The following is a 230,686-nucleotide window of genomic DNA, read 5'->3' on the forward strand; positions in this document are numbered from 1 at the left end:
CGTCAGGTGTTTAGGGTCTGTTGACCTTTTGCGGTTAAATTTTGTTCGAGATAAAAGCGTTTTAATCGCGGCGAGAGGTTTGTAGCCTAGTTATTCTAAGCAAAATCCTCTCAACAAAGAGTAAAACGCTTTTAGCCGAACCCTTTGGGCAGCGTTTGTGGCTCCTTTCTACTGCGTTATCGGCTTATCAGGTAGGGCAACTACATTTCAAAGCCTCTGCCTCTTTCTTAGTTTATAAAGAAGGAAGAATCCACAAACGGCTGCAAAAATCAGCTCAAAAGGTCAATAGACCCTAGTTGAATTACGCCATTGATGCCTTCACATACACATCGAAACGGTTCTTTTTGGTTTCGATTGCCATACTCGGCTTTTGCTCATCAAGCCAGTTGGCGTAATCTGGACGCTTGACCACCACACGCTTACTCGCCAATGCCATAGCTGGAGCAAGCAAACCATCCGCATCAAGATCTGCACCAACCAAAGACTGGAAGACGCGCATCTCTTTCTTCACTAATGCCGATTTCTTTTTGTTTTCAGGGTGTGGGTACATTGGGTCGAGATAAACCACATCGGGCTGGACAAAGTCTTTATCTTGCGCCAATTGTTCTAACGCATCATGGCTAGAAGCGTGAATCAAAGACATGCGCTCTGATACCCAAGTTCCGATTTCTGGATCGTGTTTCGCGCGAGCCAAACCGTCATCCAACAACGCAGCGACCACTGGGTGACGCTCAACCATTTGGACTTTACAACCTAACGACGCCAATACGAACGCATCGCGCCCTAAGCCAGCGGTGCCATCAAGCACAGTTGGGGTTGCGCCTTTGTTCAAACCCGCCGCTTTCGCGATAGCCTGACCTTTACCGCCACCGAACTTGCGACGATGCCCTACTGCACCACCAATCAAATCCACAAAGATCGCACCCAGCTTTGGCTCATCCACTTTACGCAGCTCTAAACGCTCTGTCGTGAGGACTAAGGCAAAGTCACTGTCATCAGTGTGAGAAAGCTGCCAACGCGCAGCGAGTTCATCAAGGTGAGACTGTTGAGATGGGTCTTCACAAATCAATTGCAGTTGCAAAAGGAGGCTCCAGTAAAAATCGGTTTAACTGGCGCTGAGTGTATACCCAACCCGCCTCTAATTGCTAGGTTGAGGAGAAGTTAGATGACGTTCGTCTTGATTGCTAAAGCTGCTGGAGTTCGTCAACCAGCTCAGCCAAAGGTTTAGGATGCCCAATGCCATAACCTTGCCCATAGTCGACACCAAGCTCGATCAGCAGCTCTCTGACTTGGTCATTCTCAACAAATTCCGCCACCGTGACTTTGCCCATCTGTTTGGCTAAGTCGTTGATTGAACGCACCATCACACGATCCATCTCGTTTACGTTGATATCTCGCACGAAAAGACCATCAATTTTCACGATATCGACAGGAAGTTGCTTTAAGTAGCCAAAAGAAGACAAGCCAGAACCAAAATCGTCCAACGCAATCAAACAGCCCAGCGTGCGCACGCGAGTGAAGAAGCCAAGCGCTTGGTCGATGTTGCTCATCGCTGCGGTTTCAGTAATTTCTAAACAGATCTTCTCACAAGGAATCGAAGACGACTGCAAACGCTCTAACAGGAAGTCGATAAACTCTTGATTCCCCATCGACTGACCGGACAAGTTGATCGCGCAGCGACCGAGTTTTTCTACTATTTCTGGGCGAGCTTCAAACCATTCTAGGGTTTGAGTAATCACTTGTTTATCAATCCAGTGCGCGATGTTGTAGCGTTCAGAGGCTGGGATAAAAACACCAGGAGACAAGTAATTGCCCTGTGCATCACGAATACGTACCAGAATCTCAAAGCACAATGGTGAGCCTTCACCGCTCAAGTTAACAATGCGCTGAGCAAACAGTTCAAGACGCTTACTCGATAGCGCTTCGTGCACCAGATTAACGCTCTGCATCTCTAACTGGCGACGTTGCAGCTCTTCATTATCTAAGCTGAATAGGTTATAGCGATTCCGCCCCTGCTCTTTGGCAACATGACACGCTGAATCTGCTTGAGCGTGGACCATTTGTGGCGTTTCGGCAGTGTGGTCAATGATACGAATGCCCACTGAGCAGCTCATAAACAGTTGCGTGTCTTCCCAACGGAAAAGCTGTTCGCTCAAGGTCGTGATAATCTGCTTGGCAACGTTAATTGCACCGTGCTCATCGCAATCTTTCAACAACACAGCAAATTCATCACCGCCCATGCGCGCCAAGACTGCATTGTATGGCAGCACTTCTTCCAACATGCTGGCACAGAACTGAATAGCCGCATCACCGGCATCATGACCCACGGTGTCATTAAGCACTTTAAGCTGGTCGAGATCGAGGTACAACATGGCGTGCACACGACGGTGGCTTTCTACTTCTCGCAGTGCGGTTTGTAGCTCTAACTCGAAGTAGTTGCGGTTGTAGGTGTCAGTCAGCAAGTCATAGCGTGCTTGGTACTCTAGCTGCTTGGCGAGCTTCTTGGTCTCAGTGATGTCTTCACCTACGATCAGCAGTTGGTCGGAATCTCTTAATGGGCGAATGTTTTCACGCACCCAAACGCGGTGACCATCCGCATGGCGATATTCGATTTCGCGACGCCAAACGCCGTGCATCACTTGCTGCGGTTGTAATAGCACTTGGCGAGGAATCAGTGCTTTTTCGTCCGAATAGAACTCACGTAGTCGATGCCCCAACATATCCAACGGTTGATAGCCCAAAAGCTGCTGAGCAAAACGGTTCACTTCCTGAATGCGGTTATTGTTATCTAACGTCACCATCATTACCGGCTGCTGCTCGTAGTAGTTACGCAAACTCGATTCACGTTGGTAGAGCTTATCTTCCATCGCTTTACGGCTAGTAATATCGCGCGCTTCAAACAAGTACTGCTCTTGATTTGCCACCTGCTGAGAAAATGGTTTGAGGGACACTTCCAGCACCATTGCGCCATGTTCTTTGCTCCAGACTTCCACTTCAAAAGTGGTGACTTGGCGATGACTGGACTGGAAATAATTGGCGAACAATTGGCGTGCGTCTTCACTCCAATTTTTATGATGCCAAAGCGGACGATCGAGACGCATATCCTGACGATTGAGCAAAGATTGCAGACGATCGTTACCGGATTGAAGTAAACCATATTGATCGAGAATGCCCATGTACTGCATGCTCTGGTCAAACACCGACTCCAAAATCGTCTGACTCTCGCGAGCAATACTTTCGCTGCGACGGATTCGCTGTAAGTAGTAGCCAAGCAGTAGAATGATGATCGACATTACCACCAGTATGCTACCAAACAGTTTGATTTCTCGGGCGTAGCGATCAGTAAACTCTACCGGTTTATTGAAGAACACCGACGAGGCTTCTTGCTCTGCACCTAAACCCCAACGCACAACCGATTGATAATCGAGTTTGATGTCCGATTCTGCACGCACAATCGCTGGCAAAGGTTGCTGCGGGTTGTCTAGCACTTGCGCCAATAACTTCGCGGCTTCAAATCCTTGGCGATAGCCAGTTTGAATCACACCGCCAACCGCACCGTGTCCCAGTCCAATATCGTGCACCATAAACAGCGGCGCATTAGAAGCTTGGTTGATATCACGCCAGTCTTTATCGGTCGCGACATTGCCGTGAGTATCGCGGTAGTAAGTCCAAAACAGCACTACGTTGTCGATGTTCATTTGCGACACTTGTTGCTTCAACGTTTCAACACTATCCGGAACAAAGTGACGAACTTTTTCTCGATATGCAGGGTTGTTGTCAAGAAAGTCTTCGATTTGAGCACGAAGTGCCGCACCCGTAACTGAATGATCACTGACAATAAGGATTTGTTTGTGGGTCGGATGCAGACGCTCAATTAAGGCAAGGTTGGCTGACAGGTCAACATCTTCAATTACGCCTGTCGCATTCAGCCCTTGATGCAGTGCAGGATGATAGTTATTGATGCCACTGAAAATCACCGGCGTGTCTTTAACGACAGAAGATAAGCGCTGCATCAAATCAAGTGCATTGTTATCGCTAACCACGATTGCATCAAAATGTTCTTCGCTAAGTTTAGTGCGATATAGGGATTCTAATTGACTGAAAAAATGTTGGCTCTGACTGCGCTTAGAATCGAGATACAACACGCGAGTATCGAGCTGATGTCCTTCAAGCTGCTGGGTGAAGGCTCGTTGAATAGAATCCGTCCAGAAGAAACCTTGATGGTAAGAGTGAACAACGAGGACTTTTTGTTCTTTTGCTGTAGTAACAGCACTGAAAATGATCGCGATAAGAAACAGAAAAAATGGCACATCAACTCCATGGTTTCAGAGTTACCTCGCGGTTATCCCTGCTTAAACCTTGTGAATCCTGTCCGCTGTGAGTATAAAATGAACTTTAAACCTCATACCCAACGGAAATAATTGTATGAATGCGAGCCTGCCTAAACTCGACGACCTCGATCGCGCGATTCTCAAAACTCTGATGGCGGATGCGCGTAAGCCTTACGCGGAAATGGCAAAGCAATTTAATGTCAGCCCAGCGACCATTCACGTTCGTATCGAGAAAATGAAAGCAGCAGATATCATCGAAGGTACTGAGGTAATCGTCAATACCAAAAAGCTAGGATATGACGTATGTTGCTTTATCGGCATCAACTTGAATGCCGCGCGTGACTATCATTCAGCGCTAGAAAAGCTCAATGCCCTCGATGAAGTGGTAGAAGCTTACTACACCACAGGCGCGTATAACATATTCGTCAAATTGATGTGCAAGTCGATTGAGGAGCTGCAATTTGTATTGATTGATAAGCTTCAAGCGATCGACGAAGTGCAATCCACCGAGACACTGATCTCGCTGCAAAACCCGATCAATCGCAGCGTAAATCCATAACACTCTGAATCAGATACTAAAAGCTGAATCTAAGAACAAAAAAATGGGCAGCCACTTGGCTGCCCATTTTCATTCTCAATCGAGATTACGCTGCGATACCAGAATGGCGCAGTAGCGCATCGATTTCTGGCTCACGACCACGGAAGCGCTTAAATAGCTCCATTGGTTCTTCACTGCCACCCATTTCTAGGATGTTGTTCAAGAAACTCAGACCGGTTTCTTTATTGAAGATGCCTTCTTCTTCAAAGCGAGAGAACGCATCTGAAGACAGCACTTCTGCCCATAGGTAGCTGTAGTAACCCGCGCTGTAACCACCAGCGAAGATGTGACCAAAGCTGTGTGAGAAACGCGCCCACTCTACCGCTGGTACAACTGCCACTTTCTCTTTCACTTCAGCCAAGGTTTCAAGCACACGAGCACCCACTTCTGGGTCGTATTCTGTGTGCAGAGTGAAGTCGAACAAGCCGAACTCTAGCTGACGTAGGATGCCCATCGCCGACTGGAAGTTCTTCGCGGCTAGCATTTTATCTAGCATCGCTTTTGGTAGTGGTTCGCCAGTCTCGTAGTGACCAGAAATAAACGCCAGCGCGTCTTCTTCCCAACACCAATTTTCTAGGAACTGACTTGGTAGCTCAACCGCATCCCAAGGTACACCGTTGATGCCCGATACCGCGCCTGTTTCTACTTGCGTCAGCATGTGGTGGATACCGTGACCAAACTCGTGGAACAGAGTAACAACTTCATCGTGCGTAAACAGTGCAGGCTTGTCGCCAACAGGACGGTTGAAGTTACAGGTTAGGTAAGCAACCGGTGTTTGTAGCTCGCCTGATAGCGTCACACGACGACCACGGCAATCGTCCATCCACGCACCGCCACGTTTGTGTTCGCGTGCGTATAGATCTAGGTAGAAGCTGCCGCGCAGTGTGCCTTCGCCATCGAAGATATCGAAGAAACGCACTGACTCGTGCCAAGTATCCACGCCTTCACGCTCTGTCACTGTCATACCAAACACGCGGTTTAGCACTTCAAACAGACCACTTACTGCTTTTGATTCAGGGAAGTAAGGACGCAGTTCTTCATCCGAGATTTGGAACAAGTGCTGCTTTTGCTTCTCGCTGTAGTACGCAATGTCCCACACGTTTAGTTCGCTAACACCAAATTCTGCGTTAGCAAACTGGCGTAGCTCTTCGATTTCGCGCTCACCTTGTGGCTTCGCTTTGGTAGCCAAATCGTTCAAGAAGCCAAGAACTTGCGCTGGATTCTCTGCCATTTTGGTTGCCAGAGATTTCTCGCTGTAAGTGTTGAAACCCAACATACGAGAGATTTCATGACGCAGTTTTAGCTGCTCAGTGATGATTTCTGTGTTGTCCCACTTGCCTGCGTTTGGACCACGGTCAGAAGCGCGCGTTACGTACGCTTCGTACACTTCTTTACGTAGGTCTTGGTTATCACAGTACGTCATAACTGGTAGGTAAGATGGGATATCTAGCGTGATTAGGTAGCCATCAAGCTCTTTTGCTTCTGCTGCCGCTTTTGCCGCTGCAAGTGCAGATTCTGGCATACCCGCTAGGTCTTTTTCGTCTGCAACGTGCTTGGTCCAACCCATGGTTGCATCCAGTACGTTGTTGGAGAATTTTGAGCTCAGCTCAGACATGCGCTTACTGATTTCGCCGTAGCGATGTTGCTCATCTGATGGTAGACCGATGCCCGAAAGCTCGAAGTCGCGCAGTGAATCCGAAATGGTCTTCTGTTGTGCACGCGTCAGCGTCGCGTACTCTTCGCTGGCTTTGATCGCTTTGTACGCTTCGTAAAGACCTTTGTGCTGACCAACCCAAGTACCGTACTCAGACAGGATTGGTAGACAGCTTTCGTAAGCCTCGCGTAGCGCTTCGCTGTTCACTACTGAGTTCATGTGACCCACTGGTGACCAAATGCGGCTCAAGCGGTCATCCGCTTCTTCAATAGGCGCGATCACACTGGTCCAGCTTGGGTTTGCGTTGTCTTTTAGTACCTCGTCAATCTTGGCACGACAATCCGCAATCGCCTGCTCCACTGCAGGTTTAATGTGTTCTGGTTTGATTTGCGAAAACGGAGGAAGATCCGTAAACGTAAGAAGTGGATTAGACATGAATAATTCCTTTTGTGTTTTGGCTCTGTATTTGCCTATTCGCATTTGCAAAGAACCTATTGGTATTTGCAAAACAGTAGGCGAACTCAATGCACAGGCAAGCCGACAACATGGATGGGGGGATTTCCGTTCCCTTTCTCGATGCAGCAATGACCGAATGGGTCAAAGAGCGCTTACTCTGTCCTTGAGTCTTGTTATGCCTAAGTTCGGTTTGGCACTCTATTGGAGCGACGCAATCCCACTTAGGTTCAATTTGTTTACTCATACTAAGTATGGGTGACTTAAAGAAATTTCAATAGCGAATCCCTATCAGTGATACTGATTTGAATCGAAGTTCTACTTCTTTAAGTTACTTGAGTATAATACCGCCATATCGCGAAAATCACAGACCACACTCAGTCAAAGAGTGTTTCGAGAGTTTAATTTGTTAAGTTACCGCCACAGCTTCCACGCTGGCAACCATGCTGACGTGGTAAAACACATCGTTCAAAGCCTCATTCTTGATGCACTAAAGCAGAAAGATAAGCCGTTTGTTTATCACGATACCCACTCGGGTGTGGGACGCTACGATCTGACTCACGAATGGTCTGAGAAAACGGGCGAATACAAACAAGGCATCGCGCGCATTTGGGATAACTCAAACATCCCTGAAGAGATCGCAAGCTACATCGATTCAATCAAAACATTGAACAACGGTGAAAATCTGCGTTACTACCCAGGCTCACCACGTGTTGCTCGTGCGCAAATCCGCCCGCAAGACCGCATGGTTCTGACTGAGCTGCACCCAGCCGATCACCCGCTACTAGAGCAAGAGTTCCACCGCGATCGTCAAGTAAACATCTACAAAGAAGATGGCTTCAAGCGTCTAAAAGGCAGCCTGCCACCGCAAGAGCGTCGTGGTTTAGTGCTGATTGACCCACCATACGAACTAGCGAAAGAGTATCGCGACGTCGTGCAAGCGATTTACCAAAGCCACAAACGTTGGGCTACTGGTATCTACGCGATTTGGTACCCAGTAGTAAACCGCCATGACATCGAAGACATGATTGAAGGCTTGGAAGGGCTTGGCATTCGCAAAATTCTGCAAATCGAATTGGGCGTCTCTCCAGACACCAACGAGCGTGGCATGACGGCATCGGGCATGATCGTGATTAACCCACCGTGGAAACTGGAAAGCCAGATGAAAGAAATTCTGCCGTTCCTGCAAGAAGCGATCGCGCCAGCAACGGGTCACTGGAAAGTCGACTGGATCGTTCCAGAATAAAAAACACTAAATTTCATAACCTTAAAGCGCAACGATGATCTCGTTGCGCTTTTTTTTATTTATTTTCTAAAAAATTTTCGTCTTCGCTTCGTCTTTTCTTTTTTGCCTGCGTCTTAGGGATGTAAACAAGCTAAAACATAGAGAGAAATGACCATGCTTAAAGTTATCAGTTTTAAAATTTGCCCATTTGTTCAACGCGTAACAGCGGCACTAGAAGCAAAACAGATCCCTTACGAGATTGAATACATCAACCTAAAAGACAAGCCACAATGGTTCCTAGACATCTCACCAAACGGTCAAGTGCCTGTGATGGTGACAGAGTCTGGCACGGCGCTGTTTGAATCGGATGCGATCATCGAATACATCGAAGACGAATACGGTCCATTAGAGCAAGGCGTGACAAACGAACAACGCGCACTGGATCGCGCATGGAGCTACCTAGGTTCTAAACACTACTTGGCACAATGCGGCACCATGGGCAGCAAAGACCAAACAACCTTTGCAGAACGAGCAGAGAAGCTGATCAAAGCGTTCCAAAAAGCAGAAAACCAACTGTCTGGTGAAACCAAGTTCTTTAAATCCGATGAACTAAGCAATGTAGACATGGCTTGGTTGCCGCTTCTGCATCGTGCTGCCATCGTCAAAGCGCACTCTGGTTATGACTTCTTCTGTGGTCTGCCAAAAATGCAGGCATGGCAAAAGCACATCCTAGAATCAGGATTAGTAGAGAAGACAGTATCGGAAGACTTCGTGCAGCTGTTTAGCGATTTCTACCTAACCAACACTTATCTTGCGGATGGTAAAGACGTGCAAGCCCAGTCAGGCTGTGGCACATCAAGCTGCTGCGGTTAATGAACTTTCCTTACCCTAAGCATGAAAAACACCAAGCGGAATAGCGCCTTATTCCGCTTTGCTATCCTCTCATCGCTATTTGTCATAAGTAATGTCACTTTTTCCCATTTAGGAAATTGCTAGACTCGATTTATGATAGGGACAACGGATCATGCTTAAGTCACTTCAACAGGCTTAGGCAGGTAACAATTTATTTAGGGATGTTGAGTTCATCACCCACCACCCCAATGTAATTGTTGTCAGACAAAATTAATAAGCTCTTGGAGAAAGTAATGGCGACTCATTTTGATTATATCTGTATCGGCGGCGGCAGCGGCGGTATCGCATCAGCAAACCGTGCGGCAATGTACGGTGCTAAAGTAGCGCTTATCGAAGCTCAAGACCTTGGCGGTACCTGTGTAAACGTTGGTTGTGTGCCTAAGAAAGTGATGTGGCACGGCGCGCAAGTTGCAGAAGCAATGAACCTATACGCAGAAGACTACGGCTTCGATGTAGATGTAAAAGGTTTCGACTGGAGCAAACTGGTTGAGAGTCGTCAGGCTTACATTGGTCGTATCCACCAATCTTACGATCGCGTTCTTGGCAACAACAAAGTAAACGTTATCAAAGGCTTTGCTAAGTTCGTTGACGAGAAAACGGTTGAAGTAAACGGTGAACACTACACAGCGGATCACATCCTGATCGCAGTAGGTGGTCGTCCAACGATTCCAAACATTCCAGGCGCAGAATACGGCATCGATTCAAACGGCTTCTTCGAGCTTGCTGAGCAACCAAAACGCGTTGCAGTGATCGGTGCAGGTTACATCGCGGTAGAAATCGCAGGCGTACTGCATGCACTAGGAACAGAAACACACCTATTCGTTCGTAAAGAATCACCGCTACGTAGCTTCGATCCAATGATCATCGAAACGCTAGTAGAAGTGATGGACGCAGAAGGTCCAACTCTGCACACCCACTCTGTTCCAAAAGAAGTGGTAAAAGAAGCAGACGGCAGCCTAACTCTGCACCTAGAAAACGGTGAGAGCCAAAACGTTGATACCCTAATCTGGGCAATCGGTCGTCACCCAGCAACTGACGCTATCAACCTAGCATCAACTGGCGTTGCAACGAACGATCGTGGCTACATCAAGGTAGACGAATACCAAGAAACGAACGTGAAAGGCATCTACTGTGTAGGTGACATCATGGAAGGTGGTATCGAGCTAACACCAGTGGCTGTTAAAGCGGGTCGTCAACTTTCTGAGCGTCTGTTCAACAACAAACCAAACGCGAAGATGGACTACGATTTGGTACCAACTGTGGTATTCAGCCACCCACCAATCGGCACTATCGGTCTAACGACTCAAGAAGCGGAAGAGAAGTACGGCAAAGACAACATCAAAGTCTACACGTCTGGCTTTACTGCGATGTACACAGCGGTTACTAAGCACCGTCAACCATGTAAGATGAAGCTAGTGTGTGCTGGCGAAGAAGAAACGGTTGTTGGTCTTCACGGTATCGGCTTCACGGTTGATGAAATGATTCAAGGCTTCGGCGTAGCAATGAAGATGGGCGCAACCAAAGCAGACTTCGACTCTGTTGTAGCTATCCACCCAACAGGCTCTGAAGAGTTCGTGACGATGCGTTAATCACTTTGCTGATTTAAGCAGATAAACAAAAAGGGTCATCAATTACTTGATGACCCTTTTTCTATTCACGTTTTAAAGCGTTCGGGGGTATTTCGGAGCCGTTTGCGCGTTTTACTTAACTGCGCGAACCAATTCAGCAATACCTTCCCAATCGCCGTTGTCCATCATTGCAGTTGGAACCATCCAAGTACCGCCACAAGCGACAACTGATTTCAGCGCTAGGTAATCTTCCACGTTAGATGGGCTTACACCACCTGTTGGCATGAATTCCACTGGGTAAACCGCCGTTAGTGCTTTAAGCATGTTTACGCCGCCTGATGGCTCAGCAGGGAAGAACTTCAGGGTACGTAGACCCATTTCCATCGCTTGTTCAACCAAGCTTGGGTTGTTCACGCCCGGTACGATTGTCACGTTGCGTTGCTGACAGTATTTCACTGTCGTTGGGTTGAAACCAGGGCTCACGATAAAGTCCACACCCGCTTCAATCGCGATGTCCACTTGCTCTGTTGTCAGCACTGTACCAGCACCGATCAGCAGTTCTGGGTACGCTTCACGCATGATGCGGATCGACTCAGCCGCCGCTTCAGTGCGGAATGTTACTTCCGCACATGGTAAACCGTTTTCTACCAACACTTTTGCCAGTGGCAGAGCGTGTGCTACATCGTTGATTGCGATAACTGGGACGATTTTGATTTCTCTTAATCGTTGTTCAAGTGTTGTCATGGGTAACCTCTAAAGAATAAAGCTTAATGTTGCTACGATAATAAATGCGATACCACCAAGTAAAGTTTCCATTACCGTCCAAGTTTTTAGCGTTGTTTTCTCATCCATCTCTAGTAGACGAGATACTAGCCAGAAACCAGAGTCGTTGAAGTGAGAAAGCACTGTTGCACCACCTGCAATCGCGATAACGATAAAGCATAGGTCTAGCTCGCTCAAACCAGTTGATGCTGCCACTACTGGTGCGATAAGTGCTGCTGTTGTCGTTAGTGCTACGGTTGCTGAGCCTTGAGCAACACGCAGACAGGTAGAGATAACAAACGCTGCTACGATCACTGGCATACCTGTGTCAGTCAGAACGTCTGCTAGTGCATCACCGATACCACTTGCACGCAGTACGCCACCGAACATGCCGCCCGCACCGGTTACTAGGATAACGCCACAGATAGGAGCCAATGAGTCGCCACACAGCTTCTCAAGTTTTGCCATGCCGTAGTCTTTCGCGAATACCGCAAGAGACACTAGCAGAGTAATCAGAAGGGCTACTGGCGTTTTACCTAGCATACGTAGGAACTCAACCAGAGCTGTTTTGCCATCAATCACACCCGCAACCGCTAGCGTGTTCAGTACTGTGTCTAAACAGATTAGCAGTACAGGCAGCACTAGGATGGTCATTACTGTGCCAAATTTTGGCAGCTTAGATTCATCAACTTGTGTTTCACCGTTGAAGAACGCTTTTGATAGTGGGATATCGAACTTCTTGCCTGCGTACAGACCAAATAGGTAAGCGCCTAGGTACCAAGTTGGGATAGCTACTAGGATACCAACAACAAGCAGTAGACCAATGTTTGCGCCTAGGAATTCTGCTGCTGCAACTGGACCTGGGTGCGGAGGAACAAAGCCGTGCATTACTGCAAATGCACCCGCTGCTGGTAGTGCGTATTTGATTGGCGAACCACCAAAGCGTGCTGCCACACTTAGGATGATTGGCATCATGACCACTAGACCAGCGTCAAAGAAGATTGGGAAACCGAACAGTAGTGAAGCCACACCCAATGCAAATGGTGCGCGCTCTTTACCGAAGCGTCCAATCAAAGTATCTGCCAGCACTTGCGCACCGCCAGTTACTTCCAAAATCTTACCGATCATTGCACCAAGACCAACCAGCAATGCTACTGAAGCCAGTGTGCCACCAAAACCACTCATCATGGTTGGGACAACTTGGTCAGAAGAAACGCCAGTCGCTATCGCAGTACCTAAACTCACCATAGTTAGGGAAGCGAAAGCGTGCACTTTTAGCTTAATAATCAATACAAGTAACGCCGCAATCGCGAGGACTGCAATCGTTAATAGGAACGTAGGGTCTGGAGCTTGGGTTAGCTGTTCCATGGGTTCACCTTTAAAAATTATTGTTTGTGTTGTGGTTCACATTTATTTGAGTTACCGGTAACATGTTACCGATAACATGAATAAGATAAACCCATATTTTAAAGTGAATTCAAAAATTGAGATCACGCGCAAATTTGTTATGAGGATAAGTTATGGCTGGTAGTAGTGTCGTCGTTATGGGCGTTTGTGCGAGTGGCAAAACCACAATTGGTGAGCACTTGGCGAAAAAGCTGGGACGTAAATTCATTGATGGTGATGATCTTCACCCACGAGCAAACATTCAGAAGATGGCGTCAGGTCAGCCTCTGAACGACGACGACCGCAAACCTTGGCTAGAACGTATCCGCGACGCTGCTTATAGCTTAGAAAGCAAAAACGAGCACGGCATTATTGTCTGTTCGGCACTAAAAAAGATTTATCGTGACCAAATCCGCGAAGGCAACGAGAACGTGACCTTCCTTTTCCTAGATGGCAGCAAAGAACTGATCCTTGAGCGTATGCGTGCTCGCCAAGGTCACTTCATGAAAGAGAACATGGTCAACAGCCAGTTCGAAGCCCTAGAGCGCCCAGAAGATGAGCCTCGCACCATTTTCGTCAGCATTGATGCAACCATCGAAGACGTTGTGTCGAATGCCGCTGAGTTAATCCTAGTGCAAGACGAGGCAATGGCATGACTCATCAAGTAATTTTAGATGTTACCCAACGCTTAGTTGAGCGCAGCAAAGAAGCGCGTGCGGCGTTTCTTGCTCGCACTGAAGTCCAAGCCGAAGCAGGCAAAGGTCGTGTCGGTCTGTCTTGCGGTAACTTGGCTCACGCTGTTGCGGCATCTTGTTCTTCAGAAAAGAAAAACATTCTGGATTTCACTCATTCGAATGTGGCGCTGATCAGTGCTTACAACGATATGCTGAGTGCCCACCAGCCTTACCAACACTACCCAGATCAAATCAAACAAGTGCTGTCTGGTTACGGTCACACTGCGCAAGTTGCTGGCTGTGTTCCGGCAATGTGTGATGGCGTGACTCAAGGTCAAGCGGGCATGGACATGTCACTGTTTTCTCGTGACTTAATTGCTCAATCGACAGCACTATCCCTGAGCCACAACGTATTCGATGCGACCTTGTTGCTGGGCATCTGCGACAAGATCGCACCGGGACAATTAATGGGCGCGCTGTCTTACGCACACCTACCAACGGCATTTGTGCCAGCAGGTTTGATGGCAACGGGCATCAGCAATGAAGAGAAAGTCGACGTTCGCCAAAAATACGCGGCGGGCGAAGTAGGTAAAGACGCACTGCTTGATATGGAGTGTCGTGCTTACCACTCAGCAGGTACGTGTACCTTCTACGGCACCGCAAACACTAACCAACTTGTGTTTGAAGCTATGGGTTTGATGCTGCCAGGTTCAGCATTCATCCACCCACATACTGAGCTACGTAAGGCGCTAACCGATCACGCAGCTCTGAAAATTGCGGCAATGAATGCAGGTTCAGCCAATTTCCGTCCATTGTCTGAAGTGGTCACCGAAAAGAGCCTGATCAACGGCATTATTGCGCTGTTGGCATCGGGCGGCAGTACCAACCACACTATTCACATGTTGGCAGTGGCGCGTGCAGCGGGTTTGATTCTGACATGGCAAGACATCAGCGACCTATCTGAAGTGGTGCCACTATTGGCGCGCGTTTACCCGAATGGTCCAGCTGACATGAACGCATTCCAAGAAGCGGGCGGCGTACCTGCACTATTGCATCGTTTGGACGAGTCGGGCTTGCTTCACCGTGACGTGAAACCGGTATTCGGCGAATTCGAAGACCAAATGACGCTACCAAGCTTAGTCGATGGCAAACTGACTTGGACTCCATGTGGTGGCAGCCAAGACAGCGAGGTGATTGCAGCGCCAACGCAAGCTTTCCAAAACACCGGTGGTACTCGCGTACTCAACGGTAACTTGGGTAAAGCGGTAGTGAAAGTCTCTGCGGTGAAAGAAGATCAGCGCATCATCGAAGCGCCTGCGATCGTATTCCAATGCCAACACGAAGTGGAAGCGGCGTACAAACGTGGTGAGCTAAACCAAGATTGCATTGTGGTCGTGACGCACAACGGTCCTGCAGCGAACGGCATGCCAGAGCTGCATAAACTGATGCCAATTCTCGGCAACGTGCAGAAAGCGGGCTTTAAAGTCGCGCTAGTGACGGACGGTCGACTATCTGGCGCATCCGGTAAGATTCCATCAGCAATCCACGTTTCTCCAGAAGCAATTCGTGGCGGCGCGATTGGCTTGGTGCGCAATGGTGACATCATCCGCGTTGATTGCCAAACTGGCGAGTTGAATAACCTCAGCGACGTTACGGGTCGTGAACTGTTAGAGATGGATACTGAAGCCAAGCAACAGACTTGGGGTCGCGGTTTCTTTAGCGTGATTCGTCAGAGCGTTTCAAGCGCAGAAGAAGGCGCAAGCTTTATTGTTTAGGGTGGGAAGAAAGACCCCGTCATTCCGACGAGCCTAGGCGAGATCAGGAATCTAATATCAAAGTGCTGTGAAGTGAGAGGAAACATCTCTGCCACAGCACTTTTTGTTGGTAGATTCTGAATCACGCTTGTCCCTCGCTGTTCAGAATGACGAGCTTTGGGGTTGGTCACTTTTCTTTTTAAATAAATAAATGAATCCGTCATTCCGACGAGCCTAGGCGAGATCAGGAATCTAATATCAAAGTGCTGTGAAGCGAGAGGAAACACCTCTGCCACAGCACTTTTTGTTGGTAGATTCTGAATCACGCTCGTCCCTCGCTGTTCAGAATGACGATATCTAGGATTCAGGCAAAGAACATCAAGCCGTCTTCATCACCACAACCGCCGCAATCACAACAAAGATACCAAACCAGCCAATCGGCTTAAGCTTTTGTTTGAACAGCAAAGCGCCACCAATCGCGGTACCTAAAATACCTATCGCGCCCCAAGAGGCATAGGCGATCGCAAGGTCGATCTCTTTTACCGCTTGAGCAAGCAAAGTAAACGCCGCCATCACCAAGACAATCGCAGTGATGCCCCACCCTCTGTGCTTAAAACCTTTAGAGCGAGTCAGCGCCATGTTCGCCATGATGTCGACCAACGCCGCCATAACAACAAATCCAAATGAAACAGTAAAAAATTGGCTCATGATTAACACCTCGCATTCGATGAGCTTGGCAACTCATCTTTTTGTTGAGGCTGACCGTGTGATTCACCGAGCGTCACACACACAATACCGACTACTGCCAGCGCCAAACCAAGCAACTGCTGCGTACTTAAGTTGGCATCAAATAAAACGATAGAAACCAGGGTAATCAAGGCGATACCCAAACCTTCCCATGTTGCGTACGCGACACCGATAGAGATTTTCTTTGCCGCTTTCGACAAGAAGTAATAGGAAATGGCGATCAGAACGTACATCACCAGATAGCCTTCCCACGCATTACTTTCACCAATAAACGACATCGTACTGGTACCGGCAACTTCGGCAACGATGGCAAGCAATAAAAATAGACGTGCAATGAGCATGATTCATCCTCCCCAGAAATTAAAAAACTGCATAACGGAGAATGGTGAATGTCCTTTAAGAATCAGACATTCAAAGAATTGATAAGATAAAAAGAGCCGCTTCTCCTGACTATTTGTAGTCAGATTAGCCCTTCTTCAGCAAAACAGACAGGTAATTGAGATATTCATTTTTGAATATCTCAAAGGGCAGTTTGTTTATCCGATCACGTTAATGGCGTATTGAGGGTTTGCTGCACCACTTGGTGCAAATGGCGGTGCAATGGGTGGTTGCGGTAGGTCTGTAAATAACCCCCAGAAACAACAAATTGGCTGAACTCTCGGTTGACCATCGGCATGGGATAAGAGGCAAGCTCGTGCATCAAATGTGCAGTACTTTGGCTGGCATACATGATGGCATCGGTCTCAAGCAGCATTTGGCAAGCGACACGCAAGTTGTAGGACTTAAGCAACACAACGGGCTCGTAACCCATGCGGCGATATTCCGATTCCACCGTGCATAGCGGGTTGTAAGACGCAGGTGCAGGCAAAGAGACCAGTGGCAATTCCGACACCGTATCCCAATCATTGCTGATTTGCGACAACGTCGGATGGTCTTTACGCGCCAAAATCACGCGCTTTTCAACAAATAATGGGCGCATGTAGATGTCTTTTGACAGCTCGGTTTCTTGGTCGAGAATGCAGTAATCGTGCTCGCCCTCTAACATCTCGTCTTGGGAATAAATGTTCCAACTTGAGAAAGCAAATGAGGCTTGAGGAAAGGCTTGATGGCAACCGCGCAATAAACGCTGACCTTGCTCGTCCATCAAATAAGGGTCAGTCACAATCGCAATCTGACCTTGGTATTCAAGTGGGTCGAATTCCGAAAACTCCTGCACTACTTTTTCTAGCGGAGACAACATGTTATCAAACTCCGCCGCTAAGCGAATCGCCATTGGGGATGGCTCTACCCCGTGTGCTTTACGCACAAACAGAGGATCATCAAACACATCTTTAAGTTTCATCACCCCGCGACTGGCACTGGGCTGCGAAATGCCAAGCTGCATCGCCGCCAACTTGATGCTACGGTTATCCACCACGGCTTTAAGTAAGCGCATTAAATTCAGGTCTAACGCATCAAGTTGATGTGGCATGCCCGTGTCCTTATCAGAAACGAATGATGAAAAATAAACGTGAGTCAGAGCGAGTTAGACGCTCTCGCCTGCTGTAATTTGATAGCCCATGTTCACGACCGTCTCGGCTTGCTCTTCACCCTTAAGGCGTGCAATCAATAGCTCGGCACTTTTCTCACCAATCTCGAAACGCGGTGTATCCACACTGGTTAGTTTCGGGCTAATAGTTTGCCCGATGTCCAATGCGTTGTAGCCCACCACCGCAAGTTGATCTGGCACTTTGATGCCGCGTTGCTGAGCACTCAACAAAGTACCAATCGCGATGTCATCGTTGGTACAAAATACGCCATCAAGTTCTGGGTACGTTGCCAGTGCGCGCTCCAATAAATCATGCGCTAGCGAGAAGCTTGAGTGATCACCCGTTAGCACGTGCTTTGGCTCCAACCCTGCTTCTATCATCGCACGATCGTAGCCCTGCATACGCAATTTAGTACGCGTATCCAAACGAGCACCGAAGTAAACAATAGTACGCTTGCCCGATTCCAACATGCGCTTTACGACGCTGTAAGAAGCGTCTTCGTGATCCATACCAACCGCCATATCTATCGGCTGCTCTGGCAATTCCATGGTTTCGACCACGGGCACACCTGCGTTTTTGATCATCTGCAAAGTGCGTTGAGTATGGTGACTTTCGGTTAGGATTAAGCCGTCAACTTGGTAAGAAAGCAGCGACGCGATTTTGCGTTCTTCTTCCAGCTCGTCATAACTAAAGTGCGCAAGCAGTGTTTCATAGCCATTAGCTTTAGTGACCGTTTCAATGCCCTGAACAAAAGACGCAAAAATTTGGTTGGACAGTGAAGGCAGTAAAATACCAATCGCTTTACTGGAAGACTTCGACAGCATCGCCGGAGCACGGTTTTCGATGTAGCCCATCTCTTCAATTACAGCGGCAATTTTCACTCGCGTTTTTTCTGCCACTGAGTCTGGATTGCGCATGTAACGCGAGACGGTCATTTTTGTTACGCCAACTTTGTCTGCGACATCCTGTAATGTCGTTCGTGCTTTCTTATTCTGCTGAGCCATAAATATCTAATTTATCAGTAATGTTACTAGTAACATTATGACGAATAGACTCCTCGTCGACAAGCTCGGCAAAATCCATCTGCTACATCATTAATAAAATCATAACCTTACCGCTCAAATAACCATCAAATTGCAATTCCAACATTGTGATTCAAAGCTGAATAAATAAATGACATTAATATTGAGTTTCTTATAAAATAGCGTACCTAAAACAATAAGATACGAAGTACAGTGCAGTTAGGCTCTAGCGAAACCCAGATTTACTATCACCTGCTTGATCTGGACGACTCTCAAAAGCAGCAATACCTCAACGAATTGCAGCAGAGTCAACCTGAGCTTTACCTCCAAATCGCTCCTCTTTTAGCTAGCGAAAACGAAGAAGAACAACTGATACAGTTGCTCGGCTTCGGCGCGAATTTGGCAACGAAACAAGAGGTCGACCTAACGGGCGAAGAAGTTAGCAAGTACCGACTCACCCACGAGTTAGGGCGTGGAGGTATGGGGGTCGTATATGCGGCACTGCGCGCTGACGAGACGTTCGAGCAAGACCTTGCGATCAAGTTCATCCAAACCAATCTCAGTAATGTATTAGGCAAACGCGCGCTGTTTGATGAAGCTCAGCTTCTGGCTCGTTTGAACCATCCTTACATTGCCAAAGTGTTTGATGGCGGCTTGCACGGTGATTCGGTTTACATCGTGATGGAACGCGTTTTTGGTCAGACCTTAGACTCGTATTTGTTGCTCACGCCAATGGAAGACGATGACAAGTTGTTGCTGTTTAAGCAGATTTGTCAGGCAATGGAACACGCCCACCAGCATCAAGTCCTGCATGCGGATCTCAAACCAGAAAACATCCTAATTGATCGCAATAAACGACCAAAACTGCTCGATTTCAACCTGACACAAAAGGTGCAATCAAACAGTGATGATTCGTCTCCGGCATTAATTGCCTTCAGTGAAAAATACGCCAGCCCAGAACAGCAAGCCGGAGCGTTTTTGACTGAGCAAAGTGATGTGTATTCACTGGGTAAGATTCTGGCGCTGATGTTTCCTGATCAGCCAATATGGTCAGATATTTATTGGGTGGTGAGACGCGCAACGCGAGCGAAAGCAAAGCAGCGCTACCTCAATGTTCGGACACTGCGCCAAGATATTGAATGTATTTTAGAACGACGCCCAATAGAGCAAAAGAAGCACTGGCCACTGTACAGTACGCTTCGTTTAGTACAACGCCGACCGCTGCCGTCGCTGTTGTCCGCAATCTTAGTGTTATCTGGTTTGCTGTTTGGTAACACTCTGATTCAAAAGAACATACAACTGCAACAAGAGAAGAAGATTGCAGAAGACATCATGTACGAAGTGACGCGCCTTGTCTTTCATGCCAAGGGGCAAAACGTCGAGCATATGTCCGTCAGTGCCATGATGGAACTGACACGCAGGCGGATTCTGTCTAACCCAGATATCCCCAAACACATAAAACAGAAAATGTTGTTGGCGATGATGACACCGGTGCCAGAGAAGCACCTCACTAAATCAATAAGTTGTCAGCCAAATTGTGCACCAAAGGGCCGCACTCAACAGTAAGGCTAAACATAAAAAAGGCTTAAAAATTAAAATGCACACACGTTCCATTGCGATCTGGCTGTCTGCGTTAGCGATAGCACCAGCATGGGCGAACTCTACTTCTACGACTCCGTCGGCAGAAGCGACAGCGCCTACCATAAAACAAGGTTTCTTCATCGATTCACCGGTAACTGGTCTGTATTACAAAACCAGTTCCAACCTGTCTGGTCACACAAACAAAGGCGCATTTCAGTATCGTCCTGGCGATGTCATCAGCTTCTTCCTCGGCAATGATGATAACGGCTACTTGCTCACCACAATGTCGAGCCAAGAAGTGCTCACACCGACCATGGCGACCACAAAACCCAGTCGCAGCATCAATATGACCCGCTTGTTGCTCTCTCTCGACAGCACTCCGGAAAACCGTCAAGAAATCGTGCTAATCAACAAGGTATTATCCGATCCAACCTTCCAAGCACAGCTCAAGCGTCTCGACCTCAATTTCCTAGATGACGCCAAACACCAACTCAATTTGGATTGGGTTTCGGTGCAAGAAGCGGTTGAACATCTAAATGAAAGCCAACGCTACATCGAAAAGAACTTCGCCTCAAATGAGATCATTTTTGAGCCTCGTGACGTGCGATTTAAGAACATCATCATCAAGAAAAAGGATTGGCAGGGTCGCGCCTGTGCATTCGATATTCGCTATCAACACCACCCGCGTTACCGCCCACCAATTGGCGAGATTAACTTCACCATCACTAAAGAGAGCCTGATTCAACATCCAAGTGTTGGCGACTACTTCCAAGGCTGTTTCCTAGCACTTAACCAGAGCGTAACCGAAGAAATTGTCGAACCGATTGAAAAGTTCTCTGAATGGGAAAGCTTGGTCGGATGCGCCGATTCAGGCTGTACCCGTAGCGACCTTAATGGCTTCTCGTTAGAAGATTATGACGATGAAGGCGATTGGAAATATCGATCGGTTGCACTCAACTTCGATCCGAGCACCCAGCTATTAATGGAAAAAGTACAGGGGTTGGGACCAAACGAGCACGTTAAGCACCACAACCGTACTGAGATGTTGTGGTTTACCTATCCTGACTCTGTCGATAGCGAAATTGCCTACCAAGGTGTATGGCAACAAACTCAATACCTACAAGACTCAATGAAGCAGTCGTGTCTACTAATGCGTCATAACCAAGTGTTGCGTTTACCTGTCGATGCCGTTGCCTGCCCTACAGATACCAGTCTATACACCCAAGATGTCACCAACGAGTATTTGGACATGTGGTGGGTCAACAATGACCAGCCAAGTGCTGAACTCGCGCAAATGAACGTAATGGTGCGTTGGTCACCAACCCCAGCAGAAATCAACTACACCACGTGGGAATACCTACCTGCAGGCAAAAGCTGGGAGCAAGGCATTTTGTATCGTTACCAACAAGACATTAGCCGTAATCGCGATGGTTCTGATCGCGTTGAAACCTATTCCATCTCTGAGTTTGTAAAAGTAAGTGAGGATGTATAGCAATGACTTCTAAATCTACTCTGACGCAAATTATCCAACAGTGGCAAGCAGGCGATAAACAGGCGGAAAGTGAGTTGTACCAATTCGCTTACCTACAACTGCGTAAAATTGCTCAACAAGAACGCGAGCGCAACGCAGAGAAATACGGAACCGACAATAAGGTACTGTCGGACAGCGTAAACAGCACCACCGCGCTGATCCATGACGCGTATTTAAAGATGTCTAACTGCGACATGAGTGAGATTGAAACCAAGCGCGATTTCTTCTTAATGGCAGCCAAAGTAATGCGCCAAATCCTGATCGACAACGCTCGCTCACATCAAGCGCAAAAACGCCAACACATCACGCTGATGAAAGAAGAAGAAGATCGCTTCGAGCAACTCATCATCATGGATAAAGCACTCGATAACTTTAGTGTGCGCTACCCGCGCCAATCCAACGCGTTAAAGCTCAAATATCTGATGGGCATGAAAAACCAAGAGATCTGTGAACTGCTCGAATGCAGCGCCAGTTTGATTGAAAAAGACCTTAAGTTCTCCCGCAGTTGGCTGCAATCAAGAATGGCACACGCGTAAAATCATGAAGAAGAAATACTGGATTGCAGGTGCATTGAGTACCTGCTTGATGGCGCTTTACTGGCTAACAGACGAGCAAACCACAGTTGCGGCTGCCAACATACAACCAGCGAATAATAACGAGAAAAAGAGAAATACGCCTCACGGAGAACGCACTTCCCTTATCGAAGTAAAACAGGCACTCACCGCATCTGCATTGGAAAGAAGCAATGAACTGGCGTTTGAAAAAGCGCTTGAATCCACGTTGTCAGACCGTCCTGATCAGGTTGAAGATGCCTTGGGATCATTGGAGGCCAATTACTCCCAAAACCTAACGATAACCTACATCAGTGAATCTGCACACGACGATGCAACAGAGAACGGCAAGCCGATAATAAACCTAGCGGTTGAGCAGCAATTACAAACCATTATCTATAGTTGGGAACTGACACAAAACAACCCTATCAACTACTCATTAGGGTTGGAACAGCTGTTCGAAGATCCAGAAGGAGACTTACTCACCACGCGAATTTGGCTAGAAAACGCCAACGGACTGAGCGTTCTCAACCAAGGGCAAATCATGCTGCAAGGCGCGCCAAAAGACTTCAACCAAACCACATATTTGGCAGTCTCTGCACGTGATGACCACCACGGGACAGAAGATCACGCTTGGGTCACGACACGCTTCGAGCTGCCAGCAGTCACTGCAGAGCAGAACGATACAGAACATCCGCTCATTGATGGTGTGGTATATCGCCTTGAAACCACAACGTTGCTCGGTGGACGCAAGTACCCTTACGAAGTAGTGTACTGTGAAGCATTTAAATTCATTGATGATGAAGTTTTTTATGCTGCTTCAAGCAACAAAACTCGCTGCCCAGACGAGCATAAGCTGAATAAAGTCGGGGAATACCAGATCAGTGATGACTCATTGATCATCCACATCAAAGGTAGCCGTCAGATCTGGACTACGAAGAAAACCTACCGGTCACGAGTTCACAAAGACACTGAGAACTACTTTATTACCGTCTTTGATAACAATCGTTTCGAAAGCTACACCATGCAAAAAAACAAGCGCTCAATGGAAGAGCGTTTGAACGTCAATACTGGAAAAGAGCTGTATCAGTCCGCCCTATTTGATCTGCTCATTCCGACTGCCGGTGGTTATCGCCATGCGCTCGCGGGTAACTATATTTTTGACCGAAGGCATGCTCAAGGTAGTGAGTATTACGACGGTTTCGACTCAGATCTCAACATAGTCACGTCTAATAGCGACTTATTTGCTCATGAATTCTGTCAGTTTTGGGACACCTCAATCCTTGCAGGTGAAGGGATGTTTAGCGAGGTAATTTCTTACTCCAATAATACCGATTGCGCGACTGCACCTAAGCCATCCGCATACGCTTATGTCTACTTCAACAATGATTATCATGCTAATGATGAGTTTATTCAGGGGGAGGTTTATAGCTACATCCTACGCCCATTTCCTCAGTACGCGAGCAAAGTAGAAGAGCTAAAAATAAACATGATTTACCACTACCCAAAAAATACAGCAGCCTATAAATAAACCAAAACAACACAAGTCATTGTTTATAAAGACCTAAATTTAAAGTTAATTGATATTTTTATTGATAGAAATTCCAAGAAAAAATATTCCAAAAATTTTTACGGTTTTTCTTTGGTTTTCCGTGTCTTGAAGCCGCTTCCAAATCCGATTAAAAATGCGCAGCTTTTCTAATCTCACTAGTGAGATTAGAAAATAAAACAATAAAAAGCGACTTTCTCATTCGGAAACGAAACAAGGACAAATAAACAATGAATAAGGTGAGTTTACTAGCAGCGTCAGTGGCTATCGCGCTAACCGGTTGTGGTGGTTCAGATAGTGGTTCAAGCAACAACAACTCTGGTGTAGTGATTACAGGCTTTGATGGCTACTTCAAAGAAGCAGTCGTTTTTGAAGATGTAAACAACAATGGAAAGCTAGATAGCAACGACCCAATTATTGGTCTAACCAATGATGAGGGTAAGGTGACGCTAACAGACAAACAATACTCTGCTGAAAAGAACCTTGCGATTCAAACCATTATTCCGGGTGGTACTGTTCAAGCTGAACTGATTGCTCGCGATCCACAACTTTTTGCTGGCACATACACGGTTGATATGGACAACCCAACCCAAGCTATGGCTCATGAGGTTGTATTCCGTACACTTCCGGGTGAGAAAGTTATCTCTCCGCTGACTGACCTTGTTGCAATCCAAGCTGGTGCTAACCCAACACCAGAAAAAATCCAAGCAGCGAAAAACAAAGTAAATGAGACATTAGGTATCGAGGGTGATACTGCATTTACTGATGTAATCGCCGCTAACAATACCGCTTTACATAAAACGGCTCAGATTCTAACCGAGTCTAAAGCACAAGCAAAAGACAGCTACTCTGCAGAAACCGCTATTGCAATTGCCAATAAAGCAACTGACGTCGTTAATGATAAAAACAACGCAGACAAACTAGATGATCCAAACTTCAAACCAGTTATTGAAGTCAACAATGGCGTAGTTAGCGAACCCGTTATCAACAGCAAGTTATTTGCAAATGAGAGCGTTGTAAAAGCTATCAATACAGAACTGAAGCCTCTTGATAGCCACTCAATCAATTTAGAACTGCCTCTTGCTGCTGGCGATCTTGCCCTTTTTGAAGATGACGATAACAAAAACATCGACATCACAGTAAGCGTCATCACACTTGATGGTTCTGTGGTCAAAAATCTAACAACTACGGCTATCAATGGTGGCAAGTTAACGATTTCAGGTGAGCTAACTCCAGTTCGTCCTGCTTACCAAATCAAGCTAACGGCAACTGACTACAACTCACAAGAACAAGATAAGTCCTTTGGTGCTGTAACAACCGCTTTCGACCTACAAGTAAACGTTGAAAATCCAGCGCCAACAATCAACACAGAAGCCGCTGATACAATCGAAGAGTGGATTGACAGTATTGAGCTATACCAAGGTGTTGAAGTTCAGAATGAACAATTCCGTATTGACAACTTGTTCTCTGACGACGAAAAGCTTGCATTTAAAGCATACACATCTGTTGATGGCTTAGTACTTGAACTTGTAGAAACACAAGGTCAGACTGAGCTGAAAATCACAGGTAAGCCATCTCGCGTTTACCCTGAAGGTCAAACAATCACGATCTCTGCATTTGACGGTATCAATACGACTTACAAAGTCTTCGAGCTAGATGACATTGAAAAACAACCTGAAGCATCGATTGAAATTGATCGCGGTGATCTTGCAGAACTTCAACAAGAAATCACAGTACAGCTAACAACACTAAAAGTTGGTGAAGCTGTTGATGCAGATTTCAATATTACTGAAGTCTTTGAAGCTCAGCACACGTCAGGTGCAATCGAATACTACGCTGGTACAGAAGAAGATGAGTACGCAACAACCGTTCCGGGTCTAAAAGTCAATGTTGATAACAACGGCACACTGACGCTTTCTGGCACACCAACTAGTGCAACGAAAAACGGTTCATTCGTGATTGCGGCAGGTGTAAACCCAGATGCTGACGATGCCGTAATTTCTGAATACGTAACGATCACACTGCCAAACGTTCAACCAGCAGATGACGTAACACCTCCTCCTGCAGGACATCCGCTAGAAGGTAAGTTCCTACATTTCGTAGAAATTGGTCACAATGGTACTAACTTCGCTAAAGGATGGTGTGACTCAATCTACCTAGATGTGAACACGAAAACGATGTACTGGAACGATCGAGATAGCGACAATCTATCAACTTGTGACACAGACATGTCAGAGTTTACAGAAGGTGTCCCATACACAATCGTTGATGGCAAAATTATCTCCCAAGAAGATGGTATGAAAATGACATTGGATGTCATCAAACAACACTCTTTTGATGACGACGAGCATTTCCTCGTGTCATTCACAGATGAAGAAGGCGATGAAAAATCAACCGAGCTGTATTCTTACCACACAAATGCTCAATATGTCGAAGAAGCGCTTAACAACGACGTTAGCGAATCTCAAGAAGATGCTAATTGGGTAGACCGTGAAACATTCATTGCGATGCCATCTGAAGAAGGCGCAAATGATATTGTGGTAACTGAACTGAAAGTTTCTGGCATCGTTCAACAATTTGATTACCAAGGCAGTCCATACACTTCAGCTTCAATCTATGGTCGTAATGCAAAAACTTGTGAAATCCTAAAAGATATCTATCTCGACTACGGTCGTATCCAAGTTCACGGTGACAGCTACAGTGCTGACAACTACTTCAGCAGCCAACCACAATATAGAGATGCTGAAGGCTCTTGTTACATCGATTTCATGCCTTTAGATCATTCAGCAGCAATTCCTGCGGGGCTTTACACTATCGAAGCCACTCCAGAGCGTACTGATGAAGCAGAACGCATTATCTTTAGTTTTGAAAAGTGATAACTAGAAGCTCATAAACACGAAGCCCCGCTCTTGCGGGGCTTTTTTAATCCATTTTTTACTTCACGCAAATCACGTTAAGCAACGAGGTGCCCGTTAGCTGATTTGGCTCTCGGTCAGCAAACAAGCCCTTTTTATCTTTACCCCAGTAAGGTAACTGCAAAGGCCACTTGTTCTTCTCCATCACGCCAGAATCGCGCAATGTTTTAAACTCTGACGCAGTTGCTAAGTGCATTCCTAGCTGTTGGCAAACTTTCATTGAGCTTGAGTAGCTAAGACGATTCCATGGTTTTCCATGTTCCATGTAGAACTGGTTGTTGTTCTCGATTAAATACGGCACCACAAATGTCTTGCCCTTCAGTACCGTTTTCAAACGCACTTCAACGTTGTCATTCTTGATAGTTGGTTGAGCTGGCTTGGTCATTTTAGCTGGCTTAGCGGCAACTGGTTCTGGCGACTTTGGCTTTGGCGCAACTTTCGCAGGCGCATCTTTTGTCTTAAATGCGTCCGTATTAGCACGAGTAGCAGCTGGTACGACAGGTGTTACAGGTTTTTCCACTGGCTTGGTCATTGGCTTAGTCTGTTTCGCAGGGACTGTGCCACCTTTACCAACCACACGAATAAATGCTTCTTTATAGGTCGACAAGGTTTTGACTCGTTGCAAGTCCTGAGATGCTTTAGCAAATTCCGTATAAGGACCAATGAGGCAACGATAGCCTTTTTGTTCTGGCTTCATCCAAACATCGGTGGTGATTTTGCCGTAAATCGGCTTTGCTTTGGCTAAAGACATCGGTTTTGGCAATAGACCACACTGGATCCAGAAGAAATCATTGCCTCCTTGCGGCACTTTCTTTCCCCATAGCCCTTTACCGATCGGGCAAGATTGCTCAAGCACAGGCAATTCTTTATTGCTGGCCTGAGAGGCTTGGCAAAGAAATTCACTCGCCAAAACCGGAGTCGAAAATTGAGCGCACGCCACCAGCAGCCCAAGGCTCAAGCCAGATTGGACGATACGGGAGGAATGTAGTGCCTTTTTCATTTCCATAGCTTCACTCTAAACAGTAGGTGATGAAATTATCGCGACAGAGCGTCAATAAAACATGCATAAAAAGTGATAAGCAAAAAAAGAGCCGGAATTGCATCCGGCTCTCAGTTTAGAAAGAAATTTATTAAATAGGCAAATAATACGTCGATTTTATCGCGTCATTAACCCTTGTAGATTTTCGGGTTGAACACGTCACGTAACCAGTCACCCAGTAGGTTAATCACCAGTACCAATGTCACTAGCACGATTCCTGGGAAGGCGGTAATCCACCACGCACCAGAGAAGATGTAGTTAAAACCAATACTGATTAGTGCACCCAATGATGGCTGGTCTACTGGCAAACCTAGACCAAGGAATGACAATGCCGCTTCTGACATGATTGCGTTTGCTACCTGTACCGTCGAGATAACCAAGATTGGTGATAGGCAGTTCGGAAGAATGTGACGGAACATGATTCGCGGTGCTTTAAAGCCCATCACTCGTGCCGCTTCTACGTATTCTTTCTTCTTCTCAGCCAGTACTGAAGCACGAATGGTACGTGCATATTGCGGCCACTCCGCCACACCAATAATCACGACAAGCATGACTACCGCGTATTGGCTGTAAAAATCACTGCCAAAGCTGGCTTTAAAGATAGCTGACACGATGATCGCAACCATCATGGTCGAGAACGACAGCTGAACGTCAGCAAAACGCATCAAGAAACTATCAATACGACCACCAAAGTAACCTGCTGACAAACCAATGATGATACCCAGCATAAGCTGAAGACCAACCGCGAGGAAGCCGATCGTCAAAGATAAACGAGAGCCGTAAAGAATGGTCGACAAAATATCACGACCTTGCTCATCAGTGCCCAATACGAAACGCTCATCGCCATCTTCCATCCAAGATGGAGGTAGCTCTGAGTCCATGATGTCGATAGACGTCAAATCGTATGGGTCAGTTGGAGCTAGAATCGGTGCTGCTACAGCCAAGACTAAAAACATCATGAAGACGGTAAAACTTGCCATCGCAACTTTGTCGCGCTTGAAGTAATACAAGAAGTCCGACTCTTTGAAACGCTGCCAGGCTGACGGTGCGGCAGCAGGAGCTGGTGTTACATTTGATTGGCTCATGATTAAGCTCCTTTTCCAGTTAGGTTCACAGTTGGGTTGATGATGCCGTACAGCAAGTCAACGATGGTATTAGTTACCACGAAGATCAGACCAACAAAGATAACGTAGGCAGTGATCAACGGTGTATCTACACGGTTGATTGCCTCTAGGAAAAGAAAGCCAGTACCCGGCCATTGGAACACGGTTTCTGTCAGAATGGTGTATGCCACCATGGTACCAATTTGCACACCACCAACCGTCAATACAGGTAGCATGGTGTTTTTAAGTGCATGTTGGTAATAAATCTTTTGTAAGTTCAAGCCTTTCGCTTTGGCGAACTTAATGTACTCAGAGCTCAGTACTTCCAGCATTTCTGAACGCACCAAACGGATGAACAACGGCAGCATGATAGATGCGAGTGCAATACACGGCAGGATCAGGTGCTTAATACCATCGATGGTAAAGAAGCCAGACTCCCATCCGAGTATATTAGACGTTTCACCCCGTCCAAAGGAAGGTAGCCAACCGAGTTCTATGGAGAAGACGTACATCAACATGATTGCGGTTAAGAACACCGGAATCGAGATGCCGACACTACTCATCGCCATAACGAATTTTGTAAAAATACTCTTCGGATGTATCGCTGAGTACACCCCAAGCGGTATAGAGAAAACAATGATAATGAGCGTCGCACCAAACACGAGCTCTAATGTAGCCACCAGCTTATCGAGGATGACCTCAACTGCAGGTCGCTTGAAGAAGTAAGACGTACCTAAATCACCTTGCAGCGCATTGCTCACAAAGCGAGTGTACTTTGTGATAAAGGGATCGTTCAGGCCCAGTTCGTCACGCAGCGCTTGACGCTCCGCTTCTGAAACCGACTGACCTACAAGCTCACGTAGCGGGTCACCCAGGTTATCCTGAATGGCAAACGCCACCAAACTGATCACAAACATCACTATCAGTGCCTGAAACAGGCGCTTGACCAGAAACGAAAACATTCCTTGCCCCTTAACTATCCATAGATCTCTATTCAGAGAGAAAATTCAGTCTAAAAACAACTCAGTCCGACTGAAACAAAACTGAGCCGAGTACGTAGAGTTGAGGAGGGACATCCATCCCTCCTCAACATCGACTAACCGTGATTATTCAACCACTAGGTCACCGAAGTAAGGCATTACCATTGGGTTAACGATGTCTGCAGCTTTCACGTTAGACTTCGCGCCCCAGGCTTCACTTTGCCAGTGTAGCGGTACGAATGCAGCGTCGTTGTACAACGTTGCTTCAACGCCTTTCAGCATTTCTGCACGTTTAGCTGGATCCGTTTCTACGTTTGCCGCTTCAACCACTTTGTCCATTTCTGGGTTAGAGTAATGACCACAGTTGTACTGACCACGACCTGTCTCTTCGTTACGTGTCATGGTTAGGAACTCGTTGAAGTTTGCTGAATCTTCTGTATCTGAGTGCCAACCGATCATCAACATGTCTGCCGCACACTTGTCGAACTCAGGCCAGTATTGCGCTTTAGGCATAGTCTTCAGGTCAACCTTGATGCCGATCTTAGACAGCATTGCCGCCGCCGCTTGTGCCACTTTCGCATCGTTCACATAGCGGTTGTTTGGTGCAATCATCGTTAGCGTAAAGCCATTCTCGTAACCCGCTTCTTTCATCAGCTGTTTTGCTTTCTTAAGATCGTAGCGAGGAACCAGCTTGTCATCATGACCAACGTAGCCTGCCGGGCTTTGCTGACCAGCAGCTGTTGCGAAGCCTTTCATGATTTTTTTCACGATGCCTTCGTTATTGATTGCGTGAACAATCGCTTGGCGCACGCGAACGTCTTTCAGTGCTTCGTTGTTGCTTTGGTTCATTTGGAACGTGATGATACGCGTACCAGGTAGTGTTACTAGATCGATACCTTTTGCGTCTTTCACACGTTTGTGATCGTTTGGCGCTACTGGGTGGATCATATCAACACCGCCAGAAAGCAGTGCTGCAACACGAGTCGCGTCTTCTTTGATCGGAAGTAACGTCAGTTTGTCTACGTTACCTTTCGACTCTTTATCCCAGTAATCTTTGAAACGTTCGAATTCTACTTTTACGCCCTGCTCACGAGCCGTCACGATAAACGGACCAGTACCAGAAACGTGTGTTGATGCAAATGAGTTACCATGCTTCACTAGCTCAGACTTGTCTTTACCATCTTCGGTTTTACCCGTGTAGAACTTGCTGTCCATTGGGAAGATGTACGTTGCTGTTTGTAGCACTAGCGGGTAAGGCCCTTTAGTCACTAGATCAACCGTGTAATCATCCACTTTCACGATTTTTTCGTACGGGTCAAAGATAGCTTTGAAGTCTGGAGAGCTTTGTAGACGTTCGAAAGTCCACACAACGTCATCCGCTGTCATGTCGTTGCCTGAGTGGAACTTAACGCCTTGACGAAGTTTGAAACGAACCGTCGTATCATTGATACGCTCCCAGCTTTCCGCTAGGCGAGGTTCAAAGTCCATGTCCTGTGTGAAACGAACTAGAGGGTCAAATACCATGTGTGACATTTGCAGCGTACCACCTGATAGCTGCTCGTGCGGGTCTAGAGATACTGGGTCAGCTGCATAGCCAACTTTGATATCTGCTGCCAATGCGTTAAAGCTTAGACCTGCTGCCATTAGCGCCACTGCTAACTTGCTTTTCATGGTTTTCATTTGCATAACTCCTTCATGCGGGAATTCGAATCCCTTGTTGTGTTTGCGTCTTTGTTATGACTAAGGTTTGTTGACCTTGATGGTCAGCCAAGCGAAAAACTTGGTTTATGCCGTTTTGATTTCTTCTCTCAAACCTGTGAATTCAGGCATCAGAGAAATCAGTTTCTTACTGTATTCATGCTGAGGAGCAGTAAACAATTGCTCTGTCGGAGCCACTTCCAGTAGCGTACCCATCTGCATCACACCTACTCGGTCACACATCTGACGAATAACCGGTAAGTCGTGACTAATAAACAGCATGGTGAGATTCAGTTCACTTTGCAGATCTTTCAGCAAGTTTAGAATTTGTGCCTGTACCGATACATCCAACGCAGATGTTGGTTCATCACAAATCAGTAATCGAGGGCGGGTCGCCAGCGCACGCGCAATTGAGATACGCTGACGCTGACCACCGGAGAATTCATGAGGGTATTTCACACCTGCCATTTTGCCTAAACCTACGTGATCAAGTAGGTCATTCACAATCTGGCGCGTTTCCGCTTCATTTTTCGTTAGCTTATGGAAACGAATTGGCTCCGCGATGATGTCAAAAATCTTCATTCGCGGGTTCATTGAGGTATATGGGTTTTGGAAAACCATCTGCATCTGACGACGCAATGGGCGGCGTGCTTTTTCCGATTTAAGCGCCGTCAGGTCAATGCCTTCAAAGCTTACTTGACCTGAGTTTGGTTCATACAAACCAGCAATCACACGTGCGATGGTCGATTTACCTGAACCAGATTCACCCACCAAACCAAACGTCTCACCTTCATGCACTTCAAAGCTAACATTGTTTGATGCTTGCACGTATTCACGGCGGCTTTCAAACAATGAATCTTTGGTTACAAAACGCAGGTTAACGTTCTTCACATCCAATAAAGGACCTGTGTACTCACGTTGGTCTTGGCTTTGACCCAACCAGTGATTCTTAATGTCTAGCTCTTGTAACTCTGTCGCTTCTTCGATGTAGCTCACCAATGGGAAACGATCGAGCTTTACATCAGAACGCGGAACGGCAGAAATCAAGCTGCGCGTATATGGGTGATCAGGGTCGCCCAATACCTTAGCTGTAGGACCAAACTCCACCAAATCGCCACGGTACATAACCGCCACACGGTCAGTCACGTTTGAAACCACGCCCATGTCGTGCGTAACCAACATACAACCTACGTTGTTCTTGATACACAGTTCGCGGATAAGGTTTAGGATTTGGTCTTGAATAGATACATCGAGCGCTGTCGTTGGCTCATCGGCAATGATAAGGTCTGGCTCACCAGCCAAAGCGATAGCAATAACCACACGCTGACGCATACCGCCAGAAAATTGATGCGGATACTGCTTAAGACGGTTTTCAGGTTGAGGAATGCCAACCTGCTGCATTAGAGAAAGCGCACGTTGATACGCCTCTTCATCCGACACCTTCATGTTGGCGTGAATGGTCTCTTTCAATTGCTGCTCAACCGTAAATAGAGGGTTAAGTGAGGTCATTGGATCTTGGAAGATAAAGCCAATCTTAGAGCCGCGAACCTTACGCATCGCTTCCGGTGTTAAACCAGAAATTTTCTCCCCATCAAGGTACACGTCGCCACTAGCAACACGTCCCGGAGGACTAAGCAAATCAATAACGGCGTTACCAACGGTGGATTTACCCGCACCTGATTCGCCAACAACACCCACAATTTCGCCACGATCGATATGAAAAGAAAGCGATTTCACGGCCGCATGGACACCGTGACGGGATGGATATTCAATACGAAGGTTTTTCACCTCTAATAGTGACATTTCAGACCTCTACTGCCTTGTCTGTGGTATCGAATCGCGCAATAAAAGCGCCATTCATCACCTGAATGAATCCGTTCAAATTCAGAATAATACTCTGAAATCTTAATGCGGAGACAATTTGGCAAAAATCACACAAAAAAGCAACAATTAAAGTATATTCCGCCGAAAAAACATTATTTACACGCACAATGAGCGAATAGAAATGCATTAACAAGTATTTAACCATTTTCATAACACCCCATTTTTGTGCGATACGCACCAATAAAAACAGAAAAATGCTCTAAAATTACGCATAAAGTCACTATTGATAGTATCCCTATTATTCACGCGTCATTATTAACATTAACCAAACAATATTCCGTTCTTATTGGGATATTTCGACATAAAATGTTACTAACAAAATAGTCTGCATACATAAAAAGCCAAAATTCACTCTAGTAAACAAAGGCGAAAACGTGAGCAGTTCAGCAAAACAAATGAAATCTGTCACCTACCCCAAGTTATGCGTCTGTTATGCGATTTTGTGATTAAGCTAATTTTCTATGGATTTAAAACACTCTCCGAACTGGGAGCTTTGGTGGGGGAAAAGAGAAGTTCAGCCATCAGTTTTACGCTTTCCACTGTCATTTTGAGTGAGATCAGCGATAATCAAGCTCCAACATCGAGTAGTGAATGAAGGAGCCCCTGTGCTTAAAGCGATATTTTTTGATATGGACGAAACGTTATGCGGCACATCTCAAGCCGATAAAGTGGCAGGACAAGAATTTGCTGCTTGGATTGCTCAAAATTACCCGCAAGTCGCCGATTCAACTGCTTTTGTTCAGCGCTACTTGCAAGGCGTATACAAAAAGCTCAATAACGAATTTCCTCAACTTATTGCTCTACTGCCAGATGAAAATGCCTTCCGCTGCGGTTTAATTCAGGCCATCTTGGCAGAGCAAAGTATAGAGATTGATACAGAAAAGGCTCAACAGGCGCAGAGCTATTTTGACTCGGCTCGCATGGGGGCTTTTGACTTCTTCCCTAGCGTAAAAGAGATGCTGACCGAGCTACGTCAACACTACAAATTAGTGGTGATCACTAACGGTCCAATCTTCTCACAGCACCCAAAACTCAAAGCAACACAAATGAGCGAATGGGTTGATCACATTATCGTCGGTGGGGAAGAGCCAGAAGAGAAGCCAGCAGCCAGCATTTTCCGCAAAGCACTCAACCTTGTGGATGCAAAGCCAGAAGAGGTGATTCATATTGGCGACTCTCTACCAGCAGACATTGCGGGTGCCAACAATATGGGTATTCTGAGCGTGTGGGTAAACGCAACAGGTACGGAAAATACAACCGATATCAAACCCAACTATCAAGTGCGAGAGACGGTTGAGCTGAATGAAATCCTAAAAACGCTCGCTCAGTAAAGCGCTTAATTCAAGAAACACATAACCCCAGCCAACGTGCTGGGGTTTCTTTTATCAGCTCGAATCGCATTTAGATCATAGGTGACCAAAACCTTCCAGAGCTGTACATGTTTACTGATATTGAAATGGAATGCAGATTTTTTAGGGTGAGAAATACAAAAAAGCCCCAATCTTTCGACTGAGGCTTTAAATAGCGGTCGATGAAGAGCCATATTCTAACTTCAGGCGAACCCCATATGGGTTCAAATCCATTGAAATATTGCCGACTCATCTAGTCCAAGTGAGATCATAAGCTCTAAAACAACGAAAGCCTGCTAAAAATCAGACTTTCTAATAGTGGTCGGTGAAGAAATTCGACGCGGCAGGGCTCCCTGCGGACTGGCGTTCCAGCCCACGTCCCTCAGGTTCCAACATTCTAAATTTCAAATGTAAAAAAGCCCCAGTCTTTCGACTGAGGCTTTAAATAGTGGTCGGTGAAGAGGGATTCGAACCCCCGACCCTCTGGTCCCAAACCAGATGCGCTACCAAGCTGCGCTATTCACCGAACTGTATTTTCTGATTCTCTCAAATCAGACAGGATACTTCAACTAAGAAGTCACCTAAATTAATGGGGTGGCTAACGAGATTCGAACTCGCGACCACCGGAATCACAATCCAGGGCTCTACCAACTGAGCTATAGCCACCATCAATTTTGCTGTTTATCGCTCTATTATAGCCATAAACTAAATAGTGGTCGGTGAAGAGGGATTCGAACCCCCGACCCTCTGGTCCCAAACCAGATGCGCTACCAAGCTGCGCTATTCACCGACGAATTTTGTTTCGACTCTTGGGATATTTGAATCAAAACTGGAAACTTCACTAATTTAATGAGTTACCGAAATAATGGGGTGGCTAACGAGATTCGAACTCGCGACCACCGGAATCACAATCCAGGGCTCTACCAACTGAGCTATAGCCACCACTATTGTTCGTGCCTTTAATTTGTATTCCGGAATGGCACGCCCGAAAGGATTCGAACCTTCGACCTTTGGCTCCGGAGGCCAACGCTCTATCCAACTGAGCTACGGGCGCATGCCCCATCGGCGGAGAGGAATAATACGGATATCACACTATGCCGTCTAGTACTTTTTTTACTTTTTTTCTCGTTTGGTCTCTTTTTCGACAGTTATCTGCCTTTAAAGTGAATTTTTGATGTGATTCACGCCCTGTCATGGATAACTTGTTGTTTATTGCAACAAGTTATCGGGATATAATCACCCATTATTTACATTGATTTAACAGCTGCAACTTGGTTGTTCAATCACTCTAGACTGTTAGATAAGGTTTTTTGCTCACTATAGAAGCAATCACCTAAAACTTTATCCAACAGCTCTAAATACTCTAACTATATAAATAGGTAAGTCACTTACCTCGGAATGTGAAGTGGGTTTAATGGATATGTCTCGACGAATGATTAGCGTTTTGTTCGCTGCCTTAACTTTCTCTACGGCAGCTTTAGCTTCTGACATCAGCCAAACTGAATACGATGCGATCGCAGAACGCATCAAACCTGTCGGTGATGTTTACCTTGCAGGTGCGGAACCAGTAAAAGCAGAACCAACTGGTCCACGTGATGGCGCGGCAGTTTACGGTACCTTCTGTATTGCTTGTCACTCATCTGGCGTGAACGGTGCACCAAAAACTGGTGATGCTGGCGATTGGGCACCTCGTATTGCACAAGGCAAAGACGTACTGACCAACCACGCAATCCAAGGCTTCAACGCGATGCCAGCTAAAGGTACGTGTATGGACTGTTCTGATGACGAAATCATCGCAGCCATCGACCACATGATTGAAGGTCTATAATAAAGACATCAATGAAAAAGGCTTGCCGCGTGGCAAGCCTTTTTATTTTTGACAAATTAGAACCGTCCGTGACTACTTTTTAAACATTGCACGGATATTGGCAATATGTGCCTGACCTTTCGCCATACGCTCTTCCGCTGATACTGGCTTTTTGTTTGCTTCCCATTCAACGTCATCAAATGGCAGCTCATCGAGAAAACGGCTTTGGGTCGGCTTGATCAATTCACCAAACTGTCGGCGCTCTTTACACATGGTAAAAGTCAGCTCGCGCTGTGCACGCGTAATACCTACGTACATCAATCGACGCTCTTCTTCGACGTTGTCTTCATCAATACTGGTTTGGTGTGGCAAAATACCCTCTTCCGAACCAATCAAGTAAACAAATGGGAACTCGAGGCCTTTCGACGCATGTAGTGTCATCAATTGCACCGCATCACTGTCTTCATCTTCCTCACCACGTTCCATCATGTCGCGCAGAGTAAGACGCTGAACCACCTCTTTTAACGTCTTTTCTTCTTGGTCGTAGTTATCACCTTCTAAGTCAGCAACAATCCACGAGTAAAGATCAGAAACGTTCTTCATGCGCATTTCCGCCGCTTTCGGGCTTGCTGACGTTTCATACAGCCAGTCTTCATAATGAATATCACGTACAAGTGAACGTACCGCTTCAACGGTATCACCACGCTCTGCTTGATCGGCAATCGCAACTAACCACTGTGTAAAACGACGCAGGTTTTCCAAACCTCGGCCTGTAAGGTGCTGCTCCAATCCCATTTCAAAGCTGACTTCAAACAGACTTTTACCACGCATGTTGGCATAGCTGCCTAACTTCTCTAGTGTGACCGGACCGATTTCACGACGCGGTGTATTCACGATACGTAGGAACGCGTTGTCATCATCTGGGTTCACCAACACGCGCAGGTAAGCCATGATGTCTTTAATCTCGGCACGAGCAAAGAACGATGTGCCGCCAGATAGCTTGTATGGCACGCGGTTTTGCATCAGTGATTTTTCAATCAAACGCGATTGGTGATTACCTCGATATAGAATCGCATAATCTTTATATTCGGTGCGGTTTAGGAACTTGTGCGCAATCAACTCACCCGTTACGCGCTCCGCTTCGTGCTCTTCGTTCTTCGCCAGCAACACTTTGAGTTTTTCACCGTCAGGAATTTCCGAGAACAGCGATTTCTCATACACGTGCGGGTTATTCGCAATCAAGATGTTAGCTGCGCGCAGAATGCGACTCGTCGAACGGTAGTTTTGCTCCAACTTGATCAAACGCAGGTTAGGATAGTCTTCACCAAGTAACACAAGGTTCTGCGGCTTAGCACCACGCCATGAATAAATAGACTGGTCATCGTCACCTACTACGGTCAAACGACCGCGCTCACCAACGATTAACTTCACCAAATCGTATTGACTGGTGTTGGTGTCTTGATACTCATCCACCAATAAGTAACGAATGCGGTTCTGCCAACGTTGACGCACTTCTTCATTGTTACGTAGCAATTGCACTGGCAGAGAAATCAGGTCATCAAAGTCGAGCGCGTTGTACGCCTTCATTTGCTTCTGATACATCTCAAAACAGAAAGCAAACAGTTGTTGTTGCTCACCTTGAGCCAACGCTTTGGCTTGCTCCGGCGTCAGCATGTCGTTCTTCCAGTTGGAAATACAACTTAGCAACTGACGCAGCAGATCTTTGTCGCCATCTAGCTGCTTTTCTGTCAGCTCTTTAAGCAGCGCTAGCTGATCTTGATCATCAAATAAAGAAAAGCCCGCTTTCAAACCAAGGTGCTTGTACTCGCGCTTGATGATGTTTAGCCCCAAGGTATGGAACGTCGAGACCATCAAGCCTTTCGATTCAGCTTTGCCTAATGTCTGCCCTACACGCTCTTTCATCTCACGTGCAGCTTTGTTGGTAAAGGTCACCGCAGCAATATTACGCGCCTTGTAGCCACACTGCTGAACCAAATAAGCAATTTTATTGGTAATTACACGAGTTTTACCCGAGCCAGCACCCGCAAGTACCAAGCATGGGCCTGATACGTACTTAACGGCTTCGTCTTGTCTTGGGTTCAGCTTCATAAAAATTCTCTGCGGGTGGAAATAGTGGCGCCTATGATAAAGGGGTGAGTGTGTGAAAGCTACGGTCATTTTCACGTAATTTTTACACAGAGAGTTGCAACATTTTGTTGCATAAGCGACCACTCTTTACGCTATAATGAATGAACGTTCATTCATTGGGTGGTGGGGTTATGACCAATAACACTACTGGAGATAAATACGAGCAAATCATTGCAGCTGCCGAACGCTTAATCGCTGAGTCGGGCTTTCATGGTCTTTCCATGCAAAAGCTCGCAACTGAAGCAGGTGTCGCAGCGGGCACGATTTACCGATATTTCTCAGATAAAGAACATCTTTTGGAAGAGGTTCGCCTTACTGTTACCAAACGTATTGCGGACGCCGTTCAAGCGGATGTTCATGACGATATGCCTCTGAAAGAGCGTTACCGCACCATGTGGCTCAATATTTGGCACCTTGCTGGTTCAAATTTAGACACCTTAAGCAACCGTGTCCAATATGAATCACTACCTTGTACAAATCGTAAAGGAACTCGGGAACTTGAAAGGCAAATGTTTGCCCAAGTAGATCGTCTTTTCGATCAAGGTAAGGCGGAAGGGGTATTCAAACTCCTAGATAACGAGATTCTTTCAGGGTTGAGTTTCGAAGCTAGTGTTGCGCTTGCTAGAAAACATGCTTTGGGATTTTATCAGTTGGATGAAGACGCGCTGGAAGCAGCCGTTGAAGCTAGCTGGGATGCAATTATTAAACACTAACTTGGAGTTCTTAATAGAATGAAAAAGTGGACTTTCTTTATGTTGCTTATCGCGATTCTCCTATTCGGGAGCGTGATAGGTTTCAATTTATTCAAGCAACAGAAAATTGCTGAATACATGGCGAATCGTCCGGAACCAGAATTCCCAGTAACCGTAACAGAAGTAAAAGCGGTTGATTGGGTTCCTGTTATCGAGGCAATCGGCTTCATTGAACCTAACCAAGGTGTCACTGTTGCGAACGAAACCAGCGGCGTGATCGATAAGATCTCTTTCGACTCTGGTACTCAAGTTGAAGAAGGCCAACCTTTGGTTCTTCTGGACTCTGAGGTAGAAAAAGCAAATCTTAAGAGCTCACAAGCAAAACTGCCAGCAGCTCAAGCTAAGTACAAACGCTACCAAGGTCTTTTCAAAAAAGGCTCTATCTCTAAAGAAGCGTACGACGAAGCTGAAGCAAACTACTTCTCACTTAAAGCGGACATCGAAAGCTTGAAAGCGACCATTGACCGCCGTGAAATCAAAGCGCCTTTTGCTGGCGTGGTTGGTATTCGTAATGTTTATCTTGGTCAGTACCTACAAGCAGGTACCGATATCGTTCGTCTTGAAGACACCAGCGTGATGCGTCTACGTTTCACTGTTCCTCAAACGGACATCTCTCGCATCATGCTAGACCAAGAAGTGGACATCTTTGTTGATGCTTACCCTGATAAGCCTTTCAAAGGTTCTATCTCAGCGATTGAACCAGCAGTTAACGTTCAAAGTGGTCTGATCCAAGTTCAAGCCGACATTCCTAACAGCGATGGCAAACTTCGCAGCGGTATGTTCGCGCGTGCAAACATCATTCTGCCTAAGCTAGAGAACCAAGTAACGCTGCCACAAACGGCTATCACGTTTACGCTTTACGGCGACAACGTCTACATCGTGACTGAAGAAGACGGTGAAAAACGCGTTAAACAGCACGTTGTGAAAGTGGGTGAGCGTACTAAAGACATCGCGCATATCCTAGAAGGCGTGAAACCAGGTGACGTCGTGGTCACATCGGGTCAAATCCGTCTAAGTAACCACGCGAAAGTGACTATCGTTGAAGATGCAGCACTGACACCACCTGCTGAAACACCAATGCTTTAATTGGAGGCATCATGCGCTTTACTGATGTTTTTATTAAACGTCCAGTTTTAGCGGTATCGATCAGCTTTTTGATTGCGTTGCTTGGTTTGCAAGCCGTATTCAAGATGCAAGTTCGTGAATACCCTGAAATGACAAACACGGTGGTTACTGTAACCACCAGTTATTACGGTGCGAGTGCCGACCTGATCCAAGGCTTTATTACCCAGCCTTTGGAGCAAGCGGTAGCGCAGGCCGATAATATCGACTATATGACTTCATCCTCGGTGCTTGGTACGTCTACCATTACCGTAAACATGAAGTTGAACACCGACCCGAATGCGGCGCTGTCTGACATTCTGGCAAAAACCAACTCCGTTCGCTCACAGCTTCCAAAAGAAGCGGAAGACCCAACAGTAACGATGTCGACTGGCTCGACTACCGCGGTACTGTACATCGGTTTCACCAGTGACGAGTTGTCTTCTAGCCAGATCACCGACTATCTTGAGCGTGTAATCAACCCGCAGCTATTTACGGTAAATGGTGTATCGAAAGTTGACCTATACGGTGGTATGAAATACGCGCTACGCGTATGGCTAGATCCAGCGAAAATGGGCGCACTTAAGCTGACAGCAACCGACGTGATGACGGTACTAAACGCCAATAACTATCAGTCGGCAACCGGTCAGGCGACAGGTGAATTCGTACTTTACAACGGTAGCGCAGATACTCAGGTATCCAACGTTGCTGAACTCGAAGCGCTGGTTGTTAAAACTGGTGAAGGTGACGTCATTCGTCTTGGCGACATTGCGAAAGTGACCTTAGAGAAGAGCCACGACGTTTACCGCGCAAGTGCGAACGGTCAAGAGGCTGTAGTTGCAGCGATCAACGCGGCACCAAGTGCTAACCCAATCAACATCGCGGCAGATGTGCTGAAACTTTTACCTCAATTAGAGCGTAACTTGCCAAGCAACATCAAAATGAACGTGATGTACGACTCAACTATCGCCATCAACGAATCTATTCACGAAGTTGTGAAAACCATTCTTGAAGCGGCAGTTATCGTACTTGTGGTAATCACTCTGTTCCTTGGTTCATTCCGTGCGGTAATCATCCCTATCGTTACTATCCCACTATCATTGATTGGTGTTGCGATGGTAATGCAGGCGATGGGCTTCTCGTGGAACTTGATGACACTTCTGGCAATGGTACTCGCCATCGGTCTGGTGGTGGATGACGCGATCGTGGTTCTTGAGAACGTCGACCGTCACATCAAAGAAGGGGAATCGCCGTTCCGTGCCGCTATCATTGGTACTCGTGAAATCGCTGTGCCAGTAATCGCAATGACACTGACACTAGGTGCGGTATACGCGCCGATCGCACTAATGGGCGGTATCACGGGCTCGCTATTTAAAGAGTTCGCATTAACCCTAGCTGGCGCGGTATTTGTGTCTGGTATCATCGCTCTGACTTTGTCGCCGATGATGTGTTCAAAAATGCTTAAGGCAAATGAAGAGCCAAGCAAGTTTGAGCAAAAAGTACATCACGTATTGGATGGCATGACCAACCGCTACGAGAAAATGCTGACCGCTGTTATGGCGCATCGCCCAGTGATCATTGCTTTCGCGATCATCGTGTTCGCAACGCTACCAATTCTGTTTAAGTTTATTCCAAGTGAATTGGCTCCTTCAGAAGATAAAGGCGTAGTAGTACTAATGGGTACAGCACCTTCGAACGCGAACTTGGACTACATCGAACACACCATGAATGACGTGAACAAGATTCTGTCTGATCAGCCAGAAGTAGAATACGCTCAGGTGTTTAACGGTGTACCAAACTCAAACCAAGCGTTCGGTCTAGCAACTCTTAAACCTTGGAGTGAGCGTGAAGCGAGTCAAGCTGATATTACCAAACGTGTAGGTGAACTAGTCGCTCACGTACCAGGCATGTCAGTTACCGCATTCCAGATGCCAGAGCTTCCTGGTGCTGGTTCAGGTCTGCCAATTCAGTTCGTTATCACCACACCAAACAGCTTCGAGAGCTTGTTTACTATCGCAAGCGATATCCTAGCTGATGTGTCTACCAGTCCAATGTTCGTTTACTCGGATCTGGATCTAAATTACGATTCAGCAACGATGAAGATCAGCATCGACAAAGACAAAGCCGGTGCCTACGGTGTGACCATGCAAGACATCGGTGTAACGCTAAGTACTATGATGGCGGACGGTTACGTAAACCGTATCGACCTAAATGGTCGTTCATACGAGGTTATCCCTCAGGTTGAACGTAAATGGCGTCTAAACCCAGAGTCGATGAAGAACTACTACGTGCGTTCGGTTGACGGTAAAGCGGTACCATTAGGAAGCTTAATCACGATTGATGTTGTTGCAGAGCCTCGCTCACTGCCTCACTTCAACCAGCTAAACTCAGCAACGGTTGGTGCAGTACCTGCTCCAGGCGTAGCAATGGGTGATGCAATCAACTGGTTCGAAGACGTAGCACAAAACAAACTGCCATCAGGCTACAACCATGACTATATGGGTGAAGCTCGTCAGTTTGTAACGGAAGGTAGCGCACTATACGCAACTTTCGGTTTAGCACTGGCGATCATCTTCCTAGTACTGGCGATTCAGTTTGAATCTATCCGCGATCCAATCGTAATCATGGTATCGGTGCCGCTAGCGGTATGTGGTGCATTGATTGCTCTGGCGTGGGGTACGGCATCGATGAACATCTACTCGCAGGTTGGTTTGATTACTCTAGTTGGTCTGATCACCAAGCACGGTATCCTGATCTGTGAAGTAGCGAAAGAAGAGCAGTTACACAACAAACTGTCTCGTATCGATGCGGTAATGGAAGCGGCTAAAGTTCGTCTACGTCCAATCCTGATGACAACAGCGGCGATGATTGCAGGTCTGATCCCACTGATGTACGCAACAGGCGCAGGTGCAGCTCAGCGTTTCAGTATCGGTATCGTAATCGTTGCCGGTCTAGCAATCGGTACACTGTTTACGCTATTCGTACTGCCTGTGATTTACAGCTACCTAGCTGAGAAACATAAGCCACTGCCAGTATTTGTTGAAGACAAAGACTTAGAAAAGCTAGCTCGAGTGGATGAAGCAAAAGCTGCTCATCGCGAATTAGCTGATAATAAGTAAGCGTAAAGCACTAAGAAAAAGGTCACTTCGGTGACCTTTTTTATTGCTGCTCTCTTTTTTACCATCTAAATGGCGACTTTCCCGTATCATTTACATAGAATGTGGGCAAATCAAAAGGAGTTTTAGCCACTATGTTTGACCCAAAGAAATTAGAGCAAATCGCTAAACAAATTCACGAATCAATGCCACAGCCAGTAAAAGAACTAGGCGCGGATGTTGATCAAAAAGTTCGCCAAGTAATCCAAGGTCAGCTAAACAAGCTAGACGTAGTTAGCCGCGAAGAATTCGACGTACAAACTCAAGTTCTGCTGCGTACTCGTCAAAAGCTGACAGAAATGGAAAAGAAATTGGCAGAGCTTGAAGAAAAGCTAGCTGATAAATAAGCGAAAAGCGACAAGAAAATTATAAGGGTTGATGTGAGAACATCAGCCCTTTTTGTTTATTGGGATTCGGGGGTTCGCTTCTATTTTGCCTTCTTAAGGACAAAATTCACCTTTATAAAAACAAAAAAGGCTTGGTCAACGGCGACCAAGCCTTTTAATTAGATGTTGTGTTTTATGTTGTATTTATTGACCCCAGTCTGTCTGGAGTTCTTATCTGCTTTGCTTTAATGCAATTACGCAGATTGTATATTCGAAGCTAAGAGCTTTAGTCCCTTAAACGAATTGCGCTGAATTAAGGTTTCATTTCTAGGAGAAGGCGCGGAGTTTACGATAGTAAATGAGCACCTTCGACACCGAAATGGAACCTTAAGGCAAGTAATTAGCCGCCTACAGCGATGTTCTTCATATCAGTCATATACCCACGTAGCTCTTCACCAATGTACTCCACTGGGTGGTTACGGATAGCATCATTTACAGCGATAAGAGTCGCGTTATCTACTTGGTTAGAAGTTTCACCTAGACCCTTACCAATTACGTCAGTATTTACTGCTGGCATAAACTTCTCACGTAGAAGCGGTGTTGCTACGTTAGCGAACAGGTAGTTACCGTATTCCGCAGTGTCTGAGATAACCACGTTCATCTCGTATAAACGCTTACGTGCGATAGTGTTCGCGATCAGCGGTAGCTCGTGTAGAGACTCGTAGTAAGCAGACTCATCGATAATGCCAGATGCTGTCATTGCTTCGAACGCTAGCTCAACACCAGCACGAACCATAGCAACCATCAGGATACCGTTGTCGAAGTACTCTTGCTCAGAGATTTCTACGTCAGTTTCTGGGTAGTTTTCGAAAGCAGTTTCACCCGTTTCTGCACGCCAGCCTAGTAGGTTTGCATCGTCGTTTGCCCAGTCAGCCATCATTGTGCTAGAGAAGTGACCTGTGATGATGTCATCCATGTGCTTGTTGTATAGCGGACGCATCAGCTCTTTTAGCTCTTCAGAAAGCTCAAATGCTTTTACTTTTGCTGGGTTTGATAGACGATCCATCATGTGAGTGATACCACCAAACTTCAGTGCTTCAGTGATGGTTTCCCAACCGTATTGAAGAAGCTTACCTGCGTAGCCTGGATCGATACCATCAGCAATCATCTTCTCGTAACATACGATAGAACCAGCCTGTAGCATGCCGCAAAGGATAGTTTGCTCACCCATTAGGTCAGATTTCACCTCAGCAACAAAAGAAGACTCTAGACAGCCGGCACGGTGACCACCTGTTGCTGCTGCCCAAGCTTTCGCGATATCCCAACCTTCACCTTTAGGGTCATTCTCTGGATGAACAGCGATAAGAGTCGGTACACCGAAGCCACGCTTGTATTCTTCACGAACTTCCGTACCCGGACATTTAGGCGCAACCATTACTACCGTTAGGTCTTTACGGATTTGCATTCCTTCTTCAACAACGTTGAAACCGTGTGAGTAGCCTAGTGCTGCGCCTTCTTTCATCAACGGCATTACCGTCTCAACAACGTTTGTGTGTTGCTTATCTGGAGTAAGGTTTACGACTAGGTCAGCTTGTGGAATTAGCGTTTCGTAGCTACCCACTTCAAAGCCGTTGTCTTTTGCGTTTTTGAATGACTGGCGTTGCTCATCAATTGCCGCTTGGCGAAGCGCATAAGCAACGTCTAGACCAGAATCGCGCATGTTTAGACCTTGGTTAAGACCTTGAGCACCACAACCTACGATGACCACTTTCTTACCTTTTAGGTAATCTGCTTCTGATGCGAATTCTTCGCGGTCCATAAAGCGACAACGACCAAGTTGGTCCAATTGCTCACGCAAGTTTAGGGTATTGAAATAGTTAGCCATCTGGGCGCTCCTTAACATTCTTCCATAGAGGTCGGTACTTGTGTTACCGAATGAGTTCATACTAAAACAGACATTCTGTTGCTGAAAGTGATATATTCACAATTACTTATTGCAATTAATGCAACATGGAAGTGAAGATTTAATGAACATCAAAAGCCTGCAGTTATTCATTCATCTATGTGATAGTAAGAGCTTCGCTAAGACAGCGGCGGCAATGCATATCAGCCCTTCTGCACTAAGCCGGCAGATCCAGAAATTGGAAGAAGAAACGCATCAACAGCTGTTCTTGCGTGATAACCGAAGTGTCGAGTTAACGGTTCAAGGAAAGAAGCTATTACCTGTTGCACTAAAGATCTTAGGGGAATGGCAGCAATACCAAAGTTACGTCAAAGGAACGGAAGACGAGTTAAAAGGGGAGATACGTTTATTTTGCTCGGTAACGGCAAGTTATAGCCATCTCCCAGAGCTTATTTCCGAATTCCGCATTCAGCATCCATTTATTGAATTCAAACTCTCTACCGGCGATCCAGCACAAGCCATCGATAAAATATTGGCGGATGAGGCTGATATCGCGATCTCTGCTAAGCCAGACCAACTGCCATCTAAAGTCTCCTTTGAACCAATCAGTGAGATTCCCCTATCGGTGATAGCGCCAGTTGGAGTCAGCAGCTTTGCAGAAGAACTGCAGAGAGAAAGTCCGGATTGGTCAACGATCCCTTTTATTGTCCCAGAAGCAGGCACAGCAAGAGAAAGAGCGAATGTTTGGTTCAAGCAAATGAAGATTAAACCAAATATCTACGCACAGGTGGCAGGACATGAAGCCATTGTCAGTATGGTGGCCTTGGGCTGCGGAGTCGGTATTGCACCGGATGTGGTAATCAACAACAGCCCTGTAAGAGAGAAGATAAATAGGCTTAAAGTTTTGCCTATCAAACCATTCGAGCTCGGTGTTTGCTGCATTAGAAGCCAGCTGGAAAACCCTTTGGTTAAAGCATTATGGGAAGTAGCAGAAAGTAAATATATCTCACTGTAGGCATACATCATTCAAATAAGTATTCGAAGCCCGTTACACAAGTAACGGGCTTTTTAGTTACAGTTAATTTTGAACATAAAATCTAGATCAGCACTAAATAGCGCAACGTCACTGTTCATATAACAAAGATAGTACTAGAAAAACGATGAGAGTAAGTAAGCACTTACGTTTGGAGAGTTTTAAGGCTTAGAAAATAGCCAATGATAGAAGAGAAATAAGACCTTTATCCCACAGAGTTCGCTATGCTGCAGGGACTGGGCTCTGAAGATATCAACCCAATACAAAAGTTTTTTCTAAACAAGCGACAGAGCGGCTGGGCTTGCACGCAATTGAACTCGCACACGAGCGGAGTTCATACACCAATAGGTGAATTTGAATTGTCAGATACGAAAAAGCCCTAGCATTTCTGCTAGGGCTTTGTCTGAATAAGTGGCGGAGCGGACGGGACTCGAACCCGCGACCCCCGGCGTGACAGGCCGGTATTCTAACCAACTGAACTACCGCTCCGCACTGGTTAGACCTAAAGTCTAAGTTTTTGTCTTCACTTTTTCATAAAAAGTGAAAATAAAATACAAGCCTGGCGATGTCCTACTCTCACATGGGGAAGCCCCACACTACCATCGGCGCTAATTCGTTTCACTTCTGAGTTCGGAATGGAAGTCAGGTGGGTCCAAATCGCTATGGTCGCCAAGCAAATTCTTTAATTCGGAAAACTGATTTTAAGTTCTACATTACACACATTCAATGTTCTTACATTGAGTCCATCAAAACCCCTTGGGTGTTGTATGGTTAAGCCTCACGGGCAATTAGTACAGGTTAGCTCAACGCCTCACAACGCTTACACACCCTGCCTATCAACGTTCTAGTCTCGAACAACCCTTTAGGATACTTAAAGTATCAGGGAAGACTCATCTCAGGGCTCGCTTCCCGCTTAGATGCTTTCAGCGGTTATCGATTCCGAACTTAGCTACCGGGCAATGCGTCTGGCGACACAACCCGAACACCAGAGGTTCGTCCACTCCGGTCCTCTCGTACTAGGAGCAGCCCCCTTCAATCTTCCAACGCCCACGGCAGATAGGGACCGAACTGTCTCACGACGTTCTAAACCCAGCTCGCGTACCACTTTAAATGGCGAACAGCCATACCCTTGGGACCGACTTCAGCCCCAGGATGTGATGAGCCGACATCGAGGTGCCAAACACCGCCGTCGATATGAACTCTTGGGCGGTATCAGCCTGTTATCCCCGGAGTACCTTTTATCCGTTGAGCGATGGCCCTTCCATTCAGAACCACCGGATCACTATGACCTGCTTTCGCACCTGCTCGAACCGTCATTCTCGCAGTCAAGCGGGCTTATGCCATTGCACTAACCTCACGATGTCCAACCGTGATTAGCCCACCTTCGTGCTCCTCCGTTACGCTTTGGGAGGAGACCGCCCCAGTCAAACTACCCACCAGGCACTGTCCGCAACCCCGATTAGGGGTCAACGTTAGAACATCAACACTACAAGGGTGGTATTTCAAGGACGGCTCCACACAATCTAGCGACTGTGCTTCAAAGCCTCCCACCTATCCTACACATGTAGGGTCAATGTTCAGTGCCAAGCTGTAGTAAAGGTTCACGGGGTCTTTCCGTCTAGCCGCGGGTACACTGCATCTTCACAGCGATTTCAATTTCACTGAGTCTCGGGTGGAGACAGCGTGGCCATCATTACGCCATTCGTGCAGGTCGGAACTTACCCGACAAGGAATTTCGCTACCTTAGGACCGTTATAGTTACGGCCGCCGTTTACCGGGGCTTCGATCAAGAGCTTCGACCGAAGTCTAACCCCATCAATTAACCTTCCGGCACCGGGCAGGCGTCACACCGTATACGTCATCTTACGATTTTGCACAGTGCTGTGTTTTTAATAAACAGTTGCAGCCACCTGGTATCTGCGACTCTCAATAGCTCCATCCGCGAGGGACTTCACCGTCGAGAGCGTACCTTCTCCCGAAGTTACGGTACCATTTTGCCTAGTTCCTTCACCCGAGTTCTCTCAAGCGCCTTGGTATTCTCTACCCGACCACCTGTGTCGGTTTGGGGTACGATTCCTTACAATCTGAAGCTTAGAGGCTTTTCCTGGAAGCATGGCATCAATGACTTCACTACCGTAGTAGCTCGACGTCGTGTCTCAGCCTTAAAAAGAGCCGGATTTACCTAACTCTTAAGCCTACGCACTTGAACCTGGACAACCGTCGCCAGGCCCACCTAGCCTTCTCCGTCCCCCCATCGCAATTGTAAGAAGTACGGGAATATTAACCCGTTTCCCATCGACTACGCCTTTCGGCCTCGCCTTAGGGGTCGACTTACCCTGCCCCGATTAACGTTGGACAGGAACCCTTGGTCTTCCGGCGAGGAGGTTTTTCACCCCCTTTATCGTTACTCATGTCAGCATTCGCACTTCTGATACGTCCAGCATGCGTTACCACACACCTTCAACCGCTTACAGAACGCTCCCCTACCCAATGCACTAAAGTGCATTGCCGCAGCTTCGGTTTACTACTTAGCCCCGTTACATCTTCCGCGCAGGCCGACTCGACCAGTGAGCTATTACGCTTTCTTTAAATGATGGCTGCTTCTAAGCCAACATCCTGGCTGTCTGAGCCTTCCCACATCGTTTCCCACTTAGTAGTAATTTGGGACCTTAGCTGGCGGTCTGGGTTGTTTCCCTCTCCACGACGGACGTTAGCACCCGCCGTGTGTCTCCCGGATAGTACTTACTGGTATTCGGAGTTTGCAAAGGGTTGGTAAGTCGGGATGACCCCCTAGCCTTAACAGTGCTCTACCCCCAGTAGTATTCGTCCGAGGCGCTACCTAAATAGCTTTCGGGGAGAACCAGCTATCTCCAGGTTTGATTGGCCTTTCACCCCTAGCCACAAGTCATCCGCTAATTTTTCAACATTAGTCGGTTCGGTCCTCCAGTTGATGTTACTCAACCTTCAACCTGCCCATGGCTAGATCACCTGGTTTCGGGTCTATATCCAGAGACTGAACGCCCAGTTAAGACTCGGTTTCCCTACGGCTCCCCTAGATGGTTAACCTTGCCACTGAATATAAGTCGCTGACCCATTATACAAAAGGTACGCAGTCACACCACGAAGGTGCTCCTACTGCTTGTACGTACACGGTTTCAGGTTCTATTTCACTCCCCTCACAGGGGTTCTTTTCGCCTTTCCCTCACGGTACTGGTTCACTATCGGTCAGTCAGTAGTATTTAGCCTTGGAGGATGGTCCCCCCATATTCAGACAGGATATCACGTGTCCCGCCCTACTCGATTTCACTTTATATGCGTTGCCGGTTACGGGGCTATCACCCTGTATCGCACAACTTTCCAGAAGTTTCACCTGACGCATAAAAAGCTTAAGGGCTAGTCCAATTTCGCTCGCCGCTACTTTCGGAATCTCGGTTGATTTCTTTTCCTCGGGGTACTTAGATGTTTCAGTTCCCCCGGTTCGCTTCGCTGCGCTATGTATTCACGCAGCGATACTAGCTTATGCTAGTGGGTTTCCCCATTCGGAAATCCCAGACTCAAATGGTTTTTACTACCTAATCTGGGCTTATCGCAAGTTAATACGTCCTTCATCGCCTCTGACTGCCAAGGCATCCACCGTGTACGCTTAGTCACTTAACCATACAACCCGAAGGAGTTTCGAGTTGATGAACAAGTCACCAAAGTTGTCTGCAATTTTTATACATGATGCAGACTCGATTTTGCCGGACTCAAATTCCAAGAACACTTGAATGTGTTGTATTGGTGTTTGTCATAAAGACAAACATTGAGAACTTTACAAACAAACTTAAAAGTTTGTTTTGTCAGCTTTCCAAATTGTTAAAGAGCTATGTTTCTTCACAAGGAAGTACATTTTCTAAAGACTTTCAGAGACGAAGATTCTAACCACGTACGTTTTACTGAAGTGGTTTGGAATTCCTATCCAAAAATACTTAGAGAATGGTGGGCGATACCGGGCTCGAACCAGTGACCCCCTGCTTGTAAGGCAGGTGCTCTCCCAACTGAGCTAATCGCCCACGTAAGTTTTGATTCTTCGTGGAGAAGAATGGTGGGTCGTGCAGGATTCGAACCTGCGACCAATTGATTAAAAGTCAACTGCTCTACCAACTGAGCTAACGACCCAATGGTATCCCGTAGGGGAGTCGAACCCCTGTTACCGCCGTGAAAGGGCGGTGTCCTAGGCCTCTAGACGAACGGGACACTGGATTGAAGAGTTTGGGAACTCTTCCTCTCTTTACTTTATAAACCGTATCAATCTGTGTGGACACTCATCGTGAATAATCATCGTATAAGGAGGTGATCCAGCGCCAGGTTCCCCTAGCGCTACCTTGTTACGACTTCACCCCAGTCATGAACCACAAAGTGGTAAGCGTCCTCCCGAAGGTTAAACTACCTACTTCTTTTGCAGCCCACTCCCATGGTGTGACGGGCGGTGTGTACAAGGCCCGGGAACGTATTCACCGTGGCATTCTGATCCACGATTACTAGCGATTCCGACTTCACGGAGTCGAGTTGCAGACTCCGATCCGGACTACGACGCACTTTTTGGGATTCGCTCACTCTCGCAAGTTGGCCGCCCTCTGTATGCGCCATTGTAGCACGTGTGTAGCCCTACTCGTAAGGGCCATGATGACTTGACGTCGTCCCCACCTTCCTCCGGTTTATCACCGGCAGTCTCCCTGGAGTTCCCACCCGAAGTGCTGGCAAACAAGGATAAGGGTTGCGCTCGTTGCGGGACTTAACCCAACATTTCACAACACGAGCTGACGACAGCCATGCAGCACCTGTCTCAGAGTTCCCGAAGGCACCAATCCATCTCTGGAAAGTTCTCTGGATGTCAAGAGTAGGTAAGGTTCTTCGCGTTGCATCGAATTAAACCACATGCTCCACCGCTTGTGCGGGCCCCCGTCAATTCATTTGAGTTTTAATCTTGCGACCGTACTCCCCAGGCGGTCTACTTAACGCGTTAGCTCCGAAAGCCACGGCTCAAGGCCACAACCTCCAAGTAGACATCGTTTACGGCGTGGACTACCAGGGTATCTAATCCTGTTTGCTCCCCACGCTTTCGCATCTGAGTGTCAGTATCTGTCCAGGGGGCCGCCTTCGCCACCGGTATTCCTTCAGATCTCTACGCATTTCACCGCTACACCTGAAATTCTACCCCCCTCTACAGTACTCTAGTCTGCCAGTTTCAAATGCTATTCCGAGGTTGAGCCCCGGGCTTTCACATCTGACTTAACAAACCACCTGCATGCGCTTTACGCCCAGTAATTCCGATTAACGCTCGCACCCTCCGTATTACCGCGGCTGCTGGCACGGAGTTAGCCGGTGCTTCTTCTGTCGCTAACGTCAAATAATGCAGCTATTAACTACACTACCTTCCTCACGACTGAAAGTGCTTTACAACCCGAAGGCCTTCTTCACACACGCGGCATGGCTGCATCAGGCTTGCGCCCATTGTGCAATATTCCCCACTGCTGCCTCCCGTAGGAGTCTGGACCGTGTCTCAGTTCCAGTGTGGCTGATCATCCTCTCAGACCAGCTAGGGATCGTCGCCTTGGTGAGCCATTACCTCACCAACTAGCTAATCCCACCTAGGCATATCCTGACGCGAGAGGCCCGAAGGTCCCCCTCTTTGACCCGAAGGTATTATGCGGTATTAGCCATCGTTTCCAATGGTTATCCCCCACATCAGGGCAATTTCCTAGGCATTACTCACCCGTCCGCCGCTCGACGCCGTTATCGTTCCCCGAAGGTTCAGATAACTCGTTTCCGCTCGACTTGCATGTGTTAGGCCTGCCGCCAGCGTTCAATCTGAGCCATGATCAAACTCTTCAATTTAAGATTTTGTTCGGCTCAATGAATACTGAACATTACATAAGTAATGTTTGAATTGACTGTGCTGAATCTTTCGATTCAATGGTCACTTCGTTTCATTGAAACCTAATTCGATACCGAAGTATCTAATTGGATTATCATCAACGAGTGCCCACACAGATTGATAGGTCTATATTGTTAAAGAGCTTTCCTATTGAGCTTTGCTCAAATCGGATGGCCATTTTAGCGAGTTAAAGTTTAGTGTCAATCACTTTTTTCAAACTTTTTATCAAGCGTTTCCGCTTGGCTAATTGGCTTGCTAACTTGACTTCGTTTCTTTCGAAGCGTTGCCGTGTCAGCGAGGTGGCATTATAGAGATTGCGATCACATTGGCAAGCCCTTTTTCTCGTTTTTTTTGATTTTTTTATTGTTTGAGTGTTTTTTATTCTAAAAGGCGAGTTTTTGCTACTCTTCCCTCCAGATATCCCGATTATTAACGCTTTATAAGGAGTAAAGATGGGTTCTATTAGAAGTTATAAAGGTATTCGACCTCAACTAGGCAAGCGCGTATATGTCGACTCAACTTCTGTTCTTGTCGGTGATATCCAAATTGGTGACGACTCGAGTGTTTGGCCATTAGTTGCAGCTCGTGGTGATGTGAACCATATCCACATTGGTGCTCGAACCAATATTCAAGATGGTAGCGTACTGCATGTAACCCATAAAAATACTGAGAATCCCAACGGCTATCCGCTAATCATTGGTAATGATGTCACTATTGGTCATAAAGTCATGTTGCACGGCTGCGAAATCCACGATCGTGTATTGGTTGGTATGGGAGCGATCGTTTTAGATAACGTTGTTGTCGAATCAGACGTAATGATAGGCGCTGGAAGTTTAGTCCCACCGGGGAAAAGGTTGGAAAGCGGCTATTTATATGTTGGTAGTCCAGTAAAACAAGCTCGCCCCTTATCAGAGAATGAACGAGCTTTCTTACAAAAGTCTGCCAATAACTATGTACAGAATAAAAATGACTACATAAACGAAGTAGAAGACATCAACGACGAATGATGTAGTTGGTTAGCAATAAGCTAATCGATGATGATATTGCCTTCTTCATTGAAGGCTTCATCTTCAATTAGCTCTTCCGCGATTTCTTCTAGGTCGAATCGATAATCAATAAATACTTTAATTGCCGCTTGTTCAGTTTCAACCAGGGAGCCGCTAAGCTTTTCTAGCTTCTGCTTTGTTACATAGCATTCAATCAGAGCTCCTGATTGCTGCGCGGTAAAGTTTACCGCTTGTAATGTTTTATCCCATGATTGCATATCTGGGAATAAGATGGACTGATTCATCGTTTACTGACCTTCAAGGTTCTTTCTTAATTCTCTAAGGATTTGTTTTGCGCCAGGGCGTAAACCACGCCACAGCATAAAGCTTTCCGCAGCTTGTCCCACTAGCATCCCAAGACCATCATAAGCATGAGCGGCACCACTTTCTTTTGCCCATAAGTTAAAACTGGTCGTCCCTTGCCCGTAAATCATGTCGTAGCTCGTACTGTTAGCTGCAAAGATAGAAGAGGAGATACCCGGCAGCTCACCGCTTAGGGAAGCAGATGTGGAGTTAATAATCACGTCGAACTCATCACTAATATCATCCATCTCTTTGGCGATGATAGAGCCATGTGCAATAAACAACTCCGCAAGCTCCTGCGCTTTGCTGAAGGTTCGATTAGTAATGGTTAAAGAACTAGGCTTTTGATCAAGAAGTGGCTTGATCACTCCACGAGCGGCACCGCCAGCGCCAATGATCAGGATTCGCGCACCTTCTAACACAACTTGATGTTGAAGTAGGTCTTGAACCAAACCTGCTCCATCGGTGTTATCGCCAATGATCTCACCATCATCTAACTTCTTGAGCGTATTGACTGCCCCGGCTAACTGAGCACGTTCGGTCAGTCTACTAGCAAATTGATAAGCATCTTCTTTAAATGGCATGGTGATGTTGCACCCCTTGCCTCCTTCTGCAAAGAACAGCTTCGCTGCGTCAATAAAACCATTTACAGGAGCACTTTCTGCGGTATACACCAAAGATTGATTGGTTTGACGAGCAAACAAGGTGTGAATGAATGGCGACTTGCTGTGTCCAATAGGATTACCAAACACGGCATAGCGATCAATTTGCTGAGTCATTTCCTTACCTTTATTCCTTACCTACTATAGAGAAAAAACAGGGCCATCTGATTACAGATGACCCTATCACTATCTATCTATATAGAAAAGGAGATTCAACGCTTACCACTCTCGTGGCGTTAAGTATCGCTCGTAAAGTTCAGCCTCTGGAGAACCAGGTTGTGGCTCATAGCTGTATTCCCAACGCGCAAGTGGTGGCATCGACATAAGAATTGACTCTGTACGACCGCCACTTTGCAGACCAAATAGAGTCCCACGATCATACACTAGGTTGAATTCAACGTAGCGACCACGACGGTAAAGTTGGAATTCACGCTCACGCTCACTGAATTCAATTTCTTTACGACGAGACACTATCGGTAGGTAAGCTTGGCAGTATCCTTCACCAACCGCCTTGATGTAATCAAAACACTTGTCGAATTCCCACTGGTTTAGGTCATCAAAGAACAAACCACCAACACCACGAGTTTCATTTCGATGCGGTAGGAAGAAATACTTATCACACCAAGCTTTATGCTCTGCATAGACATCTTCACCGAAAGGTGCACAAAGTTGTTTTGCGGTTTCATGCCATGATTGGCAATCTTCTTCGAATGGATAGAAAGGTGTTAGATCAAAACCACCACCAAACCACCAAATAGGCTCTTCCCCCTCTTTCTCTGCGATAAAGAAGCGTACGTTAGCGTGAGAAGTCGGTACATATGGGTTGTGAGGATGGATAACCAAAGAAACACCCATCGCTTCAAAGCGGCGACCAGCTAACTCTGGACGATGCGCCGTAGCTGATGCTGGCATCTCATTACCTTCGACATGAGAGAAATTCACTCCCCCTTGCTCAAAAACGTCACCATCACGCAAAACACGGGTACGACCACCACCACCAAGGCGCTCCCCTTTTTCACGTTGCCATGCGTCTTCAACAAAGACGGCCTTTCCATCTTCTTGTTCTAACTGCTGACAAATGGAATCCTGAAGTGACATCAGGAACTGTTTTACGGCGTGCTTATCGATTGCTGACATACGTGTAGTACCTATTGATTGCTGACTAGCAGGGTTAGCCCTGTCTTAATATTTGCGAGGTTTTAGCATCACGAATTTCACTAGGCTTGTCACGACCGCTGGTTTCACCACGTAAGATCGCCACAAGCCGGTCACCCAATTGTTGCTCTACTTCTTCAGTCGTCATACAAGGAGGCTGACCAGTGAGGTTCGCGCTGGTAGAGGTTAGCGGCTTTCCGAAAGCATTACACATCTTTTGTACCAAAGGATGATCCGTCACACGCACTGCAATCGAATCAAATTGCCCCGATACCCAATGAGAAACTTTGTCACTCGCAGGCATAATCCAAGTGTATGGACCTGGCCACGTTGCGTGTACTTTATCTAACTGCTCTTGAGTCAACTGAGATTCATCAACATAAGGCAAAAGCTGTTCATAGTTTGCCGCAATTAAGATTAATCCTTTCTCAACAGGGCGTTGTTTTAGCTCTAGCAATTTTTGAATCGCTTCTGGGTTATCTGGGTCACAGCCAACACCAAACACCCCCTCTGTTGGGTAGGCAATCACTTCGCCTTTTTGTAGTGCTTCTAGCACCTGTTCAAAGTTCTCCACCGATACTTCCTGATAATCTTGTCTGTTGTGTTTGTACTAAGTGTACAAATATTCATTCTCAGAGACTAAAGCAATTTGTTTATAAAATGTATCAATCGTATTTACAAACGCACGCAAACGTTTGCTTGAGGTAAAAATCCCCGTATAATGCGCACAAATTTATCAGCTCACCTAATTTTGCAGCTTGAAGGAGTTTGAGATGAAAGTCGGTATCATCATGGGTTCTAAATCAGATTGGCCAACCATGAAACTAGCAGCGGACATGCTGGATCAATTTGGCGTGTCTTACGAAACAAAGGTGGTGTCAGCTCACCGTACTCCTCAATTGTTGGCTGATTACGCAAGCAGTGCTAAAGAACGTGGCATTAAAGTCATCATCGCAGGTGCGGGCGGTGCTGCCCACCTACCAGGCATGGCGGCGGCGTTTACCAGCGTACCTGTACTTGGCGTTCCCGTTCAGTCTCGCGCACTGAAAGGCATGGACTCACTACTTTCTATCGTACAGATGCCAAAAGGTATTGCGGTTGGTACATTAGCTATTGGCGAAGCAGGCGCAGCAAACGCTGGTATCCTAGCGGCTCAAATCCTTGGTACACATGATGAAGCGATCATGGCAAAAGTCGAAGCGTTCCGTAACGAACAAACGGAAACCGTATTGGCGAACCCAAACCCTGCTGAGGATTAATCAGATGCATGTACTGGTTCTTGGTGCGGGTCAGTTAGCTCGTATGATGTCTCTGGCTGGTGCGCCACTGAATATTCAAATTTCAGCTTACGATGTGGGCAGCGGTAATATCGTTCATCCACTGACTCAACATGTACTAGGCAACGGCTTAGAAAATGCGATCGAACAAGTTGATGTAATCACTGCTGAGTTCGAGCATATCCCGCATGACGTGCTTGATATTTGCGAAGCGAGCGGTAAGTTCTTACCAAGTACACAAGCTATCAAAGCAGGCGGTGATCGCCGCATTGAAAAGGCATTACTTGATGATGCTGGCGTACGTAATGCGAAATACTATGTGATCAAAACTCGTGAAGATTTTGACCGCGCAATTGAACACGTCGGCATGCCAATGGTTCTGAAAAGTGCATTGGGCGGTTACGATGGAAAAGGTCAGTGGCGTTTAAAAGAACCTTCTCAGATCGACATAATTTGGACAGAAATGGTGGAATGCATTGCTTCAACACCAACTCAAGCCATTGTTGCTGAGGAGTTTGTTCCTTTTAACCGTGAAGTTTCACTGATTGGTGCTCGCAGTAACGATGGCAGTATTGAAGTTTACCCTCTCGCAGAAAACATCCACACAAATGGTGTATTAAGCCTCTCAACAGCAATTGATGCTCCAGAGTTGCAAGAACAAGCAAAAGAGATGTTCACGGCCGTCGCCAATAGTTTGAATTACGTTGGCGTGCTAGCCCTGGAGTTCTTCGACGTTGACAGCAAGTTGCTGGTTAACGAAATCGCACCACGCGTACACAACTCAGGTCACTGGACTCAGCAGGGTGCAGAAACTTGTCAGTTTGAGAACCACCTACGCGCTGTGTGTGGTATGCCTTTAGGTAGTACTAAGCTCGTTCGCGAGACCTCGATGATCAATATTCTCGGTGAAGATACCTTGCCAGATGCGCTACTCGCGATGAATGGTTGCCATATTCATTGGTATGGCAAAGAGAAACGAGAAGGTCGTAAGATGGGTCATATCAACGTATGCGCTGATTACACTGGTGAGTTGAATCGTAGGTTGTGTGCATTAACAAACGTGCTTGATGAAGAAACCTTCCCAGCAGTTCATGAATTTGCCAAACAGTGGCAAGCATAGAAAAGTTGATAAATAGACAACAAAGGGTCGCATGATGCGACCCTTTTTAATTTTGCCTGAGATTTATTGTGATTGTGTATGCTGGCACTTGCGACTTGCACATTGCAACTTAACCCCGCTGGCGAGTTTCTTTTCTACCAACAAGGTAAACCCGCATTCCTCACAGCGACCTCTTACAGGTGGTAAGTTTACCGCAAACTTGCACTTCGGATAGTTATCACACGCGTAGAATGTCTTACCAAATCGGGTCTTACGTTCAACTAAATGCCCTTTACCACACTCAGGGCAAGCGTATAGCTCTTTCGATTCTTGCTCGGGTTCGGGCTGATTGATTGATTCGATATGATGACAAGTTGGGTAATGACTACAGCCAACGAACATGCCGTATCGCCCTTGTCGGAGCACCAACTCATTGCCACAGTCAGGGCAAGGCACACCTAACTCTTTTACGATGTGGCCATCATTACTGTGCAACGGCTTGATATAGTCACAGCTTGGGTATTGGCTACAACCAAGAAAAGGACCATGTTTGCCATGTTTCAGCCTGACTTCCCCACCACATTTAGGGCACGGCTCTCTCTCAAGCGCATGCTCGTGTGCCGAGAAAAGGTTGTGATCGATTTTACTACTCATACTCACCGTTAAAGCAGAAGATATTAGTGAAGAATACCCTGTTCCTTGGTGTACAGCAGCTCTTCCATCAGCGTGTAGGCATTTTCGTTGCCAGGGACATTAAACAGAACCATAAGAATGATCCACTTAAGGTCTTCAAGCTCAAATTCATTGGTTTCTAGCCCCATTACACGATCGATAACCATCTCACGTGTTTCTGTGGTTAGAACATTAATTTGCTCTAAGAACAGCAGAAAACCACGACATTCAAGATCTAAGCGCTGCATCTCTGATGCCGTATAGATACGTGTCGATGCCGATGCTATGCAAGTTGAAATCGCTGAATGCTCATCACTTTGTTGCAATGCTGCCAGCTCTTCTAACCAGACAAGGGCTTTGTAGATGTCTTTTTGCTGGAAGCCTGCACGAAGCAATTCATCTTCCAACTCGTCTTGTTCGACCTGTAACTCTGCATCGCTATGGATGTAGGTTTCGAATAGATACATAAGTATATCCATCATCATAGCTAGCCCCTCCCCTTTCGAATATAGCCACCGGATACTGCAACAACATGCCCTGAAAGCTCAAGCTCTAAGAGCTGCATCATGACTTCTTGGACAGGTATATTGGTCCTGCTTGCAAGAATATCAACTGGTGTAGCCTCATTTCCTACGTTAGCTAACAGCTGAGGAAATGGCAATTCTTCTTCATCAATTGGCGTAGAAAATAAATCCAAGCTCTGATTAATAGACCAGTCGAGCAAAGACTGTATTTCATTCAACACCTCTTGAGTGTTTTGTACGAGACAAGCCCCATTACGAATCAACTGATTACCACCACTGGCATTGGGAGCATTAATCGAAGCTGGTATAGCGAAAACTTCACGGTCTTGCTCAAGAGCGTAGCGAGCGGTGATTAATGAGCCACTCTTTTCTGCTGCTTCGACAACCAACACGCCAAGCGACAAACCACTAATGATTCGATTACGTCGTGGGAAGTTTTCTGCTCGAGGTTTTGCATCTGGGCGAAACTCAGAGACTAACGCACCGTTTTCCATCACTCGCCGCGCTAAACCTCGGTGACGGGCTGGATAAACTTGCTCTAACCCTGAACCCAATACCGCAATGGTTTTACCATCCGCTTGCAAAGCACCATCATGAGCGTGTCCATCGATACCCAAAGCCAAACCACTGGTAACAATCAGATCATGTTTCACCAAATCTGCAGCGAACTGACGTGCGTGTTGAAGCCCATCAACACTAGCATTACGGCTGCCGACCATGGCAATTTGAGGTTGAGACAAACAACTCGCTTCTCCCTTTATAAATAGTAAAGGAGGTGGAGCGACCGTTTGTTTGAGAAGTGGGGGATACAGAGTATCCGCCAAAGTAACAATATGATGATGAGATGAGGCGCTAGCCCAAGTAAGACAAGCGTCGACTTCTTTATCGACCTCAGACCATGCTTGCAGTTGCTTCGTGGTAAAACCCAAAAGCTGAAGCTGCTCAGTTGAGTATCCGACAATATTGCTTGGCGTATCTTTACTCAGCAGCTTATTCATCTTCACCCCGCCAATGCCTGGCAAGCAGCTCAGCTTTAACCAGGCGGCGAGGTCAGTATCATTGCGTAGTTTCATTCGTGGTCGATTCCTCAGCCAGAGGAGAAACCACTGATACCTCTTTATTGATTGGCTTAGTGCTATTGGTAATCAGTGCAAGACTGAAATATTCATAAGGACGAATGACCAGCAGTTCACCAACCTTACTTTGCGGCAAGGTGATCTTAGAGTCGAGTAAGCCACTGTCTTTCACAAAACCATCGCCACCTTTGAAAACCGGGTGCGCATCTTCTTTAAGATCAAACACACTGCCTTGGCGAAGTTGATCGGATGTTCCTTTATCAATCACAACCACTTGATTGGTTGAGCTAAATCGAATGCCCTCAATATTACCCAGCAATACTGCAGAACTGCCTTTTGGTGATGGCAGTGGGTAAAAGGTCGTCGTGAAATCACCATTTTCTAATGTTTGGACCGGCAAAGCGATATCGTTACGAATAATCTCTTGCAGTTGAGTGGTGATCTTTAGTCCTGAGTACTCGCTTGATGCCTCGATAAGTTCCCCTTTTGCAATCAAACGTAAAGCGGTAATTTGCTTAGATACGTCTTCACGGGAAAATGTTTCGACTGGACGATAGATAGCCCAACCTGTCGCCGTTTGTTCACCACTAATATACAGGGTGTCCTCAGCAGTCAGATATTTACTGCCTTTGCTACTACCCATCACTTTAGCCGCGCTTTCTAGCGTTTCATCGTCCACCAAACGGTCCGACTTGAGGTAAGGCATAACCAAACCTTCAGCAACGGTTGGCACCGCTTTCTTTTCCGTGATACGAGCTTTAGGGCTGAGCTTTTTCACCGCTTTTAAGCTCAATACTGGTTGACCATTAATCCATACCAGCGACAACTTGTCTCCGGGATAAATAAGGTGCGGATTATCGATCTCTGGATTGACCTGCCACAAACGAGGCCACAACCATGGGCTATCCAGATACATTGCTGAAATATCCCAAAGCGTATCACCTTTGACCACAACATAAGTTTTAGGTGCGTCATCTTTGACGGTAAGCGGTTGGGAGTCCGTGTTTGCTACGGCATTGAAAGAGAAAAGTAACGGCAACGTAATGCGAGAAACGTTGCGGAAAATTCGATTCATGACCCTCGTCCTTGGTCTGTTAGGCAACTACCAGAATGGAAATTGGTATAAGGATGCTGTCATTTAGGTCATAAAATGTCTAGAATTGAGCCAACAAGGTTTGTGCTGTTACGGCACAGTTCAATATTTCGAGTGAATATGTCTGTATTACAAGTATTAACATTCCCAGATGATCGCCTGCGTACCGTTGCAAAACCTGTAGAAGAGGTGACACCTGAGATTCAAAAAATCGTCGATGACATGATTGAAACCATGTACGACGAAGAGGGTATTGGCCTGGCTGCAACGCAGGTTGATATCCACAAACGTATCGTAGTAATTGATATTTCAGAAACTCGTGATGAGCCAATGGTGCTTATCAACCCTGAGATTCTGGAAAAGCGTGGCGAAGATGGCATCGAAGAAGGCTGTCTATCGGTACCAGGTGCTCGTGCACTTGTGCCGCGTGCTGCTGAAGTTACTGTTAAAGCACTAGATCGTGATGGCAAAGAGTACACTTTTGAAGCCGACGATCTGCTAGCCATCTGTGTTCAACACGAACTAGACCATTTGATGGGTAAGTTGTTCGTTGATTACCTATCGCCACTGAAGCGTAAGCGTATTCAGGACAAGCTAGCAAAAATCAAACGCTTTAACGAGAAACAGCAAAACGCTTAATCTCGATACAATTTAATTAGAAGGAAGCCTACCTTGAGTCAGTCTTTACGTATTGTCTTTGCAGGTACTCCGGATTTCGCCGCCCGTCACTTGGCGGCGTTGTTGTCTTCGGAGCACGAAGTAATTGCGGTTTATACTCAACCAGATCGCCCAGCAGGCCGTGGTAAGAAGCTTACTGCAAGCCCAGTAAAAACCATCGCGCTTGAGCATGGTATTCCGGTTTATCAACCAGAAAACTTCAAGTCAGATGAGGCTAAGCAAGAACTAGCGGATCTGAATGCCGACATCATGGTTGTTGTCGCTTATGGTCTATTACTTCCGCAAGTTGTGTTAGACACGCCTAAACTAGGCTGTATCAATGTTCACGGTTCGATTCTTCCTCGTTGGCGTGGCGCAGCTCCTATCCAACGTTCAATTTGGGCAGGTGATGCTGAAACTGGTGTTACCATTATGCAGATGGACATTGGTTTGGATACGGGTGACATGCTTAAAATCGCAACGTTACCGATTGAAGCAAGCGACACTAGTGCATCAATGTACGAAAAACTCGCAGGTTTAGGTCCAGATGCGCTGATTGATTGTTTAGCAGACATCGCAACCGGCAAAGCAGAGCCCGTGAAACAAGACGACGAGCTAGCAAACTATGCGAAGAAGCTGAGCAAAGAAGAAGCGCGCATTGATTGGAACGATGATGCAGCGCACATTGAACGTTGTGTTCGCGCATTCAACCCATGGCCAATGAGCCACTTTGAAGCGGCTGAAAACAGCATCAAAGTATGGGAAAGTCGTGTTGCGGATCAAACCAGCGACAAGCCAGCAGGCACCATTTTGCAAGCGGACAAAACCGGTATTTATGTTGCGACAGGCAACGGTGTATTGGTTCTGGAACAACTGCAAGTTCCGGGCAAAAAAGCCATGTCAGTTCAAGACATTTTGAACTCACGTGCATCTTGGTTTGAAGTTGGCACTCAACTGGTTTAAAAACCAGATAACCGTGTCAAAGACCAATAATACGAACTTTTAGAGGGCAGAGATGCCCTCCTTTACTTTAAGGTACTTATCATGAATGTTCGCGCTGCGGCTGCCAACGTCTTGTATCTTGTCGTCGACAAGGGCCACTCACTTTCAAGCGCTCTTCCAGCGGCTCAACAAAACGTACGACCACGTGATCACGCTCTTTTGCAAGAAATTTGCTATGGTGCTCTACGTTACCTCCCTCGCCTAGAAATGATTGCAAACCAGTTGATGGACAAGCCGCTAAAAGGCAAACAACGCGTTTTCCATCACCTGATTTTGGTTGGCATTTACCAATTGAGCTTTATGCGTATTCCTGCACACGCTGCAGTGGGTGAAACGGTTGAAGGTACTAAAGAGCTGAAAGGTCCCCGCTTACGCGGTCTTATCAACGCAGTATTGCGTAACTACCAGCGCAACCAAGAAGAACTGGATCAAATGGCTGTCAGCAACAATGCGGGCAAGTACGGTCACCCGAGCTGGTTACTTAAACTGCTGCAAGAAGCTTACCCACAACAATGGGAAAGCATTGTTGAAGCCAACAACCAGAAAGCGCCAATGTGGTTGCGTGTAAACCACCAGCACCACACTCGTGATGAATACCTTGCGCTACTCAAAAATGAAAACATTGATAGCACGCCACACACACAAGCAATGGACGCCCTAAAATTGGCGGCGCCATGCGATGTGATGAAACTGCCGGGCTTTGAAAAAGGTTGGGTATCGGTGCAAGATGCGGCAGCGCAGCTGTCGATTAACTATCTTGAGCCAAAAGATGGCGAGCTGATCCTAGACTGCTGCGCAGCACCAGGCGGTAAGACAGCGCACATTCTTGAGCGTACATCTGGTAGTGAAGTGGTTGCCATTGATTGCGATGACACGCGCCTTAAACGTGTGCACGAAAACCTGAAGCGCCTCAACCTTCAAGCAAAAGTGGTTTGCGGCGATGCGCGTAATCCTCAAGAATGGTGGCAAGGCGAACAATTTGATCGCATTTTGCTGGATGCTCCGTGTTCTGCAACTGGTGTGATTCGTCGTCACCCAGACATCAAATGGCTACGTCGTGCTGATGATATTGCCGCACTTGCGGATCTACAGAGCGAAATTTTTGATGCAATGTGGACGCAACTAAAACCTGGCGGCACCATGGTTTACGCGACTTGTTCAATCACACCACAAGAAAACGTGGAACAAGTAAAAGCGTTCTTAGCACGTACTGCAGACGCGCAATTAGTGGACTCCGATCCAAAGCAACCTGGTCGTCAGATTCTACCAGGCGAAGAAGATATGGATGGTTTCTACTACGCAGTGCTAACAAAAAAACACGCGTAACAGCATGCTAAATAGGGCGATTGAAGTGAATTCAATCGCCTTTTTCAGATAACGAGTAAAGAGTATGAAGATCATTATTCTTGGTGCTGGTCAGGTTGGCGGCACACTGGCGGAAAACCTAGTTGGTGAGAACAACGACATCACCATCGTCGACAAAAATGGCGACCGACTGCGTGAGTTACAAGACAAATACGACCTACGAGTGGTCAACGGTCACGCAAGCCACCCAGATGTTCTGCACGAAGCCGGTGCGCAAGACGCCGATATGCTTGTCGCAGTAACCAACACCGATGAGACCAACATGGCAGCCTGTCAAGTTGCGTTCACTCTGTTCAATACCCCAAACCGTGTTGCACGTATTCGTTCTCCAGAGTATCTGGCAGAAAAAGAAGCCCTATTTAAGTCTGGTGCCATTCCTGTCGATCACCTTATCGCACCAGAAGAGCTGGTAACGAGCTACATCGAGCGCCTCATCCAATACCCAGGCGCACTGCAAGTGGTAAGCTTTGCCGAGCAGAAAGTCAGCCTAGTAGCCGTTAAAGCCTATTACGGTGGTCCGCTTGTGGGCAACGCTCTGTCTGCCCTGCGTGAGCACATGCCACACATCGATACTCGTGTTGCTGCGATTTTCCGTCAGGGTCGTCCTATTCGTCCACAAGGCACTACCATCATTGAAGCTGATGATGAGGTGTTCTTCGTTGCAGCAAGTAACCACATTCGCTCGGTAATGAGTGAGCTTCAGCGACTTGAGAAACCTTACCGCCGCATCATGATTGTTGGCGGTGGTAACATCGGTGCGAGTTTAGCCAAACGCCTTGAACAAACTTACAGCGTGAAGCTGATCGAACGTAACTATCAGCGTGCAGAAAAGCTGTCCGAGCAACTAGAAAATACCATCGTCTTCTGTGGTGATGCGGCAGATCAAGAACTGCTGACGGAAGAAAACATTGACCAAGTAGACGTGTTCATCGCGCTGACTAACGAAGATGAGACCAACATCATGTCAGCGATGTTGGCAAAACGCATGGGCGCAAAGAAAGTGATGGTGCTAATCCAACGCGGCGCTTATGTCGACCTTGTACAAGGCGGCGTGATTGATGTGGCAATCTCACCACAGCAAGCGACGATTTCTGCTCTACTAACGCACGTTCGCCGTGCTGACATCGTGAACGTTTCTTCACTGCGTCGTGGCGCAGCCGAAGCAATCGAAGCCGTTGCGCACGGTGACGAAACCACATCCAAAGTGGTGGGTCGCGCGATTGGCGATATCAAACTCCCACCAGGAACCACTATTGGTGCTATCGTTCGTGGCGAAGAAGTTCTTATCGCACACGATCGTACTGTCATCGAACAAGATGACCACGTCGTGATGTTCCTGGTCGACAAAAAGTACGTACCAGACGTCGAAGCGCTGTTCCAGCCGAGTCCATTCTTCCTCTAGGATTTTCCTATGGTCAACTTACGTCCCGTACTGTTTGTTATCGGGCTGGTTTTATCCAAACTAGCCCTTTTTATGTACGTGCCGACTTTGGTCGCGTTTTTCACTGGTACGGGCGGGTTCCTCGACTTCGCCCAAGCCGTAGTGATCACTCATCTCGCCGCTTTTATCTGTTTAACGATTGGTCGAACCGCCAAATTCAAACTCAGCGTGCGTGATATGTTTCTCATCACCAGTTTGGTATGGACTATCGCCAGTGCGTTTGCCGCCCTGCCATTTGTCTTTATCAACCATATCAGCTTTACCGACGCCTACTTCGAAACCATGTCAGGTATCACGACTACTGGTTCGACCGTACTTAGTGGTTTAGACAACATGGCGCCAAGCATCTTACTGTGGCGTTCTATCTTGCAATGGCTGGGTGGTATTGGCTTTATCGTGATGGCAGTAGCTATCCTACCGATGCTTAACGTTGGTGGTATGAAGCTATTCCAAACCGAATCCTCCGATTGGTCAGACAAAAGCAGCCCAAGAGCTAAGACTGTCGCGAAGAACATCGTATTGGTGTATTTGATGCTGACAGGCTTGTGTATCGTGGGATACTTGTTAACTGGCATGAACCTGTTTGAAGCAATCAACCACGCATTCACGACTCTATCCACCGGCGGTTACTCGACATCAGATGGTTCGATGAACCATTTCTCCAACGGTGCTCATTGGGTTGCGACCACCTTTATGTTCCTCGGTGGTTTGCCATTCCTACTGTTCGTAGCGGCATTACGTAAGCGCAGTATCGATGTCTTGATGAAAGACGCCCAAGTTCGCGGCTTTGCTTACCTATTTTTGTTCTCAAGCTTAGTGGTCGCCGCTTGGTTGGTACTTCGTGATGGCTACACCATTTTGGATGCACTGCGAGTTTCAATGTTCAATATTGTTTCAGTGGTCACCACTACGGGTTTTGGCCTGGAAGATTTCACAGCTTGGGGCGCATTGCCATCGACATTGTTTGCTTTCTTGATGATGGCAGGCGCATGTTCAGGCTCCACCTCAGGCGGGATTAAAATCTTCCGTTTTCAGATCGCGATGACACTACTCAACAAGCAAATCATGAAGCTTATTCACCCTTCAGGTGTTTTTGTTCAGCGCTACAATCAACGCCCTGTAAACGACGATATTGTTCGCTCTGTGGTGGCGTTTGGTTTGATGTTTTTCATCACCATCATCTTCATTGCTGGTTGTTTAAGTGCTCTCGGTCTTGATCCAGTCACCAGTATTTCGGGGTCGATTACCGCAGTTGCAAACGTGGGACCGGGGATGGGTGACATCATTGGACCAACGGGTAACTTTGCCCCACTGCCTGACACTGCAAAATGGTTATTAAGCTTTGGTATGTTAATGGGGCGTTTGGAAATTCTGACTATTCTTGTACTGTTCTTCCCTGCGTTTTGGCGCCGTTAAACAGACTCAAATAAAAGGTATAACAATGAAAACATGGATCACTCTGGCGACCCTACTCGCCTCTTCATCCGTTTACGCAGCTGAAGTCGTGAAGCTAGCAGATGGGCGCGAAGTAAAATTGAATGACGACTTCACATGGGAGTACGTCGTGAAGAAAGCAGCGTCTGAAAACACATTAGAAAAAGTTGAGGCGGTAGAGGCGGCTGCGGTTGTTGCATCAACAACAGCCGTAGAAGCAGTCACCACGCAAACCACTAAAGCACCTGAGATTGCAACAATTCCAGTCGTAAACAAAAAAGTGGGCACAACCATAGTCGTGAATGCGAAGAAGCCGACAATGCAGCTGTCCGACTCTGGTGTGGATGTGTTAATTGGTTCAGCGCGTTATGAAGACGGTGAACTGATCCTACCGACCTCAGTAACCAATCAAAGCTCACAATCAGTGATTCAGGTTGAAGTGGAAGTACAGGTATTCGATATGTCTGGTAAACCGTTGGCGAAAGAAAGCGTCACAGTTTGGCAATCCATCAAACGTATGGCAGACACTTACCTACGTCCGCAACAAGCTGAGCAAGGTAAAGCAATCAAGCTGGCAGTACCGCAGTCGCAGCAATACCAGTTCTCGGCAGAAGTATTAGAAGTGAAGACCCGCTAATACAATAAAATATGCTTAGTCGAGTCTATTTCTATCAACTAGATAGGCTCGACAAAGTAGTAAATAGCGAAGAAATGGCATACACACCCCGCCAAAACAAAACCGTGCCAAATTGCGTGATTAAATGGGATTCGTTTCGCTACGTAGAAAATCACCCCAATTGAATACACCAATCCACCCGCCGCTAATAGTGTCAAACCACCAATATCTAAATTAATCGCCAACTGATAAATCACAATCAGCGACAACCACCCCATCACCAGATACGTCATCAAAGATAGCTTCTTGAATCGATATACAAATGCAACCTTCATGATGATACCAATCAGCGCAATGGTCCAAATCACAATCATCAGCCCAATCGCTAATGGAGTACGCAGACTCACCAATAAAAACGGCGTGTAGCTGCCTGCAATCAAAAGATAGATGGCGCAGTGATCGAAGGTTTTCAGCCAACGTTTAGCTTTGGGGTACGGAATGGCGTGGTAGAGCGTGGATGCCAGAAACAGGACAATCATACTAGAGCCGTATATTGCCATACTGGTAATGGTCAACGTATCCGCTTGGTGGTCGATCGCCTTGATTAAAAGCAACACCAAACCAACGATGCCAAAAATCATCCCAATACCATGAGTGATCGAGTTGGCTAGCTCTTCGCCCTGACTGTATTGTGCTTTCTGTGGTGAGGACATGAACGCGCCTATACTAGAGTTTCGAATATTCACTCTAGTATGGCACATTAAGCTTACACGTGTAAGCTTAAATTATGACTCGTGGGCAGCAGTGGTTTGCTCAAGGTAATTCAGTACCAGCGGACCTACATCTTCTAATTGGGTGCTAACTGGAATGCTCAGTTCTCGTTTAAGTTTGCCGCTGCCTAGTAGGCTCGCCAACATGCCACTCGCCCCACTTCGTGTACGGTCAACTTCAAACCAAAGTTTAAGAGCCTGCTCGTCGCGATGAGCAACAAACTCTAATTCACGCCATACGCCATGATATGGTCCATCGGTTGGCACCATTTCAAACTCTTGCACGAATGGCAAATCAAAGCCTTTCACTTCTTCACACTCGACTTGGCGGATACGCAAACCTTGCGATTCAAAAGCAGACAAAATGGCATCCATAAGTGGGTCAGGTCTAACAGTAAGAATGTCTTTGTCGGTAGGGTCGAGCGCCATCGCAACGTCTAGGCCGGTCTCTAGCCAAACTTTGGCATCACCAATGGTCACAGGCGTATTCCAAGGCACATCGAGTTTAACCTCAAAAGTACGGTCTTCGCCGGGATGGATAGTAAATGCGTATGGGAGGTTCCACTTAGCAAGCACATGCGTTTGCGGTACCCGACGCATGCTGTGTCCTTCGCGAGCTCCGCGATCATCAGGCGCTTCTGCAATGTAACGGCAACAAAGCTTCAGATCGATGTTGTCGATCGCTTGTTCAGTCGCTCCGCCATACACGTGGATAGAAACATCAACGCTCTGACCGGGATACAGTACATCTTGGTTTAGGATCGAATCGACCTTAGCACTGCCGATCCCAAAACTCGCAAGTGTCTTCTTCAAAAATGACATATGCACCTCCTTCGTAGAGATCTCATACTACTACTGCTGATCATGGGATCAAAACAAATTTTCGTCTCGATTTCGCACAGAAAACCATAAAATCCATACAATTCAACTGCTCAACTATCGACCAATTATAGCAGGAGTGCTAACCTATACATGATATGCATGCATATCGTTATTCCTGATGCATTATTTGGATTGGCGAGAGCCAGAAGAGCCACCCTTCAAGCAGTTGAAGCTCAACTCATAATGAATCAGGCCATTACATCGGCAATGGATATGCCTGGCAGTTAGGTATCTAAATGCGCCCAACAACAGTCAGGTTCGCACATACTAATCGTAGTGCAATGCGCCGTCGCAGTGGTTTCACTACTGCGCCAAAGGCAAAACAAGTTGCGCCAGCAATGACTCTGGTTGAGAAGACAGCGGTTATGCCAAGTGTTCCAAACAAAGTTATCAAAGCAGCTTAATTAAAAAGCGCGGCAATCACCGCGCTTTTTTCTTTGCTCCCCTACCTTTCCTATTTGGTGTTCGCCAAGCAATTTGATACCTTTAGTAGCAAATAACACCTATAAATTCTGTGGAGAAAGAAATGAAGTGTCATCGTATTGAAGAGTTGCTTGAGCTTCTAGAGCCTGAGTGGCATAAAGACCAAGAAATGAACCTGCTGCAGTTCATCCTAAAGCTAGCAAATGAAGCTGGCTATGAAGGCAAACTGGAAGATCTCACCGACGACGTGTTGATCTACCACCTAAAAATGCGCAACAGCGGCAAAGATGAAATGATCCCAGGTCTTAAGAAAGACCAAGAAGATGATTTCAAGACAGCAATCCTACGCGCACGCGGTATCATCAAGTAAACCGCTCACACCCAAGTATTGATAAGCGACTCATTTGAGTCGCTTTTTTTATAACTAAATCAAACAGTTTAAAAAGGTGGTTATAACTGTTCAGTCATTTATCAGGTTAACTGTACTGACTTTTGTTGTTAAACGTTGACTGCGTTAAAGAAACGGAATTGTTATTGATTGTATAATCGCCGTTCATCAGTATTTACTAAAATAATTATGTTCAGCCATGAATCATGGCATGGACGAAGCAGCAATGTCATCGAGCGACATCACTAGAAATGTCGCCGTACATTATAAAAAGCCTAAAGAAGGATGTGTGCATGAGTCAGGATAAGATTGATATCAAAGATGTGACTCCAAAAACCTTTAACCCGAAAACCCACAAAGGGAAAGGGGATCGTTTCAACCCAAGTAATCGAATCTATGTTCGAGAAAGTAAAGGCACCTTTCAGAAACTCCGTCGCTACGGCGGTTGGTTTTTATTGTTGCTGTTTGCATTGGTACCATGGATTCCTTACGGCGAGCGCCAAGCCATTTTGCTGGACATCGGTAACCAGCAGTTCAACTTTTTCGGCACAACGCTGTATCCACAAGACCTTACCCTACTCGCACTGCTGTTTGTAATAGCAGCGTTTGGGCTGTTCTTTATCACCACCTTCTTGGGGCGGGTTTGGTGTGGCTACTTGTGCCCGCAAACCGTGTGGACCTTCATCTATATTTGGTTTGAAGAGAAGCTCGAAGGCAGTGCAAATAAACGCCGAAAGCAGGACTCCAATAAGCTGACTGCAAATTTAGCCATGCGCAAAACCCTCAAACACATTGCGTGGTTTGCGATAGCTCTTGCGACAGGCTTTACCTTTGTTGGCTATTTCGTACCCATGAAGCAATTAGTCGTCGACTTTTTCACCTTTAATGCCAACTTTTGGCCCGTATTTTGGGTAATGTTTTTTGCTATTTGTACTTACGGTAACGCTGGCTGGATGCGCTCTATTATGTGTATTCACATGTGCCCTTATGCGCGTTTCCAATCGGCTATGTTCGATAAAGACACCTTCATCGTGGGTTACGACACCAAACGTGGTGAAAAACGTGGTCCTCGTTCACGCAAAGCCGATCCAAAGCAACTTGGTTTAGGTGACTGTATCGATTGTGATCTGTGTGTTCAGGTATGTCCGACTGGTATCGATATCCGGGATGGCTTGCAGTATGAGTGTATCAACTGTGGCGCGTGTATTGATGCATGTGACAACACCATGGAGCGCATGGGTTACGAGAAAGGTCTGATCAACTACACCACAGAGCATCGACTCTCAGGTAAGAGTACCAAAGTCATGCGTCCAAAACTGCTTGGTTATGGTGCGGTACTGTTGGTCATGATTGGCTTGTTCTTCTTACAAGTGGCATCGGTTGATCCAGCAGGCATGAGCGTGCTGCGTGACCGTAACCAATTGTTCCGCGTTAACAGCTCTGGCGAAGTAGAAAACACCTATACCTTAAAAGTGATCAACAAGACCCAACAAGTTCAAGAGTACGACTTGAACGTCGAAGGTTTGAGTGATGTCAGCTGGTATGGCAAACAAACCATTCAAGTTGAACCAGGAGAAGTATTAAACTTACCAATGAGCCTTGGCGCAGATCCTGACAAGCTAAACTCTGCGATCACAACAATTCAGTTTATACTCACCGATAAGAGCAACGAATTCACCATTGAAGTGGAAAGCCGATTTATCAAGAAGCTATAACTTCGATGACCAATGGAAAAAGGCTCAGCAATGAGCCTTTTTATTTATATGTCCCAAGGCACCTTCAACTTTGATGCCCTCACGCCAGACTTTATGTGGTACGCGTTAGAGAGCATCGGTATTCGAGCGGAATCTGGATTTCTCGCTCTCAACAGTTACGAAAACCGTGTTTACCAGTTCACCGATGAAGAACGCAAGCGCTATGTGGTGAAGTTCTACCGTCCTGAGCGCTGGAGCAATGAACAAATTCAAGAAGAACATGACTTCACCCTTGAATTGATCGACAACGAAATCCCAGTTGCTCCACCCGTGCGCATCAACGGACACACCCTACACCATTACCAAGGCTACGGCTTTGCTTTATTTGAGAGTGTGGGAGGTCGTCAATATGAAGTCGACAACTTAGATCAGCTAGAAGGTGTGGGTCGTTTTTTAGGGCGCATCCACAAAGTAGGCAGCCGCCAAGCCTTCCAGCATCGCCCAACGATTGGCTTGCAAGAATATCTTTATCAGCCAAGAAAGATTCTGCAAAACGCTAACATGATCCCAATGCATTTAGAGAACAGCTTCTTCAACGATTTAGACATGTTAATCAAATCGATTGAAAGCCACTGGCAGGATGGTTTCAATACCATTCGCCTACACGGAGATTGCCATCCGGGCAACATCTTATGGCGCGATGGTCCCATGTTTGTCGATTTGGATGACTCACGCAATGGTCCAGCAGTGCAAGACTTATGGATGCTACTCAATGGTGAGCGCCAAGATAAACTAATGCAGTTGGATATCGTCTTAGAAGCTTATCAGGAGTTTTGTGACTTTAACTCGGCAGAATTGAAACTAATCGAACCACTTCGCGGTCTACGAATGGTGCACTATATGGCATGGCTAGCAAAACGTTGGCATGACCCGGCATTTCCGCTCGCTTTTCCATGGTTCAATGAGCCAAAATACTGGGAAGGTCAGGTCCTTGCATTTAAAGAGCAGATTGCCAACTTAGAAGAAGCACCACTGTCTTTAATGCCTCAATGGTAAGTCAGGCCGAACAATTCAAAATGGAGATATTTAAATGAAAAAGCTGTTCGCACTGTTTTCTATGCTGATGCTAAGCCTGTCGGCACATGCAGCGCAATTCAAAGAAGGTGAACATTACAAAGTATTGGATCTAGAGGCATCGAAAAAGCCTGTAGTGACTGAGTTCTTCTCTTTCTACTGCCCACACTGTCATTCATTCGAGCCTATCATTCAGCAACTGAAACAAAAGCTACCTGAAGGCGTAAAACTACAGAAGAACCACGTATCCTTCATGGGCGGAAACATGGGGCCTTCAATGAGCAAAGCATACGCGACCATGGTTGCTCTAAAAGTAGAAGATAAGATGGTGCCTGTGATGTTTAACCGTATCCACAACATGCGTAAGCCACCACGTGACGATGCTGAAATTCGTCAAATCTTCCTAGACGAAGGTGTGGACGCGAAAAAATTCGACGCAGCATTCAAAGGTTTCGCAGTCGATTCAATGGTTCGCCGTATGGACAAGCAATTTGAAAACAGCGGTCTAACAGGCGTTCCTGCAGTTATCGTTAACAATAAGTACCTAGTTCAAGCGCAAGGCATTAAGTCAATGGACGAGTACTTTGCACTAGTAAACTACTTGCTAACGCTTAAGTAATCTGTACAAAAACAAGAAAGGGGAGCAATGTGCTCCCCTTCTTTATTTGTGTATTTTTATTTGTGTATTTCTTGCAACAGTTGATCTTTCTCCTGCCAAACATCACCAAGCCATTGTTGGAACTGGCGTTTATACGGCTTGTCATTAAAATAATCGCCCAATACACGTTCGTCGACAGGAAGCACTTTCACACGCACGACAATCTTGGTCATACGCCCCATAAGAATATCTTTAAATGGCTTCTCCGTATTCTCTGGATATGCCAAGGTCACATCAATGATGTTCTCAAATTGCTCACCCATTGCCGCTAACGTATAAGCAATACCACCTGATTTTGGCTGCAACAAATATTGATAACCCGCTCGACTTTTACGCTGCTTCTCTTGTGTAAAACGCGTTCCTTCCACGTAATTCACTACTGTAGTTGGTGTATGTTTAAACTTGGCGCAAGAGCGGCGCGTCGTTTGCAAATCTTGTCCACGTTTATGTGGATTACGGAGCAGATATTCACGAGAATAGCGACGCATAAATGGCATATCTAATGCCCAACAAGCCATACCAATAAAAGGCACGTAAAGTAGCTGTTGTTTTAGGAAAAATTTAGGCATAGGGATGCGATCTTTAAATACGCAGCACAGTACAACAATATCAGTCCAACTAAGATGATTACTGATCAGTAGGTACCAACCATCTTTCTTTAAGTTTTCTCCGCCTTGAACATCCCATTCAACGCGATTAAACAAAGCAAGGATGCCTGCATTGACTGTAGCCCAAACCCACATCATTTTGTTTGCAGCTTCGGTACCCTTGGCTTTGAGCTTTGCTGTTGGAAGCAAAAGCTTAAAAATGGCAATGATACAAATAGCGATGGAACAAATCGCAGAATTTATAATCACAAAAGAAGCGTTAAAAATGAGTAACAAATATGCCAACATGGTAACCAATCAGTAACTAGTGTACGTGAACAATAAAACAGCGTGTAATTATACGAATCCGTTGCCACATTGGAATATTTGTAATAATGGTCAGATTTGTTTCACTGTAAAACCGGACCAACGCTCAACTAACATTCTTCATTCGACAAACAAGGAGAAAGCGAATGAATCCAAGGCTAACCTTACTGCCTTTGGCTCTTATCGTCAGTACAGCTCAGGCTCAACTTGCTGAAACAGCAGGTTTTAGCGGTGAAATTTCGCTCAATGCAGGCTTCGTTTCATCAGAATCTCATTTCAATACCGATAATAGCAGCACCATCAACTCTCTCGATCAAAGCGCTGAGAGTGATAGCTCCTTTATTGCTGCGCCATTAGGCAACATCGCTTATACATTTGGTAGCAAACTCAACCAGCAAGTATACGTTGGTACTACGCGTGCCGATATTGCAGTGGGTACTTTAGCGTTCCAGTTAGGATATCAGTACCAATTGCCATCAGGCACAATATTAGATGTCTCTTACCTTCCTACCGTTTTAAAAGGTGAAACGTGGCGCAACCCATATAAAACAGGCTCTGCAAGACAAACCACTGACGAAGGTGGCAACGCGTACCGCTTCCAAATCAAACGCTTCTTAGATGACAACTTTAACCTTGATTTGGCATACGCAGACAAAGATGTGGAAAAAGATGAAGTCACTGACCACACTTTAGCCCGTGACGCGAAAGTATATTACGTAAAAGGCGATTATCGTATCCCGTTGAGTCGCACATCAATGCTACAACCTGCTTTAACCTACATTAATCAAGATGCCGTTGGTGATGCCGAGTCATTTGATTCATATGGTTTAGACTTAAGCTGGTTCCAATTTATGAACCGTCACCGCTTTGCCTTAACCGCTGGCTACACAATGAAAGACTACCAATCAGCAAGCAACACGTTTGGTAAAACACGTAGCGACGACACATTAAGTCTGTTTGCGGCATACGAATACGAAAATGTATTCGATTGGCAAAACTGGTCGTTCATTTCTCTGGCTGGCTACAGCAATACCGATTCGAATATCACTTTCTACGATGAGAAAGAATATTTAGTTTCAGTTGGTATGAACTACAACTTCTAAGATCGATACTCGCAGTAAATGGGATCCATTTGCTGCGAGTATAAAATGGACTGATCGTCACAATAAAAACAATTCATTGCTCAAACAATAGCCAATCGAACGCTCTTGTGGATAATATGCGCCCTATTTATTATTTGCGAGAGCCATACATGCACATCGATCCTCAATACGCTTCCGAACAAAACTTAATGAGCGTTCTTTCCAAGAACTTTCCGGGTTTTATCGCTGTGCGAAAAGAGACAGGTGAACATGTCGCCCTCAACCAGCGCTACCGTGCTTTCTTCGAAGAAGACATTCTCGGCATCAGCTTAGACAACATGATCACAGATTGTGATAACGAAGACCTACGAGATCTGTTACTTCAATGCAAACGCAACGACCAAGCTTTGATCGACAGCAAAGCCCCGATGCGAGTGGATATTGAAACCTTTCAAAATCACCACTTTGAATCGATGCGCTACCTTACCGAAGTTAATGGTGAGCGTCATATCGTATTGATGGCATGGGATATAACAGCGCGTATCGAAGAACAAAACCAGTTAAAACAAAGCCTGCATTACGATCACCTAACAGGTGCATTAAATAAAAAAGCGTTGATGTCAGCCATACAAAAGGGCTGTGACTGCTGCGTTGTGGCTTATCTTGATTTGGATAAATTCAAGCAAGTTAACGACACTTATGGTCATGCTATTGGAGATAAAGTACTGATCGACTTTGCCACCTTAATGATGCAAAAACTGGGAGAGAATGGCACGCTCTACCGGGTTGGTGGTGATGAGTTTGTCGTCCTATTTGATTGCATGCCATTATCCAGTGCTCAAGACATCCTGTTGAATATTCGCCAATTTGTAGAAAATGATATCCATCTACATGGTATCTCATTCAGTTTTGGCTTGGTGGAGTGCCAAGGGAGTCTTGAGCAATGTATCGAGCGTGCTGACCAAGCACTCTACCAAGATAAACGCAACCGAAAGCAGGCTTAAATTTATACTGCCTGCGCCGTCAACTGTTTGAGTAATCTATCCATCGCTCGATACCCCAATGCTTCAGCAAGGTGAGTTCGTTCAATTTGTGGTGAACCTTCCAGATCAGCGATAGTACGCGCAACTTTGATGATGCGGTGATACGCGCGAATCGACAATCCCAAGCGGTGCAAAGCGTTCTCTAGAAACTCGGCATCGCTTTTTTGTAGCGGGCAAAACGCTTCAATCTCTCGACTGCCCAACAGTGCATTAACCTTACCGCTGCGATTGAGCATATCATTGCGTGCTTGATTTACTCGTTCCTTGACCGTCGCTGTTGGTTCCCCTCGATCGCCCCCTTCAGATAATGTGCCTTTCGGCAAAGCAGGAATTTCCAGCGACATGTCAAAACGATCTAGAAGCGGACCTGATAAACGTCCAAGGTAGCGCAAAATAGCTTGTGGATTCGTCCGTGCTTGATTCCCTTCATAATATCCTGTCGGACTGGGGTTTAATGCACCAACCAATTGGAATCGAGCAGGAAAGCGCGTTTTACCTTGTGCTCTAGAGATAATAATTTCTCCTGACTCCAAAGGCTCTCGCAAAGAATCGAGCACCTTACGGTCAAACTCCGGCATCTCATCTAAAAACAACAACCCATTATGAGCTAGAGATATCTCGCCCGGTCTTGGTACTGAGCCACCTCCGACTAAAGCAGCCATTGAGCTGGAATGGTGCGGAGCGCGGAACGGTCGCGTCTTCCAATTGTGTTCATTGATTTCACTTTGAGTCAGCGACGCCACAGAAGCGGTTTCCATGGCTTCTTCATCGCTCATCTCTGGCAATAAATCACATAGCCGTGATGCCAACATGGTTTTACCTGTACCTGGAGGACCAAGAAAAAGTAGGTTGTGATTGCCAGCCGCAGCAATTTCTAAAGCGCGTTTACCTTGTTGTTGACCAATGATGTCTTGTAAATCACGACCGTGCGTTTTGGTCTCTTTTTTCTTCGGGGTTTGATATAAATTCAATTGATGCTGACCACAAAGCTCAGCACACACTTCCAGTAACGATTGGGCTGATTTATGCTGCTCTTTACCCACTAATGCCGCTTGATCACCATTCGCATGAGGCACCACTAAACGACGCTGTTTTTTGTTCGCAGCCAACGCAGCAGGTAGCACGCCTTTTACAGGTCTCAGCCCTCCAGAAAGGGCTAATTCACCAACAAATTCGTAGTTTTTGAGCTTATCTGTCGCGATTTGTTCTGAAGCAGCCAAAATCCCTAATGCAATCGGCAGATCAAAGCGCCCACCTTCTTTGGGCAAGTCAGCAGGAGCCAAATTGACCGTAATTCGTTTTGCTGGGAACTGAAAGTTGGAATTAACGATCGCACTTCGGACACGATCTTTCGATTCTTTTACTGTGGTTTCCGGTAGACCCACCAGCGTAAACCCCGGCATCCCATTGCTGATGTGGACTTCCACGCTTACCGACGGCGCTTGCACACCCACACTTGCTCGACTATGAATGATTGCCAGCCCCATAATTTCCTCAAATTTTTGTTCGTTATATAACCAGATGTTTTCTATATGGATATGTTATATAGCCTGTCCAGAATGGTACTTAATGTGAAAAAAGAATGACTTTTTGCTTGTCATGCAGCAGATTTGTGTGTTACCACTAGTGACGCAAACATTTTCGTAGAACATTACACACTACTTTTTAACGAAAAAAAGAACGACAGACAGATGAACTTATTCGCTCACAACAACTCACTGCTAGCCCTGATTATCGTGGTCATTATTGGCACCGCGCGGGGTATTGTGGGCGAAAGATAACCACAAATTACGAAAAACCCCCGCACTGAAAAGTCCGGGGGTTTTTTTACAACTACAAGTTGTCATCTGTCTAACCCTCAGACAGCTTAACGGGAAGAATGGGAGTGCACATGAAGTGCAAAACACATGGCGATAGCTACGAGCCACAACGTAGCAAAGGAGGTTTACGATGACCGGTGCAGAACTAGTCGTAGCCGCTTTAAGGCAACAAGGCATCGAAACGGTGTTTGGGTATCCGGGTGGAGCCATCATGCCGATCTACGATGCCTTGTATGACGGAGGTGTGGAACACATCTTATGTCGTCATGAACAAGGGGCAGCCATGGCCGCCATAGGGATGGCCCGCGCAACACAAGACGTTGCGGTTTGTATGGCAACTTCCGGACCAGGAGCCACCAACCTTGTTACTGGTCTTGCCGATGCCTTTCTCGATTCCGTTCCTCTAGTAGCCATCACAGGTCAGGTTGCTAGCTCTCATATCGGTACCGATGCATTCCAAGAAATGGATGTGATTGGTATGTCCCTAGCTTGTACCAAACACAGTTACCTAGTGACCGACATTGAAGACCTTGCTCCAACACTTGCCGAAGCGTTCGAAGTTGCAAAAACAGGTCGACCAGGTCCAGTGATTGTCGATATCGCCAAAGACGTTCAGCTTGCCCAAGCCCCCATAGAACTTCTGCCTCCTTTTGTTCCACCAGCCCCTCCATTAGCAAGTGACGCCGATATCCAGCGCGCACAAGAAGTACTTGCCGCTTCAACTCGCCCAGTTTTATACGTCGGCGGCGGTGTACAGATTGCCAAAGCGACAGATGCAGTACGCGAGTTTCTACGGTTAAACCCAATGCCAGCGGTCAGCACGCTGAAAGGCTTGGGCACCATTGAACGTCATGACCCACACTATTTAGGTATGCTGGGTATGCACGGCACTAAAGCTGCGAACCTAGTAGTTCAAGAATCTGACCTTTTGATTGTGGTTGGGGCTCGTTTTGATGATCGTGTGACGGGCAAACTCGATACCTTTGCGCCGCATGCCAAAGTGATTCATATCGATATCGATGCAGCCGAAATTCACAAGCTTCGCTATGCTAATGCACCACTTCGCGGTGAAATCAGCAAGATTCTTCCTCAACTAGAACTGACTCAAGATATCTCCCCTTGGGTGCATCACAGCGAAAGTCTGCGTAGCGGATTCAAATGGCGTTACGACCACCCAGGCGAGTTGATCTACGCACCGCTACTACTCAAACAACTGTCTGACATGATGCCGGATAGCTCAATTGTGTCGACCGACGTCGGTCAGCACCAGATGTGGGCAGCACAACATATCCAACCACGCGATCCGCAAAACTTCATCACTTCGGCCGGTCTTGGCACCATGGGTTTTGGTCTGCCAGCCGCAATGGGTGCCGCGGTCGCACGTCCTGATGATCAGTCTATCCTTATTACAGGTGACGGTTCATTTATGATGAACGTGCAGGAGTTGGGCACGCTAAAGCGTCGTCAGATTCCAGTGAAGATAGTCCTTCTTAACAACCAACGTCTTGGCATGGTTCGCCAATGGCAGTCGCTATTCTTCGACGGTCGTCATAGCGAAACCATTCTTGATGACAACCCAGATTTCGTGATGCTTGCAAAAGCCTTCGATATCCCGGGCAAGACCATCACCAAGAAAGAAGAAGTCGAACCGGCTCTCAAAGAGATGCTAGAAAGTAAGACTTCTTACATGCTTCACGTTTTAATCGATGAGGAAGAAAACGTGTGGCCACTTGTACCGCCAGGTGCATCAAATAGTGACATGTTGGAAAACACTTAAGAGGCAATCACATGGACAGATATTTACTCGACATCAAAGCCGACGACAAACCGGTACTGTTAGAGCGCGTTCTTCGTGTGATTCGTCACCGAGGCTTTGTGATCAAACAAGTCGCAGCTACCCAAAACCATGAAAGCAAAGTAGCCAGCGTAGAGATCATCGTCGACAGCGATCGACCTATCTCGTTCTTGGTCAATCAAATTGAGAAGTTGTGGGATATTCGTACCGTAGAAGTACTTAAGATCCGCAACGATGAACTCCCAAATCACAACTTACAACAACACGTAAGTGCATAAGGAAGGCAATAAATGGCAACGAAAACTGCAGATTACATTTGGTTTAATGGCGAGATGCTCCCGTGGGCTGAAGCGAACGTTCACGTTCTTACTCACGCAATGCATTACGGCACCTCTGTTTTTGAAGGCATACGCTGTTACAACACGCCAAAAGGACCAATTGTCTTCCGTCACCGTGAACATGCGCAACGTCTAAAAGATTCAGCCAAGATTTACCGCTTCCCGATTCCATACTCTGTGGAAGAAATTATGGAAGCAACACGTGAAACCCTTCGCCAGAACAAACTCGACAGTGCTTACATTCGTCCATTGGGCTTTGTGGGCAATGTTGGTCTGGGTGTTTGCCCGCCTGTTGGCACAGAAATGGATCTGATCATTGCGGCTTTCCCTTGGGGGTCTTACCTAGGTGAAGAAGCGTTAGAGAAAGGTGTTGATGCGATGATTTCAAGCTGGAACCGTGCAGCACCAAATACTATCCCTACCGCAGCGAAAGCAGGTGGTAACTACCTATCTTCACTGCTCGTCGGCGGTGAAGCTCGTCGTCACGGTTATGATGAAGGCATCGCTCTCAGCGTAGATGGTTACTTATCAGAAGGCGCAGGTGAAAACATCTTTGTTATCAAAGATGGCGTCATCACAACACCACCAGCAACCAGCGCTATTCTGCCAGGCATCACTCGCGATTCAATCATGACCATTGCGCGTGATAAAGGCTATGAAGTTCGTGAAGCAAACATTGCTCGTGAAGCCCTTTACCTTGCTGACGAAGTCTTCATGACAGGCACAGCCGCTGAAGTCGTACCTGTTGCAACCATCGACAAAATTGAAGTAGGCAGCGGTAAGCGCGGTCCTATCACCAAAGAACTACAAGCGGCCTATTTCGGCCTATTTAACGGCACCACGGAAGATAAGTGGGGCTGGTTAGACTATGTGTACCCAGAACAGAAGTAAGAAGGATTAGGAAATGCCAAAATATAGATCAGCAACCACCACACATGGTCGTAACATGGCGGGAGCACGTGCATTGTGGCGTGCCACTGGCGTCAAAGAAGAAGACTTCGGTAAACCAATCATCGCAGTAGTAAACTCATTTACTCAGTTTGTTCCGGGTCACGTACACCTGAAAGATATGGGTCAGCTTGTAGCACGCGAAATCGAAAAAGCTGGCGGTATCGCAAAAGAATTCAACACCATCGCCGTTGATGATGGTATCGCAATGGGTCACGGTGGCATGCTGTACTCATTGCCTTCACGCGAACTGATCGCAGACTCCGTTGAGTACATGGTAAACGCACACTGTGCCGATGCTATGGTATGTATCTCTAACTGTGACAAAATCACTCCGGGAATGTTGATGGCATCAATGCGTCTCAACATTCCTGTTATCTTTGTTTCTGGTGGTCCAATGGAAGCGGGTAAAACCAAGCTTTCGGATCAGATCATCAAGCTAGACCTTGTTGATGCAATGATCCAGGGCGCAGATCCAAAAGTTTCTGATGAGCAAAGCGAACAGATCGAGCGCAGTGCATGCCCAACGTGTGGATCGTGTTCAGGCATGTTTACCGCAAACTCGATGAACTGTTTAACTGAAGCACTCGGTCTTTCTCAGCCAGGCAACGGTTCTATGTTGGCGACTCACGCAGACCGTGAACAGCTATTCCTTAACGCGGGTCGACGCATTGTTGAACTGACTCGTCGTTACTACGAGCAAGATGACGAATCCGCATTGCCACGCAACATCGCAACCTTTGATGCCTTTGAAAATGCTATGGCACTGGACATCGCTATGGGTGGCTCAACTAATACGATTTTGCACTTATTGGCAGCAGCGCAAGAAGGCGAAGTCGATTTTGATATGGAAGATATCGATCGCCTGTCTCGCCAAGTACCGCACCTGTGTAAAGTCGCACCGTCCACTCAGAAATATCACATGGAAGACGTACACCGCGCTGGCGGTGTAATGGCTATCCTTGGTGAGCTTGACCGTGCAGACCTACTGCACAATGATGCGCGCACCGTACTTGGTCTTTCCATGAAAGAGCAGCTCGCAAAATACGACATCATCCAAACTGAAGACGAAGAAGTACTCAAGTTCTACCGCGCAGGTCCTGCAGGTATTCGTACTACACAAGCATTCTCACAAGATTGTCGCTGGGATCGACTTGATGATGACCGCGCTGAAGGTTGTATTCGTGCCAAAGACAATGCTTTCAGCCAAGAAGGTGGTCTAGCTGTTCTATCTGGCAATATCGCACTTGATGGCTGTATCGTTAAGACCGCTGGCGTTGATGAAAGCATTCTTAAGTTCACTGGTCCTGCCGTGGTTTTCGAGAGCCAAGAAGACGCCGTTGAAGGCATCTTAGGCGGAAAAGTTAAAGCGGGCGACGTGGTAATTATCCGCTACGAAGGTCCTAAAGGTGGTCCGGGCATGCAAGAAATGCTGTACCCAACCACTTACTTGAAATCGATGGGACTCGGTAAAGAGTGTGCACTTCTGACTGACGGTCGATTCTCTGGTGGTACATCAGGTCTGTCTATAGGTCACGCCTCTCCTGAAGCGGCAAATGGTGGTGCGATTGGTCTGGTAAAAGAAGGCGATATGATCGCAATTGATATTCCAAACCGTTCAATTTCACTCCAAGTATCTGAACAAGAGCTTGCTGAGCGACGTGCAAAACAAGACGAACTAGGCTGGAAACCTGTTGACCGCCAACGTGAAGTTTCATTTGCACTCAAAGCTTACGCAAGTATGGCGACCAGTGCTGACAAAGGTGCAGTACGAGACAAATCTAAGCTCGAGGGCTAGCTTTATGAGTCAACCCTTTCCCTTAAAACAGGAAAACCAATCTGGTGCAGATTATCTGCGCCAGATCTTGCGAGCTCCTGTGTATGAAGTTGCAACAGTCACCCCATTGCAAGAAATGCCTCGCCTTGCTGCACGCATTGGTAACAATGTGCAAATCAAACGCGAAGATCGCCAGCCCGTACACTCGTTCAAACTGCGCGGCGCTTACAACATGGTTGCAAGCCTGTCTGAAGCACAAAAAGCCGCTGGTGTCATTGCTGCATCCGCAGGTAATCACGCCCAAGGCATGGCGCTTTCGGGTACAAAGCTAGGCATAAAAACCACCATTGTGATGCCAAAAACCACACCAGATATCAAAGTCGATGCTGTACGCGGGTTTGGTGGCAACGTGGTGCTGCATGGCAGTAATTTTGATGAAGCAAAAGCGGAAGCTGAGCGCCTATCCGAGTTAAACGGTTATACCTTTGTCCCACCATTCGATCATCCACTGGTGATTGCAGGTCAAGGTACTATCGGCATGGAAATGCTGCAGCAAAATGGTCACCTGGATTACATCTTCGTACCTGTTGGTGGTGGCGGTTTAGCCGCAGGCGTAGCGGTGCTTGTGAAGCAGTTGATGCCAGAAATCAAAGTAATTGCGGTCGAGCCAGAAGACTCTTCATGCTTAAAAGCAGCTTTGGATGCTGGTGAGCCAGTCGTACTAGACCAAGTCAGCATGTTTGCCGATGGCGTCGCAGTAAAGCGCATTGGTGAAGAGACGTTTCGTCTGTGCCAAAAGTACATTGATGGGCATATCGCAGTCTCCAGTGATGAAATCTGCGCTGCTGTGAAAGACATCTTTGAAGATACTCGTGCTATCGCAGAACCTTCCGGCGCACTTGCTCTAGCGGGCTTAAAGAAGTTTGCTGAGCAAAACAAACTCGAAGGAAAAAATCTAGGCACCGTACTGTCAGGCGCCAACACCAACTTCCATGGTTTGCGTTATGTTTCTGAACGCTGCGAGCTTGGTGAGAAACGTGAAGGCCTGCTTGCGGTCACCATTCCTGAGCGTCAAGGTGCCTTCTTTGAGTTCTGTAACCTCATTGGCGGTCGTGCCGTAACGGAGTTTAACTATCGTTACAACGATGACGCACTGGCGAATATCTTTGTCGGTGTGCGTTTGCAAGGCGGTCAGGAAGAACTAGAAAACATCATCCATGACTTGCGTGATGGTGGTTACCCTGTGGTTGACCTCTCTGATGATGAAATGGCGAAACTGCATGTACGCTATATGATTGGTGGTAAGCCATCTAAGCCACTCAAAGAACGCCTCTACAGCTTTGAGTTTCCAGAATATCCGGGAGCGCTACTGAAGTTCTTGAGTACACTCGGTACCCATTGGAATATCAGCTTGTTCAACTACCGTAACCACGGCGCTGACTACGGACGAGTTTTATGTGGTTTCGAGTTAGATGAAAGCGATTTAGCTCAGTTTTCTGCGCATTTGCGCGAACTTGGCTATCAATGCAAAGACGAAACAGATAACCCGTCTTACAAGTTTTTCTTGTCTTAGAGCCGCCAAAGCCACTTTCCTTGAAAGTGGCTTTTTGTTAGTACTGCAGCCAATCCTGATGCAGTTTATTTGGTGTGCCTAAATAATCCACCATCCATTGAATCAACTTGTGATTGTCATCTTTACGCCACACCAAACAACATTGGCTCAACGGTTTATCATCCTCCAGGACTTTTTCCACCAGCACACCATCGTGGATCAGTGGCATGGCAATATGGCGCGGCATGTAACCGACTCCTACTCCATTCTTCAGACATTCGATCGCGCTATACCAATTAGGTAACAGCAGACGACGCTGTTTCGGATAATGACCAGTATGACGTTTTGGCAGCACGTTCGAGGTATCATCGAGACAGATCGCCGGAAATTGACTCACAAACTCTTCTGTCAGGACTTGCTGGCGAACACAAGGGTGCGCAGGTGACATAACAAATGCCCAATCCAATACCCCCATGTCTTTTACTTCAAAATCACCCCCAACTGGAATCGCTGACGTTGCACCGACGACAATATCAGCACGCCCTTGGGCAATCGCTTCCCATGAGCCGTTAAACACTTCCATGTTGATTTGCAGCTCAGCAAATTCAAACTCACGATAAAAATCTTCAACCAAAGGCTTAAGCTTATCGAGTTTAACCACGTTATCCAGTGTGAGCTTCAATGTTGACTGCCAACCATGTGCCGCGCGGCGAGTTTGCGCTTTCACTTCAGCCATTTGTCGTAGCATTAAACGCGCTTCTTCAATGAACAACTCTCCAGCTGGTGTCAGTTCCACTTTTCTCGGTAATCGACGGAACAACACTACATCGAGATCTTGCTCTACTTGACGAACACCGTAGCTGATCGCAGAAGGGACTTTATGCAGCACTTCAGCAGCCGCAGTAAAACTGCCCAATCGAGCAACGGTATCGAGCATTTCCAGTGAAGACTTGGAGAACATGATTTCGACCTTTCAAAATTTTTGATTGATAACCAATAATTTTAGCGTTTTATTTTCTTAAAATCGAAAAATAGAATGGCGAGGTAAATAAATCAGGGTTGGCGCCAACTGATATTAACTAAAAAATGATTAAATAATTTGATTGGTTGAATCATGAAAATATCAAAACTACAACTCGTTTACCTTGCAGCCTTGTCTATGCTTGGCTTTATTGCGACCGATATGTACCTACCTGCGTTCAAAGCGATGGAAATCGACTTTGCAACAGGTCCAGAACAAATCGCACTTTCACTGACCGTATTTCTTGTTGGTATGGCTTTTGGTCAATTGATGTGGGGCTTGGCTTCAGACAAATTTGGGCACCGTAATACGCTGGCAGCTGGTTTAGTGCTGTTTACTGTTGCTTCCTTCGGTCTCGCATTCAGTGAGCAAGTGTGGCAACTATTAGCACTGCGCTTTGTTCAAGCAATTGGTGTCTGTGCCCCAGCTGTTATTTGGCAAGCGATGGTGATCAAACGTCACTCTAGCAGTAGCCAACAGATTTTTGCGACCATCATGCCGCTGGTGGCTCTGTCTCCAGCATTAGCACCTCAATTAGGTGTACTGCTCGCAGATAGTTTCGGTTGGCACAGCATTTTTGTAGCGTTGACACTAATGGGCGTACTGCTTGTCGTTGCGACAATGGCGCAAAAAAATGACAAGGCAGAAACAAAACAAACCAGCATGTCGTCTGACATCAAAGCACTTCTAGGCTCTAAAACTTACCTAGGCAACGTGTTTATGTTTGCAACGGCATCTGCAGCTTTCTTCGCTTACCTAACAGGTATGCCAGAAATCATGTCTCAACTCGGTTACGAAGCAAAAGACATCGGTTTGAGCTTTATCCCACAAACCATTGCTTTCATGGTGGGTGGTTACCTAGGTAAAGTTGGTGTTCGCAAATTTGGTGATGAAAAAATTCTGCGTCAGTTGATCGGTTTATTCAGTGTTGCCGCGTTGCTTATCTTCGTAGCTTCGCAGTGGGAATTGACCTCCATCTGGCCAATCCTAGCGCCTTTCTGCCTGATTGCGGTAGCGAATGGTGCGCTGTACCCAATCGTAGTAAACCGTGCATTGGCAAGTGCGAAGCAAAGCCCTGCAACCGCAGCTGGTTTGCAAAACAGCCTGCAAATTACCGTGAGCAGCCTATCAAGCGCGCTAGTAGCAGCGATGGCAAGCCAAGCTCAGATGGTAACGGGTGTTGCAATCATCATCTGTATGGGTGGTCTGTGGATGGGTTACATCTTGTCTAACCGTGAATTGTCTAAACACTTCACAACTCCAGACAATGCTCGCGTAGTGAGTGAAGACGAGCTTTAGATTCAATTCAAAGTTATCTTAAAACAAAGAGCCGCTGCTGAGCGGCTCTTTTATTCTGTATTGGTAACAATAAGCAACGAACTTACATGCTCTTCAGTCCCCACTTTTCAGCGGTTTGCTCAAAGAAGCCTTGGGTTTTCTTCAACTCAACCCAATGATTGATGTAATTAATCCATACTTGATCATCTTGAGGTAGCAGCATCGCAATAGGGGTAGGCTTACGAGGCTCCTTCACCGGCACTATCGCTAGTTGCTTAAACTTGGTCACCAACGTTGCCGCTTCTACATTGGATGTTACCGATACATCAGCGCGGCGAGCTAATAATTCTTGGAAATCACGCGCAGGCGCTTCAATCACAATATGTTGTGCAGATGGAAAGAAATCTTTGACCATCTTTTCTTGCACTGTCCCCAGCGTAGCCGCCACTTTTACATCAGGTTTGTCAAAGTCAGCCCAATCAGAGAACTTCGCTAAGTCTTTCTTTTGTACAACAGGAACAAACGCAAGGTAGAAATACGGTTGGCTATAACCCGCAACTTTCGCTCGTGACATATTCAATGATGCACTACCCGTAATATCGTATTTGTTGGCAGTAATGCCATTGACTAGCGTTTTCCAATCGGTCGCGACGTATTCCACCTTAACACCAAGATCTTTAGCAAGCTCAGAGGTGACGTCGATATCAAAACCACGATAGCTATTGGTCGCTGGATCTTTCATCGTCATCGGATTCCAATCCCCTGTCGTCCCGACACGCAACACACCTTTATCTAAGATCTCTTGTAGACGACTTTCTGCATGAGCGACTTGAGTTATCGCAAGCAAACACATTCCTAGCGCAAGCAAAGTTTTTTTCATTTTCTATTCCCTTAAAAGAATGACGGTAGGAGATATTCCCTTTAATTATTAACCATTAGTACGGCTTCATTGATAACATAGCAGCAACAAAGGAAGTTTTTTAGTCAGTTCAGGGAGTAAATGTGAACTATCGACATCTATGCTTAGTTTCGCTGCTGTTTCTCACCGGTTGTTCCGATTATCAGTGGGGCTGGTATGTGCTTGACCCATCAACCGAGCAAGGGCTGACAAACATCAAGTTTTTGGTCGCCGGTTTTAATGACACGATCCAAGTGTCACTACTCAGCATGCTGTTTGCAATGACCATCGGATTGATCATTGCTCTTCCCGCCCTTTCTGACTCTCCAGTGCTCAAGTGGATCAACCGCGTTTATGTGGAAGTGATCCGCTCTATTCCCGTTTTGGTATTGTTGCTGTGGGTGTATTACGGAATGCCAACGTTACTCGATGTATCCTTAAACCACTTTTGGGCAGGTGTCATTGCGCTAACTATCGCAGAAAGTGCCTTTATGGCGGAAGTATTTAGAGGGGGAATCCAAGCCATCAGTCGCGGACAACACGAGGCAGCGGAGTCATTAGGGTTAAACTACTGGCAAAAAATGCGCTTAGTGATCCTTCCACAAGCATTTCGCCAAATCTTACCGCCGCTGGGGAATCAATTCGTTTATATCCTTAAGATGAGTTCGTTAGTCAGCGTAATCGGTCTAAGCGACTTAACAAGGCGTGCTAATGAATTGGTCGTGAATGAGTACTTACCATTAGAGATCTATACATTTCTCGTCTTAGAGTACTTGGTACTGATTCTTTTGGTCTCTCAAGCGGTTCGCTGGCTAGAAAAACGCATAGCGATTCCGAGTCACTAAACTCTCCCTTTCACAACACTAGATACAACAAAGCCGCTCAGATGAGCGGCTTTGGTTTATTTCGGTTAAAGAAAGCAGCTGAGGCTTACTTTTGTTTTACCGGGCGTTGCCAACCGGTAATTTTGCGCTCTTTCGCGCGAGTAATCACAAGCTCACCTTCTGCAACGTCTTTGGTTAATGTCGTACCAGCACCAATCGTTGCACCATCAGCAATCGTCACTGGCGCAACAAGCTGGCTATCTGAGCCAACGAAGACGTCGTTACCAATGATGGTCTTAAACTTGTTCGCACCATCGTAGTTACAAGTGATGGTACCTGCACCGATGTTAGTACGTTGACCGATCTCAGCATCACCTAGGTAAGTCAGATGGTTCGCTTTAGAGCCTTCGCCGATACGTGCGTTTTTCACTTCTACGAAGTTACCTACGTGAGAATCGTTACGCATTTCTGCGCCAGGGCGTAGGCGTGTGAATGGACCAACTGTACATTCTTCACCAACTGTTGCACCTTCAATCACACTGTAAGGACGAACCACCGTGTTATCATCGATTTCACAGTCTTTCAGTACGCAACCAGCACCGATTACGACGTTATCACCCAGTGATACTTTACCTTCGATGATCACGTTTGCATCGATTTCACAATCCATACCGCATTGCAGTTCACCGCGTAGGTCGAAACGTGCTGGATCACGCAGCATTACGCCTTGCTCTAATAGCTTCTGTGCTTGCATTGATTGGAATGCACGCTCAAGACGAGCCAGTTGAGCACGGTCGTTAACGCCTTCTACTTCAATCGCGTTTACTGGGTGCACAGCCTCAACCGCGCGACCTTCATCGTGTGCTGCCGCGATAACGTCTGTTAAGTAGTATTCGCCTTGTGCGTTTTCATTATTTAGACCAGCAAGCCAGCGTTTCAGGTCACCACCTGTCGCCACCAGCACACCGGTATTACATTCTTTGATGAGCTTCTGCTCTTCTGTTGCGTCTTTTTGCTCGACGATCGCCACTACTGGACCATTTTTGCGAATGATACGACCGTAACCCATTGGGTTGTCTAGCATCACTGTTAGTAGTGCAATACCGCCTGTTGGTTGTGCATCTAATAGGTTTTCAATCGTTTCAGCTGAAATCAGTGGAACATCACCGTAAAGCACCAGTACTTTTTCATCGTCTTCAAACTTCGGAGACGCTTGATCAACCGCGTGACCTGTACCTAGTTGCTCCGCTTGCAGTACCCAATTAACCGGCTCTTCTGCTAGCGTTTGCTGCATTTGATCACCACCGTGACCATATACTAGGTGGATGTTTTGTGCACCAAGACCTGTACATGTATCGATAACATGTTTTGCCATTGGCTTCCCTGCCAAAGTGTGTAGCACTTTAGGCATGTTTGAATACATACGGGTACCTTTACCCGCAGCAAGGATCACAGCACTGAATTTCATTAATAACCTATTGACGTTCTATTTTAATTGGGCGTTATTTTAAACACCTTGGAAGGATTAGTTAATGGTGAGATGTAAATTTCCAACTAAAATTAATCAAAAAGGCGACCAATTGGCCGCCTTTTTTCATGCAACGTTGCTAATTGAGCTTAGCGACGCTTTTTGGTCAGCTCGATAACTCGTAGCTGAGCAATGGCTTTAGCCAGTTCACTGGCCGCTTGTGCGAAGTCCATGTCACCATGCTGATTCTGGATTTGCTCCTCAGCGCGGCGCTTGGCTTCTTCTGCCTTCGCTGCGTCTAGATCTTCACCACGAATCGCAGTATCAGCCAGTACTGTAGCAGTACCAGGCTGAACTTCGACCATACCACCAGAGACATAAATGAACTCTTCGTGGCCGTGCTGTTTCACAATACGCACCATACCAGGCTTAATAGCGGACAGCAGCGGAGTGTGACCGTGGAAAATACCCAGTTCACCTTCGCTACCGGTCACCTGAAACGTTTCTACACGACCAGAGAAAATACGTTTCTCAGCGCTTACTACGTCTAGGTGAAAGGTTATTGGTGCCATATCGCCTCCTAGTTAGCCTTATAGCTTCTTCGCATTCTCGATAGCATCGTCAATCGTACCGCAGTACATGAACGCTTGCTCTGGAATGTCATCGTATTCACCAGCTAGTAGACCTTTGAAGCCACGTAGTGTCTCTTTAAGAGGTACGTAAACGCCTGGGTCACCTGTAAATACTTCCGCTACGTGGTAAGGCTGAGTTAGGAAACGCTCAATCTTACGTGCACGAGATACAACTTGCTTATCTTCTTCAGATAGCTCGTCCATACCTAGAATCGCGATGATATCTTTCAGCTCTTTGTAGCGCTGAAGTGTCTGCTGAACGCCACGAGCTGTGTCGTAGTGCTCTTGACCAACTACTAGTGGGTCTAGCTGACGAGAAGTCGAATCTAGTGGGTCGATCGCAGGGTATAGACCCATAGCTGCGATGTTACGGTTAAGTACAACCGTTGCATCCAAGTGCGCGAACGTTGTTGCTGGAGACGGGTCAGTCAAGTCATCCGCAGGTACGTATACCGCCTGTACAGACGTGATAGAACCTTGCTTAGTTGACGTGATACGCTCCTGAAGTACACCCATCTCTTCTGCAAGAGTTGGCTGGTAACCTACCGCAGAAGGCATACGACCTAGAAGTGCTGATACCTCAGTACCTGCAAGCGTGTAACGGTAGATGTTATCAACGAACAGAAGTACGTCACGACCTTCGTCACGGAAACGTTCTGCCATTGTTAGACCAGTCAGTGCAACACGTAGACGGTTGCCTGGTGGCTCGTTCATCTGACCGTAAACCATCGCTACTTTAGATTCTTCAGGATTCTCAACGTTTACAACGCCCGCTTCCTGCATCTCGAAGTAGAAATCGTTACCTTCACGAGTACGTTCACCAACACCAGCAAATACTGATAGACCTGAGTGTTGAAGTGCGATGTTGTTGATAAGCTCCATCATGTTAACGGTCTTACCTACACCTGCACCACCGAATAGACCGATTTTACCACCCTTAGCGAATGGACAAACCAAGTCGATTACTTTAACACCAGTTTCTAGAAGTGCTGTTTCGTTTGATTGCTCTTCGTAGCTTGGTGCTTCACGGTGAATAGAGTAAACCTCTTCTGCACCGATCTCACCACGCTCATCAATCGCGTCACCTAGGACGTTCATGATACGACCTAGAGTTTTAGTACCTACTGGTACTGAAATTGGAGCGCCAGTGTTAACCACTTCAACGCCACGACGTAAACCATCAGAGCTACCCATTACGATACAACGAACTACGCCACCGCCTAGCTGTTGTTGAACCTCAAGAACTAGACGCTCTTTAGATTCTGTAACGTTTAGAGCGTCATATACACTTGGTACTTCGCTCTGTGGGAACTCTACGTCGACTACCGCACCGATGATCTGTACGATCTTACCTGTAGCCATCGTTAATCCTCTAAACTATTTCGTTTTACCTAAGCTTAAACCGCAGATGCACCACCAACGATTTCCGATAGTTCTTGTGTGATCGCAGCCTGACGGGCTTTGTTGTACACAAGTTCTAAATCTTCAATCAAGTTGGTTGCGTTATCCGTTGCAGCCTTCATCGCAATCATTCGAGCCGCTTGCTCACAAGCAAGGTTCTCAACCACACCTTGGTATACCTGAGACTCTACGTAACGCACTAGAAGTGTGTCTAATAGAGGTTTTGGCTCAGGCTCATAGATGTAGTCCCATGAGTGCTCACGCTGCATCTCTTCGCTGTCCGATTTAGGCAAAGGTAGCAATTGATCGATCGTTGGTTGCTGAATCATAGTGTTCACAAACTTGTTGAACACCACATATAGACGATCCAGTTCACCTTCATCGTATTTCTTAAGCATTACGCCAACAGAACCGATTAGGTCTTCTAGGCTTGGGCTATCACCCAAACCAGAAACCTGTGCCGCAACTTTTGCGCCACCATGTTTAAAGAAAGCTGTTGCTTTTGAACCAATTACAGCCAGTTCAACTTCAGCACCTTTCTCTTTCCATGATTGCATGTCTGTAACGGCTTTCTTGAACACGTTAATGTTCAAACCACCACACAGACCACGGTCTGTCGAAACGATGATGTAACCAACACGTTTAGCTTCACGCTCTTCTAGGTACGGATGACGGTACTCTAGGTTTGCGTTAGCCACATGACCGATCACTTTACGCATTGTTTCAGCGTATGGACGAGAAGCTTCCATTGCGTCTTGAGAACGACGCATTTTTGAAGCTGCTACCATTTCCATCGCTTTCGTAATTTTCTGAGTGCTTTTAACACTACCGATTTTATTACGTATCTCTTTTGCGCCGGCCATCGTTACTCTCCGTTAGTTGGTGGCAGAAACTGCCACCGACCTAATTACCAAGTTTGGGTTGCTACGAAGTCGTCAGTCAGTTTCTTCAACTGAGCTTCAACTTCATCGTTGTATGCACCCGTCTTGTCGATCTCAGCTGCGAATTCAGCGTATTGACCGCGAGCGTACGATAGTAGAGCCGCTTCGAAATCTAGCAGTTTGCTTAGTTCAACATCTGCTAAATAGCCGCGCTCTGCCGCGAAGATTACTAGTGCTTGGTCAAATACAGACATTGGAGCGTACTGCTTTTGCTTCATTAGTTCTGTAACTTTTTGACCGTGGTCTAGCTGTTTCTTCGTCGCTTCATCAAGGTCAGACGAGAACTGCGCGAATGCCGCTAGTTCACGGTACTGAGCTAGTGCAGTACGGATACCGCCTGATAGCTTCTTGATGATTTTCGTCTGAGCTGAACCACCTACACGAGATACTGAGATACCTGGGTCAACCGCTGGACGTACACCTGCGTTGAATAGCTCAGTTTGTAGGAAGATCTGACCATCGGTAATCGAGATTACGTTAGTCGGTACGAATGCTGAAACGTCACCAGCTTGAGTTTCAATGATAGGAAGAGCAGTTAGAGAACCAGTCTTACCTTTCACTTCACCGTTAGTGAAACGCTCTACGTACTCTTCGTTTACACGAGCTGCACGCTCTAGTAGACGCGAGTGTAGGTAGAATACATCACCTGGGAATGCCTCACGGCCTGGTGGACGTTTTAGTAGTAGAGAGATCTGACGGTAAGCTACCGCTTGCTTAGATAGATCATCGTAAACAATCAGTGCGTCTTCACCGCGATCACGGAAGTATTCACCCATCGCACAACCTGCGTATGGCGCTAGATATTGTAGCGCTGCAGATTCAGAAGCAGATGCAACAACAACGATAGTGTTAGCTAGCGCGCCGTGCTCTTCTAGTTTGCGAACTACGTTAGCGATAGTCGATGCTTTCTGACCGATTGCTACGTAGATTGAGAAAATACCAGAGTCTTTCTGGTTGATAATCGCGTCGATCGCCATTGCTGTTTTACCAGTCTGACGGTCACCGATTACAAGCTCACGCTGACCACGACCGATTGGGATCATTGAGTCAACTGATTTGTAACCAGTTTGCACAGGTTGGTCTACCGATTTACGGTCGATTACACCTGGTGCGATTACTTCTACAGGCGAAGTCAATTTAGCTTCGATTGGACCTTTACCATCGATAGGCTCACCTAGTGTGTTCACTACGCGACCTAGAAGTTCTGGACCAACTGGCACTTCAAGAATGCGACCAGTACCTGTAACTTTCATGCCTTCCTTAAGGTCAGCATATGGGCCCATTACTACCGCACCAACCGAGTCACGCTCAAGGTTAAGTGCTAGTGCATAACGGCCACCCGGTAATTCAATCATTTCACCTTGCATCACGTCCGCTAGGCCGTGGATGCGGATGATACCATCGCTTACCGATACGATAGTACCCTCGTTGCGAGCTTCACTAACAACTTCGAAAGATTCGATACGTTGTTTGATCAGATCGCTAATTTCCGTGGAATTAAGTTGCATGCTCCAATCCCCATTAAGACTGCAATGCATCGCTCAGGCGGTTCAAACGACCACGCGCTGAGTCATCGATGACTAGGTCTCCGGCTCGAATAATAACCCCACCAAGTAGGGTCTCATCTACACTGCAATTCAGCTTCACTTTGCGTTCAAGACGCACTTCAAGTTTGCTGCCAATGTTTGCAAGTTGTTCATCAGAAAGTTCGCTTGCTGAAATTACTTCAACATCGATTTCTTTCTCATGCTCTTTCTTCAATAGGAAGAATTGTTCACAAACATCAGGAAGGGCCGTCAGACGGCCATTCTCAGCCATTACCTTAATCAGGTTTTGACCGTGCGCATCAACTTGTTCGCCACAAACTGCAACAAAGATTTCTGCCATTTTGTCAGCAGAAACAGAACCCGTTAGAAGTTCATTCATTTGTTCGTTTTTGGCAACTTCAGCAGCAAAAGATAGCATTTGACCCCATTGGTCTAGCTGATCTTTGTCTACAGCAAAGTCGAAGGCTGCTTTAGCATAGGGGCGTGCGATTGTAGTCAAATCAGACATATGCGCCCCCAGACTTAAAGTTTTGCAGTAATGTTGTCGAGAATATCTTTCTGAGCGTCTTTATCGATAGTACGCTCAAGGATTTTCTCAGCACCAGCTACAGCCAGAGTAGCAACTTGTTTGCGCAGCTCATCGCGTGCACGATTACGTTCAGCTTCAAGTTCTGCTTCCGCTTGCGCTAGGATTTTCTGGCGTTCTGCCTGAGCTTCCTCGCGAGCTTCATCAATAATTTGAGACTTACGCTTGTTCGCTTGGTCGATGATCTCAGTTGCTGTGCGCTTCGCTTCTTTCATCTGATCAGAAGCGTTGGCTTGTGCTAGATCCAAGTCTTTTGCAGCACGTTCCGCTGCTTGAAGACCATCAGCAATTTTCTTCTGACGCTCTTCGATCGCTTGCATCAATGGTGGCCATACATACTTCATGCAGAACCACACAAATAGTGCGAACGAGATTGCTTGACCTAGCAGAGTTGCGTTTATGTTCACAACAGCTACCCCTCTATTTGGACTTAGTGTTAATCAGTGACAAGCCTGAGCTCGTCCCGAGTTAAAGGTGATTAACCTAGTTGACCAACGAATGGGTTTGCGAATGTGAATAGTAGCGCGATTACGATACCGATCATTGGAACCGCATCAAGTAGACCTGCGATGATGAACATCTTAACTTGTAGCATAGGAGCCATTTCTGGTTGACGTGCTGCACCTTCTAGGAATTTACCACCTAGTAGTGCGAAACCAATCGCTGTACCAAGAGAAGCAAGACCGACGATAATACCTACGGCGATTGCAGAAAAGCTCAGTAAAGTTTCCATTACTATCTCCAATTTATAGTTGTTGGCTTAGTGCCCAAATAAAAAGCTTAAAAAATTAATGATCAGAGTCTTCGTGTGCCATTGACAGGTAAACAATTGTCAACATCATGAATACGAAGGCTTGAATCGTAATAACCAAGATATGGAAGATTGCCCACGGTAGTGAACCCATCCATTGCAAGTACCATGGTAGCATTGCCGCACAAAGAATGAATACAACCTCACCCGCGAACATGTTACCGAATAGACGCATACCAAGTGATAGAGGCTTCGCTAGTAGCGATACCACTTCAATCAGTAGGTTAAACGGAATCATCAGTGGGTGATTGAATGGATGTAGTGCAAGTTCTTTTGCGAATCCACCTAGACCTTTCACTTTGATGCTGTAGTAGATCATCAATGCGAAAACGCCTAGAGCCATAGCCATGGTGATATTCACATCAGCAGACGGTACAACCTTAAGATAAGGGATACCTAGCCAATGCTCTGCTGGGTACGGTAAGAAGTCGATAGGAACTAAGTCCATCACGTTCATCAAAAATACCCAACAAAAGATAGTCAGTGCTAAAGGCGCGATCAGTGGGTTGCGTCCATGGAACGTGTCTTTGACGTTTTCCGCGACAAATTCAACGATCATTTCTACAGCACACTGAAGCTTACCCGGTACACCCGCTGTTGTTCTCTTCGCTACTTTGTAAAAAATTCCGAGGAAGATTAAACCAGTAAACCAAGAAAAAAACAGGCTATCGATATGTACGTTCCAGAAACTTGTCTCCTCCGCTACTAGACCTAACTTGTAAAGAGATAGGTTAGTAAGGTGGTGGGCAATGTAACCGGACGATGTTAGCGCTTCACCTGGCGCAGCCATAACTCATCCTATTTTTTGTTGTTAATGAATAGCACTGGTGCACAGATATTAATACCTAGTACCAGCAAATAGGTTAGTTTGAGGGGAACAAGTTCCACCTGCATATACATGTAGGCTACGTAGAACAACACAACCGTGATGAGGATTTTCAGAACTTCGCCTGTATAGAAAGAAGCCGCGATACGCTTGGCAGCGCGAGCCCCACTAAACATAAAAGCACATAACGCAAAGACAGCATTGGCAACAACAAAAATGCCCCCACCAACCAGCGCTGAAATTCCCCATTCAGGATTCACGGCTATCGCCATTCCTGCAGCCACAAAAATAACCGCGCCAGACTGGATCATTAACAATTGCTTTGCGAGCTCTCGTCCTGGTCTAGCTAACGCAGCTACCATGTATTCGTACCTCTAGTAATATCCACTTTGCACTAAACTCTCTGTGCAGGGAAATTGGCGAAAATTATACGGTGAGAACAATTGAATGCAATTATATTGCATCAAAAACTTACAGTTTTGTTTACAATCCGACAACTTTCACACAAAATTCGATTATTTTGATTAATTGACCTAAATCAATTATCTCATCTAGGCCTCTAGCTTGGCAATCAGTTGATCCAATTTGTGAGGCTCATCAAGACTTATCGTCACTTTCGCTTTGCCGTTTGCAGAACGGACCAAAGAAACCTTAGCATCAAGCAGTTGACTCAATTTATGCGACATTTGCTCTGCTTCGATATCTTCTTGTTGAGCTTTTTGCTCATTCTGTGGGGCTAAGCACTTTTTTACTAACTGTTCGGTTTGGCGAACAGTCATTTGCTTCTTAGCTACTTGTTGCGCCACTTCGACCTGCTGTTCGCCTTCTAACGCTAACAGAGCTCGAGCATGACCCATTTCCAATTTTTTATCTGCAACCAGACCTTTTACATCAATTTCCAACTGATTTAGACGTAATAGGTTACTCACGGTCGTTCTCGATTTTCCGATCACATCGGCCACTTGCTGATGTGTCAACGTGAATTCATCTTGTAGACGTTCAAGCGCTTGCGCTTCTTCAATCACGTTCAAATCTTCGCGCTGAATGTTTTCAATCAACGCCATCGCTATCGCAGCACGGTCTTCGACCTTTTTCACCAAACAAGGTACACGTTTTAGACCGGCTTGCTTTGCCGCACGCCAACGACGCTCACCTGCGATGATTTCAAACTGACCGCTTGCCACTTGGCGAACCACGATTGGCTGAATAATGCCTTGCGATTGAATCGAAGCGGCTAGTTCTTCTAGCGCTTCTGGAGCCATATCTTTACGCGGTTGGTAAACACCCGGCTGCAATTGACCAATAGCCAAATCAGTCAACTCGCCATCAGCCGACAACGCTTGGCTTTGCGATGCAATGTGCTGTTTTTCACGAGCTAACGAACTGGTCGACAACAACGCATCCAGTCCTTTTCCTAGACCACGCTTAGACATAGGAGGAATTCCTTAGGTTAGAGTTAAACTGGGATTTCTTCGCGGCGGAGCATTTCGCCCGCTAAAGCAAGATACGCTTTGGCGCCAGCTGAGTACTTGTCATAGTACATAGCTGGTTTACCGTGGCTCGGCGCTTCGGCCAAACGCACATTACGTGGGATCACAGTACGGTAAACTTTACTACCAAAGTGTTTTTTAAGTTGATCGGATACTTCATTAGATAGGCGGTTACGTGGGTCGTACATGGTACGCAGTAAACCTTCAATTTTGAGGTTCTCATTAACCACGGCCGCTAACTTGCTGATTGTATCCATAAGAGCAGTTAAACCTTCTAACGCAAAGTATTCACATTGCATCGGCACCAGCACAGAGTCGGCTGCGGCCATTGCGTTGATTGTAAGAAGGTTTAGAGAAGGAGGACAATCAATAAAGATGAAATCATAGTTATCGCGAACTGGCGCAAGGGCGTTTTTGAGACGAACCTCACGCGCGAATACTTCCATCAATTTGATTTCTGCAGCAGTCACGTCACCGTTCGCTGCAATCAGATCGTATTTCCCAGTGGTTTGTGTGCAAACCACTTGATCAAAAGGGGTATCTTCAACCAAAAGATCATACGCTGTCGCGTCAACCATGTACTTGTCGACACCACTAGCCATAGTAGCATTGCCTTGAGGGTCGAGATCGATCACCAAAACTTTGCGCTTTGTTGCCGCCATCGAAGCTGCTAAGTTAATGCACGTTGTTGTTTTGCCGACCCCACCTTTCTGGTTGGCGATTGCTACAATTTTACCCACGATTACCTCGCTAATTTTCCTTGCGCGATAAGATTACTAGATGACGATCACCTTCCAACTCAGGAACAGCTAAAGATATGATCTCCGTCACACTACACCATTCAGGAAGCTGATCTATTTCATCTTTAGGGTGTTGTCCTTTCAACGCAAGAAACACCCCTGAATCTTGTTTAGGCAAATGATGACACCATTCCACCATGTCCGTCATTGAAGCAAAAGCTCGACTCAAAACGCCATCAAATTTTTCTTCTGGCTGGAATTCTTCAACGCGACTTTGAATTGGTGTCACATTTTTCAACCCAAGTGCGTGCACAACTTGCTTGAGAAAACGAATGCGCTTACCAAGGCTATCGAGCAAGAAGAACGTCTTCTCAGGGTTCATGATTGCGAGTGGAATGCCAGGTAAACCAGGTCCTGTGCCAACATCGATAAAGCGCTCACCCGGTAAGTGAGTGCTAACGATGATGCTATCAAGGATATGTTTCACTAACATCTCAAGCGGATCACGGACCGACGTCAAGTTGTAAGCTTTGTTCCACTTGTCGAGCAATTCGACGTAACCGACTAACTGCTCGCGTTGCTTTTCAGACACGTCTAAATCGGTTTGTGCGATCAGCTCGTCTAATCTGGTACGTAAAGCGCTCATTATTCTTCCTCACCTTTCTTCAGCAAACCGTGCTTCTTCAGGTGAACAAGCAAAATAGAAATCGCCGCAGGGGTAATGCCCGAGATGCGAGATGCAATACCAATGCTTTCTGGTTTCGCTTCTGTCAGCTTTGCAACGACTTCATTGGAAAGACCTTTCACGTCTTTGTAATCCAAATCAGCTGGCAACTTAGTGTGCTCATGGCGCAGTGATTTTTCGATCTCTTCTTGTTGACGCTTGATGTAACCATCGTACTTAACCTGAATTTCAACTTGCTCAGCAGCTTGTTGATCTTCCAATGCCGGAGCAAAAGCTTCGAGCTCGGTCAATTGTGAGTATGAGATCTCTGGGCGACGAAGAAGATCCTCACCACTTGCTTCACGCGCCATTGGCGTTTTCAGCAGCTTGTTTAATTCATCGATACCAATTGAATTTGGATTCATCCAGGTCGACTTTAAGCGTTGGCGCTCAGTTTCCATGTTGTCGATTTTTTCGTTGAAACGTGCCCAACGAACATCATCAATCAAACCAAGTTCACGTGCTTTTTCTGTCAAACGCAAATCGGCGTTATCTTCACGTAGCAACAAACGGTATTCCGCTCGAGACGTGAACATTCGGTACGGTTCTTTGGTACCCATGGTCGACAGATCGTCAATTAGAACCCCCATGTAAGCTTGGTCACGACGAGGGCTCCAGCCTTCTTTGCCTTGACTGTGCAAACTTGCATTAAGACCAGCCATTAAACCCTGTGCAGCGGCTTCTTCATAACCTGTTGTACCGTTGATTTGCCCCGCGAAGAACAAACCATTGATGAATTTGGTTTCGTACGTTTGCTTCAAATCACGAGGGTCGAAGAAATCGTATTCAATCGCATAACCAGGACGAACAATGTGTGCGTTTTCAAACCCTTTCATTGAGCGAACGATTTGAACTTGAACGTCAAACGGCAAACTGGTGGAAATACCATTAGGGTATAACTCGTGCGTCGTTAAACCTTCTGGCTCAATAAAGATTTGGTGACTGTTTTTATCCGCAAAGCGCATCACTTTGTCTTCGATAGACGGACAGTAGCGTGGACCGATACCTTCGATCACACCAGCGTACATTGGGCTACGATCAAGGTTATTACGGATCACTTCATGAGTTTGCTCATTGGTGTGAGTGATAAAACATGGGATCTGACGTGGATGGTGCTCTCGTTTCCCCATAAATGAAAATACAGGTGTCGGGTTGTCACCATGCTGCGCTTCTAGCACTGAGAAATCAACGCTTCGAGCATCAATACGCGGTGGCGTACCTGTTTTTAATCGATCAACTCGGAATGGTAGTTCACGTAATCGATCCGCCAATGCAATCGATGGTGGATCACCAGCACGACCACCGGATGAACTTTCCATACCAATGTGGATCTTACCACCAAGGAAAGTACCAACCGTTAATACCACAGCTTTCGCGTGGAATTTCAGCCCCATTTGTGTCACAACGCCAACCACACGATCTTGCTCCACAATCAGATCGTCGACCGATTGCTGGAACAGAGTTAGATTTGGCGCATTTTCTAATGCGTTGCGTACGTATGCTTTGTATAGAGCACGGTCTGCTTGAGCTCGTGTAGCTCGAACCGCTGGACCTTTGGAAGCATTTAGCGTTCGGAATTGAATACCTGCATGGTCAATGGCTTCAGCCATCAGACCGCCCATAGCATCCACTTCTTTTACTAAGTGACCTTTACCGATACCACCAATCGCCGGATTACAAGACATCTGGCCTAATGTATCGATGTTATGGGTAAGGAGAAGGGTTTTTTGTCCTGTGCGTGCAGATGCGAGCGCGGCTTCCGTTCCTGCGTGTCCGCCACCAACAACAATGACGTCAAAGTTTTCGTGATAAAGCATGAACTGACCTCAGGTATTCAAAGGATTTAATGGACAGATAAAAAAGAGCGGTATTTTACCTTTTTTATCTATGAGAGAGAATCGTTTTCTCGCTTTTCACATTTTAGACCTTAAGACTATATATATAAGATCTATATATATGATCTTTTATTGGATCTATTATTAGGATCGCAAGTTTCTGTGGATAACTGGAAAATGATCAACAAGATCATGGATCTTCTTTGGATCAAATCTTGTGATCATGATTTGATCTGATCGAGGATTTCCTGAGATCAAAATCGATGGTTATGCACAGGGCTAAAAAAAGATCTAAGTTGTTATTTGGATAACTAAAGGAAAGTCACTGGATCTTACCTTACTTATCCACAGATGTTTTGGGTGTTTTTTGAGCGGTTGAACGGTGCTGGCTGATAGGAGTTATTCACAAAGAGGAAAAACAGAGCCGTAATTCGGCTCTGTGAAAGGGGGATTAAGCAGAAAAACGTGCGAGGTTCTCGTTTAACCAAGCTTCTGCTGCGTCTTCAGGTACATCATGGTTAAGCACGTCTATTTTCAAGCAATCTGCTAAAGGTGTTGCACCAATATCTTCTAGTAGGTCATATGCATGCTGACCTGCTGCACAGAATGTATCGTAGCTTGAATCACCAATTGCGATGACGGCGAACTTCACATCCGCCATTTTTGGTGGCGTATTTTGCAGTGCGTTGATGAAAGGTTGGATATTGTCTGGATATTCACCTGCACCGTGAGTTGAAGTGATAACTAACCAAGTGCCTCGATTCTCGATCGACGACAACTCTGGTTGATTGTGGATCGTTGTTTCCAATCCGTTCTCATTGAGTAGATCACTTAGGTGATCACCAACGTATTCCGCACCACCGAGAGTACTGCCTGTAATAATGTGGATCATGTGTCTTCCTTTATAAGTCATACCAACGACAAGTTGCAGTTGTTCGTCAGTACAAAAAGAAACGCGGTGTTAAGCTTATGCCTGACACCGCGCGTTTTACTATTTACCGATACAGAATGAGGAGAAGATTCGTCCAAGGAGGTCATCGGAACTGAACTCTCCGGTAATCTCGTTCAAGTGTTGCTGAGTGATACGCAGTTCTTCTGCCAAAATCTCGCCAGCCATGAAGCCTTCAAGCTGTTCTTGACCTATTTGTAGGTGCTGAGCTGCACGTTCTAATGCATCGAGATGGCGACGACGAGCCATAAAGCCGCCTTCCGTATTGCCTGAGAAGCCCATACATTCTTTTAAATGGGTGCGTAAAGCATCCACACCTGCGCCTGTTTTTGCCGAAAGACGAATTAACGTTGGATCATTCACATGGCAGATCCCCATTTCTTCACCGGTTTGATCCGCTTTGTTACGGATCACCGTCATTCCAATATTGTTTGGTAGGCGATCAACGAAATCCGGCCATATGTCTTTTGGATCCGTGGCGTCAGTCGTGGTGCCATCTACCATGAAGAGCACACGGTCCGCTTGGGCTATTTCGTCCCATGCTCGCTCGATACCGATTTTCTCAACCTCATCTGAAGCATCACGCAGACCGGCAGTATCAATAATGTGTAGAGGCATACCATCAATGTGAATGTGTTCACGCAGTACATCACGTGTTGTACCGGCAATATCAGTCACAATTGCAGACTCTTTGCCTGACAGAGCATTCAGAAGGCTAGATTTACCCGCATTAGGACGACCTGCAATCACTACTTTCATACCTTCACGCATGATGGCGCCTTGGTTTGCTTCTTTACGCACAGCATCTAGGTTATCGATGATGGCTTGAAGATCGGCTGATACTTTTCCATCGGCAAGAAAGTCTATTTCTTCTTCAGGGAAATCGATCGCTGCTTCAACGTAAATTCGTAGGTGAATCAACGACTCCACCAGCGTTTGAATACGTTGTGAGAACTGACCCTGCAGCGATTGCAATGCTGATTTTGCCGCTTCTTCTGAGCTTGCATCGATCAAGTCTGCGATCGCTTCAGCTTGCGTTAAGTCCATCTTATCATTCAAGAATGCACGTTCTGAGAATTCGCCAGGACGGGCTGCACGAACACCATCAATGCCCAGAATACGTTTAATTAGCATGTCCATTACAACAGGACCGCCGTGACCTTGAAGTTCTAGAACGTCTTCGCCAGTGAACGAATGTGGGTTAGGGAAGTACAGTGCAATGCCTTGGTCTAGCACGGTGCCATCTTCCGCTTGGAATGGCAGATACTCTGCGTAGCGAGGCTTTAGCGTTTTACCTGTGACTTCTAGTGCCACTTGATTGGCCTTAGGGCCTGAAACACGAATAATGCCGACACCACCACGACCGGGTGCGGTAGCCTGAGCGACAATCGTATCTGTAGTCATAATCTTGCCTTTTGAGCTGGGCTATAGGGTTTTACAGACCTAGGGAGCCAGAACCAATTAGTTAGCTGAATTGTAATCAGCCAAAAACAAAAAGGCGACCTTTTGGCCGCCTTTCTTATGCTTTTCTATAAAGGTTTACTTAGTGTGTAAGCCTTTTTTCTCCAGCGCTTTGTAAATCAAAGTCTGCTGGATCAGCGTAACGATGTTCGACACCAACCAGTATAGAACTAGACCTGATGGGAAGAACAAGAAGAAGAAGGTAAACATAACCGGCATAAAGGTCATGATCTTCTGCTGCATTGGATCCGTTACTGTTGTTGGGCTCATCTTCTGGATTAGGAACATTGACGCACCCATCAGTAGCGGCAGGATGTAGTAAGGGTCCTGTGCTGAAAGGTCGTGAATCCAACCAAAGAATGGTGAGTGACGTAGCTCAACCGATTCCATTAGTGCCCAGTATAGAGCGATGAAGATAGGCATCTGTAGGATAAGAGGTAGACAGCCGCCCAGAGGGTTCACTTTCTCTTTCTTATACAGTTCCATCATCTCTTGGCTCATGCGCTGACGGTCATCACCGATGCGCTCACGCATAGCTTGCAGCTTAGGCTGTAGCATACGCATTTTCGCCATAGACGTGTATTGCGCTTTCGTTAGTGGGTACATTGCACCACGAACGATGAAGGTCAAACAGATGATTGCTACACCCCAGTTACCCACGAAGCTTTGGATGAAAGCAAGCAGTGAGTGAAGTGGTTTAGCGATGAACCATAGCCAGCCGTAGTCCACTACTAGGTCTAGGTTTGGTGCTACTGCAGCCATTTCTTTTTGCAGTTTAGGACCAACCCAAAGCGTTGCTTCAAACTTCGCTTGATCACCCGTCGCGATAGTTTTGTTTGGCATACGTACGCCGATATCACCTAGATTACCAATCACGCGAGTGTACAGGTTAGTACCTGGTTCGTTACGTGGGATCCAAGCTGCAGCGAAGTAGTGTTGGATCATTGCTGCCCAACCTTGACCATCTGCTAGGTTGAGAGACAAGTTGCGATCCTGCATGTCTTCAAAGCTGTATTTTTTGTAACGAACGTCTTCTGTTGAGTAAGCACCGCCACGGTAAGTTGGCATTGTGATGCTACCACCAGCGTCCATTAGGTTTTGACGCAAGTGAGCGTACATACCAAATGTTGCGTTGTTACCAGAGTTGTTCACTACATCGTATTCCACGTTCAGCGCGTAGCTGCCACGTTTCAGTACGTAAGTTTTAATGTATTCGATACCGTTTGCAGTGAACGTCATTGGAACGCGTAGTTCGTCTTGACCGTCAGCCAGTTTGAAGCTGTCTGCACTTACGTTGTAGTGAGGACGGTTAGTGCTGCTTAGGTCGATACCTTGAGGACCCACTAGACCGCTTTGCGCGATGAACTGGTGACCTTTAGTGTCTTTTAGCAGAACGAATGGATCTGATGAATCAAGTTCAGCAGAGTATTTGTTAAGGTCGGCATGTACCACATCGCCACCAACGGTGTCGATCGACAGAGTTAAAACATCAGTCGTTACTGTGATAGTTTTTGCAGAAGCTTGCTGTTGACCTGGAACTGGGTCTAGCTCATCAGCAAAAGATGGTGCAGGTAGAGTACTGCTTGATTGAGCCTGTTCAACTGCTTGAGGTGCTGGGTTCTTTGCTACTTGCCACTGTTGAAACAGCAAGAAAGAAACCAGTGCCAGAGCAATGAGCAGGATATTACGTTGAGAATCCATCGTTAGTTATCTCTGTCTTGTTTTTGGACTGGTGGAACGGGGTCATACCCCCCTTCATTCAAAGGGTGGCATTTTAATAGACGTTTGCCTGATAACCAACATCCTTTTACAAAACCGTGAGCTCTCAAAGCTTCTAGCGCGTAAGTGGAACAAGTTGGTGTGAACCGGCAGCGAGGACCAATCAGAGGGCTGATAAACCAGCGATAAAGATTAACGAGCCCAATGGCTATCCACGTGAAGGGCGAGACAGGCGATGCCATAGCTTATCAAACAACTTAAATAATTCCTCATTGCTTAAATCTTGCGCGCTTTTCTTCGCGATCACAACAAAATCTTTATTTGGAAGCTGATGTTGATTGTTACGAAAGCTTTCTCGAGCCAAACGCTTAAAACGGTTACGACCGACAGCAGTTTTGATTTGCTTTTTCGGAACAGCTAAACCTAATCGTGGGTGAGAAAGTTTGTTATTGCGAGCAATGATGGTGAAATGAGGCGAGCCAGCTCGATGAGCTTGCTGGAAGACGTTTTGATAATGCTCGGGAGTTAACAAGCGTAACTCCCGATTAAACGCGTACGTGTTCAAAATAAACTAGCGATTATTTTGATAGGCGCGCACGGCCTTTTGCACGACGTGCGTTGATAACTTTACGACCGTTCTTAGTTGCCATGCGAGCACGGAAGCCGTGAGTACGCTTGCGCTTTAGAACTGTAGGTTGAAAAGTGCGTTTCATGATAATTACCTTTACTGATCAGTAGTTTTAGGTTCTTGTTAAACCCGGCGTGGGCATTTTGCTTTCTTTATATAAAGAAGCTCTTTATTAAAGAAGAACAACCGACGCCTCTCAACAAAGAGGCGGAATTGTAATCACACTCACATAATGTGTCAATGACTCATGAGTACGAAATTCCGACCGGGCGATTATACGTAGTGTGAGTCAAATCTCAAGGATCGATTGATCTTGATGCTTGATCTTTACTCTATTCCCACTTGGTTAAGGAATTTTTTCAAACGAGGATCTTGTGGATTATCGAAGATATCTTGTGGAGAACCTTGTTCAACAATGTTGCCTTCAGCCATAAAGATCACTCTGTCAGCGACTTCTTTGGCAAATTGCATCTCGTGCGTTACCACCAGCATGGTTTGGTGTTGATTCGCTAACTTCTTCATTAATGAGAGAACTTCTCCGACCCACTCAGGATCCAGAGCTGATGTTGGTTCATCAAAAAGCAGCAATTCGGGTTGCAGTGCCATCGCTCTACCGATACCCACACGTTGTTGTTGTCCACCCGAGAGCGCCGCTGGATAACTTTCACCTTTGTCCCCAAGACCAATGTCATCCAGAATCTGTTGAGCACGTTTTAACGCGTCATCTTTCTTCCATCCTCGAACAGTAATCAAGCCCTCTGCGATGTTCTGACGCGCATTCATATGAGCAAATAGGGCATAGTTTTGAAAGACAAACCCAGTACGGCGACGTAGAGCAAGCACTTCTGCTTTGGTGTGTTTTTGTGTATCGACCGAAATGTCATCGATGGTAATGCGGCCTTCGTCTGCTTGCTCTAAGAAGTTTACGGTACGTAGAAGTGTCGACTTGCCAGTACCGCTTGAGCCGATAATAACGATGATCTCACCTTGTTTGATGTCGAGATCAATGCCTTTTAGAACTTCAGTATCGCCAAAACGTTTGTGAATGTTTTCTAGTTTGATCATCGTACGTACGCCTTATTCAATTTCGCTTCTGCCCAAATCTGTACTCGAGTCAGGATAACCACCACGCCCCAGTAAATCAGAGCGACAGCAAGGAACGCTTCAAAGAAACGGAAGCTAGACGAAGCTTCCATCTGCGCTTTGGCCATGATTTCTGCAACACCAAGTGTGAAGGCGAGGGATGTCGACTTAATCATATCGATGAAGTAGTTCATCAATGAAGGCAGTGCGACACGTGTTGCCTGCGGTAAAATCACACGGCGCATCGCTTGTGTGGTTGTCATACCGACCGACAAGCTTGCTTCCATTTGGCTGCGATCAATGCCAATGATGGCTGCACGAATGCTCTCTGCCATATAAGCGGCAAAGTGCAGCGTTAAACCAATTACCGCAGCAGAAAAGGCATCGATTCCCACCATAAATGGGAAGATTTGCGGTAAGCCGTAGTAGAGCAGAAACAGTTGTACTAAAAGCGGAGTACCACGGAAGAAGCTGATATAAAGTTGGCTCAATTGGTTGAGAACTGGCAGCTTAAATACGCGAATGTTCGCTAAAATGACGGATAGAATTAAAGAAAAGACCAATCCCCATGTGGCCATTTCCATGGTCGTGCCAAGATACTTGAGCAGTATCGGTAGCAGCTCCAGCATGTAATTAAAATCAAATCCCATACGACTTACCTTGAGAAAAGAAAAGGTGGAATACGAAGTTCCACCTTGTCATTGAGTTAAAAAAGGACGCGAGATAAAGCCCTGCGTCCTAAAAGAAGAGAAGTTTTACTTCGTGATGTCGGCACCAAACCATTTCACTGAAATCTTCTCTACTGTTCCGTCTGCGCGCATTTCTGCAAGTGCTTTATTCACTTCCGCTTGTAGCTTACGACCCTTTTCGTTATCCACGAATGGCCAAGCGTTTTGAATCGTTTCAAATGGTTCACCTGCCAGTTGAAGCGGTAGACCCGTTTTCTTAATCAGCTCTAGGGCAGACAAACGATCCATGATGAAAGCATCCGCACGACCTAGTGCCACATCGTGTTCAATACCAGTATCGTAAGTCTTAATGTTGATCTTGCCATCTTTGTCGTAATCACGTAGCAACTGTTCAAAGTTAGAGCCTAGGTTAACAGCAACGGTTTTGCCTGCGAGATCTTCGACACCTTGGATGCTATCGTTGCCTTTACGTACGGTAATTTGCGCACCGTCTACTACGTATGGGTCAGCAAATAGGTATTTTGCTTTACGCGCATCTGTCATCGTGATTTGGTTCGAGATGGTATCAATACGACCTGTTTCGAGTAGGCCAAACAAACCAGAAAAGTTCGCTGTTACGTATTCGATCTTGTAATCATTACGCTTACCGATCTCATCCCACATATCCACTTCAAAACCTTGTAGCTTATCTTGCTTCACGAAAGTGAATGGGAAGTAGCGACCAGACATACCAACTTTGACTTCAGTTGCTGCTTGAACGGTGGCGGCAGATAAAGCGATGGCTGCAACGGCAACCTTAATCCAGTTTTTCATAATACATCTCCATAATTTTATGGTTGGAAATACTACTGTCAGTTAGCTCAATTAAAGAAATAACCAAGTGCAATAACCTAGACCTCAGAGTAATAAGATCTTATTTGGTATAGATAGTAGCCAAGATATAGGGATAAATGATGAAAAAACGATCGAAAGAAGCATGAGTGACGATCGAAATAAGCCGATGAATGAAAATTCATACACAGAGTTATCACCAATGACTCGATCTGACTGATTTTGCCTAAATGTGGATCAATGTGTGGGCAAATTTGGGGCAAGATGTGTTGATCTCACTAAGTTGGGCGAAAATATTGTGAATAACTTAGATCTTATTCACTGGATCATCGATCAATTGCTGGCGATCTTGGTTATCAACAGGTAAAATTGCCAGTCTTTTCCGATAATTCAAATACTCAGTGGGGGCACCGTGTCATCTTCGCTTTGGTTGCAATGTTTGCAGCAGCTTCAAGAAGAGCTACCAGCTACAGAATTCAGTATGTGGGTTCGTCCGTTACAAGCGGAGCTCAATGACAATACTCTCACTTTGTTCGCACCTAACCGCTTTGTGTTGGATTGGGTTCGTGACAAGTACCTGAATAGCATTAATCGCTTACTGCAAGAATACTGCGGTAATGATGTACCTAGTTTGCGCTTTGAAGTTGGCAGTCGCCGAGTTGCAGCACCAAAACCGGCACCGACACGAACACCGGCGGATGTTGCGGCAGAGTCTTCAGCGCCCGCTCAGCTGCAAGCCCGTAAGCCTGTGCATAAAACGTGGGATGATGACGCGCAAGTGATCGCAGACATCAACCACCGCTCTAATGTGAACCCAAAACATAAGTTCAATAACTTCGTTGAAGGTAAGTCGAACCAATTGGGTCTTGCTGCTGCTCGTCAGGTTTCGGATAACCCAGGTGCTGCATATAACCCGCTGTTCCTATACGGTGGTACTGGCTTGGGTAAAACGCACTTGTTGCATGCAGTGGGTAATGCCATTGTGGATAACAACCCAAATGCGAAAGTGGTGTACATGCACTCTGAGCGTTTTGTGCAAGATATGGTGAAAGCACTGCAAAACAATGCGATTGAGGAGTTCAAACGCTACTACCGAAGTGTTGATGCGTTGCTTATCGATGATATCCAATTCTTTGCCAATAAAGAGCGTTCACAAGAAGAATTCTTCCATACCTTTAACGCATTGCTAGAAGGTAACCAACAGATCATTTTGACTTCAGATCGCTACCCAAAAGAGATCAGCGGTGTAGAAGATCGTCTGAAATCACGTTTCGGTTGGGGATTAACCGTCGCGATCGAGCCACCAGAGCTTGAAACTCGTGTAGCGATCTTGATGAAGAAAGCGGAAGACCACCAAATCCACCTAGCAGATGAAGTGGCATTCTTTATTGCTAAGCGTCTGCGTTCCAACGTTCGTGAGTTGGAAGGGGCACTTAACCGCGTTATTGCTAACGCGAACTTCACCGGTCGCCCAATCACGATTGATTTCGTTCGTGAAGCGCTGCGCGACCTACTTGCTCTGCAAGAGAAGCTCGTTACTATCGACAATATTCAAAAGACAGTGGCGGAATACTACAAGATTAAAGTGGCTGATCTGCTGTCTAAGCGTCGCTCTCGCTCAGTTGCTCGTCCTCGTCAGTTGGCGATGGCGCTGGCAAAAGAGCTGACTAATCATAGCTTGCCGGAAATTGGTGATGCGTTTGGTGGTCGTGACCACACCACTGTACTGCATGCTTGTCGCAAGATTGAGCAGCTACGTGAAGAGAGCCACGATATTAAAGAAGATTACTCTAACTTGATTCGCACCCTGTCTTCTTAATCGGTTAGAATGACAGTATTCCAAGCAAATCATTAATTGAGCTGACAGCGTAAAGAGCCAAGCATGAAATTTACTATTGAACGTAGTCATTTAATCAAACCGCTACAACAGGTTTCGGGCGCATTAGGTGGTCGACCAACCCTACCAATTCTGGGTAACCTACTGCTTAAAGTAGAAGATAACGTGTTATCCATGACCGCGACCGATTTGGAAGTGGAATTGGTGAGCAAAGTGACTCTAGAAGGGGATTTTGAAGCGGGCAGCATTACCGTTCCTTCTCGTAAGTTTCTTGATATCTGTCGTGGTCTACCTGATGACTCCATCATTACCTTCGTATTAGAAGGCGATCGCGTACAGGTACGTTCTGGTCGTAGCCGTTTCTCACTGGCAACACTTCCAGCGAACGATTTCCCAAACATTGAAGATTGGCAGAGTGAAGTAGAAGTTTCACTAACTCAGTCTGATCTACGTACGCTGATTGAAAAAACACAATTCTCTATGGCGAACCAAGACGTTCGTTACTACCTAAACGGCATGTTGTTTGAAATCGACGGTACGACGCTACGCAGCGTGGCAACCGATGGTCACCGTATGGCAGTATCTCAAACTCAGCTCGGTGCAGATTTTGCGCAAAAGCAAATTATCGTGCCTCGCAAGGGGGTACAAGAGCTTGTTAAACTGATGGATGCGCCAGAACAGCCTGTCGTACTACAAATTGGCAGCTCAAATGTACGTGCAGAAGTGAACAACTTTATCTTCACTTCTAAGCTGGTTGATGGTCGTTTCCCTGATTATCGCCGCGTATTGCCGCAAAGCACCAACAAAACGCTAGAAGCAAGTTGTGATGAGTTACGTCAAGCCTTCTCACGTGCTGCGATTCTTTCTAACGAAAAATTCCGTGGCGTTCGTGTGAATCTTGCGGGTAGTGAAATGCGCATTACTGCTAACAACCCAGAGCAAGAAGAAGCAGAAGAAATGCTAGACGTGACCTTTGAAGGTGACGCTATCGAGATCGGCTTTAACGTAAGCTACGTGCTTGATGTACTTAATACACTGCGTTGCGACAATGTGCGTGTGTCGATGTCGGATGCCAACGCCAGTGCGTTGATTGAAAACGCAGACGACGATAGTGCAATGTACGTGGTGATGCCAATTCGTCTGTAAGTCATCTGAATGCCACTTTCTCGCCTCATCATTCAGCAGTTTCGAAACATTAAAGCCTGTGATATTGACCTATCAGCAGGCTTTAACTTTCTTATTGGACCGAACGGCAGCGGTAAAACCAGTGTTTTAGAAGCCATTTACTTGCTCGGACATGGTCGCTCTTTCAAGAGTTCGTTGACCGGTCGAGTTATCCAAAATGAGTGCGATGAGCTGTTTGTTCATGGTCGTTTTTTGAACTCGGATCAATTTGAGCTACCTATCGGCATTAATAAGCAGCGTGATGGCTCAACAGAGGTTAAAATAGGCGGTCAATCTGGACAAAAACTGGCGCAACTTGCACAAGTTTTGCCTTTACAGTTGATACATCCAGAAGGATTTGATCTACTAACGGATGGTCCAAAACATCGTCGTGCATTCATCGACTGGGGTGTGTTTCACACCGAGCCTGCTTTTTATGATGCATGGGGGCGTTTCAAGCGTCTTAACAAGCAACGCAATGCTCTGCTTAAAACGGCCAGAAGTTATCGTGAACTCAGTTATTGGGATCAAGAAATGGCACATTTGGCTGAAAACATCAGTCAATGGCGAGCGCTATACATCGAACAGATGAAAACCGTAGCGGAAACTATCTGTCAGACGTTTTTGCCAGAATTTGAGATCCAATTAAAGTATTATCGTGGTTGGGACAAAGACACCCCTTATCATGAGATACTAGAAAAGAATTTCGAGCGTGATCAGTCATTGGGTTACACCTTTAGTGGTCCAAATAAAGCTGATTTGCGCATTAAAGTGAACGGAACGCCAGTTGAAGACGTTTTGTCACGCGGTCAATTAAAACTCATGGTGTGTGCTTTGCGTGTGGCGCAGGGGCAACACCTTACCGAAATGACCGGCAAACAATGTATTTACCTAATTGACGACTTTGCGTCGGAATTAGACAGCCAACGTCGCAAGCGTCTAGCTGACTGCTTGAAAGAGACGGGCGCACAAGTATTTGTAAGCTCTATCACTGAAAGCCAAATCGCCGATATGTTGGACGATACGGGCAAATTGTTTCATGTGGAACATGGCAGGATAGAGTCAAACTAGAAGAGAGAAACTCATGTCTGAAAATTACGATTCATCGAGTATTAAGGTACTGAAGGGTCTGGATGCGGTACGTAAGCGTCCAGGTATGTACATCGGCGACACGGACGACGGCACTGGTCTTCACCACATGGTCTTCGAGGTGGTGGATAACTCAATTGATGAAGCGTTGGCAGGTCACTGTAAAGACATCGTTGTGACAATTCATGAGGACAACTCGGTTTCAGTTACGGATGATGGTCGTGGCATTCCAACAGAAATGCACCCAGAAGAAAAAGTATCTGCTGCAGAAGTTATCATGACGGTACTTCACGCTGGTGGTAAGTTCGATGATAACTCATACAAAGTATCAGGCGGTCTACACGGCGTAGGTGTTTCAGTAGTAAACGCACTGTCTGAGAAAGTGGTTCTGACTATCCACCGCGGCGGTCATATCCATACGCAAACTTACCATCATGGTGAGCCTCAAGCGCCACTAGCAGTAATTGGTGATACTGACCAAACTGGTACACAAATCCGTTTCTGGCCAAGTGCAGAAACATTCTCGAACACAGAATTTCACTACGACATCCTAGCGAAGCGTCTACGTGAACTTTCTTTCCTGAACTCTGGTGTTTCAATCAAACTGGTTGATGAGCGCGAAGCAGACAAGAGCGACCACTTCATGTTTGAAGGTGGTATCCAAGCGTTCGTTGAGCACCTAAACACCAATAAAACACCAATTATCGAGAAAATCTTCCACTTCGACTTTGAGCGCGAAGATGGTATCTCGGTAGAAGTGGCGATGCAGTGGAATGACGGTTTCCAAGAGAACATCTACTGTTTCACTAACAACATCCCACAACGCGACGGTGGTACTCACCTTGCCGGTTTCCGTGCAGCGCTAACGCGTACACTGAACTCTTTCATGGACAAAGAAGGCTTCTCTAAGAAAGCGAAAACAGCAACTTCTGGTGATGACGCGCGTGAAGGTCTAACTGCGGTTGTTTCGGTTAAAGTGCCTGATCCTAAGTTCTCAAGCCAAACTAAAGACAAACTGGTTTCTTCTGAAGTGAAGTCAGCGGTTGAATCAGCAATGGGTGAGAAACTGTCTGAGTTCCTAATTGAGAACCCGGCAGAAGCGAAGATGGTTTGTTCGAAAATCATCGATGCAGCTCGTGCTCGTGAAGCGGCGCGTAAAGCTCGTGAAATGACTCGCCGTAAAGGCGCACTAGACCTAGCAGGTCTGCCAGGCAAACTTGCAGACTGTCAGGAAAAAGATCCAGCACTCTCTGAACTATACATAGTGGAGGGTGATTCGGCAGGCGGCTCCGCAAAACAAGGCCGTAACCGTAAGAACCAAGCAATCCTACCGCTAAAAGGTAAGATTCTTAACGTAGAAAAAGCGCGTTTCGACAAGATGCTTTCTTCTCAAGAAGTAGCAACGCTGATCACTGCACTAGGCTGTGGTATCGGTCGTGACGAGTACAACCCGGATAAACTGCGTTACCACAACATCATCATCATGACCGATGCTGACGTCGATGGTTCGCACATCCGTACGCTACTGTTGACCTTCTTCTACCGTCAAATGCCAGAGCTTATCGAGCGTGGCTATGTGTACATTGCTCAGCCACCGCTTTACAAAGTGAAGAAAGGCAAACAAGAGCAGTACATCAAAGACGAAGATGCGATGAACCAATACCAAGTTGCTTTGGCACTTGATAACGCATCGCTACACGTAAACGCAGAAGCACCAGCATTGGCAGGCGAAGCGCTAGAGAAGCTAGTTCAGCAATACAACGCTGGTATCAAGCTAGCGGATCGCATGAGCCGCCGCTACCCAAGCGCGCTAGTTCATGAGCTAATCTACACGCCGCGTCTAACGGCAGAGCAATGTCATGATGCTGCAACAGTAGAAGCGTGGACAAAGCAGCTTGTTGAGCAGCTAAACGCGAAAGAAGTAGGCGCAAGCCAATACAGCTTCGAAGTTGAGCAACACGAAGAGCTAGGTCTAAACCTACCTAAGATCATCGTACGTACTCACGGTGTGACTCATGACTACGCACTAAGCATCGACCTACTGAACTCGAAAGAGTACGGCAAACTAGCGGATCTATCTGAAGCGCTAGACGGTCTGCTAGAAGAAGGCGCTTACATCAAACGTGGTGAGCGTACTCAGCCGGTATCAAGCTTTGCAGCGGCACTTGAGTGGCTAATCAAAGAGTCGCGTCGTGGTCTAAGTCTACAGCGCTACAAAGGTCTAGGTGAGATGAACCCAGATCAGCTTTGGGAAACCACAATGGACCCAGAGACACGTCGCATGATGCAAGTAACCATTGAAGATGCGGTAGGCGCAGACCAATTGTTCACAACGCTAATGGGTGACCAAGTTGAGCCGCGTCGTAACTTCATCGAAGAGAACGCGCTTAAAGTAGCAAACCTAGACGTTTAGACTATTTTTCCTTTGCTGGATATGCTGATTTCGTTGTCGAAGGTGCTCACATACACTTGTATGCTGCGCGCCTTCTCCTAGAACTAAGCATATCCCCCTGCGGAAAAACGAATCTAAATTTCTTTTGATAGAATTTTAAAAGCACTGCCTTCGGGTGGTGCTTTTTTATTGAGTGGAGAGAAACCAGACACAAGAATTGGCTGCACTCTATGGAGGCGGGGAGGCTTGGCTTTGAAACTCTACATTTATGGAAAGAGTGGATGTAAGTGGCGCTTTTCATTATTAGTATATTAGGACGTCATCTTCGAGAGGGAGGAACGATCGAGTCGGGGATCTAAAATATTTTCACCGTAGCCCTTGAAAGCCCATTTTTCGACCTTATATCTAGTTATGAAGAGGGATGGCTAACTTGCTCAACAAGAGAAGAACAGCGCCTCTGGAATCGCTAAACGAGATCGCTCAAGAGAGGATACTCAGTATTAGCACACAACTTGACCCTAGATTCGACATCATGTCCCCGCACCTAAAAAGTAGGTCAGAGGAATGAATCATCGGATCCCTTAGCTCGGCGTTTTCTTGCATAAATACGCCACGTGGATGACCTTCATCTGGGCTAAGACTATTGCTTAAAAGAGGATAGATTATGCGTAATGTAGATTTCTCACCACTATACCGTAATGCAATTGGCTTCGACCGTCTGTTTAACCTGATGGAAGCAAGCTCTGCGAAGAACACTTCTGGCGGTTACCCTCCATACAACATCGAGCAAAAAGACGAGCACAACTACCGTATTACTATGGCAGTCGCTGGTTTTGCTGAAGATCAGCTCGATTTGACTCAAAACGAAAACATGTTGATCGTGAAGGGCGAGCGTAAAGCCGAAGAAGGTAAAAACTACGTTTACCAAGGTATTGCGGAGCGCGATTTTGAACGTAAATTCCAACTTGCGGATTACGTAAAAGTCGTTGGTGCATCAATGGAAAACGGTCTACTTCATATCGATTTAGTTCGTGAAATTCCAGAAGCGATGCAACCGCGTAAGATTGCTATCGGTGGCAACAATCTGATTGAAAACAGCTAATCAGCTGATGACATTTCAGTTAACCACCCGGTTATAGAATGAGAAAGAGCGCCATATGGGCGCTCTTTTTAGTTTGGGGCTTTCAAAGCTGCTATTTCAAAGCCGTAATTTCAAAGAGAACAACGGCTGAGTTAACAAGTCTATTTACCTTCGCGGTAAGCCTTTTCCACTTCTTCTGCGATAATCGCAATGCCTTTTTGCATCATCTTATCATCTTGAACGTAGTTCATACGCAAGCATTGGTGTGCATGATCCCACTCGTCCTTCTGACCAATAAAGAAGTATTCACCCGGAACAATCAAAACCCCACGCGCTTTCAAGCGTTGGTACAGTTCCATTGTCGTAATTGGCAGTTCATCGAACCATAACCACAAGAATATAGCGCCTTCCGGTTTGTGAATACGAAAGCGCTCATCGGTAATCGCTTCTTGGAGCAGTTCAACCGCACGTTGCGACTTCTGCTTATAGAACGGCTTTATTACCTCTGAACTCAGTTTAAGCAGATCACCTTTACCAATGATGTGGTTTGCCAGCGCTGGACCAACACTGCCCGGAGCTAAGCTGATGATGCCGTTCATATTGGTTAACGCTTGCGTGATTTCTTCACTCGCAATCACAATGCCACAGCGCACGCCTGGTAAACCAAGTTTAGATAAGCTCATGCACAGGATGGTGTTTTCATTCCAGAACGGTTCGACATCTTCAAAAATGATATTTGGGAACGGCAGACCGTAGGCGTTATCAATGATCAGCGGAATGTTGTTCTCACGTGCTAGCTTGTCCAGCTTACGTACTTCTTCGTCTGTCAGTACGTTACCCGTTGGGTTGGTTGGGCGAGACGCGCAGATTGCCGCAACAGAGTCATCAACTTTTAGCTGCTCAAAATCGACGTGGTATTTAAACAGACCGTTATCTAACAGCTCGATCTCTGGGTGGTATGAGACAAAGATATCTTCATCAATGCCTGCATCACCATAACCGATGTACTCAGGCGCGATAGGCAGTAGCACCTTCTTGTGCGAACCGTCTGGCTGTTTACCTGCCAACAAGTTGAACAAGTAGAAGAAGCCACTTTGGCTACCGTTAGTTAGGCTGATGTTTTTCTCAGAAATATCCCAGCCATAAGTTTCACGGAATAACTGAGCCAACGCTTTAACGAACGCGTCTTTGCCTTGCGGACCATCATAGTTGGCGAGGGCGGCGACGAGCTCTCCACTGGCGAGCATTTCCTCACTGGCTTGGCGAAAGTAATCGAGCATGGCAGGAATGGCGGCTGGGTTACCTCCACCGAGCATGATGGCACCTGGTGTGCGCAGACCATCATTCAAATCGTCCATTAACTGCGTGATACCTGAATACTGATTAAATTTTTCACCAAACTTAGAGAACTGCATTTGTCGTTATACCTAATTCATTGTGATTGCTTTGTGTATGTTTGTGCCGATGTTTTATCGGCTTATCGAGTAATCCTTGACCTTACCTCAATGCGTAATTAACGCAAAGTGTGAATTAAGCCGAAAAAGAAAAAAGTGTGTCATCAGACCAGAGGTACGAGATAAAAAGGCAAAAAGAGCAATAAAAAAGGGAAGCTTATGCTTCCCTTGCTGGTGGAGAGAGTGTGATTTACTCACCGGTGTAAACAATCAGCACCTTGTCGTCTTGGTATTGGCGTTCGAATGCGTAGTAACCTTCTTGATTGCGAGTGATGTGCTTACCTTGAGCAACCGCTGGATGGCGTTTACGGAATTCCCCCAACTTTTGCCAATGTTGCAGTAGATCTTCACGCTCGCCATGAATCTTATCCCATGGCATATCTGAGCGTGTGCCTTGGTGAGCATCTGAACCAGTAATGCCAAAATCACGAGCTATCTCATCACCGTAATAGATCTGTACTGCGCCTGGAGCCAGCATCAGAGCATTTGCTGCACGTGCTTGGTCATCAAAGCTGCGGCTGCGTGCTGACCAAAACAGCTGTGTATCGTGTGAAGATAGGTAGCTCAATACGTTGAACTCAGGATCGGTATTGATGCGCTCTGCATAGCGGCGGTAATCATTATCAAGTTGAGCGAAACACTTCAGGGCTTTTGGCGCTACGTCAGATTGGAACTCGAAGTTGATGATGGAATCGAAGCCGTTATCGAAATACGGGCTCTTCACCACGCTGTGTGCCCACACTTCACCTGTCATCCAGAAAGGTAGGTCATCCAAGGCTTTGTCCGGGTTGTTTTGCTTCCATTGAGCAAGCGCTTGGGTGGTGCTGGCTTTAAGCTCTGCCCACGCTTCCATTTCAACGTGTTTAGCGGTGTCGACACGGAAGCCATCAATGCCATAGTCGCGCACCCAATCGGATAACCACGTAATCAGATGTTCACGTGGGGTTTGCAGCTCATCTTGCGCATTGGTGTCTTTATTACGGAAGAAGTTTGGTAATCCGGTGTTCTGAGTCGATTCGGTTTTGAGATCCGGTAGGTAGTTCAAAGACATGGTGATGTCGTTGTAGCCCGGAGCATCGTAGTCGCCAATATCGGTGCGGATCCAATCTTTGCCCCACCATTTATCCCACGCTTCGCTATCACCGTATTTGATGTAGTCGTTGAAGCTGTGCCAGCTTTGTCCTGATTTTGGCTGCCAGTCGGTCCATTTTTCACCAAGGACTTCTTTAGCTTCTTGGTCATCTAGGTAAAGCTGACCAAAGCCGAATTCCTGCATGTCTGCTAATGTTGCGTAGCCTGTGTGGTTCATGACTACATCCCAAATCACGCGGATGCCTTTCTTGTGGGCGGTATCAACGAAGGTTCTGAGTTCATCTTCGGTACCCATGTTGGCATCAAGCTTGGTCCAATCTTGGTGGTAGTAGCCGTGGTAGCCGTAGTGCTTAAAGTCGCCTTTATCGCCGCCGCCAACCCAGCCGTGGATTTGTTCCAGTGGCGAGGTTATCCAGATAGCATTCACACCAAGTGATTCGATGTAATCGAGTTTTTTCGTCAGACCCGCCAAGTCACCACCGTGGAAGGTGCCAATCTCATATTTTCCGTCTTTGCTGCGACCGTAGCTGTTGTCGTTGTCTGGGTTACCGTTGTAGAAGCGGTCGGTCATGACGAAGTACACCGTCGCGTTATCCCAGCTGAATGGTTTATCGGCTTGCTGTTCAACTTCTTCTAGCAGCAATAGACCTTGGCTCATAGGACCCGGCTGTATGGTGACGCTGCCATTGGCGACTGTGGCTTCTTGTCCGGTTAAGGCATCACGAACGACAGTGCCATCATTAAAGGTTTGAGTAACGTTGATGGTTTTTGGCGCGTCAGTTGCGACAGGGCAAGAGTAGGTGATGTCCTGACTCTGTTTTGGTTTGATTTTTACCGTCAGCTCATTGGTGGTTGGATTGAGCGTAAATTGATAGGTATTGGCTTTGAAGATGCGCAGCGGCATTTGTGCATCAGTGGCGCAGTTATCCATTTTTAATGGACGATTGAACTTGATGCGATCTTCTTCTGCTAGGGCAAAGCTACTGCCACAGCTTTGCTTGCTGTCAGCAATGGTAAAGCTATAACTGCCTTTTTCGAGTTTTTGCTCGGCGACAAGTAAGCCCTGTGAATTTTCCTCAAAAACAGCGGTGTCATCACCAACGCTTAATACGATGGCATTTTCTGGAATCTGGCTGCAGGCGCTCAGTAGACCGATAGAGAGTGCGAGAATTGTTTTTTTCATTGTGTCCTTCCCCCGAATAAACAGTCCAGTTATAGCAAAACTGTGCCTCTACAATCCGAGCTCTACACCAACAAGTTAAACGCGTCTCACCCTACAAATTTTAGTCTTGTTCACAAAATGAATAATAAGCATCACCTTCATCGGTTTGAAGGTAACAAAAAAGGGAAGCATCTGCTTCCCTTTTACTTATTTCTTAATCACTTCGAAGAGCAATGAATTACTTTTGAAGCAAAGAAATGTCTGCGATCTGTAGGAACAGGTTACGCAGGTTGTTCAGTAGTGTCAGACGGTTCTTCTTAAGTGCTTCGTCGTCTGCCATTACCATTACGTTATCAAAGAACGCATCAACTGGTTCACGTAGGTCAGCTAGCTTGCTTAGGGCTTCTTGGTAGTTACCAGTTGCAAACGCTGGCTCTAGCGCTTCTGTCATTACTTCAACGCTTTCTGCTAGTGCTTTCTCTGCGTCTTCTTGTAGAAGTGCTAGGTCGATGTCTGCTGCTAGTTCGCCGTCGAATTTCGCTAGGATGTTACCTACACGTTTGTTCGCTGCTGCTAGAGACTCAGCTGCTTCTAGTTCACGGAAGTGAGAAACCGCTTTAACTCGTTGGTCGAAGTCTGCTGGTTTCGTCGGACGACGAGCTAGAACCGCTTGAATGATGTCTACGCTGAAGCCTTCGTCTTGGTACCAAGCACGGAAACGACCAAGCATGAACTCGATAACGTCTTGTTCAACGTTGTCGTTAGTTAGGCGATCGCCAAATAGTGACTTCGCTTTCGCTACTAGGTCTACAAGATCTAGGTTGTAGCCGTATTCAACGATGATACGTAGTACACCTAGAGATGCGCGGCGCAGTGCGAATGGGTCGCTGCCTTTAGGCGCTTGACCAATACCGAAGATACCTACGATAGTGTCTAGCTTGTCTGCCATTGCAACTGCAGTTGAAACGCCGTTAGATGGCAGTTCATCACCTGCGAAACGAGGCATGTATTGCTCGTTCAGTGCTACTGCAACTTCTTCTGCTTCACCGTCGTGGCGAGCGTAGTGCATACCCATAACACCTTGAGTATCCGTGAATTCGAATACCATTGAGGTCATTAGGTCACATTTTGCTAGTAGACCAGCACGCTTTGATTTCTCAACGTCAGTACCGATTTGTTCAGCAATGTAGCCAGCAAGCTCTGTGATGCGGTCTGTTTTGTCTTTGATCGTACCCAGTTGCTTTTGGAAGATCGCTTGTTCTAGTTCTGGCAGACGGTCGATAAGCGGACGCTTACGGTCTGTGTTGAAGAAGAACTCTGCGTCAGCAAGACGAGGGCGAACTACTTTCTCGTTACCTTCGATTACGTAACGAGGCTCTTTTGATTCGATGTTCGATACGAAGATGAAGTTAGGTAGTAGCTTCTTGTTTTCGTCATAAACAGGGAAGTACTTCTGGTCACCTTTCATGGTGTAAACCAACGCTTCAGAAGGCACTTTTAGGAACTCTTCTTCGAACTTCGCTGTTAGTACTACTGGCCATTCAACCAGAGACGTTACTTCTTCTACTAGGTCATCTTCTAGGTCAGCGATACCGCCAACCGCTGCTGCTGCTTTTTGTGCGTCAGCTAGGATGATTGCTTTACGCGCTTCGTAATCTGCCATTACTTTACCGCGCTCTTCTAAGATCGCAGGGTATTGTTCAGCAGAATCGATAGTGAACTCTTGCTCACCCATGAAGCGGTGACCACGGATAGTGCGGTCTGAAGCGACACCAAGGATCTCGCCTTCGATTAGGTCGCTGCCCATTAGCATGGTTAGCGTCTTAACTGGACGGATAAATTGAGTCGTTTTGTTACCCCAGCGCATTGGTTTTGCGATAGGTAGGTTTGCTAGTGCTTTCGCTGCAAGTTCAACTACGATCTCAGACGTTGGCTGACCTTTCACTTCTTGTTTGAACAGTAGCCATTCACCTTTGTCGGTTACCATGCGCTCTGCTTGGTCAACCGTGATGCCACAACCGCGTGCCCAGCCTTGAGCCGCTTTTGTTGGGTTGCCTTCCGCGTCAAACGCTGCAGAAACCGCAGGACCACGTTTTTCAACAACTTTGTCAGACTGGCTGTCTGCTAGTGCTGCGACTTTAAGTGCAAGACGACGAGGTGCCGCGAACCATTTCACGCCTTCATGAGCAAGCTCAGCGCCTTTTAGTTCTGCTTCGAAGTTTGCTGCGAATGCTTCAGCTAGAGTGCGAAGTTGCGTTGGTGGTAGCTCTTCTGTACCTAGCTCGATTAGAAATTCTTTTGCCATGTTACTCTACCCCTTACGCTTGTTCTTTCTTACACATTGGGAAGCCAAGAGCTTCACGCGATGCGTAGTATGCTTCTGCAACTGCTTTCGTCAGGTTGCGGATGCGTAGGATGTAACGTTGGCGTTCAGTTACTGAGATCGCTTTACGTGCGTCTAGTAGGTTGAATGCGTGACCAGCTTTTAGGATACGCTCATAAGCAGGTAGCGGCAGTGGCTTTTCAAGCTCAAGCAGCTCTTTACACTCTTTCTCACACTGTTCGAAGAAACCAAATAGGAAGTCAACGTCTGCGTGCTCGAAGTTGTAAGTCGATTGCTCTACTTCGTTTTGGTGGAAGATGTCACCGTAAGTCACTTTGCTGCCGTCTGGTGCGATGTTCCAAACTAGGTCGTAAACAGAGTCTACTTCTTGGATGTACATTGCTAGACGTTCGATACCGTAAGTGATCTCACCAGTGACTGGCTTACACTCAAGACCGCCAACTTGTTGGAAGTAAGTAAACTGAGTCACTTCCATGCCGTTTAGCCAAACTTCCCAGCCTAGACCCCATGCGCCTAGTGTTGGGTTTTCCCAGTTGTCTTCTACGAAACGGATATCGTGAACAAGTGGGTCAATACCAAGAACTTCTAGAGAACCTAGGTACAACTCTTGGATATTGTCTGGTGATGGTTTTAGCGCTACTTGGAATTGGTAGTAGTGCTGTAGACGGTTAGGGTTTTCACCGTAACGACCATCGGTAGGACGACGTGAAGGTTGTACGTAAGCTGTAGACATTGGCTCTGGGCCAAGTGCTCGTAGACATGTCATTGGATGAGAGGTACCCGCACCCACTTCCATATCTAGCGGTTGAACAATGGTACAACCATTTTGAGCCCAATAATCCTGCAGCGCGAGGATCATTCCCTGGAAGGTTTTGATATCGTATTTTTGCATAAGTCAGGTTCGCGCGATTCTCTTATTACTTGTGAATTCGTCTCTTTTGCTGGGTTTTATAGCCTCAACAATAGCGATTCAAAGTAATTACGGTTGAATAAAATAACAATCAAGTATACCCAGATATTGAGCATGGGAGTAGAGCTAATCTTGATTAATTCGTGGGCAATTTTCTCCTTTAATGGATTTTTACCGCTTTATCTGCTGAATTTTTCCTAAAAGGGAGTTTTCACTGGCTTTCACTCTTGAGGTGATGAGCAAAGGTGGCTAGAATTGCGCCTGTCTTTGGGGAGTAGCTTACTCGATGAAATGCCTATTTCATCTGGTTCGTTCGTCAACATAATTGGTGCAAAATCACCATGGCGTTCGAGACTCATCAACCCGATGAGTTTAGCAAGACCTTAGACAAATCATCATGAACCGGGGTGGGGCGTGAGATTTGTCTTAGGTTAAAAATAATTATCCCGCCCCAATGAGCATGTCGTGAGCGTTTTAGCTATTTCAATTACTACTGTAGCGTTAGCAGAAATTGGCGATAAGACCCAATTGCTATCTCTATTACTTGCCAGTCGTTACCGCAAGCCAATCCCTATTATTGCCGCAATCTTTTTGGCAACCATTGCCAACCACGCTTTGGCTGCATGGTTAGGTGTGGTTGTGGCAGATTACCTTTCGCCTGAGGTTTTAAAATGGGTGCTGGTGGTTAGTTTTGTCGCCATGGCGGCTTGGGTGCTGATCCCAGATAAACTGGATGATGACGAACAGATCTCCAACCGTGGTCCATTCATTGCGAGTTTTATTGCTTTCTTCGTTGCGGAGATTGGCGACAAGACTCAGATTGCAACTTCTATCTTAGGTGCGCAATACGCAGATGCATTGAGTTGGGTGATTCTTGGTACCACGATCGGCATGTTGCTTGCCAATGTTCCCGTGGTTTTAATCGGCAAGCTATCGGCGGATAAGATACCTTTAGGATTGATTCGTAAGGTGACCGCTTTCCTATTTATTGCCCTTGCTATTGGTGCAGCATTTTTCTGATCATCTTAAAGATAAATCGTGTTAATTATCAATAACTAGTGAAGTGATGCATGAGTTCAAACTCTGGTTCAAAATCATTCAGGACCGTGACGGATGACATATTAGTGTCATACTTGTCATGGTACTTTAATGGTGTGAATGATAGCGAGAGGGCAAGGTTATGCTTACACGTTACATGGGGATGACCCCAAAGAGTCAGAGTTATTTATTCACCTTTGGTTTAGCGCTGTGCTTATTGGCAATGGTGTTGACCGATATGTGGTTGCCGATTGTTGCAGGGACCTTCATCCTTACTGGTCTAACAGTAGAGGCTTGGATTCGGGTCGCGCATATTATTCCGATGCATGAAGAGATGCGTGCAATGAGAAAGCAACTGAACAAGCTACAATCTGAAGTTCGCACACTAGAATACGATGAATAAACAAACGGCAGCCAATTTGGCTGCCGTTTTTGATCTTGCTGAGATTATTCCAAACCTTTCTTGATCAGGTACTGGTATGGAAGCTGTTCCGTTTGTGCCGCAATCAGCTGGTGATCCATAAATCGACAGAAACTCGGGATATCTCGAGTTGTGGATGGGTCGTCTGCTTTAACTAGCAATACCTCACCATCTTGCATGTTTCGAATTGTCTTCCTGACCATCATCACTGGCTCTGGGCAGCGTAATCCTTCCGCCTCTAATGTCTTGGTCGCCAGTTCAGGATTAAAGCTCATAGTGTGATTCTCGTAACTAACTGAGCGTTGAATTTTACTTTCGTTGAAAAAATATTCAATAACCACTTGGCAAACCGAATTTTTTGATTTACCTTAAATTAACAATTTGGTAACAACTGGCAAGGAGAGACGATGTTAACAGCGTTAGACAGACTAACCATCTATTCGGTTTTATGTTTTATCTCGTTCTGTGCATTGGTACTTAGGACGCCAGGTGAAACCTCATTGATGCCTCTTGTAGGCATGAGTGCAACGATTATTGGGATTTGGATTGAGATGCACAAATGGTCAGGTGCATCAGAGCAAGAAAATTAGCGCTTCTTGCTGTAATCGGAACCTATTGATATACCGCTCACCAAGTTTAACGACACTTCATTCCGACACTATCCCCATTTTTCTTGGGCTTCCCCGCTGAAAGGCGGGATTTTTTTTGCCTGAAGAGTACAATTTACCTAAATCCCCTACATGTTAAGTGGCAAATCGTGGAATTAGAAGACATCTATCGTCGAGACCTGAATTTATTGGTCGCATTACGTGTGCTGATTGAAGAGAGCAGTGTCAGTAAAGCAGCAACTCGCCTCAATTTAAGCCAATCGGCAATGAGTCGTGTGCTAGGGCGTTTACGTGATCTGCTTGGTGACCCACTGTTTACTCGTCAAGGTCAGCACTTGATCCCAACTCAAAAAGCGTTAGAAATTGATCGCTCTTTGGGTGAGCCTTTGGAGTCACTACGCCAATTGCTTTCTCCACGTGAGTTTGATCCACGCAGTTGTGATCAGACGTTTAATATCGCGACAACTGATTACGCGATGCAAACCATTCTGCCCTTCGCGTTGCCGCGTATCTATCAAGAAGCACCGAATGTGTCGTTTAACTTCTTGCCGCTGCAACATGACCGCTTATCTGATCAATTAACATATGAAGGCGCGGACTTAGCGATTTGTCGTCCAACAGGTCCAGTGGAGCCATTACGCAGTGAAGTGTTAGGGCGAGTTGGTGTGTTGTGTATGCTATCTAAGCAGCATCCGCTAGCTGAGAAAGAGATGAGTCTGGATGATTATCTCAGTCATCCGCATGCCATGATTGCCATTAGTGATGGGGTTAAAGCGCTGATTGAACAAGCGCTCGTGGAGAAGCCGCAACGTCAGATGGTATTACGCGCTTATCACTTGGAAGCGGCGCTGGCGATCGTTGATACTCTGCCAATTATTATTACCGTGCCTGCCGATTTAGCGTACTTGGTTGCTGATCGCTATGACTTAGTAGTGAAGCCATTACCATTCCAATTCACGCCGTTTGAATATTCGATGATTTGGCACGCACGTTGCGAACACTCTCCCGCTCAAGAATGGTTGCGTGCAGTAGTTCGTGAAGAATGTAGTCGTCTTATTGCTAAACGAATTGAAGATATGGGGTTGGACTGATTTCTCCAAAAATCGAAATAGCAAAAAGCCGGGCAATGACCCGGCTTTGTTTATTCTATCGAAGAGTTAACGCTTATAACTTGATAACCACACGACCAGTTACTTGACCGTTTATGATGTCTTCAGCGTATTTTGGTGCTTCTGCTAGCTCTACTTCAGTACAAGCTTGCTCGAAGTAGCTGTCTGGTAGTAGTTCTACCAATTTTTCCCATGCTGCAGTACGTTTTTCAAATGGGCATGAAACAGAATCCACACCTTGTAGACGAACGTTACGTAGAATGAATGGCATCACTGTCGTCGGTAGATCGAAGCCACCTGCAAGACCACAAGCTGCGACTGCACTGTTGTAATCCATTTGCGCCAATACTTTTGCTAGCACTTTGCTGCCTACGGTATCAACCGCACCTGCCCATACTTGCTTTTCAAGCGGACGTGCTGGTTCTTCAAACTCAACACGGTCGATGATGCGGCTAGCTCCTAGCTTTTCTAGTAGCGGACCATTTTGTTCAACACGACCTGTCACGGCTGCCACTTTGTAGCCAAGCTGTGCTAGAAGCGTCACAGCTACTGAGCCTACACCGCCACTTGCGCCAGTTACTAGGATTTCACCATTTTCAGGTTTGATGCCTGCATCAAGCAGTGCTTGAACACACAGCATGCCAGTGAAACCAGCAGTACCAACCATCATGGCTTTCTTGCTGTCCAGACCTTTTGGTAGTGGTACTAGCCAATCCGCTTTTAGACGAGCACGTTGAGACATACCGCCCCAATGGTTTTCACCCACACCCCAACCAGTAAGAACAACTTTGTCGCCTGCTTGGTAGCGGTCGTCTTCTGAGCTTACTACCGTACCTGCTAGGTCAATACCCGGCACCATCGGGAAGTTACGGATGATTTTACCTTTACCTGTAATTGCAAGACCGTCTTTGTAGTTCAACGATGAGTAATCAACGTCAATCAGAACGTCGCCTTCAGGCAGTTGTGTTTCATCGATTTGCTCGATGCTAGCGATAGTACGTTTGTCTTCTTGATTTAGAACTAGAGCATTAAACATAAGGTTCTCCGATTGTGCGGTAGCGTGACTCTGGGTCACATGCAGCAAGATATCAACTGCTGCTAAGTGTATGTCTTCTTTGTCTATGAATAAAATGAAACTTGAGCATTTAATGTATGCTTTTTGTGCATATAAGCAATATTTAGCGTAAAACAAAGGGCGACATCAGATGTCGCCCTTAAGTGTAATACTAAAAAATTTCAGTATTGGTTCATTTGCTCGTGACTGTTGAATTGATCACTACAACCTAGCGTTTCTTAAACAGACTATGGTCGTTCAAATACAGTCGCAATACCCTGACCTAAACCAATGCACATGGTTGCGAGACCGTATTTCGCATCTTTTGCTTCCATTAGGTTGATTAACGTCGTTGAGATACGTGAGCCAGAACAACCAAGCGGGTGACCCAATGCAATTGCGCCACCGTTAAGGTTGACCTTCTCATCCATAACATCAAGCAGACCTAAGTCTTTAGCACATGGTAGAGATTGCGCTGCAAATGCTTCGTTTAGCTCGACCACATCCATATCTTCAATTGAAAGACCTGCACGCTTGAGCGCTTTTTGCGTCGCAGGTACAGGACCGTAACCCATGATTGAAGGATCGCAGCCCGCAATGGCCATACCTTTAATGCGTGCTCGAATCTTCAAGCCAAGTTCATTAGCTTTCTCTTCACTCATGATCAACATCGCTGATGCACCATCAGACAGCGCCGATGATGTACCGGCTGTTACTGTGCCGTTGGCTGGGTCGAAAACAGGACGAAGTTGAGATAGACCTTCAACGGATGTTTCAGGGCGAATCACTTCATCGTAATCTAGAGTGAACAGCGTGCCGTCAGCCGCATGACCTTCAGTTGGTAGGATTTCGCTTTTAAAACGACCCTCTACGGTTGCAGCATGTGCACGAGCATGGGAACGCGCAGCAAACTCGTCTTGTTGCTCACGGCTAATGCCATGCAGCTTACCAAGCATTTCAGCGGTTAAGCCCATCATGCCTGCTGCTTTTGCAACTGTCTTGGACATACCTGGGTGGAAGTCCACGCCGTGGTTCATTGGTACATGTCCCATGTGCTCAACACCACCAATTAGGCAGATTTCAGCGTCACCTGTCATGATGGCACGTGCACCATCGTGAAGCGCTTGCATTGATGAACCACACAAGCGGTTCACCGTCACGGCGCCAATCTCAATTGGTAGACCAGCAAGTAGCGCCGCATTACGTGCCACGTTAAAGCCTTGCTCTAGTGTTTGTTGTACACAGCCCCAGTAGATATCTTCAATCTCGCTTGGGTTTACTTGTGGGTTACGTGCAAGAATACCTTTCATTAGGCGCGCAGATAGATCTTCTGCTCGCGTATGACGGAAAGCACCACCTTTAGAGCGACCCATTGGAGTACGTAGACAATCGACTACGACAACATTTCTTGTTTGATTAGTCATTTTAGAATCCCTCCTTAGATAGAACCTTGCTGTTGTGCACCGTAAAAGCTTTCACCTTTCGCCGCCATATCAATCAGCATCTGTGGTACTTGGTACATAGCACCGAGCTCTGAGTATTGTTTTGCCATTGCAACAAACTCAGCAATACCTACGCTATCTAGGTAGCGGAATACGCCACCGCGGAATGGAGGGAAGCCAAGACCGTAAACCAGTGCCATATCCGCTTCTTGTGGAGTGGCAATGATGCCTTCTTGTAGACACAGTACCACTTCGTTGATCATCGGAATCATCATACGTTGAATGATGGTCTGTTCGTCAAAGTCCTGTTTATCGGCACAAACGTCAGCGAGTACCGGCAAGATTTCTTCAGAGAAGGTTTTCTTAGGCTTACCTTTTCTATCAATGGTGTAGCTGTAGAAGCCATTGCCATTCTTCTGGCCGTATTTATCTGCTTCGAACAGCGCATCTATTGCGTCACGACCTTGTTTGCCCATACGCTCAGGGAATCCTTGTGCCATAACGGCTTGTGCGTGGTGAGCAGTATCAATACCAACAACATCGAGCAAGTATGCAGGTCCCATCGGCCAGCCAAATTTACGTTCCATGATTTTGTCGATTTTCGTAAAGTCAGCGCCATCGCGAAGTAGCATGCTGAAGCCACCAAAGTATGGGAACAATACGCGGTTTACAAAGAACCCAGGGCAGTCATTAACGACAATTGGTGATTTGCCCATTTTCGCTGCGTACGCAACAACGCGATTTATGGTTTCATCAGAGGTATGTTCACCACGGATGATCTCAACAAGAGGCATGCGGTGCACTGGGTTGAAAAAGTGCATGCCACAGAAGTTTTCTGGGCGTTTTAGCGATTTTGCCAACAGGTTGATAGGAATTGTCGAGGTGTTTGAGGTAATAACGGTATCGTCACCGACATGCGATTCGACTTCACTCAAAACTGCTGCTTTTACTTTCGGGTTTTCTACTACGGCTTCAACAATCACGTCTGATTCTTCGATGCCTGCGTAATGTAGGCTTGGTGTGATAGACGCCAAAATACCAGCCATCTTAAAGCCATCAATACGACCACGAGATAAGCGTTTATTTAGCAGCTTAGATGCTTCCGTCATGCCTAAATCGAGTGAAGGTTGCGCGATATCTTTCATTAACACCGGTACGCCTTTTAATGCAGATTGGTAGGCGATGCCGCCGCCCATAATGCCCGCACCAAGCACAGCCGCACGTTGCGTGTCTTTACTCGCTGACTTCGCTGATTTTTTAGCAAGCCCTTTGATGTATTGGTCGTTGAGGAACAAGCCAACCAGTGATTTTGCTTCTTCAGACTTAGCCAGTTTTACGAAGTGCTTACGTTCAATGTCGAGTGCTTCGTTACGAGCGAAACGAGCGCCTTCTTCAATAGTAATAACGGCTGTCATTGGAGCGGGGTAGTGAGGACCCGCTTTTTGTGCCACCAGACCCTTCGCCATGGTAAAGCTCATCATTGATTCAAGCTTACTTAGCGTTAGAGGTGATGTCTTTTGCTTGCGACGAGCTTGCCAGTCCAACTTCTCGTTGATTGCCGAGGTCAGTGTCTTGAGTGCTGACTCGTAAAGTGCGTCGCTATCAACAACCGCATCCAGAAGACCAATCTTTAACGCTTCATCCGCACGACACGCTTTACCTTGAGTGATCACTTCCATTGCGCTGTCGGCGCCAATAACACGTGGCAGACGTACACAACCACCAAAGCCCGGCATGATGCCCAGTTTTGTTTCTGGTAGGCCGATGCTGGTGGTCTTGTCACCAATTCTCATGTCGGTTGCAAGTACGCATTCACAGCCGCCACCTAACGTGTGGCCTTTTAGTACCGAGATAGTTGGGACAGGCAAGTCTTCCAGCTTATTGAAGATGCTGTTAGCAAATTGTAGCCACTGATCGAGTTCAGCGTCTGTCTTAGCGAAAAGACCTAAGAATTCGGTGATATCAGCGCCAACAATGAACGCGTCTTTATCTGAGGTGAGCATCAAGCCCTTCAGTCCTTGGTGCGCTTTTAGTGCATCAAGGGCTTTGTCGAGTGACTCTAGTGTCGCTAGGTCGAGCTTGTTAACGGATTTTGGAGAGCAGAAGCTTAGTTCTGCAATACCATCTTGTACTTCCTTTACCTGTAGGGTTTCGGCTTGGTAAATCATTGTCTATCTCCATGACATACAATCTTGGATTGTCTGTATACCAATTTGATGCGGGCTGAGCGCCTGTAGGGCAGCAAATAGATATAGAGGAAAGTCGTTTTATTTATTGTTCTGGTTAGACCAGTGAAGTTAGTTTGGACTTCGGACTGGTTAATTTCAATACATTTTTTAAACAAGTGTTTAACATTGTGCGCTAAGGCAGATCTTATGCGACTCACAATCACCTCTCGTGATAGACTTTAGACAAAGAGAAAAGTGACTTAATCCTATGAATGACCTGCCTTATCTGATTCCTGCTCAGCCTGCTCAATTTGAAGAAGAGATCAAAAAGAGTGTCTTTATTACTTACTTAGCACATACGCCAAGCGTGGAAGCGGCGAAAGCATTCGTTGAGCAGATCAAAACCAAGCATGCTGATGCAAGACACAACTGCTGGGGATTTGTTGCTGGTCGACCAGAAGATTCGATGAAGTGGGGCTTTAGTGATGATGGAGAACCTTCAGGGACAGCAGGTAAACCAATCCTTGCTCAGCTGTCTGGCTCTGGAGTTGGAGAGATTACCGCTGTAGTGACTCGATATTCTGGCGGCATTAAGCTTGGTACAGGTGGTTTGGTCAAAGCCTATGGTGGCGGCGTGCAACAAGCGCTCAAGCTGCTTCAAACAATTGAGAAAAAAATAACCACAAAACTCCGACTAGAGTTAGACTATGGGTTTATGCCTATCGCACAGTCGCTTATGCCCCAGTTTGGTGCGGTTGAAGTGGATGCTGAATACAGCGATCAGGTGGTATTAGTGGTGGAAATTGAGCTACGTGAAGTGAGCGCGTTTACCCAAGCTATCATCAACAAAAGTGGTGCAAAGGCAATTGTCACCCCACTAGACGGACAATAATGAAAAATAGGAAGCCACAGGGACAGCTTCGCTAGTCAATCAATCCATGCAATTTCGTTCAATTATTCGAATCGTCGGGCTATTGCTCGCACTTTTTAGTGTCACAATGCTCGCGCCTGCGCTAGTTGCGCTTATCTATCGAGATGGTGCGGGTGTACCTTTTGTCACGACTTTCTTCGTACTTCTTGTATGCGGTGGGATCTGTTGGTTCCCAAACCGCAGGCACAAACACGAGCTTAAAGCGCGTGATGGCTTCCTTATTGTTGTTCTTTTCTGGACTGTACTTGGCAGTGCTGGCTCTATCCCTTTTCTGATCTCAGATAACCCCAATGTATCTGTGACTGACGCTTTTTTTGAGTCCTTCTCTGCTTTAACGACAACAGGTGCGACGGTGATCGTCGGGCTCGACGAGTTGCCAAAAGCGATTCTCTTTTATCGCCAACTTCTACAGTGGTTTGGCGGTATGGGTATCATCGTATTGGCGGTAGCCATTCTTCCTGTTCTTGGTATCGGTGGTATGCAGCTGTATAGAGCTGAAATACCAGGACCAGTAAAAGATACTAAGATGACCCCACGTATTGCTGAGACAGCAAAAGCACTGTGGTACATCTACTTGAGTTTGACTATCGCATGTGCCGTAGCATTTTGGCTAGCAGGCATGACGCCGTTTGATGCCATTAGTCATAGCTTCTCCACGATTGCCATCGGTGGTTTCTCTACGCACGATGCCAGCATGGGCTATTTCGATAGTTATGCCATTAACATGATTACCGTTGTCTTCTTGTTAATCTCGGCATGTAACTATTCTTTGCACTTTGCCGCGTTTGCGTCTGGTGGCGTGCATCCTAAATACTATTGGAAAGACCCAGAGTTTCGCGCGTTTATCTTTATTCAAGTGGTTCTGTTCTTGGTTTGCTTCTTATTATTATTGAATCATCACTCGTATGACTCTCCTTATGATGCCTTCGACCAAGCCTTGTTCCAAACTGTGTCAATCTCTACTACTGCAGGTTTTACTACAACCGGCTTTGCTGATTGGCCGTTGTTCTTGCCAGTGTTGTTATTGTTCTCTTCTTTCATCGGTGGTTGTGCTGGTTCGACTGGTGGTGGCATGAAAGTGATCCGTATTCTGCTACTGACCTTACAAGGTGCTCGTGAGCTGAAGCGTTTGGTGCACCCTCGTGCGGTGTACACCATCAAAGTGGGTGGCAGTGCGCTACCGCAGCGTGTTGTTGATGCGGTTTGGGGATTCTTCTCTGCGTACGCGCTCGTATTTGTGGTTTGTATGCTGGGGTTGATTGCGACTGGCATGGATGAACTAAGTGCGTTCTCGGCGGTAGCTGCGACTCTGAACAACCTCGGTCCTGGCTTAGGGGAAGTAGCACTTCACTTTGGTGATGTTAATGACAAAGCAAAATGGGTATTGATTGTTTCTATGCTGTTTGGTCGTTTGGAAATCTTTACCTTACTTATTTTACTTACGCCGACGTTTTGGCGCAGTTAAGGGGAAATTGTGGCAAAAGCATTATTTCTATATTCTTCCCGAGAAGGGCAGACTAAAAAAATTCTCCACTATATAGATGAGCAGCTATTAGAGTTCGATTGCGAGCTGGTGGATTTACATAGTGTAGAGACGATTGATTTCAGCCAATACGACAGAGTATTGATTGGAGCCTCTATTCGTTATGGTCATCTTAATAAGAAGCTGTACCAGTTTATTGAGCGAAACCTCAATCAACTTGAACAAAGTAAAGTGGCATTTTTCTGCGTAAACCTAACTGCTCGCAAAGAAGACCAAGGAAAAGATACGCCAGAGGGTAGCGCTTACATTCGTAAGTTCCTGACCAAGTCGCCTTGGAAACCAATCTTAATTGGTGTTTTTGCTGGTGCTCTTTATTATCCTCGTTATGGTTGGTTCGACAAAACTATGATTAAGTTCATTATGTCGATGACTGGGGGCGAAACCGATACGACCAAAGAAGTGGAATACACCAATTGGGAAAAAGTGGCTCTTTTCGCAGATAAATTCAAAGAACTGTAGAAATAACGTGCTCTTTTGAACGCTTTTGATGCAAATTTATCCGAACGATAAAAAAATCAAAAAAAACGAGAAAAAGGGCTTGCCAATGTGATCGCAATCTCTATAATGCCACCTCGCTGACACGGCAACGCTTCGAAAGAAACGAGGTCAAGTTAGCAAGCCAATTAGCCAAGCGGAAACGCTTGATAAAAAGTTTGAAAAAAGTGATTGACACTAAACTTTAACTCGCTAAAATGGCCATCCGATTTGAGCAAAGCTCAATAGGAAAGCTCTTTAACAATATAGACCTATCAATCTGTGTGGGCACTCGTTGATGATAATCCAATTAGATACTTCGGTATCAAATTAGGTTTCAATGAAACGAAGTGACCATTGAATCGAAAGATTCAGCACAGTCAATTCAAACATTACTTATGTAATGTTCAGTATTCATTGAGCCGAACAAAATCTTAAATTGAAGAGTTTGATCATGGCTCAGATTGAACGCTGGCGGCAGGCCTAACACATGCAAGTCGAGCGGAAACGAGTTATCTGAACCTTCGGGGAACGATAACGGCGTCGAGCGGCGGACGGGTGAGTAATGCCTAGGAAATTGCCCTGGTGTGGGGGATAACCATTGGAAACGATGGCTAATACCGCATAATACCTTCGGGTCAAAGAGGGGGACCTTCGGGCCTCTCGCGTCAGGATATGCCTAGGTGGGATTAGCTAGTTGGTGAGGTAATGGCTCACCAAGGCGACGATCCCTAGCTGGTCTGAGAGGATGATCAGCCACACTGGAACTGAGACACGGTCCAGACTCCTACGGGAGGCAGCAGTGGGGAATATTGCACAATGGGCGCAAGCCTGATGCAGCCATGCCGCGTGTGTGAAGAAGGCCTTCGGGTTGTAAAGCACTTTCAGTCGTGAGGAAGGTAGTGTAGTTAATAGCTGCATTATTTGACGTTAGCGACAGAAGAAGCACCGGCTAACTCCGTGCCAGCAGCCGCGGTAATACGGAGGGTGCGAGCGTTAATCGGAATTACTGGGCGTAAAGCGCATGCAGGTGGTTTGTTAAGTCAGATGTGAAAGCCCGGGGCTCAACCTCGGAATAGCATTTGAAACTGGCAGACTAGAGTACTGTAGAGGGGGGTAGAATTTCAGGTGTAGCGGTGAAATGCGTAGAGATCTGAAGGAATACCGGTGGCGAAGGCGGCCCCCTGGACAGATACTGACACTCAGATGCGAAAGCGTGGGGAGCAAACAGGATTAGATACCCTGGTAGTCCACGCCGTAAACGATGTCTACTTGGAGGTTGTGGCCTTGAGCCGTGGCTTTCGGAGCTAACGCGTTAAGTAGACCGCCTGGGGAGTACGGTCGCAAGATTAAAACTCAAATGAATTGACGGGGGCCCGCACAAGCGGTGGAGCATGTGGTTTAATTCGATGCAACGCGAAGAACCTTACCTACTCTTGACATCCAGAGAACTTTCCAGAGATGGATTGGTGCCTTCGGGAACTCTGAGACAGGTGCTGCATGGCTGTCGTCAGCTCGTGTTGTGAAATGTTGGGTTAAGTCCCGCAACGAGCGCAACCCTTATCCTTGTTTGCCAGCACTTCGGGTGGGAACTCCAGGGAGACTGCCGGTGATAAACCGGAGGAAGGTGGGGACGACGTCAAGTCATCATGGCCCTTACGAGTAGGGCTACACACGTGCTACAATGGCGCATACAGAGGGCGGCCAACTTGCGAGAGTGAGCGAATCCCAAAAAGTGCGTCGTAGTCCGGATCGGAGTCTGCAACTCGACTCCGTGAAGTCGGAATCGCTAGTAATCGTGGATCAGAATGCCACGGTGAATACGTTCCCGGGCCTTGTACACACCGCCCGTCACACCATGGGAGTGGGCTGCAAAAGAAGTAGGTAGTTTAACCTTCGGGAGGACGCTTACCACTTTGTGGTTCATGACTGGGGTGAAGTCGTAACAAGGTAGCGCTAGGGGAACCTGGCGCTGGATCACCTCCTTATACGATGATTATTCACGATGAGTGTCCACACAGATTGATACGGTTTATAAAGTAAAGAGAGGAAGAGTTCCCAAACTCTTCAATCCAGTGTCCCGTTCGTCTAGAGGCCTAGGACACCGCCCTTTCACGGCGGTAACAGGGGTTCGACTCCCCTACGGGATACCATTGGGTCGTTAGCTCAGTTGGTAGAGCAGTTGACTTTTAATCAATTGGTCGCAGGTTCGAATCCTGCACGACCCACCATTTCTCGATGGGGCTATAGCTCAGCTGGGAGAGCGCCTGCCTTGCACGCAGGAGGTCTGCGGTTCGATCCCGCATAGCTCCACCATTCGAGACGTCTACCACGAGACGTAAAACTAATGTGGGCGATTAGCTCAGTTGGGAGAGCACCTGCCTTACAAGCAGGGGGTCACTGGTTCGAGCCCGGTATCGCCCACCATCTTTAAGCGCATTCGATGAGTGCTTTTAAAAATGGTTACTTCATTAGAAGTGATTAGCTCTTTAACAATTTGGAAAGCTGACAAAACAAACTTTTAAGTTTGTTTGTAAAGTTCTCAATGTTTGTCTTTATGACAAACACCAATACAACACATTCAAGTGTTCTTGGAATTTGAGTCCGGCAAAATCGAGTCTGCATCATGTATAAAAATTGCAGACAACTTTGGTGACTTGTTCATCAACTCGAAACTCCTTCGGGTTGTATGGTTAAGTGACTAAGCGTACACGGTGGATGCCTTGGCAGTCAGAGGCGATGAAGGACGTATTAACTTGCGATAAGCCCAGATTAGGTAGTAAAAACCATTTGAGTCTGGGATTTCCGAATGGGGAAACCCACTAGCATAAGCTAGTATCGCTGCGTGAATACATAGCGCAGCGAGGCGAACCGGGGGAACTGAAACATCTAAGTACCCCGAGGAAAAGAAATCAACCGAGATTCCGAAAGTAGCGGCGAGCGAAATTGGACTAGCCCTTAAGCTTTTTATGCGTCAGGTGAAACTTCTGGAAAGTTGTGCGATACAGGGTGATAGCCCCGTAACCGGCAACGCATTTAAAGTGAAATCGAGTAGGGCGGGACACGTGATATCCTGTCTGAATATGGGGGGACCATCCTCCAAGGCTAAATACTACTGACTGACCGATAGTGAACCAGTACCGTGAGGGAAAGGCGAAAAGAACCCCTGTGAGGGGAGTGAAATAGAACCTGAAACCGTGTACGTACAAGCAGTAGGAGCACCTTCGTGGTGTGACTGCGTACCTTTTGTATAATGGGTCAGCGACTTATATTCAGTGGCAAGGTTAACCATCTAGGGGAGCCGTAGGGAAACCGAGTCTTAACTGGGCGTTCAGTCTCTGGATATAGACCCGAAACCAGGTGATCTAGCCATGGGCAGGTTGAAGGTTGAGTAACATCAACTGGAGGACCGAACCGACTAATGTTGAAAAATTAGCGGATGACTTGTGGCTAGGGGTGAAAGGCCAATCAAACCTGGAGATAGCTGGTTCTCCCCGAAAGCTATTTAGGTAGCGCCTCGGACGAATACTACTGGGGGTAGAGCACTGTTAAGGCTAGGGGGTCATCCCGACTTACCAACCCTTTGCAAACTCCGAATACCAGTAAGTACTATCCGGGAGACACACGGCGGGTGCTAACGTCCGTCGTGGAGAGGGAAACAACCCAGACCGCCAGCTAAGGTCCCAAATTACTACTAAGTGGGAAACGATGTGGGAAGGCTCAGACAGCCAGGATGTTGGCTTAGAAGCAGCCATCATTTAAAGAAAGCGTAATAGCTCACTGGTCGAGTCGGCCTGCGCGGAAGATGTAACGGGGCTAAGTAGTAAACCGAAGCTGCGGCAATGTACTTTAGTACATTGGGTAGGGGAGCGTTCTGTAAGCGGTTGAAGGTGTGTGGTAACGCATGCTGGACGTATCAGAAGTGCGAATGCTGACATGAGTAACGATAAAGGGGGTGAAAAACCTCCTCGCCGGAAGACCAAGGGTTCCTGTCCAACGTTAATCGGGGCAGGGTAAGTCGACCCCTAAGGCGAGGCCGAAAGGCGTAGTCGATGGGAAACGGGTTAATATTCCCGTACTTCTTACAATTGCGATGGGGGGACGGAGAAGGCTAGGTGGGCCTGGCGACGGTTGTCCAGGTTCAAGTGCGTAGGCTTAAGAGTTAGGTAAATCCGGCTCTTTTTAAGGCTGAGACACGACGTCGAGCTACTACGGTAGTGAAGTCATTGATGCCATGCTTCCAGGAAAAGCCTCTAAGCTTCAGATTGTAAGGAATCGTACCCCAAACCGACACAGGTGGTCGGGTAGAGAATACCAAGGCGCTTGAGAGAACTCGGGTGAAGGAACTAGGCAAAATGGTACCGTAACTTCGGGAGAAGGTACGCTCTCGACGGTGAAGTCCCTTGCGGATGGAGCTATTGAGAGTCGCAGATACCAGGTGGCTGCAACTGTTTATTAAAAACACAGCACTGTGCAAAATCGTAAGATGACGTATACGGTGTGACGCCTGCCCGGTGCCGGAAGGTTAATTGATGGGGTTAGACTTCGGTCGAAGCTCTTGATCGAAGCCCCGGTAAACGGCGGCCGTAACTATAACGGTCCTAAGGTAGCGAAATTCCTTGTCGGGTAAGTTCCGACCTGCACGAATGGCGTAATGATGGCCACGCTGTCTCCACCCGAGACTCAGTGAAATTGAAATCGCTGTGAAGATGCAGTGTACCCGCGGCTAGACGGAAAGACCCCGTGAACCTTTACTACAGCTTGGCACTGAACATTGACCCTACATGTGTAGGATAGGTGGGAGGCTTTGAAGCACGGTCGCTAGATTGTGTGGAGCCGTCCTTGAAATACCACCCTTGTAGTGTTGATGTTCTAACGTCGACCCCTAATCGGGGTTGCGGACAGTGCCTGGTGGGTAGTTTGACTGGGGCGGTCTCCTCCCAAAGCGTAACGGAGGAGCACGAAGGTGGGCTAATCACGGTTGGACATCGTGAGGTTAGTGCAATGGCATAAGCCCGCTTGACTGCGAGAATGACGGTTCGAGCAGGTGCGAAAGCAGGTCATAGTGATCCGGTGGTTCTGAATGGAAGGGCCATCGCTCAACGGATAAAAGGTACTCCGGGGATAACAGGCTGATACCGCCCAAGAGTTCATATCGACGGCGGTGTTTGGCACCTCGATGTCGGCTCATCACATCCTGGGGCTGAAGTCGGTCCCAAGGGTATGGCTGTTCGCCATTTAAAGTGGTACGCGAGCTGGGTTTAGAACGTCGTGAGACAGTTCGGTCCCTATCTGCCGTGGGCGTTGGAAGATTGAAGGGGGCTGCTCCTAGTACGAGAGGACCGGAGTGGACGAACCTCTGGTGTTCGGGTTGTGTCGCCAGACGCATTGCCCGGTAGCTAAGTTCGGAATCGATAACCGCTGAAAGCATCTAAGCGGGAAGCGAGCCCTGAGATGAGTCTTCCCTGATACTTTAAGTATCCTAAAGGGTTGTTCGAGACTAGAACGTTGATAGGCAGGGTGTGTAAGCGTTGTGAGGCGTTGAGCTAACCTGTACTAATTGCCCGTGAGGCTTAACCATACAACACCCAAGGGGTTTTGATGGACTCGATGTAAGAACATTGAATGTGTGTAAGTAGAATTTAAAATCAGTTTTCCGAATTAAAGAATTTGCTTGGCGACCATAGCGATTTGGACCCACCTGATTTCCATTCCGAACTCAGAAGTGAAACGAATTAGCGCCGATGGTAGTGTGGGGCTTCCCCATGTGAGAGTAGGACATCGCCAGGCTTGTATTTTATTTTCATTTTTTATGAAAAAGTGAAGACAAAAACTTAGACTTTAGGTCTAACCAGTGCGGAGCGGTAGTTCAGTTGGTTAGAATACCGGCCTGTCACGCCGGGGGTCGCGGGTTCGAGTCCCGTCCGCTCCGCCACTTATTTAGAAACCCAGTCTTCGGACTGGGTTTCGTCGTTTCTAGAGTCTTCAATTTCCTACTTGCTTTAGCCTTATTTACCATTAAGTTCCCTCTTTCTCAAACCGATCTCTTTTACTTCTTTATTATATGTGTGTAGGTGCTTACTACCTTTTTAGTGCCTATTAAATATGGATCTTCATTTATATTCCTGACCCTAAGCATCATAAGTGCACATATTTAAAAGATAACTGAGAATCATTATTAATATTTAGTTACACTCACATCAATTGGAATAATGAGTGACTAAATACATGGATATATCTCGTCGACGCTTTCTTCAATCTTCCTTAGCGATCTCTGCGCTTACCGTTCTGCCTGCATGTTCTCTATCTAAGAGCACTAACAAACAAGGTCAGCATATATACGATATCACTGCAGAGCCTTCTACTGCTGAATTGGTACCAGGGTTTACCACGGATGTACTTGCGTTTAATGGCTCGATTCCAGCGCCTACGATTCGTTGTCGTCAAGGCGAGAAAGTTATTATTCGGTTTACTAACAAGCTTTCTGAGCCGACTACAATCCACTGGCATGGCTTGCGAATCCCTATTGAAATGGATGGTGTCCCTTTCTTGAGCCAGCCGCCTATTATGCCGGGTGAAACATTCGTTTATGAATTTACACCACCAGATGCGGGCACATTTTGGTATCACCCACACATGAATAGCGTTAAGCAACTTGGGATGGGCTTAGTTGGGCTAATCATCGTTGAAGAGGCGGAGCCTGTTCAGTTTGATGAAGAGCATGAAGTCGTCCTCAAGCATTGGCATTTAGACAAACAAGGACAGTGGAAGAACCTTATGGTACCTCGCTTAAGCGCTCGTATGGGAACCCCCGGAGAGTGGAGTAGCGTTAATGGTGTTCATGAGCCTGTTTATATGCTGAAGCAGAATGCTACCACGCGATTAAGAATTGCTAATGTCGATAACACCATTACTTACCCGATCGCTATAGTAGGCGCAGAGGCTTGGGTTATTGCTATAGATGGTAATCCTGTTAAAACGCCTTATAAGCTCACTCAGCACAAAATTGGTCCAGGAATGAGGTTAGATGTTGGATTGATTGCTCCGAAGGCTGGAGAACGTGTTTATGTGCGTCAAATGAAAGGACGTTTCCCATTTTCTTTGTGTGAGTTTGATATTGTTGAGTCTGACCTGCCGGGTAATCAGAAACTGCCTTTATTGCCTCTCAACCCTGTGCCAGATCTTGATTTGGAAAATGCGGAACAAATTGATTATGTGTTTGAATGGGAGGGGGCGGTCACTCCTGCCGATAAATCGGGCAAAGCGATACCTAAGTTTTGGTTAATGAATAAACGAGCTTGGGAGGGAATGAGTAAAGATAATATTCCAGCACCGCTTTCAACATTGGAGCTCGGAAAAACTTATATTTTCAACCTTAAGAACGTCACCCAATATCATCATCCTATTCACCTTCATGGGCACACGTTTACTGTTCTTGAGTTAGATGGCAAAAAACTCGATGAACCGTTTCATACCGATACGGTCTTACTTGGAAAAAATGGCAGTGCGAAAGCGGCATTTGTTGCAGATAACCCAGGGCGTTGGATGTACCATTGTCATGTGATCGAACACATGAAGACGGGGTTGATGGGTTATATTGAAGTAAAGTGACTCCTGTAACTTTTTAAATCTTGATAAGTTTTAAGCGCTATACTTTGCTGAATTCTAAGATTGTATAATCACTATTACCGTAAATTTGATTACAATGTCGCCATTAACTTTTCTGGGGGAATTATGGGACAACTATCCGTTTTGGGTTTTATTGCATTGGGTGGTGCATTTGGTGCATGTTCTCGGTACTTAATTTCTGAACTTTGTGTGATGCTACTCGGTCGTGGCTTTCCGTACGGTACCTTAACCGTGAACGTCGTTGGCTCATTTATTATGGGTCTACTGATTGCTGCGTTTGAAACGGAGTTGATGGTCACTGACCCATGGCGTCAAATCATCGGTCTTGGCTTTTTGGGCGCATTAACTACATTCTCTACTTTCTCGATGGATAACGTGTTGCTTATGCAGCAGGGCGCTTTCTTTAAGATGGGATTGAACGTACTACTGAATGTCGTGTTAAGCATTTCAGCTGCGTGGATTGGTTTCCAATTATTGATGCGTAGCTAGCAAAAATACTCAAATCTTAATCAGGTCGGCTTGGTTTAACCAAGCCGTTTTTATATACTGATTTTACTTGTCGGAGTGCCATAAGGCTGAGACCGTTAATTCGGGATCCGTTGAACCTGATCAGATTAGAATCTGCGAAGGGAACAAGAGAAGATATCTACACCAGTTCTACCTGGTCGACCTATCAAATAGTCGAATGTTGTTATAGACGAAGAGCACTCGCTCAACTTGTCTTTAATTCGATTCCTCTTGTCGCATCTATCCGCCAAGCATTTTTATCCCAATACTTTTTATCTAAGCATAACAAAGCAAGGAAAAATGCTATGTCGAGTCGCAAGCAAGCGAGACTGGAAGCAAAACAGTTCATTGATACACTCTCGGTACAACCGTACCCAAATTCAAGCAAAGTCTACGTAGAAGGTTCACGTCCCGATATTCGTGTGCCAATGCGTGAAATATCACTCGCTGATAGCCTTATTGGAGGCACAAAAGAGGCGCCTATTTTCGAGCCTAATGAGCCAGTCCGCGTTTACGATACCTCGGGTGTATACACAGATCCAGAACACACCATAGACCTCTACAACGGCTTACCTAAGCTGAGAGAAGGATGGATTGAAGAGCGTGCCGATACTGAACTACTTGATGAAGTAAGCTCGGTATACACCAAAGAGCGCTTAGAAGATGAAACGTTAGACGATCTTCGTTACGGTAATCTACCACGTATTCGACGTGCCAAAGATGGGCTGTGTGTGACTCAGTTACACTATGCTCGCAAAGGCATTATTACCCCAGAAATGGAGTACATCGCCCTACGTGAAAATATGGGACGTGCTCAATACCGCGATGAAGTGCTGAATCAACAACATCCGGGTCAAAGCTTCGGAGCGAATCTTCCAAAAGACATTACCGCCGAGTTTGTGCGTAAAGAAGTCGCCGAAGGTCGCGCGATTATCCCTTCTAATATCAACCACCCAGAATCCGAACCAATGATCATTGGACGTAACTTTTTGGTCAAAGTGAATGCCAATATCGGTAACTCATCGGTCACTTCTTCGATTGAGGAAGAAGTAGAGAAGTTAGTATGGGCAACGCGCTGGGGTGGCGATACCGTTATGGATCTCTCTACTGGACGTAATATTCACGAAACTCGCGAGTGGATTCTGCGTAATAGTCCGGTTCCGATCGGTACTGTACCTATGTACCAAGCGCTTGAGAAAGTGAATGGTGTGGCGGAAAACCTTAACTGGGAAGTGATGCGCGATACTCTGATTGAGCAAGCAGAGCAGGGCGTTGACTACTTCACTATTCATGCCGGTTTACTACTTCGCTATGTGCCAATGACAGCAAAACGCGTTACTGGCATCGTTTCTCGTGGTGGTTCTATCATCGCGAAATGGTGTTTAGCGCATCACCAAGAAAGCTTCTTATATACCCACTTCCGAGAGATCTGTGAAATCTGTGCTAAGTACGATGTCGCACTATCTCTCGGTGATGGTCTGCGTCCTGGTTCGGTTGCAGATGCTAACGATGAAGCGCAATTTGCAGAGCTTCGTACCCTTGGTGAGTTAACCAAGATTGCGTGGGAATACGACGTACAGGTGATTATCGAAGGTCCTGGTCATGTTCCAATGCATATGATCAAAGAGAACATGGAAGAGCAGTTAGAGCACTGCCATGAGGCTCCTTTCTACACCCTTGGTCCACTGACTACAGACGTTGCTCCTGGTTATGACCATATTACTTCAGGTATTGGCGCTGCGATGATTGGTTGGTATGGCTGTGCGATGCTTTGTTATGTAACTCCTAAAGAACACCTTGGCTTACCGAACAAAGAAGATGTAAAGGTAGGTATGATCACTTACAAGCTTGCTGCGCACGCCGCTGATTTGGCGAAAGGACACCCTGGTGCACAAGTTCGTGATAACGCGCTTTCTAAAGCTCGCTTCGAGTTCCGCTGGGAAGACCAATTCAACTTGTCGCTCGACCCCGATACCGCTCGTGCCTTCCATGATGAAACCTTGCCTCAAGAGTCTGGAAAAGTTGCTCACTTCTGTTCGATGTGCGGACCAAAGTTCTGCTCCATGAAGATTTCGCAAGAAGTCCGAGAATATGCGAAAGACACTGAGCAAGTTGCTGCGGACCAAGCTATCTCGATCAAAATGCTAGATGATCCTCTTGAGGGGATGCGTCAGAAATCGCAAGAATTTAGAGACACAGGTTCTGAGTTATACCACCCAGCAGCACATGCCGAGGTAAGTGACTGATGAGCAAAATCCTTATTCCGTCATCATTGATTGAACTAACAGGTTTAGTTCAACAATGTTTGTTGTTGGCGAAAGAACAGGGTTTTAGCATAGAAGACGTTGAGTTGGGTGTGAGCCCAACTCAATCTATTCAACTTGTTCGCAACCAACAGACCACACGCATAACGACAGATCTTATTGATGGTTATGACTCTGAGCATGAGAGTTCATTGGTGCTCTATTACCGCTCTGCTTTATCAGTAGAAGCGTGTGCTAAGCAACCGTCGAAAGCGATTTATATTGGCATTGCTGATACGCAGGTATCCGATGAAAAGGAGAAAGAGCTTCAGCTTGATATCTGGCGTCACCCAATTAACAACGAAGTGAGAGCGCTTTCCGTTAAGTCCAAATTCAACGCAATGTTCGATCCCGAACATCACCTTGCTTGGACTGTAACGCTGACAGTACTCGATTTTCCTATCGAAGATGCGTTAACACTTGCTCGAGGAATGCTAACTCAACAAGCGAATGTTTCACGTGAAACACTGTTGAATGACAACCTTGACGAGGGAAGATCTACTCAGTGGGCTGACCAATTTGATGATTTCCCCACGCCTGTACTGGAGGATAACCGACTAGGTATTCAAGTTGGTTGGTCTGCACAAGGCGAGAGCGTTAGCTTTCCAACTCTAACTAAGCAAAGTCTAGGGCTCTATCCAGTCGTTGATGATGTTGCTTGGATTGAGCGTCTACTGCCACTAGGCATCAACACTATTCAACTGCGAATCAAGAACCCACAACAAGCCGATTTAGAACAACAGATTATTCGAGCAATTGAGCTAGGTCGTCAGTATCAAGCACAAGTGTTCATCAATGACTATTGGCAGTTGGCAATCAAGCATGGCGCTTATGGTGTTCACCTAGGACAAGAAGACATAGAAGAATCGAATTTAGCTCAGCTAACTAAAGCGGGTATTCGTCTTGGTCTTTCTACGCATGGTTATTACGAACTACTGCGCATCGTACAAATTCATCCTAGCTACATCGCACTAGGGCATATTTTCCCAACCACCACAAAACAGATGCCATCGAAACCACAAGGTTTGGTGCGCTTGGCTCTGTATCAAAAGTTGATTGATAGCATTCCTTATACAAATACAGAGGCTGCTTTCAGACCTGCAAAAGACAAAGCAGTTAGTGACCATGTGCTTGGCTTTCCGACGGTCGCGATTGGTGGTATTGACCAATCTAATGCAGACCAAGTTTGGCAAACAGGTGTTTCTAGTTTGGCAGTTGTGCGTGCTATTACGTTGGCAGAATCACCTCAGTCCGTCATCGAGTTCTTCGCACAACTGATGAAGGAAAGACAGCTAACGTTTACTGATCAGAATAGTGAATTGGCGCATAACAAGAGAGGCGAGCATGCTCACGGATAAGCAGTTTCTTCGCTATCAGCGCCAAGTCGCTCTGCCTGAAATTGCCGAAATTGGGCAAGAGCGTTTGAGCAAATCGCATGTGCTGGTCATCGGTTGTGGTGGGCTAGGGAGCGCTGCGAGTTTGTACTTGGCGTCAGCGGGCGTTGGTAAATTGGTTGTGGTCGATGACGATGAAGTTGATAGCAGTAACCTACAACGTCAGATCATTTATCGCGAACAAGACCTCCAAGTTGCGAAAACAAAAGCGACTGTAAAGCAACTGACTGACCTTAATTCTATGGTTCAAACTCGTGCTCTCAATAAGCGATTGGACAAAGCACAGCTTCAGCTTGAGGTGATGCTAGCGGATGTGGTGCTCGACTGCACCGATAACATGCCAACGCGTCAACTAATTAACCAAGTTTGTTTCGAGCAAAACACGCCGCTCATCTCGGCGGCGGCAATTGGTTGGCAAGGGCAATTCGCTGTCTTTGATTATCAAACGCAGATTGAACAAGAAGCAGAGAGTAAAGCCTGTTACCGCTGTTTGTATCCGTTCGACGAATTACCGCAAACGCAAAAGTGCAGTGACAGCGGTGTCGTCGGTCCGGTGGTGGGCACACTTGGCAACTACCAAGCGATAGCGGCAATTCAAAAACTGGCGACGGGAAAGTTTCATGTTGAGACTGCTAAGTTACATCTGTTTGATGGATTGAAAATGCAATGGCAAACCATGGCGATAAGCAAAGACAAACAGTGCCAAGTGTGTGCTCAGATTTAGTTTACGAGTAATGGACAGAATTAAGAGAGTTGGAAGCAATGACGTTATCAGAACAACAAGCGACACAAATGACCGCTGCTGACTTAGATATGATCACTATTGTCATCAATGACCAGTCACATCAAGTCGCCAGTAAGTCGAATCTACAGCAAATCATTAGTCAATTTACGCTGCCTGAAATGGGCTGTGTTTTTGCAATTAATAACAATGTTGTGCCGCGCAGTGAGTGGGCTAGCACAGTTCTTTCACAAGGAGATAGCATCTCTTTGTTTCAAGCGATCGCAGGGGGTTAAAGTCGATGCTTAAAATTGGTGATAAACAATTCGAATCTAGACTGTTCACAGGAACAGGGAAGTTTGCCAACAGCCGATTAATGGCAGAAGCGATTCAAGTATCGGGTTCTCAACTTGCGACTATGGCGTTGAAGCGTGTGGATGTGAACGACCAACAAGACGATATTTTGCTGCCGCTAGTACAAGCGGGTGTGAACTTATTGCCGAACACCTCAGGTGCAAAGAATGCTAAAGATGCTGTGTTTGCAGCACAATTAGCGAGAGAAGCGTTGGGCACTAACTGGCTAAAATTGGAGATTCACCCAGACCCGAAGTACTTGATGCCCGATCCCATTGAGACACTAGCAGCCGCTGAGCAACTGGTTCGTGAGGGTTTCATTGTCCTTCCTTATTGTCATGCTGACCCGGTTCTGTGTAAACGATTGGAGGAAGTGGGCTGTGCTGCGGTCATGCCATTAGGTGCGCCGATCGGTTCTAACAAAGGGATAGTTTCTCACGATTTCCTAGAAATCATTATCGACCAAGCTAATGTTCCTGTCGTTGTCGATGCGGGTATTGGCGCACCTTCACATGCCGCGCGTGCGATGGAAATGGGCGCGGATGCCGTACTCGTCAATACCGCGATTGCAGCTTCGAGCGATCCCGTTGCGATGGCGAAGGCATTTAAGTTGGCGGTAGAGTCGGGGCGTATGGCTTATGAAGCCGGACTTGCAGGTAAGGTTTCTCATGCGGTTGCGTCGAGTCCACTGACGTCATTTCTAGATGAGCTTTAGCCCTAGATTGATTTAGCTATTAAGCGAGGAAAACATGAGCTTCGTTGAACAATTTAAGCAGCTGAATTGGGATGACATTTCAATGTCGATCTACGCGAAAACGGCACAAGATGTCGAGCGAGCATTGAATAAACCCAAGCGTGATTTGGAAGACTTTAAAGCGCTAATTTCACCAGCGGCTGAAGCGTACTTAGAGCAAATGGCGCAGCTGTCATATTCGGCAACTCGTAAGCGCTTTGGTAATACCATGTCGCTTTACATTCCATTATACCTCTCTAACTTGTGTGCCAATGCTTGTACTTATTGTGGCTTCTCGATGGAGAATAGAATCAAGCGTCGTACTTTGAATAGGGACGAAGTGGCTGCAGAAGTTGAAGCCATTAAACGCATGAAGTTTGATAGCGTATTGCTGGTGACTGGCGAACACGAAACCAAAGTGGGGATGAAATACTTTCGCGAAATGGTGCCGATGATTAAGAAGCGCTTTAACTATTTGGCGATGGAAGTACAGCCACTAGATCAAGACGAATACGCTGAGCTCAAGACATTGGGTTTGGATGCGGTGATGGTCTATCAAGAAACGTATCATCCTTCGACTTACGCCGAGCACCATTTGCGTGGCAACAAGATGGATTTCGAATACCGATTGGATACACCCGATCGTCTTGCAAAAGCGGGTATTGATAAGATCGGTATCGGTGCTTTGATAGGGTTGGAAGAGTGGCGTACCGATTGCTTTTATGTGGCAGCGCACTTGGACTATCTAGAGCGCACATATTGGCAGACTCGTTACTCGATTTCTTTCCCGCGTTTACGTCCTTGTGAGGGCGCGCTCCAACCAAAATCAGTCATGACGGATAAGCAGCTTGTTCAGTTGATTTGCGCTTATCGTTTGTTGAATCCAGAAGTTGAGTTGTCATTATCGACTCGTGAATCACCGAAGTTCAGAGACAACGCATTACCGTTAGGTATCACCAGTATGTCTGCGGCATCGAAAACTCAGCCGGGTGGTTATGCGATGGATGATGTTGAACTCGAGCAGTTTGAGATCAGCGATGAGCGAAGCGCGGGTTCTGTGGAAGATATGATTCGAGCGAAAGGATTTGACCCAGTATGGCGAGATTGGCACTCGGCGTATTCTGGTTAAGTAGCAAAGAAAGCCACTGGTCATCGTTATGTTTCACGTGAAACATAAGCAAAAAAGAGGGTTGATGTAAAACATCAACCCTCTACTTTTTCTAGCTTCTAGCTTCTAGCTTCTAGCTTCTAGCTTCTAGCTTCTAGCTGTGTGCTACTGGTAGCGTTGCTTGACGAAGCCACTCTTTCACATCACCTTCAACTAGCGGGCTGATCTCATCCCATACCTTCTGATGGTAGTCATTCAGCCAAGCAAGTTCTGGACGAGTTAGCATATCAACGTTGATGTTGCGCTTGTCGATTGGGCAGCGTGTTAGCGACTCAAATGACAGAACAGGGAAGTCACCGTTAGTTGGGGTTTCAACAACAAGCTCTAGGTTCTCGATACGGATACCAAACGCATCTGCACGGTAGTAACCTGGCTCGTTGGATAGCACCATACCTTCTGTTAGAGGCACATCGATTTGCTTCTTCGAAATGCTCGCTGGACCTTCATGAACACTTAGGAAGTGACCAACACCGTGACCAGTACCATGATCGTAATCGTAGCCTTCCGCCCATAGGTGCTGACGAGCTAGCGTATCGATTTGGTAACCACGAGTGCCTTTCGGGAAACGTGCACGTGCAACACCGATGTGACCTTTTAGCGCAAGAGTGAATTGTTTAATCATCTCTTGTGAAGGCTGACCGATCGCAATTGTACGCGTGATGTCTGTTGTGCCATCTAGGTACTGACCGCCTGAATCCACTAGGTAAAGCGTGTTCAGTTCTAGCTTGCCAGGTTCAGGTTGGTTCTCGTGGTTGTAGTGACACATCGCCGCGTTGCCACCTGCTGCCGAAATAGTATCGAAGCTAAGATCCATAAGTGTCGGGTCTTCGCTACGGAACGCTTCCAGTTTGTCTGCAAGGGTCGCTTCATCATGCAGGTTACCTGCAACGACTTCAGCATCTAACCATGATAGGAACTTACTCATCGCCACGCCATCGCGGATATGACATGCTTTCATGCCTGCGATTTCAACCGCGTTTTTCGCCGCTTTTGGCATTAGGCATGGGTCAGCTTTACTCACCACTGATGCGCCAGCATTTTGTAGAACCAACTTAAACCATGCGTTACTTGTCGCAGGGTCAACCAGTACATTCTTGCCAGTTAGAGTTTCTAGTCGTGCTTGTAATGCTTCTGGGTGATGAACTGTTACGCCAGAACCAACGTGAGCGTCAAACTCAGCAGGTAGGCGAGCTGGATCTAGGAAGTATTCCACGCTTGAATCTGAATGCAGAATCGCGTGAGAAAGCAGAACTGGTAGACGTGATACATCAAGACCACGAACGTTGAGTAACCAACAGATAGAATCAAGTGCTGTGATCACTGCGCTGTCTGCGCCGGTTTTTTTCACCAGCTCTGCGATTTCTTGACGTTTGCTTTCACTTGATTGTCCAACCGCTTCTGTTGCCATTAGGCGAACATCAGAAACCACAGGAGCAGGGCGGTCGTGCCACAGCTCATCAATTGGGTTGCTGGCGAGAATCTTAAGCTCAAGTGCGCCTGCAAGTTTTGCTTGTGCCATGTCTAGCCAAGCAGAGTTGTGCATGCGAGGGTCGATTGCCACAGACGCGCCATTTGCAAGATGGTCTTTAATCCAATCTAGTGCTGGTTCTTCAATTAGGTGACGGTATTCGAATAGATCAGCAGGAACCTGCTTAGTGACTTGTACCGTGTAGCGACCATCAACAAAGATAGCGGCTTTGTCTTTGGTGATTACCGCAGCACCAGCAGAACCGGTAAAACCAGTTAGCCAGTGTAAACGCTCGTTGTGCGCTGGTACGTATTCGCCCAAGTACTCGTCTTCATGTGGGACAAGTAGGGCATCAATATTATGTTGTGCTAGCCATTCGCGAATTGCATTCACGCGGCTTTGGGTATCGTTGTGCATCTGTGTTATTCCTTCAAATTACCGCTCCTTCATGCTCAGGTGTGGGAGCTGTTTCCATCTGCTTCATGCAGTTTACGATTCCATTGAGGTTCGCAATCACTTCAATAGAGTCGGAGTACAACAGACCATAGATGAGCCAAAAAGGACTATCGACTGTTAAGCTACTCATTTTACCGTAAGAGCGCAAATCGCGTCCGGGATTTTTATCTAAGATGATCGGTTTTTTGCGTGATCATAGTACGTAGCCAAGTTAAAGCTGGGTCATTTTCTCTGTCTCGGTGCCAGAACAAAGTGTAAGCCATTGGCGGGAATTCGAGTGGCAGCGGCAGTAACGCCATGTCGTGTTGTTTAGCTGCCAACTTCACAAAGTGGCTTGGCGCGGTAAACACAAAATCGGTGTAAGAACACAAACTGGCGGCACTGTTAAAGTCCGGTACGGTGACTGCGATATCACGTTCGCGACCAATGTCGGCTAAACGATAGTCGAGCAACCAACGGTCGTTGCCATCACAACGCACCTGTACATGACGCAGGGCTAGGTAAGCTTCTAAGTTCCAGTTACTACGCAAAGCCGGGTGGTCTTTACGCACGATACACATTTGGTGGTCGCGATAGATTTCCTGTTCACAAATGTCATCGGGCGGCAGCATAGTCAGCTTGGCATCGTTGATGTCGATATCTCGACCTGTCATGCCTAAATCGATTTCACCGCGTTGAATCATCTTGAACGTTTGTTCCGACCAAGAGTGGGTGCTTATGGTCACGCCTGGTGCTTGTTGGAAAATCGCTGGCAAGAAGTGGGGCAGAATGAGCGGGTAGACACTCTCTACCGCTGCGATTTGAAAACGGTACTCACTGCTCTGTGGCGAGAACTCTTCGGGTTGAGTCAGTACCTCAAGTTGGTTTATCAACAGATCCAGTTTCGGTTTAAGGAACAATGCGCGCGGAGTTGGCGTTAATCCGTGTGAGTTTCGAGTGAATAGAGGATCATCAAATTGGGTACGTAATTTCGCTAAGGATTTGCTCACGGCAGACTGACTCAAGCACAGTCTGTGGGCAGCTCGGGTGACATTCAACTCTTCAATCAGCACTTTAAAACAGACCAGCAAATTGAGGTCGATGCGTGCCAGTTTCTCTACGTTCACAGTGATTTTCCCCATTGGAATAATGGTCATGAGTATACATCATTTCCATTCATATCATCAGATGATTAAGCTTTGCTCAAAAGTTCTTGTTCAATTTGGAGTGTTTTGTGTCTAGCCATATTACAAATAGCAAAAAACAGATGGCGCTGTTGACCATGTTAGTTCTGTTCAGTCCGCTTGCGATTGATATCTATCTACCTGCTTTGCCTCTTATCGCGTCCACTTTTCAGGTAGAAAATGCATTGGCACAAGACACCATCACTTGGTTCCTATTTGCTATGGGTGTTGGTCAGCTATTCGCTGGTCCCTTGGCAGATAAACTCGGACGTCGAACTGTTGCATTGGGAGGCATCACCATCTACGCATTGAGCGCTTTATTGGCGTGGAGTGCTCAAAATATTGAGTGGATGTTGGCGGCTCGCTTGCTACAAGGCTTAGGTGCATGTGCAACATCTGTAGCAGCCTTTGCAACAGTTCGCGATATCTTTGGTCCGGAAAAAAGCGGCAAAATGATCAGCTACCTTAACGGCGCGATCTGCTTTATCCCGGCACTGGCACCGATTCTTGGTAGTTGGTTAACCCAACAATTTGATTGGCGTGCAAACTTCAGCTTTATGGCGGGTTTCGCTGTAATTGCAGGAGCGATGATGTTCTTTGGGATGAAGGAAACCAACCCTGCAACAGAAAAGCAGGCGGTATTTAAACTGAGCCGCTACTGGGCAGTCTTGAGCACACCATCATTCATCTTCCACGCTTCACTGTGTTTGATGGCGATGGCGGTCATTCTTGCTTATGTAACGTCTGCACCTGTAGTGTTGATGACAGGCATGGGACTATCGATGAATGAATTCACCTTCTGGTTTGGTCTGAATGCGGCGTTCAACATTGCTGCTTGTATGCTTGCGCCTAAGTTCATGGATCGCTGGGGCACACACAATTCACTGGTTGTTGGTATCTGCTTACTGGCAATTGCTGGCGTGATCATGATGGTGATGAAAGAGCACCACACGGCACTGTCTTTCATGCTACCAATCTTTATCTCATCGGTCGGCTTTGCTTGGATTCTTGGCGCAGCAGCAGGTAAAGCGTTGGAACCGTTCGGTGATAAAGCGGGTACTGCGGCTGCACTACTTGGTTTGTTCCAAATGAGTGGCTCTGGTTTGTTGGTGGGTACGCTACAGCGTTTATCACTGGATCCACAAACTCTGATTGCGATTCATATGTGGGTATTGCTTCCAGCATTAGTGATTCTGTTTAGCAAAGCTGGTAAGAACTGGCATGCGAAATTGGCGAATGCGTAAAACTCGGTAATTTAGTATTTTCCAATGTACTTAACGCGTGTATATTTGTCGTTCAAACTTTTCTCGACACCATAACGGAACTCATAAAGTAATGTCGTTAACCACGTATGAAATGGCTCGTATCCTAGAGCAAATGGAAGAGTCACCAGAAAAGGTGATGTTTGGTAAGTTGCTTAACGAATTAGGTAACCAAAGCTCTGAGCGCATTCGTAGCGCGGCAAAACAAGTTCCAGTGCCAGTCCTACGCGATATCGTGTACCAATTTCAGCAAGTGATTGAGTCACGTAAAGGCGAGCAAGTAGAGCAGATGGCAAAAGATCTCGCGAAGCAGGGTATCTCACCTGAAGAGCTACTGGCTTACTTAAATAAATAATAAAAAAATCCCCGCATCATGCGGGGATTTTTTTAGTGAGTGATTTTCTTCTTCAGTATGTGGTCGAGGGATAATGGTCCTGGTCCCCAAACAATCACAACTAGGATCATCAATCCCCAAAGTTGGTGATCATAGAAACCTTTCTCCCATAACAGCGGGTAAGAGACCACGGCGATGATGTTGAATACAAACAGAATCGCAGCCATCGGGCGGGTAATCAATCCTAGTGCCAAGAACACCGGTAGAACCAATTCTGCAGCCGTTCCTAAGTAAGCCGCCAATTCCCATGGCAGTATTGGCACTTGGTATTCCAGCTCAAATAAATACAGTGTGCTATCCCAAGACGAGAGTTTGATTAGCCCTGAATTGAAGAACACCCATGCAACCCACAAGCGACAAAAGAGAAGTAGTAAAGGGACAAAGCCAGCTTGTAGGGTGCTGATTAAATCGTCGTACCGATTCACTAAGTTTTTAACCGTATCCGTCATAGAGTGCTCCTTAGATTGATTTCAATGTAAAGCCGTCAACGAGATCGAGTGCCATGATGCTATTGAGATGAGCGAGTAAAACTTCAGGTATTTCGCTCAAACTCTGTTTCTGCTCTAAACATTGCAGCAGTTGGAACACATCGGCATCGAGTGCGTGACACAAGGCTTCTCCATTGGCTTGAATCGAGATGACACCTTGCTGTAATTGGTTGATATTAAGTTGTTCGAATTGCCCAGTTTGAATCGCGCTGAACAAATCAAATACTGCATAACTGGAGTCAAAGCTGCGGCAGCCTTGTTTGAGGTGCAAAACCAAAGCGGGTTGTTGCTCTTCACTCACTTCGCCAAGTAACACAAGCGGTTTTAATTGTGCAGCACTGGATTGTTCATACTGCGCTTGACAAGCGAGGTCGATATGCCACTCGAAGCGTGCGACTTCAGGGCTGTAAGGGGCTTGTGCGATCACCTGACTAAACTGCATGATGGTGTCTTGAAAACCTTCGCCATAATGCACCACATTTCCTTCCTCTAATGGATAAGTGAGAACATGTTGGCGAGCCATCTGTTCAAAGCATTCTTCACCAAGTAGCGCTTCAACCATTGGGTAGGTAGCGGATAACACTTCGCTTAAGCTGACGATAAAGTTATTGCGGTAAATCTGCATGCGTTCATCAGCGGTAAACTCATCACTGGCAATATCGCAATCTTCACCGAGTGCTTGATAGTGTAGGGCTTTAGCAAACTGGCTTTGTAAGGTGGCTAGATTCATGATGCCTTCCTTGGTTCGCTTTGTTCACTTGGAAGTGTGCCTTGCAACAGCAGTCGGGATGCTTTCTGCGCTTCTCCGAGCAAGACTTCTGGCGCGGGGATATCCAAATCCCATTCAATCAACGCATGACGTGGACCGTGTTTTTTGGTCCACTGTGCGAACAACTGCCAAACTTCATCACTAACTGGGCGGCTATGGGTATCGATCCATATCTCACCTTTGTCGAGTTGTTTGATGGTAAAACCTGCCAAGTGAATCTCATCCACTTTGTCGGCTGGAATTGCATCTAGGTATGTGTCGCAATCAAAACCGTGGTTGAACGCCGAGACATAAACATTGTTTAAATCGAGCAATAAACGACAGTCAGTGCGCTTTTGCACTTCGGTAAGAAACTCCCATTCGCTGATGGTCGAATGTTGAAACTTCACATAACTAGATGGGTTCTCTATCAAGATCTCGCGTTGCAAATAATCCTGCACTTCATTCACGTTACGAGTGAACACTTTGAGCGCTTCTTCCGTATACGGAAGTGGAAGCAGGTCATTAAAGTAGTGACCGCCGTTTTCACTCCAACTCAAATGGTCAGAAACAAGAATCGGGTCGATTGAGTCAATCAGCGCTTTAAGTTGAGCAAGGTGCTTTTGATTCACACGTTCCACCGAACCTAGTGACAGACCAATGCCATGGCAGCTAATTTGATACTGCTCGCGCAATGCTTGTAATTGATTGCGCTCAGCAGCGTTGGGTTGAAAATAGTTTTCACTGTGGATTTCTAACCAAGATAACTCGGGTTTGTTTTGGCTAAAGTAATCGAGGTGAGGGGTTCTTAATCCAACTCCAACTAGGTCGTGGAAGGTGTGGTGTTTCACGTGAAACTCCTTTTCAAATCGTGCGGGAAGAGAAGGATGCGCTGGTTGAGCGTCAACGCATCCTTGCAGTAGCTAGCGATAAAAGATTATGAAGAAGAAGTGCTACCGCCAACGAGTTTGTCACATAGACCTTTTGGTACGACTACGAATGCGTCTTTTTGGTTATCTTCTTTAGAAGTACCAGCACATGAGCTGCTTTTCGTTGCACAGTCGTTTTTACCTGCTTTAGAAACGCCGTAGCACTTTTCTTTATCAGCAGCGACAGCTGGAGCTGCAGTTAGCATTGTGCCACCAAGAGCTAGAAGACCAGTAACAGCAGCAGTAACAGCTAGATTCGACTTTTTCATAATAAATTCCTCTGAATGATTTCCTTTACTTTAAGTTGGCAAGATGAATCGCCTGTTTTGGCGTTTTTGTTATCAACTTGCTTAACTTAAAAGATAGGAAACTGGCCAAAAAACTTTCAGAAAAATTTTCGAAACAAATGGTTTTAAAGAATGGAATTTATATAACTTATTGATGTGTAGAGTAAAAAAACGACGAATTTTTTATGAATTTTTGTCTAATCTGAAGAGGTTGTTTAGGTTATAATCTATTTTTATGTATAAATAACCAGTAGCTCTCATCATGATGGATCCATCTCTATTACTCGACGGTTTGAACGACAAACAACGTGAAGCCGTTGCAGCACCTTTAGAAAACTTGCTCGTCCTTGCTGGTGCAGGGAGTGGTAAGACACGCGTTCTTGTTCACCGTATCGCTTGGTTGATGTCGGTCGAGCAATCATCTCCGTTCTCAATCATGTCGGTAACCTTTACCAATAAGGCGGCGGCAGAGATGCGTGGACGTATCGAAGAGCTAATGATGGGCAGTGCAGGCGGTATGTGGAATGGTACTTTCCACGGCATTTGTCACCGCATTCTTCGCGCGCACTATCTTGATGCCAAGCTACCGGAAGATTTCCAAATCATCGACAGTGACGACCAACAGCGTCTACTAAAGCGTTTGATCAAAGCGCAAAACCTCGATGAGAAGCAATGGCCAGCGCGCCAAGTTGCATGGTGGATTAACGGCAAGAAAGACGAAGGTCTGCGCCCGTCGCACATTGATGCGTACCATGATCCAGTGACCAAGACATATCTGCAGCTGTACACCGCTTACCAAGAAGCGTGTGATCGTGCTGGTTTAGTCGATTTTGCGGAAATCTTGCTGCGCGCACATGAGCTACTGCGTGATAACAAGTTCGTCCGTGAACACTACCAAGCACGCTTTAAGCATATCTTGGTGGACGAGTTCCAAGATACCAACAACATTCAATATGCTTGGCTACGTATGATGGCGGGTCCTGAGTGTCACGTGATGATCGTAGGTGATGACGATCAGTCGATTTACGGCTGGCGTGGTGCAAAAGTCGAGAACATTGAGAAGTTTACGCTGGAATTCCCAAGCGTGAATACCATTCGTCTTGAGCAAAACTACCGTTCAACCAAGACCATTCTGGAAGCGTCCAACGCTCTGATCGCGAATAATACCGAGCGTATGGGTAAAGAGCTTTGGACAGATGGCGTTGTCGGTGAGCCTATCTCGATTTACAGCGCTTACAACGAACTAGATGAAGCCCGTTTTGCGGTAAACAAAATCAAAGAGTGGCAAGACAAGGGTGGTGCTCTGAATGACGCTGCAATGCTTTACCGTAACAACGCCCAGTCGCGTGTTCTGGAAGAAGCATTAATCCAAGCTGGTCTGCCTTACCGTATCTACGGCGGTATGCGATTCTTCGAACGTCAGGAAATCAAAGATGCCTTGAGCTACATGCGTTTGATTGCCAACCGTAATGATGATGCGGCGTTTGAACGTGTAGTGAATACGCCAACACGTGGTTTGGGTGATAAGACGCTTGAAACCATCCGTTTTGCGGCTCGTGACCGTGGTTGCACCATGTGGGAAGCGAGTGTGGCGATGTTGGATGAGAAGGTGCTTGCTGGTCGTGCTGCTGGTGCTCTGAGCCGTTTTATCGAGCTTGTCACAGCACTAGAAGACGACACCATCGAGATGCCGCTGCATCACCAAACTGACCATGTGATCAAATACTCGGGCTTGTTCGCGATGTACGAGCAGGAGAAGGGTGAAAAGTCTAAGGCGCGTATTGAGAACTTGGAGGAATTGGTGACCGCAACTCGCCAATTCGAGAAACCAGAAGAAGCCGAAGACATGTCACTGCTGACGGCATTCCTAACTCACGCAGCATTAGAAGCGGGCGAAGGACAAGCAGATGAGTTTGAAGACGCGGTTCAGCTCATGACATTGCACAGTGCGAAAGGTCTAGAGTTCCCATTGGTATTTATGGTCGGTGTGGAAGAAGGCATGTTCCCAAGCCAAATGTCGGCAGAAGAAGCAGGGCGTTTGGAAGAAGAACGTCGTCTGTGTTATGTAGGCATGACCCGTGCGATGCAGAAACTGTACATCACTTATGCTGAAATGCGTCGTTTGTACGGTCAGGATAAGTACCATAAACCGTCTCGCTTTATCCGTGAACTGCCAGAAACTTGTTTAGACGAAGTACGCATGAAGGCGCAAGTTAGCCGTCCTGCAAGCAGTGGTCGATTTAGCCAAACGGCGGTGAAAGAGAGCTTCAATGAAACTGGCTTTACGCTAGGTTCTCGTGTGATGCATCCTAAGTTTGGTGAAGGCACCATCATCAACTTCGAAGGCAGTGGTCCACAAAGCCGCGTACAGATTGCCTTTAACGGTGAGGGCATCAAATGGTTGGTGACTGCTTACGCTCGACTAGAGAAACTGTAAGGCTTCCCCAAAACTAATCAACTTAAGAGCTGCTTCGGCGGCTCTTTTTGTTTGTGCTGTTTTTGTGTCGCTAATGCAGTAAAAAATGGAATGATAAATGGAGTGCGAAAGCGCGATTTAACGATGCTGTTTGAAGGGAAAGTTTGGTGTTGTTGGTGAATGTCTGTTTTCAGCAGAGCTGTTGAGAAAAATTTTAGGCAAAGAAAAACCCCGAGGGCTTGCGCCCATCGGGGTTATAGTCTTACTCGCAGCAATCCGGCTACTAAGAGTGCTCCATGCATCTAATCCATGATAGTGTGCTGAATCCGTCAGCTTAATCCTTACGTCGCCTTCCTAGCGGTGTCCTTAATGACCTTATCCTGGTCTGCTAACCATCCTCGTTAGCTCTCATCACTTGTTCCCTGAGCGGTGTCCCTGACATCATCCTGATGTTCAAATCCTTGCCTCGTCCAGAGGTGTCCATTTCCCGTCCTTAGTAGCAACCATCCTAGTCACTATTGATTCCGTTCAATGTCCAATTTTGCAATCCATGCCCGACTATTCATCCTGAATAACCGTTTCTTCTTCCTGAAGTTCACCAAGTCCGTGGTGTTTCCTGTTCCGTGTCAGCATCCTTCCGACAGGTTTAATATTACGTGTTTAACGATTTCCAACAACGGGCTAATCTCACATTTTTTCACTCTCTTAGCGTTCAAAAAAGATACATAAACATTAAATTCAATGACTTATGCTATTTGTTGTACGGTTTTACCATTAAAAAAGAGAGGTTTGCTCAACCCTTTGTGAGAGATCTCGCACAAGGGGTCGAGCGAAAGACTCTTACTGCCCGATAGCGGCGCCTTCACGCCTTGGATCGGCTGCGCCCTCAAGACCGTCTTTTGTTATACGTATCGCATGCAGTCCAGAGTTCAAATCACGAACATCAGTTTTAAAACCCATCTTTTCCAACTCAGGCTGTAAGCCTTCTGCAGCGGTACCTTGCTCAATATCTAAGGTACCAAAACGGTTCAGTAATCGTGGCTGATTAATCGCGCTTTGGATGTCCATATCCCACTGCGTGTGGGCGATAATGGCTTGTGCGACGTAACCAATGATGCGGCTGCCACCCGGTGAGCCAATTGCCATGTAAGGTTTGTCATCCTTCATCATAATGGTTGGTGCCATGGATGAACGTGGGCGTTTGCCCGGTTCTAAGCGGTTCGCGATTGGCACACCATCTTGATGAGTGCGGAAGGAGAAGTCGGTCAGTTCGTTATTAAGCAAGAAGCCTCGTACCATCAAGCGTGAGCCAAAGGCGTTTTCAATGGTTGTTGTCATTGAAACCACATTGCCTTGCTTATCGACGATATTGAAATGGCTGGTGGAAGGCAGCTCGATCGATTGATCCATGCTTAAGTTCATCGCGTGCGACCAAGGAGGGTTGCCGGCTTCAACCTTACTCAAGGCTTTACCGACTTGAATAAGCTCAGCACGTTGTTTGAGATAATCTTTATCAAGCAAGCCTTCGGTTGGCATTGGCACATAATCTTGGTCAGCCATGTACTTACCGCGATCCGCAAACGCAAGGCGAGATGCGTCGGCGATCACTTGCCACGATTTCGCGCTTTCGGCTCCCCAACCTTTAAGATCGTATTGCTCGGTGATCGCGAGAATCTGTCCAACCGTCAATGCGCCAGAGCTTGGTGGTCCCATACCGCAGATGTCATAGCTTTGGTAAGCCGCACAAACCGGTTCACGTTGTTTGATTTGGAACGCATCAAAGTCAGGTTGTGCCAATACGCCAGGATTGCCCGGTGCATTCTGTACTATCTTGATGATGTCTGTGGCGATATCGCCTTGATAGAAAGCTTTTGCCCCTTGCTCTGCAATTGCCGTCAGAGTTTGCGCGTATTCAGGGTTTTTCAACAACGTGCCTTCGGCTTTTGGTGAGCCATCTGGATTAAAGAAGTAAGCCTTAGTCGCAGGGAAGCGTGATAGGCGCTTGGCATCTTTCTCAATCAGGCTCGCGAGGCGAGGACTGACTTCGAAACCTTGTTCAGCCAAGGTAATCACAGGTTGGATGATCTTTTTCCATTCCAACTTGCCGTATTTCTGGTGCGTGTCCCAAAGTAGTTTCACTGTGCCAGGAGTGGCAACGGATCGCCCACCGACAACCGCATCGTAAAATTGCAGTGGTTGTCCTTTGTCATCTAGGAAGAGTTTCGGTGTCGCGGCAAGCGGTGCGGTTTCGCGTCCATCATACGTGGTCAGTTTTTGTTTCTCACTGTCCCAATACACCAAGAAGGCACCACCACCAATGCCTGAAGATTGCGGTTCTACCAAGCCCAGCATCAGTTGTACGGCAACCATGGCATCAATAGCATTACCGCCTTGAGCGAGAACATCTGCCCCAGCTTGGGTGGCAAGTGGGTTGGCTGCTGTGACCATATAATCTTTGGCTTTGACCAATTGCTTTTGCTCGAAGCCAGTGCTGTACTCCGGCGCAACGGCATCTGCTGCTTGGTTAGCAAAGGCTGAGGTCGATAAAACGAGTGGGGAAGTAAGAAAAAGACCCGTGGTCACGAGTCGGTTGAACGTCCAATGCATGATGACTCTCCATGTTGCCAGTTTTGTGCTTTCAGCTTGGCAGTCATGAAGAGTCACGTCGAGTCAGCAATCTTAGAAATGTCGATTGTGCTACGCTTTTAAATCAGTACTTTATCCGATAAAAGTGCTGATGGTTTGGTACAAAATACTGCCGCCCACTAGGGTAAATACCACGCCACACAGACCGTCGATGTAGATGCCTGCTTGTTGCAATTTACGTTGTAAGCGCTGTGTCGACAGCATCCATGCAAGGCTAGAGAACCAGAATAGCGACAAGCCAAACAAGATGACCAAAGCAATACCTTTGCCAGTGATCGACATACCTGCAGGGACTAAGCTCGACATCAAACTGATAAAGAACACCAAGGCTTTCGGGTTAAGGATGTTAGTTGCAAATCCTTTAGCAAATGCCTGACGCTTATTGCTGATCACTAGGTTGTTTTGCTTCTTAGGTTGATCCGCCAGCGGGTTTTTGATCATTGAGATCACGGCGCGCAATGCACCAACACCTAAGTAGAGCAGGTAACTACCACCGAGCAGTTGCACCACCGAGTACAACACTGGGTGCTGGTGGACGATATAACTCACGCCTGTCAGGCTGAACAAAGAGTGCAGCAAAATACCGACAGACAATCCCAGCGCAATGTACAAGCCAGTTTGACGACCATGACGCGTCGCGTTTTGTACAACCAGAGCAAAATCGGGACCTGGACTCATTAGGGCAATAAAGTGAATGCTGGCGAGCGTCAGCAATATGGTGGATTCATTCATAACACATCTCAAATATAACCAATGCGGCTATTGTCGTGGCAAGTCACCTGTGGCGCTTGTAAAAAACTGACAGCTTTCTCGGTAAATGAAATTAACGAGTCACTTGAGAAGGGGAAACGCCGTAGGTTTGCTTAAACGCTTTGCTGAAATGCGCTTGATCGTAGAAACCGATTTGATGGGCGACGTCGGTACCACATTGACCAGCTTGCAGTAACTTCATGCCTTGTTCGAGTCGTAGGCGTGCGAACCATGCGTAAGGCGTCATGCCGGTTTGCGCTTTAAAGTGGCGCTGGAACTGAGTGGGGCTCAGTTGGCACAGCTCTGAAAGTGAATCCAAACGCACCGCTTGGTCGAGGTTCGCCATTAGATAATCTTTTAACGTTCCAAGTGATTGATTTCCTAATGGCACCACTTTTTGTCGCTCAAGCGATCCGTAGCGATCAAAAAGCTGGTTAAATCCTTCAAAAGGAAGGCAATCTTTGGTGAGTTGGCTGAGGTTTTCACGACGAAGTAGCCCATGTAAGTTACTAAGTTGTGAAAATATCTGTGGATCCGAGATGATCAGCTCGTTGAAGTGTATTATTTGACCGTTTTGCTTAAGATCAGCCAGATCGCTCAATAGGTGAGGTTCGATCGCAAATACATTTACTTCATAGCCACTTTCGAGCTTAGATTGCCCGTCGTGCAGCTCATCTGGCGGCATAATCACAATTTGCCCGTGACCAACTTGGTGGCTGTTACCTTGGTATTGGAACTTCTGCGCGCCATGCGTGATCAGACCGAGATGAAAATCCAGATGGTAATGCCTTTGAAAAGCAAATTTCTGGTATTTCGCCTCTATCAGACTCAAGTTGTCATGGTCGGTTGCGTAGTACTGAATATGTTCCATTAAATAAAAAAAGCTTGGTCACATTATGACCAAGCTTATCCATCAATTTCTTAAATGTCTTGTAAAAAACGATCAGGCAGCACGAGCCGCTTTGCGTGACTTGCGGTTATTACGCAGACCATCAAAGCTAAATACCACCAAGGCGCCCCAAATAAAGGCGAAGGTGATAGCTTTATCGCTAGTGAACGGTTCGCCGTAGATCAGCACCGCGAGCAAGAACATCAGACTTGGACCAATGTATTGGAAGAAGCCCAACGTCGATAGCTTTAGACGGGTTGCTGCGCCAGTAAAACACAGTAGCGGCAGGGTAGTGATCACGCCTGCAGCAATCAACAAGGTATTAAGCTGCATTGGGTTATCTAGCATGTTGGACGTTGGTGAACTCGCAATAAACAGCAAGTAAATTGCAGCAGCAGGTAACATCACCAAAGTTTCAATGAATAGTCCGGTTTGTGCTTCCACACTGACTTTCTTACGCAGCAAACCATAAAAGCCGAAGCTCATTGCCAGCGCTATCGCGACCACAGGCACCGAGCCAAAGACGATCAGCTGAACTAATACGCCACAAGCAGCAAGGACAACTGCGAACCACTGAAGTTTACGTAGGCGCTCACCAAGGAAGACCATCCCGAGTAAGACGTTGATCAGTGGGTTAATGTAATAACCTAAGCTGGCATCGAGCATGTGATTCGAGTTCACCGCCCAAATGAAGATCAACCAGTTTGCACCGACCAAAATGGCAGTAGAAACCAGAAACATCATCTTGGTTTTGTTTTTAATGATGTCGCGAACCGAGCGCCAATGGCGACCAAAATGGAGGAGTGCGGCTAGCAAAAAGAAAGACCAAATCACTCGGTGGCTTAAGATCTCAAGTGGCGAGACTTCAGCAATCGATTTGAAGTAAATGGGTGCGATGCCCCACATGGTATACGCGCCAATAGCAAGCAAAACGCCTTGCCGTGAGCGTTGTTGTTCTTCTGGTGTCATGGGATGTCACCTAATTGAGTTTTTATAGAGCAGAAAATCAGTATACGAGTCGTGAGCTGAATCACCTAACAATTTGCGGTTTTATTCACCATGAAACCCCATTACAATGTGCCCTCACTTTGCGTGCTAGTGGCATGCATAAGCACCTCTTTTTAAGACCCAATCTGAGATTTTTCATGACCTCTACCTTGTTAGCCGAACAATCAGACTCGCCTGTAACGCCTCAACGTGTGTTGGAGGATGTGTTTGGTTACCAAGAGTTCCGTGATGGTCAGCAGTTGGTGATTGATGCCGCGGTAGAAGGTCGCGACAGCTTAGTTATCCTGCCTACTGGTGGCGGTAAGTCGCTGTGCTATCAAATTCCTGCTTTGGTTCGCTCTGGCATTACTTTGGTGATTTCTCCGCTTATCTCGCTAATGAAGGACCAAGTGGACCAGCTTAAAGCCAACGGTGTAGCGGCTGAATGCATTAACTCGACCATGCCTCGTGAAGAGCTGCTTAGCGTGTATAACCGCATGCACACTGGTCATCTTAAGTTGGTGTACGTCTCGCCAGAACGCGTATTGATGCGTGATTTCATTGAGCGCTTGGAAAACTTGCCGCTATCGATGATTGCCGTTGATGAAGCGCACTGTATTTCCCAGTGGGGACACGATTTCCGTCCAGAATACGCCGCGCTTGGTCAACTTAAGCAGCAGTTTTCTCATGTGCCATTTATGGCGCTGACGGCGACGGCGGATGACGCTACGCGCCGAGATATTCTTGAGCGTCTGCAACTCAATAATCCAGAGGTTTACCTAGGCAGCTTCGACCGCCCCAACATTCGCTACAACTTAGTTGAGAAGCATAAGCCGGTTTCGCAAATCGTTCGTTATCTTGAAACCCAAAAAGGGAATTGCGGCATCATTTATTGTGGTAGCCGTAAGAAAGTTGAGATGGTGACTGAGAAGCTGTGCAACAACCACATTCGTGCTGCTGGTTATCACGCCGGTATGGATGCTGATGAGCGCGCTTACGTTCAAGAAGCTTTCCAACGCGATGACATCCAAATCGTAGTGGCGACCGTAGCATTCGGTATGGGCATCAACAAACCAAACGTGCGCTTTGTGGTTCACTTTGATATCCCACGCAATATCGAGTCCTACTATCAGGAAACCGGTCGTGCAGGGCGTGATGGTTTACCTGCGGAAGCGATGATGTTGTATGACCCGGCGGACATCAGTTGGCTGCGTCGTATGTTGGATGAAAAAGACGACGGTCCGCAGAAGCAGGTGGAAACCCACAAACTGAATGCGATGAGTGCCTTTGCTGAGGCGCAAACCTGTCGTCGTCAGGTGCTACTGAATTACTTTGGTGAGTATCGTGAGAAGCCATGTGGCAACTGCGATATTTGCTTAGATCCACCGAAACACTTTGATGCCACGGAAGAAGCGCGTAAGGCGTTATCTTGTGTGTACCGAGTGAATCAGAGCTTTGGTATGGGCTACGTGGTAGAAGTGCTACGTGGCATGCAAAACATTCGTGTACGTGAAAACGGGCACGATAAGATTTCTACCTACGCGATAGGGCGCGATCACAGCCACGATTACTGGGTGAGTATCTTCCGTCAATTGATCCACAAAGGGTTGTTGTTCCAAAACATCACACGCAATTCAACGCTGCAACTTACCGAAGAGGCGCGTCCTCTGTTGCGTGGCGATGTGACTCTGGAGTTAGCAGTTCCGCGTTTAGACACCGCAGCACGTGCGGCGAAGTCAGATAAACTGACCAGCAAGAATTACGATAAGAAGCTGTTTGCCAAGTTACGTAAGCTGCGTAAGTCGATTGCTGATGAAGATGGCTTGCCACCATACGTGGTCTTCAGTGACGCGACTCTGATTGATATGGCGGAAATTCTGCCAACGTCTTACGGCGAAATGCTGGCAGTTAGCGGTGTTGGTCAGCGCAAACTGGAGAAGTACGCCGATCCATTCCTCGATTTGATTCAAGAACACATTACTCACCACGGATAAGGAACCACGATGCAAAAGGAATTTGGTTTAGCGGACTACATGGCACAAGAAGGGCGCTTAATCATTACCGCGCCGAGCTTTGACCTTGATAGCTTTCCTGCTTTAGGTGAGCGTTTAGTCGGACTGCTTTCCGCTACTGTGGTGGAAAAGCAGTGGGATGCGGACATTCACTCTTGGTTGATCGACTTTGAAGGTTGCCGACTGTTTATGAAAGCAGAGCATTACAGTGAAGCGATTTGGTTTGAAGCGTTAGCGATTGAAGAGAGCAGGGAAGAGTTGGATTATCTCGCAGGATTGTTCCAACGCGGCTTCTAAAAATAGAATTTTTCTAGAAAGGGTGTTTCACATGAAACACCCTTTTTTATGCTCAAACGTTTGCGTAAAACAGACGACTTGCGGCGAAAAGTGGTTAATGTATAATCGCCCACCGCTTCGCTCATAATGAGCCAAGCCAGTTTATTTTTCATTTTACATTGTTGGTAAGAGCCACTTTATTCAGTGACTCGATTTGGGTTCCCTCACCCCCAAACCAAACTAAAAAGGTATCGCATGAGTAACTTTACCCCTGCGCAGCAGCGCAACGCCCTTATCTATCTGGTTCTATTCCACCTAGTCATTATTGCATCTAGCAATTACCTAGTTCAGCTACCGTTTACTATTTTCGGTTTCCATACCACTTGGGGTGCATTCACTTTCCCATTTATCTTCTTAGCGACTGATTTAACCGTGCGTATTTTCGGTGCTCAGTTGGCACGTAAGATCATCTTCTTAGTGATGTTGCCTGCTTTGGCAGTGTCTTACTTCTTATCGGTGGTGTTCTTCGAAGGTCAATTCCAAGGTTTTGGTCACCTAGGGGAATTTAACTTATTCGTTGCTCGTATCGCGATTGCTAGCTTCATGGCGTACCTACTTGGTCAGATCATGGATGTGCACGTGTTCAACCGCCTACGTCAAATGAAGCAATGGTGGGTGGCACCAACGTGTTCAACGCTTTTCGGTAATGCACTTGATACCATCGCTTTCTTCGCCATTGCGTTCTACCAAAGCCCAGATCCATTTATGGCGGAGCATTGGACGGAAATCGCGCTGGTGGATTACGGCTTCAAACTGATTATCAGTCTTGGTCTGTTCGTTCCTATGTACGGCGTATTACTGAATTACCTCATTAAGAAGCTGACTGCGGTGAACCCTGATTTTAAGGTGACGACAAGCGTTCAGTCTTAATATCAGTGGGAACCCCGAAAGCCGCTTGCTCAAATCAAGCGGCTTTTTTGTGCCTGTTTACTTGGGTTTAGAGCGTTTTGTACAGCGTGGGGAGTAATTAGATCATGGGTGTCCAAAAGCTCCCTAAGCTGTACAAAGGTAAAAATGGAGTAATAAAAAAGGTCCCAATAGGGACCTTTAACCAAGTAATAAGTCATCGTGAGATTTAACAAGTCACAATACTTAACGGCCAACCAATGTCTGTTTGACGGTTGGATTCAATTTCCAATTCAGCCGCAGTCAATGGGTTTGCCTCTAACCACTTCGCATCAATGTTGAGCGTCAGTTTGTCGCCTTCCGCAGTGAGAGTCACACATGGCTCTAGAGCTGGATTACGACGGTGGCTGAGTAAAACCGCAAGACGCAATAGGCGCAGTACGCGTTTACCACTCGTGCCTGAAAGGGCATGTTGCTCAGGCAGTGACGTCAGTTGTTCACGGTAACGGCGAGCAATTTCACCGATAAAGAACTTCTGCGCACGGGTGTAACCAGGCAAATCCAGATGCTGTAGCAGGTAAGCGCTGTGCTCACCGCCCTTTTTGAAGTCGATAGTTAGACCGATTTCGTGCAGCTTGGCTGTTGTTTCCAGCAGGACTTTACCCTGAGGTTCTGCAACCCAAGCTTCACCGCCAACTTGCTCAAGCAGTTTGCCCGCAAGTTTTGCAACTTGTTCGCCGTATTGGCAATCTAGCTGGTAACGGTTTTGTACGCTACAAACGGTGCGTGCACGGATGTCGTTTTGACGAAGTTCGTCAACCATCTCGTACACCAAGCCTTCACGTAGTGCGCCGCCAGCCAGTGTCATGGCATCGATTTCTAGTAGCTCAAAGATCGCAATCAAAATAGATAAGCCACTTGGGAACACCAAAGCTCGCTCTAGGGTCAGACCTTCAATATCAAGCTCTTCCAAGTGATCAGCAAGCATCGCCTGCTTTTGTAGACGCTTAAGTTTGGAGTGAGTAATTACTTCGTCCATACCTTGCGCTAGCATTATCTCTTGTAGTGCTTGAACGGTACCCGATGCCCCAACACACACATCCCAACCTAGGTCGGTGTACTGTTCTAAGATTGGCATCAGAGTTTGCTTCGCGCCTTCAATTGCGGCTTCGAAGTTACGTGCATTTAATTGGCGGTCTTTAAAGAAGTTCTCTAACCAAGTGACACAGCCCATTTTTAGACTGGTCAGAGCTTTGGCTTCGAAACCTTCGCCGATAATCAGTTCGGTACTCGCACCGCCGATATCGACCACAAGGCGACGACCGCTGCCACCTGAGGTGTGAGCAACACCTTTATATATAGTGGCGGCTTCCTCTTCGCCGGTAATCACTTCGATAGGCTGACCTAAAATTTGGTTCGCCTTCTCTAGAAAAACATCCACATTGGTCGCAGTACGCAATGTCGCGGTACCCACAATACGGATGTTCTGTTTAGGAATATCCTGCAAGCGTTCTGCAAATAGACTTAAGCAGTCCCATCCTCGCTGCATAGCTTCCATACTAAGAGAGTTATGTTCATCTAAGCCCGTGGCTAGACGAACTTTGCGCTTAATTTTAGCCATAGTTTGAACGCTGCCATCGATGTGACGCACAACGAGCATGTGAAAACTGTTCGACCCGAGGTCGATGGCGGCGTATAGCGGTGATGATCCTGCTTGACTCATAAACGACTTCAGTTTCCTTTTATGATTGTTTTGGCGCTGATTGACGCGGCTGACGAGGACGACGTCCTTGCGGCTTGCGGTTACCAGAGCGAGTGCCACCTGTATTGGTGCGACGTTGTTGAGTACGAGGCGCGCGCATACGAAGTGGTGCAGGCAAGTCTTGGATTAGAGCCGAGGCATCGTAATCAGAAACTGGGATTGCGTGCTCAATGTATTCTTCGATTGGTGGCAAGTTGATTGCGTAATCTTCACAAGCAAAGCTAATAGAGTGACCACTTGCGCCAGCACGACCAGTACGACCGATACGGTGAACGTAATCTTCACAGTCATCCGGTAGGTCGAAGTTGAATACGTGTGTTACTTGAGGAATATGAAGACCACGAGCAGCAACATCGGTTGCGACTAGTAGGTCAACTTCACCGCGAGTGAATTGCTCAAGAATCTTTTCACGCTTCTTCTGTGGTACATCGCCAGTCAGTAGACCCACACGGTGACCATCTGCTGCTAGGTGACCCCAAATCGACTCACACTTATGCTTCGTATTAGCAAAAACGATCGCGCGGTCTGGCCATTCTTCTTCAATAAGAGTTTGAAGCAGTGCCATCTTGTCTTCATTAGAAGGGTAGAAAAGCTCTTCTTGGATGCGGTGACCCGTTTTTTGCTCTGGCTCAACCACAACATGCTCAGGATTGTGCATGTGTTCGAAAGCTAATTCTTGTACGCGATAAGACAATGTTGCTGAGAATAGCATGTTCAAACGCTCTTTTGGCTCAGGCATACGACGGAACAAGAAACGAATGTCTTTAATAAAGCCAAGATCAAACATACGGTCCGCTTCATCCAGAACAACCGCTTGAATGTTGTTTAGGTTGAATACGCGTTGCTTGTAGAAGTCGATGATACGGCCTGTAGTGCCGATAAGAATGTCTACGCCGTCTTGCAGTTTTGCCAGTTGCTTGTCGTAGCTTTCGCCACCGTACGCTAAAGCGGCTTTAAGACCCGTGCTAGCAATCAAAGGTTCAGCATCGTTAAAGATCTGAATCGCTAGCTCACGCGTTGGCGCCATAATGATCGCGCGCGGCTGAGTTGGCTTGCGACCTTCGTGCTCTGGTGTCGTTAGAAGGTGGTTGAAGGTAGCAGTAAGAAACGCGAGGGTTTTACCAGTACCCGTTTGGGCCTGGCCTGCAATGTCTTGGCCGGTGAGCAGTACCGGCAACGCCAAGGCTTGGATAGGGGTACAATATTCGAACCCTTTTTTGTCCAATCCTTCAATAACTTGGGGCTTTAAACCCAAATCGGCGAACTTTTGCTCTGTGATATGCGTCTTTTTCATAGCGATAGAATATCAGCTAAAGCTTGCAATAAGAAAGTAAATACATTCCAATAGGGCATCTATTTACTGGTTATCATCCAACCAGTTTCGAAAAACACATTGGAGTGGAAGATGAGTGATAAGATTTTGCAGCTTACTGATGACGGTTTTGAAAACGATGTAATCAATGCTGCAGGCCCGGTTCTAGTTGATTTTTGGGCAGAATGGTGTGGTCCTTGTAAAATGATCGCTCCTATCCTGGACGAAATCGCTGACGAGTACGAAGGCAAACTCACTATCGGTAAACTAAACATTGACCATAACGCAGGTACACCACCTAAGTTTGGTATTCGCGGCATTCCAACGCTACTGTTATTTAAAGACGGTAACGTAGCGGCAACGAAAGTTGGTGCTTTGTCTAAGACTCAACTAAAAGAGTTCCTAGACGCAAACCTATAATCACTAAGTGATTACAAACAAAACCGTGCAATATGACAATGCGCGGTTTTGTTTTTCTAACTCTGGACTAGAATATTAATTAGTGCTAACTTATCGCGCGTTAATTGAACAAATTTCTCTTCTTGGTCGATCCTGAGACCAAATCCATCTTAACTAGAAAACAGATCTTATTTTGACTAAACAAGCATCCACCACCATGAATCTTACTGAACTGAAGAACAGACCTGTGTCTGACCTTGTAAAGCTTGGCGAAAGCCTGGGTCTTGAGAACCTAGCTCGTCTAAGAAAACAAGACATCATCTTCGCAATTCTTAAAGCGCACGCGAAAGGCGGCGAAGACATCTTTGGCGATGGGGTTCTGGAGATTCTGCAAGACGGCTTTGGTTTCCTACGTAGTGCGGACAGCTCATACCTTGCTGGTCCAGACGACATCTACGTTTCACCAAGTCAGATTCGTCGTTTCAACCTACGTACTGGTGACTCAATTGCTGGTAAGATTCGTCCACCAAAAGACGGTGAGCGTTACTTTGCCCTGCTAAAAGTCAACACAGTAAACGACGACAAACCAGACAACGCTCGTAACAAGATCCTATTCGAGAACTTAACGCCTCTACACGCTAATGAGCGTATGGTTATGGAGCGCGGTAACGGTTCTACAGAAGACATCACAGCACGTGTTTTAGACTTGGCATCGCCAATTGGTAAAGGTCAACGTGGTCTGATTGTTGCTCCGCCTAAAGCGGGTAAGACAATGCTTCTGCAAAACATCGCTCAAAGCATCGCATACAACCACCCTGAGTGTGAGTTGATGGTACTTCTAATCGACGAACGTCCTGAAGAAGTGACAGAGATGCAGCGTCTAGTTAAAGGTGAAGTAGTAGCGTCAACGTTCGATGAGCCAGCTTCTCGCCACGTACAAGTAGCGGAAATGGTAATCGAGAAAGCAAAACGTCTTGTTGAACACAAGAAAGACGTGGTTATCCTGCTTGACTCTATTACTCGTCTAGCTCGTGCATACAACACCGTAGTCCCTTCATCAGGTAAAGTACTAACTGGTGGTGTGGATGCAAACGCACTACACCGTCCTAAGCGTTTCTTCGGTGCAGCGCGTAACGTAGAAGAAGGTGGCAGCCTAACTATCCTTGCTACTGCTCTAGTTGATACTGGTTCGAAGATGGATGAAGTTATCTACGAAGAGTTCAAGGGTACAGGTAACATGGAAATCCACTTGAACCGTAAGATCGCAGAGAAGCGTGTATTCCCAGCGATTGACTTCAACCGCAGTGGCACACGTCGTGAAGAGCTTCTAACTAAGAATGAAGAGCTTCAGAAGATGTGGATTCTACGTAAGATTGTTCACCCAATGGGTGAAATCGATGCAATGGAATTCCTAATCGACAAGCTAGCGATGACGAAGACTAACGACGAATTCTTTGATGCAATGCGTCGCCAATAGTCTCAGATAAGTAATTCTGCGAAAAGCCATCGTATATCGGTGGCTTTTTTATTGCTTTCTCCCGATAGAAGTATCAGAATGAAGAAAATGTTATCGGGAGGTTAACATGCAACAAGGAATGTTGTCGTCATTACTCCTGAGCTTGTCACTTATCACGCTACCCGTGACTTTATCTGCTAAGGAAATGCAGGAGACCGTGGTAGAGCAGTGGCTTCAGGATACCCATATACAGACCAAAGTATCTGAATTGCTCGATTATGCAGTCAGAGACGAGGTCGACTCTCTCAAATTTGCTCTCGACCGACTGGCTTTTCCTCAACAAGAAGTCGTTCGTTTTCTGTTGCTCGAAAAACTAGAGCAACAAGAAATCATCCTTACGCCGAGAATGGCGATTTTTGTCGAATCCCAAATTAGTATCACCCCAACTTACCAAGTTTTAGAGCGTGGTGATGGTTACGAATTCACTGTGCCTGCGTTTAACTTTCCCTCTATTGCGAGTCGTCTGATTAAACGTTGGAAACAAGACCAAAGCACGTTGGAGTTTGTACTAGCAGCAGAGCGCCAAGAACTTAACCTAAAAGATTGGTTAACAGGCACTTCGCAACATGTACAAACCAGAGAAGCGCTACTTATACGTGAGTTAGATAGCCTATCTCCCGATGCACTTGAGGCGCTAACCAAACAATTGACCCATGCAAACGTAACGAGCTGGTTACCATCCACTGCCGTTGTGGTGCGTTTGGCGCAAGTTAGCCAAAATGAGGCAATGTATGATCTGCTTTGGCGAATGCGTGCGGATTACAACAGCCAAACTGAGCTAGAAAGGCTTGCTGAGGTTAGTGATGAGTTCTCATTACAACAATTGATGAATTCTACGGTCAATCCGACCTTAAAACCTTATGCTATTGAACTGCTCACGAGATCCAATCCACTCTCTCAAGACGTAAAACAGTTCCTCGTTGCTAAGATGGCGCTCTCAGAAGAAGCGACTCTAGTTGCGAGAGAGCTAGCAAAACAGGGGCATCAATCGTGGTTAGAAGAGCTTGTTTCAAGTAATCGCCAAGTAAAAGCGCGACAGATTCAGGAATTCTTGAAGTGATGACACTTTAAAAGACCGTTTCTTCGCATTGTTATCATTGAAGTAACCTAGCTCACATACCCACACAAAATAGGAGGATCTTAGCGTCCTCCTATTTGTTATACTGCGGACAGTTTAATCAGCCAGCATGAAGGCCTATGAGTTTTAAGGATTTACGCGAATTTATCGACCACCTAGAACAGAAAGGTCGACTTAAACGCATCACTCACCCCGTCGATCCCGCTTACGAAATGACAGAAATTAGTGACCGCACCTTGCGTGCTGGTGGTCCTGCATTGTTGTTTGAGAACCCAATCGGCTACGACGTGCCTGTTTTGACGAACCTATTTGGTACGCCAGAGCGCGTCGCAATCGGTATGGGACGCGAAGACGTTAAAGAATTAAGAGAAGTCGGTAAGCTACTGGCTTATTTAAAAGAACCTGAGCCACCAAAAGGCTTCAAAGACGCGTTGGAAAAACTGCCTGTGTTCAAACAAGTATTGAACATGCCGGCTAAGCGTTTACGTAAAGCACCATGCCAAGACATTGTTTGGCAAGGTGATGAAGTTGACTTGGATAAGATTCCGGTAATGAGCTGTTGGGCAGAAGATGTTGCGCCGCTGCTTACTTGGGGCTTAACCGTAACCAAAGGTCCAAACAAAAAACGTCAGAACCTAGGCATTTATCGTCAGCAGAAAATTGCCAAGAACAAAATCATCATGCGTTGGTTAGCTCACCGAGGTGGTGCGCTCGACCTGCGCGATTGGATGGAAACCAATCCAGGTAAACCTTTCCCAGTTTCGGTCGCGTTTGGTGCAGACCCAGCTACCATTCTTGGCGCGGTAACACCAGTGCCAGATACGCTATCGGAATACGCATTTGCAGGTTTGTTGCGTGGAAGCAAAACTGAAGTCGTGAAGTCAGTCAGTAATGATTTGGAAGTGCCAGCGAGCGCGGAAATCGTGATGGAAGGCTATATCGACCCAAACGAGTTTGCTGATGAAGGTCCTTACGGTGACCACACTGGCTACTATAACGAAAAAGAAAAGCACCACGTATTCACCATTACGCACATTACTATGCGTAAAGATCCTATTTATCACAGCACCTACACTGGTCGTCCGCCAGATGAACCAGCTGTATTGGGTGTGGCATTAAACGAAGTGTTTGTGCCGATTCTGCAAAAGCAATTCCCAGAGATTGAAGATTTCTATCTGCCGCCAGAAGGTTGTTCGTACCGAATGGCAGTCGTCACCATGAAGAAGCAGTACCCAGGACATGCCAAGCGCGTAATGATGGGCGTGTGGTCTTTCTTACGCCAATTCATGTATACCAAGTTTGTTATTGTGTGCGATGAATCGGTAAACGCACGAGATTGGAATGATGTCGTGAAAGCCATGTCAGAGCATATGGATCCTGTGCGTGATACCTTGATGATAGATAACACGCCAATCGACTCTCTAGATTTTGCTTCGCCAGTGGTTGGTCTTGGATCCAAGATGGGGCTAGATGCAACCATTAAATGGGATGCCGAGCTAGCGACGCGAACCGAGGTCACTGAGCGAGACAGCATAGCGATTACCGAAACAGAGCTGAACGAGTTGAAACAGCAACGCCCTGAGATTGTCGATATCTATCTACCTGCAACAGCAAATAACCAGTTCGCTGTTGTGACCATGAAGAAAGACCAAGCTGGTCAATCGCAAGCCTTGATGGAATACCTGTGGGACTTCTTTGCTCAGCACACGGATAACAAATTCATTATCTTGTGCGACGATGACGTTAATGCACGAGATTGGAATGACATCATTTGGGCTGTAACAACCCGAATGGATCCAGATAGAGATACTATTCAAGTGCATAGTAAGACTGCTAGTTCATCCAAATTAGGATTGGATGCGACCAACAAGTTCGAATCCGAAGTCATGCGCGAGTGGGGTACGCCTATCAAAAAAGATCCTAAACTTGTGGCTAAAGTCGATGAGATTTGGGACCAGTTAGGTATTCTATGAGTCATCAAGTCCACCTTCTACCAATGGACGTTACGTTCCAAGTAAAAGAAGGGGAGACGGTGTTGGAAGCTGCGCTCAACAACAATATTCGCTTCCCACATCGTTGCCAAGTTGGCGCTTGCGCCATGTGCATGTGTAAAAAGCTAACGGGCGAGGTGAGCTATCACCTCGAACCTATGCTAACCGAAAAAGAGCAACAGCAAGGTTGGATATTCCCTTGCCAAGCCTATACAGAAAGTAATTTAGTGCTTACTTTTGACGAGTAAGCGAGAGGAACACCATGACCATCCAATGTAAAGTAAAGTCTATTCAGCCGTTAGCTTGTAATACTTATCAAATCCTTCTTCACCCAGAATCACCTGTACCTTTTAAAGCAGGTCAGTACCTCATGGTTGTGATGGGTGAAAAAGACAAACGTCCTTTCTCGATTGCGAGCAGTCCATGTCGTCATGAAGGTGAACTTGAACTGCATATCGGTGCGGCGGAACACAACGCTTATGCGCTAGAAGTCGTTGAAGCAATGCAAGCGGCATTAGAAACAGATGGTCATATCGAGATTGATGCTCCACATGGTGATGCTTGGGTTCAAGAAGAAAGCGAACGCCCACTATTATTGATTGCTGGTGGTACAGGCTTTAGTTACGTGCGCTCAATTCTAGATCACTGTGTTGCACAGAACAAAACCAACCCTATTTACCTATACTGGGGGGCGCGCGATAACTGCCAGCTGTACGCTAAAGAAGAGCTGGTCGAGATTGCCGACAAGTTTGCTAATGTTCACTTTGTGCCAGTAGTAGAAGAAGCGCCAGCAGACTGGCAAGGTAAAGTTGGTAACGTGCTACAAGCGGTGAGCGAAGATTTCGAAAGCTTAGAAAACTACGATATCTATATTGCAGGTCGTTTCGAAATGGCTGGCGCAGCACGTGAACAGTTCACTCAGAACAAGAAAGCGAAGAGTGAACGTATGTTCGCAGACGCGTACGCATTCATTTAAATACGGCTTTTGAGGCAGAAAAAGAGGGTTTTTTACCCTCTTTTTTGCTTTTTTGATGAAATAGTCATCGAACAGTCAGTTTTTTCCATTTTTTTTCAAAAAAGGGTTGCGAACGGATCAGAGTTCCCTATAATGCGCATCCACCGACACGGCAGACGCGATAAGGCTTCAGCAGAGTCGGAGAGGTGAAAAGCTTCTGAGAAAATAAATTGAAAAAAGTGTTTGACACTCTCAATTATCTCGTTAGAATGCACCTCCGCTTTGAGAGAAAAACTTCTCGATAAGCAAGCTCTTTAAAAATATAGACCTATCAATCTGTGTGGGCACTCGTTGATGATAATCCAATTAGATACCTCGGTATCAAATTAGGTTTCAATGAAACGAAGTGACCATTGAATCGAAAGATTCAGCACAGTCAATTCAAACATTACTTATGTAATGTTCAGTATTCATTGAGCCGAACAAAATCTTAAATTGAAGAGTTTGATCATGGCTCAGATTGAACGCTGGCGGCAGGCCTAACACATGCAAGTCGAGCGGAAACGAGTTATCTGAACCTTCGGGGAACGATAACGGCGTCGAGCGGCGGACGGGTGAGTAATGCCTAGGAAATTGCCCTGATGTGGGGGATAACCATTGGAAACGATGGCTAATACCGCATAATACCTACGGGTCAAAGAGGGGGACCTTCGGGCCTCTCGCGTCAGGATATGCCTAGGTGGGATTAGCTAGTTGGTGAGGTAATGGCTCACCAAGGCGACGATCCCTAGCTGGTCTGAGAGGATGATCAGCCACACTGGAACTGAGACACGGTCCAGACTCCTACGGGAGGCAGCAGTGGGGAATATTGCACAATGGGCGCAAGCCTGATGCAGCCATGCCGCGTGTGTGAAGAAGGCCTTCGGGTTGTAAAGCACTTTCAGTCGTGAGGAAGGTAGTGTAGTTAATAGCTGCATTATTTGACGTTAGCGACAGAAGAAGCACCGGCTAACTCCGTGCCAGCAGCCGCGGTAATACGGAGGGTGCGAGCGTTAATCGGAATTACTGGGCGTAAAGCGCATGCAGGTGGTTTGTTAAGTCAGATGTGAAAGCCCGGGGCTCAACCTCGGAATAGCATTTGAAACTGGCAGACTAGAGTACTGTAGAGGGGGGTAGAATTTCAGGTGTAGCGGTGAAATGCGTAGAGATCTGAAGGAATACCGGTGGCGAAGGCGGCCCCCTGGACAGATACTGACACTCAGATGCGAAAGCGTGGGGAGCAAACAGGATTAGATACCCTGGTAGTCCACGCCGTAAACGATGTCTACTTGGAGGTTGTGGCCTTGAGCCGTGGCTTTCGGAGCTAACGCGTTAAGTAGACCGCCTGGGGAGTACGGTCGCAAGATTAAAACTCAAATGAATTGACGGGGGCCCGCACAAGCGGTGGAGCATGTGGTTTAATTCGATGCAACGCGAAGAACCTTACCTACTCTTGACATCCAGAGAACTTTCCAGAGATGGATTGGTGCCTTCGGGAACTCTGAGACAGGTGCTGCATGGCTGTCGTCAGCTCGTGTTGTGAAATGTTGGGTTAAGTCCCGCAACGAGCGCAACCCTTATCCTTGTTTGCCAGCACTTCGGGTGGGAACTCCAGGGAGACTGCCGGTGATAAACCGGAGGAAGGTGGGGACGACGTCAAGTCATCATGGCCCTTACGAGTAGGGCTACACACGTGCTACAATGGCGCATACAGAGGGCGGCCAACTTGCGAGAGTGAGCGAATCCCAAAAAGTGCGTCGTAGTCCGGATCGGAGTCTGCAACTCGACTCCGTGAAGTCGGAATCGCTAGTAATCGTGGATCAGAATGCCACGGTGAATACGTTCCCGGGCCTTGTACACACCGCCCGTCACACCATGGGAGTGGGCTGCAAAAGAAGTAGGTAGTTTAACCTTCGGGAGGACGCTTACCACTTTGTGGTTCATGACTGGGGTGAAGTCGTAACAAGGTAGCGCTAGGGGAACCTGGCGCTGGATCACCTCCTTATACGATGATTACTCACGATGAGTGTCCACACAGATTGATACGGTTTATAAAAAAGAGACGATACTGGGTCTGTAGCTCAGGTGGTTAGAGCGTTCGCCTGATAAGCGAGAGGTCGGTGGTTCGAGTCCACTCAGACCCACCAATTCCCTTCCCAAGGAATTGGCATACAGTATCGACACCTTGATGGGGCTATAGCTCAGCTGGGAGAGCGCCTGCCTTGCACGCAGGAGGTCAGCAGTTCGATCCTGCTTAGCTCCACCATCTTTAAGCGCATTCGATGAGTGCTTTTAAAAATGGTTTCGAAAGAAATCTAGCTCTTTAACAATTTGGAAAGCTGACAAAACAAACTTTTAAGTTTGTTTGTAAAGTTCTCAATGTTTGTCTTTATGACAAACACCAATACAACACATTCAAGTGTTCTTGGAATTTGAGTCCGGCAAAATCGAGTCTGCATCATGTATAAAAATTGCAGACAACTTTGGTGACTTGTTCATCAACTCGAAACTCCTTCGGGTTGTATGGTTAAGTGACTAAGCGTACACGGTGGATGCCTTGGCAGTCAGAGGCGATGAAGGACGTATTAACTTGCGATAAGCCCAGATTAGGTAGTAAAAACCATTTGAGTCTGGGATTTCCGAATGGGGAAACCCACTAGCATAAGCTAGTATCGCTGCGTGAATACATAGCGCAGCGAGGCGAACCGGGGGAACTGAAACATCTAAGTACCCCGAGGAAAAGAAATCAACCGAGATTCCGAAAGTAGCGGCGAGCGAAATTGGACTAGCCCTTAAGCTTTTTATGCGTCAGGTGAAACTTCTGGAAAGTTGTGCGATACAGGGTGATAGCCCCGTAACCGGCAACGCATTTAAAGTGAAATCGAGTAGGGCGGGACACGTGATATCCTGTCTGAATATGGGGGGACCATCCTCCAAGGCTAAATACTACTGACTGACCGATAGTGAACCAGTACCGTGAGGGAAAGGCGAAAAGAACCCCTGTGAGGGGAGTGAAATAGAACCTGAAACCGTGTACGTACAAGCAGTAGGAGCACCTTCGTGGTGTGACTGCGTACCTTTTGTATAATGGGTCAGCGACTTATATTCAGTGGCAAGGTTAACCATCTAGGGGAGCCGTAGGGAAACCGAGTCTTAACTGGGCGTTCAGTCTCTGGATATAGACCCGAAACCAGGTGATCTAGCCATGGGCAGGTTGAAGGTTGAGTAACATCAACTGGAGGACCGAACCGACTAATGTTGAAAAATTAGCGGATGACTTGTGGCTAGGGGTGAAAGGCCAATCAAACCTGGAGATAGCTGGTTCTCCCCGAAAGCTATTTAGGTAGCGCCTCGGACGAATACTACTGGGGGTAGAGCACTGTTAAGGCTAGGGGGTCATCCCGACTTACCAACCCTTTGCAAACTCCGAATACCAGTAAGTACTATCCGGGAGACACACGGCGGGTGCTAACGTCCGTCGTGGAGAGGGAAACAACCCAGACCGCCAGCTAAGGTCCCAAATTACTACTAAGTGGGAAACGATGTGGGAAGGCTCAGACAGCCAGGATGTTGGCTTAGAAGCAGCCATCATTTAAAGAAAGCGTAATAGCTCACTGGTCGAGTCGGCCTGCGCGGAAGATGTAACGGGGCTAAGTAGTAAACCGAAGCTGCGGCAATGTACTTTAGTACATTGGGTAGGGGAGCGTTCTGTAAGCGGTTGAAGGTGTGTGGTAACGCATGCTGGACGTATCAGAAGTGCGAATGCTGACATGAGTAACGATAAAGGGGGTGAAAAACCTCCTCGCCGGAAGACCAAGGGTTCCTGTCCAACGTTAATCGGGGCAGGGTAAGTCGACCCCTAAGGCGAGGCCGAAAGGCGTAGTCGATGGGAAACGGGTTAATATTCCCGTACTTCTTACAATTGCGATGGGGGGACGGAGAAGGCTAGGTGGGCCTGGCGACGGTTGTCCAGGTTCAAGTGCGTAGGCTTAAGAGTTAGGTAAATCCGGCTCTTTTTAAGGCTGAGACACGACGTCGAGCTACTACGGTAGTGAAGTCATTGATGCCATGCTTCCAGGAAAAGCCTCTAAGCTTCAGATTGTAAGGAATCGTACCCCAAACCGACACAGGTGGTCGGGTAGAGAATACCAAGGCGCTTGAGAGAACTCGGGTGAAGGAACTAGGCAAAATGGTACCGTAACTTCGGGAGAAGGTACGCTCTCGACGGTGAAGTCCCTTGCGGATGGAGCTATTGAGAGTCGCAGATACCAGGTGGCTGCAACTGTTTATTAAAAACACAGCACTGTGCAAAATCGTAAGATGACGTATACGGTGTGACGCCTGCCCGGTGCCGGAAGGTTAATTGATGGGGTTAGACTTCGGTCGAAGCTCTTGATCGAAGCCCCGGTAAACGGCGGCCGTAACTATAACGGTCCTAAGGTAGCGAAATTCCTTGTCGGGTAAGTTCCGACCTGCACGAATGGCGTAATGATGGCCACGCTGTCTCCACCCGAGACTCAGTGAAATTGAAATCGCTGTGAAGATGCAGTGTACCCGCGGCTAGACGGAAAGACCCCGTGAACCTTTACTACAGCTTGGCACTGAACATTGACCCTACATGTGTAGGATAGGTGGGAGGCTTTGAAGCACGGTCGCTAGATTGTGTGGAGCCGTCCTTGAAATACCACCCTTGTAGTGTTGATGTTCTAACGTCGACCCCTAATCGGGGTTGCGGACAGTGCCTGGTGGGTAGTTTGACTGGGGCGGTCTCCTCCCAAAGCGTAACGGAGGAGCACGAAGGTGGGCTAATCACGGTTGGACATCGTGAGGTTAGTGCAATGGCATAAGCCCGCTTGACTGCGAGAATGACGGTTCGAGCAGGTGCGAAAGCAGGTCATAGTGATCCGGTGGTTCTGAATGGAAGGGCCATCGCTCAACGGATAAAAGGTACTCCGGGGATAACAGGCTGATACCGCCCAAGAGTTCATATCGACGGCGGTGTTTGGCACCTCGATGTCGGCTCATCACATCCTGGGGCTGAAGTCGGTCCCAAGGGTATGGCTGTTCGCCATTTAAAGTGGTACGCGAGCTGGGTTTAGAACGTCGTGAGACAGTTCGGTCCCTATCTGCCGTGGGCGTTGGAAGATTGAAGGGGGCTGCTCCTAGTACGAGAGGACCGGAGTGGACGAACCTCTGGTGTTCGGGTTGTGTCGCCAGACGCATTGCCCGGTAGCTAAGTTCGGAATCGATAACCGCTGAAAGCATCTAAGCGGGAAGCGAGCCCTGAGATGAGTCTTCCCTGATACTTTAAGTATCCTAAAGGGTTGTTCGAGACTAGAACGTTGATAGGCAGGGTGTGTAAGCGTTGTGAGGCGTTGAGCTAACCTGTACTAATTGCCCGTGAGGCTTAACCATACAACACCCAAGGGGTTTTGATGGACTCGATGTAAGAACATTGAATGTGTGTAAGTAGAATTTAAAATCAGTTTTCCGAATTAAAGAATTTGCTTGGCGACCATAGCGATTTGGACCCACCTGACTTCCATTCCGAACTCAGAAGTGAAACGAATTAGCGCCGATGGTAGTGTGGGGCTTCCCCATGTGAGAGTAGGACATCGCCAGGCTTTAAATATCGTTACCTGTATAAACAAGTAACAACATCATCAGTGTACTAATCTGTTGATGACAATTTGTGGAGAGATGGCTGAGTGGTTGAAAGCACCGGTCTTGAAAACCGGCATACGTTAATAGCGTATCTAGGGTTCAAATCCCTATCTCTCCGCCACTATTAAGAAGCCTCGCTAGAAATAGCGAGGCTTTTTTCATTTCTGATGTTTGAGAATTAGACGGGATTTGTATCAAGTCCCAAGTCAGTCGCGACTTAGGATTAGTCGTCCTCGAACTCAGTCACTACAAAGAAAGCCTGTTGAGAAACCAATGGGCTTTCGTCGTTTCTAGTGCTGGCAAATAAATGAAGTGACTTCCTAACCGAGTGCAGTTCCAAACTAGCGCTTCTGCTCTCCACTCAATAAGCTGCCCAGCGTTTAGCCGTACCTTGAGGCTTTCTACTTTCTTTGCCTTGTAGGGTTATAGAAACTGCCCTCTAGCGAAAGTGATTGAGCTTTCCCCTTATTATTCCTCTCTATATCGAAGCAGTGTTTCTTTTAACAAAAGAGCGTTTCTACTCACTGTAGCATTCATGTGTATTAGAGCTTCTGAGCACCTTCTGATACTTGCTGTCGCTTTGCTTTATCTTTTATTAACAAACGCTACCCAAGCGCTGTATGGGGCTTTCACATCGAATAAGTGCATAACATTACTCCTAGTTACTTCTTTGGCCATCACTACGCTTTACTGTGCTCTGAAGGAGGTTTTCCCTCCTAACCATTTAAAGACAATCGCTATGTCTTGCAGAAAGTGATCGCGATTGCTTCACGTGCTTCTTAATGACATGAAGAAGAGCAGCTTGGAATGAACGACAGAAGCTTTGATGATTGCCTCTAATGAAGAGTAGCCAGCAGAGGAGCACAAATTTTGGAGAGTTAGTTGGAGCGATAAAGGGACGTGAAGAGTTACTGGCAATAAAAAAGCCGACAGTAAACTGTCGGCTTTCTACTTTCTGAATCGCTTAGTTGTTTTGAACTAGCGTTAAGGCTTTACGAGAGACCTCGTGAGCCGCTTTTGTTAGGTTTTGCTTCTCTAGTGTGTCTGCTAGATAAGCATAGTCAGAAACGTCTGAGCGAAGTTTTAGCGCAACCTCGAAGTGCTCTTGTGCTTCTTGCCATTTTTCTTGGCGGAAGAAGAAGTGCGCTAAAGCACTTTGCGCCGCTGCGTTTTCTGGTTCACGCTTCAAGACACCTTCCAAGAATACTATGACTGGGTGGCTATCCGGCAGGTTTAGCTCCGGCAGTAATTGGTAGAGCTCTGGTGTTGGGCTCTTCTTCAGTGCTTCTTTGATTACTGTGAATGCTTCGTTATCTGCTTTACGTGAGATGAGCTCGTGAGCAAAACAACCGATCAAATGAGCGTCTTGTTTTACCTTACGTGGCAAACCGTTCCAGTGTGAGATAAGACCTTCGCTGCCTTGTTGCTGAGCCACTTCGTGTAGCAAGCCGCATTGTGCTTTCTGAATCAGTTCCGCTTGCTCTTCTTCAGTTACCAGTTTGGCTTTGCTTAGCTGAGGCATCAGATCGATCAGCGGTTGCCACAGCTTAAGCTGCATGTAAGTGGTTTTCAGCAGGTTAAGAACAATCGAGTTATTCGCGTACTGACCTTTCAATGCTTGCAGTGTATCGAATGCAGATTCGAATTCGTTATCACGAATGAACTGTTTCGCGCGAGTCAACTCTACTGCTAGGTGCGCGTTTTCTTGCTGGCTTGCCAGTTCTAGATACTGGTCACGCTTCGCTTTGTCACCTTGACCTTGCGCAGCTTCAGAAGCCACTAAATAACACAGAAGAGGCATGTCGTGGTGGTTTGCCCAGCGTGTTACTTTCTTCTCTGCGCCTTTCCAGTCACCTTCAAGTAGCTTGATGATGCCTTCGTTGGTGTAGCGACGAGAGCGACGCATTTTGCGCACACTAAAGTAATTCCATGTGCTTGAGCTTGCGTAAACCACTTTCTTGACCACGTATTCTAAGAAGAACAGTGCCGCCAAGGTCGCAATCACGAAGATCACTAAGGTGGTTACACTCATCTCAATGGTTTTGTTGGCAATAGAGATCAGGACATAACCTTGCTGACCTGAGAATTGAGTGCCAACAAATAAGCCGGCACCAAGAACAACAAATAGGAAAATAAGACGAACCATTATTTATCCTCCGTACCTGTCATTGTGGTCACTTCACGACGTAGGCGTTCACGAATCACGTCGGAGAGTTGGTTTTGGCTTTCTAGCTTCGCAGGGTATTCAACTTGAATGTCTTGCTTGCTCAGTTGGCTCAGTGTTTTGTTGAATTCTTTCACCGAGTTATCGTCTTGGTTGAAGAATGCCATTGCCCATTTGTCTGCTGTCTCTAAAGAGGTGGTGTAGATTTCACCTTGCTCTTGGTAAACCGCTTTGATTGCCGTCTCTAACTTCGCTTTGATGTTTTCTTTCAAGTAGAAGTGTTGTTGTGGTGACAATAGAGGGATTACGTTGCCGTCACGAGTGCGGAAGGTGATGAAGTTTTCTGAGAAGTCTTTTAACGACGTCATCAGGTTATCTTGCCAGTTTGCAATGTCTTCGGACACTTGTTGCTTCTCTACCGCTGCCGCTTCTGGTAGCAAAGCATTCGCAAGTGGCAGTTTGTCAACTTGCTGCTGTAGCGCAGTGAGGCGCAATACCAAGCCATCACGGTCTACCAAAGGAACAACACGCAGCTTAGTAATGTCGTTTGCCATAGCTTTACGCAGACCGACCAAGCTTGGGTCGTTCAGCGCGGCGATACGTTGGTCCGCGCTTTCCATCAATTGAGTAGCACTTTCTACGTCGTGCTCTAGGAACAATTTACGACCTGCCAGTTTTACTAGGTAGTCAGCTTCTGCCAGTAACCAGTCGTTTGGACGACGACCTTTCACATCAGCGACTGCCAGCTGCAGGCTTTCGATGCTCTTTTGTTGCTGACCCAATACCACTTCTGCTTTGTGAGTGACTGTGGTCGCTTTTTCAATGGTTTCTTCTTTTACTTGGCTAAGCTCTTGCTTCATTGCTGATTGAGCTTGCTCCAGTTGGCTTTGCAGTTGAGCGATCTGAGTTTGGTATTCAGATTGCTGCTCAAGCATTTTGTAAGTGAGACCGCCACCAAAAATCAGTGATAAGACGATAGCGACAGTACCCAGCTTCACGCCGCGTTTGCCTTGCTTCTCTTCAAATTCAACTTTGTTTGGTTCTGCTGGTTTGGTTGGCTCAGCAGGCTTTGATTCTGCCTTGCTTGGCTCAGATTCCTTCTTAGGCGTGTCTTTTTCAGCTAGCGGTGCCGATGTAGTTTCTTCGGAAAGGTTTTTATCGTTATTCTTTTGGTCGTTATTTTTACTTGTCATGCCTATATCCTGTGTAGCTAGGGCTGGAGAGCAGCCAGTAATTCTTGGTTGGATGCGCTTCCTGTGCACCTGACCTGAGTGAAGCCCCGTTGAACTGCGATGTCAGCGATTCGCTGACTGGGGATATACAACTCTTGTTGATTAAGCCAAGTCAATTGCTCTGACGTCAATTGGCTGCACAAATAATCCAGTTGTTCACCACTGGTGACGATAATCTGGTCGATTTGTTGGGTTTTCCATAGTGAGACACAGCTTACTGGATCGAATGGGATAAATTCTCTCTTATAAGTCTCACTATAGTGAACTTTTGCTCCACGTCTCACCAATGCATCTTTTATCAGCTCTCTGCCACCGTTGCCACGGAGGATCAGAACTGTTTGTTTTTCTACATTGTTTAGCTCGGGAAGCTGCAACAAGTGCTCACTATCACTGACTTGTGGATAGTGTACTTTCTGTTGGGTACATTTGCTCAAATAGTGTGCTGTTTTTTGACCAACGGCAAGGTATATAGCCTGCTTAGACCATGATTTAGCGTGGTTCTGCAAGATTTGCTCTGCGCATTGCACCGCATGTTGGCTAACAGCAATGATGATTTGAGCGGTTTCAATGTATTTGGAGAGTTGTGTGTCGCTGAGATCGGCGACGATGTCGATCAGAGGATGATGAATTGCAGTTTTGCCGTGCCTTTCGAGCAGAGAGCAAAGCGCCATGCCTTGCTCTCCCGGACGAGTGACCAACACTGCCATGATTATTCGTGGTCTGCGTACAGTTTGGTTAGGATGTCGCGCGCCCCGTTTTCAAGTAGCTCGTTAGCCAGTTGAACACCGAGTGCTTCGGCATCGTTGCGGTGACCACGAATTTCACCACGCACAATTAGGCTGCCGTCTGGTTCACCAACCAGTGCGCGTAGCCAAATGTTGTCACCATCAAGCAGTGAGTAACTTCCGATTGGCACCTGACAGCCGCCTTCAAGGGTGAGGTTCATCGCGCGCTCACAGCGTACGCGATCTGCTGTGTCTTGGTGGTTTAGTGGCTCAAGCAGTTTAAGTAGACGCTCGTCATCCACACGGCACTCAATACCCACCGCACCTTGACCTACTGCTGGCAGCGATTGCTCTGGCTCGATAAAGCTACGGATGCGCTCTTCTAGCTCAAGGCGTTTCAGACCTGCCGCTGCAAGAATGATTGCGTCGTATTCACCTGCATCTAGCTTACCTAGACGAGTACCTACGTTGCCACGCAGCTCTTTGATAACTAGGTCTGGGCGGTATTCTTTTAACTGACACTGGCGACGCAGGCTACAAGTACCTACAACTGCGCCTTGTGGCAGTTCATCAATGTTGTTGTAAGTGTTAGAAACGAACGCATCACGTGGGTCTTCACGTTCACAAATCGTCACTAAGCCAAGACCCTCAGGGAAGTCTACTGGTACATCTTTCATTGAGTGCACCGCAAGGTCTGCACGACCTTCGAGCATTGCCACTTCTAGCTCTTTCACAAACAAGCCTTTACCACCGACTTTAGCTAGCGGTGTATCCAAAATGATGTCGCCTTTGGTCACCATAGTAACCAGCTCAACTTCCAGACCTGGATGAGCGGCTTGAAGTGCGTCTTTTACATAGTGAGCTTGCCATAGGGCAAGAGGGCTTTTTCGAGTTGCAATGCGAATTGGCGTAGATTGTGTCATGGTCTTCTCAATGCTGTTTTAGTTTTGCCTAATCCTACCACTCAACGCGTGAAAGTCTTAATGTTAGTTAGGCTTCTCTTGGTGTCATGAATCGAATTACATGACGTTATGAAAATAGTGTGACTGGATTCTCATTTAGGCTAAGGACTATTATTAGTTATAGGTGAATACAAGCGACACTACTGCGCTATCGATTTTTGCGACTAGTGTGGGGTTTTCAGACCACAACTATTTGCGGGTGGAAATCTTTACCAACCCTGATGAAAGTGTTAAATTGATCACGTTTTTACACCATTTTGGTTTAAAACATCAGCAGATTTTCGTGATTGTTCAACCAAGGAACTTCCCTTGCAGGCTTACACCCAAAAACTTATTCAGCGATTAGATAACCTGAACCAGCAACGGATCGACCGTGCGCTGGCGCTTATGGATTCGCAAAGCCAGCAAGTCTTCCACTTGATTCCTGCCTTGTTGAACTACAACCATCCTGTTATTCCCGGCTACTACGATGCAGACGTCCCTTATGGTGTGTTTGGTCTAGAGCTGAACGATCTCCAACAGCAATTCCTTGATGATACCCAACTGACAATTGGTCAACCGCTTAAGACGGCAGAGCAACCTGCGATCTTAGGTTTGTACACCATGGGCAGTACCTCTTCTATTGGTCAAAGTACCTCAAGTGATTTGGATATTTGGGTGTGTATTTCACCGGAGATGGATAACGACCAACGTGAACTGCTGACCAATAAATGCTTGCTGATCACCGATTGGGCACAAAGCCAAGGTGTAGAAGCGAACTTCTTCTTAATGGATGAAGAGCGTTTTCGTAGCAACCGTTCAGAAGAGATGACCGGCGATAACTGTGGTTCTTCTCAGCATTTATTATTGCTGGATGAGTTCTACCGTTCTGCGGTTCGTTTGGCAGGACAGCGTTTGTTGTGGCAAATCGTGCCGCCAGAAATGGAAGAGTGTTACGACGAGTACGTTGCACAGCTTTGTAAAGATGGCTACATCAACTGTGATGAGTGGATCAACTTTGGTCAGCTTAACCGCATTCCTGCTGAAGAGTACTTCGGCTCGAACTTGTGGCAGCTGTACAAGAGTATCGATTCCCCTTACAAGTCCGTGTTGAAAGCGATCTTGCTTGAAGCTTACTCGTGGGAATACCCGCACACACAACTTCTTAGTATCGACACCAAACGTCGCTTCTTTGCCCACGAGCCTGACTTGTACGGCATGGATGCGTACTACTTGATGCTAGAGAAAGTAACGCGTTACCTAGAGCGAATCCAAGACGACACACGTTTGGATTTAGTTCGTCGCTGTTTCTACCTTAAAACCCATGAAAAACTGTCTCGTGAACCTGATGTAGGCTCTGTAGCTTGGCGTCGTGAAGCCTTGAGCGACATGATTGCGAAATGGGATTGGGATGAAGTGGTATTGGCAGAGCTCGACGATCGCCGTAACTGGAAAGTAGAACAAGTGAAAGTGGTGCACCATGCACTGCTGGATGCTTTGATGCAAAGCTACCGTAACTTGATTCAGTTTGCGCGTCGTAATGACATTACCTCGGCGATCAGCCCGCAAGATATTAGCATTCTTGCCCGTAAGCTGTACGCGGCATTTGAAGTGCTGCCGGGGAAAGTTACCTTGCTTAACCCTCAGATCTCGCCAGATTTGCACGAACCCGACTTGAGCTTCATTGAAGTAAAAGAAGGCGGGGTGAACAAATCAGGTTGGTACTTGTACAAGCAACCACTGATTGCGCACCGCATTCTTGGTCAGCCTTGTCTTGAGCATCATGAGTACTTGAGTAAGTTGGTTTCTTGGGCGTTCTTCAACGGTTTGATTACCGAGTCAACGCGTTTGCACGCGGTGGTGCGTGAGGCGCAGTTAGACATCGATAAGTTCTACCAAATGGTGAGTGACCTACGTAACACCTTCTCGTTACGTAAACGTCGCCCAACCATGCAAGCGCTGGGTAGCCCGTGTGAAATTAGTCAGATGGCGATGTTCATCAACTTTGAAAATGACCCGACGGCAGAGTTGTCTGGTCGCTCACTCAAAGTGGATGTGAAAAACACCGATATCTTCAGCTTTGGCCCTGAGCAAATTAACTTGGTCGGCAGTGTCGATTTGGTTTATCGCAACTCATGGCACGAAGTGCGTACCCTGCACTTCAAAGGTGAAACCGCGATGTTGGATGCATTGAAGACCATTCTTGGCAAAATGCACCAAGATGCGATTCCGCCAGAGTCGGTGGATGTATTCTGCTACGCGAAGAACATGCGTGGCGTGATGCGCAATATGGTGTATCAGCTATTGGCAGAGTGTATCGACTTACGTTTGAAGCCGGTTGAGCAAGAGAAACGCCGTCGCTTTAAAGCCATGCGTCTCGCTAACCAAACTTACGGTCTGTTCTTTGAGCGTCGTGGTGTATCGGTTCAGAAGCTAGAAAACTCGGTCGATTTCTACCGCAGCATTTCAACCAACAAGCTGAAAGGTTCACCGCTGTTGATGCTGGATCGTGAACAAGAGTACCAACTACCAGAAGTAGTGGATGGCTTTGCCAGTGAAGGTTTGGTGCAGTTCTTCTTTGAAGATACTGACGATGGTTTCAATATCTATGTATTGGATGAGTCAAACCAAGTTGAGGTTTACCATCAATTCAGTGGCTCTAAAGATGAAATGATTGCGTCAGTGAACAGCTTCTACACCTCGGTGAAAGACGACAGTCGTGTATCGTCGAAGTTTATTAACTTTAACTTGCCGCAGTACTACCAAATTATTCATCCGGAAGAAGGGAATACCTACATTATCCCTTACCGCAATGATGGCTGTACGCCGACTCGCCCAACCAAAGCGGTTAATGCGTAAAACGAACAACAAAAAAGAGCACCTTGGTGCTCTTTTGTCGTTTAGGTGACTGGTCGCCACGAAGACCCATTTGGCTTATGCCCAATCGATCGTTTCACCAGCGTGTTTTTCACATTCTTCTTTCACCATTGCAAACAGTTCCATGCCCGTTTTAGAGCAAGTCCATTTGTTATCGATTAGCTTAAAGTGGAAGCCACCAGACTTCGATGCTAACCAGATCTCATGCATTGGCTCTTGGCGGTTAATGATGATTTGGCTGCGGTCTTCAAACTCTAATGTCATTACGTTGCCAGTGACTTCGTAATCAATGTCTGCACCTGAATCATCGATGGATTCTTCGATGAGTTGCATCTGCGCATCCACCAGTTGATGAAATTCAGTATCGTTCATCCGTCTATCCTATTGCTTTTCCTGAGTGTGGTGCGATTATAGGGGGCATTGGTTTAATAATCACGATATGCAAAATGAAAAAATTACTTACGGTGTTGTTTGTGATGGTTGCAGCGACCCTTGCTGGTTGTGGTCAATCAGGTTCACTTTATATCCCAGATGACGCTCAACAAAACGAGCAGTCACAATAATCAGCCACACCTTCGGGTGAAAACAGGGTTTAGCAGTCGAATTAATTAAGGGAAGCAAATTTTGGATTACTTCAACTATCAGGATGATGGCCAGCTTTGGGCCGAAGACGTCTCACTCCAAGCTCTCGCCGAGCAACATGGCACTCCTCTTTATGTTTACTCACGAGCAACGCTAGAGCGTCACTGGAATGCGTTTGATAGCGCTGTGGGTCAGCATCCTCATCTTGTTTGTTACGCAGTAAAAGCAAACTCTAACCTTGGCGTATTGAATGCACTGGCTCGTTTGGGTTCAGGTTTCGATATTGTATCGGGTGGTGAGCTTGAACGCGTTATCGCGGCTGGCGGTGATGCGAAGAAGGTGGTGTTCTCGGGTGTTGGTAAAACGCCAGCAGAGATGAAACGCGCACTGGAGCTGGGCATCAAATGCTTCAACGTGGAATCAGAACCTGAACTTGAGCGCTTGAACAAAGTCGCAGGTGAGTTAGGTGTGGTTGCACCGATTTCTCTACGAATTAACCCTGACGTAGACGCAAAAACACACCCTTATATCTCGACTGGTCTGCGCGACAACAAGTTTGGTATCGCTTTTGACCGTGCTCCGGCAGTATATAAATTTGCTCAGAGCCTACCAAATCTCAACGTGCAAGGTATCGACTGCCACATTGGTTCTCAGTTGACTGAGATTGAACCGTTCATCGACGCGACAGATCGCCTCTTGGCTCTGATTGATGATCTGAAAGCACAAGGCATCAACATCCGTCATCTGGACGTTGGTGGTGGTCTGGGTGTGGTATATCGTGATGAATTGCCACCACAGCCTTCTGATTACGCGAAAGCACTGTTAGGTCGTCTTGAGAACCATCAAGATCTTGAACTGATTTTCGAACCAGGTCGTGCAATTGCAGCTAACGCTGGTATCTTGCTGACGCGTGTGGAATTCCTAAAACACACTGAGCACAAAAACTTTGCGATTATCGATGCGGCGATGAACGACTTAATGCGTCCTGCGCTGTATCAAGCATGGCAAGATATTGTCCCAGTTTCACCACGCGAAGGTGAAGCACAGACTTACGATTTAGTCGGACCTATCTGTGAAACGGGCGATTTCTTGGGCAAAGATCGAGCACTAGTACTGCAAGAAGGTGATCTACTCGCGGTTCGCTCTGCTGGCGCCTATGGTTTTGTGATGTCTTCGAACTACAATACTCGTACCCGAGCGGCGGAAGTGATGGTGGATGGCAACCAAAGCCACCTTGTTCGCCAGCGTGAGGAGCTGACCAGTTTGTGGCAGCTGGAACAGATTCTACCGGAGTAACACACAACAAATGCATTTCCACTTTTCCAAAATGCACGGTTTGGGCAACGACTTTATGGTCGTCGACTGCATTACCCAGAACGTGTTTTTCTCGCAAGATTTGATCCGTCGTTTGGCGGATCGTCACACGGGCGTCGGTTTTGACCAATTGCTCGTGGTTGAAGCGCCTTATGATCCAGAAACCGATTTCCACTACCGCATTTTTAATGCCGATGGTAGTGAAGTTGAGCAGTGTGGTAATGGCGCTCGCTGTTTCGCGCGTTTCGTCCGTTTGAAAGGTTTGACGAATAGGTACAGCATCAGCGTTAGCACCAAGAAAGGTAAGATGATTCTTGATGTTGAAGATGATGGTGAAGTCACGGTGAACATGGGCGTACCTGAATTCGAGCCGAACAAGATCCCTTTCAAAGCGAAGCAGAAAGAGAAAACCTACATCATGCGTGCAGGCGATAAGACCCTGTTCTGTGGCGCAGTGAGCATGGGTAACCCGCACGTGGTGACTGTGGTCGACGATGTGGATACGGCAGAAGTGGAAACACTCGGACCGCTATTAGAATCACACGAACGCTTCCCTGAGCGTGTGAACGCGGGCTTTATGCAAGTTGTGAATCGCAATCACATCCGCCTACGCGTGTATGAGCGTGGTGCGGGTGAAACACAAGCTTGCGGCAGCGGTGCCTGTGGCGCAGTTGCGGTGGGCATCCTGCAAGGTCTATTGGATGAAAACGTGAAAGTTTCACTTCCTGGTGGTGACCTACGCATATCTTGGCAAGGTCCAGGCAAACCATTGTTTATGACCGGTCCAGCAACTCACGTATTTGATGGTCAATTGTCGTGCTAGTTGAAGAACAAGAAAACCAAATCCCAGAAGTTGAAGCGGATGCGCTGACCGCAGAAGTCGTTGCTCAGTATTTAAAAGATCATCCTGACTTCTTCGTTCAACGCCCAGAATTGGTTGATCGCCTTTCTATGCCTCATGCAGATTTAGGCACGGTCTCGTTAGTTCACATTCAAATGAACCGCCAACGTCAACGAATTGAAGAGCTAGAAGAAGAGATCACCACACTGATGTCTTTAGCGGCGAACAATGATCGCACCTTCTACGAGTTCATGGATCTGCAAGGACAAATCCTTAGGTGCGGCGACTTTAAGCAAGTCATCAACGCCATTGAACTGAAAGCCAAAGACCTTGGCTTGAAGGCGTATGTGCGTCTATTGAGCCAGTGTGATGCTGCGACTCAATTGAGTAAGGAAAGCTACCAACGTTTTGCTACCAACCACTTAAACGGCAAAGAGGCGTACTTAGGTCGTCTGCGTAAAGTGGATCGCGAAGCGTTGTTTGGAGATATGGACGTTCCAGAAATGGGTTCCTATGTGGTGTTACCGCTTGTGAAAAAACAGACGCTTGGCGTACTGGCGTTTTCTAGCGAAGATGGCGGTCATTTCCAACCAGATATGGATACCTTGTTTTTGCGTCACCTATCCTTAGTAGTGGCACATCTCGCTCAAACATTGGTATGGCAAAGTCACGATGACGACAACTCCCAACACTCCTCTGCCAAATAGTCTTCAAAAGCCTCTTGAACGCTTCTACGAATTCCTGCGAAGCGAAAAGGGGCTTAGCCTGCACACCCAACGCAACTACAAACAACAATTGGAAACCATGGCTCACCACTTGGCTGAGATGGGGTTGAAAGATTGGTCTCAAGTCGATGCTGGTTGGGTTCGTCAATTGGCAGGTAAAGGCATGCGTGAAGGCATGAAAGCCAGCAGCTTAGCGACGCGCTTATCTTCTCTACGCAGCTTTTTCGATTTCCTGATCCTACGTGGAGAAATGTCAGCTAACCCAGCCAAAGGGGTTTCGGCGCCACGTAAGAAACGTCCACTACCAAAGAACCTCGATGTGGATGAAGTAAACCAATTGCTCGAAGTGAACGAGGACGACCCGTTAGCGGTACGCGATCGTGCCATGATGGAGCTAATGTACGGCGCTGGTCTGCGTTTGGCAGAACTGGTGAGCGTAGACGTGCGTGATGTTCAGCTGCGCAGTGGCGAATTACGAGTGATTGGTAAAGGCGATAAAGAACGTAAAGTGCCATTCTCTGGTATGGCAACCGAATGGGTTGGCAAGTGGCTGCGTGTGCGTGGTGATCTAGCCGCGCCGGGTGAACCGGCACTGTTTGTTTCTAAGCTGGGTACACGAATCTCACATCGCAGTGTGCAAAAGCGTATGGCGGAGTGGGGGCAGAAACAGTCGGTAGCGAGCCATATCAGCCCGCACAAACTGCGTCACTCGTTTGCGACGCACATGTTGGAATCGAGCAATAACTTACGTGCGGTGCAAGAGCTATTGGGGCACGAAAACATTTCCACTACCCAAATCTACACCCACTTGGATTTCCAACATTTAGCACAAGCTTATGATCAGGCGCATCCAAGAGCCCGTAAGAGAAACGACGATAAGTCGGACTAACCAAGGAATCTCATGAAATTCTACCGCCGTATTGCGCCTGTAAAGGCGATGACGTTTGACCTTGATGACACCCTCTATGATAACTATCCAGTGATAGTTCGTATGGAGCGTGAGTTGTTGTCTTGGCTTAAACTCCATCATCCGGCGGTCGCTCACATGGATAAAGCCGATTGGTTTGCACTCAAGCAACGTGTCGTGCAGCAACAACCTGAGCTGAAGAGTGACGTCACTTTGTGGCGCTTGGTACAACTTAAGCAAGCCTTCTCTCAAGTTGGATACGATAACGAAGCGGCGCATACCGCTGCGCAAGCCGCAGTCGAGGTTGCTTTAGACTGGCGTAACCGTTTTGAAGTACCACAGCAAAGCCTCGATGTACTTGCTGAACTCGGGCAAGAAATCCCGCTGGTAGCAATCACTAACGGTAATGTGGATTTAGATCGAATTGGTCTTACGCCTTATTTCCAGCAAGTGCTGAAAGCAGGACCGGATGGCAGCGCGAAACCTGCGCCGGATATGTTCACCAAAGCGCAGCAGTTTCTGGATTTGCCTAGTGAGCACATTCTTCATGTCGGCGATCATCTGGTGACGGATGTTCAAGGTGCAAAACTCGCGAGTTTTGCCGCATGCTGGTTTAATGACATGAATAAAAATGTCATTACTCAGGCAAAAACGCGAACGTTACCTGACATTGAAATCAATAACTTGCAGTCGTTACTCGCGCTTTTGTAATCACTTTCGCATTAATCCATTCAATCTTCATTCTGACTCTAGAAAAGCCGTCTAAAGCCACGTAAATTACTCTCATCAAAGTAAAATAATAAAACCACTTCCATGTGGTGTGGCTTGATGACGGCAGTGGTAGGGTAAATGCGAGCATTCTCTCAACTGGTTCAAAATGTGGATCAGCTTAATGACTTTTTAGTCACTTCTCAGTGTTGTGCAGATAAACGTTATCTGGTGCAACTCCTATCCACCCAATCACGCGACTCCGCCGTCTCACTCGCTCGGGCAATACTCGAAAGATTACCCAACACGCACATCATCGGTCACAGCACCCGTCACGTTATCTTGGAAGGTGAGATCATCAACCATGGCTGCTTAGTGTGTGTGATGGAGTTTGAACAAACCACGCTCACGTCTGCGGTTCAGCATTATTCCTTCTCGCCAGATATCGATGGCTACGATCTCAAGCAAGCTTTACAACTGCAAGATAACTCCAAAGCCATTATTAGCTTTTCTGTCCAAATCGAACGCCGTGATTATCCGGTGTATCGCGTATTTGATGCCGACGGTCCGAAGGTTTCTGGCGGTTTGGCTCAAACCATCGATGACGGTTGTTGGGTTCTGCATCAAGACCAAGTTTATGATGAATCGGTTGTCGCGGTTGCCTTGCACAGCAATACTTTGAAAACATGGACGAGCGCGTATTCTGAGTGGAACCCGATTGGTATGCCGCATAAGGTTACTCACGCCAAAGGGACGCGCTTGTATCGCTTGGGCGAGCGTAAAGCGTTGGAAGTGTACAAACATTACCTTGCTGACGGGCACGACCTATCGCTCAATCAACTGCTGAATTTCCCACTTTATCGAGAATCCATTGGGCGAAAAGAGGTGTGTGCCGTGACGGAAATCCATCCCGACGGCAGCATGAGCTTCGACCGTCCTTGGTGTTTGGGTGATGAAGTTCAGTTCTGTTACAACCATCCTTCGTTAACGCTTGAGCAAGTTCGCCATGGGGTGGTGGAGCTTTCCATGCATCAACCTGAAGCAGTGATGATTTATAACTGCGCATCGCGACTTGATTTTATTGATAGCAGTGATGAAGTTCGCGCCTTCACGGACATTTCCCACACGTCGGGCAGTTACTGCATGGGTGAGTTGTACGGGGAGAATCACCAACAAGAAATTCTGCACCATAGCCTGACTTACTTGGCGATGCGTGAAGGGGATGAAGTTACTGCGCTTAACATGCCACAGCAAGAAGTGAGCACTTCTATCTCTCCCTTGTTTAGCCTGATCCGCAATGCGATTGGCGATCTAAATAACATGAACGCTCATATGGGGTATCAACTCGATCGTCAAGCGAAAAAGCTAGAACAGAGCTTCCGCCGAGATAGTCGCACAGGATTACAAAATCGCGTTGCGCTGCAAGAGCGCTTGATCAGCATTGATGTCGATGAACATTTACTAACGCTCAAACTGCTCAACTTTAGCCATATCAACGAAAAGTACGGCTATCGCGTTGGCGACCAACTGTTGAAAGACTTGTCGATGCACTTTAGCAATCGCCTGCGTAAACGGCTTGGTAAACCTGCCGCGCTGCAACTTTATAGCATTGGTGTCGGTGAGTGGGCGTTCTTATTCAAAGCTGACGGAAGCAGTGAAATGATTAAGCAACACTTCACTCGGTTTGCTGATGCGGTTGAGCAAACCAACTTTGAACCAAGTGGCTTACGAGACATTGATTACCTTTCGATTTCATTGTGCGGTGGCTTAGTTAGCCGTCGTGATTTTCCAACTGCATCGCCGGATGAATTGCTCCTCAAAGGCATTGAAGCGCGAAGAGCTGGGGTGCGAAGTAATACTCATATCTGTAATGCCAAAGACATTGAGGTCAATGAAGATGTGCGAAAAGAGCAGTTGGGTTGGTTGAGCTGTGTGAGCCGCGCCATTCTCAAGCAGAACATCATTACCTACAGTCAGCCAATTGTGCACGCTTACAACCATCGTCCCGCGAGCCAAGAGTGTTTGGTGCGCATCATGGAAGAGGATGGCAGCATCATTGCGCCGGGGCGTTTCTTACCTATCATTTCTGATACGCATTTGTACACGCGTTTGAGCCGTCACATGATCCGTTCCACATTGAATTACATGAAGGACAAACAAGGCGACTTCTCAATTAATTTGTCACCTCAGGATTTACTCAGCGATAAAACCTTGATGTTGCTTGAACATGCTATTACTCAGCTGAACGACCCAAGACGGATTGGTTTAGAAGTCTTGGAGTCGGAGCAAATCAAAGACTACGGGCGAATGATTGAGGTGTGCAGTCACTTTAGAAGCCTAGGCGCACGCATCATTGTCGACGACTTTGGCTCGGGTTACTCCAATATTGATGAGATCCTCAAGTTAGAGCCGGAAGTGATTAAGCTCGATGGCAGTTTGATTCGCTATATCGACAAAGACCAAAAGCAGCGCAAGATTGCCTCGCAGTTGGTGCGTTTGTGTCAGGTGTTTAACGCTAAGACTGTCGCGGAGTTCGTGCACAACAAAGAGGTGTGCGACATTGCTCAGGACATGGGGGTGGACTATCTGCAAGGTTATTATTTGGGTGAACCGACACGCTTGTTTTAATGTGGCTTTGCTCTAATTGAGCTTAAGAGCTCCAAAGTTTTGTTTCACGTGAAACAGCATTCAATAAAAAACGCAGCGTTAGAGCTGCGTTTTTTTGATTTTTAAGAATGTTAGGCATTGAACTCGTGACCACTTTTCTCAGCTTGGAAACGAGGAAGGTATTGCTTGAAGAACGCTAACATTTGTTGCTGGTTTTGCTCTTCACCAAGTTGTCCGAGCAATTGGGCAGCTACTTCAAAGGTACATAGATTACCTTCTTGCTGGTTGCGACGCAGTTGATATTGGGAATCGGCTTGAGTGGTTAAGCCCATCATCGCGACGCCTTCTAGCCAACGGCTTTTATTGATCATCTTGCGCGCCTCTTGCCAAGTTGCATCAAGAATGATGTACAACGGTTGTCTGTTTTGCTCGGTACTTTGTTGCTGTACTTGTTCAAGCGTTAGGCTTTCTTCACTTGGGAATAGCAGTACTGGCAGCAGGCTTGGATTAGCTAACGTTTCTAATAGCTCCGCTGGTGGCGTTTTACGATCCCAAACGACTTGAGTGACATTCAGTTGGCACTGGGCGAGCAGTTTGCCAGTGTTGGTATCGCGCGTCAGTTCATTAGGGTGCATTAACAGCATCAGCGATTGTTCACTGCTTAACTCAGGCAGCAGTGAACAGATGCAGTTGAACTGGAAGGCACAATGTGGACAAGGCTGCGCCATTACAAGCGTACTCCATCGCGAACAGGGCTGATGCCGTCTGAGAACAGACGCACGCCGCTGACTTGTTCTTTGCTCGCTTTTGGTGCCAAGCTTGGGTTGATTGGGTAGCTCACGCCTGTGTATTGCATCACGTGTTGCCCCGGTGTTGCACCACCGCCGCTGACATTGAAAATCAGGTCACGCCAGCCGTGCGAGGTTTGTTGACCAAGCATAATTGGGCTTTGCACTAGCGTCATACGGCTATTGAAACGCCACTCTTTCTCGTGGTTTTCGAATATCAGCAGAGTACAACCGCCAGAGCCACACCAATCAAGTTGCACCAGTAATTCTTCATCACCATCGCCATTCAGATCGTAAGTCAGCCAACGGTATTGGTTATTGCTTGGGTTGGTTTGATTAATGAAAAAGTAGTTACGTACCGCCGCATCCACTTTTGAATTAAATTCGGCACTGGATGGAATGTCCGCAGCTGCAATTGGCGCACTACCGCGTTCAGGCGCTTCTTGCTCAATGCCTGAGTTACGCACTGTTGCTGGGTATAGCACTAAGCCGCCATCGGCAATGGGATAAACCAAATTGCCCACTTTCTCTTTTACTGCTTTCAGTTGGTTGCCTTCGCGAGTAAATAGGCGCTCGGTCATTAAGCGTTGTTGCTGGTGGTGAGTCATCAATACTTGTACTTGCGATGGGCTCAGTTGTTGCCAGTAGCCACGTTCAATCAATGGCGGTTGTCCGTCTGAATAGCTGTATTTGGTGATGGCACTGTGGTCGCTGTTGAGTGTCATTTGCACTTCGAAGCCTTGTGACTGGGTCGACGTCGCGACGTAGGTGTTCACCCATTCTAATGTTGAATCTACGTTGGCTGTCATACCACAGCCTTGGTAGGTTTTATCGCCATGCTCTAGTGTTGCTTTCCAGCCGTAGAGAGAGTTGCTCATGGTGTCTGAACACAAGTTCTCGGTCATGCGCAGTTCACCGTCATCCAACTGGTAAGTACGCTGACGAGGTTGCAGTTTGCTGCTTTTAATCTCGAGTGTTTGTGTCGACTTGCCCATTTGCTGGAACTTGAGCGTATTGCCTTCAAAGTTGGCAGCCCACGAAGGTTCATTACCAAATACGCGAGTGGGTTTACTGGTTTGTTTGCAGCGATGCGGATTTTCTGTGGTGAGGAAGTTCACCTGCTCAACCACAAAGTTAGCATCGAAATCTGCAGAGAAACCGTCGATGCCCGGCGGGTTGAGATGACCAATCACTTCACCATACATGGTTTGATAAGGTTCATTGGTGATGGCTACTGCACGTTGGATTTGTTGCGGTGACAGTTGCAGCCAGTATTGTTTGTCGCTGCCACAAGGTGTGATGTACTGGCTTTCATGCCCAATCACTACTTCACCACGCAGCATAAAGGTTTGAGGTAAGATGGTTTCCGGCTTATCTAAGGATGCAGGCGGAGTGGTTGGGGTGTCTGCATCGGACTGCTGCGGTTGCATGCTACATGCTTGCAGGACCAGCAGTGTGGCTAATGCCACTGGGTTTTTCAAAGCCTTCATGTTATATCTTCCTCATTACTTAATCTGCATCGGATGGCATTATGGCATATTGGTTATTTAAAACAGAACCAGATACCTTTTCTATTGACACGCTTCGAACCCAAAAGGTTTCATGTTGGGAGGGAGTTCGTAATTATCAGGCGCGTAATATGATGCGTGACCAAGTCAAATTGGGTGATTTGGTGCTGATTTACCATTCCTCTTGCAAGAACGTGGGTGTGGCTGGTATTGCCAAAGTGACCCGTGAAGCGTATCCCGATCACTTCCAGTTTGACCTTGAGAGCGATTATTACGACCCGAAATCCGACCCAGAAAATCCGCGTTGGATTATGGTGGATATTGAGTTTGTGCGTAAGACTGAACGCTTGATTCCGTTGTCGGTCATGAAGGCGATGCCAGAACTAGAAAACATGCCATTAGTGAAACGCGGCAATCGCTTATCGATCATGCCGGTGAGCGAAGAAGAGTGGCAAGCAATCCTCGGCAAAGAGAAGCTGCCGAGTCAGCGATAAAAGAAAAGGGCTGCATAGTGCAGCCCTTTGTGATTTTGCCGATAACCTGTTGTTGATAGCCAATACAGGTTATAGCAGATGATCTTGTAGGTAGTGTGCAACCGCATCGTCGACGTTGCTGCCGATTACTTCATTGTTTGGTAGTGCTTTCATCACTTTCTCGTGAGATGTGCCCATCACCAATCCTTTACCCGCCATGGATAGCATTTCTACGTCGTTCATGCCATCACCAAAGGCGATGGTGTTTTCCAGTGTTAGCCCAATAGACTCCGCAACTGCCTTCAACGCATCACCTTTAGACACACCAGCGCTCATCACTTCCAAACACCAAGGTGTTGAGAATGCGATGTTTAGTTGATCGCCAAATTGCTCACGTAACTTAGTTTCGAAGGTCACAAGATGGTCGTGATCTTTTGCTGGGTGAGTGAAGAAGATTTTCGCAATGCCATCAGTTGGTGCGTTGTCTTGATCGTACAACTTATAAGTGAACTCTTCATGGAATTCGCGTAACTCATCGTCATCTTTGTTCAACAACCAGTCGTCGTTTTGATACATGTGGATAAGTATTTCAGGATCCGTTTTGATCGTGTCGATCACTGGTTGAACCAAATCTTCAGGTACGTTCTGGCTGTACATCTCTTGATCATTCTGGTCGTGCACACGTGCTCCGTTCGAAGTAATCATATAAGCCGGAATACCTACCGTGCGACGAATGCTTGCGACGTCTACGTGGTGGCGACCCGTTGCAAAGACAAATGTGTAGCCTTGTTCATGCAGCGCTTTGAGCGTCTCTTTCGAGTAAGCGCTTAGCTGGTGGTTTGGTGCGAGTAAAGTGCCATCCAGATCTGAGGCAACGATTTTAGTGATCTCTTTGCAAGGTAGCGATGTGCTCATGAAGCCCTCGTAAACGGTTCGGATAGAGTAGAACAGGTTGATTGCACACGGAGCGCAGTAGATTGACTAGATCGTACTGCTCCGAGTGCGGGGAACATGATGAAGTCTACGCCAAAATAAGGAGGAAAAAGAGGGTAAATCGCTGAGCTCGTATTTCCTCTTTAATCTGATTTATTGGCTGTGCTCACGCATGAAGGCAAAAACCGCATCAAGTGCTTGGTTGCGATACTGGTCTTTTTCAAACAAGATTTCGTGCTCTGCGCCAGCAATAGAAACTAGGCTGGCATTGGGGTTAGTCTTACTTAGCTTATCGATAAAGCGTTGCTGCGCGGCGTTACTCACGATGCGATCGTTACCTGATTGAACCAATAAAACCGGAACTTTAATTTGGCGTGTCAGCAAAATACATTGCTTGGCTGCCATCAAGCCTTGCCATACCCAGCGTGTGCTTGGACCGCCCACTTGTAGCTCTGGTTTATCGCGGTATAAACCACGGAACCAGTGATAACGATCGTAGCTTTGGCTAAGTGGGTTATCTTCAAACGGCTTTGGGTAGTATTCCTTATGACCTGGCGCATAGCTTGGTTGCGGGGAAACCGCTGCAAGGATTTGCGTGACTGGAATCGCGATAGGGCTGAGATACCAAGGAAGGTTGATACCAAACATCGGAGCACTCAGAATCAAACCGTCAAAGTTGTGGTCTGGGTGAGTTTGCAGGTAACGTGTTGCAATTGCACCGCCCATCGAGTGGGAAATGACAAAGCGCTGCTGGTATCCACTCAAATTGAGTTGCTGCAGTACCAATTCCATATCGTCAATATAATCATTAAAGTCATAGACGTGACCCATGTCTGAGTCTGGTAGCAGACGATCTGATAAACCTTGTCCTCGGTGGTCAAACGAATACACGTCATAACCTTGTCGATATAGGTCGTAGAACAGTTCTTGGTATTTCCAGGAGGCTTCAATGCGACCGTTGACGATCAGTACGGCTTTGGTGTGTTCGGGATTGGTGAGTTTGCACCAGTAGATTTTCTTTTTCTCTGTCCCTTTTACAAAGCCTTCTTGGCGTTCTTGCCAAAGTGCTGCGATCGGACCACCTATTGCTTGCTCAAATAAGGTCTCTTGAGTATAAGTCAAAGGTGAATGGTTAATAGCCATTAGTCGATTACCTGAAGATACGTTGTTTACGCGATGTATCATCGAAGAATTATTGAGGAAATGCAATGGATACCCATGTTTGGTTAGCCTATGTGGTAACTGCAATTGTTTTTAGTCTGGCTCCGGGATCTGGCACCGTCAACTCAATCAGTAATGGTTTGAGTTACGGCACGCGCAAGTCATTGGGTGCTATCGTTGGTTTACAGATTGGTTTGGCAATTCATATTGCTTTGGTTGGCGCTGGCATTGGTGCTTTAGTCGCGCAATCGGCAACGGCATTTACTGTGATCAAATGGGTTGGTGCAGCTTACCTTGTGTGGCTCGGCATTCAAAAGTGGCGTGATACATCCGGCTTGGTTGCGACCGAAAGTCACCAAACCATGTCAGGTACTTCTCTGTTGTACAAAGCCATTCTTATCAACCTGACTAACCCGAAATCGATCGTATTCTTGGTGGCACTGTTTCCACAATTTATCGATCCAGCGAAAGACCAACTAACTCAGCTGTTGGTATTGGGCGTGACGACGGTGACCATTGACGCGTTTGTGATGCTGGGCTACACCAGTTTGGCCGCACAAATGGGACGCTTTATTCGCTCAGATAAGATCATGGGCAAAATTAATAAAGTATTCGGTTCAATGTTCATGGGATGTGGTGCATTATTAGCGGCAGCTAAGTAACAAGTTATAAAAAGCACAATAATTTCGAATGAAAAACGCATATGTCGCCCGCCAGCCAATCTTTAACCGTAAAAGACAGACGCTGGGATATGAGTTGTTGTTCCGCGATGGTGAAAGTAATGCCTATCCTGCGCACATCGATTCAAACAGGGCGACATACCGATTGATAGTAGAGAACTTTCTCTCTGTCGGAACCAATCCTCTGATTGCATCTTCACGATGCTTCATTAATTTTCCTCACCAAAGTTTGCTGCGTCGGCTGCCAAGAAGCTTGCCGAAAAACAAAATCGTGGTTGAGGTACTCGAAACCTGCCAACCAACCGATGAGCTGCTTGAAGCCATTCGCGAACTGTACCGTGAAGGCTATTTGATCGCGCTTGATGACTTCACGTTGACTGACGAATGGCGTCGTTTCTTACCGTATGTCCATATCGTGAAACTCGATATCATGGCGATGGGGCTAAAAAAGGCATGCGACTTAGTTAAGAAGCACACTAAAAAGCGCACCAAATACCATTTCTTAGCTGAGCGAGTAGAAACCGAAGCTGAGTTTGAAGCGACCAAAGAGGCAGGCTTTAAATTCTTCCAAGGCTACTTCTTCAGCAAGCCTGAAGTGATGCAGACTAAATACGTGAGTCCCGAGCAAGTGTTGGCGCTCAAGCTATTTCGAGAAGTGTGTGTCCCCGATCCAGACTTTGACCGGATTGAAAACATCATTACTCAAGATGTCACGCTGTCGTACAAGTTACTGCGTTTTGTGAATACACAATCGACCACGTTAGAAGTGACCATCACTTCATTCCGCCAAGCTTTGATTTATCTTGGACAAGAAAAGCTCAAAATGTTTGTCTCACTGGTGGTTGCGTCATATATCTCCGGGCAGAAGCCGCGCGAGTTGTACAACTTATCTTTGCAACGCGCTCAATTCTGCGAAGCTATGTCGCGCTATCAACCTTTTGCACACCTCAACGAGCAGGGTTTTATGGTTGGCTTGTTATCGATTCTCGACGCCATGCTTGATTTGTCTGTGGAATCTTTAGTGGGACAGCTGCCTTTAAGTCCTTCCGTGCAGCAAGCCTTGTTGCATCGCCAAGGTGAATACGGCGCGTTGTTGGCAATTGAGGAGTGCTACGAACGTGCCGATTGGGCAGGCGTTGAGCAATTCTCCCAGCAACTCGGACTTTCTTTGGATGATGTTAAGTCTGAACTTGGTGAAGCCGTTCGCTGGAGCCAGACCTTTTCTGGCGCCTAATCTGATCAAATATTAAACTTTTATTACAGTCGAGCACGATCGCTTGACGTTATTCTATTTTTAAATAACTATATGTGCATATCCATATATAGGTATGTAAGTATGCTTCCACATCAGTTTTTCAAACTTCTTTCCGACGAGACTCGTGTGCGTTGCTTAATGCTGGTGGTTCGTGAAGGGGAAACTTGTGTTGGTGATTTAGCCCATGCGCTACAACAAAGCCAACCAAAGATTTCTCGCCATCTGGCTCAGCTAAGATCAAATGGTATTTTGGTTGATAAACGTCAGGGGCAATGGGTGTACTACGAGCTGTCAGATCAATTACCGGGATGGATGCAAAAATTGATTGATGACTTGGTAGCCTCGAACTGCTTGAAGCAAGAGTACCAAGAAGATATTTCACGTTTGCACGACAAAGCTCGCGCAGCGTGCTGTTAACCAGCGAAAGCTTAAAGGTAGAAGATTATGACGATTAAAGTAGGTATTAACGGTTTCGGTCGAATTGGTCGTTTGGCATTACGCGCAGCGTTTGATTGGCCAGAACTAGAGTTTGTACACATCAACGATGTAGCGGGTGATGCGGCGACTCTGGGTCACTTACTTGAGTTCGATTCAGTTCAAGGTCGTTGGAACCATGCAGTGCAAGTTGAAGGCACAGACATGGTGATCAACGGTAAGCGCATCACGACTTCACAAGAGCGTGATATCGATGCTGTGAACTGGGGTCAATGTGATGTTGTGATTGAAGCAACGGGCGTTCATCGCAAAACCTCATTCCTAAACAAATACCTAGAGCAAGGCGTAAAACGTGTTGTTGTTAGCGCACCAGTAAAAGAAGACGGCGTAGCTAACATCGTAGTGGGTGTGAACGACCACATCTTCGACCCTGCGCAGCACCGCATCGTAACCGCAGCGTCTTGTACAACGAACTGTATTGCACCAGTCGTGAAAGTGATTCACGAAAAACTGGGCATTGAACAATCGTCATTCACAACGATTCACGATTTAACTAACACACAAACGATTCTGGACGCGCCGCACAAAGACCTACGTCGAGCACGTGCATGTGGCATGAGCCTAATCCCAACCACAACGGGCAGTGCAAAAGCGATTGTGGAAATCTTCCCTGAGTTGAAAGACAAGATTAACGGTCACGCGGTTCGTGTTCCTCTGGCAAACGCCTCACTCACTGACATTATTTTTGATGTGAAACGTGATACCACAGCAGAAGAGGTTAACGCATTACTGAAAGAAGCTTCTGAAGGCGAGCTAAAAGGCATCCTTGGCTTTGAAGAGCGCCCATTGGTTTCTATTGATTACAAAGGCGACCAACGTTCAACTATCGTTGATGCGCAATCAACCATGGTAGTAGGTTCTCGTATGGTGAAGATTTACGCTTGGTACGATAACGAAATGGGTTACGCGACGCGTACTGCAGAATTGGTTCGTAACGTTGGTATGGCATAAGGAGCTTTAAGATGTCTCATCCTACATGGCAATTAGATTTAGAAGCGGGCGCGTTGGTACTGACTCCATGTCCAGGCACCAAAGGTGTTGAACTGCAAGCTTCGCTAGAGCAGCTACAAGCGCAAGGCGTAGAAGCAATTGTTACTGCTCTTGATAATGCTGAATTAGCAGCAAAAGACGTGTCTGCGTTGGGCGAATTAACCCAACAATTGGGCATGAAATGGTTCCAAATTGAGATTGAAGATGATTGTGCTCCGGGCGAAGAGTTCGCTGAAAAATGGTCACAAGCGAGTCCTGAACTGCACGCGATTCTTGCTCAAGGTGGTAAGGTTGCAATGCACTGCATGGGGGGCTCTGGTCGCACAGGTTTGTTCGCTGCGCACCTACTGTTAGAGAAAGATTGGGCGCTAGAAGACATCGTGCGTGAAGTGCAAGCGCTGCGTCCTGGTGCTTTCACAAAGCCTGTACAAGTTGAGTACATCGAGCGTGTAGCTCAAAACGCTTGATCAGCTTATAGAGCTTTTGGAACATCATGATCTAAAAGCTCTCTTTATGCCGTAATGGCTTACCAATTTATGTGATTCTTGTTTATTGGTTTTACATTTAACCTATTGTTTATTAATAAATAATATTTAGATTTTCATCAGTTCTTGTTTCACAATTTAACGCCAGTATTGAGATGGCTCAATGCTGGTGTTCAGGTCATAGAGCATTTGGAACATCATGATCTAAATGCTCTAAACGCTGTACATCTGAGGTCGTTATGATTTCAAAACTAAGCAAAAGTATCCGTCAGTATATGCTGGTGACGTTCAACTATTGGAACTTCACCGTGACGGATGGTGCACTACGTATGCTGGTGGTGCTTTACTTCCATGACTTAGGTTACTCAAGCTTAGCCATTGCTTCGCTGTTCCTTTTCTATGAATTTTTTGGCGTAGTGACCAACTTGGTTGGCGGCTGGCTAGGTGCTCGACTTGGTTTGAACAAAACCATGAACGTCGGCTTAGGGATGCAGATTTTCGCCTTGCTGATGCTGGCAGTGCCCAATGCTTGGTTGACCATTCCTTGGGTAATGGCGGCGCAGGCAATTTCGGGTATTGCCAAAGACTTAAATAAGATGAGTGCCAAGAGTGCGATCAAAACTTTGGTGCCAGACGAACAGCAAGGTGCACTTTATAAGTGGGTTGCGATCTTAACGGGCTCGAAGAATGCACTGAAAGGTGCGGGTTTCTTTGTTGGTGGTTTATTGCTATCAGCGTTTGGTTTCCAAACTTCGATGATCATCATGGCAAGTGTGTTGGCGATTGTCTTCGTGTGCAGTTTAGTTTGGTTAGAAGCGGATATGGGTAAGGCGAAGAGCAAACCTAAATTTCGTCAGATTTTCTCTAAGTCAGAATCGGTGAACATCCTTTCTGCAGCGCGTATGTTCCTATTTGGTGCTCGTGATGTGTGGTTTGTTGTTGCACTGCCGATTTACCTTGGCAGCGTATTTGGTTGGGATCACCTGATGGTAGGCGGCTTCCTGGCAGCTTGGGTGATTGCTTACGGATTCGTTCAAGGCTTTGCACCTCGTATTACCGGTAAAGCGCAAGGTCGAGTGCCAGATGGCAGCGCGGCATTAATTTGGGCTGGTATCCTTGCTGTTATCACTGGTGCAATTGCTTACGGCGTGCAGATTGGCTGGCAACCAGAGCTTGTTATTGTGGTGGGCTTGATGATTTTTGGTGCCGTATTTGCGGTGAACTCATCTTTGCACTCTTATCTAATCGTCAGCTACGCAAAAGGCGACGGTGTTTCATTGGATGTCGGTTTCTACTACATGGCGAATGCGATGGGACGTTTGATCGGTACGGTTCTTTCTGGTTGGATTTACCAAGAAGCAGGGCTTGCTGCATGTTTGTGGGTGTCCTTTGCCTTCTTAGCGCTGACAACGGTCATTTCTATCAAGCTACCAAAAACCAAAGTAGCTACGGCTTAAATCGATTTACGAGTTAGAAATAAAAATGGCTCCATATTGGGAGCCATTTTTGTATTTACGATTCAGTATCGCAAATCAGTAAATCTTGGTTATGGGCAAAGGCGACCTTGCTGTGCCGGTTGCGTCATTTCCATATCACCTTTTAACGAACGGTAAACGATGGTGTTCCAGACTTCACCATTGTCCATTTCGAATTCAATCGCGTAGTTAATGCCATTCACGACTTGAGTTCGTACGCTCAAGATTTCTTTTAGTTTAGCAGCGGTATTCATCTGCCCAAGAACAAAGTCGAGCGCTTGCTGAGCCTCAGGTGTTACTTCACCTTGTGACCAGCCGCCAGCAAGATTTTCCGTGCTGCAGATAGGGTTCGCTTCCGATTGCGATTGTGTTGGTGCCACGGTCTCTTCCTTTTGATTACATCCAGCTAAAGCCACTACACAAACCAGTGATGCTAATAATGTTTTCTTCATAAAGACCTCTCTTAATAATCTGTCCAGCATCCTAATGGAAAGAAACGGCTAAATCTGTTTCATATCCAAGAAAGCTTAGGGCTGGTGATCCTATTTGTACAATAGGATTTGTCGCTAACTATTGTGCAAATCAATGTTATTAGAGCTTCATAGCTGAGTTAAAAATAAGCAAAAACAGATTGTTAACTATTTAACTGAGTGAAAATTACCCTATGCTATAGACGTGAAGTTACACAAACTAGGAAAGGGTATGAGAGAAAGGGTTCTGTTTTTCGACTTATTACGTTGTGTCGCTGCTGTGGCAGTGATCGCTATTCACGTGTTAGCGCCATATCGTAATGAATTGGGCGTGATTCCATTCGATCAATGGGCGACGGCAGTCGGAGTGAACAGCGTGACGCGTTGGGCGGTGCCAGTGTTTATTTTGATAACTGGTGCATTGATGCTCAGCGATACGCGTCCTTTTGATGCCAAATACTACGTCAAACGACGTTTAGGCAAAGTGCTGGTGCCTTTTTTGGTTTGGTCGATGTTTTACGCGTATTTATCGGGTTGGACAGCGCAAGGTTTTGATTTTGCCACGGTAAAAGAAGTGGTGAGTAACAGTCCGTATCATGCAACTTATTATCACCTTGGTTTTTTCTACTACTTTATTCCACTCTATTTTGTGATTCCGTTGTTTCAATGGATGGTTCGCAATGTCGATGACAGCGTTATTTACACCTACTTAGCGCTTTGGTTGTTCACGAGCACCTTATTCCTATTCAAAATTGATGGACCATGGAGTAATCAATATTGGCTTTACATGGGGTATTTACCGTTAGGCTATGTGTTGTTTAAGAAAATTCCATTAAACCGTTCCGTTGTGACGGCGTTTACTGCGTTTGGGTTGGTGGCATTAGCAGTGACGTTTACTATGGTTGTGACCAACAGTTTAGAAGCAGACAAATACACAGTAGGGCGCTGGTTCTCATACAAAACATTGAATGTGATTCTCGCAGCATCGATGATTTTTATGTTGTGTCGTTACTTTGGAGAGGGCTTGGCACCGAAAGCGCAAAAAGTGGTGAGTTTTATTAGCCAGCACAGTTTAGGTATTTATCTTCTTCACCCAATCTTCTTATGGCCGATGAAAGCATTCGGTTGGTATCAAGGTCACCCTGCATGGGTGATTCCTGTGTGGATTGTATTGAGTGGTGCTGGAGCCTTGGCGATGAGCTATCTGTTCTCCAAGTCCGCCAAGACTCGCTGGTTGCTACCGTAGATTAGCGCTTTAAGGCGAAATGTAAGAACTTATCGCCACGGTAAGTCAGTGTGCCTTTATCACCCGGATTGAGTGCGTGGTAATAGTGCACACCGATTTGAAATTCGCGTTTTGGTCCAATCGAACCGCGTTGTACATAAATCCAATATTCTTGATCGTCTTGACCTGGCTCTGCATCCGGTACTTCTATTGCTTGTTTGTCTAAGATGGTCACTTGAGCACTTTGCTCAGGTGCATCTTCGCCAAAGTAATGTTTGCTGTAGAAGCGGAAAAACGCCCATGCGCCGAGCGCAATCAGAGCGAACAAAGCCAAAATAAGTGAGATTGGCATGATAACCTCCAATGTTTCATTGGCACCTATTTTACAGAACTCCCTGATTAAACTATGAGTTGAGATAAATTATTCGTGATCTAGTAAAAGCGTTGTAGATTTTATTCGGCGCACTTCACATTTTATATGCGTTCAAGAGCACAATTTAAAAGGAAATTTGCACCTTTTGGCTCGAAAAAGTTCTAAATTTATAGAAGAATGAAATGACTGACGAAGGAAGGGTCAAGTAAGGAGGGTTACGATGTCAGATATTGAGAAAGTAGTCATGCGTACCCGAACGATCGAGAAACTTCTGCGTACGCAATACCACGCGGAAGGGAAAGGGTTACATCAGCTTATCACTAGTTGTGAAGAGCGCTTGCCGCATGACGTTGTTGCTAAGTTGCGGTTTATTGCGACCGTAAGAAACAAGGTTGTTCACGAAGAGGATTACAAGCTGGACGATCGAAAAGGTTTCTTAGCTGCGTGCGATGCATGCGAAAAGGAGCTGACACCACGAAGTTCACGCTTTATTTGGCGAGCGGCGATTTTGTTAATGGCCTTGATTACGCTCGCTGCACTTGGTTTCTACTACATGCATTGGGACATTCTGGTTAAGCATTTGTAGACGATAAAATTTGAATAATAAAAAAGGGACGCGAAAGCGTCCCTTTTTTATTTTAAACAGTAACTTAGTACATCATTGGCAGTGTCATTAAACCAACAACCACTGCAATCATTACCAGCCCTTGTTTTTGAGAAGAAGAAATCATAACACTACCCCTAAAATCATTGATGAACTCGATGTAAATAATATAGCACTGTTTTTGAGCTTTGATCAACTTCAAAGCGGAAAAGTTTTCAAAACTCGCACTTAACTTAACTGTTTTTACCCTAAATTGACTAATAAAACTGTGTTTTTTGTGCTGTTCTTTAAGTGTTCGACTTGTTGTTTTTCTCTTCTTTTTGTTTTTAAGTATGTGATTTTAATGTGTTAAATATGAGTAATCTTATGATGAAATAGTGTTTCTTGTCTGGGTGGTGATGTTGGTTGGCTATTTTTGCTGAATTTCTCAAAAGTTGAGAAAATTAGGTTTTGTGCTAATGAAGTGAACACTTATGGACGTCTATTTCGTCTTATTTTTCCTATCTAATGAGAAAACTACAGTATCAAAAGGCTTTAGCTATAATCTACAATAGCTAAGGTTAGGTTTTTATTGCTTTTGTTGACTATTCTTTTTTATATCATGTGGTTAGGTGTGGTTGTTTGAACTTTTAACCTGAGGTTTTACTACTCTGGTAGTTACGAGTCTTGTTATGGAACGGTGTTTTTAGCTTTCTGAGTGGTCAGAGGTGGTGGATTTGGTTTTTGTGTCGGTTATTTATCCATAACGGTTGCATGGCGAACAAATTGGCGGTTTGTTTTTCAATTTATTGAAAGTCAGCGAATTTATTTCGCTGCCGTTGATTGCTTTCACTAAATCATTCACCTCAATGATTGCGAGAAAAACGATAACCATTAATTGAGTAAGTTGCGGCTACAAAATGTTGCGATTCGCTATCGAGATCCAACTTTCACTGATTGCATCTTTACATCAAGATTGGTCTACCTAGACTAGCGGCGAGATTACGTGAAAGGTGTATCGGCATGTGGAGTTGGTTAGCGATAGGGCTATCGGGGATGTATTCCGTGTTGGGGGCGAAACAAGCCAATCCAACGCAGTCTCTCACATTTAAAATCTTTACTCTGCTATTGCTGCTGATTTTGGCACTGACCGAAGGTTCTTCAGCACCACACACATATTGGATCGTTGGTGGTTTAGTGGTTTCGATGTTTGCTGACACTCTTCATTCATTTAAATCTCGCAAACCTCTTTATTTCGCGGGTTATCTCCTAGCACAAATCTGCTATAGCAAATCATTTTGGGTTCAGCTCAATGGTGACATCGTTTGGTGGTTGTTAGCTCTGCTTCTCGCAGCAAGTATCGTCGCGTTTTTCCTACTATTGCCACAATTGGATTCCATGGTCTTTCCGGTCGTGATTATGGGCATTATGCTGGTTCAACTGGCTTGGGCTGCGGGAGAGGTGTGGTTACAAGTGCCGAGCTTTGCTAGTGCGCTCGGGTTTAGCGGCACCTTAGTGATGATTTATTCCGCCTTAGCTTATGCAATACATGGTTATCGTAAGCCGATGAAACGCGCCTATGTCTGGGTGAGTGGCAGCTACTTTTTTGCTCATGCGTTAATTGTTGCCTCTATCATTTACTAACTCAGGTCAAAGTACCTCGTCTTTTTTTCAGTAAACTGGACGAATTCAACTTGATGACCGGAGTCAATAATGACTGAAATTCATGCTCACAATCTACTGAACCTACTTCGTGAAACCCCAATGAACCGTGATGAGCTTGCGGGTCACTTTGGTTCTGAGGCACGCTTTCATACCTGTAAGCTGAATGATCTAGACTTAGATGCATTGCTAGAGTTTTTGCTAAAGCGAGAAAAAGTACGCGAGCTAGAAGGTAAGTTTGTCGTAAACATGGCGCGCGTTTGCAATCACTAAGCGGCGGTTAAGCGTTGTTCTGTGAAGGCGATAAATGCATTTCGCCTTCAAACATATATTCATGTAGTCACTTTGTTATACTGGCCGCCAATTTTCCTGTCGAGGTCAGAACATGGACATTCTTTCTGCAGCGACCATGCTGTTTCTTATTATGGACCCGCTCGGCAATTTGCCGATTGTGCTATCCATTCTCAAACATCTCGATGCAAAGCGTCGTCGCAAAGTACTGATCCGTGAGTTAGTGTTTGCCTTGATGATTTTGATGCTGTTCTTATTTGCAGGGCAGAGCATCATGAGCTTCCTTCATGTTCAGCCTGAAACCTTGAGTATTTCTGGTGGTATCATTCTGTTTATCATCGCCATTAAGATGATTTTCCCAAGCGCTGGCAGCATTACTGGATTGGCTGCCGGCGAAGAGCCGTTTATTGTACCAATGGCTATCCCGATGATTGCGGGACCTTCGGTGATTGCAGCGCTGCTTTTACTTTCTTCTCAGCATCCCGATAAGATTATGGAGCTGTCTGCCGCCGTGTTAATTGCTTGGGGCGCGACTTTCTTTATTTTGATGTTCTACAGCTTCTTCCACCGTATCCTAGGAGAGCGTGGCTTAAAAGCCGTTGAGCGATTGATGGGACTACTGCTAGTGATGATATCTACCCAAATGTTCCTTGATGGGGTGAAGAGCTACATGGGCTGAGCCATTACCGAGATGATAAATACAAAAAAGCCGCTCTTATGAGCGGCTTTCGTTTATCTGTCTTATTACATCATGTGCTTACGACGAATATCGAGCAGAGCAAAAATACCAAAAATCAAAATGGAGTACTTTTCCCATGCGCTCATCTTAATCTTGTCGCCAAATGCACCAATGAAGATCGCCATTTGCAAACCGTGCATGATGAACAAGAAAGCGGTCATGATGTACAACGCAATCGCTGCTTTGCCAGGGAATGGCATAAAGAAGTTGAGGATCAACACGAACCAGACAAAGGCGATGGCCGCTTTAGCCATTATCAATAATGCTTTCATTTAACTATCCTTTTAAATCGAGGCTTTAAGCTGGTGAGCGTTCGTATAAACGGTAGCTCACTTGACCTGCGGTTTTCTCGCGGTGTAGGTGCCAGCTCTCTGGTAGCCCAGCAATGTTCAGCTCTTTTTCAGTTTCAATATAAATCATCGCATCTTCAGCAAGCCAGCCGTTTTGCTCTAGCAAGGTCACGGTTTCATCCAATAATCCTTTGCGGAATGGCGGATCGATGAATACTACGTGGTGAGGTGTCCCTGGTTGCTGCAAAAAGCTAATTGCATCAGTGTTCACTACTTGAATGTTGTTGGCATTCAAGGAAGTTACGTTCTTTTGCAGTTGCTGAAATGCTTGTGGATTTAGCTCAATCATAGTTACTTGGTCAGCTTGGCGTGAAGCTGATTCAAAGCCTAAACCGCCTGAGCCCGCAAACAAGTCGAGACACTTCGCCTGCGGTACATCTTGAGCTAACCAGTTAAACAGGGTTTCTTTTACGCGATCCGTGGTTGGGCGTAAGCCCTCTGCATCATGAACAGGGAGCTTTCTACCTCTCCATAACCCACTAATAATGCGTACAAAGCCCGTTGTTGGCGTTTTTTGTGATGAGTTTTGCTGGCGACGTCTTACCATAGATTTTTTGACCGCTAATAAAGTGATACTATACCCAATCGCCCAAGCTTTGAGCTTGGATACAGCCCAGAATATTCAAGATGACAGAGTGTAACACTAATAAGATTAGATTTACCTAATTGGAAAGTTTTCACAACTTTGTCATTCGCCTTTTCTGTAAAGTTAATATTCTTGTCAGAAAAGAGTCATTAATAGATAAGAAGACAATCTAGGATAGCCCCAGATGACGGAAAAAAAGAAGCGCGGATTACTTTCGTGGCTCGGTTTTGGTGATGAAGAGCAAAGCCAAAAACCGACAACTGAAGAATCAGTAAAAGAAGAAGCAGCGGAAGCTCCTGCCGCCGAGCAACAACCAACAGAAGACGTTGCCGAGCAAGCAGAAGAAAAAACAGCGGTTGAAGCGGAGCCGGAGAAAGCCGAGGCTGCCCCAGCAGAAGCAGAAGCAGAAGCAGAAGCAGAAGCAGAAGCAGAAGCAGAAGCAGAAGCAGAAGCAGAAGCAGAAGCAGAAGCAGAAGAGCCACAAGTACCAGTTGCACCTCGCGTTCAAGAACAAGAAAAACCAACCGAGAGCTTCTTTGCTCGCCTGAAGCGTAGCCTAAGCCGCACAAAAGCAAACATCGGTGCGGGTTTCTTTGGTTTGTTCAGCGGTAAGAAGATCGATGATGACCTTTTCGAAGAGCTAGAAGAACAACTGTTGATTGCTGATGTAGGCATGGAAACCACCACAAAAATCATCAACAATCTGACTGAAAAAGCCTCTCGCGGTGATCTTAAAGATGGTGAAGCGCTTTATGGCCTGCTGAAAGAAGAGATGGCAGAAATCCTTGCGAAAGTAGAACAGCCTCTCGAAATCGACAGCAGCAAAACCCCTTACGTTATCTTAATGGTTGGCGTGAACGGTGTCGGTAAAACCACCACAATCGGTAAGCTGGCGAAGCAATTCCAAAACCAAGGTAAGAAAGTCATGCTTGCGGCGGGTGATACCTTCCGTGCGGCAGCGGTTGAGCAGCTACAAGTATGGGGTGAGCGTAATAACGTTCCTGTGATTGCTCAGCACACTGGCGCGGACAGTGCCTCGGTTATCTATGATGCGATTGAAGCGGCAAAAGCGCGTGGCGTCGATGTCGTGATTGCCGATACTGCAGGTCGTCTACAAAACAAAGCGAACCTAATGGAAGAGCTGCGTAAGATTGTACGTGTAATGAAGAAGATTGATGACTCAGCGCCACACGAGATCATGCTGACGCTAGATGCAGGTACAGGTCAAAATGCAATTAGCCAAGCGAAACTTTTCAGTGATGTTGCCCCTCTAACCGGGATTACATTGACTAAGCTGGATGGTACAGCGAAAGGTGGCGTGATCTTCGCTATCGCTGATCAGTTCGAAATCCCAATTCGCTACATTGGTGTAGGCGAAGGCATCGAAGACTTGCGTCCATTTGAAACTCAAGAGTTCATTGACGCTCTGTTTAGTCGTGAAGAGTAACAAGAGTTAGAGGAAATCAACGGTGATCAAATTTCAGCAAGTGAGCAAAGCTTACCGAGGTGGTCGACAAGCCTTACAGAAAGTCGATTTTCACCTTCGACGCGGAGAAATGGCGTTTTTAGGTGGGCATTCCGGGGCAGGTAAAAGTACCTTGTTGAAACTGATATGTGCGATAGAGCGACCAACCGATGGCAAAATCCATTTCAATGGTCACGATATCACTCGTATCCCAAACAAAGACATTCCCTTCTTGCGTCGCAATATCGGGATTGTTTTCCAAGATCACCGTCTATTGATGGATCGCAGTGTGTTCGACAACGTTGCACTGCCGATGCGCATCGAATCGATTTCTGAAAACGAAATCAAACGCCGTGTTTCTGCGGCGTTGGATAAAACGGGCTTGTTAGATAAAGCCCGTTGTTTGCCAAGTCAACTTTCGGGTGGTGAACAACAACGTGTTGGTATTGCACGCGCTGTCGTAAACCGACCAACTCTACTGGTGGCCGATGAGCCAACTGGTAACCTTGATCCAGAGCTGTCTAACCGTGTGTTACGATTGTTTGAAGAATTTAACCGTGCTGGCGTAACGATTCTCCTTGCGACGCACGATATCGGGTTAGTAAACACTCGCCCACAATATCGCCATTTTGAATTGAACCAAGGCTTCCTAAGTGAGGTAGAAGACTATGGTAGGTAACAAGCGCACCCAGAAGAAAGGGAAAGGTCGCAGTGCCAAGCGTGCAAATACCGATGGTTTTTTCTCTGTCCATGCAAAACAAGCAAAATCTTCTTTTGGCGCGTTATGGCGTCGTCCTTTAGGTAACATTCTTACCTTAGCTGTTATTTCAGTGGCATTAGCGATGCCTGCTTGCTTGTACTTGCTGGGTAAAAACGTGGCGAGCGCAGCACAAGATGTCGCTTCACCATCGCAAGTTAGTGCTTACTTAGTAGAAGGCATGCCTGATGCGCGTGTGATGGTGTTAAAAGACCAAATCGAAACGTGGCCTTTGGTAAAAGAGGTGGAATATATTTCGCCGCAACAAGGTCTATCTGATTTAAGCCAATATGCTGGCTTTGACCAAGCGTTGAGTCTGTTGAGTGGTTACGCACTACCAGGCGTGTTGGTGATCACACCTGATTCAGAAGTAAAGAGTGATATTCAGTCGATAGCCAAGCAAGTCCGTGAGCAACAAGACGTTACTGACGTTAGGCTCGATGAAGATTGGCTGGCGCGTCTTGATGCCATAAAAACCCTTGCTGGCATTATTGTCATCACCCTGACAATACTGATGTTAGGTGCTGTATTTTTAATCGTCGGCAATACATTGCGCTTTAATGTGCTGGCGAACAAAGAAGAGATTCAAACCATGAAGCTGATTGGTGCGACCGACGGTTTCATTCTGCGTCCTTACTTGTACACGGGTATGTGGTTCGGTGTGCTGGGGGCGAGCATTGCTTGGTTAGTCACCGCATTGATTACTGTGGTGATGAACAATGCCGTTGAGCAATTGGCTTCACTATACGACAGTCAGTTCCGCTTGATTGGTCTGAGTTGGGATGAATCTCTGCTATTAATTATCACTGGTAGTTTGCTGGGTTGTATCGCCGCACGAGTATCCGCGCAGCGTCATCTAAAAGAAATTGAACCAGTTTAGGTGATAAAGGTCTTATACTTGGAATTTATTAGCACAAGCTAATTTTTACCTCTTGTTTAGACAATTTGTTTATGGATAATTACTCGCCCTTCTTGAAACTTGTTCATTTTAAGTTCAAGATGACCAAGCTAAATTGCAATGTAATGCTCCAGATCAGAGATTGATGAGGAATTGAATGACAAAAGAAGCGTATCCGATGGCTCTAGTCACGCAAGATAGCCTTGATAGCTATATCCGTTCTGTAAACAGCTACCCAATGCTAACTGCAGACGAAGAGCGTGAGCTTGCAGAACGATTACACTACAAGGGTGAAATTGACGCGGCGAAAGGCCTTATCTTGTCACACCTACGATTCGTTGTTCACGTTGCTCGTGGCTACTCAGGCTACGGTTTGCCAATGGCAGATCTAGTACAAGAGGGCAATATCGGTCTTATGAAAGCGGTTAAGCGTTTTAACCCTGAAGTGGGTGTACGTTTGGTTTCTTTCGCTGTTCACTGGATCAAAGCTGAAATCCATGAATACGTATTGCGTAACTGGCGTATTGTTAAGATCGCGACAACCAAAGCGCAACGTAAGCTGTTCTTCAATCTACGTAAGTCGAAAAAGCGTCTAGGTTGGTTCAATAACGGTGAAGTTGAAACCGTAGCTCGTGAGCTAGGTGTCGAGCCTTCAGAAGTACGTGAAATGGAATCGCGTCTAGCGGCAGTGGACTCAACGTTCGATATGCCAATGGATGACGACGACAATGTAAACTCGTACACAGCGCCAATGTTGTACCTAGAGGACAAATCGTCTGATGTAGCAGATAATATTGAAGCTGCTAACTGGGAAACGCATACTAATAATCGTTTAGGCCACGCTCTTGCGAGTTTGGATGAGCGTAGTCAACGTATTGTCCGTTCTCGTTGGTTGGATGACGAGAAAGCAACACTTCAAGATCTAGCGGATGAGTTTGGTGTATCTGCCGAGCGTATTCGTCAGTTAGAAAAGAACGCGATGAAGAAACTGAAACTTGCTGTTGGTGAGTTCTAACTTTCGCTTCTAATCTAAAGTAAGATTTTCATAGAAAGCCGAGATCATGTGATCTCGGCTTTTTTGTTTTCGATCGAAAATCGATAGTGTTTGCGATCTAATTTATCTGTGCTACCTGTGTATAACTCTGTGAAGTAATTATTCATCAACTGTTCGAAAGCCGGACTAAATAAGGCTTAGGCGTAGTTTTTTACTTGGGGATAGTTGTAAGTATACACACAGTTAGATCAGGATCATTACTACATCTTGTGGATCAAATGATCCAAATATACTTTATCAACGCAATTCACAGATTTATCCACAAACGGTGCGAATGTGTACAGCTTTCAATGACCTGACTATCTCTGTGTCTAAGTTTGGCTTTGGATAGGTTACAATGGCGTCAATAACGAAAACGACATAGAGAAAGTAAATGGACCAGTTTCAACATATCGATGTTCAAGGCGCTCAGGCATTGCTCGAACAAGGTGAAGCAAAACTTGTAGATATTCGTGACCCTCAATCTTTTGCTGTCGCGCATGCAGAATCCGCTTTTCATCTGACTAATGATTCGATCGTTCCTTTCATGGACGATGTGGAATTCGAACAACCAATCCTAGTGATGTGCTATCACGGCATCAGTAGCCAAGGTGCGGCCCAATATTTGGTTAACCAAGGCTTCGAACAGGTGTACAGTGTGGATGGCGGCTTTGAAGCCTGGCAACGAGCAGAACTACCGATAGTGAGAAGTTAATGAAGAGATTGGTAACGTTAAATAATCCACGTATGGCGCAAGCCTTCATTGATTACATGGCATCACGCAAGATTGATATTCAGATGATGCCGGAAGGTGAAGGACAGTTTGCACTTTGGCTGACGGATGCGCAGCATGAAATTGAAGTCGAAGCCGAGCTAAAACAATTCTTAGCCAATCCATCAGCGTCGAAATATAGCGCCGCTTCGTGGGACGTTGCCGATACTCGTAAGAGCAAATTTCATTATTCCAGCCCGAGCATTATGGGTATGGTGAAGGCTAAGGCGGGCCCAGTGACCTTGCTGATCATGGTTGTCTGTGCCGTTATCTACTTTTTGCAGATGTTCGGCTTTGGTGATGGTGTGTTTGCTTTATTGCATTTTCCTGCGTTCGAAGGGCAGCAATGGCAGCTCTGGCGCTGGGTTAGCCATGCGTTATTGCACTTTTCTGTTACCCATATTGTGTTCAACCTCTTGTGGTGGTGGCAATTGGGAGGCGATATCGAGCGCCGTTTAAGCTCTGGAAAGTTACTGCAAATCTTCCTTATTTCTGCAGCGCTCTCCGGCGCGGGTCAGTTTTATGTTGAAGGAGCAAACTTCGGCGGTTTATCTGGTGTGGTTTATGCGCTACTTGGTTACTTGTGGATCCTTGGTTACCGTTGTCCACATCTTGGCTTAACACTTCCTAAACCTATTATTGGCTTTATGCTGGCGTGGTTGGTTCTTGGCTATGTTCAACCATTTATGGCGATTGCCAACACGGCCCACTTAGTTGGCTTACTTTCTGGTATGGCGATAGCGTTGTTTGATTCTGGTAAACAGAAATACCAACAAACCTCCTAAGTTAATGATTTACAGACACCAACAAAAAGACCACCAATCGGTGGTCTTTTGTTTATCTGTCTTTCGTTTAATAGGAGCAGCTCGTCAGCTTTAACTGTTCATATTATTGGTAAAGGTATTTGGTAAACAGCAAATCAGCGATGATGGTTTTACCCGTCTCTGGTAGTAGGGTTTCATTGAGTTCTTTCACCAACGTTTTGCGCAGATCCTCACGACCAGATAAAGACTTAATCGTATCTTCTGTTTGTTTACCCAATAGTTCAATCACCGCATCTCGGATCAATGGTTGGTGGTGTTCGACAACGGCGAGGTCTTGTTGACTCATTACCATGATATCGATACGCACCTGTACATAACCCAGTTTATTACCCTTGGTATAGAAGTTCGTAGTTAAATCGGGTTCGAGCGTAAAGTAGGCTAACTTAGGTGCTGCCTCTTCAGATTCAGCCCAACTCGGTGCTGAAATAAGCAGACTTAGCGTGAAAATAATTTGGGCTATATAACGTTTGTACATATTTCTAACTTTTCTTTCTCTGGATCGCGATATTCGAATCGCTTCAGTCTTGATACAATAGACCGTCTATAACAAATAACGGAACTTACAGTTTCAATAAGACGGTAAGTTGTTGCTTTATTGTACGCATAAAGCCTCCAATTGAATACTAGTATGAATCAGCCGACATCACTCTATCTTACTTCTTTATTGGGAGTAGAGTGGCAAAACCCCGAAGATTTTGAATTCCCTAACGAATTCGCCAAGCATTGGCTTGAAGAAAAGGGCTCTTTGTCACGTCGTTTAGGTCAGCACTGCCAACGCTTAACAGTGGAATTGCTGCACAATCAGATCGTCACTGCCAAGACGTTAAAACAGGATGAGAGCCAGCTATTGTCTGAGCAAGATTGCCTACTGAGAGAGGTGATTTTATGTGGCGACAATACAGATTGGGTCATTGGACGCACGCTCATTCCTCGTTCAACCTTGGTCGATCAACAGTATGACTTAGCTCAGCAAGGAGATATTCCGCTGGGCTTAACTGTGTTCAGCGCCGATAACGTTGAACGCGATGCTCTGCAAATGGGATGGGTTAATTTGCCACAGGGGCGCCTTTTAGCGCGACGCTCAAGACTGTGGATGAATCACAAACCCATGCTGGTTGCTGAGCTATTCTTACCCAATTCACCAGTTTACGCTAAGGAGAAGGTGTAAATGTCCGCAGAAAAAGCCAAAGCATATTGGCAACTGATGCGAATGGATCGCCCAATTGGCTCACTCTTGTTATTGTGGCCGACGGTTTGGGCACTTGTAATTGCCGCCCAGGGCATGCCAAGTTGGAATGTACTCATCGTGTTTGTGTTAGGTGTATTCCTAATGCGAAGCGCCGGTTGTGTGATTAACGATTTTGCTGACCGTAAAGTTGATGGTCATGTGAAACGTACCAAGCAGCGTCCTTTACCCTCAGGCAAAGTGACCTCGAAAGAAGCGATTGGTCTGTTTTTAGTTCTAGGTATCAGCTCTTTCTTATTGGTGCTGACCATGAACCCGCTGACGATCAAGCTATCCTTTGCTGGTATCTTTTTAGCGTTCATTTATCCATTTATGAAGCGTTACACCCATTTGCCTCAGCTGTTTTTAGGTTTGGCTTTTAGTTGGGCGATTCCGATGGCATGGGCAGCACAAACAGGCGAATTGCCTTGGATTGTGTGGTTTGTGTTTGTGATTAACGCTTTGTGGACCATTGCTTACGATACTCAATATGCGATGGTCGACCGTGATGATGATTTAAAGATTGGTATCAAATCAACGGCTATCTTGTTCGGGCGTCACGATAAGCTGGTGATTGGTGTTCTGCAGTTGATTACCTTGGCGATGTTAGTGTTGCTTGGTCAACATTACGAACTTGGGCAAAGCTACTATTGGACGATTTTGGTTGCGGCTTCTTTGTTTGTATACCAGCAACACTTGATTCGCCACCGAGAGCGCGACTTGTGCTTCAGAGCCTTTCTTAACAACAACTATGTGGGAATGGTGATTGCGGTCGGTCTGTTTATCGCTTTCTGGTAACGGCATAGTACAAACACTCAGATTGAAAAAAGCATCCGATTGGATGCCTTTTGTGTTTTGGTCGAGTGGGTATCGAGCTTAAGCGAACTATGCTTGCAGCTGGTGGATACTCTCTTCGATGGTCAACTTCACTTCTGGGTAAAGCAGAGCAAACAGCAGTTTGGCAAATTGCTGTGTCTTCTCAAGGTCACAGTTACCGTCGCTATCTAGATATTGTTGCTCTTTCAGCGTATTGAACATTGCAGTAAATACGCCTTTATCGAAGAACTCTGGTGCGTTGATGCCGTGCAGACGACCCAAACGCTGTGCAATATCTTGGCTCTTCTGCTCAAGGTCAGATTTACCCAGCTCTTGGTCTGCTACCAGTAGGTTCATTGCGATAGAGTAACGTTGCAGTGTTTCTGTGATAGTACGCCCCAACAGAACCAATGATTGGTTGTTTGACTGGTTAATTTCCAGTTTGTCACCATCTTGGCAAACCATCTTCTGTTCAATGAACTCGTTCAAGATCTTCACGACTAGCTCGTTCAACTCTTCTTCCTTGTAGCTTAGGAACAGCTCTTTTTTCAGGAATGGGTAGATTTGAGCGACGTTTTCTTGAATTTTCTCTACGGTCACGTTGCGCTGACGAATAATCATCTGAGCAATCAATGACGGTAGGGCGAACAGGTGAATGATGTTGTTGCGGTAGTAAGTCATCAGAATCGACTGGCTACGATCCAGCGAAATGATGTCACCCATGGTGTCAGTTTCAATCACAAACTTATCAAGTGAGATAGCGTGATCCACCAACTCTTCAGCCGTTTCTGTTGGAACCGTTGAAGTGTTTGAGTATGGGTTGTTCTTAAGTAGCTCCAGGTAGCATTCAATCTGGTTGATCAAAGAGTCACGAGACAATGCACGCTGACGAGACGCCAATAGCGCGGTCGCACATAGAGTTAGCGCGTTAGTCGCTGCCGCGTCGTTAATGTGCGTCATCATCTTGTTTGCCAGACCGTTCACCACAGGGTTCATCCATTGTGGCTTGCTGCCGCCCATGCGATCGATGTCTTTCGTCCACTCAGGAGCGTGTTCATTCAGGTATTGGTTTAGCTGAATCGGCTCACCGAAGTTAACGTAACCAAGACCAAAGTTGCGCAGCTTACGCAGAGTACGCAGCACAAGACCTGCGTTTTCTTTCTCTTTGCGTGAACCTCGAAGCTCTTTGGCGTAAGTACCTACTTCCATTACGTGCTCGTAACCGATGTAAACAGGCACCAATGTTACTGGACGGTTTAGACCGCGTAGCATGGCTTGAATCGTCATTGCCAACATACCGGTTTTTGCTTGAAGTAGACGACCAGTACGTGAACGACCACCTTCACTGAAGTACTCAACCGAGTAACCTTTAGCAAACAGCTCTGATAGGTACTCACGGAAAATCGTGGAGTACAGCTTATTGCCTTTAAAGCTACGACGAATAAAGAACGCACCACCACGACGGAAGATTGGACCCGCTGGGAAGAAGTTCAGGTTGATACCCGCAGCAATATGCGGTGGCACCATACCTTCATGGTATAGAACGTAAGAAAGCAGTAGGTAGTCCATGTGACTGCGGTGACATGGTACGTACACGATCTCATGACCATCTTGCGCTAGGCGACGAACAGTCGAAGCGTTGTTTATGTGTAGACCTTGGTACAGCTTCGTCCACAACCAGCCAAGAATACGATCGCCGTTTTTCACCAAGCCATAAGAGAAGTCCGCTGCAATCTCATCCATGATGTCATGGGCTTCTTTGCGTGCTTTCTCGATAGAAATGTTTTTGCTTTGCGCTTCGTCTTCAATCGCTTTTTCGATTGCTGGCGATTTCATTAAGCGTGCAAACAGCACTTGGCGTTGAGGCAGGTTTGGACCCGATGCCGCGAGCTTCTGACGAGAGAAGTGGATACGTGCAACGCGCGCTAGCTTGTGTGCAATAGCGCTGTCGGTACCGTGAGAGTCTGCCATGTAACGCAGTGAAACCACTGGGCTAAAGCGCACCAAACAGTCACGACCTGCTGCCATTACCGCTTTTGCTTTTTGCGGACCGTTCATTGGTTGCAGGTACGGCTTATGGTTTTCTTCTTTACCTGGCTTACGACCCCAAAGTACGGTCGCTGGAATCATTTGTACGTCTAGCTCGCTATCGAGCTTGTGCAATTCAAGTAAATCAGTAAACAGAGAAACAGACTCACTCGGTACGTCGTTATCATTGCTCATCACGGTTGGACGAGAGGCAATAAACACGTAACGAGTCAGTTTTTTGCCATTGATTTCTAGCGGGCTAAGCGGGTCTGGGAGACCAAGGCTCAAAGCTTGTTTTTGTAGTGTCAGCAAATCCACGTTCGAACGGAACGGTAAGGCGTACACAATCGGTTTCGCTAGGTCGATGTTGAGATCGTCAATCGGATTCGATGGGATTGTGGTGCCCTTTACCATTACCGATAAAGGTAGTTTTAGTAATGAACGTGAAAATGATTGTCCAGAAGACATAAAGTTCACAGCCTCAATAGGTATTCAAACAAGCCTAACCTTATTTCTGCGTCCGCTTTCCCTTCTTCTATAGGAAAGGAAATAGATACGGCTATAGAAATAAGCCTAGGCGATAAATTTTAAGCGCAGCAAGGATACCAGAAACTGGTCAAACCTTTTAATTTTATTGAGCGGAAATTAGTCGAACCCCTAGGTTGTTGCTTTCATTAGACGAATTGGCTATTGCGCGTTTAAAACGCATGTTCACTTGAGGTTTGTGGGTGGGATCTGAAACTGGCGCAAATAAATTAAAAAACAACCAATTGGGTTTTCATTTGTTCATTTACTGGATATACTCACAGTTAACTGTATAAAAAGACAGGTGACATATGAAGCCGTTAACGCCACGCCAACAACAAGTCTTCGATTTGATTAAAAGCAAAATCGAAGACACCGGAATGCCACCAACTCGTGCAGAGATTGCGCGTGAGCTTGGCTTCCGCTCTGCGAATGCCGCAGAAGAACACCTAAAAGCGCTTGCTCGTAAACAAGCGATTGAAATTATTCCAGGCGCATCTCGCGGGATCCGAATCCTACTCGAAGATGCGGCAAACGACGATCAAGGTCTGCCTTTGATTGGTCAAGTTGCTGCTGGTGAGCCGATTCTGGCTCAAGAGCATGTGGAGTCTCACTACCAAGTGGACCCTGCGATGTTCAAACCAAAAGCAGATTTCTTACTTCGCGTAAACGGCGAAAGTATGAAAGACATCGGTATTATGGACGGCGACTTGCTGGCTGTGCACAAAACTCAAGATGTGCGCGACGGTCAAGTTGTGGTTGCACGTGTTGATGATGATGTGACGGTGAAGCGTTTAGAGCGTAAAGGTTCTACAGTTCTACTGCATGCAGAGAATGAAGAGTTTTCACCAATCCAAGTTGACCTAACATCGCAACACCTGACGATTGAAGGTCTGGCGGTTGGCATCATCCGTAACACTGACTGGATGTAGGTTTCTTACCTCAAGCATTCTAATAAAGCCCAGCGTTCTGCTGGGCTTTGTGTTTTCTGCACTTTCTATTCCCACTTTTATTTTCTTCAAAGCATATTTCTTTTCTTCCGAGCATAGTTACGCTCGCACTGATTCAGAGCGTTTGGCTGTTGCGTTAAAACTTGCAAGTGATATTGAGATTTATTATCATCTAATTCCATTTAACCATTTTCTTTTCGGCGCAAGGAAATGCCCATGTCCAAGCCTCAACATCACGTACCCAATCATCTGTTGAAACCGTTGTTTTTGCGTAGCCGCGAAAGCTTGGTCGATAACGGCTTGGTGTACGATCCGATCGCTGCAAAAGCGTGCTTGAGCTGCAAGATGGCACCAGATTGCATCAGTGGCGACGTCGATCAGAAGCAGCTGCTGCACGTGACTTTAACTCAGCTGTGCGATCAGCAGGTTAGTCACTTTCTTCAACAACACTCAGACGCTTGGATCATTAACGTTGGTGCGGGCTTAGATACGCGTTTCTACCGTTTGGACAATGGTCGTTGTCACTGGATTGAACTGGATGTCACCGAGAATCTGGTTTGGCGTCAGCGATTGTTTCATAAAAACGAACGCTACGAGCATCGTTGCGGCAGCGTAGAAGACATGAATTGGTTAGATGAACTGCGCATTCCTGAAAAAGCACCAGTATTGATTCTGTGTGAGATGGCTTTACTTGATTGTGATGAATCGCGCGTTGCGACTTTCATCCAAACTCTGGGTCGTCATTTTGTATCGGCAGAAGTGTGCATGGTACTAGCAGGTGACTTAACCGAAAGTAAATGGGGTCAGAAGCTCGGCTCAGATACGTATGCACATGGTTTTGAAGCACCAGCACAACAAGTACTGCATTGGCTGCCATGGGCACAATGGGTCAAAGCCTTCTCGCCATTCGACCGATTTTGCTCACGCTGGAAAGCATGGCAGCGCTGGCTGAATAAGATCCCAATGTTGAAGCATCGTCTCACGCCAGTTCTCGTTCACATCAAGTGGTAATTGGCTAGGCATTGAACACTCAGGTACACTCGCTGATCTAAACAACGAGGTGCCTGTGACAAACTCTATCTTCTCTCCTTTATCGAATCCTCAAGTGCATCGCCAAGTGTTAGCGCTCGCTATCCCTATGGTGCTGTCGAATATTACTGTTCCACTATTGGGCTTGGTTGACGCTGCGGTGATCGGTCACCTTGAACACGCTTGGTATCTAGGTGGTGTTGCGCTTGGTAGTACCATGATCAGTGTGACGTTTTGGTTGCTTGGCTTTTTACGTATGTCGACTACTGGATTAGCGGCGCAATCCTATGGTGGTGAAGACCGAAAACAACTCGCCTTGGTGTTTATGCAAGGCTCACTAATGGCATTGCTGTTTGCGTTAGTCTTCCTTATTGCCCATAACCCGATCGCGGATCTGATATTTGGTTGGAGTGATGCCAGTGCTGAAGTGAAGCACTACGGTATGCAATATTTCTCTATCCGAGTATGGAGTGCACCCGCTGCGCTGATGAACTTTGTGCTGTTGGGCTGGCTGCTCGGAACGCAAAACTCCAAAGCCCCAATGTGGATGGTGATCATCACTAACGTGACCAATATCGCGCTCGATTTACTGTTTGTGATTGGTTTGGGTTGGAAAGTTGAAGGGGCAGCGCTAGCCTCGGTGATTGCTGATTACTCTGGCATGGCGTTTGGCTTGATGTGTGTATGGAGGACGTGGTGTGCCCGTCTGTTGCCATCACCTAAAAGCCTGCTAACCGATACTCAACATGGGCTAGGGCGTTTCGTAAAACTCAATCGCGATATCTTCTTACGCTCGCTATGTTTACAAGCTACGTTTAGCTTTATGACTTTCCAAGGTGCGAGCTTTGGTGATGATGTGGTTGCGGCCAATGCGGTATTGATGAGTTTCTTGATGATGATTTCCTATGGCATGGACGGTTTTGCTTACGCCATGGAAGCCATGGTTGGCAAAGCGATTGGCGCCAAAGACCGAGCGCAGCTCAGTGCTTCGTTGATTGGTACTTTCTTCTGGAGTCTGATCATCTGCTTAGGTTTGACTGCAGTATTTGGTTTGGCGGGATCGCAGTTGATCGCCATGATCACTTCGATTGACGCGGTGCAGCAGCAAGCTTCGGTATATTTACCATGGCTGGTGGTCATGCCATTAGCTTCGATGTGGTGTTTCCTATTTGATGGCATTTTTGTTGGCGCCACTAAAGGTAAAGACATGCGAAACAGTATGTTTGTGGCGACTTGCTGTTTCTTCGCGATATTCTTTTTGTTCTCTGTTTGGCAAAACCATGCACTATGGTTTGCGATGACCAGTTTCATGGCAATGCGAGGGATTGGACTTGGTGCTATCTTCTTCTATCAATGGCGCAAGGGAAGCTTTCTTGCCTAGTTACACATAAAAAAACAGCAGGTCGAAACCTGCTGTTTTAGCTTTTGGATCATGGCAACCCAATTGAATTAGAATAATCGGTTCAAACCGTTCAGTGCCGCTACGCGATACGCTTCTGCCATCGTCGGGTAGTTGAAGGTGGTATTGACGAAGTATTCGATCGTATTGGCTTCGCCTTTTTGTTCCATGATGGCCTGACCGATGTGGATGATTTCCGCAGCGCGCTCACCAAAGCAGTGAATACCAAGAATCTCTTTGGTTTCGCGATGGAAGAGGATTTTTAAACTGCCGATGTCTTTACCTGCAATCTGTGCACGAGCTAGATGCTTGAACGAAGAACGTCCCACTTCGTAAGGCACTTTCGCCGCAGTCAGTTCTTGCTCGGTTTTACCCACTGAGCTGATTTCTGGAATGGTGTAGATACCCGTTGGGATGTCATCAATCAGATTACCGTCAGCTTGCCCTTTAGTGATGGCTTGTGCCACGAAACGACCTTGGTCATACGCTGCACTCGCTAGGCTAGGGTAGCCAATTACATCACCGACTGCGTAGATGTGTTCTACCTCTGTACGGTAGTTACCATCTACTTTGAGCTGTCCGCGTGAATCACCCTCAAGTCCAACCGCAGGTAAGTTGAGTTTGTCTGTGTTACCCGTTCGACCATTAGCATACAGTAGGCAATCGGCTTTCATCTTCTTGCCAGATTGAAGATGCACGATAACACCATCTTCAGTGCCTTCGATTTTCTCGAATGTTTCATCGTTACGAATCACCACGCCACTGTTCCAGAAGTGGTAAGACAATGCGTCTGATACTTCGTTATCTAAGAAAGAGAGCAGGCGGTCGCGAGTGTTAATCAGGTCAGTTTTCACGCCTAAACCGCGGAAGATTGAGGCGTATTCACAACCAATCACGCCTGCACCGTAAATAATGATGTGGCGAGGGTCGTGCTTCAGGCTCAGGATGGAATCACTGTCGTAGATGCGTTCATGTAAGAAGTCAACGTCATTTGGTTGGTATGGACGAGAGCCTGTAGCGATAACAAATTTATCTGCTGAGTATACTTCTTCCGTACCATCACTTTGCATGACGGCGATGGAGTAGTTATCGATAAAGCGGGCTGTACCAAACAACAGTGTGCATGAGTTGCGATCATAAAAGCCCTGACGAAGTCGAGTCTGTTTATCTATTACCGATTTTGCATGACCTAAAATGTCAGAAAATGTTGCATGAAGGCTGGTGTTATTGCGGCAGAATAACGGGTTGCTATTGAATTCAATGATACGGCTAACTGCGTGACGCAATGCTTTGGATGGTATGGTTCCCCAGTGCGTACAACCGCCACCAACACTGCTTTCCTTTTCTACGATGGCAACATTCAGTCCGGCTTTGGTCAATCCCATCGCCGCCCCTTCACCGCCCGGGCCACTACCAATTACGATCACGTCATAGTGATTAGCATGCGCCATGATGTCTTCCTTGTTATATTTGCTTAACATTGCTGTAGCGGGATTTTAACTCATTTACTCTATTGGGAACACGTAATGCCTGCTAGAGAGTGGAAGTGATCACGCAGAATCGCCCAAAAGAACTAATTGGTATGCTGTATGTCTACTATTTGAAGTGAGGCGATTGCAATTAGATGCATGGCGATAGTAACGTGCTCGCCGCTTATCGGCAGATAACGTCGCTTTATACGTGGGGGCGATATGCGTTATATTGAAGCTCTCGTACCCAATAGAAAAAGAGCAAGTTAAAGAATGAAATCGATGGGAATCCGCGCGCAGCAAAAAGAAAAAACACGTCGATCGTTGATCGATGCGGCATTTAATCAACTCAGTGCGGATCGCAGCTTTTCCAATCTCAGCTTGCGTGAGGTTGCCCGAGAGGCAGGAATTGCACCAACTTCTTTTTACCGTCACTTCAAAGACATGGACGAGCTAGGCTTAACCATGGTTGATGAAGGTGGTTTGTTGTTGCGACAACTGATGCGTCAGGCGCGTCAGCGTATTGTCAAAGAAGGC

General features: G+C 46.6%; 194 protein-coding genes, 17 tRNA genes, 9 rRNA genes and 1 riboswitch (1 of these 221 only partly in view). Of the genes, 119 read left to right on the plus strand and 101 right to left on the minus strand.

The features are described from left to right. Nucleotides 1-301 precede the first annotated feature (301 nt). A complete protein-coding gene (locus tag QMY49_RS14190; protein WP_009705451.1) occupies nt 302-1,081 on the minus strand; it encodes a class I SAM-dependent methyltransferase in 780 nt (259 codons plus the stop codon). A 103-nt stretch (nt 1,082-1,184) separates the two neighbouring features. Continuing rightward, on the minus strand, nt 1,185-4,310 hold the full coding sequence (locus QMY49_RS14195) for an EAL domain-containing protein (RefSeq protein ID WP_283312099.1): 3,126 nt from the start codon (nt 4,308-4,310) through the stop codon (nt 1,185-1,187). Nucleotides 4,311-4,425: 115 nt separating this feature from the next. On the opposite strand from QMY49_RS14195, the gene asnC reads away from it, so the two are divergent. Beyond that, a complete protein-coding gene (asnC, locus tag QMY49_RS14200; protein ID WP_005430014.1) occupies nt 4,426-4,890 on the plus strand; it encodes a transcriptional regulator AsnC in 465 nt (154 codons plus the stop codon). Between the two features lie 85 nt (nt 4,891-4,975). Here the strand turns inward: asnC and prlC are convergent, their stop codons facing one another. After that, entirely contained in the window at nt 4,976-7,018 is a 2,043-nt protein-coding gene (gene prlC / locus QMY49_RS14205) for an oligopeptidase A (RefSeq protein WP_038893748.1), read from the minus strand. 424 nt (nt 7,019-7,442) lie between these two features. Here prlC and QMY49_RS14210 point away from each other — a divergent pair, with 424 nt between their 5' ends. The 3 genes from QMY49_RS14210 (at nt 7,443) to gorA (ending at nt 10,762) form a co-directional block, all read left to right on the plus strand. Continuing rightward, nucleotides 7,443-8,282 (plus strand): 23S rRNA (adenine(2030)-N(6))-methyltransferase RlmJ, encoded by an 840-nt coding sequence (locus QMY49_RS14210; protein WP_053050458.1) that lies wholly within the window; start codon nt 7,443-7,445, stop codon nt 8,280-8,282. 147 nt (nt 8,283-8,429) lie between these two features. Beyond that, nucleotides 8,430-9,134: a glutathione S-transferase family protein gene (locus QMY49_RS14215; protein ID WP_283312102.1), complete on the plus strand. Its 705-nt coding sequence runs from the start codon at nt 8,430-8,432 to the stop codon at nt 9,132-9,134. A gap of 272 nt (nt 9,135-9,406) precedes the next feature. After that, the gene (gene gorA / locus QMY49_RS14220; RefSeq protein ID WP_005429991.1) at nt 9,407-10,762 is read left to right on the plus strand and encodes a glutathione-disulfide reductase; all 1,356 of its coding nucleotides are present in this window, start codon (nt 9,407-9,409) and stop codon (nt 10,760-10,762) included. Nucleotides 10,763-10,873: 111 nt separating this feature from the next. Here the strand turns inward: gorA and QMY49_RS14225 are convergent, their stop codons facing one another. Both QMY49_RS14225 and QMY49_RS14230 read right to left on the minus strand, forming a co-directional pair. Beyond that, entirely contained in the window at nt 10,874-11,485 is a 612-nt protein-coding gene (locus QMY49_RS14225) for a bifunctional 4-hydroxy-2-oxoglutarate aldolase/2-dehydro-3-deoxy-phosphogluconate aldolase (RefSeq protein ID WP_005430025.1), read from the minus strand. A 9-nt stretch (nt 11,486-11,494) separates the two neighbouring features. Further along, nucleotides 11,495-12,871 (minus strand): GntP family permease, encoded by a 1,377-nt coding sequence (locus tag QMY49_RS14230; protein WP_005434597.1) that lies wholly within the window; start codon nt 12,869-12,871, stop codon nt 11,495-11,497. 152 nt (nt 12,872-13,023) lie between these two features. Here QMY49_RS14230 and QMY49_RS14235 point away from each other — a divergent pair, with 152 nt between their 5' ends. Further along, a complete protein-coding gene (locus QMY49_RS14235) occupies nt 13,024-13,545 on the plus strand; it encodes a gluconokinase (RefSeq protein ID WP_005449047.1) in 522 nt (173 codons plus the stop codon). Next, a complete protein-coding gene (edd, locus tag QMY49_RS14240; RefSeq protein WP_283312107.1) occupies nt 13,542-15,338 on the plus strand; it encodes a phosphogluconate dehydratase in 1,797 nt (598 codons plus the stop codon). The genes QMY49_RS14235 and edd overlap by 4 nt, the downstream gene beginning before the upstream one ends. 357 nt (nt 15,339-15,695) lie before the next feature. Here edd and QMY49_RS14245 read toward each other — a convergent pair whose 3' ends face one another. From QMY49_RS14245 to QMY49_RS14260, 4 genes are all read right to left on the minus strand, one after another. Beyond that, nucleotides 15,696-16,025 carry an SMR family transporter gene (locus QMY49_RS14245; protein WP_005434604.1) on the minus strand — a complete coding sequence of 110 codons (330 nt, stop codon included), beginning with the start codon at nt 16,023-16,025 and terminating at the stop codon, nt 15,696-15,698. A gap of 2 nt (nt 16,026-16,027) precedes the next feature. After that, entirely contained in the window at nt 16,028-16,405 is a 378-nt protein-coding gene (locus tag QMY49_RS14250) for an SMR family transporter (protein WP_005430013.1), read from the minus strand. A gap of 203 nt (nt 16,406-16,608) precedes the next feature. Beyond that, entirely contained in the window at nt 16,609-17,535 is a 927-nt protein-coding gene (locus tag QMY49_RS14255) for a LysR family transcriptional regulator (protein ID WP_283312111.1), read from the minus strand. A 54-nt stretch (nt 17,536-17,589) separates the two neighbouring features. After that, on the minus strand, nt 17,590-18,597 hold the full coding sequence (locus tag QMY49_RS14260) for a LacI family DNA-binding transcriptional regulator (protein ID WP_029789280.1): 1,008 nt from the start codon (nt 18,595-18,597) through the stop codon (nt 17,590-17,592). Nucleotides 18,598-18,828: 231 nt separating this feature from the next. Here QMY49_RS14260 and QMY49_RS14265 point away from each other — a divergent pair, with 231 nt between their 5' ends. From QMY49_RS14265 to QMY49_RS14285, 5 genes are all read left to right on the plus strand, one after another. Next, on the plus strand, nt 18,829-20,181 hold the full coding sequence (locus tag QMY49_RS14265) for a serine/threonine-protein kinase (protein ID WP_283312113.1): 1,353 nt from the start codon (nt 18,829-18,831) through the stop codon (nt 20,179-20,181). A gap of 31 nt (nt 20,182-20,212) precedes the next feature. Then, nucleotides 20,213-21,688: a hypothetical protein gene (locus QMY49_RS14270; protein WP_050932939.1), complete on the plus strand. Its 1,476-nt coding sequence runs from the start codon at nt 20,213-20,215 to the stop codon at nt 21,686-21,688. Between the two features lie 2 nt (nt 21,689-21,690). After that, nucleotides 21,691-22,263 carry a sigma-70 family RNA polymerase sigma factor gene (locus tag QMY49_RS14275; RefSeq protein WP_005446332.1) on the plus strand — a complete coding sequence of 191 codons (573 nt, stop codon included), beginning with the start codon at nt 21,691-21,693 and terminating at the stop codon, nt 22,261-22,263. A 4-nt stretch (nt 22,264-22,267) separates the two neighbouring features. Then, complete coding sequence (locus QMY49_RS14280; protein ID WP_283312116.1) at nt 22,268-23,809, plus strand: hypothetical protein; 1,542 nt, start codon at nt 22,268-22,270, stop codon at nt 23,807-23,809. A gap of 248 nt (nt 23,810-24,057) precedes the next feature. After that, on the plus strand, nt 24,058-26,703 hold the full coding sequence (locus QMY49_RS14285; RefSeq protein WP_283312117.1) for a hypothetical protein: 2,646 nt from the start codon (nt 24,058-24,060) through the stop codon (nt 26,701-26,703). Between the two features lie 58 nt (nt 26,704-26,761). Here the strand turns inward: QMY49_RS14285 and QMY49_RS14290 are convergent, their stop codons facing one another. The 5 genes from QMY49_RS14290 to QMY49_RS14310 all read right to left on the minus strand — a co-directional run bounded on the left by QMY49_RS14290 (nt 26,762) and on the right by QMY49_RS14310 (nt 33,365). Next, the gene (locus tag QMY49_RS14290) at nt 26,762-27,748 is read right to left on the minus strand and encodes an SPOR domain-containing protein (RefSeq protein ID WP_053052793.1); all 987 of its coding nucleotides are present in this window, start codon (nt 27,746-27,748) and stop codon (nt 26,762-26,764) included. A 161-nt stretch (nt 27,749-27,909) separates the two neighbouring features. Further along, a complete protein-coding gene (locus tag QMY49_RS14295) occupies nt 27,910-28,866 on the minus strand; it encodes an ABC transporter permease (RefSeq protein ID WP_005446340.1) in 957 nt (318 codons plus the stop codon). Between the two features lie 2 nt (nt 28,867-28,868). Next, a complete protein-coding gene (locus QMY49_RS14300) occupies nt 28,869-29,846 on the minus strand; it encodes an ABC transporter permease (RefSeq protein ID WP_005446342.1) in 978 nt (325 codons plus the stop codon). A gap of 144 nt (nt 29,847-29,990) precedes the next feature. Then, nucleotides 29,991-31,544, minus strand: coding sequence for an ABC transporter substrate-binding protein (locus tag QMY49_RS14305; RefSeq protein WP_005446344.1), 1,554 nt, complete (start codon nt 31,542-31,544; stop codon nt 29,991-29,993). Between the two features lie 105 nt (nt 31,545-31,649). Continuing rightward, complete coding sequence (locus QMY49_RS14310) at nt 31,650-33,365, minus strand: ABC transporter ATP-binding protein (protein WP_005446346.1); 1,716 nt, start codon at nt 33,363-33,365, stop codon at nt 31,650-31,652. 686 nt (nt 33,366-34,051) lie between these two features. On the opposite strand from QMY49_RS14310, the gene QMY49_RS14315 reads away from it, so the two are divergent. Further along, nucleotides 34,052-34,777, plus strand: coding sequence for an HAD family hydrolase (locus QMY49_RS14315; RefSeq protein WP_283312121.1), 726 nt, complete (start codon nt 34,052-34,054; stop codon nt 34,775-34,777). Nucleotides 34,778-35,244: 467 nt separating this feature from the next. Here the strand turns inward: QMY49_RS14315 and QMY49_RS14320 are convergent. The 5 genes from QMY49_RS14320 to QMY49_RS14340 all read right to left on the minus strand — a co-directional run bounded on the left by QMY49_RS14320 (nt 35,245) and on the right by QMY49_RS14340 (nt 35,849). Further along, nucleotides 35,245-35,321, minus strand: a tRNA-Pro gene (locus tag QMY49_RS14320). 64 nt (nt 35,322-35,385) lie between these two features. Then, nucleotides 35,386-35,461: transfer RNA gene (locus QMY49_RS14325), tRNA-His, on the minus strand. 47 nt (nt 35,462-35,508) lie between these two features. Further along, nucleotides 35,509-35,585 (minus strand) — tRNA-Pro (locus QMY49_RS14330). 76 nt (nt 35,586-35,661) lie between these two features. Next, nucleotides 35,662-35,737, minus strand: a tRNA-His gene (locus QMY49_RS14335). Nucleotides 35,738-35,772: 35 nt separating this feature from the next. Further along, nucleotides 35,773-35,849 (minus strand) — tRNA-Arg (locus QMY49_RS14340). 360 nt (nt 35,850-36,209) lie between these two features. On the opposite strand from QMY49_RS14340, the gene QMY49_RS14345 reads away from it, so the two are divergent. Further along, a complete protein-coding gene (locus QMY49_RS14345) occupies nt 36,210-36,623 on the plus strand; it encodes a c-type cytochrome (protein ID WP_005446350.1) in 414 nt (137 codons plus the stop codon). A gap of 72 nt (nt 36,624-36,695) precedes the next feature. On the opposite strand, the gene rep is transcribed toward QMY49_RS14345, so the two are convergent. Continuing rightward, nucleotides 36,696-38,711: a DNA helicase Rep gene (gene rep / locus QMY49_RS14350; protein WP_009703181.1), complete on the minus strand. Its 2,016-nt coding sequence runs from the start codon at nt 38,709-38,711 to the stop codon at nt 36,696-36,698. 170 nt (nt 38,712-38,881) lie between these two features. On the opposite strand from rep, the gene QMY49_RS14355 reads away from it, so the two are divergent. The 4 genes from QMY49_RS14355 to ubiK all read left to right on the plus strand — a co-directional run bounded on the left by QMY49_RS14355 (nt 38,882) and on the right by ubiK (nt 44,105). Next, complete coding sequence (locus QMY49_RS14355) at nt 38,882-39,463, plus strand: TetR/AcrR family transcriptional regulator (RefSeq protein ID WP_005446352.1); 582 nt, start codon at nt 38,882-38,884, stop codon at nt 39,461-39,463. A gap of 18 nt (nt 39,464-39,481) precedes the next feature. Then, nucleotides 39,482-40,588 carry a multidrug efflux RND transporter periplasmic adaptor subunit VmeC gene (gene vmeC / locus QMY49_RS14360; RefSeq protein ID WP_005446353.1) on the plus strand — a complete coding sequence of 369 codons (1,107 nt, stop codon included), beginning with the start codon at nt 39,482-39,484 and terminating at the stop codon, nt 40,586-40,588. Between the two features lie 11 nt (nt 40,589-40,599). Then, nucleotides 40,600-43,722, plus strand: a complete 3,123-nt coding sequence (gene vmeD / locus QMY49_RS14365) for a multidrug efflux RND transporter permease subunit VmeD (protein WP_005446354.1) — start codon at nt 40,600-40,602, stop codon at nt 43,720-43,722. A gap of 131 nt (nt 43,723-43,853) precedes the next feature. Continuing rightward, the gene (ubiK, locus tag QMY49_RS14370) at nt 43,854-44,105 is read left to right on the plus strand and encodes a ubiquinone biosynthesis accessory factor UbiK (protein WP_005427244.1); all 252 of its coding nucleotides are present in this window, start codon (nt 43,854-43,856) and stop codon (nt 44,103-44,105) included. Nucleotides 44,106-44,484: 379 nt separating this feature from the next. Here ubiK and ilvC read toward each other — a convergent pair whose 3' ends face one another. Further along, nucleotides 44,485-45,969, minus strand: a complete 1,485-nt coding sequence (gene ilvC / locus QMY49_RS14375; RefSeq protein WP_005446356.1) for a ketol-acid reductoisomerase — start codon at nt 45,967-45,969, stop codon at nt 44,485-44,487. A gap of 142 nt (nt 45,970-46,111) precedes the next feature. On the opposite strand from ilvC, the gene ilvY reads away from it, so the two are divergent. Continuing rightward, on the plus strand, nt 46,112-47,002 hold the full coding sequence (gene ilvY / locus QMY49_RS14380; protein WP_283312126.1) for an HTH-type transcriptional activator IlvY: 891 nt from the start codon (nt 46,112-46,114) through the stop codon (nt 47,000-47,002). A 430-nt stretch (nt 47,003-47,432) separates the two neighbouring features. Here the strand turns inward: ilvY and QMY49_RS14385 are convergent. The 7 genes from QMY49_RS14385 to QMY49_RS14415 all read right to left on the minus strand — a co-directional run bounded on the left by QMY49_RS14385 (nt 47,433) and on the right by QMY49_RS14415 (nt 52,897). Then, nucleotides 47,433-47,509, minus strand: a tRNA-Asp gene (locus QMY49_RS14385). Between the two features lie 68 nt (nt 47,510-47,577). Further along, nucleotides 47,578-47,694, minus strand: a 5S ribosomal RNA gene (gene rrf / locus QMY49_RS14390). Between the two features lie 93 nt (nt 47,695-47,787). Continuing rightward, nucleotides 47,788-50,677, minus strand: a 23S ribosomal RNA gene (locus QMY49_RS14395). 319 nt (nt 50,678-50,996) lie between these two features. Continuing rightward, nucleotides 50,997-51,072: transfer RNA gene (locus QMY49_RS14400), tRNA-Val, on the minus strand. A 30-nt stretch (nt 51,073-51,102) separates the two neighbouring features. Then, nucleotides 51,103-51,178: transfer RNA gene (locus tag QMY49_RS14405), tRNA-Lys, on the minus strand. A 2-nt stretch (nt 51,179-51,180) separates the two neighbouring features. Further along, nucleotides 51,181-51,256: transfer RNA gene (locus QMY49_RS14410), tRNA-Glu, on the minus strand. A gap of 89 nt (nt 51,257-51,345) precedes the next feature. Further along, nucleotides 51,346-52,897 (minus strand): 16S ribosomal RNA (locus tag QMY49_RS14415). 492 nt (nt 52,898-53,389) lie between these two features. Here QMY49_RS14415 and QMY49_RS14420 point away from each other — a divergent pair. Beyond that, nucleotides 53,390-53,944 (plus strand): gamma carbonic anhydrase family protein, encoded by a 555-nt coding sequence (locus QMY49_RS14420; RefSeq protein ID WP_283312128.1) that lies wholly within the window; start codon nt 53,390-53,392, stop codon nt 53,942-53,944. A 20-nt stretch (nt 53,945-53,964) separates the two neighbouring features. On the opposite strand, the gene QMY49_RS14425 is transcribed toward QMY49_RS14420, so the two are convergent. The 4 genes from QMY49_RS14425 to tsaC all read right to left on the minus strand — a co-directional run bounded on the left by QMY49_RS14425 (nt 53,965) and on the right by tsaC (nt 56,677). Then, nucleotides 53,965-54,228: a DUF1488 family protein gene (locus QMY49_RS14425; protein WP_005450963.1), complete on the minus strand. Its 264-nt coding sequence runs from the start codon at nt 54,226-54,228 to the stop codon at nt 53,965-53,967. A gap of 3 nt (nt 54,229-54,231) precedes the next feature. Next, nucleotides 54,232-55,065 (minus strand): shikimate dehydrogenase, encoded by an 834-nt coding sequence (gene aroE, locus QMY49_RS14430; protein ID WP_283312130.1) that lies wholly within the window; start codon nt 55,063-55,065, stop codon nt 54,232-54,234. A gap of 102 nt (nt 55,066-55,167) precedes the next feature. Next, the gene (gene hemF / locus QMY49_RS14435; protein WP_005450967.1) at nt 55,168-56,085 is read right to left on the minus strand and encodes an oxygen-dependent coproporphyrinogen oxidase; all 918 of its coding nucleotides are present in this window, start codon (nt 56,083-56,085) and stop codon (nt 55,168-55,170) included. A gap of 34 nt (nt 56,086-56,119) precedes the next feature. After that, nucleotides 56,120-56,677: an L-threonylcarbamoyladenylate synthase type 1 TsaC gene (gene tsaC / locus QMY49_RS14440; protein ID WP_017190968.1), complete on the minus strand. Its 558-nt coding sequence runs from the start codon at nt 56,675-56,677 to the stop codon at nt 56,120-56,122. A gap of 199 nt (nt 56,678-56,876) precedes the next feature. Here tsaC and purE point away from each other — a divergent pair, with 199 nt between their 5' ends. Both purE and QMY49_RS14450 read left to right on the plus strand, forming a co-directional pair. Then, nucleotides 56,877-57,362, plus strand: a complete 486-nt coding sequence (purE, locus tag QMY49_RS14445; protein ID WP_005440742.1) for a 5-(carboxyamino)imidazole ribonucleotide mutase — start codon at nt 56,877-56,879, stop codon at nt 57,360-57,362. A gap of 4 nt (nt 57,363-57,366) precedes the next feature. Then, entirely contained in the window at nt 57,367-58,500 is a 1,134-nt protein-coding gene (locus tag QMY49_RS14450) for a 5-(carboxyamino)imidazole ribonucleotide synthase (protein ID WP_283312134.1), read from the plus strand. A gap of 63 nt (nt 58,501-58,563) precedes the next feature. Here QMY49_RS14450 and QMY49_RS14455 read toward each other — a convergent pair whose 3' ends face one another. Genes QMY49_RS14455 through QMY49_RS14470 form a run of 4 tightly spaced genes read right to left on the minus strand, consistent with a single transcriptional unit; the run spans nt 58,564 to nt 61,826 of the window. Continuing rightward, entirely contained in the window at nt 58,564-59,133 is a 570-nt protein-coding gene (locus QMY49_RS14455) for a DNA topoisomerase family protein (RefSeq protein WP_005450974.1), read from the minus strand. A 23-nt stretch (nt 59,134-59,156) separates the two neighbouring features. Continuing rightward, entirely contained in the window at nt 59,157-59,636 is a 480-nt protein-coding gene (locus QMY49_RS14460; protein ID WP_005429833.1) for a DUF494 family protein, read from the minus strand. Nucleotides 59,637-59,638: 2 nt separating this feature from the next. Beyond that, nucleotides 59,639-60,748: a DNA-processing protein DprA gene (gene dprA, locus QMY49_RS14465; RefSeq protein WP_038897980.1), complete on the minus strand. Its 1,110-nt coding sequence runs from the start codon at nt 60,746-60,748 to the stop codon at nt 59,639-59,641. Continuing rightward, a complete protein-coding gene (locus tag QMY49_RS14470; RefSeq protein ID WP_050935970.1) occupies nt 60,732-61,826 on the minus strand; it encodes a LysM peptidoglycan-binding domain-containing protein in 1,095 nt (364 codons plus the stop codon). Before QMY49_RS14470 ends, dprA begins: the two co-directional genes overlap by 17 nt. A gap of 138 nt (nt 61,827-61,964) precedes the next feature. Here QMY49_RS14470 and def point away from each other — a divergent pair, with 138 nt between their 5' ends. The 6 genes from def (at nt 61,965) to QMY49_RS14500 (ending at nt 68,380) form a co-directional block, all read left to right on the plus strand. Next, a complete protein-coding gene (gene def / locus QMY49_RS14475; RefSeq protein ID WP_005450979.1) occupies nt 61,965-62,483 on the plus strand; it encodes a peptide deformylase in 519 nt (172 codons plus the stop codon). A gap of 33 nt (nt 62,484-62,516) precedes the next feature. Then, entirely contained in the window at nt 62,517-63,464 is a 948-nt protein-coding gene (gene fmt / locus QMY49_RS14480) for a methionyl-tRNA formyltransferase (RefSeq protein WP_283312140.1), read from the plus strand. A gap of 81 nt (nt 63,465-63,545) precedes the next feature. Beyond that, nucleotides 63,546-64,829, plus strand: a complete 1,284-nt coding sequence (rsmB, locus tag QMY49_RS14485; RefSeq protein ID WP_005450981.1) for a 16S rRNA (cytosine(967)-C(5))-methyltransferase RsmB — start codon at nt 63,546-63,548, stop codon at nt 64,827-64,829. 64 nt (nt 64,830-64,893) lie between these two features. Further along, nucleotides 64,894-66,270, plus strand: a complete 1,377-nt coding sequence (gene trkA, locus QMY49_RS14490) for a Trk system potassium transporter TrkA (protein ID WP_005429806.1) — start codon at nt 64,894-64,896, stop codon at nt 66,268-66,270. A gap of 9 nt (nt 66,271-66,279) precedes the next feature. Then, a complete protein-coding gene (locus QMY49_RS14495; protein ID WP_005450983.1) occupies nt 66,280-67,725 on the plus strand; it encodes a TrkH family potassium uptake protein in 1,446 nt (481 codons plus the stop codon). Between the two features lie 25 nt (nt 67,726-67,750). Beyond that, a complete protein-coding gene (locus QMY49_RS14500; RefSeq protein ID WP_005450985.1) occupies nt 67,751-68,380 on the plus strand; it encodes a DUF3157 family protein in 630 nt (209 codons plus the stop codon). Nucleotides 68,381-68,418: 38 nt separating this feature from the next. Here QMY49_RS14500 and trhA read toward each other — a convergent pair whose 3' ends face one another. Both trhA and QMY49_RS14510 read right to left on the minus strand, forming a co-directional pair. Next, on the minus strand, nt 68,419-69,072 hold the full coding sequence (gene trhA / locus QMY49_RS14505; RefSeq protein WP_005450987.1) for a PAQR family membrane homeostasis protein TrhA: 654 nt from the start codon (nt 69,070-69,072) through the stop codon (nt 68,419-68,421). 72 nt (nt 69,073-69,144) lie between these two features. Further along, nucleotides 69,145-69,951 carry a sporulation protein gene (locus QMY49_RS14510; protein ID WP_047517495.1) on the minus strand — a complete coding sequence of 269 codons (807 nt, stop codon included), beginning with the start codon at nt 69,949-69,951 and terminating at the stop codon, nt 69,145-69,147. Nucleotides 69,952-70,247: 296 nt separating this feature from the next. Here QMY49_RS14510 and QMY49_RS14515 point away from each other — a divergent pair, with 296 nt between their 5' ends. From QMY49_RS14515 to QMY49_RS14535, 5 genes are all read left to right on the plus strand, one after another. Then, nucleotides 70,248-70,415 (plus strand): hypothetical protein, encoded by a 168-nt coding sequence (locus tag QMY49_RS14515; RefSeq protein ID WP_005450993.1) that lies wholly within the window; start codon nt 70,248-70,250, stop codon nt 70,413-70,415. A 122-nt stretch (nt 70,416-70,537) separates the two neighbouring features. Then, nucleotides 70,538-70,804: a YihD family protein gene (locus QMY49_RS14520; RefSeq protein ID WP_005450994.1), complete on the plus strand. Its 267-nt coding sequence runs from the start codon at nt 70,538-70,540 to the stop codon at nt 70,802-70,804. Nucleotides 70,805-71,115: 311 nt separating this feature from the next. Beyond that, nucleotides 71,116-72,537, plus strand: coding sequence for a cytochrome c oxidase accessory protein CcoG (gene ccoG, locus QMY49_RS14525; protein ID WP_005450996.1), 1,422 nt, complete (start codon nt 71,116-71,118; stop codon nt 72,535-72,537). Nucleotides 72,538-72,585: 48 nt separating this feature from the next. Then, entirely contained in the window at nt 72,586-73,572 is a 987-nt protein-coding gene (locus QMY49_RS14530) for a serine/threonine protein kinase (RefSeq protein ID WP_005450998.1), read from the plus strand. Nucleotides 73,573-73,606: 34 nt separating this feature from the next. Continuing rightward, entirely contained in the window at nt 73,607-74,209 is a 603-nt protein-coding gene (locus tag QMY49_RS14535) for a thiol:disulfide interchange protein DsbA/DsbL (protein WP_005451000.1), read from the plus strand. Nucleotides 74,210-74,265: 56 nt separating this feature from the next. Here the strand turns inward: QMY49_RS14535 and yihG are convergent, their stop codons facing one another. Next, nucleotides 74,266-75,144 carry a 1-acylglycerol-3-phosphate O-acyltransferase, YihG family gene (gene yihG, locus QMY49_RS14540; protein ID WP_017818137.1) on the minus strand — a complete coding sequence of 293 codons (879 nt, stop codon included), beginning with the start codon at nt 75,142-75,144 and terminating at the stop codon, nt 74,266-74,268. A gap of 164 nt (nt 75,145-75,308) precedes the next feature. Between yihG and QMY49_RS14545 the strand changes: the two genes are divergently transcribed. Next, nucleotides 75,309-76,265 (plus strand): DUF2860 domain-containing protein, encoded by a 957-nt coding sequence (locus QMY49_RS14545; protein WP_045491649.1) that lies wholly within the window; start codon nt 75,309-75,311, stop codon nt 76,263-76,265. A 149-nt stretch (nt 76,266-76,414) separates the two neighbouring features. Next, entirely contained in the window at nt 76,415-77,248 is an 834-nt protein-coding gene (locus QMY49_RS14550) for a sensor domain-containing diguanylate cyclase (protein WP_005451004.1), read from the plus strand. Between the two features lie 2 nt (nt 77,249-77,250). Here the strand turns inward: QMY49_RS14550 and QMY49_RS14555 are convergent, their stop codons facing one another. After that, nucleotides 77,251-78,774 (minus strand): YifB family Mg chelatase-like AAA ATPase, encoded by a 1,524-nt coding sequence (locus QMY49_RS14555; RefSeq protein ID WP_283312147.1) that lies wholly within the window; start codon nt 78,772-78,774, stop codon nt 77,251-77,253. 463 nt (nt 78,775-79,237) lie between these two features. Here QMY49_RS14555 and ilvG point away from each other — a divergent pair, with 463 nt between their 5' ends. The 5 genes from ilvG to ilvA are packed head-to-tail and all read left to right on the plus strand — an operon-like array spanning nt 79,238 to nt 85,538. Continuing rightward, the gene (gene ilvG, locus QMY49_RS14560; RefSeq protein ID WP_283312149.1) at nt 79,238-80,884 is read left to right on the plus strand and encodes an acetolactate synthase 2 catalytic subunit; all 1,647 of its coding nucleotides are present in this window, start codon (nt 79,238-79,240) and stop codon (nt 80,882-80,884) included. An 11-nt stretch (nt 80,885-80,895) separates the two neighbouring features. Beyond that, nucleotides 80,896-81,180 carry an acetolactate synthase 2 small subunit gene (gene ilvM / locus QMY49_RS14565; RefSeq protein WP_005440786.1) on the plus strand — a complete coding sequence of 95 codons (285 nt, stop codon included), beginning with the start codon at nt 80,896-80,898 and terminating at the stop codon, nt 81,178-81,180. A 12-nt stretch (nt 81,181-81,192) separates the two neighbouring features. After that, a complete protein-coding gene (ilvE, locus tag QMY49_RS14570) occupies nt 81,193-82,131 on the plus strand; it encodes a branched-chain-amino-acid transaminase (protein WP_114092187.1) in 939 nt (312 codons plus the stop codon). A gap of 13 nt (nt 82,132-82,144) precedes the next feature. After that, nucleotides 82,145-83,986 carry a dihydroxy-acid dehydratase gene (gene ilvD, locus QMY49_RS14575; protein ID WP_283312153.1) on the plus strand — a complete coding sequence of 614 codons (1,842 nt, stop codon included), beginning with the start codon at nt 82,145-82,147 and terminating at the stop codon, nt 83,984-83,986. A gap of 4 nt (nt 83,987-83,990) precedes the next feature. Beyond that, the gene (gene ilvA, locus QMY49_RS14580; protein WP_005429804.1) at nt 83,991-85,538 is read left to right on the plus strand and encodes a threonine ammonia-lyase, biosynthetic; all 1,548 of its coding nucleotides are present in this window, start codon (nt 83,991-83,993) and stop codon (nt 85,536-85,538) included. Between the two features lie 37 nt (nt 85,539-85,575). Here ilvA and punR read toward each other — a convergent pair whose 3' ends face one another. Next, nucleotides 85,576-86,478 carry a DNA-binding transcriptional activator PunR gene (punR, locus tag QMY49_RS14585; protein WP_005451018.1) on the minus strand — a complete coding sequence of 301 codons (903 nt, stop codon included), beginning with the start codon at nt 86,476-86,478 and terminating at the stop codon, nt 85,576-85,578. A 153-nt stretch (nt 86,479-86,631) separates the two neighbouring features. On the opposite strand from punR, the gene punC reads away from it, so the two are divergent. Continuing rightward, on the plus strand, nt 86,632-87,837 hold the full coding sequence (gene punC, locus QMY49_RS14590; protein WP_009699672.1) for a purine nucleoside transporter PunC: 1,206 nt from the start codon (nt 86,632-86,634) through the stop codon (nt 87,835-87,837). Nucleotides 87,838-87,919: 82 nt separating this feature from the next. On the opposite strand, the gene QMY49_RS14595 is transcribed toward punC, so the two are convergent. Continuing rightward, entirely contained in the window at nt 87,920-88,696 is a 777-nt protein-coding gene (locus tag QMY49_RS14595; protein WP_009699091.1) for a transporter substrate-binding domain-containing protein, read from the minus strand. Nucleotides 88,697-88,818: 122 nt separating this feature from the next. Between QMY49_RS14595 and QMY49_RS14600 the strand changes: the two genes are divergently transcribed. After that, nucleotides 88,819-89,559 carry an amino acid ABC transporter permease gene (locus tag QMY49_RS14600; RefSeq protein WP_009699092.1) on the plus strand — a complete coding sequence of 247 codons (741 nt, stop codon included), beginning with the start codon at nt 88,819-88,821 and terminating at the stop codon, nt 89,557-89,559. A gap of 85 nt (nt 89,560-89,644) precedes the next feature. Here QMY49_RS14600 and glmU read toward each other — a convergent pair whose 3' ends face one another. The 23 genes from glmU to QMY49_RS14715 form a co-directional block, all read right to left on the minus strand. Beyond that, a complete protein-coding gene (gene glmU / locus QMY49_RS14605) occupies nt 89,645-91,006 on the minus strand; it encodes a bifunctional UDP-N-acetylglucosamine diphosphorylase/glucosamine-1-phosphate N-acetyltransferase GlmU (RefSeq protein WP_017191013.1) in 1,362 nt (453 codons plus the stop codon). A gap of 149 nt (nt 91,007-91,155) precedes the next feature. Next, entirely contained in the window at nt 91,156-91,578 is a 423-nt protein-coding gene (locus QMY49_RS14610) for a F0F1 ATP synthase subunit epsilon (RefSeq protein ID WP_005429758.1), read from the minus strand. Nucleotides 91,579-91,596: 18 nt separating this feature from the next. Continuing rightward, nucleotides 91,597-93,000 carry a F0F1 ATP synthase subunit beta gene (gene atpD / locus QMY49_RS14615; protein ID WP_005451025.1) on the minus strand — a complete coding sequence of 468 codons (1,404 nt, stop codon included), beginning with the start codon at nt 92,998-93,000 and terminating at the stop codon, nt 91,597-91,599. A gap of 35 nt (nt 93,001-93,035) precedes the next feature. Continuing rightward, nucleotides 93,036-93,902, minus strand: coding sequence for a F0F1 ATP synthase subunit gamma (gene atpG, locus QMY49_RS14620; protein WP_005440806.1), 867 nt, complete (start codon nt 93,900-93,902; stop codon nt 93,036-93,038). Between the two features lie 44 nt (nt 93,903-93,946). Next, nucleotides 93,947-95,488 carry a F0F1 ATP synthase subunit alpha gene (gene atpA / locus QMY49_RS14625; protein WP_005451027.1) on the minus strand — a complete coding sequence of 514 codons (1,542 nt, stop codon included), beginning with the start codon at nt 95,486-95,488 and terminating at the stop codon, nt 93,947-93,949. A gap of 13 nt (nt 95,489-95,501) precedes the next feature. Further along, nucleotides 95,502-96,035 carry a F0F1 ATP synthase subunit delta gene (gene atpH, locus QMY49_RS14630; RefSeq protein WP_017191014.1) on the minus strand — a complete coding sequence of 178 codons (534 nt, stop codon included), beginning with the start codon at nt 96,033-96,035 and terminating at the stop codon, nt 95,502-95,504. A 14-nt stretch (nt 96,036-96,049) separates the two neighbouring features. Then, a complete protein-coding gene (gene atpF / locus QMY49_RS14635; RefSeq protein ID WP_005451032.1) occupies nt 96,050-96,520 on the minus strand; it encodes a F0F1 ATP synthase subunit B in 471 nt (156 codons plus the stop codon). Nucleotides 96,521-96,591: 71 nt separating this feature from the next. Continuing rightward, the gene (atpE, locus tag QMY49_RS14640) at nt 96,592-96,846 is read right to left on the minus strand and encodes a F0F1 ATP synthase subunit C (RefSeq protein ID WP_002540812.1); all 255 of its coding nucleotides are present in this window, start codon (nt 96,844-96,846) and stop codon (nt 96,592-96,594) included. 55 nt (nt 96,847-96,901) lie between these two features. Beyond that, nucleotides 96,902-97,714: a F0F1 ATP synthase subunit A gene (gene atpB / locus QMY49_RS14645; protein WP_005451034.1), complete on the minus strand. Its 813-nt coding sequence runs from the start codon at nt 97,712-97,714 to the stop codon at nt 96,902-96,904. A gap of 8 nt (nt 97,715-97,722) precedes the next feature. Beyond that, nucleotides 97,723-98,112, minus strand: a complete 390-nt coding sequence (locus tag QMY49_RS14650; protein WP_005440813.1) for a F0F1 ATP synthase subunit I — start codon at nt 98,110-98,112, stop codon at nt 97,723-97,725. Between the two features lie 189 nt (nt 98,113-98,301). Further along, the gene (locus QMY49_RS14655) at nt 98,302-99,183 is read right to left on the minus strand and encodes a ParB/RepB/Spo0J family partition protein (RefSeq protein WP_009699096.1); all 882 of its coding nucleotides are present in this window, start codon (nt 99,181-99,183) and stop codon (nt 98,302-98,304) included. A gap of 23 nt (nt 99,184-99,206) precedes the next feature. Beyond that, nucleotides 99,207-99,980, minus strand: a complete 774-nt coding sequence (locus QMY49_RS14660; RefSeq protein ID WP_005451036.1) for a ParA family protein — start codon at nt 99,978-99,980, stop codon at nt 99,207-99,209. Between the two features lie 10 nt (nt 99,981-99,990). Further along, nucleotides 99,991-100,626, minus strand: a complete 636-nt coding sequence (gene rsmG / locus QMY49_RS14665; protein WP_283312160.1) for a 16S rRNA (guanine(527)-N(7))-methyltransferase RsmG — start codon at nt 100,624-100,626, stop codon at nt 99,991-99,993. After that, nucleotides 100,626-102,521, minus strand: a complete 1,896-nt coding sequence (gene mnmG / locus QMY49_RS14670; protein WP_005451040.1) for a tRNA uridine-5-carboxymethylaminomethyl(34) synthesis enzyme MnmG — start codon at nt 102,519-102,521, stop codon at nt 100,626-100,628. The genes rsmG and mnmG overlap by 1 nt, the downstream gene beginning before the upstream one ends. A 469-nt stretch (nt 102,522-102,990) precedes the next feature. Further along, nucleotides 102,991-103,431 carry an FMN-binding protein MioC gene (mioC, locus tag QMY49_RS14675; protein WP_005451042.1) on the minus strand — a complete coding sequence of 147 codons (441 nt, stop codon included), beginning with the start codon at nt 103,429-103,431 and terminating at the stop codon, nt 102,991-102,993. Between the two features lie 99 nt (nt 103,432-103,530). Continuing rightward, nucleotides 103,531-104,892: a tRNA uridine-5-carboxymethylaminomethyl(34) synthesis GTPase MnmE gene (gene mnmE / locus QMY49_RS14680; protein ID WP_005451044.1), complete on the minus strand. Its 1,362-nt coding sequence runs from the start codon at nt 104,890-104,892 to the stop codon at nt 103,531-103,533. Between the two features lie 135 nt (nt 104,893-105,027). Continuing rightward, nucleotides 105,028-106,650, minus strand: a complete 1,623-nt coding sequence (gene yidC, locus QMY49_RS14685; RefSeq protein ID WP_005451045.1) for a membrane protein insertase YidC — start codon at nt 106,648-106,650, stop codon at nt 105,028-105,030. 2 nt (nt 106,651-106,652) lie between these two features. After that, on the minus strand, nt 106,653-106,910 hold the full coding sequence (yidD, locus tag QMY49_RS14690) for a membrane protein insertion efficiency factor YidD (protein WP_005451046.1): 258 nt from the start codon (nt 106,908-106,910) through the stop codon (nt 106,653-106,655). Beyond that, nucleotides 106,877-107,200 carry a ribonuclease P protein component gene (gene rnpA / locus QMY49_RS14695; protein ID WP_009699098.1) on the minus strand — a complete coding sequence of 108 codons (324 nt, stop codon included), beginning with the start codon at nt 107,198-107,200 and terminating at the stop codon, nt 106,877-106,879. Before rnpA ends, yidD begins: the two co-directional genes overlap by 34 nt. Nucleotides 107,201-107,246: 46 nt before the next feature. After that, nucleotides 107,247-107,381: a 50S ribosomal protein L34 gene (rpmH, locus tag QMY49_RS14700; protein ID WP_005378825.1), complete on the minus strand. Its 135-nt coding sequence runs from the start codon at nt 107,379-107,381 to the stop codon at nt 107,247-107,249. Nucleotides 107,382-107,623: 242 nt separating this feature from the next. Further along, entirely contained in the window at nt 107,624-108,361 is a 738-nt protein-coding gene (locus QMY49_RS14705; RefSeq protein ID WP_005451048.1) for an amino acid ABC transporter ATP-binding protein, read from the minus strand. Then, entirely contained in the window at nt 108,358-109,029 is a 672-nt protein-coding gene (locus QMY49_RS14710) for an amino acid ABC transporter permease (RefSeq protein ID WP_114320678.1), read from the minus strand. Before QMY49_RS14710 ends, QMY49_RS14705 begins: the two co-directional genes overlap by 4 nt. A gap of 105 nt (nt 109,030-109,134) precedes the next feature. Then, a complete protein-coding gene (locus QMY49_RS14715) occupies nt 109,135-109,881 on the minus strand; it encodes an amino acid ABC transporter substrate-binding protein (protein ID WP_005451059.1) in 747 nt (248 codons plus the stop codon). A 430-nt stretch (nt 109,882-110,311) separates the two neighbouring features. On the opposite strand from QMY49_RS14715, the gene dnaA reads away from it, so the two are divergent. The 5 genes from dnaA (at nt 110,312) to QMY49_RS14740 (ending at nt 117,483) form a co-directional block, all read left to right on the plus strand. Then, on the plus strand, nt 110,312-111,718 hold the full coding sequence (dnaA, locus tag QMY49_RS14720) for a chromosomal replication initiator protein DnaA (protein ID WP_005451061.1): 1,407 nt from the start codon (nt 110,312-110,314) through the stop codon (nt 111,716-111,718). Nucleotides 111,719-111,781: 63 nt separating this feature from the next. Then, nucleotides 111,782-112,882 (plus strand): DNA polymerase III subunit beta, encoded by a 1,101-nt coding sequence (gene dnaN, locus QMY49_RS14725; protein WP_005451063.1) that lies wholly within the window; start codon nt 111,782-111,784, stop codon nt 112,880-112,882. A 9-nt stretch (nt 112,883-112,891) separates the two neighbouring features. Then, nucleotides 112,892-113,971 (plus strand): DNA replication/repair protein RecF, encoded by a 1,080-nt coding sequence (gene recF, locus QMY49_RS14730; protein ID WP_005451066.1) that lies wholly within the window; start codon nt 112,892-112,894, stop codon nt 113,969-113,971. A 13-nt stretch (nt 113,972-113,984) separates the two neighbouring features. Next, complete coding sequence (gene gyrB, locus QMY49_RS14735) at nt 113,985-116,402, plus strand: DNA topoisomerase (ATP-hydrolyzing) subunit B (protein ID WP_017818155.1); 2,418 nt, start codon at nt 113,985-113,987, stop codon at nt 116,400-116,402. A gap of 643 nt (nt 116,403-117,045) precedes the next feature. Beyond that, complete coding sequence (locus QMY49_RS14740) at nt 117,046-117,483, plus strand: Hsp20 family protein (RefSeq protein WP_005426066.1); 438 nt, start codon at nt 117,046-117,048, stop codon at nt 117,481-117,483. Nucleotides 117,484-117,623: 140 nt separating this feature from the next. On the opposite strand, the gene QMY49_RS14745 is transcribed toward QMY49_RS14740, so the two are convergent. The 4 genes from QMY49_RS14745 to glyQ form a co-directional block, all read right to left on the minus strand. Beyond that, nucleotides 117,624-118,877, minus strand: coding sequence for a valine--pyruvate transaminase (locus tag QMY49_RS14745; RefSeq protein ID WP_228175604.1), 1,254 nt, complete (start codon nt 118,875-118,877; stop codon nt 117,624-117,626). 229 nt (nt 118,878-119,106) lie between these two features. Further along, on the minus strand, nt 119,107-121,191 hold the full coding sequence (locus QMY49_RS14750) for an alpha-amylase (protein ID WP_283312175.1): 2,085 nt from the start codon (nt 121,189-121,191) through the stop codon (nt 119,107-119,109). Nucleotides 121,192-121,408: 217 nt separating this feature from the next. After that, complete coding sequence (gene glyS, locus QMY49_RS14755; protein WP_009699104.1) at nt 121,409-123,475, minus strand: glycine--tRNA ligase subunit beta; 2,067 nt, start codon at nt 123,473-123,475, stop codon at nt 121,409-121,411. A gap of 13 nt (nt 123,476-123,488) precedes the next feature. Continuing rightward, nucleotides 123,489-124,406, minus strand: a complete 918-nt coding sequence (gene glyQ / locus QMY49_RS14760) for a glycine--tRNA ligase subunit alpha (RefSeq protein WP_005451074.1) — start codon at nt 124,404-124,406, stop codon at nt 123,489-123,491. Between the two features lie 483 nt (nt 124,407-124,889). Between glyQ and QMY49_RS14765 the strand changes: the two genes are divergently transcribed. Together QMY49_RS14765 and QMY49_RS14770 are read left to right on the plus strand one after the other, a co-directional pair. Continuing rightward, nucleotides 124,890-125,444 (plus strand): TMEM165/GDT1 family protein, encoded by a 555-nt coding sequence (locus tag QMY49_RS14765; RefSeq protein WP_017818157.1) that lies wholly within the window; start codon nt 124,890-124,892, stop codon nt 125,442-125,444. A gap of 160 nt (nt 125,445-125,604) precedes the next feature. After that, nucleotides 125,605-125,865 carry a hypothetical protein gene (locus tag QMY49_RS14770; protein WP_005451077.1) on the plus strand — a complete coding sequence of 87 codons (261 nt, stop codon included), beginning with the start codon at nt 125,605-125,607 and terminating at the stop codon, nt 125,863-125,865. A gap of 44 nt (nt 125,866-125,909) precedes the next feature. On the opposite strand, the gene tusA is transcribed toward QMY49_RS14770, so the two are convergent. Then, nucleotides 125,910-126,158, minus strand: a complete 249-nt coding sequence (tusA, locus tag QMY49_RS14775) for a sulfurtransferase TusA (protein WP_005426051.1) — start codon at nt 126,156-126,158, stop codon at nt 125,910-125,912. Between the two features lie 132 nt (nt 126,159-126,290). On the opposite strand from tusA, the gene QMY49_RS14780 reads away from it, so the two are divergent. Then, entirely contained in the window at nt 126,291-126,473 is a 183-nt protein-coding gene (locus QMY49_RS14780; protein WP_005426049.1) for a hypothetical protein, read from the plus strand. 167 nt (nt 126,474-126,640) lie between these two features. Beyond that, nucleotides 126,641-127,582, plus strand: a complete 942-nt coding sequence (locus QMY49_RS14785; RefSeq protein WP_009699107.1) for a LysR family transcriptional regulator — start codon at nt 126,641-126,643, stop codon at nt 127,580-127,582. A gap of 73 nt (nt 127,583-127,655) precedes the next feature. Here the strand turns inward: QMY49_RS14785 and acuI are convergent, their stop codons facing one another. The 3 genes from acuI to fadB all read right to left on the minus strand — a co-directional run bounded on the left by acuI (nt 127,656) and on the right by fadB (nt 132,264). Then, nucleotides 127,656-128,636 carry an acrylyl-CoA reductase (NADPH) gene (gene acuI / locus QMY49_RS14790; RefSeq protein ID WP_283312180.1) on the minus strand — a complete coding sequence of 327 codons (981 nt, stop codon included), beginning with the start codon at nt 128,634-128,636 and terminating at the stop codon, nt 127,656-127,658. 266 nt (nt 128,637-128,902) lie between these two features. Continuing rightward, nucleotides 128,903-130,078 carry an acetyl-CoA C-acyltransferase FadA gene (fadA, locus tag QMY49_RS14795; RefSeq protein WP_283312182.1) on the minus strand — a complete coding sequence of 392 codons (1,176 nt, stop codon included), beginning with the start codon at nt 130,076-130,078 and terminating at the stop codon, nt 128,903-128,905. A 14-nt stretch (nt 130,079-130,092) separates the two neighbouring features. After that, on the minus strand, nt 130,093-132,264 hold the full coding sequence (gene fadB / locus QMY49_RS14800; protein WP_020195207.1) for a fatty acid oxidation complex subunit alpha FadB: 2,172 nt from the start codon (nt 132,262-132,264) through the stop codon (nt 130,093-130,095). A gap of 268 nt (nt 132,265-132,532) precedes the next feature. Here fadB and QMY49_RS14805 point away from each other — a divergent pair, with 268 nt between their 5' ends. The 19 genes from QMY49_RS14805 to thiH all read left to right on the plus strand — a co-directional run bounded on the left by QMY49_RS14805 (nt 132,533) and on the right by thiH (nt 149,982). Then, complete coding sequence (locus tag QMY49_RS14805; RefSeq protein ID WP_005440863.1) at nt 132,533-133,156, plus strand: YigZ family protein; 624 nt, start codon at nt 132,533-132,535, stop codon at nt 133,154-133,156. Nucleotides 133,157-133,202: 46 nt separating this feature from the next. Further along, a complete protein-coding gene (locus tag QMY49_RS14810; RefSeq protein ID WP_005451087.1) occupies nt 133,203-134,660 on the plus strand; it encodes a TrkH family potassium uptake protein in 1,458 nt (485 codons plus the stop codon). Nucleotides 134,661-134,669: 9 nt separating this feature from the next. Continuing rightward, a complete protein-coding gene (gene hemG, locus QMY49_RS14815) occupies nt 134,670-135,197 on the plus strand; it encodes a menaquinone-dependent protoporphyrinogen IX dehydrogenase (RefSeq protein ID WP_005451088.1) in 528 nt (175 codons plus the stop codon). Between the two features lie 451 nt (nt 135,198-135,648). Continuing rightward, nucleotides 135,649-137,200: ribosomal RNA gene (locus QMY49_RS14820) — 16S ribosomal RNA — on the plus strand. Nucleotides 137,201-137,289: 89 nt separating this feature from the next. After that, nucleotides 137,290-137,365 (plus strand) — tRNA-Glu (locus QMY49_RS14825). A 2-nt stretch (nt 137,366-137,367) separates the two neighbouring features. Next, nucleotides 137,368-137,443 (plus strand) — tRNA-Lys (locus QMY49_RS14830). Nucleotides 137,444-137,452: 9 nt separating this feature from the next. Next, a tRNA-Ala gene (locus QMY49_RS14835) sits at nt 137,453-137,528 on the plus strand. Between the two features lie 35 nt (nt 137,529-137,563). After that, nucleotides 137,564-137,639: transfer RNA gene (locus QMY49_RS14840), tRNA-Val, on the plus strand. A 264-nt stretch (nt 137,640-137,903) separates the two neighbouring features. After that, nucleotides 137,904-140,793 (plus strand): 23S ribosomal RNA (locus tag QMY49_RS14845). Between the two features lie 92 nt (nt 140,794-140,885). Further along, nucleotides 140,886-141,002: ribosomal RNA gene (rrf, locus tag QMY49_RS14850) — 5S ribosomal RNA — on the plus strand. A gap of 68 nt (nt 141,003-141,070) precedes the next feature. Continuing rightward, nucleotides 141,071-141,147: transfer RNA gene (locus QMY49_RS14855), tRNA-Asp, on the plus strand. A 293-nt stretch (nt 141,148-141,440) separates the two neighbouring features. Further along, the gene (locus tag QMY49_RS14860) at nt 141,441-142,823 is read left to right on the plus strand and encodes a multicopper oxidase family protein (protein ID WP_009696767.1); all 1,383 of its coding nucleotides are present in this window, start codon (nt 141,441-141,443) and stop codon (nt 142,821-142,823) included. 123 nt (nt 142,824-142,946) lie between these two features. Next, entirely contained in the window at nt 142,947-143,330 is a 384-nt protein-coding gene (gene crcB / locus QMY49_RS14865) for a fluoride efflux transporter CrcB (RefSeq protein ID WP_005430379.1), read from the plus strand. A gap of 61 nt (nt 143,331-143,391) precedes the next feature. Further along, nucleotides 143,392-143,490, plus strand: a riboswitch (TPP riboswitch). A gap of 163 nt (nt 143,491-143,653) precedes the next feature. Further along, a complete protein-coding gene (thiC, locus tag QMY49_RS14870; RefSeq protein ID WP_009696769.1) occupies nt 143,654-145,594 on the plus strand; it encodes a phosphomethylpyrimidine synthase ThiC in 1,941 nt (646 codons plus the stop codon). Continuing rightward, nucleotides 145,594-147,009 (plus strand): thiamine phosphate synthase, encoded by a 1,416-nt coding sequence (locus QMY49_RS14875; RefSeq protein ID WP_283312188.1) that lies wholly within the window; start codon nt 145,594-145,596, stop codon nt 147,007-147,009. Before thiC ends, QMY49_RS14875 begins: the two co-directional genes overlap by 1 nt. Then, nucleotides 146,996-147,769, plus strand: coding sequence for a HesA/MoeB/ThiF family protein (locus QMY49_RS14880; protein WP_283312190.1), 774 nt, complete (start codon nt 146,996-146,998; stop codon nt 147,767-147,769). Before QMY49_RS14875 ends, QMY49_RS14880 begins: the two co-directional genes overlap by 14 nt. 38 nt (nt 147,770-147,807) lie before the next feature. After that, nucleotides 147,808-148,062, plus strand: a complete 255-nt coding sequence (gene thiS, locus QMY49_RS14885) for a sulfur carrier protein ThiS (RefSeq protein WP_009696772.1) — start codon at nt 147,808-147,810, stop codon at nt 148,060-148,062. A 5-nt stretch (nt 148,063-148,067) separates the two neighbouring features. Beyond that, a complete protein-coding gene (locus QMY49_RS14890) occupies nt 148,068-148,835 on the plus strand; it encodes a thiazole synthase (RefSeq protein ID WP_005397059.1) in 768 nt (255 codons plus the stop codon). Nucleotides 148,836-148,869: 34 nt separating this feature from the next. Next, nucleotides 148,870-149,982, plus strand: coding sequence for a 2-iminoacetate synthase ThiH (gene thiH, locus QMY49_RS14895; RefSeq protein WP_039988745.1), 1,113 nt, complete (start codon nt 148,870-148,872; stop codon nt 149,980-149,982). A 133-nt stretch (nt 149,983-150,115) separates the two neighbouring features. Here thiH and QMY49_RS14900 read toward each other — a convergent pair whose 3' ends face one another. Together QMY49_RS14900 and QMY49_RS14905 are read right to left on the minus strand one after the other, a co-directional pair. Beyond that, complete coding sequence (locus tag QMY49_RS14900) at nt 150,116-151,906, minus strand: aminopeptidase P family protein (protein ID WP_009701363.1); 1,791 nt, start codon at nt 151,904-151,906, stop codon at nt 150,116-150,118. A gap of 203 nt (nt 151,907-152,109) precedes the next feature. After that, complete coding sequence (locus QMY49_RS14905) at nt 152,110-153,051, minus strand: LysR substrate-binding domain-containing protein (protein WP_045491402.1); 942 nt, start codon at nt 153,049-153,051, stop codon at nt 152,110-152,112. Nucleotides 153,052-153,158: 107 nt separating this feature from the next. Here QMY49_RS14905 and QMY49_RS14910 point away from each other — a divergent pair, with 107 nt between their 5' ends. After that, entirely contained in the window at nt 153,159-154,352 is a 1,194-nt protein-coding gene (locus QMY49_RS14910; protein ID WP_009696776.1) for a multidrug effflux MFS transporter, read from the plus strand. A 91-nt stretch (nt 154,353-154,443) separates the two neighbouring features. Next, nucleotides 154,444-154,725, plus strand: a complete 282-nt coding sequence (tsrA, locus tag QMY49_RS14915) for an H-NS-like global regulator TsrA (protein WP_005447240.1) — start codon at nt 154,444-154,446, stop codon at nt 154,723-154,725. A gap of 32 nt (nt 154,726-154,757) precedes the next feature. Here the strand turns inward: tsrA and QMY49_RS14920 are convergent, their stop codons facing one another. The 4 genes from QMY49_RS14920 to QMY49_RS14935 all read right to left on the minus strand — a co-directional run bounded on the left by QMY49_RS14920 (nt 154,758) and on the right by QMY49_RS14935 (nt 157,198). Further along, entirely contained in the window at nt 154,758-155,213 is a 456-nt protein-coding gene (locus QMY49_RS14920) for a DoxX family protein (RefSeq protein ID WP_009696777.1), read from the minus strand. Nucleotides 155,214-155,223: 10 nt separating this feature from the next. Beyond that, a complete protein-coding gene (locus tag QMY49_RS14925; RefSeq protein WP_283312195.1) occupies nt 155,224-155,982 on the minus strand; it encodes an HvfC/BufC N-terminal domain-containing protein in 759 nt (252 codons plus the stop codon). Then, a complete protein-coding gene (gene bufB, locus QMY49_RS14930; protein WP_009703117.1) occupies nt 155,979-156,851 on the minus strand; it encodes an MNIO family bufferin maturase in 873 nt (290 codons plus the stop codon). The genes QMY49_RS14925 and bufB overlap by 4 nt, the downstream gene beginning before the upstream one ends. An 86-nt stretch (nt 156,852-156,937) precedes the next feature. Continuing rightward, nucleotides 156,938-157,198, minus strand: a complete 261-nt coding sequence (locus QMY49_RS14935) for a BufA1 family periplasmic bufferin-type metallophore (protein WP_005451246.1) — start codon at nt 157,196-157,198, stop codon at nt 156,938-156,940. Between the two features lie 280 nt (nt 157,199-157,478). Between QMY49_RS14935 and uvrD the strand changes: the two genes are divergently transcribed. Then, nucleotides 157,479-159,653: a DNA helicase II gene (gene uvrD / locus QMY49_RS14940; protein WP_005440023.1), complete on the plus strand. Its 2,175-nt coding sequence runs from the start codon at nt 157,479-157,481 to the stop codon at nt 159,651-159,653. Nucleotides 159,654-160,472: 819 nt separating this feature from the next. Here the strand turns inward: uvrD and ggt are convergent. From ggt to rarD, 4 genes are all read right to left on the minus strand, one after another. Further along, entirely contained in the window at nt 160,473-162,239 is a 1,767-nt protein-coding gene (gene ggt, locus QMY49_RS14945) for a gamma-glutamyltransferase (protein WP_283312198.1), read from the minus strand. Nucleotides 162,240-162,350: 111 nt separating this feature from the next. Next, nucleotides 162,351-163,010, minus strand: a complete 660-nt coding sequence (locus QMY49_RS14950; protein WP_283312200.1) for a LysE family translocator — start codon at nt 163,008-163,010, stop codon at nt 162,351-162,353. Between the two features lie 91 nt (nt 163,011-163,101). Continuing rightward, a complete protein-coding gene (locus QMY49_RS14955) occupies nt 163,102-163,899 on the minus strand; it encodes an AraC family transcriptional regulator (protein WP_005451239.1) in 798 nt (265 codons plus the stop codon). A gap of 72 nt (nt 163,900-163,971) precedes the next feature. Then, nucleotides 163,972-164,886: an EamA family transporter RarD gene (gene rarD / locus QMY49_RS14960; RefSeq protein WP_005440031.1), complete on the minus strand. Its 915-nt coding sequence runs from the start codon at nt 164,884-164,886 to the stop codon at nt 163,972-163,974. 176 nt (nt 164,887-165,062) lie between these two features. Between rarD and recQ the strand changes: the two genes are divergently transcribed. From recQ to QMY49_RS14975, 3 genes are all read left to right on the plus strand, one after another. Then, the gene (recQ, locus tag QMY49_RS14965) at nt 165,063-166,898 is read left to right on the plus strand and encodes an ATP-dependent DNA helicase RecQ (protein ID WP_005451195.1); all 1,836 of its coding nucleotides are present in this window, start codon (nt 165,063-165,065) and stop codon (nt 166,896-166,898) included. Between the two features lie 9 nt (nt 166,899-166,907). Then, a complete protein-coding gene (locus tag QMY49_RS14970) occupies nt 166,908-167,213 on the plus strand; it encodes a DUF3630 family protein (protein WP_005378772.1) in 306 nt (101 codons plus the stop codon). A gap of 234 nt (nt 167,214-167,447) precedes the next feature. Then, complete coding sequence (locus QMY49_RS14975; RefSeq protein WP_005378770.1) at nt 167,448-168,122, plus strand: 7-cyano-7-deazaguanine/7-aminomethyl-7-deazaguanine transporter; 675 nt, start codon at nt 167,448-167,450, stop codon at nt 168,120-168,122. 205 nt (nt 168,123-168,327) lie between these two features. Here QMY49_RS14975 and gppA read toward each other — a convergent pair whose 3' ends face one another. Further along, complete coding sequence (gene gppA, locus QMY49_RS14980) at nt 168,328-169,821, minus strand: guanosine-5'-triphosphate,3'-diphosphate diphosphatase (RefSeq protein WP_283312203.1); 1,494 nt, start codon at nt 169,819-169,821, stop codon at nt 168,328-168,330. A 19-nt stretch (nt 169,822-169,840) separates the two neighbouring features. Next, nucleotides 169,841-171,154, minus strand: a complete 1,314-nt coding sequence (rhlB, locus tag QMY49_RS14985) for an ATP-dependent RNA helicase RhlB (RefSeq protein WP_005451190.1) — start codon at nt 171,152-171,154, stop codon at nt 169,841-169,843. Nucleotides 171,155-171,265: 111 nt separating this feature from the next. Between rhlB and trxA the strand changes: the two genes are divergently transcribed. The 12 genes from trxA (at nt 171,266) to QMY49_RS15045 (ending at nt 182,935) form a co-directional block, all read left to right on the plus strand. Further along, nucleotides 171,266-171,592, plus strand: coding sequence for a thioredoxin TrxA (gene trxA / locus QMY49_RS14990; RefSeq protein WP_004745500.1), 327 nt, complete (start codon nt 171,266-171,268; stop codon nt 171,590-171,592). A 196-nt stretch (nt 171,593-171,788) separates the two neighbouring features. Beyond that, complete coding sequence (gene rho / locus QMY49_RS14995; RefSeq protein ID WP_005440042.1) at nt 171,789-173,048, plus strand: transcription termination factor Rho; 1,260 nt, start codon at nt 171,789-171,791, stop codon at nt 173,046-173,048. Nucleotides 173,049-173,154: 106 nt separating this feature from the next. Beyond that, nucleotides 173,155-174,147 carry a hypothetical protein gene (locus QMY49_RS15000; RefSeq protein ID WP_005451187.1) on the plus strand — a complete coding sequence of 331 codons (993 nt, stop codon included), beginning with the start codon at nt 173,155-173,157 and terminating at the stop codon, nt 174,145-174,147. Nucleotides 174,148-174,284: 137 nt separating this feature from the next. Then, nucleotides 174,285-176,138, plus strand: a complete 1,854-nt coding sequence (ubiD, locus tag QMY49_RS15005) for a 4-hydroxy-3-polyprenylbenzoate decarboxylase (protein ID WP_009696788.1) — start codon at nt 174,285-174,287, stop codon at nt 176,136-176,138. Further along, nucleotides 176,135-176,404: a 2Fe-2S iron-sulfur cluster-binding protein gene (locus tag QMY49_RS15010; protein ID WP_009696789.1), complete on the plus strand. Its 270-nt coding sequence runs from the start codon at nt 176,135-176,137 to the stop codon at nt 176,402-176,404. The genes ubiD and QMY49_RS15010 overlap by 4 nt, the downstream gene beginning before the upstream one ends. A gap of 14 nt (nt 176,405-176,418) precedes the next feature. Continuing rightward, nucleotides 176,419-177,132 carry an NAD(P)H-flavin reductase gene (gene fre, locus QMY49_RS15015; protein WP_009696790.1) on the plus strand — a complete coding sequence of 238 codons (714 nt, stop codon included), beginning with the start codon at nt 176,419-176,421 and terminating at the stop codon, nt 177,130-177,132. A gap of 471 nt (nt 177,133-177,603) precedes the next feature. Further along, nucleotides 177,604-179,155 (plus strand): 16S ribosomal RNA (locus tag QMY49_RS15020). Between the two features lie 65 nt (nt 179,156-179,220). Next, a tRNA-Ile gene (locus tag QMY49_RS15025) sits at nt 179,221-179,297 on the plus strand. 43 nt (nt 179,298-179,340) lie between these two features. Beyond that, nucleotides 179,341-179,416, plus strand: a tRNA-Ala gene (locus QMY49_RS15030). 259 nt (nt 179,417-179,675) lie between these two features. After that, nucleotides 179,676-182,565 (plus strand): 23S ribosomal RNA (locus QMY49_RS15035). Nucleotides 182,566-182,657: 92 nt separating this feature from the next. After that, nucleotides 182,658-182,774 (plus strand): 5S ribosomal RNA (gene rrf / locus QMY49_RS15040). Between the two features lie 70 nt (nt 182,775-182,844). After that, nucleotides 182,845-182,935: transfer RNA gene (locus QMY49_RS15045), tRNA-Ser, on the plus strand. An 843-nt stretch (nt 182,936-183,778) separates the two neighbouring features. On the opposite strand, the gene QMY49_RS15050 is transcribed toward QMY49_RS15045, so the two are convergent. The 4 genes from QMY49_RS15050 to hemC are packed head-to-tail and all read right to left on the minus strand — an operon-like array spanning nt 183,779 to nt 187,858. After that, a complete protein-coding gene (locus tag QMY49_RS15050) occupies nt 183,779-184,960 on the minus strand; it encodes a heme biosynthesis protein HemY (protein WP_005452034.1) in 1,182 nt (393 codons plus the stop codon). Further along, complete coding sequence (locus QMY49_RS15055) at nt 184,960-186,171, minus strand: uroporphyrinogen-III C-methyltransferase (protein WP_005452033.1); 1,212 nt, start codon at nt 186,169-186,171, stop codon at nt 184,960-184,962. Before QMY49_RS15055 ends, QMY49_RS15050 begins: the two co-directional genes overlap by 1 nt. A 17-nt stretch (nt 186,172-186,188) precedes the next feature. Next, a complete protein-coding gene (locus QMY49_RS15060) occupies nt 186,189-186,917 on the minus strand; it encodes a uroporphyrinogen-III synthase (RefSeq protein ID WP_283312209.1) in 729 nt (242 codons plus the stop codon). A gap of 2 nt (nt 186,918-186,919) precedes the next feature. Next, a complete protein-coding gene (hemC, locus tag QMY49_RS15065; protein WP_005438556.1) occupies nt 186,920-187,858 on the minus strand; it encodes a hydroxymethylbilane synthase in 939 nt (312 codons plus the stop codon). 348 nt (nt 187,859-188,206) lie between these two features. Here hemC and QMY49_RS15070 point away from each other — a divergent pair, with 348 nt between their 5' ends. After that, a complete protein-coding gene (locus tag QMY49_RS15070) occupies nt 188,207-190,735 on the plus strand; it encodes a class I adenylate cyclase (RefSeq protein WP_005452031.1) in 2,529 nt (842 codons plus the stop codon). A 75-nt stretch (nt 190,736-190,810) separates the two neighbouring features. On the opposite strand, the gene cyaY is transcribed toward QMY49_RS15070, so the two are convergent. Continuing rightward, nucleotides 190,811-191,125: an iron donor protein CyaY gene (gene cyaY / locus QMY49_RS15075; protein ID WP_050939490.1), complete on the minus strand. Its 315-nt coding sequence runs from the start codon at nt 191,123-191,125 to the stop codon at nt 190,811-190,813. Between the two features lie 74 nt (nt 191,126-191,199). On the opposite strand from cyaY, the gene lptM reads away from it, so the two are divergent. The 7 genes from lptM to QMY49_RS15110 all read left to right on the plus strand — a co-directional run bounded on the left by lptM (nt 191,200) and on the right by QMY49_RS15110 (nt 198,458). Next, nucleotides 191,200-191,316 carry an LPS translocon maturation chaperone LptM gene (gene lptM / locus QMY49_RS27320; RefSeq protein ID WP_005533626.1) on the plus strand — a complete coding sequence of 39 codons (117 nt, stop codon included), beginning with the start codon at nt 191,200-191,202 and terminating at the stop codon, nt 191,314-191,316. Nucleotides 191,317-191,377: 61 nt separating this feature from the next. Continuing rightward, nucleotides 191,378-192,631: a diaminopimelate decarboxylase gene (lysA, locus tag QMY49_RS15085; protein WP_005452029.1), complete on the plus strand. Its 1,254-nt coding sequence runs from the start codon at nt 191,378-191,380 to the stop codon at nt 192,629-192,631. A gap of 10 nt (nt 192,632-192,641) precedes the next feature. After that, entirely contained in the window at nt 192,642-193,472 is an 831-nt protein-coding gene (gene dapF, locus QMY49_RS15090; RefSeq protein ID WP_012126593.1) for a diaminopimelate epimerase, read from the plus strand. Nucleotides 193,473-193,492: 20 nt separating this feature from the next. Next, nucleotides 193,493-194,197, plus strand: coding sequence for a DUF484 family protein (locus QMY49_RS15095; RefSeq protein WP_152930510.1), 705 nt, complete (start codon nt 193,493-193,495; stop codon nt 194,195-194,197). Further along, the gene (xerC, locus tag QMY49_RS15100) at nt 194,163-195,104 is read left to right on the plus strand and encodes a tyrosine recombinase XerC (RefSeq protein ID WP_005430404.1); all 942 of its coding nucleotides are present in this window, start codon (nt 194,163-194,165) and stop codon (nt 195,102-195,104) included. The genes QMY49_RS15095 and xerC overlap by 35 nt, the downstream gene beginning before the upstream one ends. Before the next feature lie 12 nt (nt 195,105-195,116). Next, nucleotides 195,117-195,833, plus strand: a complete 717-nt coding sequence (yigB, locus tag QMY49_RS15105) for a 5-amino-6-(5-phospho-D-ribitylamino)uracil phosphatase YigB (RefSeq protein WP_005430399.1) — start codon at nt 195,117-195,119, stop codon at nt 195,831-195,833. Nucleotides 195,834-195,971: 138 nt separating this feature from the next. After that, nucleotides 195,972-198,458, plus strand: coding sequence for a bifunctional diguanylate cyclase/phosphodiesterase (locus QMY49_RS15110; protein WP_283312216.1), 2,487 nt, complete (start codon nt 195,972-195,974; stop codon nt 198,456-198,458). A 110-nt stretch (nt 198,459-198,568) separates the two neighbouring features. Here QMY49_RS15110 and QMY49_RS15115 read toward each other — a convergent pair whose 3' ends face one another. Together QMY49_RS15115 and QMY49_RS15120 are read right to left on the minus strand one after the other, a co-directional pair. Then, on the minus strand, nt 198,569-199,165 hold the full coding sequence (locus QMY49_RS15115; protein WP_114092149.1) for a tRNA-uridine aminocarboxypropyltransferase: 597 nt from the start codon (nt 199,163-199,165) through the stop codon (nt 198,569-198,571). Further along, complete coding sequence (locus QMY49_RS15120) at nt 199,165-200,715, minus strand: COG3650 family protein (protein ID WP_009695947.1); 1,551 nt, start codon at nt 200,713-200,715, stop codon at nt 199,165-199,167. Before QMY49_RS15120 ends, QMY49_RS15115 begins: the two co-directional genes overlap by 1 nt. Nucleotides 200,716-200,756: 41 nt before the next feature. On the opposite strand from QMY49_RS15120, the gene QMY49_RS15125 reads away from it, so the two are divergent. Next, complete coding sequence (locus tag QMY49_RS15125; RefSeq protein ID WP_005452022.1) at nt 200,757-201,227, plus strand: EVE domain-containing protein; 471 nt, start codon at nt 200,757-200,759, stop codon at nt 201,225-201,227. A 69-nt stretch (nt 201,228-201,296) separates the two neighbouring features. Here the strand turns inward: QMY49_RS15125 and QMY49_RS15130 are convergent, their stop codons facing one another. Continuing rightward, nucleotides 201,297-202,121, minus strand: a complete 825-nt coding sequence (locus QMY49_RS15130; protein WP_074050908.1) for a Cof-type HAD-IIB family hydrolase — start codon at nt 202,119-202,121, stop codon at nt 201,297-201,299. 171 nt (nt 202,122-202,292) lie between these two features. Next, nucleotides 202,293-203,282, minus strand: a complete 990-nt coding sequence (locus QMY49_RS15135; RefSeq protein WP_005452020.1) for an alpha/beta fold hydrolase — start codon at nt 203,280-203,282, stop codon at nt 202,293-202,295. 65 nt (nt 203,283-203,347) lie between these two features. On the opposite strand from QMY49_RS15135, the gene rhtB reads away from it, so the two are divergent. The 6 genes from rhtB (at nt 203,348) to arsJ (ending at nt 208,662) form a co-directional block, all read left to right on the plus strand. After that, a complete protein-coding gene (rhtB, locus tag QMY49_RS15140; RefSeq protein WP_005452019.1) occupies nt 203,348-203,962 on the plus strand; it encodes a homoserine/homoserine lactone efflux protein in 615 nt (204 codons plus the stop codon). Between the two features lie 28 nt (nt 203,963-203,990). Then, on the plus strand, nt 203,991-205,214 hold the full coding sequence (locus tag QMY49_RS15145) for an EAL and HDOD domain-containing protein (RefSeq protein WP_283312224.1): 1,224 nt from the start codon (nt 203,991-203,993) through the stop codon (nt 205,212-205,214). Nucleotides 205,215-205,316: 102 nt separating this feature from the next. Then, the gene (locus QMY49_RS15150; protein WP_005452016.1) at nt 205,317-205,652 is read left to right on the plus strand and encodes a metalloregulator ArsR/SmtB family transcription factor; all 336 of its coding nucleotides are present in this window, start codon (nt 205,317-205,319) and stop codon (nt 205,650-205,652) included. A gap of 27 nt (nt 205,653-205,679) precedes the next feature. After that, a complete protein-coding gene (locus QMY49_RS15155; RefSeq protein ID WP_005430364.1) occupies nt 205,680-206,681 on the plus strand; it encodes an ArsJ-associated glyceraldehyde-3-phosphate dehydrogenase in 1,002 nt (333 codons plus the stop codon). An 11-nt stretch (nt 206,682-206,692) separates the two neighbouring features. Further along, nucleotides 206,693-207,187: a cyclin-dependent kinase inhibitor 3 family protein gene (locus tag QMY49_RS15160; protein WP_017187924.1), complete on the plus strand. Its 495-nt coding sequence runs from the start codon at nt 206,693-206,695 to the stop codon at nt 207,185-207,187. Nucleotides 207,188-207,444: 257 nt separating this feature from the next. After that, on the plus strand, nt 207,445-208,662 hold the full coding sequence (gene arsJ / locus QMY49_RS15165; RefSeq protein ID WP_038897950.1) for an organoarsenical effux MFS transporter ArsJ: 1,218 nt from the start codon (nt 207,445-207,447) through the stop codon (nt 208,660-208,662). An 89-nt stretch (nt 208,663-208,751) separates the two neighbouring features. On the opposite strand, the gene QMY49_RS15170 is transcribed toward arsJ, so the two are convergent. Further along, nucleotides 208,752-209,132: a cystatin domain-containing protein gene (locus QMY49_RS15170; protein WP_005438511.1), complete on the minus strand. Its 381-nt coding sequence runs from the start codon at nt 209,130-209,132 to the stop codon at nt 208,752-208,754. Between the two features lie 250 nt (nt 209,133-209,382). Between QMY49_RS15170 and QMY49_RS15175 the strand changes: the two genes are divergently transcribed. Beyond that, complete coding sequence (locus QMY49_RS15175; protein WP_005452013.1) at nt 209,383-210,396, plus strand: acyltransferase; 1,014 nt, start codon at nt 209,383-209,385, stop codon at nt 210,394-210,396. Between the two features lies 1 nt (nt 210,397). Here the strand turns inward: QMY49_RS15175 and QMY49_RS15180 are convergent, their stop codons facing one another. Beyond that, entirely contained in the window at nt 210,398-210,727 is a 330-nt protein-coding gene (locus QMY49_RS15180) for a DUF2500 domain-containing protein (protein WP_009695938.1), read from the minus strand. A 241-nt stretch (nt 210,728-210,968) separates the two neighbouring features. On the opposite strand from QMY49_RS15180, the gene QMY49_RS15185 reads away from it, so the two are divergent. From QMY49_RS15185 to QMY49_RS15200, 4 genes are all read left to right on the plus strand, one after another. Further along, entirely contained in the window at nt 210,969-211,334 is a 366-nt protein-coding gene (locus QMY49_RS15185; protein ID WP_005430355.1) for a hypothetical protein, read from the plus strand. Between the two features lie 1,020 nt (nt 211,335-212,354). Next, complete coding sequence (locus QMY49_RS15190) at nt 212,355-212,975, plus strand: lysoplasmalogenase (protein ID WP_009695934.1); 621 nt, start codon at nt 212,355-212,357, stop codon at nt 212,973-212,975. Nucleotides 212,976-213,044: 69 nt separating this feature from the next. Beyond that, nucleotides 213,045-213,266, plus strand: a complete 222-nt coding sequence (locus QMY49_RS15195; protein WP_005452009.1) for a YecH family metal-binding protein — start codon at nt 213,045-213,047, stop codon at nt 213,264-213,266. A gap of 112 nt (nt 213,267-213,378) precedes the next feature. Beyond that, the gene (locus QMY49_RS15200) at nt 213,379-213,963 is read left to right on the plus strand and encodes a YhgN family NAAT transporter (RefSeq protein WP_005452008.1); all 585 of its coding nucleotides are present in this window, start codon (nt 213,379-213,381) and stop codon (nt 213,961-213,963) included. Between the two features lie 65 nt (nt 213,964-214,028). On the opposite strand, the gene QMY49_RS15205 is transcribed toward QMY49_RS15200, so the two are convergent. After that, entirely contained in the window at nt 214,029-214,295 is a 267-nt protein-coding gene (locus QMY49_RS15205) for a DUF1145 domain-containing protein (protein ID WP_009695933.1), read from the minus strand. 25 nt (nt 214,296-214,320) lie between these two features. Next, a complete protein-coding gene (gene rsmD / locus QMY49_RS15210) occupies nt 214,321-214,920 on the minus strand; it encodes a 16S rRNA (guanine(966)-N(2))-methyltransferase RsmD (RefSeq protein ID WP_005452007.1) in 600 nt (199 codons plus the stop codon). Nucleotides 214,921-215,143: 223 nt separating this feature from the next. On the opposite strand from rsmD, the gene ftsY reads away from it, so the two are divergent. The 6 genes from ftsY to glpG all read left to right on the plus strand — a co-directional run bounded on the left by ftsY (nt 215,144) and on the right by glpG (nt 220,669). Then, complete coding sequence (ftsY, locus tag QMY49_RS15215; RefSeq protein ID WP_239912378.1) at nt 215,144-216,406, plus strand: signal recognition particle-docking protein FtsY; 1,263 nt, start codon at nt 215,144-215,146, stop codon at nt 216,404-216,406. A 22-nt stretch (nt 216,407-216,428) separates the two neighbouring features. Further along, nucleotides 216,429-217,103, plus strand: coding sequence for a cell division ATP-binding protein FtsE (ftsE, locus tag QMY49_RS15220; protein ID WP_005452005.1), 675 nt, complete (start codon nt 216,429-216,431; stop codon nt 217,101-217,103). Beyond that, nucleotides 217,093-218,061 (plus strand): permease-like cell division protein FtsX, encoded by a 969-nt coding sequence (gene ftsX / locus QMY49_RS15225; protein WP_005452004.1) that lies wholly within the window; start codon nt 217,093-217,095, stop codon nt 218,059-218,061. Before ftsE ends, ftsX begins: the two co-directional genes overlap by 11 nt. Nucleotides 218,062-218,236: 175 nt before the next feature. Continuing rightward, a complete protein-coding gene (gene rpoH / locus QMY49_RS15230; RefSeq protein ID WP_005452003.1) occupies nt 218,237-219,094 on the plus strand; it encodes an RNA polymerase sigma factor RpoH in 858 nt (285 codons plus the stop codon). 412 nt (nt 219,095-219,506) lie between these two features. Further along, nucleotides 219,507-219,827 (plus strand): thiosulfate sulfurtransferase GlpE, encoded by a 321-nt coding sequence (gene glpE, locus QMY49_RS15235; protein ID WP_005452002.1) that lies wholly within the window; start codon nt 219,507-219,509, stop codon nt 219,825-219,827. Continuing rightward, nucleotides 219,827-220,669, plus strand: a complete 843-nt coding sequence (glpG, locus tag QMY49_RS15240) for a rhomboid family intramembrane serine protease GlpG (protein ID WP_283312237.1) — start codon at nt 219,827-219,829, stop codon at nt 220,667-220,669. The genes glpE and glpG overlap by 1 nt, the downstream gene beginning before the upstream one ends. A gap of 103 nt (nt 220,670-220,772) precedes the next feature. Here glpG and QMY49_RS15245 read toward each other — a convergent pair whose 3' ends face one another. After that, nucleotides 220,773-221,183 carry a flagellar basal body-associated protein FliL gene (locus tag QMY49_RS15245; RefSeq protein WP_050923491.1) on the minus strand — a complete coding sequence of 137 codons (411 nt, stop codon included), beginning with the start codon at nt 221,181-221,183 and terminating at the stop codon, nt 220,773-220,775. A 153-nt stretch (nt 221,184-221,336) separates the two neighbouring features. Here QMY49_RS15245 and QMY49_RS15250 point away from each other — a divergent pair, with 153 nt between their 5' ends. Next, a complete protein-coding gene (locus QMY49_RS15250) occupies nt 221,337-221,876 on the plus strand; it encodes a chorismate lyase (protein WP_283312241.1) in 540 nt (179 codons plus the stop codon). Continuing rightward, nucleotides 221,877-222,731 (plus strand): 4-hydroxybenzoate octaprenyltransferase, encoded by an 855-nt coding sequence (gene ubiA / locus QMY49_RS15255; RefSeq protein WP_005451994.1) that lies wholly within the window; start codon nt 221,877-221,879, stop codon nt 222,729-222,731. An 87-nt stretch (nt 222,732-222,818) separates the two neighbouring features. On the opposite strand, the gene plsB is transcribed toward ubiA, so the two are convergent. Further along, the gene (gene plsB / locus QMY49_RS15260) at nt 222,819-225,245 is read right to left on the minus strand and encodes a glycerol-3-phosphate 1-O-acyltransferase PlsB (protein ID WP_283312243.1); all 2,427 of its coding nucleotides are present in this window, start codon (nt 225,243-225,245) and stop codon (nt 222,819-222,821) included. Nucleotides 225,246-225,613: 368 nt separating this feature from the next. Here plsB and lexA point away from each other — a divergent pair, with 368 nt between their 5' ends. The 3 genes from lexA (at nt 225,614) to dinF (ending at nt 228,662) form a co-directional block, all read left to right on the plus strand. After that, a complete protein-coding gene (lexA, locus tag QMY49_RS15265; RefSeq protein WP_005438488.1) occupies nt 225,614-226,234 on the plus strand; it encodes a transcriptional repressor LexA in 621 nt (206 codons plus the stop codon). 234 nt (nt 226,235-226,468) lie between these two features. Then, the gene (locus tag QMY49_RS15270; protein WP_009695929.1) at nt 226,469-227,263 is read left to right on the plus strand and encodes a class I SAM-dependent methyltransferase; all 795 of its coding nucleotides are present in this window, start codon (nt 226,469-226,471) and stop codon (nt 227,261-227,263) included. A 55-nt stretch (nt 227,264-227,318) separates the two neighbouring features. Continuing rightward, complete coding sequence (dinF, locus tag QMY49_RS15275; protein WP_199828278.1) at nt 227,319-228,662, plus strand: MATE family efflux transporter DinF; 1,344 nt, start codon at nt 227,319-227,321, stop codon at nt 228,660-228,662. Nucleotides 228,663-228,730: 68 nt separating this feature from the next. On the opposite strand, the gene sthA is transcribed toward dinF, so the two are convergent. Then, nucleotides 228,731-230,161: a Si-specific NAD(P)(+) transhydrogenase gene (gene sthA / locus QMY49_RS15280; RefSeq protein WP_012126563.1), complete on the minus strand. Its 1,431-nt coding sequence runs from the start codon at nt 230,159-230,161 to the stop codon at nt 228,731-228,733. Nucleotides 230,162-230,422: 261 nt separating this feature from the next. Here sthA and fabR point away from each other — a divergent pair, with 261 nt between their 5' ends. Further along, a protein-coding gene (gene fabR, locus QMY49_RS15285; RefSeq protein WP_005430912.1) for an HTH-type transcriptional repressor FabR crosses the window boundary here: on the plus strand, nt 230,423-230,686 show its 5' portion. Its footprint extends 378 nt past the window's final position; the window shows 264 of its 642 coding nt (coding positions 1-264); its start codon is at nt 230,423-230,425; its stop codon lies off the right edge, out of view.

The sequence above is a fragment of the Vibrio harveyi genome (genome assembly GCF_030060435.1).
GTDB classification, from domain to species: domain Bacteria; phylum Pseudomonadota; class Gammaproteobacteria; order Enterobacterales; family Vibrionaceae; genus Vibrio; species Vibrio harveyi.

Coding starts and splice junctions, on each gene's coding strand:
- asnC (WP_005430014.1), top strand. CDS start 4,426: ATGAATGCGAGCCTGCCTAAACTCGACGACCTCGATCGCGCGATTCTC.
- prlC (WP_038893748.1), bottom strand. CDS start 7,018: ATGTCTAATCCACTTCTTACGTTTACGGATCTTCCTCCGTTTTCGCAA.
- QMY49_RS14215 (WP_283312102.1), top strand. CDS start 8,430: ATGACCATGCTTAAAGTTATCAGTTTTAAAATTTGCCCATTTGTTCAA.
- gorA (WP_005429991.1), top strand. CDS start 9,407: ATGGCGACTCATTTTGATTATATCTGTATCGGCGGCGGCAGCGGCGGT.
- QMY49_RS14225 (WP_005430025.1), bottom strand. CDS start 11,485: ATGACAACACTTGAACAACGATTAAGAGAAATCAAAATCGTCCCAGTT.
- QMY49_RS14230 (WP_005434597.1), bottom strand. CDS start 12,871: ATGGAACAGCTAACCCAAGCTCCAGACCCTACGTTCCTATTAACGATT.
- QMY49_RS14235 (WP_005449047.1), top strand. CDS start 13,024: ATGGCTGGTAGTAGTGTCGTCGTTATGGGCGTTTGTGCGAGTGGCAAA.
- edd (WP_283312107.1), top strand. CDS start 13,542: ATGACTCATCAAGTAATTTTAGATGTTACCCAACGCTTAGTTGAGCGC.
- QMY49_RS14245 (WP_005434604.1), bottom strand. CDS start 16,025: ATGAGCCAATTTTTTACTGTTTCATTTGGATTTGTTGTTATGGCGGCG.
- QMY49_RS14250 (WP_005430013.1), bottom strand. CDS start 16,405: ATGCTCATTGCACGTCTATTTTTATTGCTTGCCATCGTTGCCGAAGTT.
- QMY49_RS14255 (WP_283312111.1), bottom strand. CDS start 17,535: ATGCCACATCAACTTGATGCGTTAGACCTGAATTTAATGCGCTTACTT.
- QMY49_RS14260 (WP_029789280.1), bottom strand. CDS start 18,597: ATGGCTCAGCAGAATAAGAAAGCACGAACGACATTACAGGATGTCGCA.
- QMY49_RS14270 (WP_050932939.1), top strand. CDS start 20,213: ATGCACACACGTTCCATTGCGATCTGGCTGTCTGCGTTAGCGATAGCA.
- QMY49_RS14275 (WP_005446332.1), top strand. CDS start 21,691: ATGACTTCTAAATCTACTCTGACGCAAATTATCCAACAGTGGCAAGCA.
- QMY49_RS14280 (WP_283312116.1), top strand. CDS start 22,268: ATGAAGAAGAAATACTGGATTGCAGGTGCATTGAGTACCTGCTTGATG.
- QMY49_RS14285 (WP_283312117.1), top strand. CDS start 24,058: ATGAATAAGGTGAGTTTACTAGCAGCGTCAGTGGCTATCGCGCTAACC.
- QMY49_RS14290 (WP_053052793.1), bottom strand. CDS start 27,748: ATGGAAATGAAAAAGGCACTACATTCCTCCCGTATCGTCCAATCTGGC.
- QMY49_RS14295 (WP_005446340.1), bottom strand. CDS start 28,866: ATGAGCCAATCAAATGTAACACCAGCTCCTGCTGCCGCACCGTCAGCC.
- QMY49_RS14300 (WP_005446342.1), bottom strand. CDS start 29,846: ATGTTTTCGTTTCTGGTCAAGCGCCTGTTTCAGGCACTGATAGTGATG.
- QMY49_RS14305 (WP_005446344.1), bottom strand. CDS start 31,544: ATGAAAACCATGAAAAGCAAGTTAGCAGTGGCGCTAATGGCAGCAGGT.
- QMY49_RS14310 (WP_005446346.1), bottom strand. CDS start 33,365: ATGTCACTATTAGAGGTGAAAAACCTTCGTATTGAATATCCATCCCGT.
- QMY49_RS14345 (WP_005446350.1), top strand. CDS start 36,210: ATGGATATGTCTCGACGAATGATTAGCGTTTTGTTCGCTGCCTTAACT.
- rep (WP_009703181.1), bottom strand. CDS start 38,711: ATGAAGCTGAACCCAAGACAAGACGAAGCCGTTAAGTACGTATCAGGC.
- QMY49_RS14355 (WP_005446352.1), top strand. CDS start 38,882: ATGACCAATAACACTACTGGAGATAAATACGAGCAAATCATTGCAGCT.
- vmeC (WP_005446353.1), top strand. CDS start 39,482: ATGAAAAAGTGGACTTTCTTTATGTTGCTTATCGCGATTCTCCTATTC.
- vmeD (WP_005446354.1), top strand. CDS start 40,600: ATGCGCTTTACTGATGTTTTTATTAAACGTCCAGTTTTAGCGGTATCG.
- ubiK (WP_005427244.1), top strand. CDS start 43,854: ATGTTTGACCCAAAGAAATTAGAGCAAATCGCTAAACAAATTCACGAA.
- ilvC (WP_005446356.1), bottom strand. CDS start 45,969: ATGGCTAACTATTTCAATACCCTAAACTTGCGTGAGCAATTGGACCAA.
- ilvY (WP_283312126.1), top strand. CDS start 46,112: ATGAACATCAAAAGCCTGCAGTTATTCATTCATCTATGTGATAGTAAG.
- QMY49_RS14420 (WP_283312128.1), top strand. CDS start 53,390: ATGGGTTCTATTAGAAGTTATAAAGGTATTCGACCTCAACTAGGCAAG.
- QMY49_RS14425 (WP_005450963.1), bottom strand. CDS start 54,228: ATGAATCAGTCCATCTTATTCCCAGATATGCAATCATGGGATAAAACA.
- aroE (WP_283312130.1), bottom strand. CDS start 55,065: ATGACTCAGCAAATTGATCGCTATGCCGTGTTTGGTAATCCTATTGGA.
- hemF (WP_005450967.1), bottom strand. CDS start 56,085: ATGTCAGCAATCGATAAGCACGCCGTAAAACAGTTCCTGATGTCACTT.
- purE (WP_005440742.1), top strand. CDS start 56,877: ATGAAAGTCGGTATCATCATGGGTTCTAAATCAGATTGGCCAACCATG.
- QMY49_RS14450 (WP_283312134.1), top strand. CDS start 57,367: ATGCATGTACTGGTTCTTGGTGCGGGTCAGTTAGCTCGTATGATGTCT.
- QMY49_RS14455 (WP_005450974.1), bottom strand. CDS start 59,133: ATGAGTAGTAAAATCGATCACAACCTTTTCTCGGCACACGAGCATGCG.
- QMY49_RS14460 (WP_005429833.1), bottom strand. CDS start 59,636: ATGATGATGGATATACTTATGTATCTATTCGAAACCTACATCCATAGC.
- dprA (WP_038897980.1), bottom strand. CDS start 60,748: ATGAAACTACGCAATGATACTGACCTCGCCGCCTGGTTAAAGCTGAGC.
- QMY49_RS14470 (WP_050935970.1), bottom strand. CDS start 61,826: ATGAATCGAATTTTCCGCAACGTTTCTCGCATTACGTTGCCGTTACTT.
- def (WP_005450979.1), top strand. CDS start 61,965: ATGTCTGTATTACAAGTATTAACATTCCCAGATGATCGCCTGCGTACC.
- rsmB (WP_005450981.1), top strand. CDS start 63,546: ATGAATGTTCGCGCTGCGGCTGCCAACGTCTTGTATCTTGTCGTCGAC.
- trkA (WP_005429806.1), top strand. CDS start 64,894: ATGAAGATCATTATTCTTGGTGCTGGTCAGGTTGGCGGCACACTGGCG.
- QMY49_RS14495 (WP_005450983.1), top strand. CDS start 66,280: ATGGTCAACTTACGTCCCGTACTGTTTGTTATCGGGCTGGTTTTATCC.
- QMY49_RS14500 (WP_005450985.1), top strand. CDS start 67,751: ATGAAAACATGGATCACTCTGGCGACCCTACTCGCCTCTTCATCCGTT.
- trhA (WP_005450987.1), bottom strand. CDS start 69,072: ATGTCCTCACCACAGAAAGCACAATACAGTCAGGGCGAAGAGCTAGCC.
- QMY49_RS14510 (WP_047517495.1), bottom strand. CDS start 69,951: ATGTCATTTTTGAAGAAGACACTTGCGAGTTTTGGGATCGGCAGTGCT.
- QMY49_RS14515 (WP_005450993.1), top strand. CDS start 70,248: ATGCGCCCAACAACAGTCAGGTTCGCACATACTAATCGTAGTGCAATG.
- QMY49_RS14520 (WP_005450994.1), top strand. CDS start 70,538: ATGAAGTGTCATCGTATTGAAGAGTTGCTTGAGCTTCTAGAGCCTGAG.
- ccoG (WP_005450996.1), top strand. CDS start 71,116: ATGAGTCAGGATAAGATTGATATCAAAGATGTGACTCCAAAAACCTTT.
- QMY49_RS14530 (WP_005450998.1), top strand. CDS start 72,586: ATGTCCCAAGGCACCTTCAACTTTGATGCCCTCACGCCAGACTTTATG.
- QMY49_RS14535 (WP_005451000.1), top strand. CDS start 73,607: ATGAAAAAGCTGTTCGCACTGTTTTCTATGCTGATGCTAAGCCTGTCG.
- yihG (WP_017818137.1), bottom strand. CDS start 75,144: ATGTTGGCATATTTGTTACTCATTTTTAACGCTTCTTTTGTGATTATA.
- QMY49_RS14545 (WP_045491649.1), top strand. CDS start 75,309: ATGAATCCAAGGCTAACCTTACTGCCTTTGGCTCTTATCGTCAGTACA.
- QMY49_RS14550 (WP_005451004.1), top strand. CDS start 76,415: ATGCACATCGATCCTCAATACGCTTCCGAACAAAACTTAATGAGCGTT.
- QMY49_RS14555 (WP_283312147.1), bottom strand. CDS start 78,774: ATGGGGCTGGCAATCATTCATAGTCGAGCAAGTGTGGGTGTGCAAGCG.
- ilvG (WP_283312149.1), top strand. CDS start 79,238: ATGACCGGTGCAGAACTAGTCGTAGCCGCTTTAAGGCAACAAGGCATC.
- ilvM (WP_005440786.1), top strand. CDS start 80,896: ATGGACAGATATTTACTCGACATCAAAGCCGACGACAAACCGGTACTG.
- ilvE (WP_114092187.1), top strand. CDS start 81,193: ATGGCAACGAAAACTGCAGATTACATTTGGTTTAATGGCGAGATGCTC.
- ilvD (WP_283312153.1), top strand. CDS start 82,145: ATGCCAAAATATAGATCAGCAACCACCACACATGGTCGTAACATGGCG.
- ilvA (WP_005429804.1), top strand. CDS start 83,991: ATGAGTCAACCCTTTCCCTTAAAACAGGAAAACCAATCTGGTGCAGAT.
- punR (WP_005451018.1), bottom strand. CDS start 86,478: ATGTTCTCCAAGTCTTCACTGGAAATGCTCGATACCGTTGCTCGATTG.
- punC (WP_009699672.1), top strand. CDS start 86,632: ATGAAAATATCAAAACTACAACTCGTTTACCTTGCAGCCTTGTCTATG.
- QMY49_RS14595 (WP_009699091.1), bottom strand. CDS start 88,696: ATGAAAAAAACTTTGCTTGCGCTAGGAATGTGTTTGCTTGCGATAACT.
- glmU (WP_017191013.1), bottom strand. CDS start 91,006: ATGAAATTCAGTGCTGTGATCCTTGCTGCGGGTAAAGGTACCCGTATG.
- QMY49_RS14610 (WP_005429758.1), bottom strand. CDS start 91,578: ATGGCACCAATAACCTTTCACCTAGACGTAGTAAGCGCTGAGAAACGT.
- atpD (WP_005451025.1), bottom strand. CDS start 93,000: ATGGCTACAGGTAAGATCGTACAGATCATCGGTGCGGTAGTCGACGTA.
- atpG (WP_005440806.1), bottom strand. CDS start 93,902: ATGGCCGGCGCAAAAGAGATACGTAATAAAATCGGTAGTGTTAAAAGC.
- atpA (WP_005451027.1), bottom strand. CDS start 95,488: ATGCAACTTAATTCCACGGAAATTAGCGATCTGATCAAACAACGTATC.
- atpH (WP_017191014.1), bottom strand. CDS start 96,035: ATGTCTGATTTGACTACAATCGCACGCCCCTATGCTAAAGCAGCCTTC.
- atpE (WP_002540812.1), bottom strand. CDS start 96,846: ATGGAAACTTTACTGAGCTTTTCTGCAATCGCCGTAGGTATTATCGTC.
- atpB (WP_005451034.1), bottom strand. CDS start 97,714: ATGGCTGCGCCAGGTGAAGCGCTAACATCGTCCGGTTACATTGCCCAC.
- QMY49_RS14650 (WP_005440813.1), bottom strand. CDS start 98,112: ATGGTAGCTGCGTTAGCTAGACCAGGACGAGAGCTCGCAAAGCAATTG.
- QMY49_RS14655 (WP_009699096.1), bottom strand. CDS start 99,183: ATGTCTAAGCGTGGTCTAGGAAAAGGACTGGATGCGTTGTTGTCGACC.
- rsmG (WP_283312160.1), bottom strand. CDS start 100,626: ATGAGCGCTTTACGTACCAGATTAGACGAGCTGATCGCACAAACCGAT.
- mnmG (WP_005451040.1), bottom strand. CDS start 102,521: ATGCTTTATCACGAAAACTTTGACGTCATTGTTGTTGGTGGCGGACAC.
- mioC (WP_005451042.1), bottom strand. CDS start 103,431: ATGATCCACATTATTACAGGCAGTACTCTCGGTGGTGCGGAATACGTT.
- mnmE (WP_005451044.1), bottom strand. CDS start 104,892: ATGACTACAGATACGATTGTCGCTCAGGCTACCGCACCCGGTCGTGGT.
- yidC (WP_005451045.1), bottom strand. CDS start 106,650: ATGGATTCTCAACGTAATATCCTGCTCATTGCTCTGGCACTGGTTTCT.
- yidD (WP_005451046.1), bottom strand. CDS start 106,910: ATGGCATCGCCTGTCTCGCCCTTCACGTGGATAGCCATTGGGCTCGTT.
- rpmH (WP_005378825.1), bottom strand. CDS start 107,381: ATGAAACGCACTTTTCAACCTACAGTTCTAAAGCGCAAGCGTACTCAC.
- QMY49_RS14705 (WP_005451048.1), bottom strand. CDS start 108,361: ATGATCAAACTAGAAAACATTCACAAACGTTTTGGCGATACTGAAGTT.
- QMY49_RS14710 (WP_114320678.1), bottom strand. CDS start 109,029: ATGGGATTTGATTTTAATTACATGCTGGAGCTGCTACCGATACTGCTC.
- QMY49_RS14715 (WP_005451059.1), bottom strand. CDS start 109,881: ATGAAAAACTGGATTAAGGTTGCCGTTGCAGCCATCGCTTTATCTGCC.
- dnaN (WP_005451063.1), top strand. CDS start 111,782: ATGAAATTTACTATTGAACGTAGTCATTTAATCAAACCGCTACAACAG.
- recF (WP_005451066.1), top strand. CDS start 112,892: ATGCCACTTTCTCGCCTCATCATTCAGCAGTTTCGAAACATTAAAGCC.
- gyrB (WP_017818155.1), top strand. CDS start 113,985: ATGTCTGAAAATTACGATTCATCGAGTATTAAGGTACTGAAGGGTCTG.
- QMY49_RS14740 (WP_005426066.1), top strand. CDS start 117,046: ATGCGTAATGTAGATTTCTCACCACTATACCGTAATGCAATTGGCTTC.
- QMY49_RS14745 (WP_228175604.1), bottom strand. CDS start 118,877: ATGCAGTTCTCTAAGTTTGGTGAAAAATTTAATCAGTATTCAGGTATC.
- QMY49_RS14750 (WP_283312175.1), bottom strand. CDS start 121,191: ATGAAAAAAACAATTCTCGCACTCTCTATCGGTCTACTGAGCGCCTGC.
- glyS (WP_009699104.1), bottom strand. CDS start 123,475: ATGGCAAAAGAATTTCTAATCGAGCTAGGTACAGAAGAGCTACCACCA.
- glyQ (WP_005451074.1), bottom strand. CDS start 124,406: ATGCAAAAATACGATATCAAAACCTTCCAGGGAATGATCCTCGCGCTG.
- QMY49_RS14770 (WP_005451077.1), top strand. CDS start 125,605: ATGCTTACACGTTACATGGGGATGACCCCAAAGAGTCAGAGTTATTTA.
- tusA (WP_005426051.1), bottom strand. CDS start 126,158: ATGAGCTTTAATCCTGAACTGGCGACCAAGACATTAGAGGCGGAAGGA.
- QMY49_RS14780 (WP_005426049.1), top strand. CDS start 126,291: ATGTTAACAGCGTTAGACAGACTAACCATCTATTCGGTTTTATGTTTT.
- acuI (WP_283312180.1), bottom strand. CDS start 128,636: ATGTTTAATGCTCTAGTTCTAAATCAAGAAGACAAACGTACTATCGCT.
- fadA (WP_283312182.1), bottom strand. CDS start 130,078: ATGACTAATCAAACAAGAAATGTTGTCGTAGTCGATTGTCTACGTACT.
- fadB (WP_020195207.1), bottom strand. CDS start 132,264: ATGATTTACCAAGCCGAAACCCTACAGGTAAAGGAAGTACAAGATGGT.
- QMY49_RS14805 (WP_005440863.1), top strand. CDS start 132,533: ATGAATGACCTGCCTTATCTGATTCCTGCTCAGCCTGCTCAATTTGAA.
- QMY49_RS14810 (WP_005451087.1), top strand. CDS start 133,203: ATGCAATTTCGTTCAATTATTCGAATCGTCGGGCTATTGCTCGCACTT.
- QMY49_RS14860 (WP_009696767.1), top strand. CDS start 141,441: ATGGATATATCTCGTCGACGCTTTCTTCAATCTTCCTTAGCGATCTCT.
- crcB (WP_005430379.1), top strand. CDS start 142,947: ATGGGACAACTATCCGTTTTGGGTTTTATTGCATTGGGTGGTGCATTT.
- thiC (WP_009696769.1), top strand. CDS start 143,654: ATGTCGAGTCGCAAGCAAGCGAGACTGGAAGCAAAACAGTTCATTGAT.
- QMY49_RS14875 (WP_283312188.1), top strand. CDS start 145,594: ATGAGCAAAATCCTTATTCCGTCATCATTGATTGAACTAACAGGTTTA.
- QMY49_RS14880 (WP_283312190.1), top strand. CDS start 146,996: ATGCTCACGGATAAGCAGTTTCTTCGCTATCAGCGCCAAGTCGCTCTG.
- thiS (WP_009696772.1), top strand. CDS start 147,808: ATGACGTTATCAGAACAACAAGCGACACAAATGACCGCTGCTGACTTA.
- QMY49_RS14890 (WP_005397059.1), top strand. CDS start 148,068: ATGCTTAAAATTGGTGATAAACAATTCGAATCTAGACTGTTCACAGGA.
- thiH (WP_039988745.1), top strand. CDS start 148,870: ATGAGCTTCGTTGAACAATTTAAGCAGCTGAATTGGGATGACATTTCA.
- QMY49_RS14900 (WP_009701363.1), bottom strand. CDS start 151,906: ATGCACAACGATACCCAAAGCCGCGTGAATGCAATTCGCGAATGGCTA.
- tsrA (WP_005447240.1), top strand. CDS start 154,444: ATGTCGTTAACCACGTATGAAATGGCTCGTATCCTAGAGCAAATGGAA.
- QMY49_RS14920 (WP_009696777.1), bottom strand. CDS start 155,213: ATGACGGATACGGTTAAAAACTTAGTGAATCGGTACGACGATTTAATC.
- QMY49_RS14925 (WP_283312195.1), bottom strand. CDS start 155,982: ATGAATCTAGCCACCTTACAAAGCCAGTTTGCTAAAGCCCTACACTAT.
- QMY49_RS14935 (WP_005451246.1), bottom strand. CDS start 157,198: ATGAAAAAGTCGAATCTAGCTGTTACTGCTGCTGTTACTGGTCTTCTA.
- uvrD (WP_005440023.1), top strand. CDS start 157,479: ATGATGGATCCATCTCTATTACTCGACGGTTTGAACGACAAACAACGT.
- ggt (WP_283312198.1), bottom strand. CDS start 162,239: ATGCATTGGACGTTCAACCGACTCGTGACCACGGGTCTTTTTCTTACT.
- QMY49_RS14950 (WP_283312200.1), bottom strand. CDS start 163,010: ATGAATGAATCCACCATATTGCTGACGCTCGCCAGCATTCACTTTATT.
- QMY49_RS14955 (WP_005451239.1), bottom strand. CDS start 163,899: ATGGAACATATTCAGTACTACGCAACCGACCATGACAACTTGAGTCTG.
- rarD (WP_005440031.1), bottom strand. CDS start 164,886: ATGACACCAGAAGAACAACAACGCTCACGGCAAGGCGTTTTGCTTGCT.
- recQ (WP_005451195.1), top strand. CDS start 165,063: ATGACCTCTACCTTGTTAGCCGAACAATCAGACTCGCCTGTAACGCCT.
- QMY49_RS14970 (WP_005378772.1), top strand. CDS start 166,908: ATGCAAAAGGAATTTGGTTTAGCGGACTACATGGCACAAGAAGGGCGC.
- QMY49_RS14975 (WP_005378770.1), top strand. CDS start 167,448: ATGAGTAACTTTACCCCTGCGCAGCAGCGCAACGCCCTTATCTATCTG.
- gppA (WP_283312203.1), bottom strand. CDS start 169,821: ATGAGTCAAGCAGGATCATCACCGCTATACGCCGCCATCGACCTCGGG.
- rhlB (WP_005451190.1), bottom strand. CDS start 171,154: ATGAAAAAGACGCATATCACAGAGCAAAAGTTCGCCGATTTGGGTTTA.
- trxA (WP_004745500.1), top strand. CDS start 171,266: ATGAGTGATAAGATTTTGCAGCTTACTGATGACGGTTTTGAAAACGAT.
- rho (WP_005440042.1), top strand. CDS start 171,789: ATGAATCTTACTGAACTGAAGAACAGACCTGTGTCTGACCTTGTAAAG.
- QMY49_RS15000 (WP_005451187.1), top strand. CDS start 173,155: ATGCAACAAGGAATGTTGTCGTCATTACTCCTGAGCTTGTCACTTATC.
- ubiD (WP_009696788.1), top strand. CDS start 174,285: ATGAGTTTTAAGGATTTACGCGAATTTATCGACCACCTAGAACAGAAA.
- QMY49_RS15010 (WP_009696789.1), top strand. CDS start 176,135: ATGAGTCATCAAGTCCACCTTCTACCAATGGACGTTACGTTCCAAGTA.
- fre (WP_009696790.1), top strand. CDS start 176,419: ATGACCATCCAATGTAAAGTAAAGTCTATTCAGCCGTTAGCTTGTAAT.
- QMY49_RS15050 (WP_005452034.1), bottom strand. CDS start 184,960: ATGGTTCGTCTTATTTTCCTATTTGTTGTTCTTGGTGCCGGCTTATTT.
- QMY49_RS15055 (WP_005452033.1), bottom strand. CDS start 186,171: ATGACAAGTAAAAATAACGACCAAAAGAATAACGATAAAAACCTTTCC.
- QMY49_RS15060 (WP_283312209.1), bottom strand. CDS start 186,917: ATGGCAGTGTTGGTCACTCGTCCGGGAGAGCAAGGCATGGCGCTTTGC.
- hemC (WP_005438556.1), bottom strand. CDS start 187,858: ATGACACAATCTACGCCAATTCGCATTGCAACTCGAAAAAGCCCTCTT.
- cyaY (WP_050939490.1), bottom strand. CDS start 191,125: ATGAACGATACTGAATTTCATCAACTGGTGGATGCGCAGATGCAACTC.
- lptM (WP_005533626.1), top strand. CDS start 191,200: ATGAAAAAATTACTTACGGTGTTGTTTGTGATGGTTGCAGCGACCCTT.
- dapF (WP_012126593.1), top strand. CDS start 192,642: ATGCATTTCCACTTTTCCAAAATGCACGGTTTGGGCAACGACTTTATG.
- xerC (WP_005430404.1), top strand. CDS start 194,163: ATGACGACAACTCCCAACACTCCTCTGCCAAATAGTCTTCAAAAGCCT.
- yigB (WP_005430399.1), top strand. CDS start 195,117: ATGAAATTCTACCGCCGTATTGCGCCTGTAAAGGCGATGACGTTTGAC.
- QMY49_RS15110 (WP_283312216.1), top strand. CDS start 195,972: ATGCGAGCATTCTCTCAACTGGTTCAAAATGTGGATCAGCTTAATGAC.
- QMY49_RS15115 (WP_114092149.1), bottom strand. CDS start 199,165: ATGGCGCAGCCTTGTCCACATTGTGCCTTCCAGTTCAACTGCATCTGT.
- QMY49_RS15120 (WP_009695947.1), bottom strand. CDS start 200,715: ATGAAGGCTTTGAAAAACCCAGTGGCATTAGCCACACTGCTGGTCCTG.
- QMY49_RS15125 (WP_005452022.1), top strand. CDS start 200,757: ATGGCATATTGGTTATTTAAAACAGAACCAGATACCTTTTCTATTGAC.
- QMY49_RS15130 (WP_074050908.1), bottom strand. CDS start 202,121: ATGAGCACATCGCTACCTTGCAAAGAGATCACTAAAATCGTTGCCTCA.
- QMY49_RS15135 (WP_005452020.1), bottom strand. CDS start 203,282: ATGGCTATTAACCATTCACCTTTGACTTATACTCAAGAGACCTTATTT.
- rhtB (WP_005452019.1), top strand. CDS start 203,348: ATGGATACCCATGTTTGGTTAGCCTATGTGGTAACTGCAATTGTTTTT.
- QMY49_RS15145 (WP_283312224.1), top strand. CDS start 203,991: ATGAAAAACGCATATGTCGCCCGCCAGCCAATCTTTAACCGTAAAAGA.
- QMY49_RS15150 (WP_005452016.1), top strand. CDS start 205,317: ATGCTTCCACATCAGTTTTTCAAACTTCTTTCCGACGAGACTCGTGTG.
- QMY49_RS15155 (WP_005430364.1), top strand. CDS start 205,680: ATGACGATTAAAGTAGGTATTAACGGTTTCGGTCGAATTGGTCGTTTG.
- QMY49_RS15160 (WP_017187924.1), top strand. CDS start 206,693: ATGTCTCATCCTACATGGCAATTAGATTTAGAAGCGGGCGCGTTGGTA.
- arsJ (WP_038897950.1), top strand. CDS start 207,445: ATGATTTCAAAACTAAGCAAAAGTATCCGTCAGTATATGCTGGTGACG.
- QMY49_RS15170 (WP_005438511.1), bottom strand. CDS start 209,132: ATGAAGAAAACATTATTAGCATCACTGGTTTGTGTAGTGGCTTTAGCT.
- QMY49_RS15175 (WP_005452013.1), top strand. CDS start 209,383: ATGAGAGAAAGGGTTCTGTTTTTCGACTTATTACGTTGTGTCGCTGCT.
- QMY49_RS15180 (WP_009695938.1), bottom strand. CDS start 210,727: ATGCCAATCTCACTTATTTTGGCTTTGTTCGCTCTGATTGCGCTCGGC.
- QMY49_RS15185 (WP_005430355.1), top strand. CDS start 210,969: ATGTCAGATATTGAGAAAGTAGTCATGCGTACCCGAACGATCGAGAAA.
- QMY49_RS15190 (WP_009695934.1), top strand. CDS start 212,355: ATGTGGAGTTGGTTAGCGATAGGGCTATCGGGGATGTATTCCGTGTTG.
- QMY49_RS15195 (WP_005452009.1), top strand. CDS start 213,045: ATGACTGAAATTCATGCTCACAATCTACTGAACCTACTTCGTGAAACC.
- QMY49_RS15200 (WP_005452008.1), top strand. CDS start 213,379: ATGGACATTCTTTCTGCAGCGACCATGCTGTTTCTTATTATGGACCCG.
- QMY49_RS15205 (WP_009695933.1), bottom strand. CDS start 214,295: ATGAAAGCATTATTGATAATGGCTAAAGCGGCCATCGCCTTTGTCTGG.
- rsmD (WP_005452007.1), bottom strand. CDS start 214,920: ATGGTAAGACGTCGCCAGCAAAACTCATCACAAAAAACGCCAACAACG.
- ftsY (WP_239912378.1), top strand. CDS start 215,144: ATGACGGAAAAAAAGAAGCGCGGATTACTTTCGTGGCTCGGTTTTGGT.
- ftsX (WP_005452004.1), top strand. CDS start 217,093: ATGGTAGGTAACAAGCGCACCCAGAAGAAAGGGAAAGGTCGCAGTGCC.
- rpoH (WP_005452003.1), top strand. CDS start 218,237: ATGACAAAAGAAGCGTATCCGATGGCTCTAGTCACGCAAGATAGCCTT.
- glpE (WP_005452002.1), top strand. CDS start 219,507: ATGGACCAGTTTCAACATATCGATGTTCAAGGCGCTCAGGCATTGCTC.
- glpG (WP_283312237.1), top strand. CDS start 219,827: ATGAAGAGATTGGTAACGTTAAATAATCCACGTATGGCGCAAGCCTTC.
- QMY49_RS15245 (WP_050923491.1), bottom strand. CDS start 221,183: ATGTACAAACGTTATATAGCCCAAATTATTTTCACGCTAAGTCTGCTT.
- QMY49_RS15250 (WP_283312241.1), top strand. CDS start 221,337: ATGAATCAGCCGACATCACTCTATCTTACTTCTTTATTGGGAGTAGAG.
- ubiA (WP_005451994.1), top strand. CDS start 221,877: ATGTCCGCAGAAAAAGCCAAAGCATATTGGCAACTGATGCGAATGGAT.
- plsB (WP_283312243.1), bottom strand. CDS start 225,245: ATGTCTTCTGGACAATCATTTTCACGTTCATTACTAAAACTACCTTTA.
- lexA (WP_005438488.1), top strand. CDS start 225,614: ATGAAGCCGTTAACGCCACGCCAACAACAAGTCTTCGATTTGATTAAA.
- QMY49_RS15270 (WP_009695929.1), top strand. CDS start 226,469: ATGTCCAAGCCTCAACATCACGTACCCAATCATCTGTTGAAACCGTTG.
- sthA (WP_012126563.1), bottom strand. CDS start 230,161: ATGTTAAGCAAATATAACAAGGAAGACATCATGGCGCATGCTAATCAC.